The sequence below is a fragment of the Tsukamurella sp. NPDC003166 genome (assembly GCF_040611135.1).
Classification (GTDB): domain Bacteria; phylum Actinomycetota; class Actinomycetes; order Mycobacteriales; family Mycobacteriaceae; genus Tsukamurella.
The window spans coordinates 115,035-304,734 of the sequence record NZ_JBEXNL010000005.1; the positions used below are offsets into that span (position 1 = coordinate 115,035).

A 189,700-nucleotide genomic window follows, 5' to 3' on the forward strand; every position below is an offset into this window, starting at 1 on the left:
ACGGAGACTTCAACCGCGTCGGCTTCGACTGCTCCGGCCTGATGGCGTACATGTACGCGGCCGTCGGCATCGCGCTGCCCAAGTACTCCGGGTACCAATACACGACCGGAAACAAGGTGCCGATCAGCCAGCTCAAGCGCGGCGACATGGTCTTCCGCGGTCCCGGCGGCACGCAGCACGTCGCCATGTACCTGGGCAACAACCAGATCCTCGAGTCGCCCCAGTCCGGTGGTGCGGTGCGGATCGCTCCCTTCGACGCCTCGACCTTCCTGTCGCAGGGCGTCCGCGTGATCAACAGCTGACCGCCGACGATTGCGTACTCTCGTGGGAGTGGGCCGTGACGGCCCGGATCGGACGGGCCCGCGCGGGCCGGGGGAACGACGACGAAGGGGTCTTGCGTGACGCATTCTCAGGGGCTGGAGAACGGGACGGGCGGTGCCGCCTCGACCGATGAGGTCAAGCTGCTGGAGCGGGCCGTGTACGAGGTCAAGCGCGTGATCGTGGGCCAGGATCAGCTGGTCGAGCGCATCCTCGTGGGCATGCTCGCGAACGGCCACGTCCTGCTCGAGGGCGTCCCGGGCGTCGCGAAGACCCTCGCGGTCGAGACCTTCGCGACGGTCGTCGGCGGCTCCTTCTCCCGCATACAGTTCACGCCCGACCTGGTGCCCTCCGATCTCGTCGGTACGCGCATCTACCGGCAGGGCAAGGAGCAGTTCGACACGGAGATCGGACCGGTCTCCGCGAACTTCCTGCTCGCCGACGAGATCAACCGTGCTCCCGCGAAGGTGCAGTCGGCGCTGCTCGAGGTGATGGCGGAGCGGAAGGTGTCCATCGGCGGTAGGACCTACCCGATGCCCGATCCCTTCCTGGTGCTCGCGACGCAGAACCCCATCGAGAACGAGGGCGTCTACCCGCTGCCCGAGGCGCAGCGCGACCGCTTCCTGTTCAAGGTCGTCGTCGGCTATCCCTCGATCGAGGAGGAGCGCGAGATCGTCTACCGGATGGGCACCACGCCGCCCACCCCGTCCCAGGTACTCGACCCCGCGACCGTGCAGCGCCTGCAGCGCGCCGCGAGCGAGGTCTTCGTGCACCACGCCCTCGTCGACTACGTGGTCCGCGTGATCGCCGCGACCCGCACGCCGCGCGAGTTCGGGCTCGACGACGTCGCCTCCTGGGTCACCTACGGCGCCTCGCCGCGCGCGACCCTCGGCATCGTCGCCGCCGCCCGCGCGCTCGCGCTGCTCCGCGGCCGCGACTACGTCGTCCCGCAGGACGTCGTCGAGATCATCCCTGACGTGCTCCGGCACCGTCTGGTCATGAGCTACGACGCGCTGGCCGACGAGGTGACCCCCGATCAGGCGATCGGCCGGGTCCTGCAGACCGTCGCGCTGCCGCAGGTCGTGGGGCAGGCGGTGCCGCAGCAGCAGTTCGTGCCCGCGCACCAGCCCCAGGTCTGACGATGCCGCACGCCCCGCTCCCGAGCTTCGCCGGCGGCGAGGTCGACGAGTCCCGCATGCAGGCGTCGCTCAAGACCCTCGAGCTGCTCGTGCGACGTCGGCTCGACGGTGTCCTCAAGGGCGATCACCAGGGCCTGCTGCCCGGTCCCGGTTCCGAGCCGGGGGAATCGCGCCCGTACACGCCGGGCGACGACGTCCGGCTGATGGACTGGTCGGTCACCGCGCGCACCACGCACCCGCACGTGCGGCAGATGATCGCCGACCGCGAGCTGCAGACCTGGATCGTGGTCGACCTGTCCGCGTCGATGGACTTCGGGTCCACCGGTGGCACCAAGCGGGACCTCGCCGTCGCCGCGTCGGCCGCGGTCGTGCATCTGGTCAGCGGCGCCGCGAACCGCGTGGGCTGCCTGGTGAGCAACGGTGCGCAGCTGGTCCGGGTCCAGCCGAAATCCGGCCGCGCGCAGCGGCAGAAGGTGCTCAAGGCGATCGCGACGGCCCCTCGGGCCGTCGAGGGCACCCGCGGTGATCTGCGCATCGCGCTCGATGCGCTGCGCCGGCCCGAGCAGCCGCGCGGCCTGATCGTGGTGATCAGCGACTTCCTCGGCGACGTGGACTACGTCCGCGAGTTGCGCGGTCTCGCCGCGCGGCACGAGGTGCTGGCCGTCGAGGTCCTGGATCCCCGCGATGTCGAGCTCCCGGCGGTCGGCGAGATCGCCCTGCGCGATGCCGAGTCCGGCGCCGTCCGCGAGCTCACCGTCACGCCCGACCTGCAGGAGCGGTTCGCGGCGGCCGCGCAGGCGCACCGCGCGCAGGTCGCCCGGACATTGCGCGGCGTGGGCGCGCCGATCCTCGAGCTGCGCACCGACCGCGACTGGCTGGCCGACATCGTGCGGTTCGTCGCCGCACGCCGACGTGGATTGGCTGGTGCTTCCTAGATGGGCGGATTGACCTCGCTCGCCACCCCGATCTGGCTGCTGGGCATCCTCGTGGTGCTGGCCATCGTGGCCGGGTACGTCTACAACGAGCGGCGCCGGGACAAGCGCGCGCTGAAATTCGCGAACATGACGGTGCTCGACTCGGTGGCACCACCCGGCCGCAGCCGGTGGCGGCACGTGCCCCTGGCGCTGCTGAGCGTCGGACTGATCCTCATGATGATCGCGCTGTCGGGGCCGCAGGCCATGCGCAAGGTGCCGCGCAGCAAGGCGACGGTCGTCCTCGTCATCGACGTGTCACTCTCGATGCAGGCGACCGACGTCAGTCCCAATCGGCTCGACGCGGCCAAGGCTGCGGCGAAGAAGTTCGTCGGCGAACTGCCCGCCGGGATGAATCTCGGCATCGTGTCCTTCGCCGGCACCGCGCAGTTGCTCGTCTCGCCGACCCCCGACCGGTCCCTGGCGACCAACGCGATCGACCACCTCGACCTCGCTCAGCGCACCGCCACCGGCGAGGGCATCTACGCGGCGATCCAGTCGATCAAGAACATCCGGGACGTGCTGGGCGGCAAGGACAACGCGCCGCCGGCCCGGATCATCCTCGAATCGGACGGCAAGCAGACCGTGCCGACCGACCTCGACGACCCCCGCGGGGGTTTCACCGCGGCGCGCAAGGCCAAGGAGGAGGGGATCCCCATCTCCACCATCTCCTTCGGTACGCCGGGCGGCACCGTCAGCATCGAGGGGCAGAACATCCCCGTCCCCGTCGACGACGCCTCCCTGAAGAAGATCGCAGACCTCTCGGGCGGCCAGTTCTTCTCCGCGTCGTCGCTGAGCGACCTCAACCAGGCGTACGGCACGCTGCGCGACGAGATCGGCTGGGAGATGCAGAAGGGCGACAACTCCCGGGTCTGGGTGCTCTGGGGAACGGTGCTGCTCGTCCTGGGCGCGGCGGGCGCCGTGGCGTACAACCGGCGGCTGCCGTGACACGCTGCCGGATACCCGGAGATTTCCCCGCTCGCGCGGGCGATTGATACGTTGTCTTCCATGTCGACATCTGAATTCACGCCCCGGTCCGTCCTCGTCACGGGCGGTAACCGCGGCATCGGCCTGGCGATCGCCCAGCGCCTGGCCGCCGACGGTCACAAGGTGGCCGTGACGCACCGCGGTTCCGGCGCCCCCGAGGGCCTGTTCGGCGTGCAGTGCGACGTCACCGACACGGAGTCGGTCGACGCCGCCTTCAAGACGGTGGCCGAGCACCAGGGCCCCGTCGAGGTGGTCGTCGCCAACGCCGGCATCACCGAGGACACCCTCCTCATGCGCATGAGCGTCGAGAGCTTCGAGAAGGTCATCAACTCGAACCTCACCGGCGCCTTCCGCGTCACCAAGGCCGCGACCCGCGACATGCTCAAGAACCGCTGGGGCCGCTTCATCTACCTCGGCTCGGTCGTCGGCCTCATGGGCACGCCCGGCCAGGCCAACTACGCCTCCTCGAAGGCCGGCGTCATCGGCCTCGCCCGCTCGGTCACCCGCGAGCTCGGCGCCCGCAACGTCACCGCCAACGTGATCGCGCCCGGCCTCATCGACACCGACATGACCCGCGATCTGCCCGCCGAGTACACCGAGACCGCCGTCAAGCAGGCCATCCCGGCGAAGCGGATGGGCCAGCCCGAAGAGGTCGCGGCCGTGGTCTCGTTCCTCGCCTCGGACGACTCCTCGTACGTCTCCGGCAATGTCATCAACGTCGACGGCGGCCTGGGCATGGGCCACTAGGCGCTACGGCGCACCGTCGAACCAGCACAGCAGCACCCGAAAACCTGAAGGAGGCACGTCCGTGACCGGACTGCTCGAAGGCAAGACCATCCTGATCACCGGCATCATCACCGATGCCTCCATCGCGTTCTCGGCCGCCAAGGTGGCCCAGGAGCAGGGTGCCAAGGTGATCATCACCGGCATCCCGGACCGGCTCCGCCTGATCGACCGGATCGCCAAGCGCCTCCCGCAGGAGGTGCCGCCGGCGATCCCGCTCGACATCACCGACGAGGAGTACCTGGGCGCGCTGGCCGACAAGGTCCGAGAGCTCGCACCCGAGGGCATCGACGGCGTGCTGCACTCGATCGCCTTCGCTCCCCGCACCCTGATGGGCCCGGACGCGCTTCCCTTCCTCGAGGGCCCCGGCCCCGACGTGGCGAAGTCCTTCGAGATCTCCGCGTGGAGCTACGCCTCGCTGGCGCGCGCCGTGCTGCCCGTGATGAACGAGGGCGGCTCCATCGTGGGCATGGACTTCGACCCCCGTACCGCGCTGCCGGACTACAACTGGATGGGCGTGCAGAAGGCCGCCCTCGAGTCGGTCAACCGCTACGTCGCCCGCGAGGTCGGCTACGCGAAGAAGATCCGCTCGAACCTGGTGGCCGCCGGCCCGATCAAGACCCTTGCGGCCAAGGCGATCTCGGGTACCGCGACCGACGACGCCAAGAAGCTGAACATGCTCAACACGTACTGGGACGGCGCCTCGCCCATCGGTTGGAACGTCGACGACCCGGAGGTCGTGGGTAAGAGCGTCTGCGCGCTGCTCTCCGACTGGCTGCCCGGCACCACCGGTTCCATCGTCTACGTCGACGGTGGCGCCAGCCACAACACGTGGTTCCCCGAGGAAATGATCAACGCCCAGTCGTGAGCCACGACGCGCTGCTGGTGCTCTCCTTCGGAGGGCCCGAACACCCCGACCACGTGCGGCCCTTCCTCGAGAACGTCGTACGGGGTCGTGGCGTACCACCCGAGCGGCTGGACGCCGTCGAACAGCACTACCTGCGGTTCGGCGGCGTCTCGCCGATCAACGAGCAGAACCGTGCGCTGATCGCGGCCGTCTCGGAGGAGTTCGACCGCCGGGGCCGCGACCTGCCGATCTACTTCGGCAACCGGAACTGGCATCCGATGATCGAGGACACCGTCGCGCGGATGAAGGACGACGGCATGCGCGACGCTCTCGTCTTCGCCACCTCCGCGTGGGGCGGTTTCTCCGGCTGTCGGCAGTACGACGAGGACATCGCCCGCGCGCTGGCCGCCGTCGGTGCAGGGGCGCCGAGGCTGACGAAGCTGCCCCAGTTCTCCGATCACGAGTTGTTCCTGGACTGCTTCGCCGACGCCGCCGCGGCGGCGCTGGCGACGGTGCCGGCCGGTTCGCGCCTGGTGTTCACCGCACACTCCATCCCGGAGGCCGCGGACGTCAATTCCGGTCCGCCCGGGGTGTCGAACCTGTACTCGCGCCAGGTCCGCGACGCGGCCGCGAACGTCGCCGCCCGGCTGGGGACGGATCACGACGTGGTCTGGCAGTCCCGCTCCGGCCCGCCGCAGGTGCCGTGGCTCGAGCCCGACATCTGCGACCACATCCAGGCGCTGTGGGACGAGCGGGTGCCCGGCGTGGCGGTCGTGCCCATCGGCTTCATCTCCGACCACCTCGAGGTGATCTGGGACCTCGACACCGAGGCCCGCTACCTCGCGGCCGAGCTCGGCATGCCCTTCGCCCGCGCCGCCACACCGATCCACGACCCGCGGTTCGCCGCCATGGTCGCCGACCTGGTCGACGATGCCGATGCGGGCCGGTCGTCCGGGCTCGGTGTCAGCGTCGACGGTGCCGCCTGCGTCGAGGGCTGCTGCCCGGCGGTGCGGCGGCCCGTCCGCGCGTGACCTCAGGATGTCGGGTTCTGGTGCGTCGGAGGTGCGTCAGCGCACGTCCGGGGCCGCAGAACACGACATCGTGAGCGTCACTCAGCCCCGGAGTTCGTCGCGGCACACCGCGTTGACGGCCGCCACGCGGGCGGCACGGACGGTGCGCCACAGGTCGCGGTAGGCGGCGTCGCCTCCCTGCGCGGACGCGAGGGTGAGTCCGGCGTAGGGGTTCTCCGCGCCCGCGACCAGCAGGATCGCCTCCACCATCCCTGCGCTGTCGAGCACGCGGTGGGCCCGCTCGGTGGCTCCCAGGGGCAGCCGGTGCGCACCCAGGTAGCGGGTCAGCTCCATGACGAGGCGCCGGGGGTCGTCGGACGCGTCGGGCGCGGGCGGCAGGCCGGCGAGGGCCGACGGTGCCTCCCGGACCGCGCTGCGCAACTGCTGTTCGGCGCCGCCCAGCGGCATCGGGTCCGGGTCGACGAGGGCGGGTTCGTGCAGGAAGGCCCGCCAGCGCATCACGTCGCCTGCCTCGGGCGTCGGCACCAGCGCGATCGTGGACGACGCGCCGTCGAACAGGACGACCTCGCCGCGCGCCAGCGCCGCCTGCTCCAGGTCGGTGCCGGCGGGCAGCCCGCGCGCGTCGCCCGGCGCCGGCAGCAGCAGCCGGACGGCGTGCGGCTCCAGCGCGCGGATCTCGGCCAGCAGGTCGGGGAGGTCGCCGTCGACGACGGACTGCACCGGCGCCCACTCGCCGAGCGCCGCGAGCAGCTCGTCCGTGCCCGCCGAGCCCGCGAGCCACGCCGACGACCACACGGCGAAGCCTTGGGCGGGCCCGGCGGTGGCGCGGCGTGCGAGGGTGGCGACGGTGGAACTCATGGCTATCGAGCGTAGCCCCGTCGCGGTCGACGTGCCGTCATGGCGGCGCTCGGTTGCCCTATTCAGCAGCCTGCCCGAGCGCCTCGATCCGGTCCACGAGGTCGAGCTGCCACGGCTGTGCGGTGGCTAGTACGAGTTCTTCCCACGTTCGAGCACTGGGGATCCTGGAGGCGCGATAGCTGTCGGCAACAGCACTCGCGGCAAGTGTGCCCGTCCTCAGGAGTGCAGGGATGTTCGCGTGGCGGATGTGCGACGGATGGAGGGCGCGAAGCGGCGTTCCCGCCGCGCTGTTCGCAGCTACGACTGCGGCTGTCCGGCCTAGGGAGATCGCGGATACGAGACCGTGGGCGGCGAGTAGCAGCTCGGTCCGACGTCTTTGCTGTGGCCAGTCGAGTTCAGCCGACCCCGTTCGCTGGTAGGCGTCGGCGTGCACGTACGTTCTGATCAGAATTTCGGTGATGAGGACAGTCATGCCCGGTGTCAGAATTCCACTCCGAACGTTCCAGCCGGCGTTCTGTCCGAGTCCGCTGTACGAGTGGAGTGCAAAGCGCCGGATAGCCTCCGAGTCGGATTCGTACAGGCGAGACATACCGGGAATGGGCAGGCTCATCGGGGTGACGACGTCGGCCAACAGGTGTTGACCGAGCTTCACCGCTGCCTCTGCAAACGGTAGAGCCGCGTAGCGACCGTCGACGACATGCATGGGAGCGCCATCCACCCAACGAATTCCGCTGAACTCTCCGGCCATCACTTGACGAATAGCTTCGATCGGCCGTGCCAGGTCATGTCCGGCCGACTTGACACGATGTGCGCGACCACCGAATCCCGGCCCCATGAAGTCGACCGGGAGTTGCTTTCCGCCGGCCTCGAGAGTCTGACCGAGAACGGTGTCGGTGAGGGCCCTGAGTCGATCCCGTACTGCTCCGTCAATCGCGGTGTCGAACCACGAACTGAGGAAGCCGATCAACCCCGCTGAGCCGACCGCGAGGTAGTCGGAGGTCTGCCAGTCGAGTCGGGTCCTACTCCGCCAGAGGTCCCACGCAGCCCGTTGCTCGCTTGTAAGACATGCATCGAGGTCGATCTGGGCCCAGTCGTGTTCGGCACGAAGCGCATCGTTGTACGCCGTCAGTTCTTGATGCGACTGCTGACGTGGACTCTCCCGCAACGCGATGAGAGGCTCGTCGTCACTCAGTGCGGCCGTAATCGCATCGTCGATCATGTTGAGCCGTCTGCTCTGCGTGTCGAGGTTTCGCACGACGTCCTCGTTCATGACGTCGCTCCTTCGGGGAGACGATTGCGGACGACGGTCAGCGTGGCTCGCGCCGATCTCATTCGTTCGACTTCGGACCTCAGTGCCTGGATCTCTTCCTTGAGGTTCGCGTTCTCGCTCTCGCTGTCTGCCTTCTCCTTCCGTAGTGAATCGATCTTGGCGATCAATATGAGTGTTCGATCATTCAGTCTGTTGATGCGTTCCTGAAGGCTCTCGACCACTCGCCGTATCTTCTCGTCGCAATCGGGTGCGTCGGCCAGCACCATGCGGGCAATGAGGTCGAGCTTCACCGCTTCGGTGACCAGTGCGTTAGCCACGAGCGGTGTGAACCTCGATCCGGCGGCTGCGGCTCCGGCGAATGTCACCCCACCGACGCCGTAGATCAGAAACGTTCCACCGGCCACACCGAAGCCTCCTGAGGCCAACGAACCGCCGCCGAGCGCGGCCAATCCGGCCGATGTCGCTGCAGCGCCGGAGAGTCCCATCGAACTGCCGACTGCGGCACCGATCGCTGGGGCGGCAAGGCCGCCCGTGAGTACACCGAGCCCAGCGCCCGCTGCGGCAACAGCGGCAATCCGGCCCCATCTGATCGACTGGCGTCGAAGCGCTTTGAGTAGATCATCCAATTGCGCGGACATCGATGCAAGATCGTCGTCTCGCAGGGCGGAGAAATCTCGGGCAGCGATCTCGAGAGCCTTTGACCTGGCGTTTTTCTGCCAGCTATTGCCGTCGTTCCACGGGGCGAAGGTCATCAATTCGGCGAGAATGATGAGCGCGATCCGTCGCTCGTCTATCTCCGCGGAGAGAGTTGGCGCCAAGGATACGAGGGTGTCCAGTCGTGTGGTGACGGACCTGCCGCGAGCATCCAGAAGTTCGCGAGGCACCCAGCCGGAGGTCGATTCGGATGCGACGGCATCGAGGTAGCCGTCTACGAAGGTGTAGAGGTGGTCGCGCTTCTGGAGTCGTGAACGATCCTTTCCTGTGGCGTCGGCGTCCAACTCGAGCATTCGGGCTTGATGTGCTCGACAGGTCAGGATCTGGCGTTCCGTCAGTTGTAGCTCCGTCTGAAGCGGGTCTGGACTCTCGTCAGTCATGGCGACTCCTTCGCGAAGACCGATTCGGATGATGACGGAACTGTAGCCAACGGATCTGACACGAATCGGCCTATCGACTCTCACCGACGTCGCTGTTGTCGCTCAGAAACAAGGCCGTTGCGTCCGCCGGATCCCGCCGAATTTCTGAAACATGTTCTAGCGAACGCCGCACGGATCTACCCTGGCCTGCATGACCGAATCGGACACCTTCGCCGAGCAGGCCCGCCCGGCCTCCTCGCAGCGCACCCCGGACGAGGTGCGCGCCCAGCTGCAGCAATGGTTCGCCGTGCGCGAACCGGGCGCGGAGGTGCTCGACCTTCACCTACCCGAGGGCAACGGCATGTCCAGTGAGACCCTGCTCGCCTCGGTCCGGTTCGGCGACGGTGAGCGGCGCCTCGTCATCCGCGTCGCGCCCCGTCCGGAGTCCGATCCGGTGTTCCCGAGCTACGACCTGCCGGCTCAGTTCGCCGTCATGCGGCACGTCCGGAGCCACGGGGTGGCGGCACCGTCGTGCCTGTGGGTCGAGGAGGACCCGTCCGTGATCGGGGCGCCCTTCCTGGTCATGGACCGGATCGACGGCGAGGTCCCACCGGACGTCATGCCCTACACGTTCGGCGCCTGGCGACCCGATTCCACCGACGCGGACCTGCGGGAACTCGGCGATGCGTCGGTCGACGTCCTCGCGACGATCCACGGCGTCACCCCGCCGGACGGCGGGCTCCCGATGCCGGAGCCGGGGGAGACGGCTCTCGCCGCGCACCTGCGGCGGCTCCGGGCGTTCTACGACTGGGCGGCGGAGGGGCACCGTCGGGCCCCCGTGGTGGACCGTGCGCTCGCGTGGGCGGCGGCGAATCTCCCGGACCATGCGGACGCGGTCCTCACCTGGGGCGACGCCCGGATCGGCAACCTCATGTACTCCGGCAACACCCCCGTCGCGGTGCTGGACTGGGAGATGGCCACCGTCGGGCCGTGCGAACTGGACCTGGGCTGGTTCGTGTACCTGCACCGCTTCTTCCAGGACCTCGCCGAGCTGGCCGGCTTGCCCGGCCTGCCCGGGTTCCTCCGCCGCGAGGAAGTCGAGCGACGGTACGCCGAGCGTACCGGCCACGTGCCGCGGGAGATGGACTTCTACACCGCGTACGCCGCGATCGTCCACGGCGTCATCATGTACCGGATCCAGACCCGGGCCATCGACTTCGGCGCCTCCGCCCCGCCGGAGAATCCCGACGACATGATCCTCCACCGCGCGAGCATCGAGAAGATGCTCGACGGGACCTACTGGGAGGCCGTGCCGTGACCGGGGCGAAGCGGGGATCGCGCCTGCGCACCTGGAGCGGCTCGCCGCTGTCGCCGGCCGACGACCTCCCGGTCCACCAGGTCGCCGAGGTGATCCGCCACCCCGCGACGTCGGACCGCAACTTCTACGACCGCTACTATTTCAACGCGCACAACGGCACCGCGGACGAGCCCTTCCTGGTGCTCGGCCTCGGCGTCTATCCGAACCTCGGCGTGGTGGACTGCTTCGCCGTCGCGCGGCACGGCGACGACCAGATCGTCTTCCGCGCGTCGAAGGCGCTCGGGGCGGACCGCGCGGACACCGTCGTCGGACCGCTGCGGCTGGAGGTGGTGGAGGGGCTCGAGCGGCTGCGGATCGTCCTCGAGCCGGGGGCGGACTACGACCTCGCGTTCGATCTCACCTTCACCGCGACCGGCCCCGCGCACCTCGAGCCGCGGCACTTCCACCGGCAGCTCGAGCGGGTCACCTTCGACACCCAGCGGTTCGTCCAGGTCGGCTCCTGGGAGGGGCGGCTGACCGTCGACGGTGAGCGGTTCGACGCCAGCACCTGGCGCGGCAATCGCGACCGGTCGTGGGGCGTGCGGCCCGTCGGCGAGGCCGAGCCGCCCGGCCGCCGCGTCACCGAGGCCGGCAACTTCTTCTGGATCTACTCCGTCCTGCGCCTGCCCGAGGCCACGATCTGCGTCGTCCTGCAGGAGGACATCCGTGGGCGGCCGGTCGTCGAGGACGCCACCTGGATCCCGCACGACGGTGCCGAGCCCCGCTGGCTCGGCCACGTCGCCCACGACATCGACTTCGTCTCCGGGACCCGGCAGGCCCGGGCCGCCCGGCTCGCGTTCACGGGTTCCGACGGTGCGCGGACGGAGGTCGAGATCGCGATCCTCACCGCCAACCACTTCGGGTTCGGCACCGGTTACGGCCTCGATCAGGACTGGCGGCACGGCATGTGGCAGGGGGAGGAGAAGGTCGAGGGCCGGCGCTTCCGGGTGTCCGAGCTCGATGTGAACCTGACGATGCTCGTCCCCGTCGAATACCTGGCGACGTGCACCGTCCGGCACCCGGACGGCCGCACCGAGGAGGGCGAGGGCCTGTTCGAGTTCGGCGCGATCGGTCCGCACACGCGCTACGGCTTCACGCAGTACGTGGATCCCGCGCCGTAGACTTGCTGGCCGTGGCGAACAGGTATGGCGACATCTACGCCGGGCACGCGAGCAAGAAGGCGCGGATCGTCCCCGAGGTCCCGGCCGACCGCGACCTCGTGGTCGAGGACGCGGCGACCGGCTTCTGCGGGGCCGTCGTCGGCTTCGACCGCAGCTACGACGGCGACCTGGTCAAGCTCGAGGACGGGCGTGGCAAGGTTCGCGTGTTCGTGATGCGCCCGGCCGCGTTCCTCATCGACGGCAGGCCCGTCACGCTCGTCAGGCCCCGGGTAGCGGCACCGTCGGGCCCGCAGCGCAGTGCCTCGGGCTCGACCCGGGTGGAGGGCGTGAAGGCGCGCGTGGCGCTGCCCAGCCGGATCTGGGTCGAGGGCATCCACGACGCCGCGATCGTGGAGCGGGTGTGGGGCCACGACCTACGCGTCGAGGGTGTCGTGGTCGAGCAGCTCGAGGGCCTCGATCACCTCGGCGATCGGCTCGCGGAGTTCCAGCCGGGCCCGGGACGGAAGGTCGGCGTGCTCGCCGACCATCTCGTCGACGGTTCGAAGGAGTCGCGGATGACGCAGTCCGTGGGCAAGTACGTCATGGTCACCGGCCACCCGTTCATCGACATCTGGGCGGCGGTCAAACCGTCGGCCGTCGGGATCGCGGCGTGGCCGGACGTGCCGCGCGGCGAGGACTGGAAGACCGGCACCTGCAGGCGGCTCGGCTGGGGCACGCCCCAGGACGGCTGGCGGCGTGTGCAGGGCGCGGTGACCTCGTTCCGCGACCTCGACGCGTCGCTGATCGGCGCGGTCGAACGCCTCGTGGACTTCGTCACGGAACCCGATTCCTGACGGTGTTCGGCTCGGCTCGGGGATAGAATCCGCAGGTGGCATCGACCCCGACGACGAAACCCGACACCCGGCAGCAGATCCTGCGCGCCGCACTCGACTGGGTGGACGAGGCGGGACTGACGCGGATCTCGATGGGCGCGCTCGCCAAGCGGGCGCGACTGGCCCGCGCGACGCTCTACCAGCACTTCACCGGCAAGGACGCCCTCGTCGAAGCGGTCGTCGCGAGCGAGCTCGAGAAGTTCTACAGCAGGATCCACGCGTACGCCGATCCGATCGCCGACAACGACGAGCGGCTCGCGGCCGGATTCGCCTACGCCTACGCCTACCTGCGGGAACACCGGGCTCTGCAGCGGGTGCTCGCGATGAGCCCGGCGCTGATCCTCCCGTACATCCACGGCGACTCCCCGCAGATCCAGGAGGGCCGACGGTTCTTCCTCCGCGAGATCCGGCGCGACGAGTACCGCGACGACGCCGATGTCGAGGCGATGGCGGACTTCTTCGTCCGGCAGCTGCATTCGCTCCTGCTCACCCCGCTGCCGCCCGTCGAGGGCCTGGTCGACGGGCCGGACCATCGCGGACCGTCGTCGGCGAACATCGAGGCCGGCCGACGGTACGCCCAGACCTTCGTCATCCCGGCGCGGGCCCAATTCGTGCGATAGACACCCCGACAACCTGGGGAGATAGACAGAATTCTGGACTCTGTCTGCCCGCGGTGTTACGTTCGCCACATGACCGATACGACTCTGCCCGAACGCACCCGCGAGAGCGTGGCCGATCGACTCCTCGGCGGTTCCGTCAAGCGCTCCTACGCGCCCGTCGTCGACATCGACTGGGACGCCCCGATCGACCCGGACAAGTTCTTCCTGCCGCCGCACATGTGCACCCTGTACGGCACCGACCTCTGGAACGCCATGTCCCGTGAGGAGCAGATCGCCCTCTCCAAGCAGGAGATGGTGAACCTGCTCTCGATGGGCATCTGGTTCGAGAACCTGCTCAACCGCCTGCTGCTGCGCGACCTGCTCTCCAAGGACCCCACCTCGCGCGACGCCTTCTACTCGCTCACCGAGATGGGCGACGAGTGCCGCCACATGGTGATGTTCGGCAAGGTCATCGACCGCGTCGGTGAGCGCCCGTACCGCCTGCGGGGCTGGCAGCTCGGGGTGGTGAAGTACGTCCTCGCGCCGGTCATCCGCGGCCAGGCCGTGTGGATCGCCGCCCTCGTCGGCGAGGAGATCTTCGACGCGCAGCAGCGGCAGATCAAGGACGATCCGGACCTGCAGCCGATCGTCGCGCGGCTCATGCAGATCCACGTCACCGAGGAGGCGCGGCACATCGGCTACGCCCGGGACGGGGCTCGCCGCGGCGTGGCGGGCCGCACCCGACTGCAGACCCTCGTGGTCGGGAACCTGCACGCCGGGGCGGCGTTCGGATTCCGCATGCTCTTCGCGAACCCGCGCATGTACGCGCGCGTCGGGTTGGACGCCAAGGCCGCCTATCGCGCCGCCATCACCAACCCGCACCACATCAAGGCCAAGCAGGACGGCTTCCGCGACCTCGGCCGGTTCCTCGACTCGGTCGGGCTCATGGGCACGTTCGCGCGGTGGTCGTGGCGCAAGGCGGGGTTCCTCGCGTGAGCACGGCGGACGCGCCGCGCATCGTCGTCATCGGTGCTCGCGTCCCGGGCGTCGACGGGGCCGTCATCGCACCGTCGGACGTGGTGGGCCTGCGGTTCCGGCCGGACCGGGACGCGTGGACCGTGACGACCCCGGCGGGGGCGCTGGACTACGACCTGGTGATCCTGCCCGGCACGACCGCCGAGATCGCCGTGCCCGCACTCGATCCGCGCGTCATCCCGCCGGGCACGGTCGGGCCCACCGACGCGGAGAGCGCCTACCTCGGGATGCTCGTCGACGGCGTGCCGAACCTCGTACTCACCGACGGCTCGCACGAGCAGCTCCAGACGCTGCAGGCGTGGCTGACGTGGATGTACACCGAGGCCGCGACCCGGATCCTGTCCCGGCCGCCCGTGACCGCGCGGTGGATCCAGCGCGGGCGGCGCCGGCCATCGCGCCCCGACCGGGACGCGATCGACCTGTCCAACGACCACGTCCGCGACGAGGGCGTGTACACCGGATCGGCGGTGTTCCGTTCCGGCGACTACGAGGCGGTGTCGCCGGTCCGGCTCGCCGGCCACCTCGAGCCGCTCGACGGCAACTACCACTGGTACGGCACCGTCGACGACCAGGAGATCGGTGCGGCGCTGAAGAAGATGCCGCGCGGCAGCGTCACGGTGTCCGTCGGCGGGGGAGCGGGCTCGCCCGCGATGGTCACGGATAAGACGGTGTGGGGCACCTACCGTCTCGTGGGTGTGGGGGCCCCGCCGTATCCGCTCTGAACACCAGCCGCGGGCACCGCCGCGTCCGTGTCGGGGATCCTCGCAGCGGCTGACCGGTTTCTGGCAGGATCGAGGTGTGGCAGCGGCGCTCTGGCTCATCGGCGCGATCCTGCTGGCCGTGGCGGAAACGGCGGCCGGCGAGTTCACCCTGCTCATGCTCGGCGGCGGCGCACTCGTCACGGCCGGGGTGACGGGCGTGTTCACCCTGCCGCTATGGGCGCAGGGGCTGGTGTTCGCGCTGTCGTCGGTCGCGTTCCTGCTCCTGGTGCGCCCGCCGCTGCGGCGGTACGTCGAGCGCAAGCGGGGCGACGCACCGTCGTACCTCGAATCGCTCCCCGGGACGAAAGCCCGGGTCCTGCAGGCCGTGTCGGGAACCGATGGTGGTCGGGTCATGATCGGCGGCGAGGAGTGGTCGGCGCGCACCCCGTACGAGGGGGCCGCGATCCCGATCGGCGCCGAGGTGACGATCGTGGAGATCGACGGTGCCGTGGCGATCGTGGTCGACAGCTGACGAAGACCCACAACGGAGAGGAAGAGGCATGGACGGCATAGGAATCGGGCTGGTCGTACTCGTCGTACTGATCCTCGCGGCGGTCGTGGTGCTGGTGAAGGCACTGGTGCTGGTCCCGCAGGCCCAGGCGGCGGTGATCGAGCGGCTCGGCCGGTACACGAAGACGGTGTCCGGCCAACTGGCGCTGCTCATCCCGTTCATCGACACGGTGCGCGCCCGAGTGGACCTGCGCGAGCAGGTCGTGTCCTTCCCGCCGCAGCCGGTGATCACCCAGGACAACCTGACGGTGAACATCGACACCGTCGTCTACTTCCAGGTGACCCGGCCCGAGGCCGCGGTGTACGAGATCAGCAACTACGTGGTCGGCGTCGAGCAGATCACCACCACCACGCTGCGCAACGTGGTCGGCGGCATGACCCTCGAGGAGACCCTGACCTCGCGCGAGAAGATCAACGGCCAGCTGCGCGGCGTGCTCGACGAGGCCACGTCCCGCTGGGGCCTGCGTGTCGCGCGGGTCGAGCTCAAGTCGATCTTCCCGCCCCCGTCGATCCAGGAGTCGATGGAGAAGCAGATGAAGGCGGACCGCGAGAAGCGCGCGACCATCCTCTCGGCCGAGGGGCACCGGGAGGCCGCCATCAAGTCGGCCGAGGGCGACAAGGCCAGTCGGATCCTCCTGGCCGAGGGCGAGCGCCAGGCCGCGATCCTCGCGGCGGAGGCCGACCGTCAGGCCGAGATCCTGCGCGCCGAGGGCCGACGGGCCGCCGCCTACCTCGAGGCGCAGGGCGAGGCCAAGGCCATCGAGACCACCTTCTCGGCCATCAAGTCCGGCCGCCCCACACCCGAGCTGCTGGCCTACCAGTACCTGCAGACCCTCCCCGAGATGGCCCAGGGCGACGCGAACAAGGTGTGGGTGGTGCCGAGCGACTTCAACGCCGCGCTGCAGGGCTTCATGCGCAACCTCGGCACGCCGGGATCCGACGGCGTGTTCCGGTTCGAGCCCTCCGAGGACGCGCCCGCGACCGCGCCGGACATCGACACCTCGGGTTGGTTCGAGACGCCGGAGCCGGTGGCGCCCGTCGTGGTCACCAAGGACGAGGTGCCCGACGCCCCGATCGTGCCGACGACGAAGCCCGCCGGGGCCGCTCCGGATCCGGAGACCGTGCAGCCCGCGGACGCCACCGCGCAGCTGCCGCTCGGACAGGGCGCCGCGCCGTGGCAGCAGTCGCCGTACGAGGTGCAGCAGCCGGGCCTCACCCCGCCGCAGCACGCGCAGGAGCCGCAGCGGGACTACTGATCGGAGGCCCCGATCGGCCGTCTCCGGAGGGGCGACGGACGAGGACCGGGTGGCGACGGACGAATCACCTCCCGAGCGCGACCGCCGTCCCGGCGCACGCCGTGGCCCACAGCACCGAGACGAAGGTGCCGATGATGAACTGCTCGGCCGCGCCGGGATTGCGCAGCTCCGGGTAGCGGGCCAGACCCTTGGCGGCCACGATCACGGCGAGGCCGGCGGCGAAGTTCGCGAGGACGCACACCGCGATCGCGGCCCGTTCGAGCACTCCGATCGCGAGGCCGCCGCGCAGCGGCGACTCGGGAACGGGCGCACCGTCGGACCGCTCGCCCTCGGTATCGCCGCTCTCGGGCGCGGGATCGGGGCCGTCCCGGCCGGTCGCGCCGGCGAGTGTGAACGCGGCGGTCACCAGCGCGCTGCCGCCCGCCATCGCGGCGACGACGGCCGCGACGCGCGCGGCCGCGCCGACGAGCACGGCGGGGATCGCCGCCGCCACGACGCCGGCGACGCCCTCCGTGCCGCGGCGCGCGACGATCACCCCGGCGCCGGCGGCCGCGAGCAGGAGGACGATGACCAGGGCGATCACCGCGCGACCCCCGGATCTGCGGACGACGCCGCATCGGCCGCGCCCAGCAACTCGATCGCCAGCGCGCGCCCCGCCGGCTCGACCGACCAACCCGCCGCCGCCGCCCGCTGGGACGCCGCCTGACGCGACACCCCCAGCTCCGCCGCCGCGGCCGTGATCGACATGCCCGTGTTCAGCAACGCGGTCACCTCCCGTCCCTCCCGTGATCTGCGGCCCACGATAAGGCCGAGCACTGACAGGATCGCCTCGGCGCGTGCGGCGACGGCACCGTCGGCACCTCTGACCTGCACGGGAACGGCGACGCCCTTGGCGGCCTCCACCGCCTCTCGCGCTGCCTCGAAGGCGCGGCCCCTGCCCGCTCGGGTCTGGTCGGGGAGCGGCAGCTCGACGGTGCCCGTCCCGATCCCGACGCTCCAGTGCCCGTCGGCCAGCAGCTCGAGCGCCGCATCGACCGCGACTGCGGCGTCGTCGGTCACCGCCTGCAGTTCATCGCCGGCTGTCCGGTCGGGTGTGCGGAGCCAGGCGAGGGGTGACAACAGGGCGAGGGCCGCCTCGACCCTGTCGGAATCGGAGCGGCTGCCCCGCTGGTCGGCAGTGACGACGATCATCTCGCAAGTGTAGAGACTTGCATCCAGTAACAGCAAGGGGTGAGCCTTGCTTTTCTGCGGTGATTCAGGCGGCGAGCGCGGGGTGACGGAGGAGGGCGCCGCTGACCACCGCGCGGGTGAACGTCCCGCGAGCGGCCGCGACCCACCCGGCGACCAGGCCGAGGAAGAAGGCGACCGCCAGCAGCGCGTATCCGGTGGCACCCGTGGCTACCGCCATCGCGCTGAAGCCGGTGGCGCAGGTCCCGACGGGGAAGGTGAAGGACCACCAGGTCAGGGCGTACGGCAGGCCGTGCGGTGTCCCCAGCGCGGTGCGGGCGGTGAGCACGAGTGCCACCGCGGTCCACATCAGGACGGCCACGGTGACAGTCCAGCCGTAGTCCGTGCCGAAGCGCTGCAGATTCGCCGCGAGGTCGGGGGTCACAGCGAGGTGGGCCGTCGATCCGAGGCCGTTCGCCGCGGTGATCGACTGTCCGAGCGGACCGAGCACGATCCATACGGTGGGGATCATCGGCGCCGCCCAGAGGGGGCCGCGCAGCAGGCGCAGCACGACGGCGGGCAGCACGATCAGCGACGCGGCCAGGGTGAAGGCGAAGCAGCCATAGCTGAACCACAGCAGCGAGACACGGACGGCGCCCTCCGGGGCGTACGGGAGCAGGACCGCGCCGCCGGCGGCGGTCACCATGGGGGAGACCACGGGCATCAGCCAACCGGCGAAGGCCGCGTCCGACCGGTAGTGGCCGCCGCGGATCATCAGCGCGGGGATCAGCAGGGCGAAGAACAGACCCAGCGTCGTGCCGACCACCCAGAGCGTGCCGCCCAGCGCAAGCGCGGCCGTCACCCCGATCCAGTCGCGGCCCACCAGCACGGACCCGATGCCGACCGTGAGGAAGGCCATCGCCATCGCGCCGTAGAAGTTGCCGATCACGGGGTCGCGATGGTGCCGGCGCGCGAACGCGGGGTACCGGACCCAGTGCGCGACCGTGCCCGCGGTGAGGACCGCGAGCAGCAGGGCCGCCAGCATCCACACCGCCGCCGCGGCCGTGCGCAGGCCGGGCACATGGACCGGCAGACCGACGGCCGCGTTCGCGATGATGCCGGTACCCATCACCGCGGCGAACCAGTTGGGCGTGAGGTTCGAGACGGCCTCCCACGGGCTGCGGAGGTCGCGCCACAGGCCGGACGGGGCGGGTCCGGCGGGGCGGGCAGTGGTGGTCATCGCGTGCATGGGTCCACCTTCTCGCCGGATCGCGGCGACCGGTACCCACAGGGCTCCTATCTACCCATAGAATCACGCTATGGAAATGCCGTCCGTGGAATCGCTGCGACTCCTCGTGGCCGTCGCCGACCTCGGCTCGATCTCGGCCGCGGCGCGGGAGTGCTCGATCTCGCAGCCGAGCGCGAGTTCGCGGCTGCGACATCTGGAACGTCAGCTCCGTCTGGACCTGCTGGACCGACGCACGCGGGGCGCGGAGCTCACGCCCGAGGGCGCGGCTGTCACGGAGTGGGCGCGCACCGTCGTGACCGCGATGTCGGCCCTGCAGACGGGCGCGGAGGCGCTCCGATCCGACCACACCGTGCGGATCGCCTGCAGCCAGACCATCGCCGAGTACCTCATGCCGGCCTGGCTCGCCCGGCTGCGGGAGCACACCGACGAGCCGGTGCACCTGACCGTCGGCAACTCCGCCGCGGTGATCGCCGATGTCCGTGCGCACGTCGCGGACCTGGGCTTCATCGAGGGCCCGACGGTGCCCGACGACCTCGCCTCGCGCACGGTCCGGACCGACCGGATGTTACTGGTCGCGGCGCCCGGAGACCGGTTGGCGCGGCGCGGCCCCGCTCGCCCCGTCACGGCGGCCGAGCTCGCCGAGCTCCCACTGGTGACCCGCGAGCCGGGCGCCGGCACCCGCGACGCCCTCGAGGCCGCGCTGCGCCGCGTGGGGCTCGAGCCGGACCCGCGATCCATCGCGCTGGGCACCAACGCCGCGGTCAAGATCATGGTGGCCGCGGGCGGACGCGCGGCCGTGCTCAGCGAACTCGCCGTCGCGGCGGAACTCCGGGACGGGCGGCTGGTCGAGGTCCCCACCGAGGGCATCGACCTGCATCGACGCCTGCGCGCGGTACGGCGGAAGGACGCCGCACCGCGCGAGGTCGTGCAGACGCTCTCGGCGATCGCGAGTGGGCGCGCCGCAGGACCACCGCGCTGACGGACGGATCCACCGTCCGAACGCGACAGATCAGGCGCGCCGCCGGAACGTCGACAGCACACCGAGGATGACGACGGTGACCAGCACGAGGAACATGGTGTTCGCGGCCGCGCCGAACAGATCGCCGCGGTCCGATTGGGTGAACACCGTGACGGGCAGGGTGCGCCAGGACGCGGGGTAGACCATGATCGTCGCGCCGAGTTCGCCCATGCACAGCGCCACCGACAGACCGGCGGCCGCGGCGATCGAGGGGGCCAGCAGCGGAAGTCGCACCGTGACCAGCAGACGCAGCGGCGAGGCGCCGAGCGAGCCGCCCACCTTGTCCAGCATCGGGTCCAGCTGCGAGACCGCCGCGGAGACCATCGAGTAGGCGAACGCGAACACGAGGATCGCCTGCACGAGCACCACGATCGCCGGGGTGCCGCCCAACACGATCGGTGGGGCCGAGAAGGCGACCAGCACGCCGAGGCCGACCACCACCGACGGCACCGCGACCGGCAGATGGAAGAAGGCGTCGACCACGCCCCGCGCGCGGCCCGGCAGGTTCGGCACCGCGAGTGCGGCCCACGTGCCCGCGACGACCGCGACCGCCGAGGCGAGGATCGCCGTCTGCACCGAGACCCCGATGCTGGCGGCGTTCTCGGGTGTGAACACGTCCGCGACGTGTGCCGTCGTCAGGGCGGAGGGCAGCACCGAGGTCCAGCTGGCACTGAACGCCGTGATCACCGTGACGGCGATCGGGGTGATCACCAGTCCCAGCAGCACGAGCGCGAACACGGCCCAGACGGCGACCCGCGCCGCCGGATTGCGCACCAGCATCAGCGTGTTCCCTTCTTCATGAGGGCGCGGTACAGGGCGTACGCGCCGACGGAGATGAGCAACTGGACCGTGGCGAGGACGGCCGCCGACGCGAAGTCCTGGCCGACGATCGACCGGGTGTAGACGAGCATCGGCACGGTGATCACGTCCTTGGCGCCCGTGAACAGCACGATCCCGAATTCGTTGAGCGTCAGCAGGAAGGTCAGCGATCCGGCCGCCGCGAGGGCGGGCAGCGCCGCGGGCAGGATCACCCGGGCGATGATCCGCAGCGGCCCGGCGCCCAGCGACGAGGCGACGTCGATCTGCACCGTCGGGATGAGGCCGAACGCGGCGAGCATCGGCCGCACCACGAAGGGCGTGTAGAAGGCGATCTCCGCGAGCACGACGCCCCACAGCGAGGTGGTGAACGAGCCGGTGGGCAGCCCGACCGCCTGCAGGACGCCGACCGGCCCGAGCAGCACGCCGAGCGCCAGCGGGATCAGGAAGCTCGGGAACGAGACGACCACCTCGATCAATCGGGCGACCGCCGCCGCTCCCGGGAACGGGACGAACGCGAGCACCAGGGCGAGGAACGTGCCCGCGATCAGGCAGCCGGCGGTCGACAGCGCCGCGACCTCGAGCGTCGTGCCCAGCGCACGCAGAACCGCGCCGTCGGTGAGCGTGTCGCGCCAGGTCGCGAACCCGGCCGGGTGCTCCGCCTTGTCAGTGAAAGTGCGCGAGACGATCCCGATCAGCGGGTACACGACCGCCACGAGGACGAGCGCGACCGGCGGCAGTACCCACACCCACCGCGGCGCGGCGAGCCGTCGATCCGCCGGAGGCGCGGGCGGCGCCGGTGGGGCGTCCAGGACCGCGGTCACGCCGGGACCACCATGACATCGCCGGGATCGACCTCGGCCCAGAGCGTCTCGGCGCGCAGCGGTGCGTCCTCGAGCACCGGCACGTCCACGCCGATCGTCTCGCCGGTCTTCACGATCCGCGCGGTCACGTGCCGGACGGAGCCGCGCCACTGCTCCTGCTCGACCGTCACGCGCAGCCCGTTCGACGGCGCCGTCCGCGTGAACCGCCACGCCCACGGCCGGACCGCCAGGAGGTGGTCACCGTCGGGCAGGGGACGGGAGGTGCGCAGTGCACCGCCGGGCAGGACATCGGCGCCGCCGAGGAAGGTGGCGGTGAATCGCGTGGGCGGCCGGTGGAACAGCTCGGCGGTGGTACCGATCGCCTCGAGTCGGGCGTCGCGCATGATCGCGATGCGGTCCGCCAGGGCCAGCGCCTCGCTCTGGTCGTGCGTGACGTAGACCATCGCGACATCGGGCAGCTCGGCACGCAGCCGCTGCAGCTCGCCCAGCATGTCCTTGCGCATGCCGGCATCGAGGGCCGAGAGCGGCTCGTCGAGCAGCACGACCTCCGGCCGCGTGGCGAGCGCGCGGGCGATCGCCACGCGCTGCTGCTGGCCGCCGGACAGCTGCCGGGGCAGTCGGTCCGCGTACTCGCCCATGCCGACCATCCCCAGTACCTCGGCGACCCGCGGCGCCACCGCGGACCGTTCGGCGCCGCGCGAGCGCAGTCCGAAGGCGACGTTCTTGGCGACGGTCATGTGCGGGAACAATGCGTAGCTCTGGACGACGATGCCGATGCCGCGCTTCGCGGGAGACAGGTGTGTGACATCGCGGCCGTCGATGGTGACGGCGCCCGAGGAGACCCGCTCGAAGCCGGCGATCGCCTTGAGGGCGGTCGATTTGCCGGAGCCGGACGGCCCCAGCAGTGCGACGGTCTCGCCGCGGGCGACCTGGAAGCTGCAGTCCCGCAGGGCGGTCGTGTCGCCGTAGACGACGCTCACGTTCTCCACCCCGACCGCCGCCCGACGGCGGACGGTGCGGTCCACGGCGTCGTCGTCGAGGCCCTTCGGTGCGACGATGCGCTTCGGCGCGGTCACTGACCGGTCGCCTTGTCGTACTCCTTCACGTCGGCGTCGAGGCCGGTGAGCACCTGATCCCAGTTCGGGTTCCAGATCTCCACGCCGTCGAGCGCCGTGCGGAAGGCGTCCCAGTGCGGACCGGCGGGGGTCACATCGGTGCGCACGGGCGCGCCCCAGGCCTTCTCCGGAACGTTCTGCTGGACGTCCTTGGACAGCAGGTGCTCCATCAGCTTCTTACCGTTCGCGGAGTGGGGCGCCTTGTCGGCGAGGCCCATGTAGTACGGCAGCGGCAGGGTGGTGCGCTTGCCCGCGTAGGTGGGGTAGAAGACCTCGTAGGCGACCTTGTCGGCGGCGATCGCGGCCAGGGCCATCTGGACGTCGGAGTTGGCCACCGTCAGCTCGCCCTTGGAGGTCTTCGGGCCGAGCTTGCCGGTGGAGGTCGACGGGCCGACGTTGTTCGGCTGGAGGTCGGCGAGGTACTTCAGGGCCGCCTCCTTACCCATGACGTGCTGCAGGAGCAGCAGCAGGGCGGTGCCGTCGCCGGCCTTGCCGGGCGTCGAGTACTGGATCTTCTGCTTGTACGCGGGACCGGTGAACTCGGCCCAGTCGGCGGGCTTCGGCTGTGCGGCGGTGTTGCGGATCATCGCGAAGTAGTTGTTGACCACGGCGACGTAGGTGCCGTCCGCGGACTTGAGCTCGGCGGGCACCGCCGAGGTGTCGACATCGGACTTCACGAGCGAGCCCTGCTGCTGGGCCTGCTGGATGAACGGCGGAAGGGTCACGAGCACGTCGACCTGCGGGTTCGCCTTCTCCTTCTGCGCGCGGGAGACGACCTCGCCGGAGCCCGCCTCGACGAGCGAGACCTTGATCCCGGTGTGCTTGGTGAAGTCGGCGAACTCGGTCTTGTACCAGTCGCCGAGGCCGTCGGCGCTGTAGACGGTGACGGTGTCCGACGAGCCGGATCCGCCGCCGGTGCCGCCGCACGCGGCGACGGCGAACACCGCCGCGACGGCCGTGATCGCGCTGAGGGAACGGGTGATGCGCATGGGGGATTGCCCTTCGTTTTCAGTGAAGCGGAGGTGGGGTGGGGTGTGCCGGGTGTTCGGTCAGGTGGGGAAGTGACGCCGGGCGAGCCCGTGCGCGATGGTCATGCCGACACCGGAGGTGACGATGCGCACGCTGAGGCGCTCCTCCGGTTCGGCGACGAGGTACGGGCGCGACGCACTGGACGCGTAGACGCCCTGCCAGCGCTCGATGATCCGCAGCTGGTCGAGGCCCATGATGCGGGCCGCCTCGGCGCGGAGGGTCTCGGTGACGGCCTCTTCGAGGAACGGTTCGACCGTGCGGTCGGTGTGGTGCGAGTCTCCGATGATGAGCGTGCCGTCGGGGCGCTGCGTGAACATGACGTTGGCGTCGATGGCCAGCAGGTCGGGACGTTCGGACGCCATCCGCGTGCGGAGCGCGGCGGCGGCCGCGGTCTCGGCGAAGGCGGGGTAGCGCAGCAGCGAGGTCGCGGTGAGGACGGCGGGCGCCACGACGGCGCCGGGATCCGCGGCGCGGGCCATCTGCAGGGCGCATCGCTCGACGCGGTTCTCCTCGGCGAGGTCGGGGAACAGGTGGTCGAGGTCGTGCCCGACGCACACGATGACGCGCTCCGCCGCGATCGCGCCACGGCTCGTGTGCGCGCGGACGCCGTCGAAACCGAGGTAGGTGGTGCCGAACCGGACCTCGCCGCGGTCCTGGGCGCCGACCCAGTCGGCCAGCCGGGCGACGGTGACGCGGGGATCGACCCGCAGGTCGGCCAGCAGTGCCGCTCCGCCGATCACGTCGTCGGCGCCGCCGCCCGGCAGCGCGTCGCGCACCTGCGCCGCCGTCCGCAGCTCCACCTCGCCGGCCCGCCGGTCCGCGAGTTCCTCGAGGACGGCGAGCTCGGTCGCGTGCCGGGCGACGGCCAGGCCTCCGGTGGTACGGGCACCGAGCCCGGCGCGGGCGTCGAGGTCCAGCCAGCGGTCACGGGCGAGGTGTGCGAGCTCGGCGAGGTCGCCGGACTGCCCGGTCACGCAGGCGTGCCCGAAGTTGCGGATCGAGGCCCCGATCGCCCGGTGGTCCCGGTCGATGACGGTCACCGTCAGGCCGCGATCCAGCGCCTCGACCGCGTGCGCCAGCCCGACGATGCCGGCTCCGACGACGAGGACGTCCACTGCGGTGTTCATGTCGTCCAGCGTGACGGTCCGCGCCCGAGATTGGCAATACCCGGAGCGTGGTGTCTATACAAGTTGTCCCGCTGTACATCGAGGTGATGATGGTGTTCATGGAACGTTCACCGTCGCGATCAGGTGAAGACGATTTCACTTGTATGCTCAACGTGTGGTCGCAGCTCAGCCCCTTCATCAACGCCTCGCCGCGGAGTTCCGTGCGCGCATCGCCTCCGGTCGCTGGCCGGAGGGGGAGCAGGCACCCAGCGAGGCGGCGCTGTGCGAGGAGTTCGGCACATCACGGGGCCCGGTGCGCCAGGCTCTTGCGACACTCCGATCGGAGGGGCTGATCGTGGGCGGGCAGGGGCGCTCGCCTCTGGTCCGGCGCAATGTTCCGAGTCACGCCGCCAGTGCTCTCGGGTCGTTCACCGCGTGGGCCCGGGAGCACGGCCACGAGCCGGGGCAGCGGACGGTACTGCAGGCGCGCGTCCCCGCGTCCGCGGCGATCGCCGAGCTACTGCAGGTCGAGCCAGGGGATCCGGTCCTCGAACTCCGCCGGGTCCGCACGCTCGACGGTGCGCCGGCCCTGTCCGAGGTCATGTACTTCGTGTGGGACCTCGGGAAGCGGCTGATGGAGTTCGACCCGGACTCCGGGTCGGTGAACCGCTTCCTGCTCGACGCGGGCGCCGACCTCTTCGCCTCCACGCACCAGATCGACGCCGTCGCCGCGACCGCCTCGGACGCAGGGCAGCTCGGCTTGGCCGAGGGCGCCCCGCTGCTGCGGGTGCGCCGCACAACCACCGATGCCGCCGGCGACGTCGTCGAGTACGCCGAGGACCGCTATGTCCCCGGCGTGACCACCGTGATCGTCGAGAACCGACTCTTCGCTGCGCCGAGTCCGGCGCTGCGCTCCGTCCCCGTCAGGAGAGATGCATGAACGCCCCGATCGAACTCGTCGCGCTGGACATGGCGGGCACCACCATCGACGACGGCGGCGCCGTCTACGAGGCGCTGCGCGGCGCGGTCGAGGACGCCGGCGCCACCGTCGCCCAGGCCGACCTGCAGGTGTGGATGGGCACCGACAAGGTCGAAGCCATCACCAACCTGCTGCGCCTCGGCGGCGTCGAGCCCACCCCCGAGCGCGTCGACGCCGGCTTCGCCCGCTTCCGCGAGCGCCTGCTTCAGGCCTACTCGTCGGCCCCGCCCACCGCGATCGACGGCGTGCCCGCCGCGCTCGCCGAGCTCCGTGCTCGCGGCATCAAGGTCGCGCTCACCACCGGATTCGACGACGCCGTGGCCCTCCCGCTGCTCGCGGCGCTCGGGTGGAAGGTCGGCGACGGTGCCGACGCCGTCGTCGACGCGGTGGTCACCACCTCCGACGTGGCCGCGGGCCGCCCGGCGCCGTACATGATCCACCGCGCGATGGAGCGCACGGGCGTCCGCGATGTGCGCCGCGTGCTCGCCGCGGGCGACACTGCCGTCGACGTGCAGGCCGCCACCAACGCCGGGGCGGTCTCGGTGGGCGTGCTCACGGGCAAGGCCGACCCGCAGGTACTCGCCCATGCAGGCGCCGACCACGTACTCGGCGGCGTCGTCGACATTCCGGGGATTCTCGCCGCGCCCTAGTTGAGTCGGTGTAGTTCCGTGCCATCGGCGTCGCGCGTGATCACAGCCCCGGCCGCCCAGACGGACACCCCGCCCCGCCAGTTCTCCAGTTCGGACTCGTTGCTGAACGGTCTACAGGATCGGCCGGAGCGCCGTTGACCTGCGCCAGTCGACCTTGATGCACCGATCTAGAAGGGTGGTGGTTGGAGGGGCTGCGTGTCGTCGTAGGCCTTACCGGCAGCTTCGGCCTCGGCGCGCTCCTGCTCCCTGGCGCGCCGCTCCGCCGCCGCGGCGCGGTGCTGGCGATGTTCCTCGCGCAGAACCTGGTTCTCCGCGCGCAGCGCCTTGCGGGCTTTCGCGCGTCGTTTCGCGGCGGTGGTGAGCCCGTCGGGGCTCTTGGATTTCGGTGATGCGGGGTCGGGGGCGTCCCAGATGATCTGTTCGAGTCCGGGGAGGAGTTCTCGTGCGGTGCCGGGTGGAACGGTGTGCACGCCTCCGGCGGGGTGCCGCCATTCGACGGTGCCGTCCGGTAACAGGTCGGAGAGCCACCCGGTCTCGGTCTTGATGCGGTGGTGAAACCCGCACAGTGGTACCAGGTTCCCCGCGGTGCCTTTGCCCGCCACGGTGGTCGCGCCGCCTGCGGCGGGATCATCGTGGTCGAATTCGCCGACGTGATCGGCCTGGCAGCGGTCCGAGGGCACGGTGCAGCCGGGGAAGACGCAGGTGGGGTAGGTCAGGCGCATGACCAGCAGTTGGTACCAGGTGGGCCGGTACCCTCCGGCGCCGCGGGCGTGGATCTCACCGGTGTTCGGGTCGCGGCGGCCCAGGACCCGCCACTGCGCCTGCACGGCGGCGATCAACTCCCTGGCCTGCTCGAGGGTGACCGGCCCGGTGATACCCGGGTCCCCGGTCAGAATCACCGCTCCACCACCCGCATCAACATCAACATCGGACTCGGCATCAACACCACCGCCGACACCAGCATCAACATCGCCAGAGACATCGGCACCAGCATCGCCGGGGTCGGCGGCATGGGCGGAATCGGCGGTGGCGTCGCGGTCCGCGGCGGTGTTGTCGGCGTGGTCCCCGGAGTCGGGGGCGGGTGTGAACAGGTCGGGTTCGGGCCTGGGCGTGGCGTCGTCGTCCGCGTCGGTCGCCACATCGGCGAGGTCGGCGAGGTCGGATTCGTTGAGGACGATCACCGCCAACGCCCGGATCTCCTGTGACACCGCACCGGTGCGCGGCCGCGCGTGACGCAGCTCGCACGAATCGTTCCCGCACAAGCAACCCAGGCTCTCGTAACCCTCCGCCAGGGCGACGAGCGCGGCGACCTGCCGCTGCCCCACCGTCCGCCCATCACCACGGCACACCGACTCCACCAACGGACCGATCAACGCCGACAACCGCAACGCCTGATCCTTCGGCATCACCGCCTCCAGATCCACCAACCCGTCCGCACGGGCATGGAACTCCAGCCGCTCCCGCGCCGGCGCCGGCGGGGTCTCCCGCGCGGCCGCCGGATCGAGCCGGGTCAGGACACTCTTCGCGGCGTCCGTCACCGCCCGCACCGTCAACGACTGCCCACCCCGGGCGGCGAGCCACGCGGTGATGCGCGCATCGAAGACCAGCGCGATCTGCTCGTCGAGGACCGCGGCAGAGGAGCGCAGGACCTCCCGCACCACCGGCACACTCACCTCGCCAGCAGCGAACAGTTCGAACAAACGCGGGCACCGCTCCCGCAGATCCAACCCGCGATGCACCGCCGACCCCGCCGCCGTCCGGCCGACGCCCAGCGCGGCGCCGACCTCGGCGACCAACTCGTCCCAGTCGTCGACGAACCTCCGTGAGCTTTCCTCCCGCACCCGACGCGCATCGTCGCGCAATTCGTAGAGCCTGGTCAGCACCGCGGATCTCTCCGCCTCCAACCGATTCTGCTGCACCGACAGCTGCCGCAGGCGCGAAAGCGCACCCCCGGCGCTGAGCCCGGACACCGCACCGTCGAACACAGCAGGCAGCGGCGTGCATACCCGCCTGCCCGCCGTGAACGCGTCATCCGAATAGCTCATGTCTTCCATTTTAGGGAGCAGTCTCGAACGATGATAGATCTTGACACCGACTTTTTACGGTGACATCTCACATCGACGATTCGCGTCAGTGTGGCCTGTGCAAGCCCAATGCCTTGCAGGTCCGATGATCAACCCTCAGGCCTTGCGGGCATGCGGGCGTCGACCAGCAGCCCTGCGATGCCGGTGGCCATGAGGACGCCACTGACCATCACGAGCCAGGGCGACGACTCCCCGGTGAGCGCGTCGCCCAGCAGCACGACGGCGATCGTGCCGGGCGAGAGTCCCGCCACCGTCGCCCCGAGGTACGGCCAGAACCGGACGGGCGACAGGGCGGACGCGTAGTTGACCACGGAGAACGGCGCGAACGCGATGAGTCGTAGCGACCCGACCGCCAGCCACCCGCGGGCCCGGAGCCGTGCCGCGATCGGCAGGTACGCCGGCTGTTCTCTGACCTTCGCGATGAGTGTGGACGGATGGCGCCGGTCGATCTCGCGGACAGCGACGAAGGCGATCGCCGCGGCCACCGTCGATGCGACGATGCACAAGACGATCCCGATGGGACCGAACAGCACGCCGGCGGAGACCGTGAACACGGTGCGGGGGACGGGGAACACGGTGACCACGACGTGCACGAGAACGAACAGCACCACGAACCATGAGCCCGTCGCGTCGGCCCACGTCCGCACCGTCGTCACGCCGGGCGTGGGCAGTAGCATGCCGAGGACGATGATCGCCAGCACCACGAGGCAACCGATGATCGCGCGGACCACCAAGCCGCGGTCGCCGGGCCGCAGCCGGGAATCGTTGTCGCTCACGTCGAGCCAAGATACGCGGTGTGCGTGCGGAGTGCCGCGACCCTACTGGGGCGTAGATATATCTATCGGTTAACGTGATTTCTCATCGACCCGGCGTGCGCTGGGACACAGTGAGGAGGTCTCGTGGCGGACAATCCCTACGACGCGTGGCGTGAGTCGGTCGGCGCGGTGCTCGCGAAGTCGCGCGGCGGGACTCCGCCCGAGGACCCGATCGCCGCGCTGACCACCCACACCGAGGACGACGGCGTGGACATCGCGCCGCTGTACTCGCAGCGCGACGAGCTCCCCGAGGCCCCGCTGCCCGGTGCCTTCCCCTTCGTCCGCGGTGGGAACCCCACACCCGACGTCCGCCTGGGCTGGAAGGTCGCCGAGCGCTTCGCCGCCGGCACCGACTCCGCCGACGTGCTCGGTGCGCTGGAGTCGGGCGCGAGCGCGCTCTGGATCACCCGCCCCGACCCGGCGCCGCTGCTCGCGGGCGTCTATCCGGACATGGCGCCGATCCTGGTCTCGGCGGGCGGCCGCGCCGCCGAGGCGGCAACGCAGGTCTACGCCGCCCTCGACAAGGCCGCCGAGTCCGACGCGTACCGCGCCGATCTCGTCCGCGTGAGCCTGGGCGCTGCCCCGCTGACCTCGCAGGTCGTGGGCCGCGCCGATGTCACCCTCGACGAGGCGAACGAGCTCGCTCGCGTCGCCGAGGCACGGGTCGAGGACGTGCGCGCGATCGTCGTCGACGGTGCCGACCTGCACAACGCCGGAGCGACCGCTGCCCAGGAGCTGGGCCTGACCGCCGCGGCCGCGCTCGACCACGTCCGCGCTCTCACCGCGGCCGGGCTGTCCACCGCCGGCGCGCTGGGTCAGCTGACCATCCGGCTCGCCGCGACGGACGACCAGTTCCTCACCCTGGCGAAGATCCGCGCGTGGCGCACGGTCTGGGCGCGTGTCGCCCAACAGCTGGGCGAGCCGGATGCCGGGAACGCGCCGGTCCACGCTGTGACCTCGCTCGCCGCCACCACTCAGCGCGACCCGTGGGTCAACATGCTCCGCGTCACCGTCGCCGCGTTCGGCGCGGGCGTCGGCGGCGCCGACTACGTGACCACGCTGGAGTACGACGAGGCGCTGCCCGGCGGCGTCGAGGGTTACTCGCCCGCGTTCGCCCGCCGCATCGCGCGCAACGCCCAGCTGCTGCTGCTCGAGGAGTCCAACCTGGGGCGGGTCGTCGACCCTGGTGCCGGATCCTGGCACGTGGAGTCCCTCACCGACGATCTGGCGCGCGCCGCGTGGGGGGTGCTGCAGGAGGTCGAGCGCGCGGGCGGCTTCGCCCAGGGCGTCGCCGACGAGTCGATCGCCACGCGTCTCGGCGAGGCCGCGGACCGTCGCGACTCCGCGGTCGCGCGGCGCGCCAAGAAGATCACCGGCGTCAACGAGTTCCCGAACCTGGCCGAGCCGGCCATCGCGCCGTCTGCGGCCACGAACGGCCCCGTCGTGCGGTCCTACGCCGCCCCCTTCGAAGCGCTGCGTACCCGTTCCGATGCCTTCCTCCGGGAGCACGGCGTGCGGCCCCGGATCCGGATGGTCACGATCGGCACGGTCGCCCAGTACAACGGACGGTCCACCTTCCTCACCAACCTGCTCGCCTCCGGCGGCATCGAGACGGTGCTGGATGCGGCCGAGCAGGCCGCGGGGAGTGCCACGCTCGACGGCACGGCCGGCGCGCGGATCGCCGTGCTCGCCGGCTCGGACCCGGGCTACGCCGAGGAGGGCGAGGCCCTGGCCCGCACGCTCCGCGACGAGGGGAACCTCGTGCTCCTCGCGGGCGCGCCCGGCACCGTCGACGACGGCCTGATCGACATCTACCTGCACGCGAAGATCGACGCGGCCGCCGCGCTCGACGACCTGCTGACTCGGCTGGGGGCATGAGATGACTGACACCACCATCGGAAGCTTCGCCGATGTCCCGTTCGAGGAGACCGTTGTGGGCGCCCCCGTGGACGCCGACGTCCAGGCCTTCGTCGACGGCGCCGCCAAGGCGCACGCCTACACGCCGGACCAGCTCACCTGGACCACCCCGGAGGGCATCGACGTCAAGCCCGTCTACACCCGCGCCGACCGCGACGCCGTCGCCGCGGCGGGCTACCCGGTCGATTCCTACCCCGGCGCGGTGCCCTTCATCCGCGGCCCGTACCCCACGATGTACGTCAACCAGCCGTGGACCGTCCGGCAGTACGCCGGCTTCTCCACCGCCGCCGAGTCGAACGCCTTCTACCGGCGCAACCTCGCCGCGGGCCAGAAGGGCCTGTCGGTGGCCTTCGACCTCGCGACGCACCGCGGGTACGACTCCGATCACCCGCGCGTCACCGGCGACGTGGGCATGGCCGGCGTCGCGATCGACTCGATCCTCGATATGCGGCAGCTCTTCGACGGCATCGACCTGGGCGGCGTCTCGGTATCGATGACGATGAACGGCGCGGTGCTGCCGATCCTCGCGCTCTACGTCGTCGCGGCCGAGGAGCAGGGTGTGGGCCCCGAGAAGCTCGCGGGCACCATCCAGAACGACATCCTCAAAGAGTTCATGGTGCGCAACACCTACATCTATCCGCCGGCGCCGTCGATGCGGATCATCTCGGACATCTTCGCCTTCACCTCGCAGAAGATGCCGAAGTTCAACTCCATCTCGATCTCCGGGTACCACATCCAGGAGGCCGGGGCCACGGCCGACCTGGAGCTCGCCTACACGCTGGCCGACGGTGTCGAGTACATCAAGGCCGGCATGGAGGCCGGTCTCGACGTCGACAAGTTCGCGCCGCGCCTGTCCTTCTTCTGGGGCATCGGCATGAACTTCTTCATGGAGGTCGCCAAGCTCCGCGCTGCGCGCCTGCTGTGGAGCGAGCTCGTGGCGGGCTTCGACGCGAAGAACGCCAAGTCGCTGTCGCTGCGCACCCATTCGCAGACCTCCGGCTGGTCGCTCACCGCGCAGGACATCTTCAACAACGTCGCGCGCACCTGCGTCGAAGCGATGGCCGCGACCCAGGGCCACACCCAGTCGCTGCACACCAACGCCCTGGACGAGGCGATCGCGCTGCCGACGGACTTCTCCGCGCGCATCGCCCGCAACACGCAGCTGGTGCTGCAGCAGGAGTCGGGTACGACGCGGCCGATCGACCCGTGGGGCGGCTCGTACTACGTGGAGACGCTCACGCACGAACTGGCCGAGCGCGCCCGCGCGCACATCCGCGAGGTCACCGAGGCCGGCGGCATGACGAAGGCCATCGCCGAGGGCATCCCGAAGCTGCGCATCGAGGAGTCCGCCGCGCGCACCCAGGCGCGCATCGACTCCGGCCGGCAGCCGGTGATCGGGGTGAACAAGTACCAGGTGGCCGAGGACGCGCAGATCGAGATCCTCAAGGTGGACAACACCAGGGTGCGCGGCGAGCAGCTCGCGAAGCTGGAGAAGCTGCGCGCCGAGCGCGATCCCGGGGCCGTCGAAAAGGCTCTGGCGAACCTCACCCGCGCGGCCGGTGAGCCGGGCGGGGCGAACCTGGAGAACAACCTGCTGGCGCTGGCGATCGACGCGGCGCGCGCGGGAGCCACCGTCGGCGAGATCTCCGACGCTCTGGAGAAGGTTTACGGACGTCACCAGGCGGAGATCCGTACGCTCAGTGGCGTGTACCGCGACGAGGCCGGCGCTTCCGGCAACATCGAGACGGCCACCGACCTGGTGGCGAAGTTCGAGGAGGCCGACGGACGCCGCCCCCGCGTGCTCATCGCCAAGATGGGCCAGGACGGCCACGACCGCGGCCAGAAGGTGATCGCCACCGCGTTCGCCGACCTCGGCTTCGACGTCGACGTGGGCCCGCTGTTCTCCACGCCCGAGGAGGTCGCGCAGCAGGCCGCGGACAACGACGTGCACGTCGTCGGCGTCTCCAGCCTCGCGGCCGGCCACCTCACGCTGGTTCCCGCGCTGCGCGACGCGCTCGCGGAGGTCGGCCGCCCCGACATCACGATCGTGGTCGGCGGCGTGATCCCACCCGGCGACTTCGACGAGCTGTACGCGGCCGGCGCGTCGGCGATCTACCCGCCCGGCACCGTCATCGCGGACGCGGCGGTGAACCTGCTGCACGAGCTGGGCGGCAAGCTGGGGTACCAGCTGGCGTGATCACCGTCGCGGAGCTCGCGGAAGGCGTCCGCGCGGACAAGCGCGCGGTGCTGGCGCGGGCCATCACCCTCGTCGAATCACGGCGCCCGGACCATCAGGCCCTTGCGCAGGAGTTGCTGCTCGAAGTGACGCCGGGGCCGGACGCGCCGATCGCCACCCGGGTGGGGATCACCGGCGTACCCGGGGTGGGCAAATCGACCACCATCGAGGCGCTGGGGAACCACCTGATCTCGTTGGGGCACAAGGTCGCCGTGCTTGCGGTTGACCCGTCGTCCACCCGCAGCGGCGGCTCCATCCTCGGCGACAAGACCCGGATGGGCACCCTCGCCGTGAACCCGCGCGCGTACATCCGGCCGTCGCCCACCTCGGGCACGCTCGGCGGCGTCGCGAAGGCCACGCGCGAGACCATGGTGCTGATGGAGGCCGCCGGCTTCGACGTGATCCTGGTCGAGACCGTCGGCGTCGGGCAGTCCGAGGTCACCGTCGCGAACATGGTCGACACCTTCACCTTCTTGACCCTGGCCCGGACCGGCGATCAGCTGCAGGGCATCAAGAAGGGCGTCCTCGAGCTCGCCGACGTCGTTGCGGTCAACAAGGCCGACGGTGACCACATCGTCGAGGCCCGGGTCGCCGCGCGCGAGCTGTCGAGCGCGCTGCGCCTGATCCACCCGCGCGGCTCCCTCTGGCGCCCGCCCGTGCTCACGCAGAGCGCCGTCGAGGGCACCGGCATCCCCGAGTTCTGGGACGCCGTCCTCCGGCATCGCAGCACGCTGCAGGAGGCGGGGGAGTTCGACCGCCGGCGCCGGCAGCAGCAGGTCGACTGGACGTGGACCATGGTCCGGGACACGGTCCTGTCCCGGGTCGAGCAGTCCGACGGTGTCCGGTCGGTCCGGTCCGGCGTCGAGGCTGCGGTCCAGGACGGCTCGCTCACCCCGGCCCTGGCGGCACAGCGCCTGCTCGACGCCTTCGATGGCCGCTGACCGGGCTGCGCTCTACGACAGCGCGGTAGTATTCATGGTGAATACCACCGACGAGGGGTGAGCACGATGGCGGTGACCACTGGGCAGCTGACCGGCGCGGACCTCACCGTGGACACGCCGGAGATGCACCACGCGCGTGCGATCGTCGCTCCGATCGACCGGGACCGGCTCATCGTCCGGCTGCGGCGATCGGGCGCGGATCAGACCGCGATCGCCGCGCGGATCGGCGCGTCACAGTCGACCGTGAGCAGGGTGCTGCGCGATGCGGACGGTGTCGCGGCCGCCGAACCCACGGCGTTGGAACTGATCGCCCGGCACGTCCTCGGTCAGGTATCGCACGAGAAGCTGATGCCCGAACTCTTCCGCCGCGCCGCTACCCAGTGGCACGAGATCGAAGCGGCGGAGCTCGCCGGACTCGTCGCCGACGCGGACTACCGTATTCTCGCCGAGCACGCGGAGCGGGTCTCGCCACCCCCGCCCGACGATCCGGTCGTCGTCTACGACGTGATGCGCGAGGCCGCGAACAGGCTCATCGCCGAGTTCGCAGCTCGTGGTCGGGACGCGCCGGGGAAGTGGATCGACCGCGCGCGCGACGTACGTAGGCGAGTCCGAGCTGTGAGCGTCGAGGATCTGGCCTCGCAAAAGGCACTCACCGCGGAGCTGCATCGCGAGCGGGAACTGTTGTCGGGTGAGTGATCTCGACGACGATGCTCTGGGGCGGATCTTCGTTGATCGCATCGTGCCGGATGTCTTCGGTGCGACCGAGTCGGATCCTCACCCACTGCTGATACTGGTCGGCGCCCAGCCGGGTGCGGGCAAGACGCGTGCCGGCGAAGCTGCGGTCAGCGAATCGCGCAGGACGACCGTTGTTCCGATCATCGGTGACGACCTTCGCGCCTATCACCCGGACTACCGCGACCTGTTGACGCGCCCCTGCCGCCATGCCGCAGGCGACGGCGCAGGCCGCCGGCCGCTGGGTGGAGATGGCGATCGATTACGCCGCGACCCATCGCATCAGCGCACTCGTCGAGGGCACCTTCCGCAACCCGGCGACGCCGTTGACGACGGCCCGCCGATTCGCGGATCACGGTTTCGCCGTCGAGCTGCACCTCGTCGCCGTCGCTCCGGAGGAGAGCCGCCTGTCGATCGCCGGACGGTTCGCGCGGGACGAGAAGGAGCGCGGCGCGGCCCGGTTCACGGCGGTCGGCGATCACGATCGCGCGTTCGCCGCGATACCGGAGACGATCGCAGTGCTCTCCGTGGAAGATTCGCCCGTCGGCAGGATCGTGGTGCGATCGCGGACCGCGCTCCTGCACGAGGCGCGGCGGGACGGTGGGGTCATCCATGGCGTCGTCGAAGCGGCACAACGGGAGTGGGAGCGACCACTGTCGGACGGCGAGTTCGCCGACTGGATCGCCCGCTACTCTTGGGTGTCGCGATACCTGCGCTCGGCGCATCCCGACGACGAGGACATCCGCGAGCTGCGGACGCAGCTGGGGCTGGATCGCGAGCGCCTGGAGTCGATGCGGGCACGATGCACCTGACACCCGCGAGGATGCCGACCTGCGGCTCCTCCCTCGGCACTAAGTCGACGCCGTTCGGCTGCGCGGTTGTGAGGTGGCTCACAACGGCCTACTGTGGCGATTGTGGCTTCAAATGTCGCCGAGTGGATAGCAAATGCGTTGTACGCGTACGGAATTCGTAACGCGTACGGAATCCATGGTGCCAATTCCGAGGATCTGTTCGCCGCGCTGCTCCGTGCACCCGCGAACCGCCGCCTCACGGTGACGATCGCCAAGCACGAGTTCGGCGCGGGCGCGATGGCCGACGGTGCCACGCGCATGACCGGTCGGACGGCGTGCCTCATCGCCACGTCCGGCGGCGCGGCGATGAACTGCGTGCCCGCCCTCGCCGAGGCGTACCAATCGCGCGTCCCGATTCTGGCGCTCATCGGCAGCCCGCCGACCATGGGCGAGGGTCGCGGAGCGTTCCAGGACATGTGCGCCGCGCCCCGCACCGTCGACGTGCTGACCGTGCTGCGGGGGGTCACCGGCTTCGCCGCGAAGGTCGCCGGTCCGGACGACCTCGGCCCCACCTTCGACGGTGCCCTCGACGCCCTCGAGCGGGGCCTGCCCGCCGCGCTGCTGCTGCCCAAGGACGTCCAGCTCGCGATGTGCCCGGGCTTGCCGCACCGCACCCCCGCGCCGCCGCCGACCACTGCACCGTCGGACGAGGTGGTCCGGACCGTCCGCGCCGCGCGCAGGCCTCTCTTCCTGCTCGGCGAGGCGGCGTCGCGAGCACGCCTGGCCGGTCCCGTGGCGGAGCTCGCGGCGCGCACCGGCGCCGTCGTCGCCGTGACGCCCAACGGCCGCGACGCCGCACCGGACGTCGGCGTGGTCGGCGTGGCGGGGGTGATGGGGCACCCCTCGGTGACCCGGGCCGCCGCGGACGCCGACCTGATTCTCGCGCTGGGCACCGACCTCGACCTCATGGACCGCAGTGGCCTCGATGCGGTCATCGACGTCACCTGCACCGTGCACATCGGGGCGGAGCCCCCGCTGCGGGAGGTCACCGTCCACGAGCCGACGCGCGACCTCGCCGCCTACACCCGCGCCCTCGCCGCCGCGGTCGGCGGACGCACCCGCGCACCGTGGACGGCGATCGCTCCCGAACCGATCGTCGTACCCAGGAACCACTCCGGGATCATGACCTGCGCCGACGCCGTCGATGCCCTGGCGCCGGTGATCCCCGCCGATGCGCTGGTCTTCGCCGACGCCGGCAACGCGGGCGCCGCCGCGGTGCACCGGCTCCCGCTCGGCGTCGGGCAGCGGTTCCTCGTCGCCCTCGGGATGGGCGGCATGGGGCACGGCATCGCCGCCGGGATCGGCGCCGCGATCGCCACCCGGCGGCCCGCCGTGATCCTGGCCGGCGACGGCGCGTTCTTCATGCACGGCATGGAGATCCACACCGCGATCGAGGCCCGGGCGCCGGTCGTGCTCGTCGTCCTCAACAACGATGCGCACGGCATGTGCGTGGCCCGCGAGGACAAGTTCTTCCCGGACCTGGCCAGCATCAACCGGTTCCGCCTGAGCCTGATCGGCGCCGGTCTCGCCGCGATGTTCCCGTCCCTGCGCGCCCGCTCGGCGACCACGCCCGACGGTGCCCGGGCCGCGTTCGCCGAGTTGCTGGCCGGACGGGACGGCGGACCGTCGGTCCTCGACATCACCACGGACCCCGCCGAGATCCCACCGTTCGCAGCACTTCTGCCCGACACCGCGAAGGAGCACCGATGATCCCGACGATCGACATCGAGGGCACGATCCGGATCGAGAGCCACCCGCGCCCGGTGGCGCAGCCGATCCTCGTCGACCGCATGCGGTCGGTGTACCCGCACCAGCAGATCTACGGCGATTTCTGCCCCGTGCAGTCGTACGTGAACGCGCCGCCCGACGAGCTGTACGCCTGGCTCTCCGACACCCGCTCGCTGGAGGAGTGGACCTACAGTCTGCGCGGCTTCCGCGAGACCGACGAGGCCGGCCTGTGGGTGGCGCGCGACATGCTCGGCGCCGACACCGAGATCTACACGCGCACAGTCGCGCATCCGGACGCACGGACCGTCGACTACCACTGCGCCTGGGACCAGGGGAAGCACCTCTGGATGATCTACCTGATGCGGGTGGTGGACGCGCAGCTCGTGCTGAACAAGCCCGGCTCGGTGGTGCTGTGGGTCAACTGCCACCACCCCTTCTACGACGAGAATCCGTACCCCGAGACGGCGCCACCCGGCCGGCCGGTGTGGGTCGGCGACCTGTGGGACACCTTCGGCGCCGGGCACATGATGGAGCTGGAGAACCTCAAGGCCATCGCCGAACACCGCCACGCCCACGGACAACCCGTCAAGCCCGAGTGGATGTCCTCGTGAGCGCCCCGGCCGCGACCCCGCGCATCGTCGGGCTCGCCTCGTACCTGCCCGAGAACCGCGTTCCCGCGGACTATTTCCGCGAGTTCGCCGACGCCGACAGCCGCACCCTCACGGCGAACCCGATGTTCGCGCCGCCGGCTTTCCGGCACCACGCGGCGCCGACCGAGTCCAATGTCGAGCTGATGTGCACCGCGATCGACCGGCTGCGCGAGCAGGTGGGCGATGCCGCACTGGGGGCCGACGTGATCCTGAGCCACTCGCAGCTGCCGGACCTCCCCGTCGTCGGGTGCGGCGGTGACGTCGCCCGCCGGCTCGGCATGCACCCGTCCCTGGTCCTCGACATCCACAACGGCGGCTGCGCGGCGTTCCTGCTCATGCTGCAGCTCGCGCGCACGATGTTCGTCGCCGGGACCGCGCGATCGGCGCTGCTGCTCACCGCGACCAACGCGGCCGGCAACGTATTCACCCAGGACCGGGTGCGGAACCTGCCCCAGGCCGCCATCCCGGGCGACGGTGCCGCCGCCGCCCTCGTGGTGGCCGACCCGGAGGCGGACGGCATCGCGGTGCGCCACGTCGTGCTCGCCCAGCACAGCGAGTACGCGGGCGACATGACGGCCGCCGTGGAACCGCCGCGGAAGTACTGGGAGGCCGGACCGGGGCAGCTGCATGTGGGCTTCACCGAGGCCAAGATCGCGAAGGTGCTGGCCCGCGGGAACCGGCTGGTGCCCGAGGTCGCGCTGGCGGCGGCCGCGGCCGGCGGTCTCACCGGGCCGCAGGTGGACCACCTCGTCACCAATCAGCCCAACCGGACCTTCCTGCGGAACTGGCGCGAGGCTCTCGAGCTCCCGCCCGAGCGGCACCCGGACACCTTCGACGAGTGCGGCAACCTGTTCGCCGTCGGCGTCCCGCACACCTTCGCCACCGCCCGTGCGGACGGGCGGATCGGCGAGGGGGAGGACGTGGTCCTCGCGGCCTTCGCCCACGCCGGCGACTTCGCGGCCGGAGCGCTGCTCCGCACCTAAGCCGTACCGCCGGGCACCGGCCGCATTCGCGTCCGCGCACGCGACCGGAGGGGGTGCGCCCCACAAGGCGGACCTGTGGGAGAGGGCGGCGAATGCCGCGTTCTACTCTGTGAGCCATGACACTCTCGGACGCCGCTGCGCACCAGGACATCACCACCGTTTCCGTACCCACGCACTGGTACAACCTGGCCGCGGAACTCGACACGCCCATCCCGCCGCACCTGCACCCCGGAACCAAGGAGCCGGTGCAGCCCGAGGACCTGGCGCCGCTGTTCGCGACGGGCCTCATCGCGCAGGAGGCGTCCACCGAGGCGTACCACGAGATCCCCGAGCCGGTCCGGGAGATCCTGTCCATGTGGCGCCCGTCGCCGCTGATCCGGGCCCGGAAGTTCGAGGAGGCGCTCGGCACCACCTGCCGGATCTACGTCAAGTACGAGGGCGTGAGCCCCGTCGGATCACACAAGACGAATTCCGCTGTGGCCCAGGCCTACTACAACCACCTCGACGGGGTCACCAAGCTCACCACCGAGACCGGCGCCGGCCAGTGGGGCAGCGCGCTGTCCTTCGCGGGCGCCCAGTTCGGCATCGATGTCGAGGTGTGGCAGGTGCGCGCCTCCTACGATTCCAAGCCGTACCGCGGGCACCTCATGCGCACCTACGGCGGCACCGTGCACCCGAGCCCGTCCGACCTCACCGACTCCGGCCGCGCGATGCTGGAGAAGGACCCGAACACCACCGGCAGTCTCGGCATGGCCGTCTCCGAGGCCGTCGAGGTCGCCGCCAAGGACCCCGAGGCGCGCTACGCGCTCGGCAGCGTGCTCAACCACGTCGTGCTGCACCAGTCCGTGATCGGCCTCGAGGCCGTCGATCAGCTCGCGCAGCACGAGAAGGGCGCCGATGTCGTGTTCGGTTGCGCGGGTGGCGGATCCAACCTCGCGGGCCTCGCGTTCCCGTTCCTGCGGGAGAAGATCCACGGCCGGCAGGACCCGCGGGTCGTCGCCGTCGAGCCCGCCGCGTGCCCGTCGATCACGAAGGGCGAGTACCGCTACGACCACGGCGACGTCGCCGGCCTGACCCCGCTGCTCAAGATGCACACCCTCGGCATGGACTTCGTGCCCGACCCGATCCACGCGGGCGGTCTCCGCTACCACGGCATGGCCCCGGCGCTGAGCCACACCGTCGAGCTCGGACTGGTCGAGGGCCGCGCCGTCGAGCAGAACGACGCCTTCGCGGCGGGCGTGCTCTTCGCCCGTACGCAGGGCATCGTCCCCGCCCCGGAGTCCACCCACGCGATCGCGGCGGCGGCGGACTACGCCCGCGAGAACGCCGACGAGGTGCTCGTCATCGGCCTGTCCGGGCACGGCCAGCTCGACCTGCCCGCCTACGCGGAGTACCTGTCCGGCAACCTGGCGTGACGCCCGGTCGCTACGCCCCCGGCGCGCCCGGGGGCGTAGCGGGCGAACCGAGCGAGCGCCGGATCTCCTCCAGCCTGGCCTTCGCCGCCTTCTCCCGCTCGGCGAAGGCGCGCTCGGCGTCGCGACCGGCGGTCGTGTCGTGCGCGAGCTCCTCGGCGCCCAGCGCGACGGTGCTGCGCCGCTCGATCTTCTCCCGCACGTGGTCGAAGGTGGGCACGCCGGCAGCCGTGTAGCCGGTGATCTCCTCGTACGACGGTGCCGCCGGTGCCGCGGGCACGGACGGCGGCGTGTCGACCACCTCCGCGTCGATCGGCGCCTCGTCGCCGACGGGGCCCCCGGGCACCGCCTGGTCGGTCTGCGGGGACTGCGGGTGATCGCCGGGGCTCGCCATGCCACCCAGGGTAGCGCCGTGACCGGGCCCGGCACCCGGCGTCGGTGCGCCTACCGCCGCGCTCACGTGCGCCAGCGAACCAGCTCCTCGCGATCCACGGGGCGGCTCCACAGGAATCCCTGCGCGAAGTGCGCGCCCGCGGCCGCCAGCGCGGCCGACTCGTCCGCGGTCTCGACGCCCTCGGCGATCACATCCAGGCGGAGCGCGCGCGCCATGGCGATCGCCGCGTCGAGCATCGCCTCGAGCTGCGGATCGTCCCGCCCGGTGGACGCGACGACCACGGACCGGTCGATCTTGACCAGCGCGAGATCGAGGTACCGCAGCTGCGCGAGGCTCGACCAGCCGGTGCCGAAGTCGTCGAGAGCGATGCGGACCCCCAGCTCGACGAGCCGGTGTGTCGCGGCGAGCACGTGCCGCTCCGGGACGACCCGCTCGTTGATCTCCAGGATCAACCGGTCGGGATCCAGGCCGCTGCCCTCCAGGGCGCGTTCGACCACGTGCGGGAGCAGCGGGTCGGCGAGGTCCTCCGAGGCCAGGTTGACGGAGACCCACCCGAGTTCCGGCGCGGCCGCGAAATCGGCGCAGGCGCGGTGCAGCACCAGTCGCGCCAGGTGCGGCAGCAGGCCCAGCGCCTCCAGATGGGGGAGGAAGTCCGCGGGGGCGAGCTCCTCGCCCTCGGGGCCGACGATCCTGGCCAGGGCTTCCGCACCGACCATCGCGCCGGTGGCGAGGTCCACGATCGGCTGGTAGCGCACGATCACGTCGCCGGCGTCGATCCGCTCCCGTACGTGGGTCACGAGCGCGAGCCGCTTCTGCTGGGGTATCCGCAGCCCGGCCGTGTGCCGCACGATCCGGTTCCGACCGTCCCGTTTGGCCTGGAGCAGAGCCAGGTCCCCGTCGATGAGCAGTTGCGTGATGCCGTCGTCGGTGGCGGGCGATTCGACCAGGCCGATCGAGCAGGTGACGGACAGCTGCAGCCCGTCGAGATCGACGGACTCGGCCATGGCGACGCGCACCCGTTCGGCCCAGTCCTCCGAGCGGTCGGCGGTGTCGGCGCGCGGCCGGAGGACCACGAACTCATCGCCGCCCAACCTCGCCACGAGGTCGCTCGGCAGGCTCGCGTCCAGCAGGCGCTGCGCCACGACCTGGAGCACCTGGTCGCCCACCTTGTGGCCGAGCGAGTCGTTGATCCGCTTGAACGAGTCCAGATCGATCCAGAGCACGGTCAGCGCGTCGCCGTCGAGGCGGCGCTCCCCGACGACGACCGTGGCCCGCTCGATGAAACCCGCCCGGCCGAGGAGGCCGGTCAGGTCGTCGTGATCGGCGCGCCAGCGCAGGCGGCGGTTCAGGACGCGGATCTCCTCCTCGGCGTGTTTTCGGTCGGTGATGTCGGTATGCGTGCCGATCAGCCGGGTCGGCGTGCCGTCCGGGCGGGACTCCATCACGCGGCCCCGCGCCGAGATCCACCGCCACTCGCCGTTCTTGGCGCGCATCCGGTGTTCGAACGAGAACTCCTCGACCTCACCCCGCAGGACGGGCTGCATGGCCCCGGTGCAGGTCGCCACGTCGTCGGGGTGGACGCGGTGCATCCACGCCTCGACGGTGTCGTCGACCTCGTCGACCCCGTAGCCGAGCATCGTCTTCCAGCGTTCGGAGTAGAACACGGACTCGGTGGTGAGGTCGCGGTCCCAGATGCCGTCGCCGGCACCGTCGATCGCGAACTGCCACCGCTGCTCCGCATGCCGGAGCAGCGCCTGGTCGCGCCGGCTGGTCGTGATGTCGCGGGAGATGCCGATGAGGCCGACGACCTCGCCGGTGCCGTCGCGGTAGGGCGCCTTGTTCGACAGGTAGGTTCTGCGCGTCCCGTCGACCTCGACGTACTCCTCGACCTCGTGCCCGATCCCGGTCTCCATGATCGCGCGGTCCGTCGCCATCAACGTCTCGGCGATCGCCTCGAACAGCACGGTGTCGTCGTGGCCCACCGCGTCCTGCGGGCGCACGCCCATGAGCTCGGCCACCGCCGCATTGACGTACTGGTAGCGCCCCGCGCGATCCTTGATGTAGACGAGGTCGGGTGCCGTGTCGATGACCGCCTGCAGCAGGTCGGTGGCGCGCTGCGACGACGACCGCGACTCGATCACGCGCTCCTCGAGCCTGCGGCGCGCCTCGGCCATGGCCTGGTCCGACGCGACCCGCGCGGTGATGTCGCGCGTGATCCCGGCGACGACCGGGCGTCCGTCGAGCGTGAGGTACAGCAGGTGCACTTCGACGGGGTAGTCGCTCCCGTCCTTGCGACGCATCATCGCCGGGATCACCAGCGACGCGCCGCCGCGCGCCCGATCCAGGTTGCGGCCGGCCTCCTCGGCCGAGACCTGCACGACGTCGAGGAGGTGCATGCCCAGCAGCTCTTCGCGGCTGTAGCCGGTGCTCTCGCACCCGGCGTCGTTCACCTCGATCAGGTGGCCGTCCTCGTCGTGCACGAAGAAGCCGTCGGAAGAGCGGTCGATGAAGGCGCGTGCGATGTCGGCGTCCCACGGGGGTCGCGGCGGTGTCGCCGGGGTGGGGTTCACGGAGTCGGCGGACACGCCCCGGCCCTGATCCGTGCGATCACGCGCTGCAGGTGCAGCCCGCGGAGGACGCCGAGCGGGTGATCGACCCCGGCCGAGATCGAGGCGAGGAACTCGTCGAGCAGGACGCGGAAGCACTCGGTCGACGGCGTCTCCCGACTCTCGAGCACGGCCAGGCCCGCGGCGGAGTGCGCGGAGATCCGCATCACCGTCGGCAGCACCGGCGTCCGCAGTGAGAGCGACAGCGTGGAGGCGGCACCGTCGGCGTGCATGAGCTGCGCGGTCCACGTGTCGCTCCCGGCGTCGTACCGGGCCGCGGCGACCCCCTCGACGGTGCCCACGGCGGCGTCGAGCAGGTCGACGACGTGCGGCCCGACGTCGAAGAGCGCGCCCTCCTCCTGGCGCCAGGCCGACGCGGCGAACTTGCCGGCCAGCGCGGCCCCGGAGAGCCACTGCGCCTCGGCCGCGATCGGGTGCAGCTCGGCCGCGAGGGCCAGGAACGCGCGGGTCTCGGGCGCGAATCGCCGGGTGAGCGCGAGGATCGACCGCACCCCGGCCCCGGCGACGGCGTCCGCGAGCGCGGTGGCGCCCTCGAGGTCGAGTGCGATCGGCTTGTCGAGGATGAGGTGTTTGCCCGCCCGGGCGGCGTCGGCGGCGAGGGGGGCCTGGACGTTCGGCGGTACCGCGAACGCGACGGCGTCGACGGCGTCGAACAGCGCGCGGGGGGACTCGAAAGCACGCGGGAAGACCTCCACGGCGGCGGCGGGATCGCGTGCCCACCCACCCACGAAGTCGATTCCCGGGTGTGCCGTGAGGGCCGGGGCGTGCGTCTCCCGTGCCCAGGGACCCGCTCCGATGAGACCGATGCGCACTGTCACGCGACCGAGTCTGCCACGGAGGGCCCGCTCAGTGGCGGCGACCGCCGGACGGACCGGCGACCGCCGCCCGGCGTCAGCTCCGCACCAGTGCGGTCCGCGCGTCTGCGATGAACCGCTCGACGTCCTCGTCGGTCTTGAGGTCGAGGATGGGCGCGGGCTCGGAGAGCAGCCCGAACAGTGCTGCACCGACGGCGTCGTCGGCCACCGCGCCCGCGAACACCGGGCCCGCGACGAAGCCGTAGTCCGGATCACCGAGGAACAGGCGGGTGACCTCGGCGGCCGCGTGCCCGCGCTCCTCCCAGTGCCGGTCGAACTGGTCGACGATCCACTCGGCCGTGAAGTCGGATTCGCGGGCCTCGATGGCCTTCACCAGCGCCGCGACCTGGATCAGTCCGGTCTGCGCGCCCTGCCCGGCGATCGGGTCGAACGCGATCGCGCTGTCTCCGAGCGCGGCCACGGGGCGTCCGCCCCGGGTGTACCCGACGCCCTGCCGCACCGTCGGGGTGACCGCCCCGCGCAGCCAGGACCTCGCATCCTGCTCGATGACCCGGAGCTTCTCGATGTCGGGCAGGTCGTCGGGGAAGTAGTCGCGGTAGATGCTCACGACCACCTCGAGGGCGCTCTGCGCGTCCGTGACCTCGCCGAACCGCTCGACCCAGGCACCGTCGGGCTTCGCGAACGCGAGCACGCTCCACGACGCCCCCGCGTCCTTGTGCCAGTACGGGCCGATCCAGATCTCGCCCTGGTCGGTGTGCAGGTTGAACACGTTGTGCGCGCCGGCGCCGTGGCCGCGGGCGGTGAACACGTCGTCGCCGTGTCCGAGTCCCGTGAACGCGGCCGCGAGCAGGTGCCGCTGCGGGGAGCGGTAGACGGTGCGCGACTCGTCGACGGGGAACAGGCCGGACAGTCCGCCCTTGCCGGTCGAGACGAGCGTCAGGTCGTGCGTGCCGGCGATGTCGTCGAGGTTCTCGGGCGTCACGGTCTCGACGTGGAAGCGGCCGCCGGCCTGCTCGAACAGCCGGATCCGGTCGTACGCCCGCAGGCGCACGTCGATGCCGGCGGCGGTGTAGGTGAAGTCGGGATCGAAGGCGAGCACGTCCTGCAGTGCTCCCGGCTCGCCCGTGTTCAGGCGGGTGTTCATGCCGGTGGAGAGAGGAGCGTCGGGGTAGAGCTCCTCGACGAGGGTGTGGTCGACATCGCGCGAGTGCCCGAACAGGACCGCGGTGCCGGTCGCCGGCACGTCGTCGCGGAGCTGTTCGGGGGTCCTGTCGCTGTACAGATCGACGTGGTGCCCGGCGCGGGCGAGGACGAGGGCGGCGGTGGCTCCCACCACTCCGGCGCCGATGATGGCGATGCGTGCCTGGGTCATGGTCGTGCCTTTCGGTGGTGTGGTTACTGGGCGTTCTCGGTGCGGGAACCGGCGTTCCACGCGTAGGGCAGGTCGGCGCCGTTGAGCAGCAGGTCGCCGACGGCGCGGGCCTTCTGGATCGCGGGATTGTGCACCGCGAGGGTGCGGGCGTTGCGCCAGTGCCGGTCCAGGCGGAGGTCGGCGTCCACGATCGACGCGCCGCCCACCTCGAACAGCTCGGTGGTGGCCTTGAGGACGGTGTCGATGACGGCGAGCTGCGCGTGCGCGGCGGCCAGCTCGGCCTCCGGCACCAGGTCCTCGTGCACCCGGCGGTCCGCCAGGACGTCGTCGAGCACGTCGGCGACGGCGAGCACGGACTGTTTCGCCGACCACGCGGCGCTGGACAGGCGGCCGATCACCTGCTGCACGAGCGGATCGTGGCGCTGCAGGTCGGCGGCGGCGTGCGAGAACGTGCGGGTGCGGGCCTGCACCCAGGCGACGGTGTCGTCGGCGGCCCGCTGGGCGATGCCCGCGAGTCCCGCGAGCTGCACCAGCTGCAGGTACGACGTGGCGTAGGTGGCACCCGGCGCGCCGTAACCGGCCCCGAGGAGGCGATCCGCGGGGACGGCGACGTCGGTGAACACCGTCGTGCCGCTGGCGGTGAGTCGTTGGCCGAAGCCGTTCCAGTCGTCGACCTTCTCGACGCCCTCGGCGTGCGCGTCGACGAGGACGCCGACCCGCTCGCCGTCCAGATCCGCGGCCACCAGGATCTGATCGGCGTAGAGCGTGCCCGTGGAGTAGAACTTGGTGCCGCTCAGCCGATATCCGTCGGCGTCGCGCGTGAGGGTGGTCGCGTAACCGCCGACGGACCCGGCGCCGGGCTCCGTGATCGCGTTCCCGACGACGGTGCCGTCGACCACGGCCCGCAGCCACTCGTCGCCCGCGGTCGTGTTCGCCAGTCGCTGGTCCTCGACGAAGTTGACGTGCACGCGCAGCGCCTGCGGAATGTTGGAGTCGGCGGCGGCCAGGGCGATCAGCTGGCGGAAGAACTGTCGGAGCGTCACGCCGGACCCGCCGAGCTCGCGGGGCACGCGCAGGGCGGTGAATCCGGCTTCCTTCAGCAGCGCGATCGGGGCGTGCACGAGCTCGCGGTCGCGTTCGCGGGCGACGGCGCCCTCGGCGATGCGTGCGTACAGCGGGCCGAAGGTCGCATCGAGTTCCGCGTCGGTCGGGGGAGCGATGAGCGATGTCGTCATGGGCGACAACTGTGGTCCGCGAACGAGATTCTGACGAGGATTCCCCGCGCCGTGAGCGATATTCATGGACGATCGACGGCGAGTTGCGTCCGATTCCACCCCGTCAGCCGGTAGAACCTGTTACAACTAGAACACGTTCTGCCGAGCTGTACGGGTTCGCAGGTCAGGAAACAGGAGAGCGCATGAAGTTCAACCTCGCCGACATCTTCGAGGCGGTCGTCGACGCGGTGCCGGAGCGAGTGGTCTTGAGCTACGAGGGGGAGCAGACCTCGTACGCCGAGATGGACGCGCAGGCGAATCAGGTGGCGCATCTGTTCGCCGCGAACGGCATCGGCGCGTTCGACCACGTCGCGTTGTTCCTCAAGAACAGTGTCGAGCACGTGCAGTCGCTGGTGGCGCTGATCAAGATCCGTGCCGTGCCGGTCAACGTGAATTACCGGTACACCGGGCCCGAGCTCGAGTACATCTTCACCAACTCGGACTCTCGCGGCATCGTGGTGGAGCTGCCGGAGCATCAGCGCACGCTCGCCGGGCTCATCGGGAAGCTCCCCGACCTGCGGACCGTCTTCGTCGTCGGCGAGGTCGACTCCGAGCTCGCCGCCGCGGTCGACGGTGCGCCCGACGTCGCGCTCGTGCCCTTCGCAGACGCCGCATCCCACTCCACGGCCCGGGATTTCGAGCCGCGCACCGGCGAGGAGCACTACATCATCTACACGGGTGGCACCACGGGCTACCCGAAAGGCGTCGTCTGGCAGCACGACGACTTCTTCCGCAAGCCGCTTTCGGCCGGCGTGCCCTACGGCGGCGAGCCGCGGACCTCGCTGGACGAGGTCGGCGAGGGCGCCAAGCAGTTCCCGCCGCTGGCCTTTCTCATCGCCGCTCCGCTCATGCACGGCGCGGCCGCGTACTCGCTGTTCACGTTCTTCGTGCTCGGCTCGCGAGTGATCCTCGAGCGCGATTTCAAGGCGGAGCAGATCGTCCGCAACGTGGGGCGCGATCAGACCCAGACCATCCTCATCGTCGGCGACGCCATGGGGATCCCGTTGGTCGAGGAGATGGAGAAGCAGAAGGACACCGCGGACTTCTCGTCGCTGTTCTCGATCACGTCGGGCGGCGCCATCTGGTCCAAGCACGTGCGTGATCGGATGGCCGCGATCAAGCCCGAGCTGATCCTCCGCGACAACTTCGGGGCCTCGGAGTCCGGCAACGACGGCGTGATGACGCTCGACGAGAACGGCAACCTGCACGCGCCGCCCACCGACAAGATGATGGTGGTCGACGAGTCCTTCGCCGAGATCACCACGCCCGGCGAGGTCGGCTTCATCGCCCGGGTCGGCAACGTCCCGCTCGGCTACTACAACGACCCCGAGAAGTCGGCGCGCACCTTCCCCACGCTGCCCGACGGACGGCGGATCTCGGTGCTCGGCGACATGGGCTACCCCGCGGAGGACGGCGGCATCGTCTTCCTCGGCCGCGGCAGCCAGTGCATCAACACCGGCGGCGAGAAGGTCTACGCGGAGGAGGTCGAGGCCACCCTGCACGGGCACCCCGCGATCTCCGACGCCCTCGTGGTCCCGGTGCCCGACGCGCGGTACGGCCAGCGGGTCGCGGCCGTGATCTCCGTGGCGGAGGGGCAGGAGCGCCCGTCGGTCGAGGACGTGCAGACCTTCGCCCGCAGTGAGCTCGCCGGCTACAAGGTGCCCCGCACCATCGTCTTCGTCGACGAGGTCAAGCGGACCCCGGCCGGCAAGGCGGACTACCGCTGGGCGAAGTCCACCGCGGAGGTCGCCGCGGAATCGGAGCAACCCGCGTAGGACGGGTGTGCCGCCGAGCCGGCCTCGTCCTACGCGCGACTCTCCGATTCCGTCCGATACGGACAGCGCGCAGAACAGTCTCGAGGATCACCGGTCATCCTTCTCGACGATTCCGCGTTCGATCACCATCACCGTGAGCACGCTGATGAAGTGGGGAGACGCGTCCTGCCCTTGCGCCCACCTCACGACACGCGGATCCGCGAGAGCCGGGCGGCGTAGTTCGCTGAGGACGTCGGTGTCGAGGAGGTAACTCACGATATGTCGACTTCGCGTGGCGTCCAAATCGATGCTCGCTACCGGGTTGCCGACCAATCCACGTACGCCGCGCCGCGGGGCGAGAGCTCGTACCCGACCTCGTGGCTGATGGTCAGGCCCATCCCCTTGAGCTTGCGGATGTCGGCCTTCATGGGCAGCAGTTCGACGCCCCGCTCGGCGGCGAGCTCCTTGGAGACGACGTGCGGGTGGTCACGGATCCAGACGAGGATGTCGCGGGTCCACGGGCCGCTCTCGCGGGCGTCGAGCCGCGCAAGGCGCTTCGCGATGCCCGCGAGCTCGGCCTCGTCCGGGAGTTCCTCGCGCAATGCGAGGCGCGGGTCCTCGCCGGCCCATTCCAGGTGGACGCGGTACACGTGCTCGCCGCCCCGGGCGGAGCGCTCCCGGCGGGGCGCGTCGGGATCCCGCGGCCGCAGCGCCCTCCGCAGCGCAGCGGCGTCTTTCATTCCCGCCGCGCGCGCCGCCCGGTCGCTGATCCGCTCGACGTCGGGCACCCGCGTGACCCGGGTGAAGCGCAGCACCCCGGCCGGCGTGACCTGCGTACCGCCCACCTTCACCCGGGGCGTGTCCCACCGGCGGTACTGCGTGGTGACGGTGCCGTCGCGCACCCCCTCCGCGATGGCCTTCGGAATCATCATGGGAGTCAGTGTGCGGCAGCGACCACGACGTCGCGGCAGATCTCCATGTGTCCGGTGTGTTGGGTCAGCTCGCGCAGCATGTGCGTGAGCACCCACTCCGGCGTCGCGGTCGCGGCGTCGCGCCGCGTGGTCCCCGTGGCCGCCGGATTGCGGACGCCGATCGCCGCCACGGCCGCCCATCGCGGGAGGTCGGCACGCAGGCCGCGCACGATCGCCCGGGCATCGTCGACGGTGCCGATCGCGACGAACTCGGACGAGCGGTCCCGCGGAATGTCCTCGCCCGCCAGGAGCGACCCGCCCCAGTAGCCCAGGGCACCCCCGATGTGCGTGACGAGCGCGAAGACCGAGTTCCCGCCGGGCGTTGCGATGTTGACCGTCTCGTCGTCCAGGTCACCGAGCACGGAGTCGATCGTGTCGAGGCTCTCGGAGGCGACCGGCAGGAAGGCCGCGATCTGCCCTTCAGTCGCGGGCACGAGCGAGCCCCGCAACCGAGTCGAGCAGGTCGTCGAAGAAGGCCGCCTGGTCCGTCGACACGGCGATCCGGGCGGTATCGGGACGGTTCCAGGCACCGTGCACGTCCGCGATAGTGGTTCCGCGCGTGAGGGATCCGGTGAGTTCGACGTCCACCGGATACGCGGTGGTGTCGGCGATCGTCGGGTCGAGCGCCACCGCGGCGGCGAACGGGTCGTGCATGTGCGCGATGTAGCCCTGGTCGTGGTCGCGATGGAACTCGAAGTAGAACCGCACCGCGTCGGACAGCGTCCGCACCACCGCGTTGCTCGCGGCCGACCGCGTACCGTCGGGATCCTCGGGGCTGAGCACCTCCGCCGGGCCGGACCCGGCGGCGTCGGCGAGCCGCACGACGTGGTCGGGCGTGAGCTCGATGGTCTCCGTCAGGTCGAGCGGGCAGAGGATCGGCAGGGGCGTGCCGGTGCCGTCGAGTTCGCCGTAGGCGCGCAACACCTCCCACAGCGATTCCGGATCGACCGCGACGTTCCACTCGGAGGTGGGGGTCGTGTTGCCGGGGTGCCAGAAGACGCCGCCCATGATGACCAGGCGGCGCAGCCGCGTCAGGATCCCGGGATCGTCGCGCAGTGCCAGGGCGAGGTTCGTGCACGGGCCGGTGACCAGGGCCACCACCTCGCCGGGGTGCGCCCGGGTCAGGTCCGACCACGCCTGCGCGCCCGGGACGTCCGACGGTCCGCGGCCGGGCGTGGGCAGGTCCGCGTATCCCACGCCGAAGGGCCCGTGCGTCTCCTCGGTGGTCATCAGCGGCGTCGCCAGCGGCGCGTCGGAACCGACGAAGACGTCGATGTCGGTGCGGCCCAGGAGCTCCAGCCAGCCGAGATTGTTCTCGACCACCTGCGGCGCGGGGACGTTGCCGGCGGACGAGACGATCCCGAGCAGGTTCACCTCGGGCTTGCTCAGCAGGTAGAGCAGCGCCATCGAGTCGTCGATGCCGGTGTCGCAGTCGAACAGGACCTTCGTTTCCGTCACTCCGTCGACCCTAGTCGTCGGTCGCCGCGGCGGCGGACCGCCCATCACCGCGTCGGCGGGCCGCCCATCACCAGGGCGAAGGCTTGTAGTCCTTGAGGAAGCAGCCGTGCAGGTCGACGCCCGCCTCGCCCTGGACGATCGGGTCGTAGACGCGGGCGGCACCGTCGACGAGGTCGAGCGGCGCGCGGAAGCCCTCCTCCGCGAGGCGCATCTTGGTGTGATGCGGGCGCTCGTCGGTGATCCAGCCCGTGTCGACGGCGGTCATGAGGATGCCGTCCTGCTCCAGCATCTCGGCGCTGGAGGTGCGGGTGAGCATGTTCAGCGCGGCCTTCGCCATGTTCGTGTGCGGGTGCCCGGGGCCCTTGTAGCCCCGTCCGAACTGGCCCTCCATCGCGGAGACGTTGACCACGTACTTGCGCCGCGCGGACGACGCGGCGAGCGCCGGGCGGAGCTTCGAGATGAGGATGAACGGGGCCACCGAGTTGCACAGCTGCACCTCGAGCAGCTCGAGCGGCTCGACCTCCTCGACGGTCTGCACCCACGAGTTGGTGTGCACCAGATCGGGGAGCAGGCCGCCCGCGTCGATGGCGGTGCCGTCGTCGATCCGCGCTGCGGACGATGACCCGCCGCGCAGCGCCAGCGCGGTCAGCGAGGCGGGGTCGAGTGCCGCGAGATCGCCCGACACGCCGCCGGTGTGCCCGTCGAGAGCCTCGGTCAGCGCGGCGGGGTGCGCCGAGCTCGCGCGGCCGAACCGGATGATCCGGCTCGCCAGCTCGGCCGGGACCTCGCCCGACTCGGCGTCGACGAGCGCCGAGTACGCGCCGGGGGAGCGGCGCACCGTCTGCGCCGCGTTGTTGATGATGATGTCGAGCGGGCCGCGGGCCGCGACGGCGTCGGCCATCGCGCTGACCTGCGACGGGTCGCGCAGGTCGATGCCGACGATGTGCAGGCGGTCGAGCCACTCGGCGCTGTCGGCCAGGGCCGCGAACCGCCGGGCCGCATCCGTCGGGAAGCGGGTGGTGATGGTGAGGTCGGCACCGTCGCGCAGCAGGCGCAGGGCGATGTACATCCCGATCTTGGCGCGCCCACCCGTGAGCAGCGCGCGCCGGCCCCGCAGGTCCGTCGTCGCGTCGCGCTTGGAGTGGCTGAACGCCGCGCACTCGGGGCAGAGCTGGTGGTAGAACGCGTCGATCCGGGTGTACGGCTGCTTGCAGATGTAGCAGCTCTGCGGGCGCAGGAGTTCCCCGGCGCTGTCGCCGACGGTGGGCGTGGTCAGCAGGATCCCGGCCGTCTCGTCGTCGATCCGCTCGGCGTTGCCGGTGGCGGTCCGCTCGAGGACGTCGCGGTCGGCGGCCTTGACCTTCGAGCGGGCGGACTTGCGCCGCTCGCGCTTGAGCAGCTTGAACATGTGGCCCACGGCGCGCTGTACCTCGACCGACTGGGGGTCGCCTTCGTCGAGGAGCGCGGCGGTCTCGAGCACGCGATGGAACGCGGCGAGGTCCTCCGGCGGGATGGGGCTGATCGTGTCGGGCATGCGAACAGTGTCCCTCATGACGGGAGGGGCACCGTCGTGTCACTGGCCGACAGGTCCAGGGTGACCGACTTCTTCTGCCAGTGCACCCTCGTGATGGTGAGCGCATCGAGGGCGGGTGGGATCACCGTGGGGCGGAGCTCCTTGACCCACGAGTCGATCGCCCAGGCGACGGGGATCGGGACCGGGATCACGGCGATCGGCATGGACAGGTCGGTCACCCGGAAGGTGAGGCGCCCCGCCTTGACGCCGACCGCGACGACCACGCGGATGTCGACGCCGAGCCCGAACGCGACGGGCAGCCCGACCGTCATCCCCAGCGATTTCCGCCGCGGTATCAGGGTCACCGAACTGACGGTGATACCGCCGACCCCTCCGCCGGCCTGGGCGGCCTCGACCACGTGGCGGATCCACGACAGCCGCAGCGTGGCGGTCGCGGTGAGGGCGTCGACCCGCAGCCCGTCGGGCACCGGCGCGACGCCGCGCGCGTGGCCGTCGAGGATGATGGCGTGGGGCCCCGCGCCGACGTCCCGGGTGGTGATGTCCAGCCCGGACAGCCGCCGCTGCAGCAGCTGCAGGAGTACGGGCCGGCGTACGTCGAGCACCACCGACGGGGCCGCCCCGAGGACGTCGGTGCACATCCCCACGAGCTTCGTACGGAGCCCCTCCCGGGCGATCCGCTCCGCGACGAGGGCCCCGACCGCCGCGATCACGATCACCACGACCACAGCGCCGAGCACCCACATCCGTTCTCACCCCCGCTCGTCGCCGCGGTCAATTATGCGACGGGCCGCCCGGCGCTCCCCGGGGACCTTCCCTGCGCGCTTCGCCCGCGTGCTCCGCACGGTCGTGATCTACTCGACGGGTGGCCACGATCCAGATCTGCGTGATGGGGGTGTCCGGCTCCGGGAAGTCGACGGTGGGTGCCGAACTGGCGGACCGTCTGGGCCGGAGCTTCGCCGACGGCGACGACTTCCACACTGACGAGAACCGCGCCAAGATGGCGGCCGGTCATCCCCTCACCGACGAGGACCGATGGCCGTGGCTGGGAACCATCGGGGCGTACCTGCGCGACGAGATGATCGCCGGCAGGCCCACGGTCGTGGCGTGCTCCGCGCTCAAACGGGCGTATCGCGACCGGATCCGGGCCGCCGGCGCCAGCGTGTACTTCGTCTTCCTCACCGGTAACGAGGGGCTCTTGCAGGAGCGGATGCAGAGCCGTGCGGGCCACTTCATGAAGGCGGGCATGCTCGATTCGCAGCTGAGCATCCTGGAGCCGCTGGACTCCGACGAGTTCGGCGTCACCGTCAACGTGTCCGGTGACGTTCCGCACATCGTCACCGAGGCACTCGCCGATTTCGCGGCGACCGAGGTGCCCGGCATCGCCTGAATCGAGGCGAACCGTCCGGATCAGGAGCGGAGTGCCCCGGTGAACATCATCGACTTGTACGGGTGGCCGACGGCGGTGTTCCACTGCGAGACGACGAGGCGCGCGGAACGCAGCGTCGACCCGGGGACCAGGTATCCGCCGTAGAGCTGCGCCACCCGGCCCGCGGCGTGGTCCTCGTCCTGCCACGAGCTGCCGTGGAGCAGCGTGACCGGATCGGACCACACGCCGTCGATCCGGTCCGCGAAGCGGGCCGCGATCCGGTAGCCGGCGGCGTCGAAATAGGTCAGCACCCACGTGCCCTCGACCAGCGACAAGGACAGCTCCCCGTAGCCCCGCCCCAGGCTGAGGTCGGTGGGCGGGTTGCCCCACGCCCAGCCCGTCTCCGCGCGCCAGCCCCAGGGCTCCCACTCGACGTCGATGCCGTCGCGCAGCGTCCCCAGCGTCTCGGTGCGCATCCGGTGCAGCCGCAGCCCCTTGTCGCGGCTCAGGCCGCCGGTCGAGACGTTGTAGGTGTAGCCGTCCGGTGCGGGGCACAGTGCCCACATGCACCAGCAGCCGTCCGCGTGCCCGGCGTTGTACTGCGCCACCTCCCGCCAGGTCTCCGCGCCGTCGTCGCTGCGGTACAGGCCCGTCCGGACCACCGTGTCCAGGCTCTGCATCCGCATCGTGTGCAGATACAGCGCGCCGTCGACCTCGATGCAGGTGGTCGGCAGGATGGTGGTGAACCGGCCCGTGTCGTGGCTGTAGTCGAGCAGCTGCCGGGCGCGGCGTCGATCGGGGCCCGCGGGGCGCTGGACGACACCGCCGCGGTCGCCGAACAGGCCGACGGGGGAGCGCCAGTCGCCTGCTCCGATGCTCAGGCCCTCGAAGGTGTCGCCGAAGACGTAGAGCACGTCGTCGCCGACGCGGCAGGGGATTCCGAGGTCGGTGCCACCGACCCCGAATCGCGAGACGGGCGTGATGTCGCGCAGCTTGCGGAACGGGACGGACTCGATCGACCGGGGCACGTCCGTCACCCTGCCAGACCACCGCGCGTCGTGCGGGGTTCGAGGTGGGGACAAGATCCGACGAACTGTTCCGACTGCTCGCCGATCGCGCGGGATTCCGTGGCGCGCGTGCGTCATCGGGCGCACCATGGAGACATGGATACGTTCACAGGACGCGAGCTGTACGAGGCATTCCACGCGGACTACGACGCCGTCACCGAGCGGGACGCGCGGATCTACGACGCGGAGGGCCGGCTGCTGGCGCGAGGGAAGTTGGCGGCGCTGCGATTGGACGAGTCCCGCGGCGGCGAGCAGATCGAGTACAGCTTCTCGTCCCTGCACGGCGACGTGCCCTGGGACCCGAGCCACAGGATCGAGCTGGCGCCGCAGCTGGTGCGCTAGTCGGCGCGGGCGTAGATTAATACAAGATTGACTTGTATTAATCGAGAGGATCGCCCGCGATGCCCGAGAAGGTCCTGCGCGAGAAGGTGCTGCAGCACGTACGCGCCGCGAACGAGGCGCAGACCGTGGCGGAGATCGCAGGAACGACGGGTGTCCCGACTACCACCGTGCGCTTCCACCTGCACGCCCTCGCCGAGGACGGGCTCGTCGAGGCGGCCGCCGCACCGTCGGACGGCCCCGGCAGACCCAGCATGCTCTACCGCGCCCGGCCTGCGATGGACCCCTCGGGCCCACGCGACTTCGCGCTCCTCGCGCACCTGCTCGTGGACGTGCTGGAGTCCGTGCCCGACGCGGCCGAGCGCGCCCGGCGGTCGGGACGCGTGTGGGGGGCCCAGCGAGCGAGGTCGTCCAGCGACTCCCTCGCGGACCTTGTCGAGCTGCTCGACGACGCGGGATTCGCACCGGAGCGGCGCGCCGATGGGATCCGCCTGAACCGTTGTCCGTTCCTCGAGGTCGCGCGACGGCGGCCCGGTGTGACCTGCGCCGTGCACCGCGGCATGATCGAAGGAGTTCTCGGCGCGCACGACGCGGACCTGGAACTGGTGAGCCTGGAATCGTTCCTCGCCGGTGATCACTGCCTCGCGACGATCAGGTCGGCACCGCCTCGGCGATGAGCCGCCGTGAAACGCGAAAACCCCGGCCGGAGCCGGGGTTTTCGTTCTGTGCGCGGAGGGGGACTTGAACCCCCACGTCCATTAGTAGGACACTAGCACCTCAAGCTAGCGCGTCTGCCATTCCGCCACCCGCGCTGGGAAGCTCGTTAACCGTAATCCACGGCGCCCCGGGAATCCAAATCGCCACGTCGGGCCACCCGCGAGAGCCACAGTGCCGGTGCGGGACGTGTTAAATACAGGGCGTGGCTACGACTGACGTGAACGCGCTCGACGAGGTCGTCGAGACCGTGAGCTCCCTGATCCGCTTCGACACCTCCAACACGGGTGAGCTCGAGACCACCCGGGGCGAGGAGGAGTGCGCCAGGTGGGTCCAGGCGCGGCTGGAGGAGGTCGGCTACGAGACGGAGTACGTCGAGTCCGGGCAGCCCGGCCGCGGCAATGTGTTCGCCACCCTCAAGGGCGCCAACCCCAAGCGCGGCACGCTGCTCGTGCACGGCCATCTGGACGTGGTGCCGGCCGAGCCCGCCGACTGGAGCGTGCACCCGTTCTCCGGCGCCGTCGAAGACGGCTACGTCTGGGGCCGCGGCGCGGTCGACATGAAGGACATGTGCGGCATCATGCTCGCGCTGGCCCGCCAGCTGAAGTCCACGGGCACGGTCCCGCCGCGCGACATCACCTTCGCCTTCCTCGCCGACGAGGAGGCCGGCGGCACCTGGGGCTCGCACTGGCTGGTCGAGCACCGACCGGACCTGTTCGCGGGGGTCACCGAGGCCGTGGGCGAGGTCGGCGGTTTCTCGCTGACGGTCGACACCCCGGCGGGCGACAAGAAGCGCCTGTACCTCGTCGAGACCGCCGAGAAGAGCCTCGGGTGGATGCGCCTGACCGCGAAGGCGCGGGCGGGTCACGGATCGTTCGTGCACGAGGACAACGCGGTGACGCTGCTCTCCGAGGCGGTCGCACGGCTGGGGCGGCACACGTTCCCGCTGGTCCTCACGGACAGCGTGATCGCCTTCCTCCGTGCCCTGGACCGCGAGTCGACGGTCGACATCGACCTGGACGGGCCGGACCTCGAGGGGCAGCTCGCCAAGATCGGCGGCCTCGCCCGCATCGTCGGCGCCACCCTCCGCGACACCGCCAACCCCACCATGCTCAAGGCCGGCTACAAGGCGAACGTCATCCCGCAGACCGCCGAGGCCGTCATCGACTGCCGCGTCCTGCCGGGCCGGCAGGCCGCGTTCGAGAAGGAGCTCGACGAGATCCTGGGTCCGGACATCGAGCGGGAGTGGATCACCAAGCTCGACTCCTACGAGACCCAGTTCGACGGGGACCTCGTCGACGCCATGAACGACGCCATCCTCGCGTTCGACCCCGCGGGCAAGACGGTGCCGTACATGCTGTCGGGCGGAACCGACGCCAAGGCCTTCGCCAAGCTCGGCATCCGCTGCTTCGGTTTCGCGCCGCTGCAACTGCCCGAAGAGCTGGACTTCGCGGCGCTCTTCCACGGCGTCGACGAGCGGGTGCCCGTCGAGTCGCTACTGTTCGGCACCAAGGTGTTCGAGCACTTCCTGATGAACTCCTGACCACCGATCGCCCCAAGCAAGGAGAGAGCGTGTCCGAGAAGTACGACCCCTATTCGATTCTGCCGCAGTTGCCGTCGTTCGAGCTCACCTCCTCGACGGTGGCCGACGGCGCGACCCTGGCCACGCCACAGCTCAGCGGCATCTTCGGCGCCGGCGGCGACGACGTCTCGCCGCAGCTGTCCTGGTCGGGCTTCCCCGCCGAGACCAAGTCCTTCGTGGTCACCCTGTACGACCCCGACGCCCCCACCGGCTCGGGCTTCTGGCACTGGGCGGTCGCCAACATCCCGGCTGCTGTCACGTCGCTGGCGGAGGACGCGGGCAACGGTGAGCCCGGCTCCCTGCCTGAAGGCGCCGTCACCCTGAACAACGACGGCGGGCTGGGGCGCTTCCTGGGTGCCGCTCCGCCTCCGGGAACGGGCGCGCACCGGTACATGATCGTCGTGCACGCGCTGAGCGTGGAGAGGCTGGACTTGCCGGAGGGTGCGAGCCCGGCGTTCCTCGGCTTCAACCTCCTCGGAACGGCGATCGCTCGCGCACGGATCACCCCCGTCTACGAGCAGCTCTGACACCGAACGAAGGCCGCGCCCCGTGATCCGGGGCGCGGCCTTCGTCGTGGCCGGGTCAGTTCAGCGATCGACGCCGACGGCGTCGGAGATCGAGGCGAAGCCGTCGGCCCGCAGGCGGGCGGCGAGCTGCTTGTGCACGGACCGGGTCCAGAGCGGTCCGCCGTAGATGAACTGCGTGTACACCTGCACCAGCGAGGCACCGGCGCGGATGCGCGCGTAGACGTCGTCCGCGTCCTCGATCCCGCCTACGGAGATGAGTACCAGCCGATCACCCACGCGGGCGGACAGCCGGCGCAGCACCTGCAGCGAGCGCTCCTTGACCGGACGACCGGACAACCCGCCGGCGCCGATCGCGTCGACCTCGACGGCCGGCGTGTCCAGCCCCGCGCGGCTGATGGTCGTGTTGGTCGCCACGATCCCGGCCAGACCCAGCTCGACCGCCAGGTCGGCGACCGCGTCGACGTCCTCGTCGGCGAGGTCGGGGGCGATCTTCACCAGGACCGGAACCGTGACGGTGTCGAGGACCGCCTGCAGCACCGGGCGCAGCGACTCGGTGGCCTGCAGGTCGCGCAGACCGGGGGTGTTCGGCGAGGAGACGTTGACCACGATGAAGTCGGCGAGCGGTCCCAGGAGCATGGCGCTGATCCGGTAGTCGTCGGCGGCGCCCTCGAGCGGCGTGACCTTGGTCTTGCCGATGTTGGCGCCGATTGGTACCGCGGTCGGCCCCGCGTCGCGCTTACGCAGCTCGTTCGCCGCGGCACCGGAGCCGTAGTTGTTGAAGCCCATCCGGTTGATCAGCGCATGGTCGGCGGGGAGCCGGAACAGGCGCGGCGTGGGGTTGCCGGGCTGCGGGTGCGCGGTGACGGTGCCGATCTCGGCGAAGCCGAAGCCGAGGGCGCCCCAGCCGTTGACGGCGCGGGCGTTCTTGTCGAAGCCGGCGGCGAGGCCGACGGGTGCGGGGAAATGGACGCCGAACACCGTCTGTTCGAGGATCGGATCGCGGAGCGCGAGGCCCCGTCGGATCGCGGCCCGGACGGGTGGCACGGCGGTGGTCCCGCGGATGAGGCCGAACACCAGGTGGTGGATGCGCTCCGGCGAGATCAGGAACATCACTCGCAGGAGCGAGCGATACACCACCTGGGACAACTCTGACATGGCGTTCACAACCCCTTCGTGGCGTCCGGCGGCAGCATGCCGGACGTTTTCGTGCGTTTGCGGCGCAGCAGCACCCGCCGCGATCCGTCGGTGTACAGCCGCACGCGAGACAGCTCCCACCCACCGAACTCCGCTTCGATGGTGAGCCGCATCGCCGCGGTCACCCGGGAGACCTCCCGCGGCAATCGCAACGGCAGGAAATCGTACTCGTCCTCGTCGGGGGCGCTCCGGGTGCTGGTGGTCAATGTCCGTTCCCTATCGCGTCGGGATCGCCTGGATGCCGGCGCCGGTGGCCGACTGCACGTACAGCGTCCCGGTCTTGGCGTCGACGGCGATCGCGTTGGGCTGGCGCACCGTCGGGTACAGCTTGCGCTGCTCAGGGATGCCGGAGCCGAGCGCGTACCCGACCACCTGGTTCGTCGCCGTGCGGGTGACCCACATGAGCTTGCCGGTCGCGTCGTAGTCGACCGCCCACGGCGACCCCGCCTCCGGGTACAGGAAGCGCTCCATCAGCGGCGCGACGGTGTATCCGATGACCTGGTTCTTCCCCGTGTCCACGGCGAAGACCCGCCCGTTCGGGTCGACCGCCGCATTGGTGACACCGCGGCCCACGCGCAGGCCCTTGCCGATCTTCCCGCCCGGCACGTCGACGGTGGTGATCGACGACTGCAAGCGGTCCACGACGGCGACGTCGGAGCCGTGGACCAGGATCCTGCTCGCCTCGACGGGGCCGGTGATGGTCTTCGGGCCCGACGGTGCCCCCAGCGCCACGATCTCGCCGTTCTTCGTGCCCGCGAGCACGGTGACGCCGTCGCGCGAGTACGGGGCGACGGTCAGCACATCGGCATCGACGTCGAAGGTCTTGCTACCGACCGTGACGGAGCCGTCGGCGCCGGTATTCCGCGGTAGCACGACGGCCTGCTTACCGGCCGCGATGAGAAAGCCACCGTCGCGATTCGGGACGACCTGGCTCGGGCGCGCGGACAGCGTCGACCGACCGACCTCTCTGAGCCCACCGTCGACGTCGTAGACGATCACCTCGTTCCCGACGATCGCCGCGAGCCGACGACCGACGGGATCGAACGCGAGCCCCTCGCCCGCGCCGGACGGCGACACCGTGCCGGCGGGCGGCACCGTCGGCTCCGGCGCGACGGCGGCCTGCGCCGGGACGATCGTGGGGCGGCTCTCCCGCGAGGGCGTCGTCGAGCACCCGGCCAGGGCGACCGCGGCGACGACGGTGAGGGTGGCGATTCGAGACGCGAATGTGCGGGTCATGATCCCTCGAAGCTACCGCGCCCGGCCGATCGCCGGTCCGCCCGGTAGCCTGCCCCGGTGGACATGACGTGGTTGCAGGCGATCGTGCTCGGTGTGGTGCAGGGGTTGACGGAGTTCCTCCCCGTCTCGTCCTCGGGGCACTTGCGGATCGTGTCGGGGATCTGGTTCGGCGACGACGCGGGCGCGTCGTTCACCGCGGTCACGCAGCTCGGCACCGAGCTGGCGGTGCTGATCTACTTCGCCCGGGACATCTACCGGATCGTCGTGGCCTGGTTCCGCGGCCTGTTCGACAGGGCCGAGCGCGGCGTCGACTACCGGATCGGCTGGTACGTGATCATCGGCACGATCCCGATCGGCGTGTTGGGCTACCTGCTCAAGGACGAGATCCGGACCGCTGCCCGCAACCTGTATCTCGTTGCGACCATGCTCATCGTGTTCTCGGTGGTCATCTTCGCGGCGGAGTGGGTGAGCTCGAAGTACTTCGCGAACCGGCAGCGGCCGCTGGAGCAGGTCACCGCCCGCGACGGCATCCTCATGGGCCTCGCGCAGTGCCTGGCGCTGATCCCCGGCGTCTCCCGCTCCGGCGCGACGTCGAGCGCGGGCCTGTTCCTGGGGCTCAGGCGCGAGGCGGCCGTGCGGCTGTCGTTCCTGCTCGCGATCCCGGCGGTCACCGCGTCGGGCCTGTTCAGCCTGCCCGATGCCTTCGAGAAGGGCGGCCCCGGACTGCACGCCTCGGGGCCGCAGCTGCTGGTCGCGACGGTCATCGCCTTCGTCGTCGGCTACGCCGCGATCGCCTGGCTGCTCAACTTCGTCGCCAAGCACTCGCTGAACTGGTTCGTCGGCTACCGCATTCTGGTGGGCGTGCTCGTGCTCGGCCTGCTGTGGGGCGGCGTGGTCAGCGCGACCTGAGCGCCCGCCGGGCTGCCCCGATGAGCGGGTCGCGGGCCGCGCCGCGCCGGTAGGCGAGCGCGGTGTGCCGGGCCACCTCGAGCGGCGCGAGCAGCACCTCCGCGGGGACGTCGACCGCGGCGAGATCGGGGATCACGGCCACGCCCTGGCCCGCTGCGACGAGGGCGAGGACCGCCGGGAAGTCGTCCGTCCGGTGCCGCACCCGCGGCGTGAACCCGGCGTTCTCGCAGGTCCGGACGGTGGCCTCGTCGCACATCGTGCCGACGGTGCCGGAGATCCAGCGCTCCTCCGCGCACTCGGCCAGCGTCCGCGGTCGGTCGCGGTGGACGGCCAGGTGGACGGCCTCGTCGAACAGCGGCTCGGTGTCGAGCGACGGGTCGGTGCGCACGGGCAGGCAGTCGTAGCGCTGCAGGAGCGCGACGTCGAGCCGCCGTGACCGCAGCTCCTCGGGGGCGGTGGCCGGGTCGATCTCCGTCACGCGCACGCGCAGCAGGGGGTGGTCGCGGGACAGGCGCAGTAGCGCGGGCGTGACGACGGTCCGCATGGCCGAGCCGAAGGCGCCGATCCGCAACTCTCCCGTGACCTCCGTGCTGAGGGCGTCGAGGTCGGCCCGGGCCCGCTCGAGGCGCTCGAGGATCGCGTCGGCGTGCCCGACGAGCACTCGGCCCGCCTCGGTGAGCCGGACGCTGCGCCCGGTGCGCTCCAGCAGCGGCCGCCCCGCCTCGCGCTCCAGGGTCGCGAGCTGCTGCGACACCGCCGACGGCGTGTAGTCGAGTGCCTGCGCCACCGCGGCGATGGTGCCGCGCTCGGCGAGTTCGCGGAGCAGGCGGAGGCGATGAACGTCGAGCATCAGGTCAGCTTATGCTCGACATCGAATTCTCGCGCTGGACCTGCCGCTCGGCGTGCCGGAACCTATAGCCATGCAGCTCACCGGCCTCCACGTCCCCCTCGTCACGCCGTTCGCGGCGGACGGCACCGTCGACCTCGTCTCGCTCGAGCGCCTTGCGCACGACACCCTCGCCGACGGGGCCGACGGCCTCGTCGCCCTCGGCACCACCGGCGAGCCCGCGACGCTCACCGGCCCCGAGCGGGCGTCCGTCGTCGACCTCATCGGCGGGGTCTGCGCGGAGCACGGCGCCGTCTTCACCGTGGGCGTGGGGACCAACGCCACGGCGGGCACCGCCGACCTGCTGCGCGGGGTCGACCGGCGCGCCGGCTTCGCGCTGGTCGTCGTGCCCTACTACACCCGGCCGTCCGAGGCGGGTGTCGTCGAGCACTACCGGCGGATCGCGGGGGAGAGCCCCGTGCCCGTGATCGTCTACGACGTCCCGCAGCGCACCGGTCGATCGCTCTCGTCGGAGACGCTGCTGCGGCTCGCCGAGCTCGACGGGGTGGCCGGGTTCAAGCACGCCGTGGGCGGCGTCACGGAGACGACGGTGCGGCTGCTCGCCGAGATCGGAACGGGGCTGCCCGCCGGCGTGTCGGTGCTCGCGGGCGACGACCCGTTCGTGGGCGCGGTCCTCGCACTGGGCGGACACGGCGCGATCTCGGCCGGCGCGAATGTCGCGGCGGGGGAGTTCGCCGCACTGGTCGGCGCGTGGCGGGAGCGCCGGATCGAGGAGGCTCGCGTCCTCGGCGGCGCGCTCGCCGCGCTCGCGACCGCGCTGTTCGCCGAGCCGAACCCGACCGTCATCAAGGGAGTCCTCGCCGTGCAGGGCCGCATCGCGACGCCCGCCGTTCGGCTGCCCCTGCTGCCCGCGTCCGACGATGCCGTGGCCGCGGCGGCAGCCCTCGCCCGGGCCGCGGTGACCGCGTAGGCGACGCCGGTCAGCGGACCTGGCCCTCCCGGTTCGGGTTGCACTCCGGGTGGTAGAGCCGGCTGTCCAGGTGCACATCGCGCGCTCGGTCGCGGCCGAGGTTCCACTCGATCCACGACCCGTTCCGGGGGCCCTTCTGAACCGAACACTGTGCGACGTCGATCGGGAGCCGCGCGATCGCCGCGCGCGCGTCGGGGCCGAGGGTGGCGAGGTACGCGGTGTCGACCTTGCCGGTGTCCTCGTACCGCTGGACGTTGTGCTCGGCGATCCAGGCCTCGGGATCCATCCAGCCGAGTCCGATCACCACGAGTGCGGCCGACGCCAGCGCCGCCCGCGGCAGTCGTCCGACGCGGCGCACGGCCACGCAGACCATCGTGAGCAGCAGGAGCAGCCCCATCCACAGCTCGAAGGCGTCGACGACCAGCCGCAGCGTCGTGAAGCCGTAGGCCTGCTGGTAGACGTGCATCCGGTACAGCGCCGACACGACGACGACGAGGGCGAGCGCGCACAACGCACCGAGAGCACCAGCGAGAGCGGCCAGGTCGGACCTCGACTCCCGCGGCGCGGCCCACCAGACGAACGCGACGGTCAGGAGCGCCAGCAGCGTCGCGACGGTGAGCTGGCCGAAGCCCTTGTGCACCGACTCGGCGTAGGTGACGCCCGCGGTGCGCTGCACGTAGTCGTGCCCGGCCCACATCGTGGTGGCCTGCGCGGCGACGAAACCCGCGAACATCGCGATCACCACGCCCAGCGGGGCGAGCCATTCGAACCGCCGGACGGTCCGCGACGGTCCGGCCGGGATACCGGGCGCGTGCACGGGGCGCGGGGGATTGACGGCCGTGTACAGCGTGCCCAGCGCCAGCGCGCCGATCGCCGCCGCGACCAGCACTCGGAGGACGACGGATCCGCCGTCGAAGGTCGGCATCAGGGCCTGCACCCAGGACCCGAACACCGCGTCGCCCGTGGCGAACAACGCCCCGAACACGAGCAGCGCCGCCACGCACAGCGCGGCGGTCCGCACCACCGGCCACCCGACGGGCAGGGACCGGACGGTCCCGGCGGTCCGCCGCGCCCACGGTGCCGCGCGCAGGAGCGACAGCGGCCACATCACCGCGGCCGTGAGCAGGTCGAGGACCGTTCTCCCCGCGGAGAGCGCGGAGAAGACCAGCGGCACGAGCACCAGCAACGCCAGCGCGGTCAGCCAGCCCGCGGCCCGCAGCACCATGAGCGAGACCAGCGCGGCGCCGAGCGCGGCGACCAGCCCGGTGTACGGCCGCGCCCGGTGCCGCGAGATCCCGAGCGGTACCAGGAGCAGGGCGGCCACCACGATGAGGCCCGCGAGCGACACCGCGTAGTGGTAGGGCAGGATCACCGCCGCCACGACCCCGATCACGGCCGCCGCTGCCAACAGCGCGGGCCGCGGCGCGAGGTCCTTCTCCGGCCAGAACCCGCCGAACATGAAATCGGTGCCGGAGGGCGGCGCGACGGGCGGTCCGTACAGCCGGGGCGGTTCGCCGGGCCGGAGCGGCGGGATCGGCGCCTGCAGCGGCCGTTCGACGGGTGTGCGCGACGGTGACCAGGGGCCGGACGGGCCGGCCGGGGACGGGGGAAGTGTCATCGCTCCTCCTTCGACGATGCGCATCGCACGGTATGCACGGCGGTGCGCGGAACACTTTCAAATAGCGTACGTGGCGGCCGCGCATAGACTCTGGAGCATGACCGTGATCCTGCTCCGCCACGGCCGCTCGACCGCGAACACCTCCGGCGTGCTCGCGGGGCGCGGCGAGGGCGTGGCGCTGGACGAGACGGGCCGCTCGCAGGCCGCCGATCTCGTCGGCCGCCTCGCCGATGTCGACATCGTGGCCGCCGTCCGCTCGCCGCTCCTGCGCTGCGAGCAGACCCTCGCGCCGCTCGCCGCTGCGCACGGCGTCACGCCGGAGGTGGACGAGCGGCTCATCGAGGTCGATTACGGCGCCTGGACGGGCCGCGCCATCAAGGACCTGCTGCAGGAGCCCCTGTGGAAGACGGTCCAGGAGCAGCCCTCGGCCGCAGTCTTCCCGGACGGTGAGGGCCTCGCCGACGTCCAGGCGCGCGCCGTCGCGGCGGTGCGCGAGGCGGACCGTCGGTACACCGAGCAGTACGGACCGGGCGCGGTGTGGGTGGCGTGCAGCCACGGCGACGTCATCAAGGCGGTCATCGCCGACGCGCTCGGCACGCACCTCGACCAGTTCCAGCGCATCTTCGTCGCACCGGCCTCGGTGTCGATCGTGACCTACGGCCCGAACCGCCCGCTGGTGCAGTGCGTGAACTCGTCCGGTAGCGTCGCGCTGCCGAAACGTCCAGCTGAGGAGGCAACCGTGGGAGGCGAGGCATGAGTCGCTCCGTCCACGTTTTCCGGACGCCCGACCGGTTCATCGCGGGCACCGTCGGGCAGCCCGGCGACCGGGCGTTCTACCTACAGGCCGTGCACGACGCGCGGATCGTCTCGGTACTGCTCGAGAAGCAGCAGGTCGAGGTCCTCGCCGAACGCATCGCCGCCCTGCTCGACGAGGTCTCGCGCCGATTCGGCATGGAGATGCCGCCGGCGGGCACGCCCGTCACGGACCTGCAGCCGCTCGTGATGCCCGTCGACCCGGAGTTCCGGGTCGGCACGATGGGGCTGGGCTGGGATTCCGAGGAGCGGGCGGTCGTGATCGAGCTGCTGGCGATCACCGAGCAGGAGCTCGACGAGTCCGTGGTGCTCGCGGACGACGCCGAGGAGGGCCCGGACGCGGTCCGGGTGTTCCTCACCCCGGTCGCCGCGCGGGAGTTCGCGAACCGCTCGGAGAAGGTGCTCGGGGCGGGGCGACCGGCGTGCCCGCTGTGCGGCGAGCCGCTGGACGCCGACGGCCACATGTGCGTGCGCCTCAACGGTTATCGGCGCGGCGCGGCGTTCGGCACCGACGACGAGGACCGGTAGGTGGATCGCACGGTGGACCTCGAGGCCGCCGAGCTGACGATCCTGGGCCGCATCACCAGCGCGTCCAACGCAACCCTGCTGTGCGAGCTCGGCGACACCGGCGAGCGCGCGGTCTACAAGCCCGTCCGCGGCGAGGTGCCCCTGTGGGACTTCCCCGACGGCACGCTGGCCGGCCGCGAGGTCGCGTCGTACCGCGTGTCCGAGGCCCTGGGGTGGGGACTCATCCCCGAGACCGTCCTACGCGACGGCCCGCTCGGCCCGGGGATGGTGCAGCGCTGGGTCGACGAGCCCGACGCGGAGGACGGAGCGCCCGACCTGGTGGATCTGTTCCCGCTGGACGGCGTGCCCGACGGCTACCTGAAGGTGTTCACGGGCTACGCCGAGGATGCGGACGCGCCGGACGGTATCGCGGAGGTGGCGCTGGCCCACGCCGACGATCCGCGCCTGCGCCGGCTCGCCGTCCTGGACGTGATCATCAACAACGCCGACCGCAAGGGCGGCCACATCCTGCTGAGTCCGGACGGCCGGGTGCAGGGCATCGACCACGGCATCTGCCTGCACAGCGCCCCTAAGTTGCGCACCGTCCTGTGGGGCTGGGCCGGGCGACTCGTGCCCGACGAGCTGCTCGCCGACCTGGAGGCGCTGCGCGCCGCGCCGCCCGACCTCGCCGGCCTCATCACCGAGGAGGAGCGGGAGGCCCTCATCGAGCGCGCTGCCGAGCTGATCGACCTGGGCGCCATGCCCCTGCCGACGCCCAGCCGGCCGATTCCCTGGCCGCCCTTCTGACGGTTCAGCGTCCGGGCCTGCGCCACCAGCGCCGACGGTGCGCCGCCTCCGCGTGTCCGGCATGGGCGTCACGCTTGTGCCGGCACACCGCGCCCGCGGCCGCGACCTCGTCGGGATCGAACCCGTCGGGCACGGGCCCACCGTCGACCAGGGCCCGGACCAGGGCCTCCTGACGTTCCCGCAGGCTCATGACCACGCCTTCCTCGCGTCGTCGGTGATCGGCGCGCACCCCGCCGCGGAGGCGATGGCGTCGAGCTCGTCGAAGAGCTCCGTCGCAGGCGGGTAGCGGCCGTCCCGCTCGAGCATGAACGGGACGTCCGCACGCTCCCGCAGCGCCGTGACCAGCTCCAGCACGCCGGCGTTCACCGGGTCGGTGTGCGTGTCGTGATACCGGCCGCCGCCCTCCGATCCGCCCGCGACGTGGCCGTACGCGATCCGGTCGACGGGCAGTCGTGCCAACTCCTCTCGGGGGTCCAGCCCGCGGTTGCGGGCGTTCGCGTAGACGTTCGCGACGTCGAGGACCAGAAGGGCGCCGGTCCGCTCCAGCAGCTCCGCGAGGAACTGCCCCTCGGAGTACTCGTCCTCGGGCCAGCGCAGGAACGCCGCGATGTTCTCCACCGCCAGCGGCACCGGCAGCGCGTCCTGCATGCGGGTGATGTTGCGCACCAGTACGTCCAGCGCCTCGCGGGTGCGCGGTACCGGCAGTAGGTGCCCCGCCTCGATGCCGCCCGCGCGGACGAAGGCGATGTGCTCGCTGACGAGCGGAGCACGGAAGGCCTCCGCGCAGGCGGCCAGCCGGTGCACCCGGTCGGGCTCGAGTTCGTCGACCCCGCCGAGCGAGAGGGCCACGCCATGGGGCACGAGCGGGACGCCGCGGTCGCGCAGGTCGACGAGGAGCGGATCGGGGACGGCACGCCTGCGCCGGATCGGCACCGATTCGGCGATCACCTCGCAGAACCCGGGCCGCAGGTCCGCGATGACGCCGGCGATCTCGCGGCGCCACCCCAGTCCGAGGTCGCCGAGGGCGGAAACGGTGCGCGTCACGGTGCTCATCCTCCGCACCCACCGCAGCCGCCACAACCCCCGCACCCGCCGCAGCCTCCTCCGCCACCGTCCCCGCCGCAGGACGCGCCCCCACACGACCCGCCACCGTCGCCAGAGGCCTCCGCACTCCCGGCCAGCTCGACCGAACCCGCGAACGCATCGTCGAGCTGCCAGACCGCGGCGGTGCCGAACAACGCCACGGAGAGCCCCACCGCCGCCGCGCCGTAGGTCGCGAACGACGGCCGGCGCGACGGCGCGAGGTAGTCGAATCGCTTCCGCTCGTCGGCGACGAGTCGATTCCCCGCACGCGACTCGGGGGAGACGCTCCACAGTCGCGGCAGGACGAACATCCCGAGGATCATGGCGGGGACGACGATGCCGGGCACCCGCAGGGCGTCCTCGACGTTCCTGGAGGCGGTCGCCCGGTACACGAGGAACGGGGCTGCGGCCACCACGGCGGTGACGGGCGCGGCTCCGACCCGCATGCGCCACCGGACCTCACCGTTGCGCCACAGCCCGCGCGCGGCGAGCGAGCTCTCCAGGGCCGCACGCTCCTCGCCGGTATCGGCCGCCAGCTCGTTCGCGGTACGGGCGGGTTCGGCCGCCAACCGGGCGAGAACGGCCCGGGTGAACGGGTCGGCGAGCGGGCCCAGTGGTCGCGCCGGGTCCGCTCGGCCGTCCGCGGTCACGTGCCCACCGGCCCGCAGCATGCCCAGGGCCGCGACCACGGGTGCCCGCGCGTCGCGCAGGCGCGCCAGCTCGGGCGTGGTCAGGGGCGGGCCGTCGACCGGCCGGGCGTCCGCGAGCCGTCGCCAGATCACGGCGAGCACGACCCCGCCGACCAGGAGCAGCTGGTACCACCGCAGTTCCGCGGGGAGGAGCACGTCGGTGACATCGCACAGGGTCGCGCCGTTGTCATCGGTGAATCGGATCGGGCAGTCTCCGTGCATGGCGAACACCTCCTGGTGCGGATGGCTGACATCACGCCCTCGCTACCGAGGGCGTGTTCGACGAACGTGGCTCGAGAGGAGCGGCAGGTCTCAGGCCCGCCGGGCACGGACAGTGGACACCGATTCGGGTCCTCGCTCAAAACGGCTGGGGGACATCGTGTTCACCTCCGAGGGCGCAGGGTCGGCCAGGTCCGGTAAGCATGGCCCGCGGACTCGTCGATGACCAGCGTTCGGAGGCAAGAGTTTGCTGAGAGTTCCTGCGGCACAGCGTTCGTGCTGCTCCGGAGCGGTGCAGGGAGGCATTCGGACGGGTCGCGCGGAGTGTTGTTCGGCGCGCCGGGCCCGATGTTTCCGGCCCGAAATCCACGTCGACGCACCGGCGCATAGGGTGGGGGCATGCGTTCCTGGCCGACCCCCACCGTTCCCAGCGTGCCCGGACCGTCGGTCCCGCTGCGTCTGCACGACACCTCCGACGCGGCGGTGCGCCCGGTCAACCCCGGCGCGGTGGCGGGGATGTACGTGTGCGGAATCACGCCCTACGACGCCACCCACCTGGGGCACGCCGCCACATACCTCGCGTTCGACCTGGTCAACCGGGTGTTACGGGACAACGGCCACGAGGTGCACTACGTGCAGAACATCACCGACGTGGACGACCCGCTGTTCGAGCGGGCGGAGCGCGACGGCATCGACTGGCGCGATCTGGGCGCCCGCGAGATCGACCTGTTCCGGGAGGACATGGAGGCCCTGCGGGTGATCCCGCCGCGCGACTACATCGGCGCGGTGGAGTCGGTCGGCGAGGTCGTGGAGTACGTCGGGAAACTCCTGGACAACGGGTCCGCATACGTCGTGGACGACCCCGACTTCCCGGACGTGTACTACCGCTCCGGCGCCACCGAGCAGTTCGGCTACGAGTCCGGCTACGACCGCGCCACGATGGAGAAGTACTTCGCCGAACGCGGCGGCGATCCCGACCGTCCGGGCAAGCAGGAGCGCATCGACCCGATCCTGTGGCGCGCGGAGCGGCCCGGCGAGCCGTCGTGGCCCTCGCCGCAGGGGCCCGGCCGGCCCGGCTGGCACATCGAGTGCGCCGCGATCGCGGCGAACCGCCTCGGCGCGAACTTCGACATCCAGGGCGGCGGCAGTGACCTGATCTTCCCGCACCACGAGTACTCGGCCGCGCATGTCGAGGCCGCCACGGGCGAGCGTCGCTTCGCCCGGCACTACGTGCACGCAGCGATGATCGGGCTGGACGGCGAGAAGATGTCCAAGAGCCGCGGGAATCTCGTCTTCGTCTCGAAGCTGCGGCGTGCGGGCGTCGACCCCGCCGCGATCCGGCTCGGCCTGTTCGAGGGGCACTACCGCCAGGACCGGCCGTGGTCCGACGCGGTGCTCCAGCGGGCGCAGGCGCGCCTGGACCTGTGGCGCCGGGCCTTCGCGGCACCGTCGGGCCCCGACGGTGCCGAGCTGATCGCCCGGGTCCGCCGGTACCTGGCGGACGACCTCGACACCCCGCACGCGCTCACCGCCATCGATGCGTGGGCCGAGAAGGCCCTCTCGACGGGTGGTCCGGACGCGGGCGCTCCGGCCGCCGTGGGCGCCGCCGTCGACGCGCTGCTCGGCGTACCTGCCACCGCCTGACGCCCCGACACGCTATATTTCGCCTGTGAGGACCGTCAGCGAGCTGGCCCCGGATCTGACCGAGGGCGTCTGGACCGTGCAGACCCGCACGTCGACCTACGTGGTGGATCTGGCAGAGAAGACCCTGATGCGCGCCCCCGGGATCGGCGGCGACTCGGAGGACGAGCAGTGGAGCATCAGCGCGCTCCGGCGCGACTCGGAGGACATCCCGCTCCTCGGCATCAAGAGCTGCCGGGTCGGGGAGTCGGCTCAGTTCTGGGTGCGCGCGGCCGATGACCCGGACGTGCGGACCTGGCGCATCACCACGCCGGTCGTGTCGATCGAACGGATCGGCTAGCGCCGCGACGGATCCGCGGCGCCGATCACGGGCCCGTTCCGGGATCGCGGCGCCGCAGATACTTCTCGAACTCCTCGGCGAGCGCATCGGCGTCGATGTGCTGCTCGGCGTCCTGCGCCTCGGCGTCGCCCCGCTCCTCGAGCCCGCGGACGTACGCGGCCACGTCCTCGTCGTCCTCGGTCATCTCCGTGACGGACGCCTCCCAGGCCTCGGCCCGTTCGGGCAGATCACTCAGCGGCACCGCGAGATCCAAGACCTGCTCGACGCGCTGCAGCAGCGCGACGGTGGCCTTCGGGTTCGGGGGCTGCGAGACGTAGTGCGGCACCGCCGCCCAGAGCGAGATCGCCGGGTACCCGGCCCGCACGCACGCGTCCTGGAGGACCCCGGTGATCCCGGTGGGGCCCTCGTACCGGTTCTGCTCCAGCCCGAAGCGCTTCGCGGAGTCCGCGTCGTACCCCGTCCCGGTGACCGGAACCGGACGGGTGTGCGGCGTGTCCGCGAGCAGGGAGCCGAGGATCACCACGCTGTCGATGTGCAGGTCGGCGAAGATCGTCAGCAGCTGCTCGCAGAACGCGCGCCAGCGGAAGTTCGGCTCGATGCCGCGCAGCAGGACCACATCGAGGTCGGCCTTGGGCGGACGGCACACCGACAGCGTCGTCGACGGCCAGTCCACGGCCCGGGTCACGCCGTCGACCTGCTTGATCGTCGGCCGATTGACCTGGAAGTCGTAGAAGTCGTCGGAATCGACCTCGGTCAGCAGCGTCGCGTCCCAGCTCAACTCGAGATGCTCGACGGCGCCCGACGCGGCGTCGCCCGCGTCGTTCCAGCCCTCGAACGCCGCGATGAGCACGGGGCGGTCGAGGTTCGGTGGATAGATCACCGGATCAGCGTACGCGCAGGCCCTGAAGAGGAGATTCGTCCGCACCGACTACCCTGGGACCATGACCCGTACGCATCAGCAGCCGCTGCAGTCGAGTTTCCTGGAGGCGGCGAAACGCCGTGTTCTCATAGGCGACGGTGCGATGGGCACGATGTTGCAGGCGGCCGATCTGACCCTGGACGATTTTCTGGGGCTGGAGGGGTGCAACGAGATCCTCAACGACACCCGCCCGGACGTGCTCGAGGACATCCACCGCGCGTACTTCGCCGCGGGTGCGGACGCCGTCGAGACGAACACCTTCGGTTGCAATCTGAGCAACCTCGGTGACTACGACATCGCCGACCGGATCCGGGAGCTGTCGTACAAGGGCGTGGCGATCGCACGGAAGGTCGCGGACGAGTTCGCGGTCGACGGTGAGCCGCGGTTCGTGCTCGGTTCGATCGGCCCGGGCACCAAGCTGCCCACCCTGGGCCACACGTCGTTCGAGGTGATCCGGGACGCGTACGCGGAAGCCGCGCGGGGCATGCTCGACGGTGGCGCGGACGCCTTCCTCATCGAGACCTGCCAGGACGTGCTGCAGTCGAAGGCCGCGGTGCTGGGCTGCCATCTGGCGATGGCGGACCTCGATCGGCGGATTCCGATCATCGTGCACGTCACGGTCGAGACGACGGGCACGATGCTGCTCGGATCGGAGATCGGGGCCGCGCTGACGGCGCTGGAGCCGCTGGGCATCGACATGATCGGCCTGAACTGCGCGACCGGTCCGGCTGAGATGAGCGAGCACCTGCGGTACCTGTCGCGGCATTCGAGCATCCCCGTGTCGGTCATGCCGAACGCGGGCCTGCCCGTGCTGGGTAAGAACGGTGCGGAGTATCCGCTGACGCCGGAGGAGTTGGCGGAGGCGCTGTCGGGCTTCGTCGGCGAGTACGGCTTGGCCTTCGTGGGCGGCTGCTGCGGTACCACCCCCGAGCACATCCGCCAGGTCGCCGAGGCGGTGCGCGTCACCGAGCAGGCGCGGCGCGCGCCGGAGTCGGAGAGCGCGATCAGCTCCCTGTACACATCGGTGCCGTTCGCGCAGGACAGCTCGATCCTGATGATCGCCGAGCGCACGAACTCCAACGGCTCCAAAGCCTTCCGCGAGGCGATGCTGGCCGGGGACCACGACAAGTGCGTCGACATCGCCAAGGATCAGATCCGCGACGGCTCGCACATGCTGGACCTCAACGTCGACTACGTGGGCCGCGACGGTGCGCTGGACATGGCCGCGCTCGCGGCGCGGCTGGCCACGGCGTCGACGCTGCCGATCATGATCGACTCCACCGAGCCCGAGGTGATCAAGGCCGGGCTCGAGCACCTCGGCGGACGGTGCGCCGTGAACTCGGTGAACTATGAGGACGGCGACGGTCCTCAGTCGCGGTTCACCAGGATCATGGAGCTGGTCAAGGCGCACGGCGCGGCCGTTGTGGCGCTGACGATCGACGAGGAGGGCCAGGCGCGCACCGCCGAGTGGAAGGTGCGGATCGCCGAGCGCCTCATCACCGACCTCACCGAGAACTGGGGCCTGGCGCTCGACGACATCATCATCGATCCGCTGGTGTTCCCCATCTCGACCGGCCAGGAGGAGGTCCGTCGGGACGCTCTCGAGACCATCGAGGCCGTGCGGATCCTGCACGCGAAGTACTCGAGCCTGCACTTCACCGTCGGCCTGTCGAACGTGAGCTTCGGCCTGAACCCGGCCGCTCGGCAGGTGCTGAACTCGGTGTTCCTGCACGAGCTGACCGAGGCCGGCCTGGATTCGGCGATCCTGCACGCGTCGAAGATCCTGCCGATGAGCAAGATCGAGGACGTGCAGCGCGAGACCGCGCTCGACCTGGTCTACGACCGACGGGGTCTCGACGGCCTGCAGTCCGAGGGCGACCCGGACTACTTGCCGCTGACCAAGCTGATGGCGCTGTTCGAGGGCGTCTCCGCTGCGGGTGCGCGGGAGTCCCGTGCGCAGGAGCTGGCGAAGCTGCCGCTGTTCGAGCGCCTCGAGCGGCGCATCGTCGACGGTGAGCGCGAGGGCCTCGACGCCGATCTGGATGCGGCGCTGCTGGAGAAGCCCGCGCTGGCGATCATCAACGAGACGCTGCTGGCCGGCATGAAGACGGTCGGCGAGCTGTTCGGCTCCGGGCAGATGCAGCTGCCCTTCGTGCTGCAGTCCGCCGAGGTGATGAAGGCGGCCGTCGCGTACCTCGAGCCGCACATGGAAAAAGCAGAGACCGACGGCGGGGACAACAGGGCGGGCAAGGGTCGTATCGTGCTGGCGACCGTCAAGGGCGACGTGCACGACATCGGGAAGAACCTCGTCGACATCATCCTGAGCAACAACGGCTACGAGGTGGTCAACATCGGCATTAAGCAGCCGATCGCCGCGATCGTCGAGGCCGCGGAGGACAAGCACGCCGACGTCATCGGCATGTCCGGACTGCTCGTGAAGTCCACCGTGGTGATGAAGGAGAACCTGCAGGAGCTCAACACCCGCGGGCTGGGGGAGAAGTACCCCGTGCTGCTCGGCGGCGCCGCGCTCACCCGCGCGTACGTCGAGACCGACCTCGCGGAGGTCTACGACGGCGAGGTCAGCTACGCCCGCGACGCGTTCGAGGGCCTGCGCCTGATGGACGACATCATGTCGCTCAAGCGGGGCGAGGGGCCGGATCCGGACAGCCCCGAGGCCATCGCCGCCGCGGAGAAGGCCCGCGAGCGCAAGGAGCGGCACGCCCGTAGCAAGCGGATCGCCGAGAAGCGCAAGGCCGAAGCCGCGCCCGTCGTCGTCCCCGACCGCTCCGACGTGGCACTCGACTTCGAGGTCGCGACCCCGCCGTTCTGGGGCACCCGCGTCGTGAAGGGCATCGCGATCAGTGAGTACGCGTCCCTGCTCGACGAGCGGGCGCTGTTCTTCGGCCAATGGGGCCTGCGTGGCGCCCGCAAGGGTGAGGGCCCGTCGTACGAGGAACTGGTGGAGACCGAGGGGCGGCCCCGGCTGCGGTACTGGCTCGACAAGCTCAAGTCCGACCACATCCTCGACCACGCCGCCGTGGTCTACGGCTACTTCCCGGCGGTGAGCCACGGCAACACCATCGACGTGCTCGAATCGCCGGATCCCGATGCGCCCGTGCGGTACTCGTTCGAATTCCCGCGGCAGCAGCGGGGCCGGTTCCTCGCGATCTCGGACTTCATCCGCGACCGCGACACCGCCCGCGAGCGCGGCGAGGTGGACGTGCTGCCCTTCCAGCTGGTCACCATGGGGCAGCCGATTGCCGACGCGGCGAACGAGTTGTTCGCCGCCAACAGCTACCGGGACTACCTGGAGCTCCACGGCATCGGCGTGCAGCTCACCGAGGCCCTCGCCGAGCGGTGGCACCAGCGCGTGCGGCAGGAGCTGATCCTGCCCGGCGGCCGGAAGGTCGCCGACACCGATCCCAACGCGGTCACCGACTTCTTCGACCTCAAGTACCTCGGCGCGCGCTACAGCTTCGGCTACGGGGCGTGCCCCGAGCTCGAGGACCGGCGCAAGATGGTCGAGCTGCTCCAGCCCGAGCGGATCGGCGTCGAGCTCTCCGAGGAACTGCAACTGCACCCCGAGCAGTCCACCGACGCCTTCGTCCTCACCCACCCCGAGGCGAAGTACTTCAACACGTAGGCCGCCGGCTGTGGACGATTACAGACTGCACCTGCAGGCCGGGGAGCCCGGCGAGCCCGCGTGGTTCTGGCGGCTCGACGATGCCGCCGGCCTGCAGATCGCAGCGTCGACCGCGGGGTCGCTCGACGGTGCCCTCGACGCTGTCAAGGCGGTGGTCTCCGCGCTGGGACTGGACGGACGTCAGTAGGCGAGAGCAGCGAGGTCGATGTCCAGCGCGGTGGGCACATCGGTGTGGATCCGACCGGTCACCGTCCGCCCCTCGTACCGACCGTTGACCAGCGCGAGTACCTCGGCGGACGGACCGTCGAGGTCGATGATCCAGTAGTGCGGAATGCCGGCTGCCGCGTACTCATCGCGCTTGATCACGCGGTCGCGGCGGCCCGAACCCGGCGAAAGGATCTCGACCGCAACGACGACATCGCCCGCGGTGAGCGGCTCGGACGCGCTCGCCCGGATGACCAGTACATCGGGTTGGCGGACCGTCGCAGGGCGATGATGGACAATGACGTCCGTCTCGTCGTACACCTCGAAGTCGCCCGATAGCTGCGCCTCGATCGCGTTCGCCAGACGCCGGATCGCTCGTGTGTGCTTCAGTCTCGGACTCGGCGACACTTCTAGTACCCCCCGGCACAGTTCAGCACGCCGCAGCGATTCGTCCTCCCCCAAGGCGAACCAGTCCTCCAGCGTCAACGGCGCGGGATTCGGTGCAGCGGTCATGTCATCGATGGTACGACGGAGCACCGACAGCTGCTGCGAGCTCAGCGCAGGCCACGGATCAGCGCTGAAGGTCGGCAAGGTCCACGACGAGGGGGAGGTCACCGTCGACCTGGATGCGTTCGGTGACGACGGATCCCTCGTACCGCCCATCCACGAGGGTCAGTACCTCGGCGGACGGGCCGTCGAGGTCGATGATCCAGTAGTTCGGGATGCCGGCGGCTGCGTACTCGGCGCGCTTGGTCCAGCGATCTCGTTGCAGGGATGTGGGCGAGAGGATCTCGATAGCGAGGAGTACATCGCGCGCGGTGATCGGAGCTGCAGCGCCCGCGCGAAGGATCAGCACGTCGGGTTGGCGCACGGTGGGCCGCGTACCCCCGTCGAGAATCACGTCGAGCTCGTGCAGTACGCGGAACTGCCGATGCGAAACCTGCGCCCGCAGTTGCCCCGCAATACTGAGAAGGGCGTCGGAATGCTCAGGTCTCGGACTCGGCGACACTTCCAGTACCCCCCGGCACACTTCCGCACGCCGCAGCGATTCGTCCTCCCCCAAGGCGAACCAGTCCTCCAGCGTGAGCAACGCGGGATCGGGTGCGGCGGTCATGAACCGATGCTACTGCGAACCCCTGACACCGACTACTGCTTCGTCACCCGGCTGGTCGGCGTTGGCAGGTTCGGGGTGGCCTGCAGGTACTTCTCGAGCGCGTCCAAGTCGATGCCGCCGACGGTGAGGTCGGTGGACCGCGTGAACTCGCTGAACCCGTCGCCGCCGGCGGCGAGGAAGTTGTTCGTGGTCACGCGGTACTTCGCGACGGTGTTGATCGGCTGGTCGCCGATCTTCACACTGTCCCGCACCACCTTCCGGTTCGGTGCGCCGTTCGGGTCGTAGCTGTAGGTGATGCCCGACGGTGCCAGGACCGTCGCCTTCGCCGGGTTCTGCCACTGCTGCTCCAGCAGGTCGATGATCTGCTGACCGGTCAGGGAGACGGTCACGACCTGGTTGCCGAAGGGCTGGACGGTGTACGCCGCGCCGTAGGTCACGTCGCCGCCCTTGAGGTCGGCGCGAACGCCGCCCGGGTTCATCAGCGCGATCTGGCCGGAGGCCTCGTTCGGGGGTCGGGTGGTGAAGAGCATCGCGTCGGCGATCACATCGCCGAGCGGGGAGTCGCCGCCGGGGAACGGGTCGCGCTTGAGGTCCGTCGGGATCCTGCCGATCACGCGGTCGGCGCGCGGCTTCGCCTCCTGGGCGTAGAAGTCGACGAGGCGCTGCGTGGCGGCGTCGGCCGGGATGTCGCGGCCGACGACGCGGTTGATCGCGGTCGCCTTCGCCGCAGGCCCGCTGAAATCGAGGGTGATGTCGGTGATCAGGCGGCCGTAGGACGCCGCCTGCGTGACGGTGCGACCGTCGATCGTGCAGTTGTAGGCCTGGTGTGAATGGGCCGTGATCAGGGAGGTCACCGCGGGATCGATCCGCTTCGCCAGGTCCGGGACGGGGGAGGAGACGTCCTTGCACGCGTTCGGGTCGGCCTCGCCGGTGTCCTTCTGTGCGCCGCCGTCGTGCATCGTCGCGATGATCGCCTGGGCGCCGGCGGCCTTGATCTCGGGCACGTACTTGTTGATGGCGTCGGCCTCGTCGCCGAAGGTGTAGCCGCGCACGCCCTCCGGCGCGACGATGGTCGCGGTCTCGGGCGTCACGGTGCCGATCACGGCGATCTTCTTGCCCGCGACCTCGAACATCTTCCACGGGACGGTCCCGGGCGGCAGCTGGCCCTGCGCGTTGGTCACGTTCGCCGCGAGGTACTGGTACGCAGCGCCGGTGAACGGGTCGCCGGGCTCGCAGCCCTGGGGCGCGCAGCCGCCCTTCTGCAGGCGCTCCAGTTCGATGGTGCCGTGGTCGAACTCGTGGTTACCGACGGACGATGCCTGCAGGCCGACCGAGTTGAGGAACTTCACCGTCGGCTCGTCGCGGAACAGCGCGGAGACGAGCGGGCTGGCGCTGACCAGGTCGCCGGCGGCCACGGTGAGGTTGTCGGGGTACCGCTTCCGGAGGCGCTGCAGCGCGGTCGCGAAGTAGACGGCGCCGCCGGCGTCCTTGCCGCCGATCTTCCCGGTCGAGCCGCTCGGCGGCTGCAGGTTGCCATGGAAGTCGTTGAACGCCAGCAGGTGCACCTGTCCGGGCTTCGCAGCCGGCAGATCGTCGGTGCCGGGGACGGTGAAACTCGCCGTTGCACCCGACGGCGCCGCTGCGGAGGACGACGGTGCCGCATCGCTCCCCGACGTGCCGCAACTCGCGACCAGTGCGGCCGAAGCGGTCAGGGCGAGGGCTGCGAGCAACCTGCTATTGCGCATGCATCGCACTCAAACACAGAGATCCGTCGTTCGGGTGACGAATGAATTAACACCTCGGATGACCGGGCGCATAGGGTGCACGCCATGACCACCTCCTCTCGGCCGTCCGCGGTCCTGTTCGACATGGACGGCACCCTGCTCGATTCCGAGAAGCTGTGGGACATCGCGGTCGCGGAGTTCACGCGGTCGCTGGGCTACGACATCACGCCCGCGCAGCGGGAGACGACCCTCGGCAACGCGACCGGCGATGCGCTGCGCAAGCTGTTCGACTTCGCGCAGGTCCCCGAACCCGAGCGCGACTACGCGGGCGCCGAGCAGTGGGTGTCGAACCGTGTCGTCGAGCTGTTCGACGGTGGCATCCCGTGGCAGCCGGGCGCCCGGGAGGCGCTCGACCTGCTCGGCGCCGCGGAGGTCCCGCTCGTCCTCGTCACGAACACGATCCGCGAGGTCACCGAGCATGCTCTCGGTACCCTGGGCCGGGACCGGTTCGTGGCCACCGTCTGCGGCGACGAGATCCCGACCCCCAAACCCGCACCCGACCCCTACCTCCGTGGTGCCGAGCTGGCGGGTTTCGCACCGTCGGACTGCGTGGCGGTCGAGGACTCGCCGACGGGCGCACGGTCCGCTCTCGTCGCCGGATGCACCGTGCTCACCGTGGGGCCAGGGCCGGTCCTCGACGGTGCCCGCCACCTCGGCACCCTGTCCGGCGCGGGCCTCGCCGACTTCGTGCCGCTCAGCCGACGCTGAAGTCGGCGTCGCCCGCGCGACAGGTCGCCGCAGCAGCGGCGGTCGTCGCGGCGCACCGCCACCCGCCGGTCTCCAGCACGACGGGCTGTCCGTCCGCGTGCGAGGCCGCCGCGGCGTAGGCGCGGGCGGCCCGCAGCACCTGGACGCAGTTCGCCGAACCACTGCGGATCACGACCGACGCTGCGTCCTGCGCTGTGGCGACGGAGCCGCAGACCGTGCCCGCGGCGGCCAGCTCCACGGAGCCCTCGGGCGCCGCGGACGAGCGGGCGGACGCACTCGGCACCGCGGAGAAGCTCACCGCGCTCGCCGCCGGTTCGTCGTTGTGGGTCGCGCACCCCGCGACGGCGAGGAGGAGCGCGCACATTGTCGGCCAACGTGGGTTCATTGGAAGGAAATTAGCGGCGACGGCCGCCGACTGCTCGGCCAGAAGCCGGGAAGGTGTCGGGTATCACGGTCGACGCGCCTGACAGCGTCCTGCCAGCCGCTGCGGGTACCACGGAGGGCGTGCGACACCCCCTCGTCCCGTGCACTGTGGCGGCCGTCCTGGTCGCCGCCGGATGCGCGGCGCCGCACGTCCCGTCGCGGCCCGCCGTCCCGCCCACGCTCGGCTGGGACAGCTGGAACCTGGACGGCTGCACGGTCACCGCGGCGCGGGTCGAACGCCAGGCGGACGCGCTGATCAGCAGCGGACTCGCTGACGCGGGCTACCGGACCGTGATCGTCGACGACTGCTGGTTCGCCCCGGACCGGACCGGCGCGGGCGAACTCACTGCGAACCCGCGGACCTTTCCGGGCGGCATCCCGGCGCTCGCCGACCGGCTCCACGCGCAGGGCCTCGAGCTGGGGATCTACGAGAGCCCCGGGGACCGCACCTGTGCGCAGCAGTCCGGCGCCTATCCCGGCTCGACGGGCAGCGCGGGTCACGAGGAGCAGGACGCGCGGACGTTCGCAGACTGGGGCGTCGACTACCTCAAGTACGACTGGTGCGGCCCCGGTGTTCCCGCGGAATTGCAGCGCGAAACGTTCCGTCGCATGCGTGACGCCCTCGCCGCAACGGGCCGACGCATCACGTACGCCATCAACCCCAACAGCGGCGTCGCCGGCGACGTCCCCGGTGCCACCGGAACGTGGGCGGGGATCGCGGACGCGGTCCGCGTCACCAACGACGTCGTCCCGGCCTGGCGCACCGGGGCGCCCGCCACCGAGAACCAGGGCATCGCGGATGTACTCGACAGGGTTCCGCCGGACCCCGGCACCGTCCGGGACCTCGACATGCTGGTCGCAGGCCTACCCGGCGTCACGGAGGACCAGGGCCGTACCCAGATCACGCAGTGGGCCCGGCTCAGATCGCCGCTCATCATCACCGCGGACATCGCCACCCTGAGTACGGGCACCGTCGACCTGCTGCGCCGGACGGCCCACGAGATGTGAGCTACTTCTCGGCACCGTCGATGGCGGCGCTGGCCATGACGGCCATCCGGACCCGCTCGGTGTCGGCCGGCGTCCACCCCGCGGGCGGGAGGACCGCGGCGAACGCGTCCACCACGGCGGTGCCGTAGTTGTGCCCGTGCCCGTCGGGGACCCCCGCGGCGTTCGCGAGGTCGGCCGACACCTGCCAGAACGTGACGAACGGATACCACGCCATCGCCGAGCTGCGGTCCTTACCCGGCGCTTCCTTGAGCCAATCCGGTTCGCGCAGCATCAGGTCCGGAGACCACCAGACCACTGGGTCGGACGGGTGCTGGACGTAGACGACGTGCGGAGCCAGCCACTCCGCGCCCCCGCTCTCCGCGAGCGGTCGCCTGCCGTCGGTGAACCGGACGATCAGTCCGTCGGTGTAGGTGGGAAGCACCTCGGGCGTCCCCAGGTCGCGGCGGTCGGTGATCGCGGAGTGGATCGGATTGGCTCGGGGCGGCCCGATCCAGACGACACCGTCGACCTTGGCGCGGATGTCGGACAGGCCGGAGAACGCGCCCTCCCCGGCGCGCGTGCCGAGGCTCTCGCCCATGACCAGCACCTTGGGGCGTTGCCCCTCCGGCCGGGCGGACACATCGGCGAGCACGGCATCGATGAGGCGCTTGCCGGCGGCCAGGGAGGTCTCGCCCTCGGTGAGGAAGGAGATCCAGCTCGGCAGGTAGGAGTACTGCCCGGCGACCAGCGCGACGTCACCGTCGTACATCAGCTCGACGGCGCGGGCCGCCGTCGGGTTCACCCACCCCGAGCCGGTGGTCGGGATGATCACGACGTGACTGCGGTTCAGCGCGCCGGTCCGCGCGAGCTCGCGATGCAGCAACGCGACCCGCTGCTGCGACGTGGCGGCGTTCTCCAGCCCCACGTAGACCCGCACCGGCTCCTTCACCGGGTGTGTCGTGAACCGGGCGATCTCCGCGGCGCGCAGCCCGCCCGCGACGAACTTGCGCCCCTCCAATCCCAGGCCCGACCACTGCGCCGCCGAGGCGGGCGATCCCGAGCGCTCAGCCTCGGTCGGTTGCGGGAAACCCGCGGGCTGCTGGTCGTTGGTGGCCGACGCGAGCTTGTTGGCGGTCGCGGTGAACGCCCGGAACCCCACGTCGTTGACCATGAACACGACGAACACCACGACCAGGCCGAAGCCGAGGACCTTCGCCGCGGGCTGCGGCACCCGCAGGTAGGTGTTCGCCCGGCGCGCCAGGAACAGCCCCAGGTCGCGGAGGACGCGGAAGGTCGAGATGAGGGCGGCCGAGACCAGGAAGGCGACGACCGGCGTGAGCACGTACCAGAGGTTCGATCCCGGCGGCATCCCCATCAGGGCCCGCACGTCGTCCTGCCAGCGCTTCGCGGCGATCATCATCCCCAGGCCGCCGACCAGCACGCCCATCACGATGAGCGCCCGCCAGACCGGCACCCAGCGGGCCCGCTTCGGGTCGTCCCGGATCGGGTGCGAGCGCACCAACAGGTCGACGACGACCCACTTGAGGAACACCCCGATCGCGTAGCCGATCACCGCATTGATGCCCGACACGATGCCCTGGAAGAACCACGAGCGGGGGAGCAGAGACACCGTCAGGCTGCTCATCAAGAACAACCCGCCGACGAAGAGCCCCGCGAAGTCGAGATGCAGCAGGCTCCACGCCCACGCGAGCAGCGGGTGCCTGCGCGCGAGGTCGTCGTAGTTCTCGCGGAGGAACCGGTCCGGGTCGCGCGCGGCGCGGACGAGGCGCAGTCGAGCCCGGATCAACGCGCGGGTGTAGCGGTACTGCGCCGAGCCCTTCGCCGGGGCGTCGGGACCATCCGTTCGCGGTGCCGACGGTGCCGCCTCCGCGGTCGCGCTGCCCTCCACACGGACCACTCTAGTTCGCGTGGGACAATGAGCTACGTGAAGACCATGGAGACGTTGTTCGCGGAGTTGGCCGAGAAGGCCGAGGCGCGGCCCGCCGGGAGCGGGACCGTCGAGGCGCTGGACCGCGGCATCCATTTCCTGGGCAAGAAGGTGCTGGAAGAGGCGGGCGAGGTGTGGATCGCCGCCGAGCATCAGAGTGACGCGGACCTCGCGGAGGAGGCCTCGCAGCTCATGTACTGGCTGCAGGTGCTCCTCATCAAGCGCGGCCTGACGCTCGACGACGTCTACTCGTACCTCTGAATCTCGTACCTCTGCACTTCTCCGAAGGAATCGACGAACATGTTGCGGGTCGCCGTACCGAACAAGGGCGCGCTCTCCGAGGCCGCCGCCGCCATCCTGAGCGAGGCGGGTTACCGCCGCCGCTCGGACGCCAAGGACCTCACGGTCATCGACAACGCCAACGAGGTGGAGTTCTTCTTCCTCCGCCCGAAGGACATCGCGCTCTACGTCGGCTCGGGCGAGCTCGACCTCGGTATCACCGGCCGCGACCTGGCGCTGGACTCGGGCGCGCCCTTCGCCGAGCGGCTCGCCCTCGGCTTCGGCCGGTCCACCTTCCGCTACGCCGGTCCCGCGGGCACCGACTGGCAGCTGTCCGACCTGCAGGGCAAGCGCATCGCCACGTCGTACCCGAACCTGGTGCGCGCGGATCTGGCCGCGCGGGGGCTCTCCGCCGACGTGATCCGCCTCGACGGTGCCGTCGAGATCTCCATCCAGCTGGGCGTCGCCGACCTCATCGCCGACGTGGTCGAGTCCGGCCGGTCGCTGCGGCAGAACAACCTCGTCGCCTTCGGCGAGCCGCTGCTCTCCTCGGAGGGCGTGCTCATCGAGCGCGAGGGATCGGAGCCCGCACGGGCCCGGGACCAGCTGACCGCGCGCCTGCAGGGCGTCGTCTACGGCCGGCAGTACGTGATGCTCGACTACGACTGCCCGAAGTCGCTGCTCGAGCAGGCGGTCGCGGTCACGCCGGGACTGGAGTCGCCGACCGTCGCCCCGATGGCCGACGATGCCTGGGTCGCCGTCCGCGCCCTGGTCCTGCGCAAGGATGCGAACCCGATCATGGACGACCTCGCCGATCTCGGCGCGAAGGCCATCCTCATGACCGACATCCGCGCCTGCCGCTTCTGAGCCCCACGGCAGGCAGGTCGGCCCGAAGACCGCGAGGTGGTGACCGTCTGTGGCGGACGAGGTGTTCGAGTACTTCCTCACGGAATTTCCGCTGTCGTGGCGGGGGTCCGAGTGCAGCGCCGAGCATGAGAACACCTACGCGGGACGGTTACCCGATGCCCTGCTGTCGTACTGGAGGGAGTTCGGCTTCTCCGGCTTCGGCGACGGCCAGGTCTGGCTCGTCGATCCGCTGCAGTGGGCGCCGATCACCCCGATCCTCCTATCCGGGATCAGGCACCCCCAACTCGCCGCCGACGCCGAGTACATACCGATCGTGCGCAGCGCCTTCGGTCAGGTGTGGTTCTGGACTCCCGGGTTCGGGCTGTCCGTCTCCCTGAATCCGGTCACCGGATTGGTGTTCTTCCATGCACGATTCGACGTTCTCGATGACGCCGACAACAGGGCGATCAGAGCATTCTTCGGGACAGCCGACAAAGAGGACTTCGATCTCCTCGACGAGGACGAAACAGGCCTGTTCGACACCGTTCTGGAGCGCAACGGACAACTGCGACCCGACGAGGTCTACGGATTCGTTCCCGCTGCCGCCCTCGGCGGAACTCTCTCGCCGCAGAACGCCTCAGTGCATCCACTGCTGGCGCATCTCGTCCTCCTCAGAGACTTCATGGGCGCCCCGCGGTATCGATAGGGTGTCCGCATGAATGTCGAGCACAGCGGCCACGGTGTACCGCATTCGGCCGTGTCCGTGGTCCGGGTTGCACCGAAACGTTGGCTCGACCATTACGCAGGAGCCGTCCTCATCGTGGCGGGTGTGATCGCATCCGTCGTTCTGTACTCGAACCACAACGATTACTGGTCACTGATCGCGCTGGTCGTGACGATCTTCGCAGTAGTGTACGGCGTCACGACAGTCCGCACTCTCGCCACGATCGGTCGGCCGCTGGCCACAGCAGGACCCGACGGAATCTCCTGGAGCGGGTTCTCGATCCCCTGGGATCGGGTCGTCGCGGTGGACTTCACCACCGGTAAGACCAGGTACTTGCGGCGACGACCGAACAAGACGAAAGCCACCGAACACGTCATGTATTCGCTGATCGTGACGACGACAGAGAAGGATACGAGCGGTCGCCCGTTGCAGTTCGGCACGACCTTCACGGGACCGTTCTCGGGCAACTTCGACGAGGTGAAGGCGGCAGCCCGGCGATTCAGCCCGGCGATCGAGTTCCGCTCCACGGTCTCCAGCAGCGACCTCGCTGTCGACGAGGCCCGCACGCAGCAGCTTCTTGATCAACTGCGGCGCGACGGGCACCTGGACGTTCTCGACAAGCGTGGACGGAGAGTGTTGTCCGTCTCCCCGGACGCCTTCTCCTACGGATCGACCACGATCGGGTGGGACGACATCGATTCGGTGGTCGCATTCACATACGTCCACACGCTGCGAACCAGTATCGGCGATTCGACGAGCCGCGACCCGCGGATCGCCTTGTTCCAGTACCACGGCCAGTACCCCGATGGGGAGTACGTTCCGTATCGATTCGGGACGTTCAGCGTCGACTACATCGACTATCCGCGTACCTCGTCTCCCACCATCGAGGAGTTGGCAATGGTCATCAGTCGTGTAGCTCCGATGACCAGGTTCACGGATCGGCGCACGAGTGCCTGAGCGAGCTCACGCCGCCGCATCGGTACACCGTCAGCGCGCGGCGACGAGCAGCGTCTGCGCGCCGACGGCGAAGGCACCGGCACCGTCGTACAACCGGGAGACGGTCGTGCCGATGCCCTCGCCCCCGACGAGCTGATCGCCGAACAGGCCGACCCACCCGTCCACGGGCTGCGGCGACCGGTGGAAATGCACCGTCATGTCCATGTTCATCCAGGTCACCACGGTCGGATCGAGGTAGGCCGAGATGCCGTTGGCGGCATCGACCACCGAGAAGACCTGCACCAGCGGCGAGGGCGCTTCACCGGCGACCAGCGGCATCTTCGGCCGGATCCAGCACTGCTTGGGGCCGTCCGGCGCGCCGGGATCGGTCACGAATCGCCACTCACAGGCGGAGAGGAAGCCCTGATCCTGCAGGTGGGCGAAGAAGCCGGGCACGGGGCCGGGTTCCGCGTCGAGCGGGGCGATGACGGGGGAGAGGTCACGGGCGATCGCCGTGGTGTCGGACGCCGCAAGCACCCAGGCCCGGGCACGGGCGACGGTGCGGTACGCCCCGGTGCCGTCGACGCAGTCCATCTCCGCGGCGATCAGCGAGATCGTGCGGCCGGGCCGCGCCACCCACGCCCGGACGCGGGTCCGGGTGATCGGCACGACGCCGAGCAGGTCGATCGTCACCCGCGACACCCGGGAACCATCACCGACCAGCTTCTCCATGGCGCGCACCATGATCGCCGCGGGCGGGGCGCCGTGCTGCATGGTGTCCGCCCAGACGCTCGCACTCGCCCGGGTCGGATCGAACACCTCGTACTCGAACCCGCCGGCGTCGAGGGTCCCGGCGGGGTGGAAGAACGCGTCATCGGCCATGAACAACACTTACCGACAGGTCGGATTCGCTCCACGACCGGGGTGGCTGGGAGAATCACGACCCATGGCGAACAGTGGACCCTTCGTGGTGGGCGACCGAGTACAGCTGACGGACGCGAAGGGCCGGAAGTTCACCGTCCACCTGGAGGCCGGCAAGGAGTTCCACACGCACAAGGGCGGCATCCGGCACGACGAGCTCATCGGCGCGCCCGAGGGCAGCGTGGTCAAGGCCGTCAACGGCACTCCGTACCTGGCGCTGCGGCCGCTGCTCACCGACTACGTGCTGTCCATGCCGCGCGGCGCGCAGGTGATCTACCCCAAGGATGCCGCGCAGATCGTCGCCGAGGGCGACATCTTCCCCGGCGCCCGGGTGCTCGAGGCCGGGGCGGGTTCCGGCGCGCTCACGTGCTCGCTGCTGCGCGCGGTCGGACCCGAGGGCTCGGTGACCAGCTGGGAGGTCCGCGAGGACCACGCCGAATACGCCGCCAAGAACGTCGAGGAGTTCTTCGGTGGCCGGCCCGACAACTGGCACCTGCAGCTCGGCGACCTCGCCGAGTACGACGGCCCGCAGGTCGACCGGGTCGTCCTCGACATGCTGGCGCCGTGGGACGTGCTCGACGCGGTCGGGAAGGCGCTGGTGCCGGGCGGGGTCCTCACCGTGTACGTGGCGACCACCACCCAGCTGTCCAAGGTGGTCGAGGCGATGCGCGAGCAGGCGATCTGGACCGAGCCCCGGTCGTGGGAGGCCCTCGTGCGCGAGTGGCACGTCGTCGGGCTCGCCGTGCGGCCGTCGCACCGCATGCAGGGCCACACGGCCTTCCTGATCACCTGCCGGCGGCTGGCCGACGGCACCGTCGCGCCTCGTCCCCAGCGTCGATCGAACAAGGGGTAGCGTGGAAAGCCCCACTGGAAGGGAGCTGTTGTGACCGAGCCGGATCCGACCCGCCCGTCGAGCACGACGCCGGGAACCTCGCAGGCCACCTCCGCGGCCGTGCTGCGTGAGCGCGTCGACGCACTCACGACCCGCAACACGAAGCTGCTCGAGACGCTGCGGGACGCCCGCAACCAACTGCTCACGCTCCGTGAGGAGGTCGAGCGGCTGGGGCAGCCACCGTCGGGCTACGGGGTGTTGCTGGGCACCTACGAGGACGACACGGTGGACGTGTTCACCTCCGGGCGCAAGATGCGGCTCACCTGCTCCCCGAACCTGGACGTCGCGTCCTTCCGCACGGGCCAGACGGTGCGCCTCAACGAGGCGCTCACCGTGGTCGAGGCGGGCGAGTACGAGACCGTCGGCGAGATCTCCACCCTCCGGGAGATCCTCGACGACGGTGCTCGTGCCCTGGTCGTGGGCCACGCGGACGAGGAACGCGTCGTGCGCCTGGCCGCGCCGCTCGCACTGCAGGCCTCCGAAGATCCGGGCCTCGACGAGTTCGGGCTGCCGCGCCGGAAGCTGCGCGTGGGCGACTCGCTGCTGGTCGACACCAAGGCGGGCTACGCCTTCGAGCGCATCCCCAAGGCCGAGGTCGAGGACCTGGTGCTGGAGGAGGTGCCCGACGTCGATTACTCCGACATCGGTGGCCTGGGCCGGCAGATCGAGCTGATCCGTGACGCGGTCGAGCTGCCCTTCCTGCACAAGGACCTGTTCAAGGACTACTCGCTGCGGCCGCCCAAGGGCGTGCTGCTCTACGGCCCGCCCGGCAACGGCAAGACGCTGATCGCCAAGGCCGTGGCGAACTCGCTGGCGAAGAAGATCGCCGAGGTCCGGGGCGACGACTCGCGCGAGGTGAAGTCCTACTTCCTCAACATCAAGGGCCCCGAGCTGCTCAACAAGTTCGTGGGTGAGACGGAGCGGCACATCCGCCTGATCTTCCAGCGGGCGCGGGAGAAGGCGTCCGAGGGCACGCCCGTCATCGTCTTCTTCGACGAGATGGACTCGATCTTCCGCACCCGCGGCTCGGGCGTCAGCTCGGACGTCGAGACCACGGTCGTGCCGCAGCTGCTCTCGGAGATCGACGGTGTCGAGGGCCTTGAGAACGTCATCGTCATCGGCGCATCGAACCGGGAGGACATGATCGATCCCGCGATCCTGCGGCCCGGCCGCCTCGACGTGAAGATCAAGATCGAGCGGCCCGACGCGGAGGGTGCGATCGACATCTTCTCCAAGTACCTGACCGCGGCGCTGCCGATCCACGAGGAGGACCTCGCGGAGTTCGGCGGCGATCGCGAGGCGTGCGTGCAGGCGATGATCGAGCGGGTCGTCGAGCGGATGTACGCGGAGACCGACGACAACCGGTTCCTGGAGGTGACCTACGCCAACGGCGACAAGGAGGTCATGTACTTCAAGGACTTCAACTCGGGCGCGATGATCCAGAACGTGGTGGATCGCGCGAAGAAGCACGCGATCAAGGGCTTCCTCGACACCGGGCAGCCCGGCCTGCGGATCACGCACCTGCTGGAGTCCATCGTCGACGAGTTCGCCGAGAACGAGGACCTGCCCAACACCACGAACCCGGACGACTGGGCGCGGATCTCGGGCAAGAAGGGCGAGCGGATCGTGTACATCCGCACGCTGGTGACCGGCAAGAACTCCAGCGCGTCCCGCGCGATCGACACGGAGAACAACACCGGGCAGTACTTGTAGGCCGCTGGGGACGGCGCGCAAGCGCCGCATAAGCCCAGGGCAAGTCGCGTCTGCATAGAATGCTGCGTGATGAGTACGGAAACTGCAGTTCTCACTGTCTCGGTGGACGGGCAGACGCTGACCTTCGCCCCGGGTAAGACGGTGACCTTCGGGCGCACGCTCGAGTCCGACGTGACGATCAACCACCCGTTGGTGTCGCGCACGCACGCGGTTGCGACCGCGGGTCCGACGGGGTGGATCCTCACCGACCGCAGTACGAACGGCGTGTTCGTCGGCGGCGTCCGGCGGCCCACCATCGCGCTGAACGGCACGCAGCAGCTGATGTTCGGCGACCCGCGCACCGGCGCCCAGGTCGTGTTCTCGGCGGCACCCCGCTCGAACACGCCGCCCCCGCCGCCGGCCCGGACTCCGCCGCCGCCCTCGTCGCAGCAGCCCGTGCAGCAGATCCCCGCCGCGCAGCGGGCACCGTCGAATCCCGTGCCGCGCACGCCGACACCTCCACCGGGCCCGAGCGCACCGCCGTCGGCGCGCATCCCCGTGCCCCCGGCCGCCGGGCAGAACCCCGCGCCGCCGTCGCGACCGATGCAGCTGCCGCGACAGCAGGCACCGTCGGCCCCGATCCCCGCCCAGCGGGCCGAGCCGACCCTGCTGCAGGGCCCCGGCGGCGAGGTCGCGCCGCACCTGCGCGCGATGGCGGGCAACACCGGCCTGTACCAGGTCGCCAAGATGCCGCAGCGCCCCGTCGGCTCCGCGTCCGGTCAGATGACCATCGGCCGTACCCCCGACAACGACATCGCCCTCGGCGACATGCTGGTCTCGCGCCGCCACGCACGGCTCCTGACGGGCCCGCAGGGCCTGGTCATCGAGGACCTCGGCTCGGCCAACGGCACCCAGGTCAACGGCCGCCGCATCGCGGGGCCGACCGCACTGCGCGACGGCGACCTGGTCACCATCGGCAACTCGGACCTCATCGTCGAGCAGGGCCGCCTGGAACGACCGAAGGCGCACAAGTTCGCCGGTGCGGGCCTCGCGGTCCAGGGCATCACCCTGACGGTGGACGGCAACAAGACCCTGCTGCACGGCGTCGACTTCCGCGCCGCACCCGGCACCCTCACAGCCGTGATCGGCCCCTCGGGCGCCGGCAAGTCGACGGTGTCCCGGGTCGTCTCCGGCGCCGTCACCCCGACGGCGGGCCGGGTCGAGTTCGAGGGCCGGGACGTGCACCGCGACTTCGACGCGCTCCGCTCCCGCATCGGCATGGTGCCGCAGGACGACGTACTGCACCGGCAACTGACCCTGCAGCAGGCGCTCCGGTTCGCCGCCGAGCTCCGACTGCCGCCCGACATGTCGAAGGCCGACCGTGACCAGGTGATCGACGGCGTGCTCGCGGAGCTGCAGCTCACCGAACACAAACAGACCCGGGTCGACAAGCTCTCCGGCGGCCAGCGCAAGCGCGCGTCCGTCGCGATGGAACTCCTCACCGGCCCGTCGCTGCTGATCCTGGACGAGCCGACCTCCGGCCTCGACCCCGCACTCGACCGTCAGGTGATGCAGACCCTGCGGCGCCTGGCCGACGCGGGTCGCGTGGTCATCGTCGTGACCCACTCGCTCACCCACATCGACATGTGCGACCAGGTGCTGCTGCTGGCGCCGGGCGGCAAGACCGCGTACTGCGGCTCGCCGAAGGGCGTCAAGGCCGCGATGGGCACGAGCGACTGGGCGGAGATCTTCGACTTCGCCGCCAAGCAGCCCGACGTGGCCTGGCAGCGGTACCGCTCGGCGCACCCCGCCCCGCCGCCGCCGGCCCCGACCGGGGCCCCGCCGACGCCCACGACGGCACCGCGGACCTCGACGCGCAAGCAACTGTCGGTGGTCGCGCGGCGGCAGCTGCGACTGATCCTCGCCGACCGTGCCTACCTCGCGTTTCTTGTAGCACTTCCCTTCGTGTTGGGCGGGATCACACTTCTCGTTCCTGCGGAGGGCGGGTTGGTCGGTCCGTTCTCGACCGACTCGTACAGCGGCGCGAAGATGATTCTCGTGCTACTCGTCGTCGGCGCTTGCTTCATGGGAGCGGCACTCACTTCCCGTGATCTCGTCAGCGAGCGCGCCATCTACCAACGAGAACGTGCGGTCGGACTCCGGCCTTCGGCCTATCTCTCCGCCAAGACCGTCGTTTACTTCGTCGCCGCGGTAGTTCAATCCGCGATGATGATGGCAGTCGTCATCGCCGGGATCGACATGCCGAGGGCCGGGTCTGCAGGATTGATGGCGCCGCTCGAGCTCACAATCGACATCGCGGTTCTGGCCTGTGTGTCCACGCTGGTGGGTCTGCTGATTTCGTCCCTGGCCAGGTCTAACGAACAAGTCATGCCGATGCTCGTCGTCATCGTCATGTTGCAGCTCGTCATGAGCGGTGGACTTTTTAAGCTTCACGACCGCCCTGGCCTTGAGCAGTTGTCGTGGCTGTTCCCCTCGCGATGGGGCTTCGCGGCAAGCGCGTCGACAGTTGAACTGAATCCCGTCCGCGATCAGCCCACAATGCTCCCGTCCGATCCGCTGTGGGAGTCCACGCTCACCCAGTGGGGCATCGCGATCGGCGTGATGGTCGCGATGGCTCTGATCCTGTGGGTCGCGACCTGGTTCCGGATCTCGCGCAAGGCCAGCTAGGCCCCGACCGATAGGCTGGGGCGCATGCAGCGCATCATCGGTACCGAGGTGGAATACGGGATCTCCGCGCCGAAGGACCCCACGGCGAACCCGATCCTCACCTCGACGCAGGCGGTGCTGGCGTACGCGGCGGCGGCGGCCGTCCCGCGCGCCAAGCGCACCCGCTGGGACTACGACCTGGAGTCGCCGCTGCGCGACGCCCGCGGCTTCGACCTCGGGCGCGGCGGGCCGGCGCCGATCATCGACGCCGACGAGATCGGCGCCGCGAACATGATCCTCACCAACGGCGCGCGGCTGTACGTCGACCACGCGCACCCCGAGTATTCGGCGCCCGAGGTCACCGATCCGCTCGATGCCGTGATCTGGGACAAGGCGGGGGAGCGGGTCATGGACGCCGCGGCCCGCTACGCGTCGACGGTGCCCGGTGCCCCGGCCCTGCAGCTCTACAAGAACAACATCGACGGCAAGGGCGCGTCGTACGGCACGCACGAGAACTACCTGTGCCGCCGGGACACACCGTTCTCCGCGATCGTCGGCGGGCTGACGCCCTTCTTCGTGACCCGGCAGGTGTTCTGCGGCAGCGGCCGCGTCGGCCTCGGGGCCAGCGGCGACGAGGCGGGGTTCCAACTCTCGCAGCGCGCCGATTACATCGAGGTCGAGGTCGGCCTCGAGACCACGCTCAAGCGCGGCATCATCAACACCCGCGACGAGCCGCACGCCGACCCGGACAAGTACCGCCGGCTGCACGTCATCATCGGCGACGCGAACCTCGCCGAGACCTCCACGTACCTCAAGGTCGGTACGTCGTCGCTGGTCCTGGACCTGATCGAGGCCGGCGTCGACCTGTCGGACCTGCAGCTCGCCGCGCCCGTCAGCGCGGTGCATCAGGTCTCGCGGGACCTGTCGCTCGCCGGCGTCCTCGAGCTCGCCGACGGCCGGCACATGACGGCGCTGGACATCCAGCGCGCCTACGCGGACCGGGTCGGGACCTTCCTCAAGGACTCCGACGACGCCCGCGCCCTCGACGTGCACGCCACCTGGGTCCGGGTGCTCGACACCCTCGCCGACGATCCGCTGCGGCTCGCCGACGAGCTGGACTGGCCCGCCAAGCTGCGCCTGCTCGAGGGCATCCGGCAGCGCGAGGGCTTGTCCTGGGGCGCGTCGAAGCTGCAGCTGGTCGACCTGCAGTACTCCGACGTGCGGCTCGATAAGGGCCTCTACAACAGGCTCGTCGCGCGCGGTTCGATGAAGCGCCTGGTCACGGAGCAGCAGGTGATGGACGCCGTGACGTCGCCGCCCGAGTCCACCCGCGCGTACTTCCGCGGCGAGTGCATGCGCCGCTTCGGTACCGAGATCGCCGCCGCCAGCTGGGACTCGGTGATCTTCGACATCGGCGCGGAGTCGTTGGTCCGCATCCCCACCCTGGAGCCGTTGCGCGGTACCAAGGAACACGTCGGCGCCCTGCTCGACGGCGCCTCCTCCGCCCGCGACCTCGTCGATTCCCTGCGGGGTTGATCGACGGCGCGCAGGCATGGACTAAGTCGGACTAAGTCCGTATTCTCGGCCCATGACCTCAGTGAACATCCACGAAGCCAAGACCCATCTGTCTCGGCTGCTGGAACGTGTCGCACAGGGTGAACGCATCGTCATCTCCAAGGCGGGGCGCCCGGTGGCCGACCTCGTCCCGCATCGGGGTACGCGCGTGCAATTCGGGGGTTTGGCCGGCCGGATCGCCTACGACGATGCCGCGTTCGACCTGGACGCCGACATTCAGCGGATGTTCTACGGGACGGACGACGAGTGATCCTGCTCGACAGTCAGACCGCTTTGTGGGTACTCGACGACAATCCCCGCCTCGGAGAGACCGCCCGGTCATTGATCGCGCAGACGGTCGAGGTGTACGTCTCCGTGGCGACGGTCTGGGAGCTGACGATCAAATCGATGCTCGGGAAGCTCTCGATCCCGGCGGACTTCTCGTCGCTCGTCGAGGCGGAGGGGCTCCGGCTACTGAACGTGGAGGCGGAGCATGCGGAGGGGATCCGCGAGTTCCCGGAGCTCCTGCGGCACGATCCGTTCGATCGGTTGCTCGCCGGGCAGGCGCATGTCGAGCAGCTCAGCCTGTACACCTCGGACCGCGTCCTCCTCGGACTCAACCGTGAATTCATCGTCGATTCGACCATCTGACAAGGATTTCCATGGACATCGCCCGCGAACTGAACAAGCTGTACGCGAGGGCATTCCCCGAGGTTCTCAAGGCGCACGGCGAGTTGTACGTGCGCTCCGGCGGCCGGATCGGCCACAAGCTGCTCTTCGGCGTGCCCAGCCTCATCGTCCGCACCGTCGGTGCGAAGTCGGGGGAGCCGCGCACGACCGTCCTGACCTACGTCGCCGACGGTGCCGACTACGTCGTCGTCGCATCCAAGGGCGGTGCCCCGCGGAACCCGGCGTGGTTCCACAACATGGTCGCCGCCGGCACCGTGGACGTGCAGGTCGGGACGAAGCGGTTCCCGGCCGGCGTCGAGGCGCTGAAGCCCGGTGACGCCGACTACCAGCGGCTGTGGGATCTCGCGGACCGCAACAACGGCGGCCGCTACGCCGGGTATCAACGCAAGACCACCCGCCCGATCCCGCTCGTCCGCCTCCGCCCGGTGTGAGCGCCGCGTTCATTCGGTTCTCGCGGGAGTTTCTCGCAGCACAACGGGTTGCAACCCACTACTGGGTGAAGAACCCCCGCGCGAGTGTCGGCGGACCGTCGGGCTACATGCCGATGCTGAGGTTCCGGGCGTAGTTGACGCGCCCGAACACGTCCTGCACCGCGAAGGGCGAGTACACCGGGACGCTGGTGGTGAACGAACGCCCCTCCGGGCCGAACACGCTGACCTGCACGAAGCCCTGCGTCTGATCCTCCTTGGCGAGCAGGAAGAACAACGAGAACAGGCAGAGCACGAAGGCACCGACGATCGCGAGGACGATGGCCCAGGTGGGCGTCGTGCGGGTGTGCACGCTGTGATCGGTCACGGTCCACTGCGCGCCCGTGATCGGGAAGGTCCCCGCGGGAGTGATGACCTGGGTGCGGGTGCAATGAATGTCGCCGATGCTGACGAGCACCGGTTCGGGCATGCCGGGCGGCGTGTACGGATCCACGGGAGCAGTGTAGGCCGGTAGGGTTGGAACATCGGGCCATGCGGCCCGGGATGGTCGCTAAGGAGGCAGCGAGATGGCGCAGGAGCAGGTCAAGCGTGGCGGCGGCGGAGACGACGAGGACCTCGCGGGTGCACCGTCGGGGGCCGGCCAGGAGCGCATCGAGAAGCTGACCGACGAGACCGACGATCTCCTCGACGAGATCGACGACGTGCTCGAGGAGAACGCCGAGGACTTCGTGCGCGCGTACGTCCAGAAGGGCGGCCAGTGACGCCGCTGAGCGGCGCGCGATCCTCCTTCGTCGAGCACCTGGCCGAGGTGGCCCCGGAGGCCTTGGCCTTCCGCACCGCCGAGGCCCCCGCGGACGTGCCGCACGGCACCACGATCGTGGCGGTCGCCTTCGACGGCGGCGTGCTCCTCGCCGGTGATCGCCGCGCCACGATGGGCAATCTCATCGCGCAGCGCGACATCGTCAAGACCTTCGTCACCGACGAGCTGACCGCGGTCGGCATCGCCGGCACCGCGGGCATCGCGAAGCAGATCGTCAAGCTGTTCACGGTGGAGCTCGAGCACTACGAGAAGATCGAGGGCGTCCCGCTCACCTTCGAGGGCAAGGCGAACCGGCTCGCCGGCATGGTGCGCAGCAACTTCGGCGCCGCGCTGCAGGGCCTGGCGGCCGTGCCGCTGCTCGTCGGGTTCGACGAGGCGCAGGCGCGCGGCCGCATCGTCTCCTACGACGTGACGGGCGACTGGCACGACGAGGTGGGCTACCACTCCATCGGCTCGGGCTCGGCCTGGGCGAAGTCGTCCATCAAGAAGCGCTTCCGGCCCGGTCTGGACGCCGACGGTGCGCTCGACGTGGCCGCGGAGGCCCTCTTCGACGCCGCCGACGACGACACCGCCACCGGCGGTCCGGACGTGCTCCGCAAGCTGTACCCGACGGCCGTCGTCATCACGTCCGACGGTGCCGTCGAGGTCGCCGAGGACGCCGTGGCCGCCGCGACGGACCGCGTGATCGCGGCGAGAGGGGCGCAGGCATGACCTTCCCGTACTACGCGTCCGCCGAGCAGATCATGCGCGATCGCTCGGAGCTGGCCCGCAAGGGCATCGCCCGCGGGCGGAGCGTCGTCGTGCTCAAGTACGCGGACGGCGTGCTGTTCGTGGCCGACAATCCGAGCTCGCTGAACAAGATCAGCGAGATCTACGACCGCATCGGCTTCGCCGCCGTCGGCAAGTACAACGAGTTCGAGTCACTGCGCCGGGCAGGCATCCAGTTCGCCGACACCCGCGGGTACCAGTACTCGCGGCGCGATGTCACCGGATGGTCCCTGACCAACGCCTACGCATCCACGCTGGGCACGGTCTTCACCGAGCAGGCCAAGCCCTACGAGGTGGAGTTGTGCGTGGCCGAGGTCGGCACGCCCGAGCTCGCGGCGTCGCGGCTCTACCGCGTGGGCTACGACGGATCCGTCGGCGACGAGAAGCAGTTCGTGGTCATGGGCGGCCAGACGGAGTCGATCACGCCGGTCCTCACCGAGGGCTACCGGGACGGTCTGGACCTCGCCGCAGCATTCGCCCTCGCGGCGAAGGCGCTCGGCGCCCCGGCACCGTCGAACGGCTCGTCCGGGTCGTCGACCGCGGAACCGAAGACCTTCGAGGCCGGCGAGCTCGAGGTCGCGATCCTCGACCACACCCGGCCCCGCCGTGCGTTCAAGCGCCTGTCGGACGAGCGGGTCGCGCAACTGCTGGGGTAGCGCCGGCATCCCGATCAGGACGGGACGGACTACGACGGTGGAGCTGAGGGTATGTTCGAACCGTGCAGCGCCGAATCATGGGAATCGAGACCGAGTTCGGTGTCACGTGTACCTTCCACGGACACCGTCGCCTGAGCCCCGACGAGATCGCCCGGTACCTGTTCCGGCGCGTCGTCTCCTGGGGACGCAGTTCGAACGTCTTCCTGCAGAACGGCTCGCGCCTCTACCTCGACGTGGGCAGTCACCCCGAGTACGCGACCGCGGAGTGCGATTCGGTGCTCCAACTGGTCACCCATGACAAAGCGGGGGAGCGGGTCCTGGAGGACCTGCTGCTGGACGCCGAGCAGCGCCTGCAGGACGAGGGCATCGGCGGCGACATCTACCTGTTCAAGAACAACACCGATTCGGCGGGCAACTCCTACGGCTGCCACGAGAACTTCCTGGTGAGCCGAGTGGGCGAGTTCTCCCGCATCTCGGACGTGCTGCTGCCCTTCCTGGTGACGCGGCAGCTGATCTGCGGCGCGGGCAAGGTGCTGCTCACGCCGAAGAACGCCACCTACTGCCTGAGCCAGCGGGCCGAGCACATCTGGGAGGGCGTCTCCAGCGCCACCACGCGCAGCCGGCCCATCATCAACACCCGCGACGAGCCGCATGCCGACGCCGAGAAGTACCGCCGCCTGCACGTGATCGTCGGCGACTCGAATATGTCCGAGACGACCACGATGCTCAAGGTGGGCACCGCGCACCTCGTGCTGGAGATGATCGAGGCCGGCGTCCAGTTCCGCGACTTCTCGCTGGACAATCCGATCCGGGCGATCCGCGAGGTCAGCCACGACATCACCGGCCGGCACGAGGTGCGTCTCGCCGGTGGCCGGCAGGCGGGCGCGCTGGACATCCAGCGCGAGTACTACGGCAAGGCCGTCGAGTACCTCGCCACGCGCGAGCCCGACGAGCAGCTCGCGCAGGTGGTGGACCTGTGGGGCCGCACCCTCGACGCGGTGGAGTCACAGGACTTCTCCGGCGTGGACACCGAGATCGACTGGGTGATCAAGCGCAAGCTGTTCCAGCGCTACCTCGACAAGTACTCGATGGAGTTGTCCGACCCCAAGATCGCGCAGCTCGACCTCGCGTACCACGACATCAAGCGGGGCCGGGGCGTGTTCGACGTGCTGCAGCGCCGCGGCATGGCCGCCCGCGTCACCACGGACGAGGCGATCGACGCCGCCGTCAAGACACCGCCGCAGACCACGCGCGCCAAGCTGCGCGGCGAGTTCATCACCGCGGCCCAGGCAGCGGGACGCGACTTCACCGTCGACTGGGTGCATCTCAAGCTCAACGACCAGGCCCAGCGCACGGTGCTGTGCAAGGACCCGTTCCGCAGCGTCGACGAACGGGTCGAGCGGCTCATCGCGTCGATGTAGCTACCCGCCCGGGCTACCGGCTCACGTCGATCCGCACGGGCGCCGACGCGGCACCACCGGCCACGCCGCCGGTGCGCCACCCGAGGTCGCCCCAGCAGTACAGGTAGCCGTCGGCGACGGCGCAGGTCGGGCCGGCCGTCGTGATCGCGGTGACCCGTTCGAGCCCGGACACGACGGTCGCGGTGTCCGTCGGTTTCCCGGCGCACGAGACCGCACCGTCGACGACCACGCAGTGGGTCGTCGCGTACTGCCCGTCGCTCGCGACCGCCGTGATCCCACGTAGGGCCGTTGCCCAGGGCGCTGCTGCGGCCGCGATGGTCGCACCGTTGCCGTCCCAGCAGTAGGCCCGGCCGTCGGCGACCCCGCAGGCTCCGCCCGTGGCGAGTGATGTCACCGCCGGCAGCCCCGCGACGCGGCTGGGAGGCTTGGTGAGCGGGTCGAAGCCCGTTCCGCCCGTCCAGCACTCGACCGCGTCGTCGACGAGGGCGCACGCGATGGCCGCGTACCCGACGAAGGAGACCTCGACCGCGGACGCCTTCGGCACGCCGCGCAGGGCGGCCGGCTTCATCGAGGAGATCGCCGAGCCCCAGCAGTACGGGCCCGCCGCCGTGACGGCGCACGCGGTCGATCCGAGGCGATTCGAGGTGGCGACGGCGATCCGGGTCGCACCGGAGATGCCCGCGACCTTCACCGGGGTCCGGGACCCGACGTACTGCGTGGTCTGCTCCGGCACCAACCCGGAGGCGTTCGCGCCCCAGCAGTAGACATCGCCTGCCGCGATCGCGCACACGGCGCCACTGCCGACCGCGACGTCCGACACGTCGGAGAGGCCGGAGACCGCCCCCGGTGCCGTGCGCGCGGTCGTGGTGCCGTCGCCGTTCGTCGCGGACCGATTGCCCCCGAAGCAGTACAGGCGCGCGCCGGCGACAGCGCACACCGTGTCGCCGTACCCGCTGACCGCCGTCACCGGACCGGACGGACCGCCGGCGCCGGAGTCGCCACTACGCGCCAGCGTCACCCCGACGACGGCTCCGACCAGGACGAGCACGCCGGCTACCGCTCCCGCGATCAGGGGCCACCGTCGCCGCGATCGGCCGGGAGCGGGCGCGCCACCCGCCGCGCCACCTCCCGCCGCGTCCCGACCCGCACCGGCCACGCTCGCGGCGTCCAGCGCTGCGAGGGCGCGTCCGACCATCTCGCCGACGGGGATGTCGGTGGCGGGAACGGCGGCCAGGTCCCGGCCGGACGGATCGGGCGCGACGAACCAGGCGACACCGTCGTCGAACCCGTACACGAGGACGGGCGCGGGGCCGGGGCCGCTCGGTCGCGCGGCGACGGCGGCGTCCCGGAGGAAGACGGCACCATCGGCCACGGGAAGCACCGTGAGCACCTGGCGGCCGTCGGGGCCGTCGACGAGACTGCTGGTACCGGTGGCGTGCCGGCCCAGCGGCGCGACGACGATGTACCGCCCGAACAGCGGATCGGAATGGGGTTGCACGGCGGGCCTCCTCGCGACGATGCCTGGAGCATAGGGGAGCGCGACCCCTGTCCTCCGAACGGACGACACCGCGTCGATCCGCGCGGATCGGACACGTAGAACGTAAGATCGACAGGTGGCAACTTCGCGGATCGAGCGTCTCACCAACCTGGTGATATGCCTTCTGTACACGCAACGCCCGCTCGATCGGGACTACATCCGGGCGAACGTCTTCGGGTACGACCCGGACGCCGACGACGAGGCCTTCGAGCGGATGTTCGAGCGCGACAAGGCGGACCTGCGGGAACTCGGCGTCCCCATCGAGGTGGCCCCGGTGTCCCGGATCAACTCGGCCACCGGCTACCGGATCGCGTTCGATGAGTACGCCCTCGGCGACATCGACCTCGATCCCGAGGAGGCAACCGCAGTGGCCGTCGCCGCAGCCGTCTGGCAGTCGCCGGAGCTGTCCTCGGCGGCACAGTCGGCGGTGCAGAAGCTGCGCGCGGGCGGCATGGACGTCAGTGGGCCCGGCGCGGGCGTCGGCCCGGGCATCGCTCCCGACCGGGGTGCCGAGGGCGCGCTGCTGGCGATGCTCGAGGGGATCGACCGGCGGCGCCAGGTCACCTTCGAGCACCGCGCCAATCCCGCGCAGCCCTATGTCGACCGCACGCTGCACCCGTGGGGCGTGGTCACGTTCCGGGGCAGCGCCTACGCGGTCGGGCACGACGTGGCGCGTGACGCGGTGCGCACGTTCAAGCTCAGCCGGGTCCGGGGCGGCTCGGTGACCGGGGCCGAGGCCACCGTCCGGCCGCCGGACGGCTTCGACCTGCACGCGCACGTGGTGGACACCGTCGCCGAGCGCGACCCGGTCGGTACGGCCCGGCTGTGGGTCGCGCGGGGTCGGGGAGACGGGCTCCGTCGGCTCGCGGCCACGCAGGCCGACGGTGACTTCCGCGGCCGGCCCGGCACCGAGATCACCGTCGAGATGCGCTCGGTCGACGCCGTCGCCAGAGAGGTGTCCGGGCTCGGGCCCGACGCGGTGGTCGTCGAACCGCAGGAACTGCGCGACGCCGTGGTGGACCGGCTCACGGCCTTGGCGGGGGCGCGATGAGCACGCCGCCGCGGCAGCCGACGAAGCAGATGCAGCGCCTGGCGCGCTGGCTCAACGTGATCCCGTACTTCCGCACGCATCCCGACGCGGACCTGGAGCGCGCCGCCGCCGACCTCGGTGTCACCGTCGTCCAGCTGCGCAAGGACCTGACCGGGCTCACGATGTGCGGGCTGCCCGGGATGTTCCCGGGCGATCTCATCGAGATCGACTACGACGAGTCCGGCGTCGACATCGGCTTCAGCGCGAAGATCGATCGCCCGCTCAAACTGACCGGCCCCGAGGCGGCGTCGCTGCTGCTCGCGCTGCGCGGCCTGGCGGATTCGCCCGGCGTCGCCGATCCGGCGGCCGTCCTGCGTGCCATCGCCAAGCTCGAGGCCGCGGTGGCGGGCGCGGGCCGGGACACCGTCGCCTCGATCGACGGCGCCCAGCCCGACGGCCCGGTGGCGGGCGTCGCCGCCGCCGTGCGCGGGGCCCTGCGCGACGGGCGCGCGCTGCACCTGCGCTATTACTCGGCCACCCGCGACAGCACCACGGAGCGCGATGTCGACCCCATCGCCCTCGACACCTTCGGCGGCCACAGCTACCTGCAGGCCTGGTGTCGCACCAGCGAGGGCCTGCGGATGTTCCGCCTCGACCGGATCGACGAGGTGCACGAGCTCGACGAGCCCGCCTCGGTGCCGCAGCACGTGGAACCCGCAGCCGGGCTGTTCGACGGTGCCGCCGCCGACGAGCTGACCACGGCCACCGTCGAGGTCGGCCCCGGCGCTGCCTGGGCGCTGGAGTACCACCCGTTCACGGTGCTGAGCGAGGACGCCGGCGGTCCGGTCGTCGCGACGATGCAGTACGCGACGGAGGACTGGATGGTGCGGTTCGTGCTCAGCTTCGGCGGGGAGCTGACGGTGCGCGGCCCCGAGTCGCTGGCGGAGGCCGTCGCCCGGCGCGCGGCCGCCGGGCTCGCCAACTATTCATGAACCGGACACATCGCCCGCAGCGTTCGCACAGGAACAGCGGGCTGCGGGTCCGGTAGTCTTGTCACGTAGTCGGAAGAGAATTGAGGCGACATGTTTCCGCATAGTGCAACCGCGTGGATCGTCATCGCGGTCGTGGTGCTGGTCCTGTTCGGTGGACGCAAGCTCCCGGACGCCGCCCGCGGCCTCGGCCGGTCGCTGCGCATCTTCAAGAGCGAGATGGACGAGATGAAGACCGAGGGCGAGGCGAAGGCCCCGGCTCAGCAGCCGCAGGCGCAGGTCACCGAGCAGCCGATCGACGTTCAGACGGTCCAGCCGTCCGAGACCGATCGCAAGACGGCGTAGCCGCAGCGCGCACTGTTTGTGAAGATCCCGTTCGATCCGCGTCGTCGCCGTGCCGTCGTCAATCCCGACGGCACGATGTCGATCGTGGAGCACCTGTACGAACTCCGCACGCGCATCCTGTGGTCGCTCCTGGCGATCGTGCTGGCCGCGGTGGTCGGGTTCTTCTGGTACAACCACAGCATGCTGGGGCTGCGGCCCTCCGGTGAGCTGCTGCGCGGCCCGTACTGCGAGCTCCCCGAGTCCGCTCGCGCCGAGATCACGCGAACCGGCGAATGTCGGCTCCTGGCCACCGGCGTGTTCGATCAGTTCAACCTCCGGGTTAAGGTCGCGTTCGCGACCGGCGTCCTGCTGGCGTGCCCGGTGTGGCTCTACCAGATCTGGTCGTTCATCGTGCCCGCGCTGCACCGCAAGGAGAAGCGCTACACGCTCGCCTTCGTGACCATGGGCGGGGTGCTGTTCCTCAGCGGCGCGATCCTCGGCTACTTCATGATCGCCAACGCCTTCCGGTTCCTGCTCACCGTGGGCAACGAGACCCAGGTGACCGCCCTGCAGGGCGCCGACTACTTCAGCTTCGTGCTCAGCGTCATGGCGATCTTCGGCGTCAGTTTCGAGTTGCCGCTGTTCATCATCGCGCTCAATCTCGTCGGGGTCCTTCCCTACGCGAAGCTCAAGAAGTGGCGGCGCGGCCTGCTGATGTCGATGTTCATCGTCGCGGCGTTCATCTCACAGTCCGGCGACCCCCTGACCATGCTCGTGCTCGGCCTGGCGCTGGCGGTGCTGCTCGAACTGTCGATCCAGTTCTGCCGGATCCGCGAGAAGATCAAGCGTCGGAACGCGGTCGGCTCGGACGTCTTCGACGGTGAGCTGGACGACGAGGCCGCATCGCCGGCACCGTCGGCCCCGCAGCCGATCGGGGCGGGTCCCGGGCCTGCGGCAGGCGCGGTCGCGCACGCCACCCCCGTGGCCGCACCCGAGAAGATCACGCGCACCTCGATCCCGCGTTCGGGGTTCGATGACGTCCTCTGAATTCGACAGCTTCACCGCAGCACTCGACTTCACCCTCGACCCGTTCCAGGTCCGCGGCTGCCGGGCGCTCGAGGAGGGCCGCGGGGTGCTCGTGTGCGCCCCGACCGGTGCCGGTAAGACGGTGGTCGGCGAGTTCGCCGTCCACCTCGCTCTGGCCGGCGGCACCAAGTGCTTCTACACGACGCCGATCAAGGCGCTGTCGAACCAGAAGCACGCCGAGCTCACCGCTCGCTACGGCGCGCACAACGTGGGCCTGCTGACGGGCGACACATCGATCAACTCGTCCGCACCCGTGGTCGTCATGACCACCGAGGTGCTGCGCAACATGCTCTACGCGGATTCGCCCACCCTCGACGCGCTGAGCCACGTGGTCATGGACGAGGTGCACTACCTCGCCGACCGGTTCCGCGGTGCGGTGTGGGAGGAGGTGATCCTGCACCTCCCGCAGGACGTGCGGCTGGTCAGCCTGTCCGCGACGGTGTCCAACGCCGAGGAGTTCGGCGCCTGGATCACCGAGGTCCGCGGGCACACCGAGGTGATCGTCGACGAGCACCGGCCCGTCCCGCTGTGGCAGCACATGCTGGTCGGCCGCAAGCTGTTCGACCTGTTCGACACGAAGGCGCTGCGCGCCGCGCAGGACGAGGGCCAGAAGAACCTGGTCCTGGATGCCGACCTCGTCCGCTACGTCAAGCAGCGCGAGGCGCTGGACCGCAGCTTCGAGCCGGGGATCAACAGCCGCACCGGCCGGCGGACCGGCTCCGGGAACCGGCAGGGCCGCGGCCAGCAGGTCCGCCGCCCGATCCCGCGGCCCGACGTCATCGCGCTGCTCGACGCCGAGGGCCTGCTCCCGGCGATCACGTTCGTGTTCTCCCGCTCCGGCTGCGAGCAGGCGCTGACGCAGTGCCTGCGGTCCCCGGTGGTGCTCACCACCGCGGAGCAGGCCGACGAGATCGGCCGCATCGTCGACAAGCACGTCGCGGAGTTCTCGCCCGCCGACCTGGATCTGCTCGGCTACGAGGAATGGCGGGCGGCGCTGCTGCGTGGTTTCGCAGCGCATCACGCGGGCATGCTCCCGGCCTTCCGGCACACGGTGGAGGAGCTGTTCGTCAAAGGCCTCGTGCGCGCCGTGTTCGCCACGGAGACGCTCGCCCTGGGCATCAACATGCCCGCGCGCACCGTCGTCCTCGAACGCCTGGTCAAGTACAACGGCGAATCGCACGTCGAGCTCACGCCCGGCGAGTACACGCAGCTCACGGGCCGCGCGGGCCGCCGCGGCATCGACATCGAGGGACATGCCGTGGTGCTGTGGCAGAGCGGTGTGCGGCCCCAGGAGGTCGCGGGCCTCGCCGGCGCGCGCACCTTCCCGCTGGTGAGCTCGTTCTCGCCCGGCTACAACATGTCGATCAACCTGCTCGACCGGCTGGGGCGCGAGGGAGCGGAACGGCTGCTCGAGGCCAGCTTCGCGCAGTTCCAGGCGGACCGCTCGGTCGTGGGGTTGGCCAAGCGGGTCGAGCGCGGCGAGAAGGAGCTGGTCAGCCTCGGCGCGCAGATCACCGAGGCAGCGGGCGGCGCCGACTACCTCGAGTACGTCCGGCTGCGCGAGGCCGTCCGGGCGCGGGAGCGCTCACTGCGCCGCGCGGACCTCGCCGACCGCCGCGACGGCGCCGCCACGGCGCTCGCGGAGCTGCGGCGGGGCGATGTCATCGCCGTCACGGGTGGCCGCCGCCGGGGCCTGGCCCTGGTCGTGGAGCCGTCCGGCGACCGGCGCGACCCGAAGCCCGTCGTGGTCACCGAGGGCAGCTGGTCGGGACGCGTCGGTACGGCGGACTTCGTGGGCGAGATCCAGGTGCTCGGCACGCTGAGGGTGCCCAAGAACGCCGACTACCGCTCCGGGCGCGGGAAACGCGACCTGGCGTCCACGCTGCGCAACAGCACCATCTCGGCGCCCCGGCAGCAGGCGAAGGCGCACCGTCCGGCCGCGTCGGATACCCAGCTCGCCGACCTGCGCGCACGGATGCGGTCCCACCCCGCGCATACCGGCCGGCGCGCACCCGAGCTGGACCGGCTCGCCGAGCGGTACGCCCGGCTCGAGCGCGAGGTCACCGCGTCGGCGGCGACGGTGCGCGCCACCACCTCGTCGCTGGCCGTCACCTTCGAGCGGATCGTGGCGCTGCTGTCGGACCGCGGGTACGTCGCGCAGATCGACGGTGCGGCCGGGCTCACGGAGGCCGGTCACCGGCTGGCACGGGTGTACAGCGAGTCCGACCTGCTGGTGTGCGAGTGCATCGAGGACGGTGTGTTCGACGGGATCGACCCGGCCGGGCTCGCCGCGGTCGTGTCCGCGCTGGTCTTCGAGTCCCGCGGCGAGCGCGGCGGCATGCTCCTGACCGGCGAGAAGGTGCCGGGCGCCGTCCGGTCCGCGCTTCGCGACATCGCCGACCGGTGGACCGACATCGTCGCCGCCGAGGCCGCGCACCGCTTGGAGCCGAGCCGCGAGCCCGACATCGGCTTCGTGGCGCCGATGTACCAGTGGGCCGCCGGCGGAACCCTCGCCGCGGTCCTGTTGGCCGCGGGCGAGCGCGGACGACCGCTTCCGGCGGGCGATTTCGTCCGCTGGTGCAGGCAGGTCATCGATCTGCTCGATCAGATCAAGCAGACCTCGTTCGAAACCCGGCCGGGCTTGGCCACCGTCGCGACGGCCGCGATCGCCGCGGTGCGGCGTGGCGTGGTCGCGGAATCGGGTTGACGATCGGGTATCTTGAGCCCATAGGCGTTCGTCGTCGGCCTTCGGCCTGCGACAGGGGAGGAGTTGGACGATGAGCAATCCGCAGGATCCGAATCAGTGGGCGCAGCAGGGCTGGCAGCAGCCCGGCCAGCCCCAGCAGGACCAGACCCAGATCTCGCCGCAGTACGGCGGCCCGCAGCAGCAGCCCTACGGCGCGCCGGCGGGTGACCAGACCCAGATCGCACCGCAGTACCAGGGCCAGTGGCCCGGTCAGCAGCAGCCGCAGCAGGGCCAGCAGTTCGGGGGATACCAGCAGCCCAATCCGCAGCAGCCGCAGTTCGGCCAGGACCAGTTCGGCCAGCCTGCGCAGTTCGCCGGCCAGCAGTTCGGGCAGCAGTTCGGCCAGCCGGGGCAGCCCGTGCCCGGCGGCCCCAAGAAGTCGAAGACCGGCCTGATCGTCGGCATCGCCGCCGCGGCGATCATCGTGATCGTGGCCCTCGTGCTGCTCATCGGCTGGCTCACCGGCGCCTTCTTCGGGAAGAGCTTCGACAACGCCAAGGTCAACGAGGGCGTGACGAAGGTGCTCAAGGAGAACTACAACGAGTCCGATACCACCGATGTCTCGTGCAAGACCGACGGCGTGAAGGTCAAGGACGGCGAGTCCTTCGACTGCACCGCCACCATCGGCGGCAAGCAGAAGACGGTCAAGGTCACCGTCAAGGACAGCGACGGCAAGTACCAGGTCGGCGCGCCCAGCTGATCTCAGTCCGCGAGCGCCGCGAGCAGGCGCTCCACCTGCGCTCCGATCCGCAGCTCCTCGGCCAATTCGGCCAGGCGCTGCGGATCGCGTGCTTTCCGGGGCATCTCGTCCGAACCCGACAGCGCGACGTCCGCATCGCGCTGCACCCAGACCACGTCCCACGCGGCGTCGAGGTAGTCCGCCGAGGCGTTGATCGACGCCGCGGCCCGCGCCGCCAGCGGCGACGGGGTCGATGCCGCGGCCTCGCGGATCGCCGCGAGGGAACCGTACTGCAGCAACAGCTTCGAGGCGGTCTTCTCGCCGATGCCGGGCACACCGGGCAGGCCGTCGGACGGGTCGCCGCGCAGCAGCGCCAGCTCGGCGTAGGCCGCGCCCGCCCGATCCAGCGGCACGCCGTACTTCTCCGCGACCTCCGCCTGCCCGAACATCTCGGCCTTGGCGATGCCGCGCCCGATGTAGAGGCACTTCACGCCGGGAGCGGCATCGTCGGCGACCTGCAGCAGGTCCCGGTCCCCGGAGACCACGATCACGGGGTCCGCCTTCTCCCGCGCGGCGAGGGTACCGAGCACGTCGTCCGCCTCGAGGCCCACGGCGCCACCGGTCGCGATGCCGACCGCCTCGAGCACCTCGAGGATCATGTCGACCTGCGGGGACAGCGTGTCCGGCACCTCCTCGGCGCTGCCGTCCCCACCCTCGGCGACGCGGTGGGTCTTGTACGTGGGCAGCAGGTCCACCCGGAAGGCGGGACGCCAGTCGAGGTCCAGGCACGCGACGAGCCGTCCGGGGCGGTGCGTGGCGATGAGCTGCGAGGTCATGTCGAGGAAGCCGCGCAGGGCGTTCACGGACCGCCCGTCGGCCGCCTTCACCTTGTCGGGGATGGCGTAGAAGGCCCGGAACCAGAGCCCGGCGGAGTCGAGCAGCATCAGCGGGCGCGCGTCGTTCGTCACGGGAATCATCGTGTCACAATCGGACCATGAGCAACCCCCACACGTTCCCGGCACAGGTGTACGCGACCCGTCTCCTCAAGGCCCGGCAGCTCGCGACGGCGGCGGGAACCCCGCTCGTCATCACCCCGGGCCCCGACCTGGCGTACCTGACCGGCATCGTCAGCGAGTCGTTCGAGCGCCTGACCGCGCTCGTCGTCACGGATTCCGGTTTCGGCCTGGTGGTTCCGCGCCTCGAACTCGCCATCCTCAAGGACTCCGCAGTTCCGGGCCTCGGCGCGGAGGGCGTCGAGCTCGCCGTCCTGGATTGGGTCGACGGTGACGACCCGTACGCCCTCGTCCTGGAACTCCTGGCCCGCCGAGCAGCGTCTTCCCGCGAGGTGGCCGTCGCCGACGCCGTGCCCGCGCTGCACCTCGTGCCGCTGCTGGACCGCGGCCTGGGCGTGCGGCTGGCCACCGACGTGCTGCGCCGGCTTCGGATGATCAAGGACGCCGCGGAACTCGATGAGCTGCGCGCCGCGGGCGCCGCGATCGACCGGGTGCACGCCCGGGTCCCGGAGATCCTCCGAGTCGGCCGCACGGAGCGCGAGGTCGCCGTCGACATCGCCGCCGCGATCGTCGAGGAGGGCCACACCGAGGCCGCGTTCGTCATCGTGGGTTCCGGTCCGCACGGCGCCGACCCGCATCACGAAGTGTCCGATCGGGTGATCGGGGCGGGCGATGTCGTGGTGGTCGACATCGGCGGCCCGCTGCCCTCGGGCTACAACTCGGACTGCACCCGCACCTACGCCCTGGGCGAGCCCGCTCCGGAGATCGCCGAGCAGTACGCGCTGCTCGAGCGAGCGCAGCGGGCCTCCGTGGCGGCGGTGCGGCCGGGCGTCACCGCCGAGGCGATCGACGCCGCCGGACGCGATGTGCTCGCCGCGGCGGGCCTCGGTGAGGCCTTCCTGCACCGCACGGGTCACGGCATCGGGCTGTCGGTCCACGAGGAGCCGTACATCGTCGCGGGCAACGATCTTCCGGTCGAACCGGGTATGGCGTTCTCGATCGAACCGGGAATCTACGTCAGTGGCCGGTGGGGAGCGCGGATCGAGGATATCGTCATCGTCACCGAAGATGGCTGCGAGCCGGTGAACCTCCGACCCCATGGCCTCACGGTGCTCTAGTGGCGCAACACACGGAGGTCGAACATGGCGCACGGCGGCGGGCCCGTAGCTGAGGGCTCTTCGATCTACGAGGAGGGCGAGGGGAACAGCAGCCGGGTCGTCCAGATCGCGGTCGTGGCCGCGCTCGGCGGGCTCCTCTTCGGCTACGACAGCGCCGTGATCAACGGCGCCACCAAGTCGATCGAGAAGGTCTTCGGGATCCACGGCTACGCCCTCGGCTTCGCCGTCGCCTCCGCGCTGATCGGCGCGGCCGCCGGTGCCATGACCGCCGGCCGCATCGCCGACGCGATCGGCCGCGTGCGGGTCATGCAGATCGCCGCGGTGCTGTTCCTGATCAGCGCGGTCGGCTGCGCCTTCGCCAACCACATCTGGCTGCTGATCCTGTTCCGGCTGGTCGGCGGCGTCGGCGTGGGCGTCGCGTCGGTGATCGCCCCCGCGTACATCGCGGAGGTCTCGCCGGCCCGGATCCGCGGGCGGCTCGGCTCGTTGCAGCAGATGGCCATCGTGCTCGGCATCTTCCTGTCGCTGCTCGTCGACTGGCTGCTCGCCTCCCTCGCGGGCGACGCCTCGAACGTGCTGTGGCTCGGCATGGAGGCCTGGCGCTGGATGTTCCTGGTGATGGCGATCCCGGCGATCGTGTACGGCGCGGCCTCCATGATGATCCCGGAGTCGCCGCGCTACCTGGTCTCCCGGCACCGCATCCCCGAGGCCCGCAAGGTGCTCACGATGCTGCTCGGCGAGAAGAACCTCGACCTCACGGTCACGCGCATCGAGGAGAGCCTTGCCGGCGAGGAGAAGCACTCCTGGCGCGACCTGGTCAGGCCCGGTGGCGGCATCTATCCCATCGTCTGGGTGGGCCTCCTGCTGTCGATCTTCCAGCAGGCGGTCGGCATCAACGTGATCTTCTACTACTCGAACATGCTGTGGCAGGCCGTGGGTTTCAAGCCCGAACAGTCCAACCAGATCAGCGTGTTCACCTCGATCGTCAACGTCCTGGTCACCATCGTCGCCATCATGCTGGTCGACCGGATCGGCCGCCGCCCCCTGCTCCTGATCGGCTCGATCGGCATGGCGGTCTCGCTGGCCACCATGGCGGTCTGCTTCAGTACCGCCACCGATGTGAACGGCAGCCCGTCGCTGTCCGGTGCCGTCGGCGTGATCGCCCTGATCGCCGCGAACCTGTTCGTGATCTTCTTCGGCGTCAGCTGGGGCCCGGTGGTGTGGGTGCTGCTCGGTGAGATGTTCCCCAACCGGATCCGCGGCGCGGCCCTGTCGCTCGCGGCCGCCGCGCAGTGGGCGGCCAACTGGGCCATCACCGTCACGTTCCCGAAGATGGAGGGCAACCTGACGCTGGCCTACGGCCTCTACGCCACGTTCGCCGTGCTGTCACTGATCTTCGTCTACCGGTTCGTGCCCGAGACCAAGGGCCGCACGCTGGAGGACATGGACGGCAGCATCCCCGCGCGCCACTAGGCGCGCAGGCCCGCCGAGCCGAGGACCCTGGCCACCGTGACCTCGATGACGACCCGCTTCGGGTTCTCCCGCGGCGGCTTGTAGCGCACGGCGTACCGGGCCTCGGCGTCGCGGACCGACTCCGCGTCGCTCAGCACCCGGGCCGGGCCCTCCAGCGTGAGCCACCGCGGACCGTCGACCTGGGTGAGCGCCGCGTACCCACCCCGTGCCGCGTTGCGGGCCTTCTGCGTGTCACCCGAGGTGATCACCCGGGCCACGCGGGCGACGGGGTCGTAGGTGAAGGCGATGGCGACGCTGTGCGGCGTGCCGTCGGCGCGCAGGGTGACGAGGGAGGCCAGGTGCCGTTCGGTGACGAAGGCGAGGGCGTCGGCGTTCAGTTCGGGCACGGTCCCACCGTAGTCTGGACCGGTGACGGACAGGATTCCCGACGGTGCGGTGCTCCTCCTCGGCGGCCGGAGCGAGGTCGGCACGGAGGTCGCGGGACGGCTCGCGCCGGGCCGCGACGTGATCCTCGCGGCGCGCCGCCCCGAGTACCTGGACGAGCAGATCACGCTGCTGCGCGATGCGGGCGCCACCGGAGTCTTCCCGATCGCCTTCGACGCCGACCGCACCGACGAGCACGCCGCGTTCCTCGCCGAGGTGGCCGATCGGTTCGGTCGGATCGGTGTGGCGGTGGTCGCGTTCGGGATCCTGGGCGATCAGGCGCGTGCCGAGGAGGACCCGCAGCACGCGGTGCAGATCGCGCAGACCGATTACGTGGCGCAGGTATCGATCCTGCTGGGCCTGTCCAAGCTCTTGCGCGCTCAGGAACCGCGCGAGGGTCGACGGGGCGCGATCGTCGCCTTCTCGTCGGTTGCGGGCGTGCGGGTGCGCAAGGCCAACTTCGTCTACGGCAGCACCAAGGCCGGCCTCGACGGCTTCGTGCAGGGGTTCGCGGATTCGCTGCACGGCTCCGGCGTTCAGGTCCTGCTCGCGCGGCCCGGTTTCATCGTCGGCGCGATGACACGCGACCTCATGGCCTCCGGCGTGGCGCCGGCGCCCTTCAGCCGCACGGCGCCGCAGGTCGCGGAGGCGACGGTGCGCGCGCTGCGCCGGGGCCGTCGGGCGGTGTGGATTCCGGGCGTGCTGCGCCCGCTCTACGCGGGGCTGCGGTTCGTTCCGCAGGCCCTCTGGCGCCGGATGCCCCGATGACGGTGACGGTGGTCGGCATCGGCGCGGACGGCTGGGCCGGGCTCACCGACGGTGCGCGCCGAGAGCTGCAGGGTGCCACGACGATCCACGGGGCGCCACGGCACCTCGACTACCTGCCCGGCGAGGTCACCGCAGACCGGCGGCCGTGGCCGTCGCCGCTGCTGCCCGCACTCGACGACCTGCCGGACGGGGTGCACGTGCTCGCCAGCGGCGACCCGATGTTCTACGGGATCGGCGCGACGCTGTCGCGGCGGCGCCCGGACCTCGTGTTGCGGGTGCTGCCGCACCTGTCGTCGTTCGCCCTGGCGTGCGCGCGGCTGGGCTGGCCGGCCGAGGAGGTGGTCGTGGTGTCCGCGGTGGCGCGGGACCCCGCCCGGGTGGTCCGGGCCGTCCGCGCGGGCCGCCGCGTCATCGTGCTCAGCGAGTCGGGCGCGACGCCCGGCCTCGTCGCGGCGCAGCTCGCCGCAGCGGGGCTCGACGCGCGCCTGACGGTGCTCGAGCAGCTCGGCGGCCCGCGCGAGAAGGTGCGCACCTACCGGCGGTCGCTCCGCGCGGACGACCTGAACGTGCTCGCGATCGACCCGGCCGGCACCGGGGAGCTTCAGGGGGACTTCGAGTTCGAGCACGACGGCCAGATCACCAAGCCGGACGTTCGCGCGCTGACGGTGTCCGCGCTGCGGCCCTCGGCCGGGTGGATCTGGGATTTCGGCGCCGGCTCCGGGTCGGTCGGTATCAGCTGGGCACTCGCGGGCGGCGGGTCCGTCGTGGCCGTGGAGCGCCGTGCCGACCGAGCGGAGCGGGTGGCGCGCAACGCCGCCCGCGCTGGGGTGCCGATCGAGCTGGTCGTCGGCGACACCGCGGACCTCACCGCGGACCTCCCACTGCCCGATGCGATCTTCGTCGGGGGCGGCCTCACCGAGGGCCTGGCCGCGGCGTGCGTCGGCGTTCTGCCGCCGGGCGGGCGACTGGTGGCGAACACCGTCACCGTCGAGGGACAGACGCTGGCCGCCGCGCTGCGCGGCCGGTACGGCGGCGACCTGCGGAGCTACACGGCCGCCGATCTACGGCCGCTGGGGGAGGGCACGGCCTGGCAGCCGCGCCGCCCGATCGTGCAGTGGGTCTACCGCAAGGAGTCGTCGTGACCGTCTACTTCATCGGCGCCGGGCCGGGCGCACCCGACCTGCTGACCGTGCGCGGGGCGGACCTGCTGGCCCGCTGCACAGTGTGTCTGTACGCGGGATCGCTGGTGCCGCAGGAGATGCTGGACCGTTGCCCGCCGGGCGCACGGCTCGTCGATACGGCGCGGATGCCCTTGGCGGACATCGTCGCCGAGCTGGTCGCCGCGCATGCGGCGGGCCTGGACGTGGCGCGCCTGCACTCCGGCGACATCTCGCTGTACTCGGCGTTCACCGAGCAGGCCCGCCGACTCGACGCGGCGGACGTGCCCTACGAGATCGTGCCGGGTGTCCCCGCCTTCGCCGCCGCCGCGGCGTCCCTGGGTCGCGAGCTGACGGTGCCCGGCGTGGGCCAGTCGCTGCTCGTCACCCGGGTGTCCACGCTCTCGACGGACATGCCGGCGGGCGAGGATCTCGCGTCGCTCGCCCGATCCGGTGTGACGCTGGCCCTCCACCTGGCGGCGCACCGCGCACAGGCGATCGCCGACGAGTTGACCCCGCACTACGGCGCCGACTGTCCGGTCGCGGTGGTGGCCTTCGCGAGCCGCCCGGACGAGCGGGTGGTCCGGTGCCGGCTGGCCGAGCTGCCGCAGCGGCTCGCGGACGAGAGCATCACCAAGACCGCGGTGATCTTCGTCGGAAAAGTGCTGGCGCCGGCGGAGTTCGAGGAGAGTTACCTCTACTCGGCGCGCCGCCTGCGCGTTCCGGGAGCGAGCCATTGACCCGCGTGCTTCTGCTCGGCGGCACGGCCGAGGCCAGGGAGCTGGCCCGCCGCCTGCACGCGGACGACCGGTTCGAGGTGCTCAGCTCCCTCGCCGGTCGGGTCGCGAACCCGCGTCTGCCCGTGGGGGACACGCGGATCGGGGGGTACGGCGGACCGTCGGGCCTGGCGGAGTTCCTCGGGGGCTTCGACGTACTCGTGGACGCGACGCACCCCTTCGCGGCGACCATCTCCCGCAATGCGGCGGAGGCCGCCGGGCGGGTCGGGGTGCCGCTCCTCGCCCTGGTCCGACCGCCGTGGTCGCCGGGGCCCGGCGACCGCTGGACCGCCGTCCCGACGGTGGCCGCCGCCGCGGCCGAACTCGCCGGCCGGACGCCCGCCCGGGTGCTCCTGACCACCGGGCGGCAGGACGTCGGGGAGTTCGCGGCGCTCGAGAAGCACTGGTTCCTCGTCCGCGTGGTCGACGCCCCGTCGGGCCCGCTGCCGCCCCACCATGAGCTGCTCCGCGACCGCGGGCCCTACATCCTGGAGTCCGAACAGACCCTGCTGCGCGAGAACGCTATCGACGTCCTCGTCACCAAGAACAGCGGCGGCGACCTGGTGTCCGCGAAGCTCACCGCGGCCCGCGAACTCGGGCTGGACGTGATCGTCGTCGATCGGCCGCCCCGCCCGGACGCCGTCCCGACGGTGCCGACCGCCGCGGACGCGTACGAGCGGCTTGTGATCGGGCTCTGATCCACAAGCGGGATTTGTGGATCGACGCGGAATTCGAGCGGCAGGGCCGTCGATCCGCACCTACCATGTCGACATGAGTGACATCGACATCCCCAGCCCGGTCGCCGAATTCATCGACGTCGTGAACGCCGGTGACGAGACCGCGTTCCTCGACGCGTTCACCGCGGACGGCTTCATCGACGACTGGGGTCGCGTGTTCGGCGACCGCTCGGCGATGCAGGGATGGTCGGCGAACGAGTTCATCGGCGCGAAGGGCGTTCTCACGCCTCAGCGGGTCACCGTCGACGGCGATACCGTGACCGTGATCGGAGACTGGAGCAGCACGCACGCCAACGGCCTCAGCTCGTTCGCGTTCGTCGTCGCGGGGGACAAGCTCGCCTCCATGACCATTCGCGAGGGCTGACCGCCGTGCGGACGATCATCATCGTCACCGTCGGCATCGTCCTCGCGGTGCTGTTCCTCGCCGTCGGGCGCGCGGTCAGGAGCGCCGGTGCGCGGCACGCCGCCGTAGCGTTCGTCGTGCTGTGGATCCTCGCCATGATCGCGAACATGATCGTCGGCATGACCCACGGCTACTCCTTCGGCGAGGAGTTCCCGATCCTGTTGGTCAACGTCGTGCCGGGTGCGGTGGTCGCGCTGATCGGCGCCCGGTTGCTCACGCGAGCAGTGCGTTGACGGCGGAGCGCCGCCGCGCGAGCTCGTCCAGGTCGGCGTCCAGTCGGGCGAGCGTGGCACGCATCGTCGCTTCGATGGTGGGGCACAGCTCGACGGTCCGCTCGTGCCGCACGCACGGCAGGATGACGCCGATCGACTCCGTGTCGAAGCCGGCGTCGAGCAGGCCACGGATCCGGCGGACCTGCAGCGGGGCGGCGGCGTCGTAGACACGATAGCCGGCAGGCGTGCGCCTCGACGTCAGGAGCCCCTTCTCCTCGTAGTACCGGAGCGAGCGCGCGCTCGCGCCCGTGACCTCGGACAACTCGCCGATCAGCATCTCGGTCTTGACCTTCACACCGGTGTCAACCCACACACTGGGGCCATGCATTCCGATGACGCTGCACAGATCCTGTCCGGTTCCCAGTACGAGGTCGTCGACGGAGGTGGAGAGGGCCCCGTCGTGGCGCTCGCCCACGGCGCCGGCGGCGGCGTGCGGGAGAACTTCGCGCCGTTGATCGACGGCATCGGCGACCGGCGGTTCGTCGGACCGTACTGGCCCGGCTCCGGTGACACACCCCGGTCCGACACCCCGCTCGAACTCGACGCCCTGGCGGACGCGGTGGTCGCCGCCGCGGTGAGCAGCGGAGCCGATCGTTTCCCGGTCGTGGGTCTGTCGCTCGGCGCCGCTGTCGCCGTGACGGCCGCCCGGCGGCATCCCGAGCACGTCTCGGGGTTGGTACTCACGGTGGGGGTCGCCCGCGCGGACGTGCGCGTACGCGCCGCGACCGGCACTTTCCGCGCGCTCGCGGCGGCTGGCGCACCGGAGCTGGCGGCGTACGTCCTGCGCGCCTGCTCGACCGACGAGCAACTCCGCGACCTGTCGCCCGAGGATGCGGAACGGATCGTCGCCGACGTCCGGGCCGCGATTCCTCCGGGTGCCCCGGAACAGATGGAACTCGTCGGCCGCGTGGACGTGACCGGTCTGCTGTCCGGGATCTCCGTCCCGACGCTGGTCGTCGTCGGTGGCGGCGACAGGCTGATCCCGCCGGACATCGAGCGGGAGCTCGGCACGATCCGGGGTGCACGGGTCATCGCGTACGACGGTGCCGGCCACACGTTCACGCCGCGGGAGGCGGCGGTGTGGGCCGCCGATGTCGCGGAGTTCCTGCGCACCCTGCCGTGAGGGCGGGCATGATCGGAGCATGAGTACGGCAGTCCTGGCCCTGCACTGGCAAGTGAACGTGATCGAGCCCGAGGGCTTCTTCGGCCCCATGCTGGCCGGTCCGGTGGCGGAGTCCGGCGTCGTGGACCGGGCAGCGGCCTTCCACGACCTGGCGCTGGCAGCGGGGGTTCCGGTGATCTTCACGCGTTTCACGGTTCCGGAGGATGAGGGGGAGCTCGTCCGCAACACCGGCTTCATGCGAGCCGTCGGAGACGCTCAGGAGGCCTTCCGTCCCGAGGCCGACGGTGCCCGGATCATCGACATCATGGCGGACCAGCCGACCGCGGTGTACGACAACCAGCGCCTGTCCGGCCTGGCGGGTCCGGCCACGGAATGGCTTGCGGAGCACGGCATCGACACGATCTACATCACGGGTGTGGCGACGAATCTGACCGTCGAGCAGACGGCTCGGCACGCCACCGATCTCGGGCTGATCGTGCACGTCGTCGAGGACTGCGTCGCCGCCGCCGACCCAGCGGTGCACGAGGCGTCCCTCGACAATCTCGACCTGGCCACGGCCGGGCGCGTCACAGCAGCGGAGGCCGTGACGCGGTTCTCCACCTCGTAGCCCGTACACCCCAACGCTCTCAGAAGGGCGGTGGCGGGTCGTCGGGGTGGGTCGGTTCGGGTGGTCCGCGGTGGGGTGTCACGTCGGGGAACCTGGTGGCTGGTGGGGTGTTCCGTCGTTCCTGGTCGCGGCGGGTGTGGGTGAAGGCGAGGATCGCGATCTCGAGCCGACGTTCGAATTCGGACTGCGGGGTGGCTGGTTCGTGAGGTGCGAGGTTCTCGAGCAGGGCAATGCTGGCCGCGCGGGCTTGGGCGCGGCGTGCGTGTTCGCGCATCAGGCGGGTGGGGCCGTTGCGGTGCTGCACCGTCGGGGGTTCCGCCGGGGGTGGTGGTGTGGTCCAGTCGATGCGGCGTAGGTCGGGGAACAGGTTCAGGACGGTGCCGGCGGGGTCGACGGTGATCAGCTGTCCGGTGGGGCTGGTCCACACGATCCGGCCGTCGGGGAGGCGGGCGTCGATCCAGCCGCCCGCGGTCTTCAATCGGTGGTGGGCTGTGCAGAGGGGCTGCAGGTTGTCGGCGGTGGTGGCGCCTCCCGCGGTGGGCTGGTGGTGGTCGTACTCGGTGGAGTGGTCGATCTGGCAGCGATGGGCGGGGCGGGTGCACATCGGGAACACGCACCGTGGGTAGAGCAACGTCAGATAGGTGGCGAGGTCAGCGGTGAGCCGGTATCCGTGTGCGCCGTGGGCCTTGACCAACGGCCGTGCAGGCTCGGGCTCGGCAGGTGCAGGTTCAGCTGCGGGCTGGGGTTCGGTGATGCGGTCGCCGAACTCGCGGACGACGGCATCCTCGCGGGTGGCCAGGTCGCGAGCATGGTCTGCGGTGACGGGGCCGTGGCCGACCAGATACGCCGCGGCGTCGTCCTGGCCGGTGAGAGTGGTTTCGTTGATCACCACGTGGATGAGGGTGCGGTAGCGGGTGATCGCCCCGTCGACCGATCCGTCTTCGGCGGTGCGTTCCTCGCGGTAGGGGCAGCCGGGATGTTCGCACTGACAGCCGAGGGTGATCGATCCACGGACACGGGCGACCAGGCCGTCGGCCCGCTTCTGCGCCACGGTCCGCGGGTCGTGCTCGCACACGGTCTCGATGATCTCCTCGACCCGGCTATCGATCTCCACCATGTCCTCGGCGGGCAGCAGGGCGTAGGCGGCGGCCATTCCGTCGTCGTCCGCCTTGAACACGACGGTGCGATCGTCCCGTGCCCGATTGCGGCGTTTCTCCGCGGCGTGCGGGTCTATGCCCTGCACGATCCTGTCCGCCGCCTCCCGCACTGCAGGGATCGCCACCAGCTCCAGCGGGTCACGGCGCAGTCGTTCGGCGATCAGCTCGTCGAAGCGGCGGGCCTGCACACCTGTCAGGACGCGGCTGCGCCGCAACGCCTCCTGCCCGGCCCGCACCGAGATGATGTTGTCCCCGATCAGGGTGAGCACCTGGGGGAGACGTTCGACGAACCCGACCGCTTCGGTCAACGCCCTCTCGGTGGCATCGGAGCCGAGCCGCAGCCGCGTGCCGACCTGCGCGTTCAACGCGATCTCCCGCAACCGCAGATTCTTGCGGCGGGCGAGCAACTCCCGATCAGTGGCATCAGCGGCAGGCAACTGGAGGTACTCGGCCTCCGCGTCGGCGTACACGGTGCGATACAGGCTGTAGAGAGTGGTGATGGTGCGGCAGAACGCGAGGTTCTCACACCGCCGTTGTTCGAACAACAGGCTCGCCGTCTGCTCCCGGAACCCGGCGGCACCGTCGAGCTCCGGGGGCAGCAGATGCCCCGGTAACTCACGCAGCGCGGTCGGGAGAGGCATGACTCCATGATACGCCTGATTGTACGATAAATCCACAATTATTCGAACGATATGATCGCGTTTCGCACCGCCCTGCGGGGTCCCGTCCGGGCGGGTCAGCGCAGCTTGGCGCCGTACACGTGGGTGATCGTCAGGACCAGCAGGACTCGACCGTCAGCGACCATGACGGCCCGGTACTCGTCCCAGTCGGGATGCTCGCCCGCCCCGCGGCGGTAGTAGTCGACGAGGGCATCCACCTCCGGGCCGTTCGGGTCGGTGCCGGGACCGATCAGCGCGGCGGCGCCCTCGGCGGTGGCCCAGGTGTAGCCGTCGGCGCTGGTGAATTCGACGGCCGCCCGCGGATCCCGCCGCAGGTTCGCCTCCTTGGCCCGGCCGGCGGTCATGGACACCAGGATCCGGTCGGCGTCCGCGTCGTACACCGTCGTCACGGGCGAAAGCTGGGGCATGCCACTGGCGCGGAGAGTCGCGAGGACCCCGATGCGGCTGGCGGCGATCAGGACGCGGGGGTCGAACTCGGTGGAAGCCATGCGTCGTGCAACGCCGCCACCGCAGCGGCTGTTCCTGCGCGCGTCAGGAACCCTCGCAGATCCGGATCTCCCGGACCGCGCCGTCGCCCAGAGCGGCGAGCGCCTCCTGGTAGGCGGGGGAGTCGTGGGTGGCGATGGCCTGCTCGAGGCTGTCGAACTCGATCACGGTGGTGCGCTCGATCTTCCCGGCCTCGTACGCGACGGCTGCCTGGCCGCGGACGATGAAGCGCCCGCCTCCCGCGACGATGGCCGGGCCGCCGATCGCGGAGTACGCCGCCATCTTCTCGGGGTCCTTGATCTCCTGGTAGAACGCGATCCAGTACGCCTTCGCCATGTTCACTCCTCGTCGACAGGTGGTCTGACCCACCAAGATTAGTACCGGAGGGGTCAGTACCTGCGAGGCGTGTGCACGATCCGGCCGGCGGCACGCTCGGTGACCACGGTGCGCGAGGACCCGACGATGAGCAGGCACCGCATATCGACCTGCTCGGGGTCGAGATCGCCGAGAGTCGTCACCGTCAGCGTCTCCTCCGGCGAGCCGACGGCGCGCCCGATCACCACGACGGTCTCGGGCGCGCGGACCTCGAGCAGGACCTCCCGCATCCGGACCAGCTGCTCGCGCCGGGTCTTCGATGCCGGATTGTACACGGCGAGAGCGAGATCGGCGCTCGCCACGGCGCGCAGCCGTTGCTCGATGACCTCCCAGGGCTTGAGGTAGTCCGACAGCGAGATCGCGGCGTAGTCGTGGCCCAGGGGGGCGCCGACCCGGCTGGCGACGGCATTCGCCGCCGTCATCCCGGGCAGAACGCGCACGCGCACCTCGTGGAAATCGGGATCCGCGGCGACCTCCGCGACGGCGGACGCCATCGCGAAGACCCCGGGGTCGCCGGAGCTCACCACCGCCACCCGGGCGCCGTTCGCGGCCAACGACAACGCGTGCCGGGCCCGCTCCGCCTCGACCCGGTTGTCGGACGCGTGCACCCGCTGGCCGGGTCGCGGCCGCACCCGGTCCGTGTAGGTCTGATAGCCGACGATGTCCGTGGCTTCGGCGAGCTCGTGCCGCACCTCCGGCGTGGTCCACGCCTCGTCTCCGGGGCCCAGCCCCAGGACGACCACCTCGCCGCGCGCCGTCGACGGTGCGCCCGGGGCGTTGATCCGGCCGGGCACGAGGACCGTCGCGAAGTAGGGCACGTCGGCGGCGCTCACGTCGCCGAGCGCGAGGACCCGCTCGTCGGCGCGGCTCGCACGCTCGACGTACACGGCCGCATCGGCGCGACCCGCGGCGTGCAGCGCACCGTCGACCGTGGGGAAGGTCCGGCCCAGCTTCATGATCGCGGCGGCGTCGGTATCGGCGAGCCGGCGGCGCAGCTCGGGTTCGGGCAGGGTGCCGGGCAACACGGTCAGCACTTCGTCGGCCTCCACCAGCGGGACGCCGGTCGCCGCCGCGGCGGCGCTCACCGAGGTCACGCCGGGCACGACGAGGCACTCGAACCTGTCCCGGAGCCGCTTGTGCATGTGCATGTACGAGCTGTAGAACATCGGGTCGCCCTCGGCGAGCAGGGCGACCTTCCGCCCGGCCGTGAGGTGCTCGGCGAGCTGCTCGGCGGCCTCGGCGTAGAAGTCCTCCAGCGCGCCGCGGTAGCCGCCGGGGTGATCGGTGGTCTCGGTGGTCACCGGGTACATGAGCCGGATCTCGGTCTGCCCCTCGCGCAGATACGGCGCCGCGCAGGCCCGCGCGTTCGAACGGCCGTGCCGCGCACTGTGATAGGCCACCACATCGGCCTCGGCGATGAGCCGCGCCGCCTTGACGGTGACCAGCTCCGGGTCGCCCGGGCCCACGCCCACGCCGTACAGGATCCCGGTCACAGCTCCTCCTCCCGCGCCAGCGCGTTGAGCGCGGCCGCCGTGATCGCGCTGCCGCCGCGACGGCCCAGCACGGTGATGTACTCGACGCCGAGCTCCGCCGCCTCGGCGACGAGCGCGTCCTTGGATTCGGCGGCGCCGATGAACCCGACCGGGATGCCGACGATCACCGCGGGTCTCGGCGCGCCCGCAGCCAGCAGGTCCAGCAGGTGGAACAGCGCCGTCGGGGCGTTCCCGACGGCGACCACGGCACCGTCCAGCTGCGCGCCCCAGAGCTGGACGGCCGCGGCACTGCGGGTCGTGCCGAGCTCGTCGGCGAGGTCCGGCACCTGCGGGTCGCGCAGGAGGCAGGTGACCTCGTTGTCGGCGGGCAAGCGCGAGCGGGTCACGCCGTGCGCCACCATGTTCGCGTCGGTGAGGATCGGCGCGCCGGCGCGCAACGCGGACCGGCCGGCCCGCACGGCACCGTCGGAGATACGGATGTCGCGCGCGAGATCGGTCTGGCCCGCGGCGTGGATCATGCGGACCGCCACCGTCTCCGCGTCGCCGGACAGGCCCGAGAGATCGGATTCCGCGCGGATCGTGGCGAACGAGCGCCGATAGATCTCGGCGCCGTCGGTGAGGTAGTCGTGCACCCGGGCAGCCTAGTCGTCGGCCCCGTCGCGTACGACGACCCGTCGGTGTTCGCCCGACGGTGCGCCGCACCCCCGTTCGCAGGCCACGACGTGGACGCGCTCGTCGTCGCCGATCGTGCCCGCCAATTCCGCGGCGTGCGCCAGCGCGTCGCCCTGGGCCCGGACGCACCCGTGATCGCCCACGCACGCACTGACCCGCAGCAGCGGGGAGGTCGCGTCGAAGATCAGGCTCTTCGGGGCGAGCACCCGCACGACGGTCTCGGCGGCGCCCTCGTCGAGTCCGTGCAGGAACAGCGTGCGCCAGGGCGTGATCGCGATCGGATGGTCGACAGCCGCCACGAACTGGGCGGTGCGCGGGTCGAGCCTGCCCAGTGGCACGCCCATTCCGAGCGTCACCGAACCGTCCGGGCGGTCGAACCAGCCGACGGGTGGCGGCGTCGGCGGCGCGGGGACCACCCGCGGGCCCGTCACCGTGCCACCGAGCTCGGCCGCGATGCGCCGGGCACCGTCGGGCAGGTCCCGGACGCGCCATTCGTCGCCGCGCAGGTCGAGGAAGGCCCGCGCGGCGTCGAGCAGCGCGTCGACGGTGCCGGGCAGGTCGGTCGGGTGGCCGTCGAGGTGCATCACGCCGTCGCGGAGTTCTGCGTCCGCGGCCAGCGCGGCGACGTCGCCGGTGCCGTCGTCGAGGGCGAACAGGACGCGGCCCGGGAGCTCCGCGAGCTCCGCGCGGGCCCGCAGCCCCTCGTCGAGCCGGGCGGCCGTGTCGCCCAGGTCGGACGAGAGGGGAGAGGCGACGATGTTGCGCACCCGCTCGTGACTCTCCGAGGGGAGCAGTCCGGCGGCCGTGAGGCGCTCCCGCGCGGCGTCGAGATCGGCGACGCCGCGCAGCTGAACGTTGCCGCGCGAGGTCAGCTCGAGCGCGTTCGTACCGGCGAGTTCCGCGAGTTCCTGCAGCGCGGCGGGGGAGATCCGACCTCCGGGCAGGCGAACCCGCACGAGCGCACCGTCGGCCGCCGCGTGCGGCCGCAGGACGCCCGGGCAGGCGTCTGGTTCCTTCGGCGGCAGCGCGATCAGTCCTCGAAGTGGACCGGCGGCAGGGTGATGACATGGCCGGCGTAGGCGAGGCCGGAGCCGAACGCCATGACGAGCGCGGTCTGGCCGGGCTTCGCCTTGCCGGTGCGCAGCAGCTCCTCGACGGCGAGCGGGATGGACGCCGCGGAGGTGTTGCCGGTGGTCACGATGTCCTCGGCGACCACGCAGTCGTCGCGCAACTCGAGCGCCTTGATGAGCACCTGGGTGATCCGCAGATTGGCCTGGTGCGGGACGAAGACATCGATGTCCTTCGAGGTGAGGCCGGCGAGCTTGAGCGCCTCCTGGCACGCGGGCAGCAGTGCGGTCGCGGCCCAGCGGAAGACCTTCCGGCCCTCCATGCGCAGGAACGGGCGGACGGGCGCCTCGGTCGTGGTGTCGTCGCGGAAGGCGTGCACCTCGTCGAAGTACGTGCCGAAGTCCTTGTCCTGGAAGATCGCGGTGGTGAAGTCGCCGTCGGCGCCCCACGACACCTGGGAGACGCCCACCTCCTCGGACGGGCCGAGCACGGCCGCGCCGGCACCGTCGGCGAAGATGAACGCGCAGGTGCGGTCCTCGGGCGAGATCAGGTCGGAGAGGCGCTCGACGCCCACGACCACGACGTACTTCGCGGTGCCGGCCCGGATCAGGTCGGTGCCGACGGCGGCGGCCGTGGTGAACCCGGAGCAGCCGGCGGTGATGTCGAAGGCGGGGATGCCGACGCGGCCCAGCTCCTTGGCGATCTGCGGGGCGAGGGAGGGGCCCAGCTCCAGGCGGGTGTTCGTCGCGGAGATGACGCAGTCGACCAGCTGGGGATCGATGCCGGCGGCCGTGATCGCGCGCTCGGCGGCCTTGACCGACATCGACAGGATGGTCTCGTCGTCCTCGGCGAAGTGCCGGGATTCAATACCCGACCTGGTCTTGATCCACTCGTCGCTGGACTCGATCTTGTCGACGATCTCGGAGTTCGGCACGACGCGCCGCGGACGGTAGGCGCCGATCCCCAGGTAGCTGACGTTCGACTGCTCAGCGGGGGCGGGGGCGGCGATCCGGGCGGGGGCGGTCATGCGTGTGTGACTCCGTTCGAGGGGGATGCGGCGGGTGAACCATTCGGTTCAACGACCCGTCATTGGTAACATGAACCGAGCGGTTCAAACAAGCGCCGCCGCACCCTGTGGCAATATTCGCCAACGGCGATTCGTTGTTCACCGAGCACCCTGAGGAGAGATCGCGCCCGATGTCGACCGCCCCGAAGCCGCGCCCGCGCCCCCGGGTCCGCCTCGTCAACACTGCCCTGAACCTGGTGGGGCGCCACGGCTTCGCGGACGCCGGCCTCGCCGAGTTGACGGCGCAGTCGCAGGCGTCGAAGAACTCGCTCTACCAGTACTTCCCGGGAGGCAAGGCCGAACTCGTGGAGGCCTCCACCTCGCTCGCCGGCCGGCGGCTGCTGCGCTACATCGACGCCGCCACCAGCAAGGGCGAGCCACACGAATGGATCGGTCGGTTCATCGAACTCTGGAAGCGCGTCCTCGTGCGCTCCGAGTTCCAGGTCGGGTGCCCTCTCCTCGCGGCCGCATTGGCCGACGGTGCGCCCCGGGTCCAGGACGCGGCCACCGCCGCGTACACGGAGTGCGAACGCCGGTTCGCCACGGCACTCGTGGACTACGGCGTGGAGGAACAGGCCGCCCTCGTCTTCGCGTCGGTGTTCATGAGCTCGATCGAGGGCGCCGTCGCGCGCGCCCGGGCCGCCCGTGACATCTACCCGCTCACGGATGTCTATCTGTCCATGACGGCGCTCCTCGACCTCACGATGGCCCGCCCGGACGCGGTGCGGGGCGCTACAGTCGCCGAATGACTCGCGGCGATTACCCCCTCTGGCTCGACGATTGCTACGAGGTCGACTCCGAGGGGGTACGGGCCTACGCCCGCGCCACCCGGTCGCCGCACGTGGCCTACGCGAGCAGCCGGGTGATCGCGCACGACACGCCCGTGCCGCCGCTCATCGTCGCCGATCCGGTGTTCAAGGCGGCAGCGAAGCTCATGTCCGACGTGATCGAGGATTTCGATCTGAGCCGGGTGCTCCACGTGGCGCAGACCGTGCGGCAGCTCGTGCCGCTCCGGATCGGCGACGTGGTCTCCCTCGGCGCGCGGATCACCGACCGCATCACGAAGGCGGGCATCGACCTGTTCGAGGTGGACTGCGTCGTGTCGACCTCCGACGGGGTGCGGATCGAGACGGCCAGCACCGTCGCCTACGCCGCCGACGCCGACGTGCCGGACATCGGGGACGCCTCCGCGGCGGTGATCATGCACGGCGCCGTGCTCTGACCCGCGCCTGCCCGGGCGGTGACCGGTCGCGGTGACATAGGGTCGCCTCATGATCCTGCTGCTGTCGACGTCCGACACCGACCTGTTGAGCGCGAAGGCGAGTGGCGCCGACTACCGCTGGGCGAACCCCGCGCGCATCAGCGTCGACCTCGACCTGCCCGGCCTGCTCGACGGGGCCGATGTCGTCGTCGTCCGCATCCTCGGCGGCCGCCGGTACTGGGAGAGCGGCCTCGACGCACTCGCGGCGAGCGGGAAGCCGGTGGTCGTGGTCTCGGGGGAGCAGTCGCCCGACGCCGACCTCATGGAGGCCTCGACGGTGGCCGCCGGCGTCGCCACGCAGGCGCACGCCTACCTGGCCGAGGGCGGTCCCGAGAATCTGGCGCAGCTGTACCACTTCCTCTCGGACACCATCCTGTTGGCCGGCGAGGGTTTCGCGCCGCCGGTGACCGCGCCGCAGTGGGGCATCGTGCCTCGACCGCCCGTCCCCGCCGGGCCGCGGGTGGGCGTGCTCTACTACCGCGCCCAGCATCTCGCGGGGAACACCGCCTACATCGACGCACTCGCCGCGGCGATCGAGTCGCGCGGCGGCACGGCCGTGCCGATCTTCTGCGCGTCCCTGCGCGCCGCCGACGATGCTCTGTTCACCGAACTCGCGACCCTCGACGCGCTGGTCGTCACGGTGCTCGCCGCGGGCGGGGTCAACGCGGCCGGCGCCGCCGCGGGTGGCGACGACGAGTCGTGGGACGTGGGGCGCCTCGCCGCGCTCGACATCCCGATCCTGCAGGCACTGGCCCTCACGACCTCCCGCGAGCAGTGGGAGTCCAGCGACGACGGCCTCAGCCCGCTCGACGTGGCGACGCAGGTCGCGATCCCCGAGTTCGACGGCCGCATCATCACCGTGCCCTTCTCCTTCAAGGAGATCGGCGACGACGGCCTCCCGTCGTACGTGCCCGACGACGAGCGCGCCGGCCGGGTCGCGGGCCTGGCCCTGCGCCACGCTCGGCTGCGCTCGATCCCGAACGGCGAGAAGCGGATCGCGCTCATGCTGTCGGCCTATCCCACCAAGCACGCCCGCATCGGCAACGCCGTCGGCCTCGACACGCCGCAGTCCGCCCTCGAGCTGATCCGCCGGCTCGCGGACGCCGGCTACGACATCGGCTCACCGTCGGACATCCCCGGGCTCGAGGCCGACGACTCCGACGCCTTCATCCATGCCGTCATCGCCCGCGGCGGCCAGGACCCGGATTGGCTCTCGGACGAGCAGCTCGACGGGAGCGAGGTCACCGTCGACCCCAAGACCTACCGCGCCTGGTTCGCGACGCTCCCACAGGAACTGCGTGACGCCGTGACCGAGCACTGGGGCGCGGCCCCGGGCGGCCTGTTCACGACGGGCTCCGGCGACATCGCGATCGCCGCGCTGCGGTTCGGCAACCTCACGGTGATGGTCCAGCCACCCCGCGGCTTCGGCGAGAACCCCGTCGCGATCTACCACGATCCGGACCTGCCGCCGAGCCATCACTACCTGGCCAGCTACCGCTGGCTCGCCGACCGCGAGCACGGCTTCGGCGCGGACGCGGTGATCCACCTCGGCAAGCACGGCAACCTGGAATGGCTGCCCGGCAAGACACTCGGCATGTCCGCCTCCTGCGGTACCGACGCCGCGCTCGGCGACCTGCCCCTGATCTATCCGTTCCTCGTCAACGACCCCGGCGAGGGCACGCAGGCCAAGCGTCGCGCACATGCGGTGCTCGTCGACCACCTCATCCCGCCGATGGCCCGCGCCGAGAGCTACGGCGACATCGCCCGCCTCGAGCAGCACCTGGACGAGTACGCCAATGTCGCGAGCCTGGACCCGGCGAAGCTGCCGATGATCCGGCAGCAGATCTGGACGCTGCTGCAGGCCGCGAAGCTCGACCACGATCTCGGGCTCACGGATCAGCCCGAAGACGACTCCTTCGACGACATGATCCTGCACGTCGACGGTTGGCTGTGCGAGATCAAGGACGTCCAGATCCGCGACGGCCTGCACATCCTGGGGGCGGCACCGTCGGGCGAGGTCGAGACGGATCTCGTGCTGGCGATGCTGCGCGCCAAGCAGATGTGGGCGGGTGCGGTGCACACGCCCGGGCTGCGGGAGGCGCTCGGACTGGAAGAGGACGGCACGGCGTCGAAGGCGAAGACGGACGAGTTCGAAGCCCGGGCACGCGAACTCGTGGTCGCCGCCGCAGCGGCGGATTGGGCACCGTCGGCCATGGCGACCCTGACGGACGACCCGGCGGTGGCGAAGATCCTCGACTTCGCGGCCACCGAGATCGTGCCGCGGCTGCGCCGCACCGGCGACGAGATCGAGAACGTGCTCCGCGCCCTGAACGGCGGCTTCGTGCCCGCGGGGCCGTCGGGCTCGCCGCTGCGCGGCCTGATCAACGTGCTGCCGACGGGGCGCAACTTCTACTCGGTGGACCCCAAGGCCGTGCCCTCGCGGCTCGCGTGGGCGACGGGACAGGAGCTCGCCTCCTCACTGGTCGAGCGGTACCACAGCGAGCACGGCGAGTACCCGACGTCGGTGGGCCTGTCGGTGTGGGGCACGTCCGCGATGCGCACCGCCGGCGACGACATCGCCGAGGTGTTGGCGCTGCTCGGTGTGACCCCCGTGTGGGACGAGCAGTCCCGCCGCGTCTCCGGCCTGGAGGTCATCGGCCTGGAGGAGCTCGGCCGCCCGCGCATCGACGTCACGGTCCGGATCTCGGGCTTCTTCCGCGACGCGTTCCCGCACGTCGTGGCCATGCTCGACGACGCCGTCCAGCTGGTGGCCGCACTGGGCGAGTCGGATGAGGAGAACTTCGTCGCAGCGCACACCCGTGCGGCGCTGGCCGAACACGGGGATGCGCGGCGCGCGACGACGCGCGTCTTCGGCTCCAAGCCCGGTACCTACGGCGCGGGCCTGCTGCAGCTCATCGACTCCAAGAACTGGCGCAGCGACGCCGACCTCGCCGAGGTCTACACGGCGTGGGGCGGGTACGCCTACGGTCGCGGGCTCGACGGTGCGCCGGCGGCGGACGACATGCGGGCGGCGTACCGTCGGATCGCGGTGGCGGCCAAGAACATCGACACCCGCGAGCACGACATCGCCGATTCCGACGACTACTTCCAGTACCACGGCGGCATGGTCGCGACGGTCCGCCACCTCACCGGATCCGACCCGGAGGCCTATGTCGGCGACTCGACGCGGCCGGACTCGGTGCGGACCCGCACGCTCAGCGAGGAGACCAACCGCGTCTTCCGCGCCCGCGTCGTGAACCCTCGGTGGATGGCCGCGATGCGCCGGCACGGCTACAAAGGCGCCTTCGAGATGGCGGCGACGGTGGACTACCTGTTCGGTTTCGACGCCACCGCCGGCGTCATGGCCGACTGGATGTACGAGAAGCTCACCGAGAACTACGTCCTCGATCCGGAGAACCGGAAGTTCATGGAGGAGTCCAATCCGTGGGCGCTGCACGGCATCGCCGAGCGCCTCCTCGAGGCCTCCCAGCGCGAGCTGTGGAAGTCGCCGGACCCGCAGCTCCTCGCCGAGCTGCAGCAGGTCTACCTGGAGACCGAGGGCGATCTCGAGGACCGCTGACCCCCGAATTGAACGCTGTTACGGAGAGCGCGACCTGCGGATTTCCTCTCCGTAACAGCGTTCAATTCGGAGGGGGCCGGGAACCTTACGCCCGGTTCGCCCGTTGTACCGGTATGAAGCTCTTCGCGTTCCTGACCTACATCGTCGTGGAGATCGCGGCGTTCGCCGGCCTGGTGGCCTGGCTGACTTTCGGCTGGGCCCTGCTGGTGATGATCGCCGCCACCGCCATCGGCGTGCTCATGCTGCGGCGCACCGCCGCGGGTGTGCTGCGTGACCTGGGGGAGGCGCTCGACGGTCAGCGGTCCGCCGGGCCCGCACTCATGGACACCGCGATCCTCGCGGCGGCCGTCTTCCTCCTCGCCGTGCCCGGCGTTGTCAGCACGGCGCTCGGCCTGCTGCTGTTGGTCAAGCCGGTCCGCGCCGTGGTCCGCCCCGCGGTCGCCTACGTCGGCGCCAAGCGGGTCGCCTCGTTCGTCGAGGAGTCCGGCCTGGTCACCGTGCTCTCGGGGCGGCCCCGCGGGTACGGCACCGTCGTCGACGGTGCAGTGGTCACCGACCAGCGCACCCCGGCCGAGCCCGTGGTCGACGTCGGTGGCCCGGGGCCGCGCCCGGGGTACCGCGAGTTGCCGCCCGCCCCGTAGTCGGCAGACCGGTCGTCGATCACTGGTGTGTGCGCACCGTCTGACCGGAACAGCCCGGGTACGGGCCATGCGCGCGACGCATTGCCCACCGGTGAAATATGCCTCTGAACAGGGACGATAGTGCCATGCACCGGGCGGATGGCTTTCCGATCAACACCCCACGGGTGTCTGCGGCGCGACCAGATTGGCAGACTGGTCCTCCGTGACCACCGAACTGCTCCTCGGCGGGCGGATCTACACGCCCACGTCCACCTCGGCCACCGCGATCGCCGTCGAGAACGGGGTGATCGCCTGGATCGGCGAGGACCGCGCCGCGCGCGCCCTGCACCCGGAAGCGCAGGTCACCGAACTCGACGGTGCCTTCGTCGCGCCCGCCTTCGTGGACACCCACGTGCACCTCACCGCGACGGGCCTCGCGCTCACCGGCCCCGACCTCACCGGCGGACTCGACGCCGTCCGCACCACACTCAGCGCCACCCCCGGCGACACCGTGATCGCCCGCGGGTGGGACGACACCGCCTGGGATCGCCCGCTGCAGCGCACCGACCTCGACGAGCACCGCGCGATCTACGCCGCCCGGATCGATGAGCACTCCGCGCAGGCCAGCACCGCACTGCGCGCCCTCGTTCCCGGGCTGGAGGGCCTCGCCGGCTTCTCGCCCGACGGTCCGCTCACCGCGGCCGCCCACCACGCCGTCCGCGCGGCCGCCATCGCGGCGCTCACCGACGCGCAGATCACCGCGGCGCAGACGACGGCCCTCGACGCCGCGGCCGCCGCGGGCATCGCCGCGGTCCACGAGTGCGGCGGCCCCGAGATCGCCGGCGAGCGCGACTTCGCGCTGCTCCGCGAACGGACGCACGGAGTCCTCGTCCGCCGCTACTGGGGCGAGGCCGCCCGCGATGCCGACCACGCCCGCGAGATCCTCGAACGTACCGGCGCCGACGGCCTCGCCGGCGACCTGTTCGTCGACGGCTCGCTCGGCAGCCGCACGGCACTGCTGCACCGGCCCTACGCGGACGCACCGTCGACGGGCGTGGCGTACCTCGACCAGGAGACCGTGACCGCGCACGTCCTGGCCTGCACGGAGGCCCGGATCCAGGCAGGCTTCCACGCGATCGGCGACGCCGCCGTCGCGCGGGTGGTCGCCGCGTTCGAAGCGGCGGTCGACACCTTCGGCGGGCCGCGGGTCGCCTCCTGCGGGCACCGTGTCGAACACGCCGAGATGGTCTCGGCCCGCGAGGCGCGCAAGCTCGGTGACTGGGGCGTGAACGCCTCGATGCAGCCGCAGTTCGATGCGTTCTGGGGCGGCGCGGACGGCATGTACGCCCGCCGCCTCGGCGCCGAGCGCGCCGCGACGCTCAACGATTTCGCGCTGCTCGCCAGGAACGCGGTGCCAATCGCGTTCTCGTCGGATTCGCCCGTCACCCCGCTCGACCCGTGGGCCACCCTGCGGGCCGCGACGCAGCACCACACCGCGGGCAGCGCCGTGAGCCCCCGTGCCGCCTTCGCCGCCGCCACCCGCGGGGCGTGGCGGGCCGGGGGAGTACGCGACGGCGTGGCCGGCACCCTGGTCCCCGGCGCGCCCGCGACCTTCGCCGTCTGGGACGCGGACGAGCTGGTGGTGCGGGCACCGTCGGACGCCGTGCAGCGCTGGTCCACCGACCCCCGCGCGGGCGTCGCGCCGCTGCCCGACCTCGCCCCGGGGGCTCGCCCGCCGCGGTGCCTGCGCACCGTGGTCGACGGCCGGACGGTGTTCGCGGCGTGAAACCACTGCTCCGCGCGGTCGCGAGCGTCCTCGCCGGCGTCGCGGTGTACTTCGCCTTCCCGCCCGCGGGGCTGTGGTGGCTCGCGCCGCTCGGCGTCGCCGCGCTGGTCGCGGTGCTCGCCACCCGCGAGCGACCGACGCTGAGCGGCGGCTTCCTCTACGGCTTCCTCACGGGCGTCGGCCTGTTCATCCCCCTGCTCAAGTGGATCGACTCCATGGTCGGCGCCGTCCCGTGGATCGGGCTCGGCATCACCTGCGCCCTCTACTACGGCGCGTTCGGCCTCATCGCCACCCGGGTGTCGCGCGTCCCGGGCGGCCCCGTGTGGGTGGCCGCCGCGTTCACCGTCACCGAGTGGGCCCGCGCGTCCTTCCCGTTCGGGGGCTTCCCGTGGGGGCGGCTCGCGTTCAGCCAGGCCGACGGTCCGCTGCTCGCCCTCGCCCGGTACGTCGGGGCGCCGGGCCTGAGCTTCGCGGTCGCCCTGGTCGGCGCGTCCCTCGCCGCAGCGGGAATCGCCCTGGCGCGCAGGGCGGACCGTCGGACGTTCCTGCTGCCCGTGGCGGCAGTGGCCCTGACCGGCATCGCGACGGCGGCGGCCTGGCCGTTCGTGGGCGCACCGTCGGACGGGCGGACCGTGACCATCGCGGCGATCCAGGGGAACGTCCCCGAACAGCGCTGGGACGTCGCGACCCAGCGCGAGGCCGTGCTGACCAACCACCTGACCGAGACCCACCGCCTCGCGACCGAGGTGCGGGAGGGCCGACAGAAACAGCCGGACGTGGTGATCTGGCCGGAGAACAGCTCCGATGTCTCGCCCGAGCGCGATCCCGAGGTCGCGGCCCGGCTGGCCGCGGCCGCAGCCGACGTCCGCGCCCCGATCCTGGTCGGGACCGTCCACTACGACGGGACCGGCAAGTACTACAACAGCATGATCCTGATCGGCCCGAACGGCGCCCTCGAGCGGCACGACAAGGCGATCCTGCAGCCCTTCGGGGAGACCATGCCGATGCGCGGCTTCTTCCGCATGTTCAGCGACTACGTGGATCTGGCGAACGACTTCACGCCCGGCACCGGCACCGGTGTGGTGCACCCGAACGGGATTCCGCTCGGGGTCGCGACCTGCTACGAGGTCGCCTTCGACCGAGCGCTGCGCGGATCGGTACTGGACGGCGCGCAGGTGCTGACGGTGCCCACGAACAACGCCACCTTCGGCCGCACCGGCATGACCTACCAGCAGCTCGGCATGTCGCGGGTGCGCGCCGTCGAGCTCGACCGCGACGTGGTGGTCGCCGCCACCACCGGAGTCAGCGCCCTGGTCCGCCCCGACGGCGAGGTGGCCCGGCAGACGAGCATCTGGACGAACGACCACCTCGTCGAGTCGATCCGGCTGCGCGGCGGCCGCACGCCCGCGGCTCGGCTGGGGGATTGGGGCGAGGTCGCGCTGCTCCTGGCCACCCTGTGCGGTATCGCGATCGCGATAAGGCACGATGGACTGCGATACACGCCCCTGAATCGGACCGAGGAACCTGCATGAGCGAGCCGTCAGCGCCGTCGTCGAAGACGCTGGTGATCATCCCCACGTACAACGAGCTGGAGAATCTGCCGCTCATCGTGGGCCGGCTGCACAAGGCGCAGCCCGAGGTCGACGTGCTCGTGGTCGACGACAACAGCCCCGACGGGACCGGCGACCTCGCCGACACGCTGGCCGCCGAGGACCCGCGGATCCACGTCCTGCACCGTGCCGAGAAGAACGGCCTCGGCGGCGCGTACATCGCCGGATTCCGGTGGGCGCTGGAGCGCGACTACCGCGTGATCGTCGAGATGGACGCCGACGGCTCACACGCCCCCGAGCAGCTGGAGCGGCACCTCGCCGCGATCGACGCGGGGGCCGACCTGGTGATCGGCTCGCGGTACGTGCGCGGCGGCAGGACCGTGAACTGGCCGCTGTCGCGCCAGCTGATATCGCGCGGCGGCAACGTCTACAGCCAGGTGATCCTCGGCACGCGCATCCGGGACATCACGGGCGGCTACAAGGCCTTCCGCCGCGAGACGCTGGAGGGCCTCGGCCTGGACCAGGTCGAGTCGTTGGGGTACGGCTTCCAGATCGACCTGACCTGGCGCGCCGTGCAGGCGGGCTTCACCGTGGTCGAGGTGCCCATCACCTTCACCGAGCGCGTCATCGGCGACTCGAAGATGAGCGGCTCCATCGTCAAGGAGGCCGCGACCCTGGTGCCGAAGTGGGGCTACCGGGCGCGCAAGCGCAAGATCGCGCGTCTGCTCGGCAAGTAGGTCTCCCGCCCGCACGGGACAGCGACGACGAAGGGCCCCGGATCACTCCGGGGCCCTTCGCTTCGTCGTCGACGATCCCTGCGGCTACTTGCCGCGACGCGCCTTGAGCAGGTCCAGCCGCTCCTTGAGCAGCTCCTCCAGCTCACCCTCGGACCGCCGCTCCAGCAGCATGTCCCAGTGGGTGCGCGGCGGCTTCGCCTTCTTCTCCTCCGGCGCCACACCATCGATCAGGGTGCCCTCGAGGCCGTTCTTGCACAGCCAGGTACCGGGGAGCTCCGCATCGTCCGCGAACGGGACATCGAACTCCTCACCGTTATCGGTGCGGTACCGCGCGATGCGGCGCGGAGCGAGGTCGTGGTCCCGATCCGTCTCATAGCTCACCGCACCCAGGCGGCTGCCCCGTAGAACTCGATCTGCCATGCTTCTCCCAACATCTGGCCTACGCCGAACATTCCCAGCCTACCGGAGTGAAGTCCTATGAGCACCTCCCGCCGCCGCAGGTCCGCGGCCTGCGCCTGGTGCGGCCGCGAGGTCGTCTCCGAGGGACCGGGCCGGACGCGCAAGTACTGCCGCCGGTCGTGCCGGCAGCGCGCCTACGAGGCGCGCCAGGCGCTCGCCGGTACGGCTCTGCCCGAGGATTCCGTGGTGCTCACCGCGGACGAGGCGCAGGCGCAGGGGGAGCGTATGTTCGAGGTGAGATGCGCGGCGGAGGACGTGCGGACCGCGATAGCCGAGGGCGCCCCGGTGGGCGAACTGGCCGAGCTCGCGGACCGTCTGGTGGAAACCGCGCGCGCCGCGGAACGCCTGCGCTGACGGGCACGTACGACACGCACGACGAACGAGAGGCAGTCGATGACCCCCGCCCGGATCCGGATCGCCGCGGTGATCGCGGCGGTGCTGCTCGCCGTCGGTGCCTGCTCCACGGACGCTGCCACGCCCGTCGTCTCCGTCCCGCCGGCTCCGCCCGCACCCGGCGCCCTGCCCGCCGACTGGACCGAATCCACGGTCCAGGTGCCCGTCGACGCCGGTAACGCGGTCTACGTCGCGCCCCGCTCGCCGGGCCGGCTGCGTGCCGCCCTCATCCTTGCGGGTTCCGACAAGGCGGGTCAGGTGGCGGCCCGGGAGCTGTCGGTCATGCTCGCCCAGCTCGGCGTCGCGTCCCTCCGGTTCGACGGTGCGCCCTCGGCCGTGCCGGACTACGCCCAGCAGCTCGACCGCGCGGGCAAGGCCCTGACCGCCCTGGCGGACAAGGCGGGCCTGGCCGACGACCGACTGCTCGCCGTGGGACACGGCTCAGCGGCGCCCCTGGCGCTCGCGCTGGGATCGGGGAGCACGGGGCGCGGCGCCGTGCCGATCGGCCTCATCGAACCCGTTCTGGGGAGCCTGCCCGCCGGCGCGCCCGACCCGCTGCAGAGCGCGATGGCCCTCCCACCGCAGAAGCACAACATCATCTCCTGCTCCGACGCCGACATCGCGGTGGACTGCGGCGCCGTCCAGGACCTCGCCGACGTGATGACCGGGACGCACGCGAACTACGTGCGGCTGCGCGGCGTCAGCCACGCGCTGCAGGAGGACGATTCGCGCGACCCCGCGAAGTACGGCTCGGACCTTCCCTTCTCGGCCGGCCTGTACCAGTCGCTGGGCTCGTGGATCTCGATGCAGTGAGCGCGCGCGGAGCGGCGGTCCTGGCCGCCGGCGCCGCCGTCGCCTGGTCCAACGCGGTTCTGCCGCGGCTGGCGCGCAGGTACGGATGGGGTCGCGACGCGCGCTCAGCGGCCACGCTGGGGTTCTGCGTCGCCGACGCAGCGCTGGCCCGGTCCGCCGTCCCGACGGTGCCGGGGGTCGCCGTCGGTCTCGCGCTGGCCGGCGGCGGGCTCGCGCTGGTCGAGCCCGTGGCGCGGGACGCACCATCGAACCGGATGAAGTGGGCGTTCGTGGACATCCCGCTCGGCACCGCACTGCCCGAGGAACTCCTGTTCCGCGGCACCCTGACGCCCGCACTGCAGGCCGCGTTCGGACGGCCAGCGGGCGCCGTCGCGGGGCCGCTCACGTTCGGTCTGTGGCACGTCGGCGCCGCACGAGCAGCGCACGACCCCGTATTTCCGACAATCGTCGTCACGACGGCATTCGGGGCTGTCCTGGACACCCTCGCCCGCCGTACCCGCAGGTGGTGGCCGGGTTTCGTGGTCCACTGGGCGCTGAACGCGGGCGGTGTGATCCTCAGCTCCGGTTCAGGGATTTCTTCACCGGGGCGTAGGAACCCGTAGAATCGTGCGCAAGGCTCCACACCCCCTCGGGGGCTCCGCCCCCTGAGCACCCCGGGGCCTCATTTCCCGCAGGAGGAACAACGATGACTGACCGCCACCTGGGCGCCAACGGCGTCTCGCGCCGTGGGTTCGCCCGTCTCGGCGCCGGCGCCGCCGCAGCGCTCGTCGCGGCCACCGCTGCCACCGCTGCCGCGGGTGCGGCTCCGACGCCGTCGAAGCCGAAGCCCAAGCCGTCGGGCGATTCGACGAGCAGTACGTCCACCACGGAGCCGGCCGCCGGGAACCCGGCACCCCCCGTCGCCACGAAGACCGGCTGGGTCGCTCTCGCGGACGACAACACGAAGCAGATCACCATCTGGCACAACGGCGAGGTCGTCAAGACGATGCCCACGTCGATGGGGACCGACAAGCACCCCACGCCGAACGGCACGTACTACACGATGGAGAAGCTCCGTGACATGTACATGGACTCGTCCACGTACGGCGTCCCGGTCGACTCGCCGGAGGGTTACCGCACCTACGTCGAGTACGCCACACGCATGTCCTGGAGCGGCATCTTCGTGCACGCCGCGCCGTGGTCGGTGAACCAGCAGGGCGTGTCCAACGCCAGCCACGGCTGTCTCAACGTGAGCACCGCCAACGGCAAGTACTTCTACGACAACTTCCCGATCGGCTCGCCGATCGTGGTGCGCAACACCGTCGGTGGCACGTACACCCCCGGCTCCTGAGCGTTCGAGAGACCAAAGAACCCGCCCCGGAAACATCCGGGGCGGGTTCTCCGCATTGCGGGGCTAGACGCCGGCCTTCGACGGGGCCTGGACGGTGCCGAACTTCAGCTCGGGCGCGTCGACCCTCGAGCGGCGGTAGTCGATCGAGTCCAGGACGAAGTTGTGCCGGATCATCCACGGCTGCTCGGTGGCGGCCTTGGGCATCGCGTCGGGCGAGCGCTGCACGTAGCCGGAGCTGAGGTCGAGGGCGGGATGCTCGGTGAGCACCTGACCGCCGACCTCGGGCTCGACGTGCGTGTAGCCCTTGACGACCATGTGGTTGAGAAGGCGGGCGATGCCGCGGGCCGAGATGTCGGCGCGCAGGGTCCACGAGTTGTTCGTGTAGCCGATGATGAAGGCGAAGTTCGGCACGCCCTCGAGCATGTAGCCGCCGAACGCGAACTTGTCGTTGGGCTTGATCGGCGCTCCGTCGACGCTGACCTCGACGCCGCCGAACGCGAGCAGCTGCAGGCCGGTCGCCGTGATGACGATGTCCGCCTCGAGCTCGCGGCCCGACGCCAGCCGGATGCCATTCTCGGTGAAGGTGTCGATGGTATCGGTGACGACCTCGGCCTTACCGTCGCGGATCGTCTTGAACAGGTCACCGTTCGGCACGACGCACAGGCGCTGGTCCCACGGCTCGTACTTGGGCTTGAAGTGGACGTCGACGTCGTAGCCCTCGGGCAGCAGGCTCTGGTTGAGCTTGCGGAGGAACTTGCGCGAGGTCTTCGGGAACGACCGCGCGAGGATGTACTGGCCGACGTTGATGACGGCGTTCACGTTCCGGGTGATGTTGTGCGAGACGGCGGCGGGCAGCACCTTGGCGCCGAACATCGTCAGCGGGTCGGCGTTCGGGACCGGCAGCACGTACGTGGGGGAGCGCTGCAGCATGGTGATGTGCTCGACGTCGTCGGCCATCGACGGGATCAGGGTGATCGCGGTGGCGCCGGACCCGATGACCACGACCTTCTTGTCCTTGTAGTCGAGGTCCTCGGGCCAGTGCTGCGGGTGCACGATCCGTCCCTGGAACTGGTCCACGCCGGGGAAGGGCGGCTCGTAGCCGGCGTCGTAGTTGTAGTAGCCGGTGCAGGCGACGAGGAACCGCGACGTGTACACGATCTGCTCACCATCGCGCTCGGCGGTGACGGTCCACAGGTCGGTGCGAGTGTCGAAGTCGACGGTGCCGACCTTGGTCTTGAAGCTGATGTTCTTGTCGATGCCGAACTTCGCGGCCGCCTCTTCGATGTACGCCTTGATCTCGGGACCACTCGCGAGACGGTTGGTGCCCCTCCACGGGAGGAAGGGGTAGCTCAGGCTGAAGATGTCGGAATCGGAGCGGATGCCCGGGTATTTGAACAGGTCCCAGGTGCCGCCCATCTCGGCGCGCTGCTCGAGGATCGCATAGCTGAACTGCGGCACCTCGTTGGAGACGCGGTACGCCGTGTCGATGCCGGCGAGCCCGGCGCCCACGATGAGCACGTCCTTGTAGATCGCCTCGGGATTGGCCACGGGAGCCACCTCGTTTCAGTCGTGACGGCCCCGTAGCGGCTGCCTACTGAGACCGAGTCAATAACGGTTACCGCAATGCTACCTCGCGATAGCTTCACGGTCCAGATCTATCACCCGACCAGCAGCTGGTCACCCTCACGGCGCACTGGGACCGAGGCGAGCGGCGACGCCGCCGGCCCCCGCTCGACGGCACCGGTGGCACCGTCGAACCTGCTGCCGTGGGCCGGGCACTCCAGCGTGAGACCCTCGCTCGCGGCGACCGTCGTGCCGCGGTGCGTGCAGGAGGCGTCGAACGCGACGAACTTCCCCGCGGTCGGCTGAGCCACGACATAGGGCTTCGGGCCCGCGATGACGACGGCGTTGCCCACCGGAACCTGATCCACGGCGACCTTGGCAGCACCGCCGTTCCCCGCGCCGGCCTTGGTCTCCGGCGTCGAGCCCGACGAGGTGTCCCCGGTGTTCGACGAGGTTCCACAGGCCACCGCGACGGGCAGGATCGCGATACCGGGGAGAGCGGCCAGGACCGCGCGCCTCGTGGGGCAGAAGCTTGGCTGAGTTGACTGCGTCACGGCGTCCACTCTGCCAGCATGACGACGTGCTCACAGAGATCGCGGGAATTCCCGCTCATCCACTTCTGGTCCACGGCGCCGTGGTCCTGCTTCCCCTGGCCGCGCTCGCGCTGCTCCTCGCCGCGTGGTGGCCCGCCGCCCGTGCCCGGCTGGGCGCCGGTCTGCCGGTCTTCGCCCTGGTCGCGGCGGGTGCCTGTTACCTCGCGAAGGAGTCGGGCGAGCAGTTGGAGAAGCGGCCCTCGATGGAGGGGATGCGCTCGCAGATCGAGGGGCACTCCACGCAGGGCACGGCGACCTTCCTCTGGTCGCTGGGCCTGCTCGTGTTCGCGGTGCTGGTGTGGGCCGGATCCAGCTCGGCGGTCGCCGGACGGTTCTCGGGTGCGACGGTGCTGTCCTCCCGCGTCGGGGCACTCGTGCTGGGCGTGCTGTCGACGCTGGCGGTGGCCGCGTGCATCTGGGGCGTGATCGCCGCAGGACACTCCGGCGCGACCATGGTGTGGGCGGGCGTGTAGCCCGCCCGGACGGTCAGACCGCGCCGGTCTCTCTGGCGTGCGCCTTGGTCAGCTCGACATAGGCGCCGCCGTTCGCGCTGATGCCGGCGCGCTCCGCATCGCTGAGCTCCCGTCGGACCTTCGCCGGGACGCCCGCGACCATGGAGCCGGGCGGGACCTCCATCCCCTGCGGGACGAGCGCGTTGGCGGCGATGAGGCTGCCCGCGCCGATCACGGCGCCGTTGAGCACCGTCGCGCCCATGCCGACGAGCACGTCGTCGCCCACGGTGCAGCCGTGCAGGACTGCGTTGTGGCCGATCGAGACCCGCTCGCCGACGGTCAGCGGGACGCCGGGGTCGGCGTGCATCACGACGCCGTCCTGCACGTTGCTGTCCCGGCCCACCGAGATCGTGGCCATGTCGCCGCGGATCACCGCGCTGTAGAAGACCCCCACGCCATCGGCGAGCCCGACGTCGCCGATCACCGTGGCGGAGTCCGCGACCCACGCGGTCTCGGCGATGCGGGGCGAGAGCTGTCCGAAGCGAGCGATCACAATGGCCTCCTAGGCGATTCCGGTAGTGCCGAGGAGCTTACCCACGGCGTAGGTGACGGCCATCGCGATCAGCCCACCGACCACCACCCGGGCGGTCGCGCGGCGCACGTCGGCGTCGCCCAGTCGCGCGGAGACGTACCCGGTGAGCGCGAGACCCGCGAGCACGGCCACCACGATCACGAGGATCCGCTGTGTGTGAACGAGTGCGGCGAGGATCGGGATCGCGGCGCCCGCGCTGAACGAGACCGCGGAGGAGACCGCCGCGGCGATCGGGCTGGTCAGGTTGTCCTCGTCGATCCCCAGCTCGGCGTCGAGGTGCGCCTGCAGCGGATCGTGCGCGGTCAGCTCTTCGGCGACCCGCCGCGCAGTGTCCGGCGAGAGTCCCTTGGCGCGGTAGATCCCCTCGAGTTCGGCGAGCTCGTCGTCCGGCATCTCGCGGAGTTCCGCGCGTTCCTTGGCGATGAGCGCCACCTCTGTGTCGCGCTGTGTGCTCACGGAGACGTACTCGCCCAGCGCCATGGACACGGCACCGGCGGTGAGCCCCGCTATCCCCGCGGTGAGGATCGCCGACGACTCGCCGGTCGCCGCGGCGACGCCGATGACGATGCCCGCGGTCGAGATCAGGCCGTCGTTCGCACCGAGGACGCCCGCGCGGAGCCAGTTCAACCGGTCGCCGACGGCGTCGTGGTGCGGCTCGAATTCGTGTGTGCCTTCGCCGATCTGCTCAGCCATGGGAAGGAGTCTAGGTACGTTCATGGGATGACTGCAGCGCAGATAGGGCTTCCCCGCCGGCTCGCGGTCGGAGGGGGCGCGCTCGCCGACTCCGGCCGCCTGGTCCGAGACCTCGGGTTCTCGCGGCCCGTGGTGGTGACGGACGCCTTCCTGAGTGGTCAGGGCACCGTCGGGCGGTTGGTGTCGGCACTCACGGACGCCGGATGCGCGGTGTCGGTCTTCGACGGGACGGTGCCGGACCCGACGACGGAGTCCCTCGCGCCCGGCCTCGCGGTGGTCCGGGAGCACGACGCCGACTGCGTGATCGGCCTGGGCGGCGGCAGCCCGCTGGACACCGCGAAGGCGCTCGCCGTGCTCGCCGTCGGAGGCGGGACGATGCGCGACTACAAGGCGCCCACGGTCACCGTCGGGCCCGCCCTGCCGGTGATCGCCATCCCGACGACCGCCGGGAGCGGCAGCGAGGCCACACAGTTCAGCATCATCACCGACAGTGCCACCGACGAGAAGATGCTGTGTCCCGGCCCGGCCTTCCTGCCGATCGCGGCGATCGTCGACTACGAGCTCACGCTGTCGATGCCCGCGCGGCTCACCGCCGACACCGGCGTGGACGCCCTGACCCACGCCATCGAGGCGTACGTCAGCCGCCGGGCCAATCCGTTCGCCGACGGCTTCGCCCTCGCCGCGATCTCGACGATCTCGAGGAACATCCGAGCCGTGTACGCCGACGGTGCCGACCGCGGCGCCCGCGAGGCCATGATGCTCGCGGCCACCCAGGCGGGCGTCGCGTTCTCCAACAGCTCGGTCGCGCTGGTGCACGGCATGAGCAGGCCGATCGGCGCGCACTTCCATGTGGCGCACGGCCTGTCGAACGCGATGCTGCTGCCCGCGGTGATGCGCTTCTCGGTGGGGGCGGCACCGTCGCGCTACGCGGACTGCGCCCGGGCCTACGGGCTCTCCGGCTCGTCGGACCCAGCGCTCGCAGGCGCGCTGGTCAGCGCGATCGACGAGCTCTGCGCCGATCTTGCGGTGCCCACGCCGCGGGAGTACGGCATCGATCGGGCGCGGTGGGACGGGCTGACGCCGCTCATGGCCGAGCAGGCCCTGGCGTCGGGCTCCCCGGGCAACAACCCGCGGGTGCCCGACGCCGCCGAGATCGCCGCGCTGTACGACGAGGTGTACGGCTAGGCGGCCTTGTCCTGCGTGGCACCGGTGTTCGTGGTGGCGTCCGGCGTCTGGTGCGTCTCCGTCGTGTTCGACGGTGCCGCAGCCGGCTCCGGGGCGGTCACCGAGGGCGTTGTGGGCGTTTCCGGAGGCGTTGCGGGTATCTCCGGAGGCGTTGGAGGCGCCTCGTGCTGAGTCTCCTGCTGCTGCACGGGATCCTGCGTCGGCTCCTGCAGGACCGGATCGTTCTTCACCGGGTCCTGCTTCGGTGCGTCATCCTGCGCGAGCATCGTCGTCAGTGGGATGGTGCCGGGGCGGTCGATGTCGTGCTGCGCCAGCTGTCGGCTCGCGGGACCCGCGGCATCCTCGGTGGCCGGTACGGGCGACGACGACACCGTCGGGACCGCGGCGATCGCGTCGGCCAGGACGGCCGGGCGGGACAGCGGGCCGGTCGCGCCCGGCTCGGGGACGGGGACGATGGCGCTGAGGATCTTGTCGAACTCGATCGGCACGGGAATCCCGTTCTCGCGCAACAGCCGTCCCCACGGGTTCTGGCCGGTGTCGATGGAGACGTACGTGACGCCGTCGTCCCCGGTCCAGGTCTTCTTGACGGTGCCGTCGTCGTAGGTGTCGACCTGCACGCCGTCCGCGCCGGTCACCGTCTTCGTCGGCGTCTTGATCCCCGTCGCATCCGGGGTGAAGGCGATGCCGTTCTCGGGGGAGTACTGGCCGATCTTCTGGGCGGTGTAGTCCTTGCCGTGCAGGTCGAAGCCGGGCAGGAAGTAGAAGGCGGCGGTGATCGGGTTGGTCCCCAGCCCGCAGATGGAGTCGCCCTTGATGCAGATGCTGGTGATCTTCGCGTCCGAGCCCGCCGGCCCCTGCGGGGCGGGGCCGTTGCGCAAGCCGGGGATGAACGGCGGAGCAAGGTTCCAGATGCCCGAGTTCACGAAGCTCGGACTGCCGGCCTGGACGACGGTGAGGGTGCCGTCGCCCGGCCGCTTCGGTGTCTTGACCAGAGCCACGCCGACGACATCGGTGCCCAACGACAGCGCGTAGACCGTCACGTCGCCGTTGTTCTGCCTGCCGGCGTTGATGGCGGCCGCAGTCGTATCGGAACCCTTGTCGACCGATCCGGCGTAGGTGTCACGACCCGCCAGGCTCAGCGGCGGAAGCCCGGGGAACCCCACACCGACGTCGGCGGGGTAGCTGATCAAGACCGGAGCGGGCCCGGAGTAGGTGCCCCGGATCCGGTCCCACTCGACCTGGCTGGTGGGATCACTGTTCCCACCCACCACGATCAGCGTGTTCGCGACGGCGTTGAACAACGCCGCCGGGGCGGGGCCGGTCAGGACGAGTGCACCGACGAGTCCGGCTCCCGCTGCACCGAGAGCCAAGGGCTTCGCCGCGGGGCGCCTGTGTCTGGACGCCATGATCATTCACTTTCATCAAGTAACTAGTACTGAGGTGTACCACTACGTGATGATTGTGCACATTTCCTGACGCGACAGGAAACGGATCGCCCCGACCGGCCGAGAATTCCTCCGAACGGACTACAAGAGCTTCTCCATGCGCACGATCTCGGCCTGCTGACCGGCCTTGATCGCCTCGGCGATCTTCCGGTTCTCCGGGTTCACGCCCTTGGCGATCTCGGCGTCGGCCATGGTGATCGCGCCCTTGTGGTGGGCGATCATCATCGTCAGCCACTCCCGGTCGAAGTCGGCGCCGCGGAGCGTGCCCAGTTTCCGCATCTGGTCCGCCGTCATCATCCCGTCCATGGTGTGCTCCATGGACGCGCTCGGCGCGGGCTTGCCCCACTGCGCGAGCAGCCGGGTGAAGGCGTCCATCTCGGGCTGCTGCGCCCGCTGGATCTCGGCCGCGAGTGCGACGACCTCGGCTCGTGCGCCCTTGCCCTCGACCATCTTCGCCATCTCGACGGCCTGCGCGTGGTGCGGGTACATCATCGTTGCGAACTCGACATCGGAGTCGTTGAAGGTCGCGTTCGCCGCGGCGCCCGACGACGCGGGCGAGCCCCCGCCGTGGCCGGCGTGAGCCCCGGCGCCCGCCTGGGCCGCGCTCGACGGTGCGGCGCTCGGCGAGGCGTCGGTGCCGCACGCCGCGAGGAGGGTCGCGCCGGCGGCGACCGCGGAAAGGACTGTGGCGATGCGGATGCGGTTGGTGGTCATGGTGGTTCCTCGAATCTGCTCGGATGATCGGTGTGATGGGTCGCGTCGGCGCGCCGCGGCACGGAGCCGCGCGCGGGCGTCCATCAGACGCGGAGCAGGCAGAGTTGCGAGAGGTCGAGGACCGTCCACGGCGGGGGACCGCGCGCTACGGCGGCGCGGTCGGCCGGGCCGGTGTCCGGCGCACCGTCGGGCAGGGGGAGCACGGCGACGAGCGAGGGCGCCCCGACGGACTTGTGCACGACGACGGTGCCGGCGCACTCGTGCGCGTGATGATCGTGCACGGCGTCGACGGTCTGCTTCCCGACCTTCGAGTGGTGGTCGGCCGGCCCGGCAACGACATCGAGTTCGGCGGGCGAGTGCGGCGATCCGTGCGCCATGCCGAGCATCGCCGCGCGGCCGATCGGCATCACGCCCTGATGCATCAGGAGGACCGCGAAGCCGACCACCACGGCGAAGACCATCGCCGTCGTCCTGGTCCGCATCGTCCGCACGGACGCAGCATACCCCAGAGGGGTAGGGGTATGGATCAGCGCTCGCGGAGCCGGACCTCGGCGAGCAGCTCACGCGCGGCCGCGCGGGCCGCGGGCGCGTCCCCGGCGGCGACCGCATCGATGACCGCGACGTGCGCGCACTCGTACGAGGTCGCGGAGCCCACCGGGAATTCCTGCAGGTGCTCCTGGAGCACCGGCACGAGCGAGTCGTAGAACTCGAGATAGATCGCGTTGTGACTGGCAGCGACCACGCCGCGGTGCATCGCGAGGTCGGCGACGATCGCCGCGCGCTCGGTGCCCGGGTCCACCCGATCGGGGGACCACATGCGGTTGCGCTCGTCGAGCAGGCGGCGCAGCTCGACCACGTCGTCCTCGTCACGACGCTCCGCCGCGAGGCCGGCGGCCGTCACCTCGAGCGCCTCGCGCAGCTCGAGCAGGTCCGTGTCGCGCGCGGCGGAGAAGTAGTCGCCCAGCGTCGAGGTGGCGCAGGCGGACAGCACGTAGGTGCCCGAACCCTGGCGCCGTTCCAGCATTCCCGCGTGGACCAGCGCCTGGACGGCCTCGCGCACGGTGTTGCGCGCGGTGCCCGTGAGCTCGCGAAGCTCGGTCTCGGTGGGTATGCGACCGCCCACGGGCCACCGTCCGCTGGCGATCTCGCCACGGAGCTGTTCTGTGACCTGGGCTATCAAGGTCTGCCTACGTACCGGTTGCATCACAGTCATCCTATCCGCACGGGAACCGCCTTGCCGACATTGATCCATTCATCCTATGATTTCGTTGACCGTAAGGAGGGCGAATGACCAGCATCGCGACCGAGCCTCAGGAGGCTGAACAGAGCATGGTGCGATCGGTGAAGCAGGGGCGGTTGCTCGTACTGCTCGCGATCGTGCTGTTCGCGTTGACGCTCCGCACCGCCGTCACCTCGTTGACGCCGCTGCTCACGCGGATCAGTGAGGACCTGCACTTCGGCGCCACGGTCATCGGCGTGTTCGGCATGCTCCCCACCGCGATGTTCGCGGCAGCCGGCATCGTCACGCCACTGCTCACCAACCGGATCGGTCTCGAGCGGACCACGCTGATCGCCGTTGCGGCGACGGCGATCGGCATCGGCGTCCGGTCCTTCGTCGGCGGCACCCTCGGCCTACTCGCCTTCTCCTGCCTGGCCCTGCTGGGCATGGGCATCGGAAACGTCGTGCTGCCGCCGCTGGTCAAGCGCTACTTCTCCGACAACGTCGCAGTTCTCAGCACCGCGTACCTGACCTTCGTCCAGCTCGGCACGATGGTCCCCGCGCTCACGGCGGTGCCGGTCGCCGACGCGTTCGGGTGGCGTGCGTCGCTGGCGATCTGGGCGATCATCCCGATCGCGGCGTTCCTGCCCTGGCTGGGCATCGTCCTCGCTCGGCGCGGCCACGACGTGCACGACGTCAGCGCCGAGGAGACCACGGAGCCCCGGGGGCGGATCTGGCGTTCCCCGCTGGCCTGGGGCGCGGCGGCGATGTTCGGCATGACCTCGCTGAGCACCTACTCGATGTTCACCTGGATCCCGACCATCCTGTCCGACTCGGGCGGCAGCGCCGCACTCGGCGGCAACATGGTCGCACTGTTCTCGGGCGTCGGCTTCGTCGCGACCCTGGTGATCCCCGGCCTGTGTGCACGGATGGAGAACCCGTTCCCCTTGGTGGTGGCCTTCCTCGCCTGCTTCGTGGTCGGTTTCCTCGGTCTGCTGCTCGCGCCCATGACGTTGACCTGGTTGTGGGTGATCGCCGCGGGCCTCGGTCCGACGACCTTCCCGATGGCGCTGACCCTGGTCAACCTGCGCACCCGCACCGGCGCCGGATCGGCGTCGCTGTCCGGGTTCATGCAGGGCGTGGGATACCTGGCCGCGTGCGCCGGCCCGCTCGGCTTCGGCCTGCTGCACGAGGCCACGCACGGCTGGACGGCCCCGTTCGCGATGCTGTTCGGCTGCCTCGTGGTGCTCGGCCTGGGCGCCTACCAGGCGTGCAAGCCGCGCATGCTCGAGGACACGTGGAACTGACCACTCAGAACTTGCTGCTCCAGTAGTCCCAGAACTGGACGGCGATCAGCCCGATGACCACGATGTACCAGAGCAGCACCACGGCAGCGAGCACCTGCCGGACCTGCTGGGTGGCCTTGGCGCCGAGCGCCGCGGCGACGGAGGTCGCCAGCACGATCGGCATGATCGACCAGACGAGCATGCACCACAGGCACAGCGCGTGGATCTCGAACAGGCTGGAGTAGATCAGGAACACGATCAGCGCGATGCCCGCGGCGGAGCCGAGCGCGAGCCCGCTCCAGAACCAACGGGGGAGAGCCACTCCGCCGAGCGTGAGCACGCCGGCCACGATCACCACCGAGAACGCCGCGATGCCGATCAGCGGGTTCGGGAATCCGAACAGCGAACCCTGCCACGAGTTCATCACCGAGCCGCACGAGATCGTCGGGTCGATGCTGCAGCTGGGCTTGAAGTTCGGGTCCTGAAGGATCTTGATCTTGTCGATCGTCAGGGTCACCGAGGCCAACAGGCCCAGCGCTCCGGTGACGAGCAACAGGATGCCGGTGATGCGACGGTTCTCAGAGGTTGCCACGCACCGATCGTATGCGAATCCGCTGTGCGGTCGCTGTCAGCGGACCGTCGGCCCGGCCTGTCCTGGACCCTCAGGCCCCGACGTACGCGGCGAGATGCTCCCCGGTCAGGGACGTCCGTCCCGCAACGAGATCCGACGGTGCGCCCTCGAACACGACCCGTCCGCCGTCGTGCCCGGCACCGGGACCGATGTCGATGATCCAGTCGCCGTGGGCCATCACCGCCTGATGGTGCTCGATGACGATCACCGATTTGCCCGCGTCGACGAGACGGTCGAGCAGGCCCAGGAGCTGCTCGACGTCGGCGAGGTGCAGGCCGGTGGTGGGCTCGTCCAAGACGAGCACGCCGCCCTTGTCGCCCATGTGAGTGGCGAGCTTGAGCCGCTGGCGCTCACCGCCCGAGAGGGTCGTGAGGGGCTGGCCGAGGCTGACGTAGCCGAGACCGACATCGCTGAGGTATCCCAGGATCTTGTGCGCGGCGGGGATCTTCGCCGCACCCTCGCCGAAGAAGCCGAGCGCCTCCGCGACGGGCATCGCCAGCACCTCGCTGATGTCCTTGCCACCCAAGTGGTATTCGAGGACGGCCGCCTGGAAACGCTTGCCCTCGCACTCCTCGCACGTGGTGGACGTGCCCGCCATGATCCCGAGATCGGTGTAGATCACCCCGGCGCCGTTGCACGCGGGGCACGCTCCCTCGGAGTTCGCACTGAACAGGGCGGGCTTGACGCCGTTCGCCTTCGCGAAGGCCTTGCGGATGTGGTCGAGCAGGCCGGTGTAGGTGGCGGGGTTGCTCCGCCGGCTGCCCTTGATCGGGGTCTGGTCGACGGTGACCACGCCCTCGCGCGGGCTGATCGAACCGTGGATCAGCGAACTCTTCCCGGACCCCGCGACACCGGTGATCACCACGAGCACGCCGAGCGGGACATCGACGTCAACAGCGCGGAGGTTGTGCTCGGTCGCGCCGCGCACCTCGAGCACGCCCGACGGTGCCCGCACCGCGTCCTTGAGGCGGGCGCGGTCATCGAGGTGGCGTCCGGTGAGCGTATCCGCCTTCCGCAGCCCCTCGACGGTGCCCTCGAAGACGATCTCGCCGCCCGCGGTGCCGGCGCGGGGGCCGAGGTCCACGACGTGGTCGGCGATGGCGATGGCCTCGGGCTTGTGCTCGACGACGAGCACCGTGTTGCCCTTGTCCCGCAGACGGAGCAACAGGTCGTTCATGCGGGCGATGTCGTGCGGATGAAGGCCGATGGTGGGCTCGTCGAAGACATAGGTGATGTCGGTGAGCGAGCTGCCCAGGTGGCGGATCATCTTGGTGCGCTGCGCCTCGCCGCCCGACAGTGTGCCTGCGGGACGATCGAGGGAGAGATAACCGAGCCCGATCTCGACGAAGGAATCGAGGGTGAACTGCAGGTTCTCCAGCAGCGGCGCGACCGACGGCTCCTGCACCCCACGGAGCCACCCGGCGAGTTCGTTGATCTGCATCGAACAGCAGTCTGCGATCGACGCGCCGTTGATCGTCGAGGAGCGGGCCAGGTCGGACAACCGCGTACCGTCGCACTCCGGGCACACGGCGAAGGTGACGGCACGCTCGACGAAGGCCCGCACGTGCGGCTGCATGGCGTCGACGTCCTTCGCCAGGAAGGACTTCTGGATCTTGGGGATGATGCCCTCGTAGGTGAGATTGATCCCCTCGACCTTGATCTTGGTGGGCTCCTTGTAGAGCAGGTCGTTCAACTCGCGCTTGGTGTACTTCGCGATGGGCTTGGCGGTGTCGAAGAAGCCGCTACCGCGGTAGATCCGGCCCTGCCAGCCGTCCATGCTGTAGCCGGGAATGGTGAACGGGCCGTCGTCGAGCGATTTGGTGTCGTCGTAGAGGGCGGTGAGGTCGATGTCGCTGACATTGCCACGCCCCTCGCACCGCGGGCACATGCCGCCCACGAGCTGGAAGGTGCGCTTCTCCTTGACCTGCCGACCGCCCTTCTCGACGGTCACGGCACCGGCGCCGCTCACCGAGGCGACGTTGAACGAGAAGGCCTGCGGGGAGCCGATGTGCGGGGTCCCGAGGCGGCTGAACAGGATCCGGAGCATGGCGTTGGCGTCCGTCGCGGTCCCGACCGTCGAGCGCGGATCGGACCCGATGCGTTCCTGGCCCACGATGATGGCGGTCGTCAGCCCGTCGAGGACATCGACGTCCGGTCGAGCGAGTGTGGGCATGAATCCCTGCACGAAGGTGCTGTAGGTCTCGTTGATCATGCGTTGCGATTCGGCCGCGATGGTCCCGAACACGAGCGAGCTCTTGCCCGACCCCGACACGCCGGTGAAGACGGTCAGCCTGCGCTTGGGCAGCTCGATGCTCACGTCCTTGAGGTTGTTCTCGCGCGCACCGTGAACGCGGATCTTCTCGTGGCTGTCGGCGACGTGCGGGACGGTCTGCGGCATGAACGCTCCTGGTGACATCGTGGCGGCGACCGGACCAGCGTAACGAAGAAGTCGAGCACACCACGGCGGGCGTGCTCGACTTCGTGAAGCGGACTGTGGGGGAGTACTGCTCAGTTGTTGTACTGCGACAGCGAGACCTCGCTGGCCTTGTAGCGGTTGCCCGGCGTCAGCGTGGCGCGACCGAAGCCCTCGAGGTCCTCGAAGCCGCTCCAGTTGTCGTCCCCGTCGGTGAGGCCGAACAGGTACACATCGGTGCCCAGCAGGTGCTGCACGCCGACGGTGTAGCCCTCGACGTCGGTGACCAGCATCGGCATCCGGTGCACGTCGACCATCAGGTCGTTGTCCTCGGGGTTGAACGAGATCAGCTTCTCGCCGGAGCTCGACAGCTGCCACTTGATCTTGTCGACGGGGCCGTCCTTCTCGGAGAAGTCCAGCAGCTCCGCGAGACGCAGCGAGCAATCGGCACTGTACGTCGCGATCAGGGATGCGGTCTGACGCACACGCCCCTCACGCTCGACCTTCTTGGCACGGACTTCCTCGTCGTGCTTACGTACGAGTTCTTGGGCGCGCTTGAGGACGGACAGGTCTTCTTTGGCGATGGTGTCGGTCATGGAGTTAACAATAGCGTTATTCGACCACCGATGGTTAATGTTTGTCTCGGGCGGCCGCGTGTCGGATCCGTCGCCCAGGAGCTGCCGGTGCCGCCCGCCACCCGCGTGCCGTACCCGCGACGCCGCCGCGTGAGCGAAACGCGAACCAGCCGAAGCGATCTGACGGAAATTGACCAGCGATCCGCGATCCGCGGCGCGCCTACTACCACTTTGCTCCGGCGCATGATCGATCATGTCAATCAAATCAATCATGCGAGATATGGAATCGATGGCCATCTGCCGCGTATCGGAACGCGCGAGCGCCGGCATCGGGCGATCGAGATTGAGACCGACAAGACTGAACTGGTCGGTGTCCGCCGACGAAATGTCCCCGCGGTACGCCTGCGCCGCCTCTTCTCGACGATGCCTTCCCATCAGATCCTCCTCGTTCACGACCCGCGAACCGACGATCCCCGCCCCGTCGATCATGGGCGGCGCGGTCACACGCGTCACAAGAGTAGGAGATGACTGCTTGCGACTGCAATGGCCGTTCGCGATGAAAAGCATCGGCGCTCGCGTGCCGGGCGTCGCGTACGCATATACGTCACAGTGACGTATATGCGTACGCGGACGCCGGAGATCGGGGAGTCGCACACGCATGGAACGAGCCGCGATGGACCACCGAATGCGACCCGTGTACGACCCGACCGCAGGGAGCCGGACCAACGCGCTCGGCACCGGCATTTCCGCCGATGCAGCGCAAGCCGGACGACACAAGGCTCACGTCGTTGGATGTCGCGGCGAGACGGACCGAACCGATTCGATCTCCGCCCTGGGTACCTCAATGCCGATAATCTACATTATGACATTATGCGGAGATGTCGGGACGAGGCCACCTCACCCGAGCGCCGGCGCCGCGCTATCGCTCGTCGGAAGCGTCGCCAGACCGAGATCAGTGAAGACCGCCTGGATGTGGTGGCCGACGCCGGCATTTCCGGAACCGCCCCAGTGCAGTCCGATCGCTTTCCAGCAGCCTGTGGCGAGTGCATCGGCGTCGAAGTACAGCGCACCGGAGTCGCCGTCGACCGAGAAATCGGCCCCTACCCCGTCGACCCAGATATCCGAGTGGGAATCGAAGTAGCCCGAGTCGAAGTCGATGAGGTCGACCACTCCGAACGTGACGCCCGAGCTTCGAGCGGTCTTCTGGACGTGCATCCCGACCGCCGGCTCGCCGACGTGGTAGACGGCGGCGCCTCCGCCCAGGATCACCGCGCTGATGATGCTTGAGCTCACCGGCGCCGCGATCGCCGCGTCGAGCGAACCGGAGCGCAGAACCGAGGCGATCAGGTCGAGGCCGTCCATTCCGCCATCCTCCTTCGACGGTTGCAGGACCGGCGTCCCGCTGTCCGTCCCGAAGACGTGCGCATTCGACAAGGCGACGATCTGCTTCGTGACGGTGTCCCACACCCAGCCGCCGATCGTGCCGGACCCCGTGGCGCCGGCGCTCACCCCGCCGGGAACCGGCCGGATCCGAACCGACTCCGGAACGGGAGCGGCGTGCTCCTGAACGTCGACGGGCACCACGACCGGCGGACCGGCACCGTCGTTCAAGGTCACCTCGGCCGGTATCAGCCGGCTCCCCGGGACGGCATGCAAGGGAAGCTTGCTGCGCACATGGACGACGATGGCGTACTGATCGACGTGTTCGCCCGCGACCCGGCGGCGACCGACCCCGACGCCGAACACGTCGGGGTTCGCCATCAGAACGTCGAGGAACCGGCGCTTGGCCTTGCGTACTGCTTCCAGTTCGCCCCGCCGCTCTCCGGTCAAGGAGTACCCGCGTCCGCGCCCGCGTCGGCGCCCTCGGTCTTCACGGCGTCATGCGAGGTCTTGGGCGGACGCGCAACTGTCGCGTCACAGCCGCATTCGGGCACGACCAGCGCACCGGCGTGCTCAGGCTGATCGTTCAGCTGCGCCCCCCGAGTGTCGACGAGATCGCGGATGACCATGGTCTGGACGGCACCGAGTAGGACGCTCTTCGATCCGGCAGCGGTTTCCAGGGCGGCCGTCGCCTCGTCCCACAGATCGTGCGTGACGATGAAGTCGATATAGTGACGAAAGGTGCCGATCGGCACCTTCAGCAGTTCGGTGTCCAGCTCGCTGTGTGACATTTCCCTCTCCTCTGACCGTCACGCATATGCGTAATTCTTGCCCGTGTACTCGCAATAGCCATCCGCACCGTCGATCACCACCCGCGTGTCGCACAGCGCACAATTGACCGGACGACCGCCGTCCTGCCCCCGCACCGTCACCCACGCTCCGCCGCGCCCCGTGAGGATGTCCGCGATCTCCGAGCGGTCGTGGTGCCCCAGTTGTACCGCGGTCTTGACGAAGTCGAGGATGCCGAGCCGTCGATCGCATGCCGGGCACGCCAGCCGCGCAACGTGCAGCGGCTGCACGAGGTCGTCCTGAGCGATGTTGAGAAACGCCGCCAGCTGCCGGATCTCACCGTCGTCGATCTCACGGAGGTCGAGCGCAGCCCGGGCCTCCGGGGGGATGACGACGCGGGCGTCCGGATGCACGCGGTAGGTTGTGGTCCGCATCGGTCGATTCCGCATCAGCTCGTCGAGGTCTGCCTGGCTGCTGACGGTTTCCATACGCCCCACCCCGATGCTTCGCGTGACGGCCATCGACTGTGATCCACATCACAGTCGATCATCAGCGTACAACCGGAAAACGCGAAGGGATAGAGCTAACTGCCGTTGTCCGCCTCGGCGGCACCCAGATCGACCTGTTCGATCGTTCGCCGAGTGCGCGCGCGATGTCGTCGACAGAGACCTCGGGGTGCGAACGCCACCTGTCCGCAGCGCGCCGCACCGTAACAAATTGTCCGGATGGTGATCCCGTATCACCGGCGACCGGTCAGCGCGCACCCTCCCTCAGGGAACCGCGCACCGCAGGTGCACCTCGGCACCGAAGGGCAACTGCGCGAGGAGATCCAGGTGGTGGTCGGCCACGACGGCGAACACGGGGTAGCCCCCGGTCGTCGGATGGTCGACGACGAACAGGACCGGCAGCCCCGACGGCGGCACCTGGACCGCACCCGGCACCAACGCCTGGCTCCGGATCTCCCCCGTCGCCCGCGGGATCGGCGGCCCCGCCAGGCGCACGCCGACGCGATCGCTGTCGGGCGTCACCGTCCACGCGGTGCGCAGGAACCGCTCCCAGGCACCGTCGGGGAAGAGCCCGATGTCCGGACCCGGCAGCACGTCGAGCACCGTCGGGCGACTCCCGTCCGGCACAGCGGGTTCGGTCTCCGGGAACCCGACCGCCGTGCGGGGCGGCACGCCCACCGGCAGATGGTCACCGGCCGAGATAGCGGGCGGGCCGAGACGCGCGAGGGTGTCGGCGCTCCGGCTGCCGAGCACCTCGGGCACGTCGACGCCGCCGCGGACGGCGATCACGACACGGAGGCCCGCCACCGTCGGGCCGATCTCGAGGTGGTCACCGTCGTCGAGGGCGAAGGGCGTTCCCGGCCCGACGGTGCGCCACCGCCCGTCGGACGCCTCGACCGTCAGGTCCGCGTCGGCGCCGGTCACTGCGAGCACCTGATCCCCCACCGCCACGAGTTCGATGCCACCCCCGGCATTCTCGATCGCAGCGGCCCCCTCGGTATTACCGACGAGCCGATTGGCCCGGCGCAGGGCGCCACGGTCCGCCGCGCCGGATCGCGTTACCCCCAACGCGGCGAGGCCCGGCCGGCCCAGGTCTTCGACGAGTGCCTGCATTCCTGGGACCTGCACCACGAGTCCGCGGCTGGGCGCCGGCACCGTCGGCGGGGCGGCCGCCGGCCCCTCCGCGACGACCCGATCCCGGACCGCGGTGAACCGCACCCGGGTGCCGGGCACGAGGAGCGCCGGCGGGTCGCGGTCCACCGACCAGAGCTCGGCATCGGTACGGCCGATCAGCCGCCACCCGCCGGGCGAGACGCGCGGGTAGACGGCGCTGTACTCCCCCGCGACCGCGACGGTGCCCGCCGGTACCCGGGTGCGGGGCGAGGCACGGCGCGGGATCGTCGGGACGGGCTCTGCCGAGCGCAGGTACGCGAACCCCGGTGCGAACCCGAGGAAGCCCACGTACCAGTCCCTCCCGGTGTGCATCCGGATCACCCCGGCCTCGTCGGTGCCCAGCAGCGCGGCGACCTCTCGCAGGTCCTCGCCGTCGTAGACCACGTCGATCCCGACCAGCGCGCCCTCGGAGGCGACGGGTTCCGGTACCGCCATGGCGCGCAGCGCGCGCGAACCGCCGGCGGCGGAGGCCGGATGGTCGAACAGGACCGTGACGCTGTCGCCGCCGGCGACGAGCTCGCGTTGCCCGGGCAGCGGCTCAGCCTCGAGCCGGGCCCGCAGGGCCTCGACGGTGTCCGGCGCCACGCGCACCCGGACGGCGCGAGCTCCGAGCGGGGACACGTCGAGGCCGTGCCGCGGCACGGCCCCACCGGGTCGGGGTGAAGACATGCGTCTCACACTAGGGCCCGACCGCCGGCTACTCCGTGACGAGCTTCGCGCCGAAGCCGATGAGCGCGACACCCGCGATGCCGTCGAGGACGCGCCGCGTGCGCGGCGTCCGCATCCACGCGGTGACGGTGCCCGCCGCGGCGATGAGTACCCCGCAGTACACGGCCGTCAGCGCGATGAAGACGCCGCCGAGCAGGAGCGTCGTGCCGGTCACCGAGTGCCCCGCGGGCACGAAGCCGGGGAGCAGACTCACGAACAGGACCCCGATCTTGGGGTTGAGCAGATCCGTCAGGAAGCCCGCCGTGAAGCCACCCGTGCGCCACGAGGCCGTCTGCGGGACGGTCGGCTGCTCCCCCAGCGCCGAGCCGCGGATCATCGCGCGCAACGACTGGGCGCCCATGTGGATCAGGTACGCGGCCCCCAGGAATTTCAGTGCGGTGTAGCCGTACTCACTGGCCTTGAGCATCGCCGAGAGCCCGAGCACCGCCGCGAGCACCCACAGCACGAGACCGCTGAGCACCCCCAGGCTGGTGCGCAGTCCGGCGACGCGGCCGCCCTGGACCACGCCGCGCACGACGACGAGGGTGTCGGGACCCGGTAGCACGACGATGAGCGCCGCGGCGGCGGAGAACGACAGCAGAGCGAGAAGCATTCGGCGATCCAATCAGACGCCGGTGACTACTCGGAAGTCGCCGCACCCGGCGCCGAACACCGCGACGGGCCAACGCGGATCGGCGTGTTGTTAGAATACCTAGCAGACCGCCGCCGATCACGAAGGCACTCCCCTGTCTCAGCCCGCCTCCCGCGCCGCTGTCGCCGTCCTCTGCGCCGCAGGGATCGTCGTCGCGCTCATGCAGACGATCATCGTGCCGCTCATCCCGCAGCTGCCGGGGCTCCTGCGCACGACGCCCACCAATGCGTCGTGGACGCTGACGATCACCCTGCTCGTCGGTGCCGTCGGCACGCCGATCGCGGGGCGGCTCGGGGACATGTTCGGCAAGCGCCGGGTGCTGCTGGGCAACATGGCGGCCGTGGCCGCCGGGTCCGCGGTGTGCGCGCTCTCCAGCGCACTGGTCCCGTTCCTGGTGGGGCGCGGGCTGCAGGGACTCGGCATCGGCGCGATCGCCGTCGGCATCAGCATCCTGCGCGACATCGTCCCCGCCCGGCAGCTGGGCTCGGCAGTGGGCGCGATGAGCGCGTCGCTGGGCGTGGGCGGCGCACTGGGCCTGCCCTTCGCCGCGACGATCGCGCGGCACATCAGCTGGCACGCCCTGTTCTGGATCTGCGCGGCCGCCGCCGTCGTCTGCGCCGCCGCGATCCTCCGACTCGTCCCCGAAGGACCGTACGAGTCCGGCGGGCGCTTCGACCTCGTCGGCACCGTGGGCCTCACGGCCGTGCTCTCCTTCGTCCTGCTACCGCTGTCGAAGGCCTCCGACTGGGGCTGGACCGACCCGTGGACGCTCGGCCTGTTCTCCGCGTTCGTGGTGTCGGCGGTCGCGTGGTGGCGCTACGAGCTCCGCGTCCCGAACGCGCTCATCGACGTGCACACCCTGGTCAGCCGGCCCATCCTGCTGACCAACATCGCCTCCGTCGCGACCGGGTTCGCCTTCTACGCGATGCAGATGATGCCGATCCAACTGCTCATGGCGCCCGAACAGTCGCCCGCGGGCCTCGGCCTGGACATGGTGCCGGCGAGTCTCGTGCTCATGCCGAGCGGCCTGGTGATGTTCGCGTTCTCCTATGTCAGCTCGTGGATCACCGACCGGCGCGGCGCCCGCGTCTCGCTGGCCGTCGGCGCGGTCGTGATCGGCGGCGGCTACCTGGTCCTGTTGATCGGCCTCGCCGGGCCGTGGAGCATCGCCTGGGTCTGGGTCCTCGCCGCGAGCGCTTTGGTCGGCGCCGGCCTCGGCATCGCCTATTCCGCGATGCCGGCGCTCATCATGTCGGTGGTCCCCGTCTCGCAGACCGGGGAGGCGAACGGCGTCAACGCGCTCATGCGATCGGTCGGCACCTCGATGGCGACGGCCGTGGTCGGGATGGTCCTGACGGGCGCGACCGTGGTCACCGCGACCTCCGCGGGCCCGATCCGGACGCCGTCCGCGGGGGCCTACGAGGCGACGATCCTCATCAGCCTGGTGGTGTGCGCGGTGGCGGTGGTGTGTTCGCTCGCGATCCCCGAGCCTCGCTCGACGCCGTGATCCGGCCCGGCTGTTAGGTTGGCGTGGTGCCGATCACCCCGCTGACCGCGCTCCCCCGCGCGCTGTCGACCCGCGCCGCCGGGCTGCTCCGGGGCCTCGCCTCGCCCGACCCGATCACGCCCATCGGCCCGCCGGACTGGTCCGGCCTCGACGCCCGCGACTACACCGGGCCCACGCCGGCGGCCGGTTCCCCGATCGACCGGGTGCCGCTGGCGCCCGCCCTCGGCCTCGCCGACGCCGCGCAGGCGCACCGCTTCCTGTACTCCACCACCAACCAGTACGGGCCGGACGCGGTCAGCACGGCCGCCCTGTTCCTGCCCGAGGGCGACGTCCCGGCCGGCGGCTGGCCCGTCGTCGCGTGGGCGCACGGCACCGTCGGGCTGTGCGACGAGGCGACCCCCTCGGCCCAGCCCCAATCGGACCGGCAGCAGTTCTACCTGGGCCACTGGCTGCGGCGCGGGTACGCCGTGGTGGCCACGGACTATGCGGGGATGGGCACGCCGGGCCTGATGAGCTACTTGAACGGGAAGGTGGAGGCGCACAACCTCGTCGACTCGGTCCGGGCCGCAGGGCAGCTGGGGCTCCCCCTATCCCGACGGTGGGCCCTGGTCGGCCAGTCGCAGGGCGCAGGCGCCGCGATGAACGGCGCCCGGTACGCACGCGAATTCGGCGTCGGATACGACCTCGACCTGCGGGGCGTGATCGCGACCGGCACCCCGGCCAACATCGAGCGGGTGGCCCAGTTCCTGCGGCCCTCCTTCCCGCCCGTCGTGCTGCCGCCGCTCACGAACGTCTACGCCGCGTACATCCTCGCGGGCATCCGCGACGCCCGGCCGGACCTGGGCATCGACGGGCTGCTCAGCGACGAGGGCCGACGGATCGTCGACCTCGCCGAGCGCCTGAGCCTCTACGACACGCGGGAGGCCGTGCGCGGCGCCCGGATCTCCACGTGGGTGACCGCACCGCTGCGCTCGATCCCCGGGATCTACGCCGCCCTGCACGAGCACATGGGTACCCCCGTCGAGGGCTACGACCGACCGATCTTCCTGGGCCACGGTCTCACCGACATCGACGTGCCCGTGGCGTCCGGACTCTCGCTCGCGGCCGCCCTGGCGCTGCACCGGCAACCTCTGACCCTCAAGCTCTACCCCACCGACCACTTCGGCACCGTGTACGCGGCCGCCGACAACGCCGCCGAGTTCCTCGCGCGGGTCATGGAACACGAGGAGAACTGACACAGATGAAGGACTTCCACGGCAAGGTCGCCGTCGTCACCGGCGTCGCGTCCGGCATGGGCCGCGAGCTGGCGCTGGAGCTTGCCCGGAAGGGTGCGAAGCTCTCGCTCTGCGACTACGACGCCGCCGGGCTCGAGAACACCGCCGAGGCCGCCCGCGCGCTCGGCGCCGAGGTGCACACCAAGGTCGTCAACGTGGGCGAGCGCGAGCAGATCCTCGCCTACGCCGACGATGTCGTCGAGCACTACGGCGTGGTCAACCTGGTGTTCAACAACGCCGGCATCGCGCACCACGCCTCCGTCGAGAAGACCTCGTTCAAGGACTACGACCGCATGATGGACGTGGACTTCTGGGGCGTGGTGAACAGCTCGAAGGCCTTCCTGCCGCACCTCATCGCCTCGGGCGACGGCCACATCGCGAACACCAGCTCGATCTTCGGGCTGTTCGGCGTCGGCGGCCAGAGCGCCTACAACGCGGCGAAGTTCGCGGTGCGCGGCTTCACCGAGGCGCTGCGCATCGAGATGCTCTCCAGCGGCCACAACGTGGGCGTGTCCTGCGTGCACCCGGGCGGCATCAAGACCGATATCTGCAACAACGCCACCGTTGCGGAGGGTCAGGACCAGGCGGCGTTCGCGGACTTCTTCAACAAGCATCTCGCCCGGACCAGTGCCGATTCCGCGGCGCGGACCATTCTGAACGGGGTGAAGAAGAACCGGGCACGCATCCTCATCGGTCCCGACGCCGTGGCCCTGGACCTGATCGTCCGAGTCACCGGCTCCGGCTACCAGCGGCTCATGGCCTTCGCCGACGGTCAGCAGGCCCGATTCCTCTGACGCCTCAGGCCGCGGCGCCGAGGATCTCGTCCGCGGCGCGGCGGCCGGAGCTGATGGCACCGTCCATGTAGCCGTTCCACCGGCTCGCCGTTTCCGCGCCGGCCCAGTGGATCCGGCCGACCGGCGCGGCGAGGGCGTGCCCGTACTGCGTCCACACGCCCGAGCCGAGCCTTCCGCCGTAGCAGCCGCGGGTGAACTCCTCGGCGCACCAATCCATCTCGAGGTAGTCGAAGGGCGTCGCCGCCTCCGGCCCGAAGTACGTCACGAGTGCCCCGAGGACGAGCTCTCGACGCTCCGCAGCGGACAACCGCGCGGCCGTGCGAGCGTGCGCGCCCTCCAGGAAGCCGACGAGGACGCCGCAGCTCGCATCCTTCGGCGAGTTGTCGAGGACGACGTTGAAGGCGTCGTCGAGGCTGATCACGAAGCCGCTGAGGCCGTCCTCGCGCCAGAACGGGCGGTCGTAGCCGACCTGGACCTTGATCACCGCGCCGGCCGGGATCTGCTGGGTCAGTCCGTCGCGGGCGGAGGGCAGGGCCGGCAGGTACCGAATGCGACCGGCGAGGGTGGGCGGGATCGCCACGACCACTTCGTCGGCCGTCAGCGCGCCGCCCGGGCTCCCGTCGACGTTCTCGTAGGCGACGGTGACGCCGTCGCCGTCCTGCGTGATGGTCCGGACCACGGCGCCGAGCTGGACCGCGTCGCCCAGCTGCGCGGCCATCCGCTCCGAGATCTGATGGGTACCGCCGACGACCCGGGAGTCCTGCGCGCCCGTGCGGGTGGTCAGCAGCATCTCCAAGCTCGTGCCCGACCGGATGTAGGTCAGGAAGTGCAGGAAGGACAGCTCCGCCGTCTCCGCGGAGAACACCGCCGGCACGATGATCCGGTAGAAGGCGCGCGCCATCTCGTTGTCGGTGTTCGCCATGACCCAGGTGTCGACGTTGTGCCGGTCCAGCTCCGCCGCGCCCTCCGCCGCCCAGGGCTGCGCCGGGTCCACGCCGGCGGCGAGGGTCTCGATGGCCTCCCAGAGCCGGCCCACCTCGGTGAGCGAGACCTCGTCCAGGCCGTAGGTCTCGTCGGCGTACCGGACCGCCTGCCCGCCGACGACGGTGATGGCGTCACCGTCGTCGTAGGACGGGAAGGTCTCGAGGCCCAGCTCGGCGACCAGCTCGAGGGCCGCCGTCTGGTCCGGCCCGATCCACTGGCCGCCCAGCTCGACGGGCACGCCGTTGCTGAGGAACCCGCCCAGGTTCCGTCCAGCTACGCGGTCCCGCGCCTCGAGCACCCGCACCGACTTCCCCGCGGCCACCAGCCGGCGCGCCGCCGACAGCCCCGCGAGCCCGGCACCCACCACGATCACGTTCACATCCGCCATGTTCCGCTCCTTCGATCAATCTCAGTCAGTTGTATGACTTAGTTGATGCACCGTAAGCCACGTCACGTGCCCGTGTCGAGACCTTCAGGGAAATCGGGTGTGATTTGCTGGAGGGCGAATCGAGAGAGCCGGAGGCCTGATGCCCTACGTCGAGTCCGCGGTCCGCGGCCCGCAGATCGTCGCGGCCGCGCGCGCGGTCCTCATGCGAGACGGGGTGGCCAAGACCAGCCTGCGTGCTGTCGCGAGCGAGGCCGGCATCCCGCTCGGCACCCTGCAGCACGTCTTCCCCAGCAAGCAGCAGCTGCTGCAGGCCGTGATCGAGCAGGTCGTGGAGGACATCTCGGAGGTCCTGCGGAGCTCCGCGGACACGGAATCCGGTCTGGCGCACGCCATCGCACAGGGGCTACGGAACTTCTGGTCCACATTGGTCGAGGGGCAGCGCGGCCTGCAGGTGCTGCAGTACGAGCTCGTCACCCACGCCCTGCGCACCCCGGGCCTCGAGGACCTCGCGCGGATGCAGTACCGGCGTTACGCCGAGGTGGTGCGGCAGTGGTGCACCGAGGCCGCCGACCGCTCGCACGAGCGCAGCGCGGTTCCCTACGATCGCCTCGCCCGTGTCCTCGTCGCCACCGTCGACGGGCTCATCCTGCAGCAGGTGTCGGACCCCGACGCGGCGAGGTCCGAGCAGGATCTGGACGCCGCGATCGACATGCTCGTGGCCCTGGCCGCACCCGCGCCCCGATAGCGGACCGGGCACCGTCGACCATGAGGCCGACGGTGCCCGATGCGGGACGCGCGTGAGGGTTTCGATCAGGCGTTCAGCGAGGCCAGGTCCGCGTTGAAGGTGGCGCTGGGGCGCATCACCGTCGACATCTTCTCGGGGTCCGGGAGGTAGTAGCCGCCGATGTCCGCCGGCTCACCCTGGACCGCGCGCAGCTCCTCGACGATCGCCGACTCGTCGGCCGCGAGCTTCTCGGCCAGCGGCGCGAAGGTCGCCGCCAGCTCGGGATCCTCGGTCTGCGCGGCCAACTCCTGCGCCCAGTACAGCGCCAGGTAGAACTGGCTGCCGCGGTTGTCCAGTTCGCCCGTGCTGCGCGACGGGGCCTTGTTGTTCTCGAGCAGCTTGCCGGTGGCGGCGTCCAAGGTGGTGGCGAGGATCTTCGCCGCACCGTTGTCGTTCTTGATGCCCATGTCCTCGAAGCTCACGGCGAGCGCGAGGAACTCACCCAGCGAGTCCCACCGCAGGTGGTTCTCCTCGACGAGCTGCTTGACGTGCTTCGGCGCGCTGCCGCCGGCGCCCGTCTCGTACATGCCGCCGCCCGCCATCAGCGGGACGATCGAGAGCATCTTCGCCGACGTGCCGAGCTCGAGGATCGGGAACAGGTCGGTCAGGTAGTCGCGCAGGATGTTTCCGGTCGCCGCGATCGTGTCGAGACCGCGCCATGCACGCTCGAGGGTGTAGCGCATCGCGCGCACCTGCGACATGATCTGGATGTCCAGACCCTCGGTGTCGTAGTTCTTCAGCTCCGCCTTGACGGCCTTGATCAGCTCGTTCTCGTGCGGGCGGTACGGGTCCAGCCAGAACAGGACGGGCGTACCGGAGTTGCGGGCACGGTTGACCGCCAGCTTGATCCAGTCGCGGATCGGCGCGTCCTTGACGGTGCACATGCGCCAGATGTCGCCCTCCTCGACCTGCTGGGTGAGCAGGACCTCGCCGGTGGCGTTGTCCACGATGTTCGCCGTACCGGCGGCCGGCACCTCGAAGGTCTTGTCGTGCGAGCCGTACTCCTCGGCCTTCTGCGCCATCAGACCGACGTTCGGGACGGTGCCCATCGTGCGGGGATCGAACGCGCCGTTGGTCTTACAGAAGTTGATGATCTCCTGGTAGATGCGCGCGAAGGTCGACTCCGGCATCACGGCCTTGGTGTCCTTGGTGCGACCGTCGGCGCCGTACATCTTGCCGCCGGCGCGGATCATGGCCGGCATCGAGGCGTCGACGATGACATCGGACGGCGAGTGGAAGTTGGAGATGCCGCGCGCCGAATCGACCATCGCCAGCTCCGGGCGGTGCTCATGGCACGCGTGCAGGTCCTTGACGATCTCCTCGTGCTTGCTCGCCGGCAGCGTCGCGATCTTGTCGTACAGATCGCCGAGGCCGTTGTTGACGTTGACGCCCAGCTCGTCGAACAACGCCTGATGCTTGGCGAACGCGTCCTTGTAGAACACCTTGACCGCGTGGCCGAACACGATCGGGTGCGAGACCTTCATCATGGTGGCCTTCACGTGCAGCGAGAACATCACGCCCGTCTCGTAGGCGTCCTGCATCTGCTCCTCGTAGAAGTCGAGCAGCGCCTTCTTGCTCATGAACATCGAGTCCATCACATCGCCCGCGCCCAACTGCACGCTCTTCTTGAGCACGTGGGTCTGGCCGTCCGCGGTGACGAGCTCCATGCGGACGTCCCGCTCGCGGTCGAGGGTCACCGACTTCTCGCCGTGGTAGAAGTCGCCGTGCTTCATGTGGGCGACGTGGCTGCGCGAGGCCATCGACCACTCACCCATGCTGTGCGGGTTCTTACGGGCGTACTCCTTGACGGCGCGCGGCGCGCGGCGATCCGAGTTGCCCTGGCGCAGGACCGGGTTCACGGCGCTGCCGAGGATGGTGGAGTAGCGCGTGGCGATGTCGCGCTCCTCGTCGGTCTTCGGCTCGGAGGGCAGGTTCGGGACGTCGTAGCCCTTGTCCTGCAGCTCCGCAATGGCGGCCAGCAGCTGCGGGACGGACGCGCTGATGTTCGGCAGCTTGATGATGTTCGCGGCCGGGTCGAGGGTCAGCTCACCCAGCGCCGCCAGGTTGTCCGGCACCTTCTGCGCATCGGTGAGCCGCTCGGGGAAGGTCGCCAGAATGCGAGCCGCGACCGAGATGTCGCTGGTCTGCACGTCGATGCCCGCGGGGCCCGCGAAGGCCCGGATGATCGGCAGGAACGACGCGGTCGCGAGTAAGGGCGCCTCGTCGGTCAACGTGTAGATGATGGTCTGCTTCTGGTCGGTCATTGCTCTCCCGGCTCTACTGGATCTGTCGATGTGGGACTCTGCTCTGTCAGCGCAACCCATTATGGTCCTCGTGCCACCCGCGCATGTGGAGGACTGCCATACACATCCGAAGGCACGCCTTCCCGAACCCCCCGGGGCGGCGTAGAGTACCGCAGAACGTGATGCACGACACACTTCTCGCGTGATCTGGCACCGGGTCGCCCGGACGACTACTCCGAACTGAAGCCACCGGTTCACAAAGGGTGCGCCATGACCACTCCGCAGAACACCCGTCCCCCGCACTACGACCTCTGCGTCGTGGGCGCCGGGATCAGCGGCCTCAACGCCCTGTACTCCGCCACGGAATACCTCGGCTCGCAGCAGCGCGTCCTCCTCCTCGACCGCAACCCGGCGCCCGGAGGCATGTGGAACGACGTGTACGACTACGTCCGCCTGCACCAGCCGCACCCGATGTTCACCGCCGGAAACATTCCGTGGCGCCTGCGGCGACCGCCCGCGTACCGCGCCACGAAGCGTGAGGTACTCGACCACCTCGCGGATTGTCTCGCCGTGCTCGCGGATCGGGTGCGGCTCGACGCCCGGTTCGAGACCTTCTTCGAATCCGCCGAGGAGTCCGGCAACGGAGTCGACGTCCGCTATCGCGGCGCGGACGGCGCAGAGCACGTCGTGCGCGCGGACCGTCTGCTCAAGGCGGTCGCGAGCGATGTCGAGGCCCTCGAACCGCTGCGCCTGACCAGCGGATCCGTGCACTCCGTGACACCGAACGAGTGCGATGTCCGGGAGATCGGGAGCGACCCGGCGCCGCTGTGGATCGTCGGCAGCGGCAAGACCGCGATCGACACCGCCTACGCGGCACTCACCGCACGACCGGACCGGGCGGTCGGCATGTTCGCCGGGTCCGGCACCTGGTTCGCGGACCGCGACACCATGTATCCGAGCGGACTGCGCCGCTGGCGCAGTCCTCGTCCGAACGCGGTGTTCACCCGCATCTCCCGCCAGTACGACGGCACCAACGAACAGGCGGTCGCGGACGAGGCGCTGACGTCGATCGGGCTGAGGATCACGCCCGGGACGGGCAACTTCGTGGCCGGGCTGGTGTCCCGGGCGGAACGCGACACCGTCGTGCGCGGCCTGCACCCCGTGATCGACGGACACCTCACCGATGTCGTGGACGGACCCGGCGGACCGGTGGCCGTGCTCCGGGACGGCGGGACGGTGCCGATCACCCCGGGGGCCCGGGTGATCAACTGCACCGGCCACTTCCGTGTCGATCACACCGTCGACGAGCCCTATGCGTCGGCGACCGGTCGCGTGGCCGCGATCACCCGTAGCTCGTGGATCATGCATTTCGGGTCGTTCGCCGGCTACTTCCTCCCCCACCTGATGTACCGCGACCTGCTCGGAACCGTCCCCCTGTACGCGGCGGACCTGGGGGCGATCATGCGCCGCGACCCGCACGTCATGATCTACCTCATGTCCACACTCGCGCTCCACAACCTGGGACTGTTGAGCGAGGTCGTCCCGCCCGGGGTCTTCCTGCGCTGCGGCCTGGACTTCGACAACTGGGTGCCGCTCCCCCGTCGCCTGGTGGGCACCGCGCAATTCCTCGCGACCCGTCGACGCGACCGGGTCCACTTCCGCCGGACCCTGGACACGATCGCCGATCGCTACGGCATCCGATGCGCGCCCCTGACGCACGTGGCCGCCGCCTGAACCGGACATTCGTGGCGCTAGGCTGAGCGCATGGCCGGAGGACTCGCAGCACTGCTCGACGACATCGCCGCGCTCGCGCGGATGGCGGCCGCCTCGGTCGACGACGTCGCCGCTGCCGCCGGCAAGGCGAGCGCGAAGGCGGTCGGGGTCGTCGTCGACGACACCGCCGTCACCCCGCGGTACGTCCAGGGCGTGCGCCCCGAGCGCGAACTCGGCATCATCGCCCGGATCGCCACGGGCTCGATCCGCAACAAGCTGATCTTCATCCTCCCCGCGATCCTGCTGCTCAGCGCGTTCGCGCCGTGGCTGCTCACCCCGATCCTCATGCTCGGCGGTGCGTACCTCTGCTTCGAGGGCGCCGAGAAGGTCTGGGAGTGGGTCTCCGGGCACGAGGAGGCACCGTCGGGATCCGACGGTCCGGTGGACGAGAACACCGTGGTGAGCGGCGCGATCCGCACCGACTTCATCCTCTCCGCCGAGATCATGGTGATCGCCTACAACGAGATCGCCGGCGTCGTGCTCTGGGAGCAGGCCGTGGTGCTGGTGGTGGTCGCACTCGCGATCACCGCGCTGGTGTACGGCGTGGTCGCCGCCATCGTGAAGATGGACGACGTGGGCCTGGCCCTCGCGCAGCGGAAGTCGTCCGCGATCAGTGCGTTCGGCCGGCAGCTGGTCAAGGCCATGCCGGTGGTGCTGAGCACCCTGTCGACGGTCGGCGTGGTCGCGATGTGCTGGGTGGGCGGGCACATCCTGCTCGTGGGCCTCGACGACCTCGGGTGGCACTGGCCGTACTCCGTGGTGCACCACCTCGAGACCTGGGCGCACGACCTGATCCCCGCCGTCGGTGGCGTGATCGGGTGGCTCGCGAACACCCTCGCATCGGCGGTGTTCGGGCTCGCCGTGGGTGCCGTGGTCGTGGCCGTCGTGCACCTGGTCGCGAAGCTGCGCGGCGGCTCCGCCGCGCACTGAGCCTGCGCGCCGGGGTCACCGCACCGGCACGACCACCTGCGTCCGCAGCTCCGCCTCGGGCACCGTCGACGGATCGTTGAGGTAGACGTTGAAGTGGTGCGTCGCCGGGTCGCCCGGCGTGCGGGAGAGCACCAGCCCGTGCTCGGCGACGTACGCCCCGATCAGCTCGTGCGCCCGGCCGATGGCCACCGGATAGGGCCCGTCGACGGTGGCGGCAACGGCCCGTCGGGGGCCGGTCACGAGGATCCCGAGCGGCGCTGCGGCGACCGTGCCGTCGGGCACCTCGACGAAGACCGACTCGTCCACCTCCGACTCGCGGAACTCGTCGTCGTGCTCGATGCAGCCGCCGATCTCGCCCGCGGCGATGCCCTGCTGCTGCAGCGCGGGCAGGAAGCGCTGCCAGAGCAGGCCCTCGCCGGCGTAGTCGGGGACGGTGCCGCGGAGGAAGACGAGCGTCTGCGCGGGCAGGGTGGTCTCGGAAACGATCTCGGTCATGGTGGGCTCCTGGAGCAGTGTGTCGATGAGGGTCAGGCGGGCCGCCGCACGCTCCGCGGCCGCGGCGAGTTCGAGGCGCTGCGCACGCAGGGCCTCGTCGTACGCCGGGGTGCCGCGGACGGCGAGCAGGGCACCGATGGCGGACACGCCGAAGCCCACGTCCCGCAGCCTGCGGATGGCGGCGGCGTCGGCCAGCTGCCCTCCGTCGTAGCTGCGGTAGCCGGTCGTCGCGTCCACCGCCGCGGGCACCAGGACACCGTGGGTGTCGTAGTGGCGCAGCATGCGCACGCTGATCCGGCTGAGCGAGGAGAACCTGCCGATCGGCATGAGGTCCGGGGTGTCGGTCACGGGAACCACTCTGTCGCCTGACACGGTGTCAGGGTCAAGCCCCGCCCGTCACGGCGCCTCCGACGCCCCGGCCCGGGCCGCCCCCTCGGCGAGCAGGAACTGCGCGCCGCAGTAGGTGGCCATGACCGCGCCCTCGAGCCAGGCCGGTGGGTTCGTGAGGACGAACTTGCGCAGCCCCAGGATCGAATCGCTGACGAGGAACAGGCCCGCGCCGGCGAGGGTCGCGCGCCGCGCGTGTGCCGGGATCTGCGGGCCGAGAACCGTCGCGGAGGCGGCCGTGCCGCTCAGGATCGCCGAGTACACCGCGAGCACCGGCGCGAGCGCGGGTGCGGTGCGGTACGCGGCGAGGAGCGTCCGCGGCGCGCCCACCGCCCAGGCCGCGCCGACCAGAGCGGGCCGGGCGAGTGAGGCGTCCGGATCCCGCTGGGCGAGCAGCCCGCTGATGTACGCGGCGTGGCCGGTGGCGAAGGCGGTCGCGCCGAGCGCGAAGTCCTTCGGCTCGTCGCGCAGCAGCGCCACGTCACCGACCCATCCCGCGGCCTGGCCGGCGAGGGTGGTGGCGCGCAGCGGCGAGCGCCGCGCGCGGGCGTCGGCGGCGAAGGACGCGGCCAGGGTGGGCAGGAGCAGCGGCTTGGTGAAGCGCCGGGCGTGATGCCGGGACGGCTCCCGCGACGCCGAAAGGGTCGTATCGACGGTGGCGAGCGCGGCGTAGGCGAGCTTGAGGACGGTGCTGGCACGGGTCACCGCGCAAATCTATCCGTAAGCTCGTGCCGTGAGCAGCCGCACCGTCGACGCGCCCGCGAAGGGGCGCATCCGCGTCCCGCGCGACCTCGACGCGATCACCGACATCGGGCCAGAGGACCACGACGAGACGGATCCGCGGGCCGTCGAGCGGGTGTGGCTCGCGGCGCGCTCGTGGTACGCCGCCGGGATGCAGCCCGCGATCCAGGTGTGCGTCCGGCAACGCGGCCGCATCGTGCTCAACCGGGCCATCGGACACGCCCGCGGCAACGGCCCCGACCTCCCGTCGAACCGGGACGAGGCGACCGAGCCGGTGCCGGTCACCGTCGGCACGCCCTTCTGCACGTACTCCACGGCGAAGGGCGTGGCGGTCACGGTGCTGCACCGGCTGATCGAGCGGGGCGACCTCGCGCTCGACGCGCACGTCTGCGACTACCTGCCCGAGTTCGTCTCCGCCGGCAAGGACCGGATCACGGTGCGGCACGTACTGACTCACAGCGCGGGCATCCCGATCAACACCGGCCCGCGGCCCGATCTACGGCGATCCGAGGACAGCGCGTACACGCGCGAGATGCTGGCGAACATCAAGCCCGTCTACTCCCCCGGCAGGCTGCACTTCTACCACGCCCTGACCTGGGGACCGCTCGTCCGCGAGCTGGTCCTCGCCGCCACCGGCCGCACGATCCGCGAGATCGCCGCGACCGAGATCCTCGACCCGCTGGGCTTCCGCTGGACCAACTTCGGCGTCGCACCGGAGGACGTCGGCACCGTCGGGCTGAGCTACGCGACGGGCGCACCCGCCCCGGCCGCGATCGAGGCCGCCTTCCGCACGGTGGTGGGCGGGACCATGCAGCAGATCGTGCCGATGTCGAACTCGGCTCCCTTCCTCACCGGGATCGTGCCCTCGTCCAACCTCGTCTCGAACGCCGCCGAGCTGTCCCGGTTCGCCGAGATCCTCCGGCGCGGCGGGGAACTCGACGGTGTCCGCGTGCTCCGCCCGGAGACCCTCGCCGCGGCGACGGTCCAGGCCCGCCGGCTGCGCCCCGATTTCGCGACGGGCGGCGCGCCGCTCCGCTGGGGCACCGGTTACATGCTCGGCTCCGAGCGGTTCGGCCCCTTCGGGCGCGACGCGCCCCGCGCCTTCGGGCACACGGGGCTCACGGAGATCGCGATGTGGGCGGATCCGGAGCGCGACCTGGCCGCGGCGGTGGTGTCCAGCGGTAAGCCCGGATCGCACCCCGAAGCAGGCCGGTACACGGTCCTGCTGGACGCGATCGCGCGCGAGTTCGCGCGGGCGTAGACCGGCCCTCGATAGGGGCCGCCTAACGCTGCGATAGGCCCATTGACCTGGCCTTTCAGGAATATCTTGAATAATTCCAGAAAAGCTGGATTCCGCGGGCTGGCGCACGTATGGTGGGTGATGCGCGACCCCGTCAGCCCGGGTCGCAACGCTGTTACAGCCGAACACATCTTCCGTACTGAGAGGAACGCCGTGTCCGAGGATCAGACCACTTCCCCCCAAGAGCAGACCAGCGGCGGCTGCCCCGTCGCCCACGGTTCGCTGCGCCCGCCGGTGGCCGGCGGCGGCAACCGCGATTGGTGGCCCGACGAGATCGATCTCAAGGTGCTCGCCAACAACCCGGCCGAGGGCGACCCCCTCGGCGCGGACTTCGACTACGCGGCCGAGGTCGCGACGCTCGACGTGGCCGCCGTCCGTGCCGATGTCGTCACCGTGATGCGCGACTCGCAGGACTGGTGGCCGGCGGACTTCGGCCACTACGGCCCGCTGTTCATCCGCATGGCCTGGCACTCCGCCGGCACCTACCGCACCACGGACGGTCGTGGCGGTGGCGGCGCGGGCCTGCAGCGCTTCGCCCCCCTCAACAGCTGGCCCGACAACGTCAGCCTCGACAAGGCCCGCCGTCTCCTGTGGCCGGTCAAGCAGAAGTACGGCCGCAAGCTGTCCTGGGCCGACCTGATCGTCTTCGCGGGCAACGTCGCCCTCGAGGACATGGGCTTCACGACCGCCGGCTTCGCCTTCGGCCGCGCGGACGTCTACGAGCCCGAGGACGTCTACTGGGGGCCCGAGCACACCTGGCTCGGCTCGGACGGCCGCTTCAGCGGCAATCGTGAGCTGGACAAGCCGCTCGGTGCCACCCACATGGGCCTGATCTACGTCAACCCCGAGGGCCCCGAGGGCGTGCCGGACTTCCTGGCCGCCGCGGACGACATCCGCGAGACCTTCGGCCGCATGGCGATGAACGACGAGGAGACCGCGGCGCTGATCGTCGGCGGCCACACCTTCGGCAAGACCCACGGCGCGGGCCCGGTCGAGAACGGCCCGGAGCCCGAGGCCGCGCCGATCGCGCAGCAGGGTCTGGGCTGGAAGGGCGGCAACGGCACCGGCGTCGGCGCCGACGCCGTCACCAGCGGCCTCGAGGTCATCTGGACCCACACCCCCACCAAGTGGGACAACAGCTTCCTCGAGATCCTCTACGGCAACGAGTGGGAGCTGACCAAGAGCCCCGCGGGCGCGAACCAGTGGAAGCCCAAGGACGGTGGCTGGGCCAACTCGGTGCCGGAGGCCTTCGGCACCGGCAAGACCCACCCGTCGATGCTCACCACCGACCTGTCGATGCGGTTCGACCCGACGTACGGCGCGATCACCAAGCGCTGGCTGGACAACCCGCAGGAGCTCGCCGACGCCTTCGCCAAGGCCTGGTTCAAGCTGCTCCACCGCGATATGGGCCCGACGTCGCGCTACGTCGGCCCGCTGGTCCCGCAGACCGAGGAGCTGTGGCAGGACCCGGTTCCGGCCGGCACCACCCTCGACGACGCCGAGGCCGCCGCGATCACCGCGCAGATCCTGGCCACCGGACTGAGCACCGCGCAGCTGGTCAAGACGGCGTGGGCGGCGTTCTCCTCGTTCCGCCGCACCGACAAGCGCGGCGGCGCCAACGGTGGCCGCCTGCGGCTGCAGCCGCAGGCCGGCTGGGAGGTCAACGAGCCCGACGAGCTGGCGCAGGTCGTCCGCACCCTCGAGGGCGTGGCGCAGGCGTGGAGCGCCGAGTCCGGCAAGCAGGTCTCGTTCGCCGATGTCGTGGTGCTCGCCGGTAACGCGGGGGTCGCGCAGGCCGCGAAGGCGGCCGGCGTGGACGTCACCATCCCCTTCACCTCGGGCCGCGGCGACGCGACTCAGGCGGAGACGGATGTCGAGTCCTTCGCCGCTCTCGAGCCCAAGTTCGACGCGTTCCGCAACTACGTCGCCAAGGGCGCCCCGATGGGCGCCGAGTACCTCCTGGTGGAGAAGGCCAACCTGCTCGGCCTGACCGCCCCGGAGATGACGGTGCTCATCGGCGGCCTGCGCGTGCTGGGCAACAACTTCGGCGATTCCGAGGCGGGCGTGTTCACCGACCGCCCCGGCACGCTGAGCAACGACTGGTTCGTGAACCTGCTCGACATGTCGACGAAGTGGGAGTCCACCTCCGACGACGACTCGACCTACGTCGGCACCGACCGTGCCACCGGCGAGAAGAAGTGGACCGCGACCCGCGCCGACCTCGTGTTCGGCTCGAACTCGATCCTCCGCGCGCTCGCCGAGGTCTACGCGGCCGACGACGCCAAGGAGAAGTTCGTGCAGGACTTCGTCGCGGCGTGGACGAAGGTCGCCAACGCCGACCGGTTCGACGTGAAGGCCTGATCCTCTTCACTCGCCCCGGCCGCCGCGCCCCGCACACCCCCGGTGTGCGGGGCGCGTGCGTTGGAGCCCCCATTTCAGTTAGTCAAAATTAACCCTTCTGGAGATCTCCGCCGGTCGGACGCGTACGCTCGCTCCATGCCGTACTTCGATCGGGTCTCCGCCACCGCGTTCCGTCCCACCGAGCACGTCTCCGGCGGCTGGAACACCGCCGAGCAGCACATCGCCCCGCCGATGGCGCTCCTCGCCCACGTCGTCGAGCAGGATCGCGACGCGCGCCGCGACGACGGCCTGCGCCTCGCGCGCCTGAGCTACGACATCCTCGGCACCCTGCCGATGGACACCGTCGAGGTGGATGTGCGCGTACTGCGCCCGGGCCGCACCATCGAGCTGGTCGAGGCGACCCTCAGCCACGGCGGCCGCCCCGCGCTCACGCTGCGCGCGTGGCTGCTCGACCGGCGCGACACCACCGACCTCGCGGGGACCGAGTTCGATGCGATCCCGCCCGCCGCGGAGATGCCCACATGGGACCCGAGCACGGTCTGGCCCGGGGGCTACATCGCGTCCGCCCGGACCCGACGCGTCCAGACCCGCCCGGGGCGCGCCGCGTACTGGGTCGACTCGACCGTCGCGCTCCTCGACGAGCCCTCCGGTCCGGTGGCCCGCGCGGCCAGATTCTTCGACATCGCGAACGGCATGACGGCCCGTTTCGCGCCCGGGGAGGTGGCCTACCCCAACCTGGACCTCACCGCGCATCTCTTCCGCGATCCCGAGGGCGACGCTCTCGGCTTCGACACCCGCGTGTCGACCGGTCCCGACGGCGCAGGTCTGACCCATTCGGTCATTCACGACATCGAGGGGCCGGTCGGAACGGTCGATCAGATCCAAACGGTGCGTCCACGCTGAAAATGTGTCGATAGTGTGGTTACATACCGAGCGTTCGAATTCACCCTGTCGAAGGGACACTGACATGAACGCTCGGATCACCCGGACCATCGGTGCAGTAGCCGCCGCTGCAATCCTCACCACCGGCCTCGCCGCCTGCGACAAGGCGAAGGACGCGACGGACTCCGCCACCTCCGCCGCGGGCAGCGCCGCAGCCGCCGCCACCTCGGCCGCGGGGAACGCCGCCGGACAGGCCACGTCCGCCGCCGGCGCCGCGGCGAGCAATGTCGCCGGCCACGGGGGCCCCGAGGCGAAGCCGGCGGTGCCGTCGACGACGCTGCGGTCCGCGGGAGGCACCGAGGTCACCATCACCGACGCCCCGATCCTCGCGGAGTACGCCAAGTACGGCTACGACAAGGGCCACCTCGGCGCGCCGCTCGGCCCCGTCGCCCCGCTGCCCGACCACCACGGCAAGTTCCTCACCCTCAAGGGCGGGACCATCTACTGGTCGGAGGCGACCGGCGCGCACGTGGTCCACGGCGTGATCGGTGACAAGTGGGGCGAGGTGGGCCACGAGGCCGGCAAACTCGGCTACCCGACGAGCGACGAGACCGCGGAAGGGTCGACGATCAAGCAGACCTTCCAGCACGGGACGATCACCTTCGCCGACGGCAAGGCCACCGTCTCCTAGCGCGTTCCGCACACCCGCAGGGCCCGCTCACGGCGCCGTCCCGATGTACCCCGTTCGTGCCGCCGGCACGAACGGCGCGGGGCGGCGCTGAACGCTCATCGGACCGTCCGCGTCGGTCAGTCGGCGCAGGAGCGCCTCCGGCCATCAGCGCACGCGCAGGCGGACGCCCGGCGGCAGGACCGCCCGCGCCGCGAGGAGCCGGTGCGGCGCCACGCCCCGCAGCACGACGGTGACCGGCTCCGTCGTCAGGAGCTCCGTCTCGTCGGACGTGAACCCGGCGCCGGCGAGCGCGCCCTGCAACTCGGCGGGCGAGATCCACCCGCCCGGGACGGCGATCCGATCGGCGGCGATCGGCTTCTTCGGGATCGTCGCGAACGGATGGAAGGGCGCCGCCAGGGACATCGTCAGCAGCGTCGTCAGCGCCTCGACATGTCCCTGCGCCTGCTCGGGCGTGTAGAGATCGGGGTGGAACGCGCCCTCGACGACGACCTCGTCGCCCGGTCCGGGCCAGATGTTGAACAGGCAGTCCTCCACCGGGCCCCACGCCCCCACATCGACGGTCCAGCCCTCGTGGCGCACGTACGGCAGGACATTGACGACCGGACCGTACAACCGGCCGGTGCGCCACGCCGCCGGCAACGCCGTCAGCAGTTCCTCGGGGCGCTCCCCGGCCGCGACCCGATCGCCCGCGGCCGCGAGCCACCGGGTCACGCGGCCACCCAGGCCCGCGGGTGTCGAGTCGGGAAGCACTTCGAGGCGCAGCGGTACGACCGCCATCCACTGCACGGGCGTCGACCGTTGCGCGGGGGTGCGGCGCAGGGCCGACACCACCCCGATCCGGGCGTCGGTCGTGCCCAGGTACCGCGCGGTGTACGCCCCGACGGTGCCCACCGCCTCGCTCGGCCACGGCGCGCGCTCGTGCAGGCCGGGAATCCGAATGCTCTCGCGGTGCAGGAGCGGCCGCTCCGCCGGCGGGGCGGAGCGCGCGGTGAACGCGATCTCGCGCCCCGGCTGACCCACCCCGTCGGTGGCCCCCGACCAGAACGCGAGGTCCGGCGGGCGCGGCGGCGCGACCTGCGCGGCGACCTCCGCGAGACTGCCGAGCGGGGCTCGCGGCAGCGGGATCCCCGCGACCTCGCGCGGATAGCGCTCGACGACCCGGCGCGCGAGCAGCTCGAGTCCGTATCCGTCGAGAACCGCGTGGTGCGCGCGGACCACGAACACGTGGTCCGCGCCGACACGGGCGACGGCGATCCCGACCAGCGCGGCATCGTCGGGCATCGGGGCCGGCAGCTCGCGCCAGGCCCGGTACTCGCTCTCCGTGTCGAAGGCGCGGACGTCGATCGCAGCGCGCTCGGCCGGAACAAGGCGGGCGGCGCCGTCCCCGTCGTGAACCATCCCGAGGCCGGAGACCTCCGTCTCGTCCAGCGTGCTCGCGGCGGCGCGTACCAGCGCGTGCTCGTCGACCCGCCCCGAGGTGCGCCAGGCCGCCTCGATGCGGAGTGCGGCGGACCCCGGGTTCTGCGCCTCCAGACGCAGCATCGCGAGCTGGGACGGGAGCGGATGCACCCGGACACCCTACCCGCGCGGGTCGTCGTACTGCTGACGTTGTATTCCGGATGCGGGGGTGACCTAGTATGCGATCGACGGACCGAGACCCGGAGGGATCCGAGCAGCGTATGACCACGACAGGAGCCCCCGCGGGTAGCGGCCGCCGCACGCGCCGGCACACGTGGGTGCTCGCGATCCTCGACTTCCTCATCGTGGTGGCGTTCGTCGAGGGGGACGACGCACTCAGCGCGGTACCGTCCGCGTGCCCGGTACGGACCGTCCTGGCGGGCGCGATCACCGTGGCCGTGCTGTACCTGTTCGGCCTCTACCGGTCCCGGATCACGCTCAGCGCGCTCGACGGTGCGCCGCAGCTCGTCGTCGCGGGCCTGCTGCTGTGGCCCTTCGCCGTCATCGCGCTGCGCGGCGACGACCACTCGCGTTTCCTGCACGCGGAGCTGTGCTGGCTCGCCCTGTTCGGCCTGCGCGTCGTCTACTACTGGACGGTGCGCCGGTACCGCGAACGCCGACCCGAACGCGGATCGCGCACCCTGGTCATCGGCGGCGGCAAGGTCGCGGGCGAGCTGGTGAACTCGATGTTCGAATACCCGGTGTACGGGCTGCGACCCGCGCTCGTGATGGACGACGATCCGCTGGACGCCACGGTGTTCCCCGTCGAGGTGATCCCGCGACGCTCCGACCTCGCGGCGCTGATCCGCGAGCGCGAGATCGACACCGTCATCGTGGCCTTCTCGCGCGACCGCGATTCGACACTGGTCGAGCCGCTGCGCGACTGCGACCACCTCGACTGCGAGATCTACGTGGTGCCGCGACTCTACGAGTTCGTGCACCAGGACCGCGACATGGATCGCATCCACACCACACCACTCGTGCTCGTGCGTCGGCTCGCCCTGCGCACCAGCCACTGGCGGATCAAGCGCGTCACCTCCCTGGCCACGGCACTGGTGGGCGTCGTGCTGTTCTCGCCGCTGCTCGCGGCCGTTGCGGTCGCGATCAAGATCCAGGAGCCGAGCGCACCCGTCCTGTTCCGGCAGACCCGGGTCGGGCAGGACGGGCGGCTGTTCTCGCTGTACAAGTTCCGGACGATGCGCCCCGTGCCGGACGAGGAGTCGGACCGCGACTGGACCGACGAGTCGCTCCGCATCACCCGACTCGGCCGATTCCTGCGCCGGCACTCCATCGACGAGCTGCCGCAGCTGTGGAACGTGGTGCGCGGCGACATGTCGGTGGTGGGTCCGCGCCCGGAGCGACCGCACTTCGCCAACCGGTTCGGCCAGGAGATCCCCGCGTACCAGTCCCGGCACCGGGTCAAGGTGGGCCTCACCGGATGGGCCGCGATCCACGGGCTGCGCGGCGACACGGACATCAAGGACCGCGCGTCCTACGACAACTACTACATCGAGAACTGGAGTCTCTGGCTCGACGCCAAGATCGTGCTCATGTCCGTGGGCGCCGTGCTGTTCGGCCGGGGCGGCTAGTCGTTCCCCGCCGGCGGTGCGCCCACCTCGGCCAGCACCACCGCGGCGGCGTGGCAGTCGGTGTGCGTCAGGGACACCTCGACCCGGTGCCAGCCCGCTCGCCGTGCGCGCTCCGCGAGGCCCCCGTGCAGCCGCAGCTCCGGTCCGTGCGAGCCGGCGATCACCTCGATCTCGCGGGGCGGCGCGGCATCGTCGGGGCCGAGCCGCAGCGCCTTGATCACGGCCTCCTTGGCCGCCCAGCGCGCCGCGAGTCGCCGGGGATCACCGGCGCAGTCGGCGACCTCCGCCGGGGTGAACACGCGGTCCGTGAAGCGGGTGCCGAAACTCGCCAGAGAATTCTCGATATCGGCGACCGCCACCAGATCCAGGCCGACGCGGTTCATCGGGCCGCCCCGTCGACGATCTCGCGCATCCGGAGCCGGAACATCGGCGTCGAGTAGAGCTCCGCGTGGGCGCGCAGCAGCGCCGGATCGAAGTCGGCGCGCCGGAAGTCCCGGATCGCCCCTGCGAGGGCGGCGACGAAGTCCTCGTCGGCCCCGTCGGGTACGAGGATCCCGGAGGTCCCGGGCACGACGGTGTCGAGCGCCCCGCCCGCAGCGCGGGCGATGACGGGCGTCCCCGAGGCCATGGCCTCCACCGGCACGATCCCGAAGTCCTCCTCGGCCGGCATGATCGTCGCGATCGCGTCGCGCTGCAGGTGCACCATCTCCGTGTCGGAGACCCTGCCGAGGAAGGTGGTCTCGGGTCCCGCGAGCCCGCGCAGGACCGCGTCGTGCCGTCCCGCGCCGGCGACGACCAGCCGGACGCCCGCACGCTGTGCGGCCCGGATCGCGAGATCGACGCGGCGCGCGGGCACGAGCCTGCCCGCGACCAGGAAGTAGCCCCCGGGCGCCGCACCGTCGGGCGTGAATCGATCGACGTCGACCGGCGGCGCGACCACGCGCGCGGGCACGCCCCACCAGCGCTCGATCCGGCGGGCGACCGCCGTCGAGTTCGCGACCACCACGGACAGATGCGGAACCGCCGCGGTCTCGACGGCGCGGGTCCGGGCGGCGAGCGCGGCCAGGGCCAGGCGGCCGACGGGGCCGTGCGCCTCCGCGGAGCGCTGCTCGGGCATCCAGGCCCACCGGGCGGGCGAGTGGACGTAGGCGATCACCGGCACGCCCGGCCAGGCGGGCGCCGCGGAGACACCGACGGCGTGGTGGCTGATGACGACCGCGTCGACGTCGCCATCGGCGGGGTGCCGACCCCATGCCGCCGGGGCCAGCGGGATGAGCGGGGCGTGCGCGCGGCGCCCCAGAGCGCGGTGCACGCGGTCCAGACCGGTGACGGCCATCCTCTCGCGCAGCCCCGGCGGGACGGTGCGCGGGTCGGCGAAGGCGACGTGGACGCGGGCGTCGGGCCATTCCGCGGCGAGCGCACGCACGACCTGCTCCGAGCCGCCCTGTTCCGTCCAGCGTTCGTGGACGACGGCGATGCGGGTCATCGGTGCTCAACCGCCGAGCCGGCGGACCGTCGCGACGATCGAATCCAATGTGCCGAACGTGTTTTTGCTCATATCCGAATCTGGGAACTCGATCGCGAATCGATCTTCGATCGCCAGCATCACATTCACCGCAGCGTGGGAGGTGAGCCCCAGCGAATACAGATCGTCACCACCCGCAACTTCCGAGATCGCCCTGGTCAGCCTGCCGTGACGGGCCACGATCTCCCGGATCGGTTCTTCCACACGGCCTCCTCACCTGCGGCGCACCCGCAGTCCCCCGGGGCGCCGACACGCTTTGCGTTCACGACATGTGCGCCGCCGCCGTACACCCTAGCCTGGTAACGTGTTGCAGTGACAACAGTTCCACCGCCGAGATGAGGCCGAATGACCCGGGCCGCGACAGCACGTGTAGTCGACTTTACTGACCTGTACAGCCGTCAGCAGGGATTCCGCACGTCCCTCTTCGACGCGGGCCTGCTGATCCCCACGGGTGTCGACGGCGTGTACGGCCACGGCGCCGCGTTCACCGAGCTGACCTCCGCGATCGACGCGCTCATCGCCGCCGCCGTCCGCGAGGTGCACGGCGGCGCCGCGACCGTCCTGTCGTTCCCTCCCGTCATGCCGCGTGAGGTCCTCGACCGGACCGACTACATCGCGTCCTTCCCGCAGCTCGCCGGCGCGGTGTCCACCTACACCGGGGGCGACGCCGAACACCGCCTGCTGCTCGCCGGGCGCGCCGCCGGCCATGACTGGGGCGGGCACTTCCGCGCCAGCGATGTGGCGCTGGTGCCGTCGGCCTGTCACTGCGTCTACCCCACCCTCACCGGCGAGCTGCCGCGGGACGGCGCCTGGATCGACGTCTCCGGCCACTGCTACCGCAGAGAGCCCTCGATCGACCCGGCGCGCATGCAGTCCTTCCGGATGCGGGAGATCGTGCGGGTCGGCTCCGACCGCGCCGCCGTCGCCCACCGCGACACGTGGGCCGCCCGCGCCGCCGACCTGCTCGCCGAGCTCGACCTGCGCGTCCAGCGCGCGCCCGCGACCGATCCGTTCTTCGGGCGCGGAGGCCGCATGCTCGCGGCCGGCCAGTCCGCGGACAACCTCAAGACCGAACTGCTCGTCCCCCTCTACGGCGACGACCTGCCGGGGGTCGCCGTCGCGTCGAGCAATTACCACCGCGATCATTTCGGGGTGAACTTCTACATCACCACCGCGGACGGCGCGCCCGCCCACAGCGCCTGCGTGGGCTTCGGGATCGAACGGATCGCCCTCGCACTGCTCGCCGCGCACGGACTGGACCGCCGGTCCTGGCCGAACGCCGTGAACGCGCAACTGTGACCGGGCTGTCCGTCCACCTCACCGGGGCGCAGTGGCCGTCCGCGGGCCGCGGCGGACTCCCCCGCTACTTCGCGGGCCTGTTCGGCGCTCTACGACGCCGCGCGGACCTCGAGGTGTCGGCGGCCGCGTTCGGCGCACCCGAGGCCGGCGGCGGTTCGTGGGGACCCGACGCCGGGTCGACGCTCGCGCGGGTACGGGCGTCGCGGCGTCCGGCACCGTCGGGCACCCGCGTTCTGGACCGGCACTTCGCGCTGTTCGGCCCCGCGCCCCGTGGCGCGGCGCTGGTCACGCACTTCCACGGCCCGTGGGCGCGGGAGAGCGCCGCCGCGGGCGAGGGTCGCGCCGCGGTCGCGGCCAAGGCCCTGGTCGAACGCGCCCGGTACCGCGGCAGCGATCGCTTCGTGGTGCTCTCGCAGGCGTTCGCCGACGTCCTGGTCGAGCGCTACGGCGCCGACCGCGGGATCGTCGCGGTCATCCCGCCCGGGGTCGACCTCGAGCGGTTCGCCGCGGCCCCCGTGCCCGACGGTCCGCCCCGCGTGCTCTGCGTGCGCCGGCTCGAGCGCCGCATGGGCATCGACGTGCTGCTCGACGCGTGGCGCGGCGTCCTCGCCCGCCACCCCGGGGCCCGCCTCGACGTCGTCGGCGACGGTCCGCTGCGCCGGGACCTCACCGAACGCGCAGCGGAGCTCGGCGTTGCGGATACGGTGACCCTCGTGGGTCCGATCGACGACGCCGAGCTCGCGCGCAAGTACGCCGCGGCGACGATCACCGTCGTGCCCTCGCGGTCGTGGGAGGGCTTCGGCCTGGTCGCGCTCGAGTCGCTCGCCACCGGCCGCGCGCCCGTGGTCACCGATGTCGGCGGGCTGCCGGACGCCGTCCGGGGCCTCGCGCCCGATCTCGTGGTCCCCGCCGCCGATGCCGACGCGCTCGCGCACCGTCTGGCCACGGCACTCGACGGGGACCGCCCGACCGTGGCCGCGTGCCGCGCGTACGCGGAACGGTTCGACTGGGACACGGCCGCGGAGAGCCACGCCGGCCTGTACCGGGCGGTGGCCGCATGAGCGCGCAGCGACCGGTCTTCCTGGGCCACACCGCGGCACCGTCGGGTGCTGAGCTGGCGTTCGCCCGGCTCGCCGGCGAGCTGCGGCGCCGTGGCGTTCCCGCCTCCGTGGTGCTGCTCACCGCGGGCCCGCTCACGGACGTCCTCGAGGCCGACGGCGTGCCCGTGACAGTGGTCCGGGGCCGGTCGGCGAAGGTCCGCCGGGGCTCGGGGCCGCTGACGGTGGCCCGCGGCGCCGTCGGGATGCTGCGCGACGGCCGACGGATCGCGCCGCTGCTGCGCGCCTACGACGCCGACGTGCTGGTCGCGCAGTCGACCAGGTCGCTGCTGGTCGGGGCCGTCGCCGCGCGACGCGCCGGTATCCCCCTCGTCTGGCAGGTGCACGATCGGGTGAGCGCCGAGTACTTCGGCGGCAAGCGGTTCCCCCTCCGGGTGCTGGGCCGGGTCGCGGCCGCGGGGTACCTCGCGAACTCCCGCGGCACGCTCGCCACGATCTCCACCGGCGGCAGCCCGACCGCGGTGTGCCCTCCGGGCGTCGACATGACGACGGTCCCCGCGCCCGCCCCGCAGCGGCCGCCGAAGGACGTCCGGATCGCGATGATCGCGCGGATCACGCCCTGGAAGGGGCAGGACCTGGTGCTGCGCGCCCTGGCCCAGATGGAGTCCGCCCCGCGGGTGCGATTCGTCGGCGGCGCGCATTTCGACGGGGACGACGCCTACCTCGCCGAGCTCGAGGAACTCGTCGCGCGCCTCGGACTCACCGACCGGGTCGAGTTCACCGGCCATGTGCCGGACCCGCTCGCCGAGGCCGCCGCGGCCGATGTCGTGGTCCACTACTCCCGGCTCACCGAGCCCTTCGGGCAGGTCGTCGCCGAGGCGATGGCCGCGGGGCGCGTCGTCGTCGCTGCGGGCGCGGGCGGACCGACCGAGCTGATCGACGACGGACGCACCGGTGTGCTGGTGCCGCCACGCAGGCCCGACCTGCTGGCCGTCGCGCTGGACGCGCTCATCGAGGATTGGGAGCTGCGCGAGCAGCTCGCCGCCGCCGCGGCGGATCGCGGCCGCGACCTGGACCTGAAGACCTCCGCGGCGATCGCGGACTCCCTGCTGGCGCGGGTGGCGCGGGACGGGCGATGACCCGGGTCCGGCTCCGCGTATCCGCGGGCGTGGTGCGCGATGTCGCGCTGGTCTCGGCGGGCCGGTACGGCCAGTACGTCATCACGCTGGTGACGATCCCGCTCTGCGCGCGGGTGCTGGGCCCGGCGGGCATGGGCCTGCTCGCCGTCGCCATGTCGACCTACTTCCTGGGCGCGCTGTGCACGGACCTGGGCATCACGGCGTTCACCGCCGCGCGCGTCGGGCGCCCCGGCCTCGATCGACTGCGCGGCGACTACGCGGGGCTGCGGGGCGCCGCGCTCGGCGCGTTCACGGCGCTGTTCGCGCTGACCGTCGTGCTGCCGGTGCCGCGGGGTGTGGAGATGGCCGCACTGGGGCTCGTCGTCGGCTCGGTGAGCGCGTCCGGCGAGGACTGGGTGCTCATCGGCGCGCAGCGCTTCGGTGCCGTCGTGCTGCAGCAGACCGCGGGGCGCGTGGTCTATCTGCTGCTGCTGGTGACGCTCCTGCCCCGGGTGCGGACGCCGGAGGCCGCGATGGCCTGCCTCCTGGCCGGCGGCGCGATCGCGGTGACGTGGTCCTGGGCGCGCACCGTCCGCGACTACGGGCGGCCCGCCCGGCCCCGGCCGCCGGTGGCTCTGCTGCGCACCGGTGCGCCCGTCCTGGCGGCCCGGCTGCTGTCCTCGACGTACGGGCCGAGCGCCGCGACCGTCTTCTCCCCCGCGCTGAGCCCGCACTCGCTCGGCCTGTTCAGTGCGAGCGACCGGCCGGTGCAGGCCGCGGGGTCACTGCTGGACGCAGTGGGCATGAGCCTGCTCCCCCGCCTCGCGCGGCGCGCCGACGGCGAGTTCTGGTCGGTCGCCCGGCGCACGGTCGTCGTGGTCGCGGCCGGTGGCGTCGGCCTCGCCGGCGCCGCCACGGTGCTCGCGCCGTGGGCGGTGCCCCTCGTCTTCGGTGCGGAGTTCGACGGTGCCGTCCCCCTCCTGCAGGTCCAGGCGTGGGCGCTACCGGGCCTGGCCGTCGCGTCCTTCGTGGCCACGGCCGTGCTGCCGGTACGCGACGACGCGCGGGGCGTGCTGCTGGTCGGTGCGGTCGGCGCCGTCGTCATCGCGGTCGCCCTGCTCGTGACGATGCACACGCACGACCCGGTCACCGTGGTGCTCGGCGTCGTCGCCGCGCAGACCTCCGCGGCGGGGTTCTCGGTGCTACGGGTCCGGCGGCTCGAGGCGGCGCGCGCATGAGGATCCTGTTCGCCGGCGACGACTGGTACGGCAGCAACGCCCGCTCCCTCGCAGACGGGTTCCGCCGGGCGGGACACGAGGTCGAGGTCGTCGACACCACACCCGTGACCCTGCCGCGGCGCCTGTCCCCCGCCTGGTGGTACGCCAAGCGGACCGGGCGGCGCGCGCCCGGCACCGTCGACGCCGTGCACCGCGCGCTCGAGTCCCGGCCCGCTCCCGACCTGCTGTTCTGCTACACAGCGGTGCACCTGGACCAGGAGCGGCTGCTCGCGCTGCCCGCGGCGCGGCACGTGCACTACAGCGCCGACGACGTGTCCAATCCCGGCAACACCACGCCCGCCTACCTCGCGGCCGAGCCCGAATGGGACGCGATCGTGACCACCAAGGCGCACAACGCGCCCGAGCTCGTCGCGCGGGGCGCGCGGCGGGTCGTCCACGTGCTCAGCGCCTACGACCCGGCCTGGCACCGCCCGGTCCCGCCGCGGACGGCCCGACGGTACGCCGCGGGCTTCGTCGGCAACGCCCGCCCGGACCGCGCGGAACTGCTGACCGGCTTCGCCCGCACGCACGGCGAGGACTTCTACCTCGCGGGGAACGGCTGGCGTCGCCGCCCCGGCCTGCGGTCGACGCGGGCGACGGTGCGCGGTCCGCAGTACGGCACCGAGCTGTCCGCGGCGATCGCGGCGATCGGCGCCAACCTGGTGCTGCTCAACTCCGACAACCGGGACACGCACACCTGTCGCACCTTCGAGGTGCCGGCGGCGGGCGGCCTGTTCGTGGGACCGCGGACCGTCGAACACGCGCAGCTGCTGGCCGACGGCCGGGAGGCGCTGCTCTACGACGACCCCACGGAGATCGACGGGATCATCGCGCGGGTCGCGGCCGACCCCGCGACGGCCGCGCGGATCGCCGCCGCCGGGCACGCCGCGATCACCCGCGGCGGGCACACCTACGAGGACCGGGCGAGGGAGATCATCGATGCCCTCGACTGAGATCCGCACCTACTTCGGCCCCGAGGCGGCGCCGCTCTACGGTGCGCTGCACCTGCCCGCGTCCCGGTCGGTCCGCGGGGCGGTGCTGATCGTGCCGCCGCTGGCGAAGGAACAGCACGATGCGCTCCGCGGCCTGCGCCGACTGGCGGACCTGCTCGCCGCGGACGGGTTCGCGGTGTTGCGCTTCGACTACGCCGGGACCGGCGATTCCGCCGGCGCCGCAGGCCGGGCCGACGCCGTGACGATGTGGATCGACTCCGTGCGCGCCGCCGCGGCGTACCTGCGCTCCCTCGGCGCCGGCGCCCCGGCGGTCGTCGCGGTCCGTGCCGGGGCCGCGCTCGCGGGTGCCGCCGGACTCGACCCGCCCGCCGCGGTGCTCTGGGATCCGGTCGGGGGCCGGGCCTTCGCCCGGTCCCGGGTGGCGCTGGCGCACATGGCCGTCGGCGCCGGACCGGGGACCTGGATCGGTCTGGACGTGCACGCCGACGCGGTCGCCGACCTCGCACGACTACCGGCGGACGCGCTCGCCGCGCCGCGCACGCTCGTCGCCGCCCGGCCGGGCGCGGAGCCGGTGGGCGCCGCGGACGCCGACCGCCTCACCGTCGACGGCATGGCCGAGTTCCTCGAGGCCCCGACGCACCTGGTCCGGATCCCCGACCCGGCGCTCGACGACATCACCGCCTGGCTGTCCGCGGCGCTTCCGGACCGCGCACCGGTCACCGTCGACCCGGTGATCCGCACCCGGGCACGCTTCGACGGCGTGGAGGAGCGCCTCGAGGACCTCGGGGGCGCGGCAGCCGTACGCACCCTGCCCGCCGAGGGCGCCCCGGCGCGGTCCGTGGTGCTGTGCGCCACCGCGAACGACACGCGGCACGGCCCGAACCGGGCGTGGGTCGCGCTGGCCCGGGAGATCGGGGCGCTCGGCGGCGAGGCCGTGCGGTTCGACCGGCGCGGCGCCGGCGAGTCGGGTTCCGTCTCCGCCACCGAGGTCGTGCCACTGTTCCCGGCGACGGGGATCGACGACGCGATCGCCGCCGCCCGCAGCTGCACGGGCCCACAACTCACGGCCGGGCTGTGCTCGGGCTCGTGGTTCGCGGCGCACGCGGCGCGCGCCGTCGGCGCCGACGCGGCGGTGCTGGTCAACTCCGTGCTGTACTCGTGGCGGATCAAGGCCGCGATCGCCGAGGACCCCGCGGGCGACCTCGGGACCCCGAGGTCGGACCGCGCCTTCGCGGTCAGCGGCCGCGGGCGGCTCAAGCACCTGCTCCGCCGCCGCCTGCCGTACGCGGGCTGGCGCTATCTGGGCCGACGGGGCGTCACCCAGGTCCCGGAGGTGCTGCTGCGGCCCGTGGTCGACGGGGGCACGCACGCAGTGCTGGTGCTGTCGCCACCCGACGCCGGCTGGTTCGACGATCAGCGCGGCCCGGAGGGCATGGATTCGCTCGCGCGGCGCGCCGCCCGGGGGGCCGCCGCGCCCGCCCGCACCGTACGGATCCCCACCGGCGACCACCCCGGCCACCACCCCGAGGTGCGACGAGTCGTTGCAACCGCGATACTGGACTGGTGCAGGCAGCGGTGAGCGGACAGCGGCGCATCCGCCGCTTCCTCACGGCGGTGGTCGCGCTCGTGCTGCTGGTCACCGTCGGGCTCACGGTCGACCGCGCGTACGTGCAGCCCCAGGTGGACCGGTCGCTCCAGCGCGCGGACGCGATCGTCGTGCTCGGCGGCAACCCCTACGACCGGTTCGAGTACGGTCTCCGGCTCGCCGAGCAGGGCCTCGCGTCCCAGGTCGTGCTGTCCAACTCGGTCGGCGAGAACGACACCCGCATGCAGGACCTGTGCGCGAGCCGGATCACCGGTGTCGACATCACGTGTTTCCTACCCAAGCCGTGGACCACCCGCGGGGAGGCGCGGGAGATCAGGCGGATCGCCGAGCTCCGGGGCTGGACCGACATCATCGTGGTCACCACCACGGCGCACGTCGAGCGCGCGCGGTTCATCCTGGAGCGCTGCTACGGCGCCACGCTGCAGATGACCGATTTCCCCGAACGACGCGGCACCGCCGAGACGGTGTTCGGCTGGGGGTACCAGAGCGCGGGCTGGCTCAAGGCGCTGTACCAGACGGGCTGTTAGCCCGGGTCGCGCAGTAGGCCAGGGCGCCGGCCGCGACCACGACGATGCCGCCGGCGACCGACCCCACGGGCAGCGACAGCGCCACGAGCAGGCATCCGACCAGCCCCAGGCCGGGCACGATCCGGGCCCGGACCGAGCGATCGAGCGTCCACGCCGAGGCGTTCGCGACGGCGTAGTACAGGAGCACGGCGAACGACGAGAATCCGATCGCCGCGCGCAGATCGACGGTGGCGGCCGCGACCGCGACGACGGCTCCGACGGCGAGCTCGGCGCGCACCGGCACCCGACGCTGCTCGTCGACCGCGGCGAGCGCCCGGGGCAGGTGCCCGTCACGGGCCATCGCGAGAGTCGTGCGGGAGACGCCGAGCAGGAGCGCGAGCAGTGACCCGAGGGCTGCGACGGCGGCGGTGATCGTGACGACGGCGACGGGGAACCCCGCGGCGCGGGCGGCGTCGGCGATCGGCGCGGGCGACCGCGCGAGCCCGTCCACTCCGAGCACCGCGACCAGCGCGAGCCCGACGAGGGCGTACACCGCCAGCGCGATACCGAGCGCGCCGAAGATCGCCCGCGGCAGCGTGCGCGCGGGGTCGCGGACCTCCTCGCCGAGCGTGGCTATCCGGGCGTACCCCGCGAACGCGAAGAACAGCAGGCCGGCCGCCTGGAGCACCCCGAACGGACCGGCGGCGGCGCCGTCGACGACGCGGGACGGGTCCGCACCGCCGGAGGCGAGGACGAAGGCCACGACGGCGACGAGAACCGCGAGCACGCCGGCGACGACGAGGCGGGCGATGCGCGCCGAGCGCTCGACCCCGGCGACGCCCAGCGCGGTCAGGGCGACCACCGCGCCGACCGCGACGGCGTGCGCGTGCTCCGGCCAGGCGTAGTGGCCCACGGTCAGGGCCATCGCGGCACAGGACGCGGACTTCCCGACCACGAAGCTCCAGCCCGCGAGATGCCCCCAGAACGGGCCGAGACACATCCGGCCGTAGACATAGGTCCCGCCCGACTGCGGATACAGCGCGGCGAGCCGCGCCGAGCTACTCGCATTGCAGTAGGCGAGGGCGGCGGCGACCACGAGCCCCACGAGCACCGCGGACCCGGCCGCCGCGGCCGCGGGCCCGAAGGCCACGAAGACGCCGGCGCCGACCATCGCCGACAGGCCCACGGCGACGGCGTCGCCGACGCCCAGCGTGCGACGCAGCGCTGGACCGGTCACCGGTTCTCGGTGCGTGCCGCGAGCCGGTCGAGCGACGCCGCCAGACGGTCCGCGGTGGTCGCCCGAGCGCGCGGCAGGCGGTGCTCGTCGTGCAGCTGCGTCCAGTCGTAGGTGTGCGTGACGCGGGTGCCGCCGTCCGCCAACGGCGCGAGCTCCCAGCGCCAGAGGTGCCCCGGCGCCGGCTCGCCGACGGGTGCCGGCCGCCACGCGATCAGGCGGCCCTCCTCGAACTCGACGACGTGGTTCTCCCGCACCTGACCGATCGTGAGGAGTGTGCTGAAGACGTCCCCGGTCGCGCGGACCCGCTGCCCTGGAGCGGACTCCGCGAGGTTGTCGTTGCCGTCCCACTCGGGCTGGCGCGCCGGATCGGCGATCAGTTCGAACAGGAGGTCCGCGGGCGCCGCGATGTCGCGGGAGGCGGAGACGATGCGGGTTTCTTCCGATGCGCTCATGTCTGCCATCGAACCAGGTCCACCGGCGTCGTGCCCAGTGTTGGGATCACGGTGCGGCGCTCTCGCACCGCGCCCGGGCCGCTGTGGCGGACGCCGCACGGGCGCGCGGCCGACGGCCGCCGGTGACGGTTTATTCTCGGTTGTATGAAAGCTGTCGTGGTCAACGAAGGCAACCTCACCGTCGAGGACGTCCCCTCGCCCAGCCCCGCCCGCGGCCAGGTGCTGCTCGATGTCACGCGGACCGGGATCTGCGGATCCGACCTGCACGCACGCCACCATGCCGACCTCGTCGCCGACCTCGCCGCCAAGGCCGGGTACGACGACTGCATGCGCACCGACCAGCACATCGTCATGGGACACGAGTTCGTCGGCACCGTCGCCGAGTACGGCCCCGGCTGTCGCAAGCGCTGGCCCGTGGGCACGCGGGTGGTGTCCCTCCCGACGGTGATGGTGGGCAGCGAACCGCAGCTCGTCGGGCTGTCGGAGCGCGCCCCCGGCTCGTACGCGGAGCAGGTTCTGGTCCAGGAGTCGATGACGATGCCCGTGCCCGACAAGCTGTCCGACGAGGAGGCCGCGCTCACCGAGCCGATGGCCGTGGCGTGGCACGCGGTGCGCCGCGCCGAGGTCGGCCGCGGCCGGACCGCAATCGTCATCGGCTGCGGCCCCATCGGGCTGGCCGTGATCTCCATGCTCCGCGCGTCGGGCGTGAAGAAGATCATCGCCAGCGACTTCTCCCCCGGCCGCCGCGCCCTCGCGAAGCAGATGGGCGCGCACGTGGTGGTCGATCCGCGCGAGCAGCAGCCGTGGGCGGCCTACAAGCAGCCCCGCACCGAGATCCGCAGGGCCAGCGACCTGTTCAAGCTGGGCGTGAGCACCATGGACAAGCTGACACTCGTCCCCGGCCCGGTGCCGTGGTGGCACGTCTTCCGGCTCGCGGACCGGATCGGCGAGACCCCGTCGGGTCCCGTCGTCTTCGAGTGCGTCGGCGTGCCCGGCATGATCAACTCGATCATCGAGGCCGCGCCGCTGCGCACCCGCGTGGTCGTGGTGGGCGTGTGCATGGAGCCCGACCAGATCATGCCCGCCCTGGCCGGGAACAAGGAGATCGAGCTGCGGTTCGCCTTCGGCTACGACCCCGGCGAGTTCCACGACACGCTGCACATGATGGCCGACGGCAAGGTGAACGTGAAGCCGCTGGTCACGGGTACCGTCGGCCTCGAAGGGGTGGAGGCCGCGTTCAGTGCGCTGGGCGATCCCGAGGTGCACGCGAAGATCCTCATCGACCCGTCGAGCACGGTCGCGGCGCCCTGACCGGCGCTCCGCTGCGGGTCGCCGCGTTCAACGTCAACGGGATCCGCGCGTCCCGTCGCCGGGGCTTCGACGCCTGGCTCGCGGGCCGCGGGCTCGACATCGTCGCGCTGCAGGAGCTGCGCTGCCCGCCGGACGAGGTGGGTGATTTCCCCGGCTATCACGCGGCGATCGACTGCGGCTCGGTCCCCGGGCGCAACGGCGTCGCGATCCTGACGCGGGCGGCACCGTCGGCCGTGCGGACCTGGGCCTCGCACCCGCCCCGCGCCCGGGGCCTGCGTGAGTTCGCCCACGAGGGCCGGTACGTCGAGGTGGACCTGCCGGGCCTGACGGTGGCCTGCCTGTACCTGCCCAAGGGCGGCGTGCCCGCGCACCTGCAACGGCCGGGAAACATGCGGGACAAGCCCGACGGGGGCGCGAAGTTCGACCGCAAGATGCGGTTCCTCGACGCGTTCGCGCGGGAGCTGGGCCGGAACCGGCGCGCCGCGCTCGCCGCGGGACGCGAGTTCCTCCTGCTCGGCGACCTCAACCTGGCGCACCTGCCCCACGACGTGACCAACTGGCGCCCCGCTCAGAAGATGGAGGGCTTCCTCCCCGAGGAACGCGCGTGGCTCGACGCGCAGATCGGCCCGAGGACGCTGGTCGACGTGGTGCGTGCCCTGCACGGCGACCGGCCGGGGCCGCTGTCGTGGTGGAGCTGGGCCGGCGAGTCCTTCACCAAGGACGTGGGCTGGCGGATCGACCATCACCTCGCGACGCCCCGGCTCGCGCGAGCGGCGCTGTCGGTCGTCGTCGACAAGGAGCCCTCGCCGGATCAGCGGCTGTCCGATCACGCCCCGGTCGTCGTCGAGTACGCGGTGACCTCCGGCGGAGATGGCGCTCCGCACGTCGACTGATAACATTATATATGTGAATGGTCTCCGGTTGCCGCGCGTTCCGGGGTACACGACGCAGATCCTCTCGACCACACTGATGGCCACCGTGGGGACCACGCCGTCGTACCTGCTCAGTGTGCAGGCCGTCACCGTCCGCGCCGACCTCGGCTTCGGCGCGGCCCAGTTCGGCGTTCTGATCAGCGCGTTCTTCACCTTCGCGGCGCTCGTCGCCACGTGCAGCGGGCCGCTCTTCGACCGGATCGCTCCCCGGACCGGGGTGGTCGTCGCGGGCGCCCTGTCGGTGACCGGCTCACTGTTCGTCGCGGGGGTGGCCGATAGCTACGCGCTCCTGCTCATCGGCGCGGCGATCGTCGGCAGCGGGCACGCGTCCACCCAGATGGCCGCCAACGCCTCGGTGAACGGCGCGATTCCCGCGAACCGGCAGGGACTCGCGTTCTCGGTCAAGCAGTCCTCGGGTCCCGCCGCGCTGCTGGTCGCGAGCCTCCTCGCCCAGCTGATCGGGCTGACCGTCGGGTGGCGCTGGACCTTCGTCGTGACCGCCGCCGCGGCGGCCGTCGTGGCCGGCGTGACCGCCCGCACCGCCCCTCGTCAGACGCCGCCCGCGCCCGAGACCTCCGGCGGCGGGGGGGGCCGGCCGCCCCGCCCGCCCGCCCCGCACGGGGGGGCGGGCGGGGGCGCGGCGGGCCCGGGGCGGGTGGGTGGGGACAATAAGCCGAGCAATCTACCCCCACCTCGCCAGCTCACCTC

Annotated in this window: 187 protein-coding genes, 1 tRNA gene and 1 pseudogene (1 of these 189 running past the window's edge); 110 read left to right on the forward strand and 79 right to left on the reverse strand. The window is 71.0% G+C overall.

Features of this window, described 5'->3' with window-relative positions; genetic code table 11:
* From ABZX10_RS08065 to ABZX10_RS08095, 7 genes are all read left to right on the forward strand, one after another.
* Positions 1-302 carry the 3' portion of an NlpC/P60 family protein gene (locus tag ABZX10_RS08065; protein ID WP_355536976.1) on the forward strand. Its footprint begins 1,168 nt before the window's first position, so 302 of the gene's 1,470 nt are visible here — the last part of the coding sequence; the start codon falls outside the window, past its left edge; the stop codon is at positions 300-302.
* Between the two features lie 96 nt (positions 303-398).
* On the forward strand, positions 399-1,457 hold the full coding sequence (locus ABZX10_RS08070) for a MoxR family ATPase (protein WP_355536979.1): 1,059 nt from the start codon (positions 399-401) through the stop codon (positions 1,455-1,457).
* A 2-nt stretch (positions 1,458-1,459) separates the two neighbouring features.
* On the forward strand, positions 1,460-2,392 hold the full coding sequence (locus tag ABZX10_RS08075) for a DUF58 domain-containing protein (protein ID WP_355536982.1): 933 nt from the start codon (positions 1,460-1,462) through the stop codon (positions 2,390-2,392).
* A complete protein-coding gene (locus tag ABZX10_RS08080; protein WP_355536985.1) occupies positions 2,393-3,376 on the forward strand; it encodes a VWA domain-containing protein in 984 nt (327 codons plus the stop codon).
* 60 nt (positions 3,377-3,436) lie between these two features.
* The gene (gene fabG1 / locus ABZX10_RS08085) at positions 3,437-4,162 is read left to right on the forward strand and encodes a 3-oxoacyl-ACP reductase FabG1 (RefSeq protein WP_355536988.1); all 726 of its coding nucleotides are present in this window, start codon (positions 3,437-3,439) and stop codon (positions 4,160-4,162) included.
* A 61-nt stretch (positions 4,163-4,223) separates the two neighbouring features.
* Positions 4,224-5,066: an NADH-dependent enoyl-ACP reductase InhA gene (gene inhA / locus ABZX10_RS08090; protein WP_355536991.1), complete on the forward strand. Its 843-nt coding sequence runs from the start codon at positions 4,224-4,226 to the stop codon at positions 5,064-5,066.
* On the forward strand, positions 5,063-6,076 hold the full coding sequence (locus tag ABZX10_RS08095) for a ferrochelatase (RefSeq protein WP_355536994.1): 1,014 nt from the start codon (positions 5,063-5,065) through the stop codon (positions 6,074-6,076). The genes inhA and ABZX10_RS08095 overlap by 4 nt, the downstream gene beginning before the upstream one ends.
* A gap of 81 nt (positions 6,077-6,157) precedes the next feature.
* On the opposite strand, the gene ABZX10_RS08100 is transcribed toward ABZX10_RS08095, so the two are convergent.
* The 3 genes from ABZX10_RS08100 to ABZX10_RS08110 are packed head-to-tail and all read right to left on the reverse strand — an operon-like array spanning position 6,158 to position 9,298.
* Positions 6,158-6,934 (reverse strand): hypothetical protein, encoded by a 777-nt coding sequence (locus ABZX10_RS08100; RefSeq protein ID WP_355536997.1) that lies wholly within the window; start codon positions 6,932-6,934, stop codon positions 6,158-6,160.
* A 58-nt stretch (positions 6,935-6,992) separates the two neighbouring features.
* Positions 6,993-8,204 (reverse strand): hypothetical protein, encoded by a 1,212-nt coding sequence (locus ABZX10_RS08105; protein ID WP_355537000.1) that lies wholly within the window; start codon positions 8,202-8,204, stop codon positions 6,993-6,995.
* Positions 8,201-9,298 (reverse strand): DUF726 domain-containing protein, encoded by a 1,098-nt coding sequence (locus ABZX10_RS08110; RefSeq protein ID WP_355537003.1) that lies wholly within the window; start codon positions 9,296-9,298, stop codon positions 8,201-8,203. The genes ABZX10_RS08105 and ABZX10_RS08110 overlap by 4 nt, the downstream gene beginning before the upstream one ends.
* Positions 9,299-9,488: 190 nt before the next feature.
* On the opposite strand from ABZX10_RS08110, the gene ABZX10_RS08115 reads away from it, so the two are divergent.
* From ABZX10_RS08115 to ABZX10_RS08150, 8 genes are all read left to right on the forward strand, one after another.
* On the forward strand, positions 9,489-10,595 hold the full coding sequence (locus ABZX10_RS08115; RefSeq protein ID WP_355537006.1) for a phosphotransferase family protein: 1,107 nt from the start codon (positions 9,489-9,491) through the stop codon (positions 10,593-10,595).
* Positions 10,592-11,755, forward strand: a complete 1,164-nt coding sequence (locus tag ABZX10_RS08120; RefSeq protein ID WP_355537009.1) for a hypothetical protein — start codon at positions 10,592-10,594, stop codon at positions 11,753-11,755. The genes ABZX10_RS08115 and ABZX10_RS08120 overlap by 4 nt, the downstream gene beginning before the upstream one ends.
* Positions 11,756-11,760: 5 nt before the next feature.
* Entirely contained in the window at positions 11,761-12,588 is an 828-nt protein-coding gene (locus ABZX10_RS08125) for a DUF3097 domain-containing protein (RefSeq protein WP_355537510.1), read from the forward strand.
* A gap of 35 nt (positions 12,589-12,623) precedes the next feature.
* Positions 12,624-13,247, forward strand: a complete 624-nt coding sequence (locus ABZX10_RS08130) for a TetR/AcrR family transcriptional regulator (RefSeq protein WP_355537012.1) — start codon at positions 12,624-12,626, stop codon at positions 13,245-13,247.
* 69 nt (positions 13,248-13,316) lie between these two features.
* Positions 13,317-14,222 (forward strand): diiron oxygenase, encoded by a 906-nt coding sequence (locus ABZX10_RS08135; protein ID WP_355537015.1) that lies wholly within the window; start codon positions 13,317-13,319, stop codon positions 14,220-14,222.
* Entirely contained in the window at positions 14,219-14,983 is a 765-nt protein-coding gene (locus tag ABZX10_RS08140; RefSeq protein ID WP_355537018.1) for a DUF4873 domain-containing protein, read from the forward strand. Before ABZX10_RS08135 ends, ABZX10_RS08140 begins: the two co-directional genes overlap by 4 nt.
* Before the next feature lie 76 nt (positions 14,984-15,059).
* The gene (locus ABZX10_RS08145; RefSeq protein ID WP_355537021.1) at positions 15,060-15,494 is read left to right on the forward strand and encodes an NfeD family protein; all 435 of its coding nucleotides are present in this window, start codon (positions 15,060-15,062) and stop codon (positions 15,492-15,494) included.
* Between the two features lie 28 nt (positions 15,495-15,522).
* Positions 15,523-16,788, forward strand: coding sequence for an SPFH domain-containing protein (locus ABZX10_RS08150; RefSeq protein ID WP_355537024.1), 1,266 nt, complete (start codon positions 15,523-15,525; stop codon positions 16,786-16,788).
* Between the two features lie 64 nt (positions 16,789-16,852).
* On the opposite strand, the gene ABZX10_RS08155 is transcribed toward ABZX10_RS08150, so the two are convergent.
* The 3 genes from ABZX10_RS08155 to ABZX10_RS08165 all read right to left on the reverse strand — a co-directional run bounded on the left by ABZX10_RS08155 (position 16,853) and on the right by ABZX10_RS08165 (position 19,204).
* Positions 16,853-17,371: a hypothetical protein gene (locus tag ABZX10_RS08155; protein ID WP_355537027.1), complete on the reverse strand. Its 519-nt coding sequence runs from the start codon at positions 17,369-17,371 to the stop codon at positions 16,853-16,855.
* Entirely contained in the window at positions 17,368-17,979 is a 612-nt protein-coding gene (locus ABZX10_RS08160; protein ID WP_355537030.1) for a hypothetical protein, read from the reverse strand. Before ABZX10_RS08160 ends, ABZX10_RS08155 begins: the two co-directional genes overlap by 4 nt.
* A 64-nt stretch (positions 17,980-18,043) precedes the next feature.
* Positions 18,044-19,204: a TDT family transporter gene (locus tag ABZX10_RS08165; protein WP_355537033.1), complete on the reverse strand. Its 1,161-nt coding sequence runs from the start codon at positions 19,202-19,204 to the stop codon at positions 18,044-18,046.
* Positions 19,205-19,274: 70 nt separating this feature from the next.
* On the opposite strand from ABZX10_RS08165, the gene ABZX10_RS08170 reads away from it, so the two are divergent.
* Entirely contained in the window at positions 19,275-20,183 is a 909-nt protein-coding gene (locus ABZX10_RS08170; RefSeq protein WP_355537036.1) for a LysR family transcriptional regulator, read from the forward strand.
* A gap of 30 nt (positions 20,184-20,213) precedes the next feature.
* Here the strand turns inward: ABZX10_RS08170 and ABZX10_RS08175 are convergent, their stop codons facing one another.
* From ABZX10_RS08175 to ABZX10_RS08195, 5 genes are read right to left on the reverse strand one after another with little or no spacing between them, the layout of a single operon-like run.
* Positions 20,214-21,002, reverse strand: a complete 789-nt coding sequence (locus ABZX10_RS08175) for an ABC transporter permease subunit (protein ID WP_355537040.1) — start codon at positions 21,000-21,002, stop codon at positions 20,214-20,216.
* The gene (locus ABZX10_RS08180; protein WP_355537043.1) at positions 21,002-21,862 is read right to left on the reverse strand and encodes a 2-aminoethylphosphonate ABC transporter permease subunit; all 861 of its coding nucleotides are present in this window, start codon (positions 21,860-21,862) and stop codon (positions 21,002-21,004) included. The genes ABZX10_RS08175 and ABZX10_RS08180 overlap by 1 nt, the downstream gene beginning before the upstream one ends.
* Positions 21,859-22,938: an ABC transporter ATP-binding protein gene (locus ABZX10_RS08185; RefSeq protein ID WP_355537046.1), complete on the reverse strand. Its 1,080-nt coding sequence runs from the start codon at positions 22,936-22,938 to the stop codon at positions 21,859-21,861. Before ABZX10_RS08185 ends, ABZX10_RS08180 begins: the two co-directional genes overlap by 4 nt.
* Positions 22,935-23,966 carry a 2-aminoethylphosphonate ABC transporter substrate-binding protein gene (locus tag ABZX10_RS08190; RefSeq protein WP_355537049.1) on the reverse strand — a complete coding sequence of 344 codons (1,032 nt, stop codon included), beginning with the start codon at positions 23,964-23,966 and terminating at the stop codon, positions 22,935-22,937. The genes ABZX10_RS08185 and ABZX10_RS08190 overlap by 4 nt, the downstream gene beginning before the upstream one ends.
* A gap of 60 nt (positions 23,967-24,026) precedes the next feature.
* Positions 24,027-25,133, reverse strand: coding sequence for a TIGR03364 family FAD-dependent oxidoreductase (locus ABZX10_RS08195; protein WP_355537052.1), 1,107 nt, complete (start codon positions 25,131-25,133; stop codon positions 24,027-24,029).
* A gap of 154 nt (positions 25,134-25,287) precedes the next feature.
* Between ABZX10_RS08195 and ABZX10_RS08200 the strand changes: the two genes are divergently transcribed.
* Together ABZX10_RS08200 and ABZX10_RS08205 are read left to right on the forward strand one after the other, a co-directional pair.
* Entirely contained in the window at positions 25,288-26,052 is a 765-nt protein-coding gene (locus tag ABZX10_RS08200; protein ID WP_355537055.1) for a GntR family transcriptional regulator, read from the forward strand.
* The gene (locus ABZX10_RS08205; protein ID WP_355537058.1) at positions 26,049-26,741 is read left to right on the forward strand and encodes a phosphonatase-like hydrolase; all 693 of its coding nucleotides are present in this window, start codon (positions 26,049-26,051) and stop codon (positions 26,739-26,741) included. Before ABZX10_RS08200 ends, ABZX10_RS08205 begins: the two co-directional genes overlap by 4 nt.
* Positions 26,742-26,908: 167 nt before the next feature.
* On the opposite strand, the gene ABZX10_RS08210 is transcribed toward ABZX10_RS08205, so the two are convergent.
* Positions 26,909-28,786, reverse strand: a complete 1,878-nt coding sequence (locus ABZX10_RS08210) for a DUF222 domain-containing protein (RefSeq protein WP_355537061.1) — start codon at positions 28,784-28,786, stop codon at positions 26,909-26,911.
* A 128-nt stretch (positions 28,787-28,914) separates the two neighbouring features.
* On the reverse strand, positions 28,915-29,601 hold the full coding sequence (locus ABZX10_RS08215) for a VTT domain-containing protein (RefSeq protein ID WP_355537064.1): 687 nt from the start codon (positions 29,599-29,601) through the stop codon (positions 28,915-28,917).
* A 123-nt stretch (positions 29,602-29,724) separates the two neighbouring features.
* Here ABZX10_RS08215 and ABZX10_RS08220 point away from each other — a divergent pair, with 123 nt between their 5' ends.
* The 9 genes and pseudogenes from ABZX10_RS08220 (at position 29,725) to ABZX10_RS08260 (ending at position 41,093) form a co-directional block, all read left to right on the forward strand.
* Positions 29,725-31,518, forward strand: a complete 1,794-nt coding sequence (locus ABZX10_RS08220; protein WP_355537067.1) for a methylmalonyl-CoA mutase family protein — start codon at positions 29,725-29,727, stop codon at positions 31,516-31,518.
* A gap of 1 nt (position 31,519) precedes the next feature.
* Positions 31,520-33,754, forward strand: coding sequence for a methylmalonyl-CoA mutase (gene scpA, locus ABZX10_RS08225; protein WP_355537070.1), 2,235 nt, complete (start codon positions 31,520-31,522; stop codon positions 33,752-33,754).
* Positions 33,754-34,734 carry a methylmalonyl Co-A mutase-associated GTPase MeaB gene (gene meaB, locus ABZX10_RS08230; protein WP_355537513.1) on the forward strand — a complete coding sequence of 327 codons (981 nt, stop codon included), beginning with the start codon at positions 33,754-33,756 and terminating at the stop codon, positions 34,732-34,734. The genes scpA and meaB overlap by 1 nt, the downstream gene beginning before the upstream one ends.
* A gap of 66 nt (positions 34,735-34,800) precedes the next feature.
* Positions 34,801-35,430, forward strand: a complete 630-nt coding sequence (locus tag ABZX10_RS08235) for a hypothetical protein (protein ID WP_355537073.1) — start codon at positions 34,801-34,803, stop codon at positions 35,428-35,430.
* A 43-nt stretch (positions 35,431-35,473) separates the two neighbouring features.
* A pseudogene (locus ABZX10_RS08240) lies at positions 35,474-36,278 on the forward strand (zeta toxin family protein).
* Between the two features lie 102 nt (positions 36,279-36,380).
* Positions 36,381-38,027, forward strand: a complete 1,647-nt coding sequence (locus ABZX10_RS08245; protein ID WP_355537076.1) for a thiamine pyrophosphate-binding protein — start codon at positions 36,381-36,383, stop codon at positions 38,025-38,027.
* Positions 38,024-38,656, forward strand: coding sequence for an SRPBCC family protein (locus tag ABZX10_RS08250; RefSeq protein ID WP_355537079.1), 633 nt, complete (start codon positions 38,024-38,026; stop codon positions 38,654-38,656). The genes ABZX10_RS08245 and ABZX10_RS08250 overlap by 4 nt, the downstream gene beginning before the upstream one ends.
* Complete coding sequence (locus ABZX10_RS08255) at positions 38,653-39,678, forward strand: 3-oxoacyl-[acyl-carrier-protein] synthase III C-terminal domain-containing protein (protein WP_355537082.1); 1,026 nt, start codon at positions 38,653-38,655, stop codon at positions 39,676-39,678. Before ABZX10_RS08250 ends, ABZX10_RS08255 begins: the two co-directional genes overlap by 4 nt.
* Before the next feature lie 116 nt (positions 39,679-39,794).
* Positions 39,795-41,093 carry a TrpB-like pyridoxal phosphate-dependent enzyme gene (locus ABZX10_RS08260; protein WP_355537085.1) on the forward strand — a complete coding sequence of 433 codons (1,299 nt, stop codon included), beginning with the start codon at positions 39,795-39,797 and terminating at the stop codon, positions 41,091-41,093.
* Positions 41,094-41,103: 10 nt separating this feature from the next.
* Here the strand turns inward: ABZX10_RS08260 and ABZX10_RS08265 are convergent, their stop codons facing one another.
* From ABZX10_RS08265 to ABZX10_RS08285, 5 genes are all read right to left on the reverse strand, one after another.
* Positions 41,104-41,484, reverse strand: a complete 381-nt coding sequence (locus tag ABZX10_RS08265) for a hypothetical protein (protein ID WP_355537088.1) — start codon at positions 41,482-41,484, stop codon at positions 41,104-41,106.
* A 62-nt stretch (positions 41,485-41,546) separates the two neighbouring features.
* Complete coding sequence (locus tag ABZX10_RS08270) at positions 41,547-44,069, reverse strand: EAL domain-containing protein (protein ID WP_355537091.1); 2,523 nt, start codon at positions 44,067-44,069, stop codon at positions 41,547-41,549.
* A complete protein-coding gene (locus tag ABZX10_RS08275; protein WP_355537094.1) occupies positions 44,051-44,929 on the reverse strand; it encodes a Gfo/Idh/MocA family oxidoreductase in 879 nt (292 codons plus the stop codon). Before ABZX10_RS08275 ends, ABZX10_RS08270 begins: the two co-directional genes overlap by 19 nt.
* 73 nt (positions 44,930-45,002) lie before the next feature.
* Positions 45,003-46,298, reverse strand: coding sequence for a styrene monooxygenase/indole monooxygenase family protein (locus ABZX10_RS08280; protein WP_355537097.1), 1,296 nt, complete (start codon positions 46,296-46,298; stop codon positions 45,003-45,005).
* Between the two features lie 23 nt (positions 46,299-46,321).
* Positions 46,322-47,533 (reverse strand): acyl-CoA dehydrogenase family protein, encoded by a 1,212-nt coding sequence (locus ABZX10_RS08285; RefSeq protein WP_355537100.1) that lies wholly within the window; start codon positions 47,531-47,533, stop codon positions 46,322-46,324.
* A 182-nt stretch (positions 47,534-47,715) separates the two neighbouring features.
* On the opposite strand from ABZX10_RS08285, the gene ABZX10_RS08290 reads away from it, so the two are divergent.
* Positions 47,716-49,347 carry an AMP-binding protein gene (locus ABZX10_RS08290; protein WP_355537103.1) on the forward strand — a complete coding sequence of 544 codons (1,632 nt, stop codon included), beginning with the start codon at positions 47,716-47,718 and terminating at the stop codon, positions 49,345-49,347.
* A gap of 293 nt (positions 49,348-49,640) precedes the next feature.
* Here ABZX10_RS08290 and ABZX10_RS08295 read toward each other — a convergent pair whose 3' ends face one another.
* The 5 genes from ABZX10_RS08295 to ABZX10_RS08315 form a co-directional block, all read right to left on the reverse strand.
* On the reverse strand, positions 49,641-50,258 hold the full coding sequence (locus tag ABZX10_RS08295; protein ID WP_355537107.1) for an ASCH domain-containing protein: 618 nt from the start codon (positions 50,256-50,258) through the stop codon (positions 49,641-49,643).
* A 5-nt stretch (positions 50,259-50,263) separates the two neighbouring features.
* A complete protein-coding gene (locus tag ABZX10_RS08300) occupies positions 50,264-50,731 on the reverse strand; it encodes a DUF664 domain-containing protein (RefSeq protein WP_355537110.1) in 468 nt (155 codons plus the stop codon).
* A complete protein-coding gene (locus ABZX10_RS08305; RefSeq protein ID WP_355537113.1) occupies positions 50,718-51,755 on the reverse strand; it encodes a nucleoside hydrolase in 1,038 nt (345 codons plus the stop codon). The genes ABZX10_RS08300 and ABZX10_RS08305 overlap by 14 nt, the downstream gene beginning before the upstream one ends.
* 67 nt (positions 51,756-51,822) lie before the next feature.
* Positions 51,823-53,289, reverse strand: coding sequence for an SDR family NAD(P)-dependent oxidoreductase (locus tag ABZX10_RS08310; protein ID WP_355537116.1), 1,467 nt, complete (start codon positions 53,287-53,289; stop codon positions 51,823-51,825).
* Between the two features lie 14 nt (positions 53,290-53,303).
* Positions 53,304-54,032 carry a hypothetical protein gene (locus ABZX10_RS08315; protein ID WP_355537119.1) on the reverse strand — a complete coding sequence of 243 codons (729 nt, stop codon included), beginning with the start codon at positions 54,030-54,032 and terminating at the stop codon, positions 53,304-53,306.
* 143 nt (positions 54,033-54,175) lie between these two features.
* Between ABZX10_RS08315 and ABZX10_RS08320 the strand changes: the two genes are divergently transcribed.
* Positions 54,176-54,676 (forward strand): gluconokinase, encoded by a 501-nt coding sequence (locus ABZX10_RS08320; protein ID WP_355537516.1) that lies wholly within the window; start codon positions 54,176-54,178, stop codon positions 54,674-54,676.
* Between the two features lie 20 nt (positions 54,677-54,696).
* Here the strand turns inward: ABZX10_RS08320 and ABZX10_RS08325 are convergent, their stop codons facing one another.
* Positions 54,697-55,692, reverse strand: a complete 996-nt coding sequence (locus tag ABZX10_RS08325) for a DUF4185 domain-containing protein (protein WP_355537122.1) — start codon at positions 55,690-55,692, stop codon at positions 54,697-54,699.
* A 126-nt stretch (positions 55,693-55,818) separates the two neighbouring features.
* On the opposite strand from ABZX10_RS08325, the gene ABZX10_RS08330 reads away from it, so the two are divergent.
* The gene (locus ABZX10_RS08330; protein ID WP_068569551.1) at positions 55,819-56,064 is read left to right on the forward strand and encodes a hypothetical protein; all 246 of its coding nucleotides are present in this window, start codon (positions 55,819-55,821) and stop codon (positions 56,062-56,064) included.
* A 59-nt stretch (positions 56,065-56,123) separates the two neighbouring features.
* Positions 56,124-56,738: a helix-turn-helix domain-containing protein gene (locus ABZX10_RS08335; RefSeq protein ID WP_355537126.1), complete on the forward strand. Its 615-nt coding sequence runs from the start codon at positions 56,124-56,126 to the stop codon at positions 56,736-56,738.
* Positions 56,739-56,787: 49 nt separating this feature from the next.
* Here ABZX10_RS08335 and ABZX10_RS08340 read toward each other — a convergent pair.
* Positions 56,788-56,873: transfer RNA gene (locus ABZX10_RS08340), tRNA-Leu, on the reverse strand.
* A gap of 107 nt (positions 56,874-56,980) precedes the next feature.
* Here ABZX10_RS08340 and ABZX10_RS08345 point away from each other — a divergent pair.
* Both ABZX10_RS08345 and ABZX10_RS08350 read left to right on the forward strand, forming a co-directional pair.
* Positions 56,981-58,318, forward strand: coding sequence for a M20/M25/M40 family metallo-hydrolase (locus ABZX10_RS08345; protein ID WP_355537129.1), 1,338 nt, complete (start codon positions 56,981-56,983; stop codon positions 58,316-58,318).
* 29 nt (positions 58,319-58,347) lie between these two features.
* Positions 58,348-58,884 carry a YbhB/YbcL family Raf kinase inhibitor-like protein gene (locus ABZX10_RS08350; RefSeq protein WP_355537132.1) on the forward strand — a complete coding sequence of 179 codons (537 nt, stop codon included), beginning with the start codon at positions 58,348-58,350 and terminating at the stop codon, positions 58,882-58,884.
* A gap of 60 nt (positions 58,885-58,944) precedes the next feature.
* On the opposite strand, the gene ABZX10_RS08355 is transcribed toward ABZX10_RS08350, so the two are convergent.
* The 3 genes from ABZX10_RS08355 to ABZX10_RS08365 are packed head-to-tail and all read right to left on the reverse strand — an operon-like array spanning position 58,945 to position 61,314.
* Positions 58,945-60,018 (reverse strand): quinone-dependent dihydroorotate dehydrogenase, encoded by a 1,074-nt coding sequence (locus tag ABZX10_RS08355; RefSeq protein ID WP_355537519.1) that lies wholly within the window; start codon positions 60,016-60,018, stop codon positions 58,945-58,947.
* Between the two features lie 26 nt (positions 60,019-60,044).
* Positions 60,045-60,284: a DUF5703 family protein gene (locus ABZX10_RS08360; protein WP_355537135.1), complete on the reverse strand. Its 240-nt coding sequence runs from the start codon at positions 60,282-60,284 to the stop codon at positions 60,045-60,047.
* 10 nt (positions 60,285-60,294) lie between these two features.
* Positions 60,295-61,314 carry a hypothetical protein gene (locus tag ABZX10_RS08365; protein ID WP_355537138.1) on the reverse strand — a complete coding sequence of 340 codons (1,020 nt, stop codon included), beginning with the start codon at positions 61,312-61,314 and terminating at the stop codon, positions 60,295-60,297.
* Between the two features lie 63 nt (positions 61,315-61,377).
* On the opposite strand from ABZX10_RS08365, the gene ABZX10_RS08370 reads away from it, so the two are divergent.
* The gene (locus ABZX10_RS08370; protein WP_355537522.1) at positions 61,378-62,223 is read left to right on the forward strand and encodes an undecaprenyl-diphosphate phosphatase; all 846 of its coding nucleotides are present in this window, start codon (positions 61,378-61,380) and stop codon (positions 62,221-62,223) included.
* Here the strand turns inward: ABZX10_RS08370 and ABZX10_RS08375 are convergent.
* Positions 62,210-63,073 carry a LysR substrate-binding domain-containing protein gene (locus tag ABZX10_RS08375; RefSeq protein ID WP_355537141.1) on the reverse strand — a complete coding sequence of 288 codons (864 nt, stop codon included), beginning with the start codon at positions 63,071-63,073 and terminating at the stop codon, positions 62,210-62,212. The two genes, ABZX10_RS08370 and ABZX10_RS08375, sit on opposite strands and share 14 nt — an antisense overlap.
* A 70-nt stretch (positions 63,074-63,143) precedes the next feature.
* On the opposite strand from ABZX10_RS08375, the gene dapA reads away from it, so the two are divergent.
* Entirely contained in the window at positions 63,144-64,040 is an 897-nt protein-coding gene (gene dapA / locus ABZX10_RS08380; protein WP_355537144.1) for a 4-hydroxy-tetrahydrodipicolinate synthase, read from the forward strand.
* A gap of 10 nt (positions 64,041-64,050) precedes the next feature.
* Here the strand turns inward: dapA and ABZX10_RS08385 are convergent, their stop codons facing one another.
* Positions 64,051-65,658, reverse strand: coding sequence for a DUF4173 domain-containing protein (locus ABZX10_RS08385; RefSeq protein WP_355537147.1), 1,608 nt, complete (start codon positions 65,656-65,658; stop codon positions 64,051-64,053).
* Positions 65,659-65,755: 97 nt separating this feature from the next.
* Here ABZX10_RS08385 and ABZX10_RS08390 point away from each other — a divergent pair, with 97 nt between their 5' ends.
* The 3 genes from ABZX10_RS08390 to ABZX10_RS08400 are packed head-to-tail and all read left to right on the forward strand — an operon-like array spanning position 65,756 to position 67,785.
* Positions 65,756-66,415 (forward strand): MSMEG_4193 family putative phosphomutase, encoded by a 660-nt coding sequence (locus ABZX10_RS08390; RefSeq protein ID WP_355537150.1) that lies wholly within the window; start codon positions 65,756-65,758, stop codon positions 66,413-66,415.
* On the forward strand, positions 66,412-66,999 hold the full coding sequence (locus tag ABZX10_RS08395; protein ID WP_355537153.1) for a DUF3090 domain-containing protein: 588 nt from the start codon (positions 66,412-66,414) through the stop codon (positions 66,997-66,999). Before ABZX10_RS08390 ends, ABZX10_RS08395 begins: the two co-directional genes overlap by 4 nt.
* Complete coding sequence (locus tag ABZX10_RS08400) at positions 67,000-67,785, forward strand: SCO1664 family protein (RefSeq protein ID WP_355537156.1); 786 nt, start codon at positions 67,000-67,002, stop codon at positions 67,783-67,785. It begins immediately after the preceding gene.
* Between the two features lie 4 nt (positions 67,786-67,789).
* On the opposite strand, the gene ABZX10_RS08405 is transcribed toward ABZX10_RS08400, so the two are convergent.
* From ABZX10_RS08405 to ABZX10_RS08415, 3 genes are read right to left on the reverse strand one after another with little or no spacing between them, the layout of a single operon-like run.
* The gene (locus tag ABZX10_RS08405) at positions 67,790-67,975 is read right to left on the reverse strand and encodes a hypothetical protein (RefSeq protein ID WP_355537159.1); all 186 of its coding nucleotides are present in this window, start codon (positions 67,973-67,975) and stop codon (positions 67,790-67,792) included.
* The gene (locus ABZX10_RS08410; protein WP_355537162.1) at positions 67,972-68,838 is read right to left on the reverse strand and encodes a DUF692 domain-containing protein; all 867 of its coding nucleotides are present in this window, start codon (positions 68,836-68,838) and stop codon (positions 67,972-67,974) included. Before ABZX10_RS08410 ends, ABZX10_RS08405 begins: the two co-directional genes overlap by 4 nt.
* Positions 68,835-69,779, reverse strand: a complete 945-nt coding sequence (locus tag ABZX10_RS08415) for a TIGR04222 domain-containing membrane protein (protein ID WP_355537165.1) — start codon at positions 69,777-69,779, stop codon at positions 68,835-68,837. Before ABZX10_RS08415 ends, ABZX10_RS08410 begins: the two co-directional genes overlap by 4 nt.
* Before the next feature lie 396 nt (positions 69,780-70,175).
* Here ABZX10_RS08415 and mshC point away from each other — a divergent pair, with 396 nt between their 5' ends.
* Together mshC and ABZX10_RS08425 are read left to right on the forward strand one after the other, a co-directional pair.
* Positions 70,176-71,420, forward strand: coding sequence for a cysteine--1-D-myo-inosityl 2-amino-2-deoxy-alpha-D-glucopyranoside ligase (gene mshC / locus ABZX10_RS08420; RefSeq protein ID WP_355537168.1), 1,245 nt, complete (start codon positions 70,176-70,178; stop codon positions 71,418-71,420).
* A 25-nt stretch (positions 71,421-71,445) separates the two neighbouring features.
* Positions 71,446-71,757, forward strand: a complete 312-nt coding sequence (locus tag ABZX10_RS08425) for a hypothetical protein (protein ID WP_068569564.1) — start codon at positions 71,446-71,448, stop codon at positions 71,755-71,757.
* Positions 71,758-71,782: 25 nt separating this feature from the next.
* On the opposite strand, the gene ABZX10_RS08430 is transcribed toward ABZX10_RS08425, so the two are convergent.
* Positions 71,783-72,637 (reverse strand): PAC2 family protein, encoded by an 855-nt coding sequence (locus ABZX10_RS08430; RefSeq protein ID WP_355537172.1) that lies wholly within the window; start codon positions 72,635-72,637, stop codon positions 71,783-71,785.
* Between the two features lie 61 nt (positions 72,638-72,698).
* On the opposite strand from ABZX10_RS08430, the gene metH reads away from it, so the two are divergent.
* A complete protein-coding gene (metH, locus tag ABZX10_RS08435) occupies positions 72,699-76,319 on the forward strand; it encodes a methionine synthase (RefSeq protein WP_355537175.1) in 3,621 nt (1,206 codons plus the stop codon).
* Positions 76,320-76,329: 10 nt separating this feature from the next.
* On the forward strand, positions 76,330-76,506 hold the full coding sequence (locus ABZX10_RS08440; protein WP_355537178.1) for a hypothetical protein: 177 nt from the start codon (positions 76,330-76,332) through the stop codon (positions 76,504-76,506).
* On the opposite strand, the gene ABZX10_RS08445 is transcribed toward ABZX10_RS08440, so the two are convergent.
* Genes ABZX10_RS08445 through ABZX10_RS08455 form a run of 3 tightly spaced genes read right to left on the reverse strand, consistent with a single transcriptional unit; the run spans position 76,500 to position 79,382 of the window.
* Complete coding sequence (locus tag ABZX10_RS08445; RefSeq protein WP_355537181.1) at positions 76,500-77,036, reverse strand: Uma2 family endonuclease; 537 nt, start codon at positions 77,034-77,036, stop codon at positions 76,500-76,502. The genes ABZX10_RS08440 and ABZX10_RS08445 overlap by 7 nt on opposite strands.
* A gap of 58 nt (positions 77,037-77,094) precedes the next feature.
* Complete coding sequence (locus ABZX10_RS08450) at positions 77,095-77,637, reverse strand: Uma2 family endonuclease (protein ID WP_355537184.1); 543 nt, start codon at positions 77,635-77,637, stop codon at positions 77,095-77,097.
* A gap of 32 nt (positions 77,638-77,669) precedes the next feature.
* Positions 77,670-79,382 (reverse strand): 5'-nucleotidase C-terminal domain-containing protein, encoded by a 1,713-nt coding sequence (locus ABZX10_RS08455; protein ID WP_355537187.1) that lies wholly within the window; start codon positions 79,380-79,382, stop codon positions 77,670-77,672.
* Between the two features lie 84 nt (positions 79,383-79,466).
* Here ABZX10_RS08455 and ABZX10_RS08460 point away from each other — a divergent pair, with 84 nt between their 5' ends.
* Positions 79,467-80,129 (forward strand): HAD family phosphatase, encoded by a 663-nt coding sequence (locus ABZX10_RS08460; RefSeq protein ID WP_355537190.1) that lies wholly within the window; start codon positions 79,467-79,469, stop codon positions 80,127-80,129.
* On the opposite strand, the gene ABZX10_RS08465 is transcribed toward ABZX10_RS08460, so the two are convergent.
* Positions 80,116-80,514, reverse strand: a complete 399-nt coding sequence (locus tag ABZX10_RS08465) for a hypothetical protein (protein WP_355537193.1) — start codon at positions 80,512-80,514, stop codon at positions 80,116-80,118. The genes ABZX10_RS08460 and ABZX10_RS08465 overlap by 14 nt on opposite strands.
* Positions 80,515-80,633: 119 nt before the next feature.
* On the opposite strand from ABZX10_RS08465, the gene ABZX10_RS08470 reads away from it, so the two are divergent.
* The gene (locus ABZX10_RS08470; protein ID WP_355537196.1) at positions 80,634-81,560 is read left to right on the forward strand and encodes a glycoside hydrolase family 27 protein; all 927 of its coding nucleotides are present in this window, start codon (positions 80,634-80,636) and stop codon (positions 81,558-81,560) included.
* Position 81,561: 1 nt separating this feature from the next.
* Here the strand turns inward: ABZX10_RS08470 and ABZX10_RS08475 are convergent, their stop codons facing one another.
* Positions 81,562-83,448, reverse strand: coding sequence for an alpha/beta hydrolase (locus ABZX10_RS08475; protein ID WP_355537199.1), 1,887 nt, complete (start codon positions 83,446-83,448; stop codon positions 81,562-81,564).
* Positions 83,449-83,484: 36 nt separating this feature from the next.
* Here ABZX10_RS08475 and ABZX10_RS08480 point away from each other — a divergent pair, with 36 nt between their 5' ends.
* The 4 genes from ABZX10_RS08480 to ABZX10_RS08495 are packed head-to-tail and all read left to right on the forward strand — an operon-like array spanning position 83,485 to position 86,293.
* Positions 83,485-83,748, forward strand: a complete 264-nt coding sequence (locus tag ABZX10_RS08480; protein WP_068569578.1) for a phosphoribosyl-ATP diphosphatase — start codon at positions 83,485-83,487, stop codon at positions 83,746-83,748.
* Positions 83,749-83,787: 39 nt separating this feature from the next.
* Positions 83,788-84,633 carry an ATP phosphoribosyltransferase gene (hisG, locus tag ABZX10_RS08485; RefSeq protein WP_355537202.1) on the forward strand — a complete coding sequence of 282 codons (846 nt, stop codon included), beginning with the start codon at positions 83,788-83,790 and terminating at the stop codon, positions 84,631-84,633.
* Between the two features lie 49 nt (positions 84,634-84,682).
* The gene (locus ABZX10_RS08490; protein WP_355537205.1) at positions 84,683-85,318 is read left to right on the forward strand and encodes a GAD-like domain-containing protein; all 636 of its coding nucleotides are present in this window, start codon (positions 84,683-84,685) and stop codon (positions 85,316-85,318) included.
* A 9-nt stretch (positions 85,319-85,327) separates the two neighbouring features.
* Positions 85,328-86,293, forward strand: a complete 966-nt coding sequence (locus ABZX10_RS08495) for a hypothetical protein (protein WP_355537208.1) — start codon at positions 85,328-85,330, stop codon at positions 86,291-86,293.
* 30 nt (positions 86,294-86,323) lie between these two features.
* On the opposite strand, the gene ABZX10_RS08500 is transcribed toward ABZX10_RS08495, so the two are convergent.
* A complete protein-coding gene (locus ABZX10_RS08500; RefSeq protein ID WP_355537211.1) occupies positions 86,324-87,154 on the reverse strand; it encodes a thioesterase family protein in 831 nt (276 codons plus the stop codon).
* A 64-nt stretch (positions 87,155-87,218) separates the two neighbouring features.
* Here ABZX10_RS08500 and ABZX10_RS08505 point away from each other — a divergent pair, with 64 nt between their 5' ends.
* The 7 genes from ABZX10_RS08505 (at position 87,219) to ABZX10_RS08535 (ending at position 95,119) form a co-directional block, all read left to right on the forward strand.
* On the forward strand, positions 87,219-88,046 hold the full coding sequence (locus ABZX10_RS08505) for a tRNA (adenine-N1)-methyltransferase (RefSeq protein ID WP_355537214.1): 828 nt from the start codon (positions 87,219-87,221) through the stop codon (positions 88,044-88,046).
* Positions 88,047-88,076: 30 nt separating this feature from the next.
* Positions 88,077-89,798: a proteasome ATPase gene (gene arc / locus ABZX10_RS08510; RefSeq protein ID WP_355537217.1), complete on the forward strand. Its 1,722-nt coding sequence runs from the start codon at positions 88,077-88,079 to the stop codon at positions 89,796-89,798.
* Between the two features lie 69 nt (positions 89,799-89,867).
* A complete protein-coding gene (locus ABZX10_RS08515; protein WP_355537220.1) occupies positions 89,868-92,465 on the forward strand; it encodes an ATP-binding cassette domain-containing protein in 2,598 nt (865 codons plus the stop codon).
* Positions 92,466-92,489: 24 nt separating this feature from the next.
* Positions 92,490-93,980 (forward strand): depupylase/deamidase Dop, encoded by a 1,491-nt coding sequence (gene dop, locus ABZX10_RS08520; RefSeq protein WP_355537223.1) that lies wholly within the window; start codon positions 92,490-92,492, stop codon positions 93,978-93,980.
* A 52-nt stretch (positions 93,981-94,032) separates the two neighbouring features.
* Positions 94,033-94,269 carry a type II toxin-antitoxin system prevent-host-death family antitoxin gene (locus ABZX10_RS08525; protein WP_355537226.1) on the forward strand — a complete coding sequence of 79 codons (237 nt, stop codon included), beginning with the start codon at positions 94,033-94,035 and terminating at the stop codon, positions 94,267-94,269.
* Positions 94,266-94,649, forward strand: coding sequence for a type II toxin-antitoxin system VapC family toxin (locus ABZX10_RS08530; RefSeq protein WP_355537229.1), 384 nt, complete (start codon positions 94,266-94,268; stop codon positions 94,647-94,649). Before ABZX10_RS08525 ends, ABZX10_RS08530 begins: the two co-directional genes overlap by 4 nt.
* An 11-nt stretch (positions 94,650-94,660) precedes the next feature.
* Positions 94,661-95,119: a nitroreductase/quinone reductase family protein gene (locus tag ABZX10_RS08535; protein ID WP_355537232.1), complete on the forward strand. Its 459-nt coding sequence runs from the start codon at positions 94,661-94,663 to the stop codon at positions 95,117-95,119.
* A 103-nt stretch (positions 95,120-95,222) separates the two neighbouring features.
* Here the strand turns inward: ABZX10_RS08535 and ABZX10_RS08540 are convergent, their stop codons facing one another.
* Positions 95,223-95,609, reverse strand: a complete 387-nt coding sequence (locus ABZX10_RS08540) for a hypothetical protein (protein WP_355537235.1) — start codon at positions 95,607-95,609, stop codon at positions 95,223-95,225.
* Positions 95,610-95,682: 73 nt separating this feature from the next.
* On the opposite strand from ABZX10_RS08540, the gene ABZX10_RS08545 reads away from it, so the two are divergent.
* From ABZX10_RS08545 to pafA, 4 genes are all read left to right on the forward strand, one after another.
* Positions 95,683-95,877 carry a ubiquitin-like protein Pup gene (locus tag ABZX10_RS08545; RefSeq protein ID WP_068569600.1) on the forward strand — a complete coding sequence of 65 codons (195 nt, stop codon included), beginning with the start codon at positions 95,683-95,685 and terminating at the stop codon, positions 95,875-95,877.
* On the forward strand, positions 95,874-96,647 hold the full coding sequence (prcB, locus tag ABZX10_RS08550; RefSeq protein WP_355537240.1) for a proteasome subunit beta: 774 nt from the start codon (positions 95,874-95,876) through the stop codon (positions 96,645-96,647). The genes ABZX10_RS08545 and prcB overlap by 4 nt, the downstream gene beginning before the upstream one ends.
* Positions 96,644-97,360 carry a proteasome subunit alpha gene (gene prcA, locus ABZX10_RS08555; RefSeq protein ID WP_355537243.1) on the forward strand — a complete coding sequence of 239 codons (717 nt, stop codon included), beginning with the start codon at positions 96,644-96,646 and terminating at the stop codon, positions 97,358-97,360. The genes prcB and prcA overlap by 4 nt, the downstream gene beginning before the upstream one ends.
* 62 nt (positions 97,361-97,422) lie before the next feature.
* Positions 97,423-98,781, forward strand: coding sequence for a Pup--protein ligase (gene pafA, locus ABZX10_RS08560; protein ID WP_355537246.1), 1,359 nt, complete (start codon positions 97,423-97,425; stop codon positions 98,779-98,781).
* Positions 98,782-98,794: 13 nt separating this feature from the next.
* Here pafA and ABZX10_RS08565 read toward each other — a convergent pair whose 3' ends face one another.
* A complete protein-coding gene (locus ABZX10_RS08565) occupies positions 98,795-100,279 on the reverse strand; it encodes a hypothetical protein (RefSeq protein WP_355537249.1) in 1,485 nt (494 codons plus the stop codon).
* Positions 100,280-100,394: 115 nt separating this feature from the next.
* On the opposite strand from ABZX10_RS08565, the gene ABZX10_RS08570 reads away from it, so the two are divergent.
* The 6 genes from ABZX10_RS08570 (at position 100,395) to ABZX10_RS08595 (ending at position 107,193) form a co-directional block, all read left to right on the forward strand.
* The gene (locus tag ABZX10_RS08570) at positions 100,395-101,369 is read left to right on the forward strand and encodes a WYL domain-containing protein (protein ID WP_355537252.1); all 975 of its coding nucleotides are present in this window, start codon (positions 100,395-100,397) and stop codon (positions 101,367-101,369) included.
* On the forward strand, positions 101,366-102,340 hold the full coding sequence (locus ABZX10_RS08575) for a WYL domain-containing protein (protein WP_355537255.1): 975 nt from the start codon (positions 101,366-101,368) through the stop codon (positions 102,338-102,340). The genes ABZX10_RS08570 and ABZX10_RS08575 overlap by 4 nt, the downstream gene beginning before the upstream one ends.
* 90 nt (positions 102,341-102,430) lie before the next feature.
* Positions 102,431-102,682, forward strand: coding sequence for a Sec-independent protein translocase subunit TatA (gene tatA / locus ABZX10_RS08580; RefSeq protein WP_355537258.1), 252 nt, complete (start codon positions 102,431-102,433; stop codon positions 102,680-102,682).
* An 18-nt stretch (positions 102,683-102,700) separates the two neighbouring features.
* The gene (gene tatC, locus ABZX10_RS08585; RefSeq protein ID WP_355537261.1) at positions 102,701-103,708 is read left to right on the forward strand and encodes a twin-arginine translocase subunit TatC; all 1,008 of its coding nucleotides are present in this window, start codon (positions 102,701-102,703) and stop codon (positions 103,706-103,708) included.
* Entirely contained in the window at positions 103,695-106,454 is a 2,760-nt protein-coding gene (locus tag ABZX10_RS08590; RefSeq protein WP_355537264.1) for a DEAD/DEAH box helicase, read from the forward strand. Before tatC ends, ABZX10_RS08590 begins: the two co-directional genes overlap by 14 nt.
* A gap of 70 nt (positions 106,455-106,524) precedes the next feature.
* Positions 106,525-107,193, forward strand: a complete 669-nt coding sequence (locus tag ABZX10_RS08595) for a DUF4333 domain-containing protein (RefSeq protein WP_355537267.1) — start codon at positions 106,525-106,527, stop codon at positions 107,191-107,193.
* Positions 107,194-107,195: 2 nt separating this feature from the next.
* On the opposite strand, the gene ABZX10_RS08600 is transcribed toward ABZX10_RS08595, so the two are convergent.
* Entirely contained in the window at positions 107,196-108,149 is a 954-nt protein-coding gene (locus ABZX10_RS08600; RefSeq protein WP_355537270.1) for a 5'-3' exonuclease, read from the reverse strand.
* Between the two features lie 17 nt (positions 108,150-108,166).
* On the opposite strand from ABZX10_RS08600, the gene ABZX10_RS08605 reads away from it, so the two are divergent.
* Both ABZX10_RS08605 and ABZX10_RS08610 read left to right on the forward strand, forming a co-directional pair.
* On the forward strand, positions 108,167-109,303 hold the full coding sequence (locus ABZX10_RS08605; RefSeq protein ID WP_355537273.1) for a Xaa-Pro peptidase family protein: 1,137 nt from the start codon (positions 108,167-108,169) through the stop codon (positions 109,301-109,303).
* 24 nt (positions 109,304-109,327) lie between these two features.
* Complete coding sequence (locus ABZX10_RS08610) at positions 109,328-110,776, forward strand: sugar porter family MFS transporter (RefSeq protein ID WP_355537276.1); 1,449 nt, start codon at positions 109,328-109,330, stop codon at positions 110,774-110,776.
* Here ABZX10_RS08610 and ABZX10_RS08615 read toward each other — a convergent pair.
* Positions 110,773-111,162, reverse strand: a complete 390-nt coding sequence (locus tag ABZX10_RS08615) for a PPOX class F420-dependent oxidoreductase (RefSeq protein ID WP_355537279.1) — start codon at positions 111,160-111,162, stop codon at positions 110,773-110,775. The genes ABZX10_RS08610 and ABZX10_RS08615 overlap by 4 nt on opposite strands.
* Positions 111,163-111,184: 22 nt before the next feature.
* Here ABZX10_RS08615 and ABZX10_RS08620 point away from each other — a divergent pair, with 22 nt between their 5' ends.
* From ABZX10_RS08620 to ABZX10_RS08645, 6 genes are all read left to right on the forward strand, one after another.
* The gene (locus ABZX10_RS08620) at positions 111,185-111,967 is read left to right on the forward strand and encodes an SDR family NAD(P)-dependent oxidoreductase (protein WP_355537282.1); all 783 of its coding nucleotides are present in this window, start codon (positions 111,185-111,187) and stop codon (positions 111,965-111,967) included.
* Positions 111,964-113,109, forward strand: coding sequence for a precorrin-6y C5,15-methyltransferase (decarboxylating) subunit CbiE (cbiE, locus tag ABZX10_RS08625; protein ID WP_355537285.1), 1,146 nt, complete (start codon positions 111,964-111,966; stop codon positions 113,107-113,109). The genes ABZX10_RS08620 and cbiE overlap by 4 nt, the downstream gene beginning before the upstream one ends.
* On the forward strand, positions 113,106-113,864 hold the full coding sequence (gene cobM / locus ABZX10_RS08630; protein WP_355537288.1) for a precorrin-4 C(11)-methyltransferase: 759 nt from the start codon (positions 113,106-113,108) through the stop codon (positions 113,862-113,864). The genes cbiE and cobM overlap by 4 nt, the downstream gene beginning before the upstream one ends.
* Positions 113,861-114,598, forward strand: coding sequence for a cobalt-precorrin-6A reductase (locus ABZX10_RS08635; RefSeq protein ID WP_355537291.1), 738 nt, complete (start codon positions 113,861-113,863; stop codon positions 114,596-114,598). Before cobM ends, ABZX10_RS08635 begins: the two co-directional genes overlap by 4 nt.
* Positions 114,599-114,671: 73 nt before the next feature.
* Positions 114,672-115,001: a nuclear transport factor 2 family protein gene (locus ABZX10_RS08640; RefSeq protein WP_355537294.1), complete on the forward strand. Its 330-nt coding sequence runs from the start codon at positions 114,672-114,674 to the stop codon at positions 114,999-115,001.
* 5 nt (positions 115,002-115,006) lie between these two features.
* Complete coding sequence (locus ABZX10_RS08645; protein WP_355537297.1) at positions 115,007-115,273, forward strand: hypothetical protein; 267 nt, start codon at positions 115,007-115,009, stop codon at positions 115,271-115,273.
* Here the strand turns inward: ABZX10_RS08645 and ABZX10_RS08650 are convergent.
* Entirely contained in the window at positions 115,254-115,607 is a 354-nt protein-coding gene (locus tag ABZX10_RS08650; protein WP_355537300.1) for a MerR family transcriptional regulator, read from the reverse strand. The genes ABZX10_RS08645 and ABZX10_RS08650 overlap by 20 nt on opposite strands.
* Positions 115,608-115,634: 27 nt before the next feature.
* Between ABZX10_RS08650 and ABZX10_RS08655 the strand changes: the two genes are divergently transcribed.
* Together ABZX10_RS08655 and ABZX10_RS08660 are read left to right on the forward strand one after the other, a co-directional pair.
* The gene (locus ABZX10_RS08655; protein ID WP_355537303.1) at positions 115,635-116,435 is read left to right on the forward strand and encodes an alpha/beta hydrolase; all 801 of its coding nucleotides are present in this window, start codon (positions 115,635-115,637) and stop codon (positions 116,433-116,435) included.
* Positions 116,436-116,454: 19 nt separating this feature from the next.
* The gene (locus ABZX10_RS08660; protein WP_355537306.1) at positions 116,455-117,042 is read left to right on the forward strand and encodes a cysteine hydrolase; all 588 of its coding nucleotides are present in this window, start codon (positions 116,455-116,457) and stop codon (positions 117,040-117,042) included.
* Between the two features lie 19 nt (positions 117,043-117,061).
* Here the strand turns inward: ABZX10_RS08660 and ABZX10_RS08665 are convergent, their stop codons facing one another.
* From ABZX10_RS08665 to ABZX10_RS08695, 7 genes are all read right to left on the reverse strand, one after another.
* A complete protein-coding gene (locus ABZX10_RS08665) occupies positions 117,062-118,840 on the reverse strand; it encodes a DUF222 domain-containing protein (RefSeq protein ID WP_355537309.1) in 1,779 nt (592 codons plus the stop codon).
* 95 nt (positions 118,841-118,935) lie between these two features.
* Positions 118,936-119,367 (reverse strand): PPOX class F420-dependent oxidoreductase, encoded by a 432-nt coding sequence (locus ABZX10_RS08670; RefSeq protein ID WP_355537312.1) that lies wholly within the window; start codon positions 119,365-119,367, stop codon positions 118,936-118,938.
* Between the two features lie 43 nt (positions 119,368-119,410).
* A complete protein-coding gene (locus ABZX10_RS08675) occupies positions 119,411-119,701 on the reverse strand; it encodes a DUF1330 domain-containing protein (protein ID WP_355537315.1) in 291 nt (96 codons plus the stop codon).
* Positions 119,702-119,754: 53 nt separating this feature from the next.
* On the reverse strand, positions 119,755-121,233 hold the full coding sequence (locus tag ABZX10_RS08680) for a precorrin-2 C(20)-methyltransferase (protein WP_355537318.1): 1,479 nt from the start codon (positions 121,231-121,233) through the stop codon (positions 119,755-119,757).
* The gene (locus ABZX10_RS08685) at positions 121,230-121,865 is read right to left on the reverse strand and encodes a precorrin-8X methylmutase (RefSeq protein WP_355537321.1); all 636 of its coding nucleotides are present in this window, start codon (positions 121,863-121,865) and stop codon (positions 121,230-121,232) included. Before ABZX10_RS08685 ends, ABZX10_RS08680 begins: the two co-directional genes overlap by 4 nt.
* A gap of 9 nt (positions 121,866-121,874) precedes the next feature.
* Complete coding sequence (locus ABZX10_RS08690) at positions 121,875-122,861, reverse strand: precorrin-3B synthase (protein ID WP_355537324.1); 987 nt, start codon at positions 122,859-122,861, stop codon at positions 121,875-121,877.
* A 74-nt stretch (positions 122,862-122,935) separates the two neighbouring features.
* A complete protein-coding gene (locus ABZX10_RS08695) occupies positions 122,936-124,000 on the reverse strand; it encodes a beta-ketoacyl-ACP synthase 3 (RefSeq protein WP_355537327.1) in 1,065 nt (354 codons plus the stop codon).
* A 170-nt stretch (positions 124,001-124,170) separates the two neighbouring features.
* Here ABZX10_RS08695 and ABZX10_RS08700 point away from each other — a divergent pair, with 170 nt between their 5' ends.
* The 7 genes from ABZX10_RS08700 (at position 124,171) to ABZX10_RS08730 (ending at position 133,573) form a co-directional block, all read left to right on the forward strand.
* Positions 124,171-124,788, forward strand: a complete 618-nt coding sequence (locus tag ABZX10_RS08700) for a TetR/AcrR family transcriptional regulator (RefSeq protein ID WP_068569663.1) — start codon at positions 124,171-124,173, stop codon at positions 124,786-124,788.
* Positions 124,785-125,261, forward strand: a complete 477-nt coding sequence (locus ABZX10_RS08705; RefSeq protein WP_355537331.1) for a MaoC family dehydratase N-terminal domain-containing protein — start codon at positions 124,785-124,787, stop codon at positions 125,259-125,261. The genes ABZX10_RS08700 and ABZX10_RS08705 overlap by 4 nt, the downstream gene beginning before the upstream one ends.
* A 49-nt stretch (positions 125,262-125,310) precedes the next feature.
* Positions 125,311-128,880, forward strand: a complete 3,570-nt coding sequence (gene cobN / locus ABZX10_RS08710) for a cobaltochelatase subunit CobN (protein WP_355537334.1) — start codon at positions 125,311-125,313, stop codon at positions 128,878-128,880.
* A gap of 113 nt (positions 128,881-128,993) precedes the next feature.
* Positions 128,994-129,521 (forward strand): FxsA family protein, encoded by a 528-nt coding sequence (locus ABZX10_RS08715; RefSeq protein WP_355537337.1) that lies wholly within the window; start codon positions 128,994-128,996, stop codon positions 129,519-129,521.
* Positions 129,522-129,723: 202 nt separating this feature from the next.
* Positions 129,724-131,286 carry an amidohydrolase family protein gene (locus ABZX10_RS08720; RefSeq protein WP_355537340.1) on the forward strand — a complete coding sequence of 521 codons (1,563 nt, stop codon included), beginning with the start codon at positions 129,724-129,726 and terminating at the stop codon, positions 131,284-131,286.
* The gene (lnt, locus tag ABZX10_RS08725; protein WP_355537343.1) at positions 131,283-132,818 is read left to right on the forward strand and encodes an apolipoprotein N-acyltransferase; all 1,536 of its coding nucleotides are present in this window, start codon (positions 131,283-131,285) and stop codon (positions 132,816-132,818) included. The genes ABZX10_RS08720 and lnt overlap by 4 nt, the downstream gene beginning before the upstream one ends.
* A complete protein-coding gene (locus ABZX10_RS08730) occupies positions 132,815-133,573 on the forward strand; it encodes a polyprenol monophosphomannose synthase (protein WP_355537346.1) in 759 nt (252 codons plus the stop codon). Before lnt ends, ABZX10_RS08730 begins: the two co-directional genes overlap by 4 nt.
* Positions 133,574-133,657: 84 nt before the next feature.
* On the opposite strand, the gene ABZX10_RS08735 is transcribed toward ABZX10_RS08730, so the two are convergent.
* Positions 133,658-133,993: an RNA polymerase-binding protein RbpA gene (locus ABZX10_RS08735; RefSeq protein ID WP_068569673.1), complete on the reverse strand. Its 336-nt coding sequence runs from the start codon at positions 133,991-133,993 to the stop codon at positions 133,658-133,660.
* 57 nt (positions 133,994-134,050) lie between these two features.
* Here ABZX10_RS08735 and ABZX10_RS08740 point away from each other — a divergent pair, with 57 nt between their 5' ends.
* The 4 genes from ABZX10_RS08740 (at position 134,051) to ABZX10_RS08755 (ending at position 136,568) form a co-directional block, all read left to right on the forward strand.
* Positions 134,051-134,386: a hypothetical protein gene (locus ABZX10_RS08740; protein WP_355537349.1), complete on the forward strand. Its 336-nt coding sequence runs from the start codon at positions 134,051-134,053 to the stop codon at positions 134,384-134,386.
* A gap of 39 nt (positions 134,387-134,425) precedes the next feature.
* Positions 134,426-135,238, forward strand: a complete 813-nt coding sequence (locus ABZX10_RS08745; protein ID WP_355537352.1) for a hypothetical protein — start codon at positions 134,426-134,428, stop codon at positions 135,236-135,238.
* The gene (locus ABZX10_RS08750; RefSeq protein WP_355537355.1) at positions 135,235-135,840 is read left to right on the forward strand and encodes a CPBP family intramembrane glutamic endopeptidase; all 606 of its coding nucleotides are present in this window, start codon (positions 135,235-135,237) and stop codon (positions 135,838-135,840) included. Before ABZX10_RS08745 ends, ABZX10_RS08750 begins: the two co-directional genes overlap by 4 nt.
* 83 nt (positions 135,841-135,923) lie before the next feature.
* The gene (locus ABZX10_RS08755; RefSeq protein ID WP_355537358.1) at positions 135,924-136,568 is read left to right on the forward strand and encodes a L,D-transpeptidase; all 645 of its coding nucleotides are present in this window, start codon (positions 135,924-135,926) and stop codon (positions 136,566-136,568) included.
* 63 nt (positions 136,569-136,631) lie between these two features.
* On the opposite strand, the gene ABZX10_RS08760 is transcribed toward ABZX10_RS08755, so the two are convergent.
* Positions 136,632-138,116 carry an NAD(P)/FAD-dependent oxidoreductase gene (locus tag ABZX10_RS08760; protein WP_355537361.1) on the reverse strand — a complete coding sequence of 495 codons (1,485 nt, stop codon included), beginning with the start codon at positions 138,114-138,116 and terminating at the stop codon, positions 136,632-136,634.
* A gap of 110 nt (positions 138,117-138,226) precedes the next feature.
* Complete coding sequence (locus ABZX10_RS08765; RefSeq protein ID WP_355537363.1) at positions 138,227-138,685, reverse strand: Rieske (2Fe-2S) protein; 459 nt, start codon at positions 138,683-138,685, stop codon at positions 138,227-138,229.
* A gap of 26 nt (positions 138,686-138,711) precedes the next feature.
* Here ABZX10_RS08765 and ABZX10_RS08770 point away from each other — a divergent pair, with 26 nt between their 5' ends.
* Positions 138,712-139,197: a hypothetical protein gene (locus ABZX10_RS08770; RefSeq protein WP_355537366.1), complete on the forward strand. Its 486-nt coding sequence runs from the start codon at positions 138,712-138,714 to the stop codon at positions 139,195-139,197.
* Positions 139,198-139,210: 13 nt separating this feature from the next.
* Here the strand turns inward: ABZX10_RS08770 and ABZX10_RS08775 are convergent, their stop codons facing one another.
* On the reverse strand, positions 139,211-139,729 hold the full coding sequence (locus ABZX10_RS08775) for a gamma carbonic anhydrase family protein (protein WP_355537369.1): 519 nt from the start codon (positions 139,727-139,729) through the stop codon (positions 139,211-139,213).
* Positions 139,730-139,738: 9 nt separating this feature from the next.
* On the reverse strand, positions 139,739-140,461 hold the full coding sequence (locus ABZX10_RS08780; protein WP_355537372.1) for a VIT family protein: 723 nt from the start codon (positions 140,459-140,461) through the stop codon (positions 139,739-139,741).
* A gap of 27 nt (positions 140,462-140,488) precedes the next feature.
* Between ABZX10_RS08780 and ABZX10_RS08785 the strand changes: the two genes are divergently transcribed.
* Positions 140,489-141,646 (forward strand): iron-containing alcohol dehydrogenase, encoded by a 1,158-nt coding sequence (locus ABZX10_RS08785; RefSeq protein ID WP_355537375.1) that lies wholly within the window; start codon positions 140,489-140,491, stop codon positions 141,644-141,646.
* Here ABZX10_RS08785 and ABZX10_RS08790 read toward each other — a convergent pair.
* The 4 genes from ABZX10_RS08790 to ABZX10_RS08805 all read right to left on the reverse strand — a co-directional run bounded on the left by ABZX10_RS08790 (position 141,643) and on the right by ABZX10_RS08805 (position 145,009).
* Positions 141,643-143,052 carry a PE-PPE domain-containing protein gene (locus tag ABZX10_RS08790; protein ID WP_355537378.1) on the reverse strand — a complete coding sequence of 470 codons (1,410 nt, stop codon included), beginning with the start codon at positions 143,050-143,052 and terminating at the stop codon, positions 141,643-141,645. The two genes, ABZX10_RS08785 and ABZX10_RS08790, sit on opposite strands and share 4 nt — an antisense overlap.
* Before the next feature lie 120 nt (positions 143,053-143,172).
* Positions 143,173-143,805, reverse strand: coding sequence for a DUF305 domain-containing protein (locus ABZX10_RS08795; RefSeq protein WP_355537381.1), 633 nt, complete (start codon positions 143,803-143,805; stop codon positions 143,173-143,175).
* A gap of 83 nt (positions 143,806-143,888) precedes the next feature.
* Complete coding sequence (locus ABZX10_RS08800) at positions 143,889-144,296, reverse strand: hypothetical protein (RefSeq protein ID WP_355537384.1); 408 nt, start codon at positions 144,294-144,296, stop codon at positions 143,889-143,891.
* Between the two features lie 35 nt (positions 144,297-144,331).
* The gene (locus tag ABZX10_RS08805; RefSeq protein WP_355537387.1) at positions 144,332-145,009 is read right to left on the reverse strand and encodes an FCD domain-containing protein; all 678 of its coding nucleotides are present in this window, start codon (positions 145,007-145,009) and stop codon (positions 144,332-144,334) included.
* Between the two features lie 83 nt (positions 145,010-145,092).
* Between ABZX10_RS08805 and ABZX10_RS08810 the strand changes: the two genes are divergently transcribed.
* Positions 145,093-146,331 (forward strand): MFS transporter, encoded by a 1,239-nt coding sequence (locus tag ABZX10_RS08810; RefSeq protein WP_355537390.1) that lies wholly within the window; start codon positions 145,093-145,095, stop codon positions 146,329-146,331.
* Between the two features lie 4 nt (positions 146,332-146,335).
* Here the strand turns inward: ABZX10_RS08810 and ABZX10_RS08815 are convergent, their stop codons facing one another.
* The 8 genes from ABZX10_RS08815 to ABZX10_RS08850 all read right to left on the reverse strand — a co-directional run bounded on the left by ABZX10_RS08815 (position 146,336) and on the right by ABZX10_RS08850 (position 155,098).
* The gene (locus ABZX10_RS08815; protein ID WP_355537393.1) at positions 146,336-146,902 is read right to left on the reverse strand and encodes a vitamin K epoxide reductase family protein; all 567 of its coding nucleotides are present in this window, start codon (positions 146,900-146,902) and stop codon (positions 146,336-146,338) included.
* A 70-nt stretch (positions 146,903-146,972) separates the two neighbouring features.
* Positions 146,973-149,339: an excinuclease ABC subunit UvrA gene (locus ABZX10_RS08820; RefSeq protein WP_355537396.1), complete on the reverse strand. Its 2,367-nt coding sequence runs from the start codon at positions 149,337-149,339 to the stop codon at positions 146,973-146,975.
* 110 nt (positions 149,340-149,449) lie between these two features.
* Entirely contained in the window at positions 149,450-150,433 is a 984-nt protein-coding gene (locus ABZX10_RS08825) for a hypothetical protein (protein WP_355537399.1), read from the reverse strand.
* 393 nt (positions 150,434-150,826) lie between these two features.
* Entirely contained in the window at positions 150,827-151,759 is a 933-nt protein-coding gene (locus tag ABZX10_RS08830; RefSeq protein ID WP_355537402.1) for a hypothetical protein, read from the reverse strand.
* Positions 151,756-152,100, reverse strand: coding sequence for a hypothetical protein (locus ABZX10_RS08835; protein WP_355537405.1), 345 nt, complete (start codon positions 152,098-152,100; stop codon positions 151,756-151,758). Before ABZX10_RS08835 ends, ABZX10_RS08830 begins: the two co-directional genes overlap by 4 nt.
* Before the next feature lie 18 nt (positions 152,101-152,118).
* Positions 152,119-152,532, reverse strand: a complete 414-nt coding sequence (locus ABZX10_RS08840) for a hypothetical protein (RefSeq protein WP_355537408.1) — start codon at positions 152,530-152,532, stop codon at positions 152,119-152,121.
* Between the two features lie 336 nt (positions 152,533-152,868).
* Positions 152,869-154,446 carry an urea amidolyase family protein gene (locus tag ABZX10_RS08845; protein WP_355537411.1) on the reverse strand — a complete coding sequence of 526 codons (1,578 nt, stop codon included), beginning with the start codon at positions 154,444-154,446 and terminating at the stop codon, positions 152,869-152,871.
* A 28-nt stretch (positions 154,447-154,474) separates the two neighbouring features.
* Positions 154,475-155,098 (reverse strand): LysE family translocator, encoded by a 624-nt coding sequence (locus ABZX10_RS08850; RefSeq protein ID WP_355537414.1) that lies wholly within the window; start codon positions 155,096-155,098, stop codon positions 154,475-154,477.
* A 133-nt stretch (positions 155,099-155,231) separates the two neighbouring features.
* On the opposite strand from ABZX10_RS08850, the gene ABZX10_RS08855 reads away from it, so the two are divergent.
* From ABZX10_RS08855 to ABZX10_RS08865, 3 genes are read left to right on the forward strand one after another with little or no spacing between them, the layout of a single operon-like run.
* On the forward strand, positions 155,232-156,644 hold the full coding sequence (locus ABZX10_RS08855; protein WP_355537526.1) for an MFS transporter: 1,413 nt from the start codon (positions 155,232-155,234) through the stop codon (positions 156,642-156,644).
* 26 nt (positions 156,645-156,670) lie between these two features.
* Positions 156,671-157,879: a lipase family protein gene (locus ABZX10_RS08860; protein ID WP_355537416.1), complete on the forward strand. Its 1,209-nt coding sequence runs from the start codon at positions 156,671-156,673 to the stop codon at positions 157,877-157,879.
* A 5-nt stretch (positions 157,880-157,884) separates the two neighbouring features.
* A complete protein-coding gene (locus ABZX10_RS08865) occupies positions 157,885-158,712 on the forward strand; it encodes an SDR family NAD(P)-dependent oxidoreductase (protein WP_355537419.1) in 828 nt (275 codons plus the stop codon).
* Positions 158,713-158,716: 4 nt separating this feature from the next.
* Here ABZX10_RS08865 and ABZX10_RS08870 read toward each other — a convergent pair whose 3' ends face one another.
* On the reverse strand, positions 158,717-160,084 hold the full coding sequence (locus ABZX10_RS08870) for a flavin monoamine oxidase family protein (protein ID WP_355537422.1): 1,368 nt from the start codon (positions 160,082-160,084) through the stop codon (positions 158,717-158,719).
* Between the two features lie 139 nt (positions 160,085-160,223).
* Here ABZX10_RS08870 and ABZX10_RS08875 point away from each other — a divergent pair, with 139 nt between their 5' ends.
* Positions 160,224-160,829, forward strand: coding sequence for a TetR/AcrR family transcriptional regulator (locus ABZX10_RS08875; RefSeq protein WP_355537425.1), 606 nt, complete (start codon positions 160,224-160,226; stop codon positions 160,827-160,829).
* 65 nt (positions 160,830-160,894) lie between these two features.
* Here ABZX10_RS08875 and ABZX10_RS08880 read toward each other — a convergent pair whose 3' ends face one another.
* Complete coding sequence (locus ABZX10_RS08880; protein ID WP_355537428.1) at positions 160,895-163,132, reverse strand: NADP-dependent isocitrate dehydrogenase; 2,238 nt, start codon at positions 163,130-163,132, stop codon at positions 160,895-160,897.
* A 249-nt stretch (positions 163,133-163,381) separates the two neighbouring features.
* On the opposite strand from ABZX10_RS08880, the gene ABZX10_RS08885 reads away from it, so the two are divergent.
* Both ABZX10_RS08885 and ABZX10_RS08890 read left to right on the forward strand, forming a co-directional pair.
* Positions 163,382-164,845 carry an NAD(P)-binding protein gene (locus ABZX10_RS08885; RefSeq protein ID WP_355537431.1) on the forward strand — a complete coding sequence of 488 codons (1,464 nt, stop codon included), beginning with the start codon at positions 163,382-163,384 and terminating at the stop codon, positions 164,843-164,845.
* A gap of 30 nt (positions 164,846-164,875) precedes the next feature.
* Entirely contained in the window at positions 164,876-165,814 is a 939-nt protein-coding gene (locus ABZX10_RS08890) for a DUF808 domain-containing protein (protein WP_355537434.1), read from the forward strand.
* 15 nt (positions 165,815-165,829) lie between these two features.
* On the opposite strand, the gene ABZX10_RS08895 is transcribed toward ABZX10_RS08890, so the two are convergent.
* The gene (locus tag ABZX10_RS08895) at positions 165,830-166,657 is read right to left on the reverse strand and encodes a MerR family transcriptional regulator (RefSeq protein ID WP_355537437.1); all 828 of its coding nucleotides are present in this window, start codon (positions 166,655-166,657) and stop codon (positions 165,830-165,832) included.
* Positions 166,658-166,705: 48 nt separating this feature from the next.
* Positions 166,706-167,401, reverse strand: coding sequence for a lysoplasmalogenase (locus ABZX10_RS08900; protein WP_355537440.1), 696 nt, complete (start codon positions 167,399-167,401; stop codon positions 166,706-166,708).
* A gap of 28 nt (positions 167,402-167,429) precedes the next feature.
* On the opposite strand from ABZX10_RS08900, the gene ABZX10_RS08905 reads away from it, so the two are divergent.
* From ABZX10_RS08905 to ABZX10_RS08920, 4 genes are all read left to right on the forward strand, one after another.
* Positions 167,430-168,698 (forward strand): serine hydrolase, encoded by a 1,269-nt coding sequence (locus ABZX10_RS08905; RefSeq protein ID WP_355537443.1) that lies wholly within the window; start codon positions 167,430-167,432, stop codon positions 168,696-168,698.
* Between the two features lie 192 nt (positions 168,699-168,890).
* Positions 168,891-171,098: a catalase/peroxidase HPI gene (katG, locus tag ABZX10_RS08910; protein WP_355537446.1), complete on the forward strand. Its 2,208-nt coding sequence runs from the start codon at positions 168,891-168,893 to the stop codon at positions 171,096-171,098.
* A gap of 135 nt (positions 171,099-171,233) precedes the next feature.
* Entirely contained in the window at positions 171,234-172,001 is a 768-nt protein-coding gene (locus tag ABZX10_RS08915; RefSeq protein WP_355537449.1) for a thioesterase family protein, read from the forward strand.
* Between the two features lie 64 nt (positions 172,002-172,065).
* Positions 172,066-172,671: an esterase gene (locus ABZX10_RS08920; RefSeq protein ID WP_355537452.1), complete on the forward strand. Its 606-nt coding sequence runs from the start codon at positions 172,066-172,068 to the stop codon at positions 172,669-172,671.
* Between the two features lie 144 nt (positions 172,672-172,815).
* Here the strand turns inward: ABZX10_RS08920 and ABZX10_RS08925 are convergent, their stop codons facing one another.
* Positions 172,816-174,240 carry a hypothetical protein gene (locus ABZX10_RS08925; protein WP_355537455.1) on the reverse strand — a complete coding sequence of 475 codons (1,425 nt, stop codon included), beginning with the start codon at positions 174,238-174,240 and terminating at the stop codon, positions 172,816-172,818.
* Between the two features lie 110 nt (positions 174,241-174,350).
* Here ABZX10_RS08925 and ABZX10_RS08930 point away from each other — a divergent pair, with 110 nt between their 5' ends.
* Positions 174,351-175,718, forward strand: a complete 1,368-nt coding sequence (locus ABZX10_RS08930) for a sugar transferase (RefSeq protein ID WP_355537458.1) — start codon at positions 174,351-174,353, stop codon at positions 175,716-175,718.
* Here ABZX10_RS08930 and ABZX10_RS08935 read toward each other — a convergent pair.
* Genes ABZX10_RS08935 through ABZX10_RS08945 form a run of 3 tightly spaced genes read right to left on the reverse strand, consistent with a single transcriptional unit; the run spans position 175,715 to position 177,447 of the window.
* Positions 175,715-176,101 (reverse strand): holo-ACP synthase, encoded by a 387-nt coding sequence (locus ABZX10_RS08935; RefSeq protein WP_355537461.1) that lies wholly within the window; start codon positions 176,099-176,101, stop codon positions 175,715-175,717. The genes ABZX10_RS08930 and ABZX10_RS08935 overlap by 4 nt on opposite strands.
* A complete protein-coding gene (locus ABZX10_RS08940; RefSeq protein ID WP_355537464.1) occupies positions 176,098-177,204 on the reverse strand; it encodes a glycosyltransferase in 1,107 nt (368 codons plus the stop codon). Before ABZX10_RS08940 ends, ABZX10_RS08935 begins: the two co-directional genes overlap by 4 nt.
* Before the next feature lie 6 nt (positions 177,205-177,210).
* On the reverse strand, positions 177,211-177,447 hold the full coding sequence (locus ABZX10_RS08945; protein ID WP_355537467.1) for an acyl carrier protein: 237 nt from the start codon (positions 177,445-177,447) through the stop codon (positions 177,211-177,213).
* 141 nt (positions 177,448-177,588) lie between these two features.
* On the opposite strand from ABZX10_RS08945, the gene ABZX10_RS08950 reads away from it, so the two are divergent.
* Genes ABZX10_RS08950 through ABZX10_RS08980 form a run of 7 tightly spaced genes read left to right on the forward strand, consistent with a single transcriptional unit; the run spans position 177,589 to position 185,081 of the window.
* The gene (locus ABZX10_RS08950) at positions 177,589-178,542 is read left to right on the forward strand and encodes an amino acid--[acyl-carrier-protein] ligase (RefSeq protein WP_355537470.1); all 954 of its coding nucleotides are present in this window, start codon (positions 177,589-177,591) and stop codon (positions 178,540-178,542) included.
* Entirely contained in the window at positions 178,539-179,603 is a 1,065-nt protein-coding gene (locus ABZX10_RS08955) for a glycosyltransferase family 4 protein (protein WP_355537473.1), read from the forward strand. The genes ABZX10_RS08950 and ABZX10_RS08955 overlap by 4 nt, the downstream gene beginning before the upstream one ends.
* Positions 179,600-180,739, forward strand: coding sequence for a glycosyltransferase family 4 protein (locus ABZX10_RS08960; protein WP_355537476.1), 1,140 nt, complete (start codon positions 179,600-179,602; stop codon positions 180,737-180,739). The genes ABZX10_RS08955 and ABZX10_RS08960 overlap by 4 nt, the downstream gene beginning before the upstream one ends.
* Positions 180,736-181,956, forward strand: coding sequence for a lipopolysaccharide biosynthesis protein (locus ABZX10_RS08965; protein ID WP_355537479.1), 1,221 nt, complete (start codon positions 180,736-180,738; stop codon positions 181,954-181,956). Before ABZX10_RS08960 ends, ABZX10_RS08965 begins: the two co-directional genes overlap by 4 nt.
* Positions 181,953-182,948 carry a glycosyltransferase gene (locus ABZX10_RS08970; protein ID WP_355537482.1) on the forward strand — a complete coding sequence of 332 codons (996 nt, stop codon included), beginning with the start codon at positions 181,953-181,955 and terminating at the stop codon, positions 182,946-182,948. The genes ABZX10_RS08965 and ABZX10_RS08970 overlap by 4 nt, the downstream gene beginning before the upstream one ends.
* Positions 182,935-184,527 (forward strand): hypothetical protein, encoded by a 1,593-nt coding sequence (locus tag ABZX10_RS08975; RefSeq protein WP_355537485.1) that lies wholly within the window; start codon positions 182,935-182,937, stop codon positions 184,525-184,527. Before ABZX10_RS08970 ends, ABZX10_RS08975 begins: the two co-directional genes overlap by 14 nt.
* On the forward strand, positions 184,512-185,081 hold the full coding sequence (locus tag ABZX10_RS08980; RefSeq protein ID WP_355537488.1) for a YdcF family protein: 570 nt from the start codon (positions 184,512-184,514) through the stop codon (positions 185,079-185,081). The genes ABZX10_RS08975 and ABZX10_RS08980 overlap by 16 nt, the downstream gene beginning before the upstream one ends.
* On the opposite strand, the gene ABZX10_RS08985 is transcribed toward ABZX10_RS08980, so the two are convergent.
* Together ABZX10_RS08985 and ABZX10_RS08990 are read right to left on the reverse strand one after the other, a co-directional pair.
* Positions 185,053-186,297 carry an APC family permease gene (locus tag ABZX10_RS08985; RefSeq protein ID WP_355537491.1) on the reverse strand — a complete coding sequence of 415 codons (1,245 nt, stop codon included), beginning with the start codon at positions 186,295-186,297 and terminating at the stop codon, positions 185,053-185,055. The genes ABZX10_RS08980 and ABZX10_RS08985 overlap by 29 nt on opposite strands.
* On the reverse strand, positions 186,294-186,749 hold the full coding sequence (locus tag ABZX10_RS08990) for an SRPBCC family protein (RefSeq protein WP_355537494.1): 456 nt from the start codon (positions 186,747-186,749) through the stop codon (positions 186,294-186,296). Before ABZX10_RS08990 ends, ABZX10_RS08985 begins: the two co-directional genes overlap by 4 nt.
* Positions 186,750-186,893: 144 nt before the next feature.
* On the opposite strand from ABZX10_RS08990, the gene ABZX10_RS08995 reads away from it, so the two are divergent.
* The 3 genes from ABZX10_RS08995 to ABZX10_RS09005 form a co-directional block, all read left to right on the forward strand.
* Positions 186,894-188,060, forward strand: coding sequence for a zinc-binding dehydrogenase (locus ABZX10_RS08995; RefSeq protein WP_355537497.1), 1,167 nt, complete (start codon positions 186,894-186,896; stop codon positions 188,058-188,060).
* An 11-nt stretch (positions 188,061-188,071) separates the two neighbouring features.
* Complete coding sequence (locus tag ABZX10_RS09000) at positions 188,072-188,953, forward strand: exodeoxyribonuclease III (RefSeq protein WP_355537529.1); 882 nt, start codon at positions 188,072-188,074, stop codon at positions 188,951-188,953.
* Between the two features lie 13 nt (positions 188,954-188,966).
* On the forward strand, positions 188,967-189,700 hold a 734-nt coding region (locus ABZX10_RS09005; RefSeq protein ID WP_355537500.1), incomplete at its 3' end, for an MFS transporter.

Coding starts and splice junctions, on each gene's coding strand:
- ABZX10_RS08075 (WP_355536982.1), top strand. CDS start 1,460: ATGCCGCACGCCCCGCTCCCGAGCTTCGCCGGCGGCGAGGTCGACGAG.
- ABZX10_RS08080 (WP_355536985.1), top strand. CDS start 2,393: ATGGGCGGATTGACCTCGCTCGCCACCCCGATCTGGCTGCTGGGCATC.
- fabG1 (WP_355536988.1), top strand. CDS start 3,437: ATGTCGACATCTGAATTCACGCCCCGGTCCGTCCTCGTCACGGGCGGT.
- ABZX10_RS08100 (WP_355536997.1), bottom strand. CDS start 6,934: ATGAGTTCCACCGTCGCCACCCTCGCACGCCGCGCCACCGCCGGGCCC.
- ABZX10_RS08105 (WP_355537000.1), bottom strand. CDS start 8,204: ATGAACGAGGACGTCGTGCGAAACCTCGACACGCAGAGCAGACGGCTC.
- ABZX10_RS08110 (WP_355537003.1), bottom strand. CDS start 9,298: ATGACTGACGAGAGTCCAGACCCGCTTCAGACGGAGCTACAACTGACG.
- ABZX10_RS08115 (WP_355537006.1), top strand. CDS start 9,489: ATGACCGAATCGGACACCTTCGCCGAGCAGGCCCGCCCGGCCTCCTCG.
- ABZX10_RS08135 (WP_355537015.1), top strand. CDS start 13,317: ATGACCGATACGACTCTGCCCGAACGCACCCGCGAGAGCGTGGCCGAT.
- ABZX10_RS08150 (WP_355537024.1), top strand. CDS start 15,523: ATGGACGGCATAGGAATCGGGCTGGTCGTACTCGTCGTACTGATCCTC.
- ABZX10_RS08160 (WP_355537030.1), bottom strand. CDS start 17,979: ATGATCGTCGTCACTGCCGACCAGCGGGGCAGCCGCTCCGATTCCGAC.
- ABZX10_RS08165 (WP_355537033.1), bottom strand. CDS start 19,204: ATGCACGCGATGACCACCACTGCCCGCCCCGCCGGACCCGCCCCGTCC.
- ABZX10_RS08170 (WP_355537036.1), top strand. CDS start 19,275: ATGGAAATGCCGTCCGTGGAATCGCTGCGACTCCTCGTGGCCGTCGCC.
- ABZX10_RS08175 (WP_355537040.1), bottom strand. CDS start 21,002: ATGCTGGTGCGCAATCCGGCGGCGCGGGTCGCCGTCTGGGCCGTGTTC.
- ABZX10_RS08190 (WP_355537049.1), bottom strand. CDS start 23,966: ATGCGCATCACCCGTTCCCTCAGCGCGATCACGGCCGTCGCGGCGGTG.
- ABZX10_RS08195 (WP_355537052.1), bottom strand. CDS start 25,133: ATGAACACCGCAGTGGACGTCCTCGTCGTCGGAGCCGGCATCGTCGGG.
- ABZX10_RS08205 (WP_355537058.1), top strand. CDS start 26,049: ATGAACGCCCCGATCGAACTCGTCGCGCTGGACATGGCGGGCACCACC.
- ABZX10_RS08210 (WP_355537061.1), bottom strand. CDS start 28,786: ATGAGCTATTCGGATGACGCGTTCACGGCGGGCAGGCGGGTATGCACG.
- scpA (WP_355537070.1), top strand. CDS start 31,520: ATGACTGACACCACCATCGGAAGCTTCGCCGATGTCCCGTTCGAGGAG.
- ABZX10_RS08235 (WP_355537073.1), top strand. CDS start 34,801: ATGGCGGTGACCACTGGGCAGCTGACCGGCGCGGACCTCACCGTGGAC.
- ABZX10_RS08250 (WP_355537079.1), top strand. CDS start 38,024: ATGATCCCGACGATCGACATCGAGGGCACGATCCGGATCGAGAGCCAC.
- ABZX10_RS08260 (WP_355537085.1), top strand. CDS start 39,795: ATGACACTCTCGGACGCCGCTGCGCACCAGGACATCACCACCGTTTCC.
- ABZX10_RS08265 (WP_355537088.1), bottom strand. CDS start 41,484: ATGGCGAGCCCCGGCGATCACCCGCAGTCCCCGCAGACCGACCAGGCG.
- ABZX10_RS08280 (WP_355537097.1), bottom strand. CDS start 46,298: ATGACCCAGGCACGCATCGCCATCATCGGCGCCGGAGTGGTGGGAGCC.
- ABZX10_RS08285 (WP_355537100.1), bottom strand. CDS start 47,533: ATGACGACATCGCTCATCGCTCCCCCGACCGACGCGGAACTCGATGCG.
- ABZX10_RS08290 (WP_355537103.1), top strand. CDS start 47,716: ATGAAGTTCAACCTCGCCGACATCTTCGAGGCGGTCGTCGACGCGGTG.
- ABZX10_RS08295 (WP_355537107.1), bottom strand. CDS start 50,258: ATGATGATTCCGAAGGCCATCGCGGAGGGGGTGCGCGACGGCACCGTC.
- ABZX10_RS08310 (WP_355537116.1), bottom strand. CDS start 53,289: ATGCCCGACACGATCAGCCCCATCCCGCCGGAGGACCTCGCCGCGTTC.
- ABZX10_RS08315 (WP_355537119.1), bottom strand. CDS start 54,032: ATGTGGGTGCTCGGCGCTGTGGTCGTGGTGATCGTGATCGCGGCGGTC.
- ABZX10_RS08320 (WP_355537516.1), top strand. CDS start 54,176: ATGGGGGTGTCCGGCTCCGGGAAGTCGACGGTGGGTGCCGAACTGGCG.
- ABZX10_RS08330 (WP_068569551.1), top strand. CDS start 55,819: ATGGATACGTTCACAGGACGCGAGCTGTACGAGGCATTCCACGCGGAC.
- ABZX10_RS08335 (WP_355537126.1), top strand. CDS start 56,124: ATGCCCGAGAAGGTCCTGCGCGAGAAGGTGCTGCAGCACGTACGCGCC.
- ABZX10_RS08365 (WP_355537138.1), bottom strand. CDS start 61,314: ATGACCCGCACATTCGCGTCTCGAATCGCCACCCTCACCGTCGTCGCC.
- ABZX10_RS08370 (WP_355537522.1), top strand. CDS start 61,378: ATGACGTGGTTGCAGGCGATCGTGCTCGGTGTGGTGCAGGGGTTGACG.
- ABZX10_RS08375 (WP_355537141.1), bottom strand. CDS start 63,073: ATGCTCGACGTTCATCGCCTCCGCCTGCTCCGCGAACTCGCCGAGCGC.
- dapA (WP_355537144.1), top strand. CDS start 63,144: ATGCAGCTCACCGGCCTCCACGTCCCCCTCGTCACGCCGTTCGCGGCG.
- ABZX10_RS08385 (WP_355537147.1), bottom strand. CDS start 65,658: ATGACACTTCCCCCGTCCCCGGCCGGCCCGTCCGGCCCCTGGTCACCG.
- ABZX10_RS08390 (WP_355537150.1), top strand. CDS start 65,756: ATGACCGTGATCCTGCTCCGCCACGGCCGCTCGACCGCGAACACCTCC.
- ABZX10_RS08395 (WP_355537153.1), top strand. CDS start 66,412: ATGAGTCGCTCCGTCCACGTTTTCCGGACGCCCGACCGGTTCATCGCG.
- ABZX10_RS08405 (WP_355537159.1), bottom strand. CDS start 67,975: ATGAGCCTGCGGGAACGTCAGGAGGCCCTGGTCCGGGCCCTGGTCGAC.
- ABZX10_RS08410 (WP_355537162.1), bottom strand. CDS start 68,838: ATGAGCACCGTGACGCGCACCGTTTCCGCCCTCGGCGACCTCGGACTG.
- ABZX10_RS08415 (WP_355537165.1), bottom strand. CDS start 69,779: ATGCACGGAGACTGCCCGATCCGATTCACCGATGACAACGGCGCGACC.
- mshC (WP_355537168.1), top strand. CDS start 70,176: ATGCGTTCCTGGCCGACCCCCACCGTTCCCAGCGTGCCCGGACCGTCG.
- metH (WP_355537175.1), top strand. CDS start 72,699: ATGACCCGTACGCATCAGCAGCCGCTGCAGTCGAGTTTCCTGGAGGCG.
- ABZX10_RS08445 (WP_355537181.1), bottom strand. CDS start 77,036: ATGACCGCTGCACCGAATCCCGCGCCGTTGACGCTGGAGGACTGGTTC.
- ABZX10_RS08450 (WP_355537184.1), bottom strand. CDS start 77,637: ATGACCGCCGCACCCGATCCCGCGTTGCTCACGCTGGAGGACTGGTTC.
- ABZX10_RS08455 (WP_355537187.1), bottom strand. CDS start 79,382: ATGCGCAATAGCAGGTTGCTCGCAGCCCTCGCCCTGACCGCTTCGGCC.
- ABZX10_RS08460 (WP_355537190.1), top strand. CDS start 79,467: ATGACCACCTCCTCTCGGCCGTCCGCGGTCCTGTTCGACATGGACGGC.
- ABZX10_RS08465 (WP_355537193.1), bottom strand. CDS start 80,514: ATGAACCCACGTTGGCCGACAATGTGCGCGCTCCTCCTCGCCGTCGCG.
- hisG (WP_355537202.1), top strand. CDS start 83,788: ATGTTGCGGGTCGCCGTACCGAACAAGGGCGCGCTCTCCGAGGCCGCC.
- ABZX10_RS08495 (WP_355537208.1), top strand. CDS start 85,328: ATGAATGTCGAGCACAGCGGCCACGGTGTACCGCATTCGGCCGTGTCC.
- ABZX10_RS08500 (WP_355537211.1), bottom strand. CDS start 87,154: ATGGCCGATGACGCGTTCTTCCACCCCGCCGGGACCCTCGACGCCGGC.
- ABZX10_RS08505 (WP_355537214.1), top strand. CDS start 87,219: ATGGCGAACAGTGGACCCTTCGTGGTGGGCGACCGAGTACAGCTGACG.
- ABZX10_RS08515 (WP_355537220.1), top strand. CDS start 89,868: ATGAGTACGGAAACTGCAGTTCTCACTGTCTCGGTGGACGGGCAGACG.
- dop (WP_355537223.1), top strand. CDS start 92,490: ATGCAGCGCATCATCGGTACCGAGGTGGAATACGGGATCTCCGCGCCG.
- ABZX10_RS08525 (WP_355537226.1), top strand. CDS start 94,033: ATGACCTCAGTGAACATCCACGAAGCCAAGACCCATCTGTCTCGGCTG.
- ABZX10_RS08535 (WP_355537232.1), top strand. CDS start 94,661: ATGGACATCGCCCGCGAACTGAACAAGCTGTACGCGAGGGCATTCCCC.
- ABZX10_RS08545 (WP_068569600.1), top strand. CDS start 95,683: ATGGCGCAGGAGCAGGTCAAGCGTGGCGGCGGCGGAGACGACGAGGAC.
- prcA (WP_355537243.1), top strand. CDS start 96,644: ATGACCTTCCCGTACTACGCGTCCGCCGAGCAGATCATGCGCGATCGC.
- ABZX10_RS08575 (WP_355537255.1), top strand. CDS start 101,366: ATGAGCACGCCGCCGCGGCAGCCGACGAAGCAGATGCAGCGCCTGGCG.
- tatA (WP_355537258.1), top strand. CDS start 102,431: ATGTTTCCGCATAGTGCAACCGCGTGGATCGTCATCGCGGTCGTGGTG.
- ABZX10_RS08590 (WP_355537264.1), top strand. CDS start 103,695: ATGACGTCCTCTGAATTCGACAGCTTCACCGCAGCACTCGACTTCACC.
- ABZX10_RS08595 (WP_355537267.1), top strand. CDS start 106,525: ATGAGCAATCCGCAGGATCCGAATCAGTGGGCGCAGCAGGGCTGGCAG.
- ABZX10_RS08600 (WP_355537270.1), bottom strand. CDS start 108,149: ATGATTCCCGTGACGAACGACGCGCGCCCGCTGATGCTGCTCGACTCC.
- ABZX10_RS08605 (WP_355537273.1), top strand. CDS start 108,167: ATGAGCAACCCCCACACGTTCCCGGCACAGGTGTACGCGACCCGTCTC.
- ABZX10_RS08610 (WP_355537276.1), top strand. CDS start 109,328: ATGGCGCACGGCGGCGGGCCCGTAGCTGAGGGCTCTTCGATCTACGAG.
- cbiE (WP_355537285.1), top strand. CDS start 111,964: ATGACGGTGACGGTGGTCGGCATCGGCGCGGACGGCTGGGCCGGGCTC.
- ABZX10_RS08640 (WP_355537294.1), top strand. CDS start 114,672: ATGAGTGACATCGACATCCCCAGCCCGGTCGCCGAATTCATCGACGTC.
- ABZX10_RS08655 (WP_355537303.1), top strand. CDS start 115,635: ATGCATTCCGATGACGCTGCACAGATCCTGTCCGGTTCCCAGTACGAG.
- ABZX10_RS08660 (WP_355537306.1), top strand. CDS start 116,455: ATGAGTACGGCAGTCCTGGCCCTGCACTGGCAAGTGAACGTGATCGAG.
- ABZX10_RS08665 (WP_355537309.1), bottom strand. CDS start 118,840: ATGCCTCTCCCGACCGCGCTGCGTGAGTTACCGGGGCATCTGCTGCCC.
- ABZX10_RS08670 (WP_355537312.1), bottom strand. CDS start 119,367: ATGGCTTCCACCGAGTTCGACCCCCGCGTCCTGATCGCCGCCAGCCGC.
- ABZX10_RS08675 (WP_355537315.1), bottom strand. CDS start 119,701: ATGGCGAAGGCGTACTGGATCGCGTTCTACCAGGAGATCAAGGACCCC.
- ABZX10_RS08695 (WP_355537327.1), bottom strand. CDS start 124,000: ATGACCGCCCCCGCCCGGATCGCCGCCCCCGCCCCCGCTGAGCAGTCG.
- ABZX10_RS08700 (WP_068569663.1), top strand. CDS start 124,171: ATGTCGACCGCCCCGAAGCCGCGCCCGCGCCCCCGGGTCCGCCTCGTC.
- ABZX10_RS08705 (WP_355537331.1), top strand. CDS start 124,785: ATGACTCGCGGCGATTACCCCCTCTGGCTCGACGATTGCTACGAGGTC.
- cobN (WP_355537334.1), top strand. CDS start 125,311: ATGATCCTGCTGCTGTCGACGTCCGACACCGACCTGTTGAGCGCGAAG.
- ABZX10_RS08715 (WP_355537337.1), top strand. CDS start 128,994: ATGAAGCTCTTCGCGTTCCTGACCTACATCGTCGTGGAGATCGCGGCG.
- ABZX10_RS08730 (WP_355537346.1), top strand. CDS start 132,815: ATGAGCGAGCCGTCAGCGCCGTCGTCGAAGACGCTGGTGATCATCCCC.
- ABZX10_RS08735 (WP_068569673.1), bottom strand. CDS start 133,993: ATGGCAGATCGAGTTCTACGGGGCAGCCGCCTGGGTGCGGTGAGCTAT.
- ABZX10_RS08740 (WP_355537349.1), top strand. CDS start 134,051: ATGAGCACCTCCCGCCGCCGCAGGTCCGCGGCCTGCGCCTGGTGCGGC.
- ABZX10_RS08745 (WP_355537352.1), top strand. CDS start 134,426: ATGACCCCCGCCCGGATCCGGATCGCCGCGGTGATCGCGGCGGTGCTG.
- ABZX10_RS08755 (WP_355537358.1), top strand. CDS start 135,924: ATGACTGACCGCCACCTGGGCGCCAACGGCGTCTCGCGCCGTGGGTTC.
- ABZX10_RS08780 (WP_355537372.1), bottom strand. CDS start 140,461: ATGGCTGAGCAGATCGGCGAAGGCACACACGAATTCGAGCCGCACCAC.
- ABZX10_RS08785 (WP_355537375.1), top strand. CDS start 140,489: ATGACTGCAGCGCAGATAGGGCTTCCCCGCCGGCTCGCGGTCGGAGGG.
- ABZX10_RS08790 (WP_355537378.1), bottom strand. CDS start 143,052: ATGGCGTCCAGACACAGGCGCCCCGCGGCGAAGCCCTTGGCTCTCGGT.
- ABZX10_RS08795 (WP_355537381.1), bottom strand. CDS start 143,805: ATGACCACCAACCGCATCCGCATCGCCACAGTCCTTTCCGCGGTCGCC.
- ABZX10_RS08805 (WP_355537387.1), bottom strand. CDS start 145,009: ATGCAACCGGTACGTAGGCAGACCTTGATAGCCCAGGTCACAGAACAG.
- ABZX10_RS08810 (WP_355537390.1), top strand. CDS start 145,093: ATGACCAGCATCGCGACCGAGCCTCAGGAGGCTGAACAGAGCATGGTG.
- ABZX10_RS08820 (WP_355537396.1), bottom strand. CDS start 149,339: ATGCCGCAGACCGTCCCGCACGTCGCCGACAGCCACGAGAAGATCCGC.
- ABZX10_RS08835 (WP_355537405.1), bottom strand. CDS start 152,100: ATGTCACACAGCGAGCTGGACACCGAACTGCTGAAGGTGCCGATCGGC.
- ABZX10_RS08840 (WP_355537408.1), bottom strand. CDS start 152,532: ATGCGGACCACAACCTACCGCGTGCATCCGGACGCCCGCGTCGTCATC.
- ABZX10_RS08845 (WP_355537411.1), bottom strand. CDS start 154,446: ATGTCTTCACCCCGACCCGGTGGGGCCGTGCCGCGGCACGGCCTCGAC.
- ABZX10_RS08850 (WP_355537414.1), bottom strand. CDS start 155,098: ATGCTTCTCGCTCTGCTGTCGTTCTCCGCCGCCGCGGCGCTCATCGTC.
- ABZX10_RS08865 (WP_355537419.1), top strand. CDS start 157,885: ATGAAGGACTTCCACGGCAAGGTCGCCGTCGTCACCGGCGTCGCGTCC.
- ABZX10_RS08870 (WP_355537422.1), bottom strand. CDS start 160,084: ATGGCGGATGTGAACGTGATCGTGGTGGGTGCCGGGCTCGCGGGGCTG.
- ABZX10_RS08875 (WP_355537425.1), top strand. CDS start 160,224: ATGCCCTACGTCGAGTCCGCGGTCCGCGGCCCGCAGATCGTCGCGGCC.
- ABZX10_RS08880 (WP_355537428.1), bottom strand. CDS start 163,132: ATGACCGACCAGAAGCAGACCATCATCTACACGTTGACCGACGAGGCG.
- ABZX10_RS08885 (WP_355537431.1), top strand. CDS start 163,382: ATGACCACTCCGCAGAACACCCGTCCCCCGCACTACGACCTCTGCGTC.
- ABZX10_RS08890 (WP_355537434.1), top strand. CDS start 164,876: ATGGCCGGAGGACTCGCAGCACTGCTCGACGACATCGCCGCGCTCGCG.
- ABZX10_RS08915 (WP_355537449.1), top strand. CDS start 171,234: ATGCCGTACTTCGATCGGGTCTCCGCCACCGCGTTCCGTCCCACCGAG.
- ABZX10_RS08920 (WP_355537452.1), top strand. CDS start 172,066: ATGAACGCTCGGATCACCCGGACCATCGGTGCAGTAGCCGCCGCTGCA.
- ABZX10_RS08930 (WP_355537458.1), top strand. CDS start 174,351: ATGACCACGACAGGAGCCCCCGCGGGTAGCGGCCGCCGCACGCGCCGG.
- ABZX10_RS08935 (WP_355537461.1), bottom strand. CDS start 176,101: ATGAACCGCGTCGGCCTGGATCTGGTGGCGGTCGCCGATATCGAGAAT.
- ABZX10_RS08940 (WP_355537464.1), bottom strand. CDS start 177,204: ATGACCCGCATCGCCGTCGTCCACGAACGCTGGACGGAACAGGGCGGC.
- ABZX10_RS08950 (WP_355537470.1), top strand. CDS start 177,589: ATGACCCGGGCCGCGACAGCACGTGTAGTCGACTTTACTGACCTGTAC.
- ABZX10_RS08960 (WP_355537476.1), top strand. CDS start 179,600: ATGAGCGCGCAGCGACCGGTCTTCCTGGGCCACACCGCGGCACCGTCG.
- ABZX10_RS08965 (WP_355537479.1), top strand. CDS start 180,736: ATGACCCGGGTCCGGCTCCGCGTATCCGCGGGCGTGGTGCGCGATGTC.
- ABZX10_RS08970 (WP_355537482.1), top strand. CDS start 181,953: ATGAGGATCCTGTTCGCCGGCGACGACTGGTACGGCAGCAACGCCCGC.
- ABZX10_RS08975 (WP_355537485.1), top strand. CDS start 182,935: ATGCCCTCGACTGAGATCCGCACCTACTTCGGCCCCGAGGCGGCGCCG.
- ABZX10_RS08990 (WP_355537494.1), bottom strand. CDS start 186,749: ATGAGCGCATCGGAAGAAACCCGCATCGTCTCCGCCTCCCGCGACATC.
- ABZX10_RS08995 (WP_355537497.1), top strand. CDS start 186,894: ATGAAAGCTGTCGTGGTCAACGAAGGCAACCTCACCGTCGAGGACGTC.